This is a genomic window from Flavobacterium sp. 140616W15 (assembly GCF_003668995.1).
GTDB lineage: Bacteria > Bacteroidota > Bacteroidia > Flavobacteriales > Flavobacteriaceae > Flavobacterium.
This window is the reverse complement of sequence record NZ_CP033068.1, coordinates 1384115-1614800: the sequence shown is the minus strand read 5'-3', so window position 1 is coordinate 1614800 and position 230686 is coordinate 1384115. Positions and strand designations below refer to the sequence as shown.

Here is a 230686-nt window from a genome sequence, read left to right as displayed (position 1 = left end):
CTGAAATGATTCTTTAGGAGCATCGGGGACAAAGTTTACTTCTCCATGTTCTTTTAAAGACCATTTTCCAGTTATTAATGTTGCGTATCCTATTATAATAAATGTGCCATCGGGTTTTAGATAATGGCTTCCGCCCCTTAATTTGTAATAACCCACTACATCATTTTGGGTTTGTGCTTGTGTATTATAATTTGTGAGCATAATAGCGAATAGGATAAAGATTTTTTTCATAAATAATCTAAAAACTTATTAGTGTTAACAAAAAAAGATAAAGCTTGTTTGATATTTACTTTGTGCAAAAAAACTTTTTCAAGCTAATATAGCTCAATTTAGGTTACAAAGAATAGAAAGACTTGAAATAGGAGTGAAGCCTATTATCCAAAAGATTTACGAAAACAAAAGCAATATCGTACACACTGACAAACAATAAAAAGCAGCATAAAGAAAATAAAAACCGTAAATGCTTTGAGAAAAAGAAAAAAAGGGAGGAGAAATAAGAATCTATATTTTAAATGCAACCTAATTTTTTTTAAATTAAGTTGCATTTTTTTTACTACAAGTTTCATTAATGAGAAACCGATTTTAATCCGATGATTGAACCTACTAATGTTGCAATAAAGAACAATCTCCAGAAGTTTGTTGGATCTTTAAACACAAAAATACCAACCAAAACTGTTCCAACAGCACCAATACCTGTCCATACAGCATAAGCAGTCCCAATAGGCAATGTTTGTGTACTCTTGATAAGAAGCAGCATACTTATAACAAGCGATGCCAAGAAACCTCCATACCATAAATAAACATCATTTCCTGTTGCTTCTTTAGCTTTTCCTAAGCACGAAGCAAACGCTACCTCAAATAATCCTGCAATAATCAAAAGAATCCAATTCATATTTTTAAATTTTAATAAGGCAAAGTTCCTTCAGTGGATCCAATTAAAATTTAACAAATGATAAAAAATAAATTTATTTTACTTCGGCTCTTATTCGGCTTAAACTTACTTGAGTGATTCCAAGATAGGAGGCAATATATCCGAGTTGAACTCTCTTAATTAAATCGGGGTTATTGGTTATTAGCTCATTATATCTTTCGGATGCTGTTTTAAACTGTCTCGAAATTAATCGCTCTTCTGTTTTTATGAGTTCATTTTCTGCAAATTTTCTTCCCCAATTAGCAATATGTATATCTTCTTCAAATAACCGTTGCAAATTGGAAGTCTTTAATTCATAGAGCTCACAGTCTTCAAGAAGTTCAATATCTTCATAGCCTTTTTGATTTTCGACATAACTTCTCATCGAAAGAATAGTTTCTCCTTCCTTTCCAAACCAAAAAGTAACATCACTGTCGTTTTGATTGACATAGGCTCTAACAATTCCTCTTTTTATAAAATAGATATTCGATTCGATTTTTCCTGCTTTTAATAAAATATGCCCTTTAGGATAACGTACCAATGTAATGTTTTCCTCCAACGTTTTTCTGGAGCTTTCTGGTAGTTCAGCTATTTTGTCAAAAATGGTATTACTGTTCATTTGAAGATTGCTAATAAAAAAGATTAATTACTAAGTACAGGGATAAGATGTTCCCATTTTAACTGTTTTGCAATGTCTAATGCTGTTTTACCTTGATTTGTTTTCATGTCTTTATTAACTCCAGATTCCAACAAAACTGCTACAGAAGTCCTGTTTCCTGCAATTGTTTCTCTATGTAATAAAGAAAAGCCATCTTCATCCTGATAGGTAATTTCATTGGGGTTTTGCTCTAAGAACTCCTGAAGTTTTTCTTTCATGTTTTTACTCATAGGATGTTCTATAAGATTTTCTGGCTTATCCTTTTGTTCGTTAACAAGAAGTACTTCATTGAAATCTCCAAAATCTAATCCCCAGGCTTTATCATGGTCCTTTCTTTCCTGATTTGTCATTTCTGAGCGTATCGCCTGAATTGTAAATCCCCCATAAGCTTTTGGTTGAGACGATGAGAACAATTTTGAAAGCCCTTTTTTGGAACTACCCTGAATAGCAAATAACCAATCACTAATCTGGTTTAAAGGAATCACAACTTCATCTCCATTCTTGATGTTTGTTAACTCGTTTGGGGCGTTTATTAAAACACCTTTTATCTGTTCTCCATCAAAAGTGATATCATTAATCCACATATGTTCTACAATAGGATGTTCACTTTCTTCAGTATCTTGAGAAAATGCCACTTTTACACATGCTACGGTTAATGCAGGAACAATTCGGCGGTATTCCCAAGATAGTTCTCTCCAAAAATATTTAAACGTTTCTTGTGCATTTTTAAAAGCTTCAATCATTTTTGGACTATCTCCTTTGGCAAAGAAAATTTCTTGATTCTTCATTTCTTAAAAATTAATATTGTTTTTTAAATTTGATATCTATTTCAAAATCAGCTATTGAAAATAAAAAGAGTAAAATCTAGCTTAATTTATATTCAAACTCCTTTATTTATAGCTAATATAGGACTATTTTATTATTATTTGTGAGATGTCTTTTTATAAATAATATACTTTTAAGCAGTCTCTTTAGCGATAATCCTATTTCATCCAAAATAAGAAAGCTCCTTAATTTCTTAAGAAGCTTGAACTTATTGTATAAATCTATTATAGTTTATGTATTTAATTATTTGCAATAAATAGGAGGGTAGTGTTTTTATTACTTACTAAAAACAAATTCTTTTCCTCCTTGTTTTAAAACCATTTGTTTTTTATTAGTATTAAATTCAAGAACGATTCCTGCTTGGTCGAATTTAAAAATATTTGTTTCTGTAGCATCTAATGGAAATGCAGGTTGGCCAGTTGCTTGTGCAAATAATTTATTTTCGTTTCGAGTAATATCAATTTTTATCGGAATCTCTGTACTTGAATATTGCCCAGTATATAAATCTAAAACTTCTGGTTTTAACTCTAATAAATTAAAAGTTGGCATTTCAAATGGTTTATTAAAATAACTACTCAAAGCACATTTAAGTATATTATTATTTGGGTAAATCATTCCATTTGAAGTAATAGCTACTGATAGTTTTTCGTTTGGATAATAAGCTAAAATTGATCTGAAATCATCTATTCCTCCGGTATGCCCATATCCTTTATGATCAAAATAAGGTACTTCGAACATTCCCATTCCAAAATTTTGGTTTAACGTTTTCATTAGTGATAAAGACTTTTCAGAAACTATTTTACCATTAAAAAGCCCTTCTATAAAAAGTGTCAAATCAGTTGGATTTGATACAATTGCTCCAGCACCCATCGGTATTGAAGGATCTGTGTCTGTTCCTTTTTCCCATTTATCGGTAAAATGATACGAATAAGCTTCATCGTTTTGATTCTTTGTATTATTTCCAAAGTAGGTGTTTTTTAAACCTAATGGAGTTATAATTTTAGAATCTAAAACTACTGAATATGATTTTTTATAGATTTTTTCAAGAATATAACTCAAAAGAACATAATTAGAATTACTGTATTCTGCTTTGCTATTAGGATCAAAATCACTTTTAAATTTAGAAATAATAGCAATCATTTCCTTTTCAGATTTTGGTTTTGTAATAAAAACATCAGATCTTAAATTCTCTTCATTAGTAAAATTATGAATACCACTTCTATGATTTAATAAATTCTCAATAGTTATTTTTTAGAATTTTCAATTTGTGGATAATAAGCATCTAGAGTTTGACCTAATGTTAGTTTATTCTCTTCAATTGCTTTAAAAATCAATGAAGCCGTAAACATTTTAGATATAGAACCAATTTTGTATTTAGTCCCAACAGTTGCCTTTTTTAAATTTTCTACATCCGCATAACCTATGGCTTTAGTGTATAATAATTTTCCATTTTCTGAAACAGCTATGCTGCCCATGAATTTATCTTTTTTTCTAAAATCTGAAACAGACTATCTATTCTTTGATTATTGAGTGTTTGCGAGAAACAACTTGTAATGCTTACGATAAGCAGACTGGTAATTAGGATTCTTTTCATAGTGATTTATTTAGTATTGATTGATTTCTTGAATTTTAATAATAATGTAATTAAGAAGTAAAACAGTAGTATAGAAGCTAACATAACTGGAATAAATGCATTGCCTAATATTTCTGGAATTCCGTTTTGGTTTGCTTTATTACTGATTCCTAATACGAAAGAAGAACCCTCTTTATACCAGAATCCAACTTCAGAAGGATTATTTATTTTTGCAAAAATTAAGAACACAAAAACAAATAATAAAAGATATAAAATAAAAAAGATGATATAAGAAAAACCATTGGTTACATTTAATAACAAAGCTCTGAAAACATGAATTGGATTAAATGTCTTAGTAGCTTGTTCAAGCTTTTTATCAGCAATAAGTGGTTTTAAAACTTCTTCTGGAATACCTAGTTTTTCGATGACATCTAATAATACATCAATTTCATTAAGTCCGTTTTTATGTTGAAGCGCTTCAAATATATGACTATTAAATTCCATGTAAATATCTTGTTTGTCATCTTTAGATAAGATATCTGTAACCTTTAAAATACGCTTCATATAATCGTTATAAACTCTTTTTGAAGCCTCTTGAGTAAATTTTATTTCTTTTGTTTTCATTTGATTATTTTTTGAATGGCATTTTCTAAATTTTTCCAATACTCATTCATATGAACAAGTGTTTTTATTCCTGTAGGAGTTAGAGAATAATATTTTCTAGGAATTCCAGTTTCTTGTTCTACCCATTTAGAGTCAACCAAATTTTCAGTTTTTAACCTATTCATCAGCGGATACAAGGTCCCTTCAGCAATCTCTATTTCGGTATGTTGCTTTATTTGTTCTATAAGCTCATAACCATAATACTCATTTTCTTTGAGTACATTAAGAATGATAAAAGTAAGTGTCCCTTTTTTTACCTGCGATTTCCAGTTTGTAACAAAAGTTTCATTCATAATAAAATTTTATTTGTTAAGACAAATATATAGCAAAATACATAGCTATACAATGTATGTAACTAAAAAAATGAATGTATTTCACAATACATTCATTTTTAGATAGATATAAATTAAATTACCAAAACCAAATAACTTATAATGAATTTTTCAATAGAATGGTTCGTTCTATATTTATCTGTTCCAAAAAGTATTCGTCATGTGAAATAACGATTAGGGTTCCTTTAAATTCATTAATTGCTGTAGTTAATATTTCGATGTTTTGTATATCGAGATTATTAGTTGGTTCGTCTAGAATTATAATATCTGGAGACTGGTTATCTATGGTTATGCAACAAAGCATCAAACGCATTCTTTCACCACCACTTAGTACATTGCAAGGTTTATCCCAATCTTCTCTGGTAAATAAGAAACGGTTGAGCCTCATCTTGATATCATGTTCTTGTAATGCCGTGGTATTAAATTCTTGTGCCTGATCGTACACTTTAAGCTTGCTGTTTATAATAGAATAATCCTGATCGATATAAACTGATTTATTCTCTGCACGAGATACGACACCGACTATGGGTTCTAATTTTCCGAGTATAATTTTTATCAAAGTAGTTTTTCCTGAACCATTTACACCTTTTAATGCAATGCGTTCGCCACTTGTGATTTGGATATCTAGGTTTTGTCTCCAAAGAAATTCATCATCATAACAATAATTGATATCTTTAGCATTAAATAGTATTTTACCCTTGTGCAATAATGAATTATCAAAACCAAATTTCATTTTATCAATATCTGGTAAGGCTAAGCGTAATTCTTGTAACTCTTGCGAAATACCATTAATCTTTTCGTTGTGCATATCTTTTATTTTTGATGTGCTATTCTCGGCATTATTCCTTAAGGTATTTATCATTATTCGGGCTACACCAGCTTTTTCCTGTTTCTTTTTCCCGCGTGCATCAAGTTTTTGTTGACGTTCCAGAATTTCACGTTCTTTTTCTTTGGCTTTACGCAATGCTTTTTCTTTATTGTGTAGATCCTGATTAAGTGCATTTTGTTCTATCTCCTTTTGCTCAGCATAAAAATCATAATTGCCACCATAAACACTAATCCCTCGCTTACTTAGTTCAAAAACAGTGCTTAAAATATTTAGTAGCTTTCTGTCGTGACTTACAATAATTAAAGCACATGGTGTAGATTGGATAAATTCATATAATAATTGCCTAGCGGCATTATCAAGATGATTACTTGGTTCGTCTAAAAGAACCATTTCTGGCTGATGAATAGAAATACCGGCAAGAAAAACCTTTGTCTTTTGTCCTCCGCTTAAAGTTTCTAGCTTTTGTGATAAATCCAAGTCTGTTAATTGCCAATATTTTAAAGTAGTATTACAACGTTCCTCTATTGTCCAATCATCATTTAATACATTAAGATTCGTTTCGGTTACATTGCCATTTAGTATTTCTTTAAGGGCATTGAGTTTATCTTCAATTTGTAATGCCTGAGCAATGGTAAAATGATTATATTGACCAAATACTTGTGGTATATAATAAGGCTCGGAGCTACAACTAACTCGTCCATTAGATGGTTGCAATTCACCAGCAATGATTTTGAGTAAAGTCGATTTTCCAATACCATTGTTGCCTATTAAGGCTATTTTTTCGTTAGTATTGACAGTAAAACTAATGTTGTCAAATAACAATTCCTTGTTCGGATGTGTATATGAGATGTTTTGTAGAATAAGCATAATTTCTTTCTTGTAAGATGAATAAATTGAGTAAACTACATTTGTAGCTTACCTTCTTGATTGTCCGAAAGAAATTATTTTTCACATAAATTGTTACGTTTTTTTAGAGGTAGCAAAGATACATTTTTTTCTTAAATTAGTGTTTCTGTTCTGAATCAAACAAAGAAAAGCTCCTAAATTTCTTAAAAAGCAATTGTAGATTTTTTTAATCATAAAGAATTAATAATCTAAAATAAAAGGGTAGAAGAGAGGCTATTTTGGATAAATAAAATCTTTAAATAAACTATTTTTTATTAGAAATTACTGTTTTAAGTGACTCTCCTAAATTTTTAAATTTATTAAAGGTTCCATTAGAAATCAGATCCTTTTCTATACTTATTTTTAATTGATTATCAGTAACTACAAAAGAGAAGGCTACTTCACCATTTTCTTCTTTAATCCATTTAAAAGTTTTACCCAAAACACTTCTGTATTCGTCATCGATATTATCGGATAATAATTTTATAATTTCGTCTTTTTTATCCGAAGTAAATTTAGCTCTTAAACTATAAAAAGTTTCTGAATCATTGACAGATATTGAACTGTGCTCTCTTTCAACTCCATCAATTTTAGTTATTGAGGAAGAGGAACTACTACTTGTTGTTTTAGATTGTGCATTTATTATAAAAGAACAAAGCATAAACACTAACACAAAAATTATTTTTATCATTTTATTAATTATTTGATTTAACATTAAATTCAAGACCAATTCCGCGAATACTCAAAATAGAAATAGAGGTATCTTCTTTAAAATACTTTCTTAAGCGACTGATAAATACATCCATACTTCTGCCCAAAAAGAAATCATCATTACCCCATATTTCTTTTAATATATCTTCTCTTTTTAAAAGTTTGTTTCTGTTATTATATAAATACTGTATTAAATGTGCCTCACGTTCAGTAATTCGGTGAGTTGCTTTTTTATGAGTTAGCATAAAGTTTTCAATATCAAACATATAATCTCCTATAGCCATTTGTTTAACTGATGCTTTTATTATAGGAGCTTTATTAATACGTTTCAGAATATTGGTAATTCGCAAAATAAGTTCATCTACTTCAAATGGTTTCACTACATAATCATCTGCACCAAGCTTGAGTCCCCTTATTTTATCTTCTTTTAACCCTTTTGCTGTAAGAAAAACAATTGGTACCTCAGGATGAGATTCAATTATCTTTTCGGCTAAGGTAAATCCATCCATATTGGGCATCATAACATCAAGCACGCATATATCTGGTTTTATTGTAGAAAACAGGGCATAGGCTTCAATTCCATCTTTAGCCCAACTAACCTTAAAACCAGATATTTCTAAAAATTGCTTTAAAATAAAAGCATAATCTAAATCATCTTCGGCTAATAAAATATGTATCATTGTAATGGGATTGAAATTAATAATGATGTCCCTTTATTTTCTACACTTTTTACAGTTATAGTCCCTTTATAGCTTTCTACAATTTGCTTTACATAAAATAACCCTAGACCAAGTCCTTTTGTATTGTGAATATTATCTTTTTCTATTCGATAGAACTTTTCAAAAATATTTTTTTGTTCACTTTGAGGAATTCCTCTACCATTGTCTTCTATTGACAGCATCGCGAAAGCTTCTGATTGATTGCAAGTTACTGTGATTTCATTTGCACCGTATTTGATTGCATTATCTAATAAATTTATTAATATCGTATTCAGATGAAATTGATTTATAGGTATTTGTACTGCCGTTTCAACAGAATAGCTAATTGTAATATTAGGGTACGATAATCTAAAATCAGCTATTATTTCCTCAATTTCCTTGCTGCTTACTATATTATTATTAATAACCATTTCTTGTGAACTAAGTGAAACTCTTGCAACCTGGCTGAATATAGATTGTAAACGTTGATTTTGCCTTTTTATAATCGCAATAGTGTTTTTATGCTGCTCTTCAGTAATAGATTCCAATTCAAACGTCTTTACTGCTATATCCATTGCTGCAAGTGGTGTATTGAATTCATGAGTAATATTATTTATAAAATCCGTTTTAATATCGGCTATCTTTTTCTGAGTAATTAAATTTCTAATAGATAAATAAAATAAGATTATGACAAATGTTATTAGTAGAACGGAAAACACCAATAATCCTATCATTTCTTGTAAAATTATTTTCTGCAGGCTCTCAAAACTGTAATTACGTCCTGACTGTATTTCGATATCATAGGTATCCCGATCTTCCTTACTGCTAGGACTGATTTTTGTTTTCCATATTCCCGTGGCAAGAGAAAACTCATCTCGACTTTTTATATTATTACTTAATACTAATTGTTTCCCTAAATAAACAGTGTCTTTTTTTGTTCCTTCATTGTCAAATATTGCAGTTATATATATAGAATATCCTATTTTATGTTTAAAATTTACTTTTTTATCCATAATAGATGAAAGCGCAACCGAAAGAGAATCTCTATTTTTCTTGATATAATCAAAATAATCCTGCTTAGAATTTTTATTGCCTTTATGTGCTTTTACAAAATCTCTCGATTTCTCCATGCAGGCATCTTCAATTGCTATAAATTCGGGATCATCTTCAAACGCTAACAATTGCTTTCTTATCACATCCTTAACCTCTTTTTTCTTCAGCTCGTAGGTATTACAAATGAAATAACCTTGAATGCAAGTCAATGCAACAACAGTAAGAATACATCCTGTGATTAGTAGTATTATTTTTCTTTTCATAGAAACAAAGCTAAAATATTATACCGTTTAAAAATAAATAAGTATGCCTATTAACCCTTCATTAACCAAACTTTATAAATATACTGTACTAGTTGTTGATTGGATATCACTTTTTAAGCAGGAACATCATTAATCCAAAAATAACATTAACCCATCGTTAACCAAGCGTTAACCCGAGCGACAAGGTACTTTGCTGAAATTTGTCCAAAACAAAAAATGTTATGAAAAAAGTTATTTTCTTATTGTGTCTTATTCCCTTCATGAGTTTTGCTCAAAATATAAAAGTTTCAGGAATCATAAAGGACTCTGATAAGCTACCAATTGCATTTGCAGATGTAAAATTATTAAATTCATTAGATTCTTTAGTCTATCGAAATACGACTGCAGATAACATGGGGTTATTTAAGTTCGAAAATGTTGCAAAAGGCGAATACATTTTAAAGATAAGTGCCTCTGGTTATACTGCTTATTATACCGATTTTACGCTTAATAAAGATAAAGAATTTGCAGGAATTGCAATGATAAAAAAAGCTGAAGCACTGGATGATGTCGTAATTACTAATAAAAAGCCTGTTATAAAACGAAAGATAGATCGCATAGAATTCAATGTAGAAAATTCTGTACTATCGAATACAAATGCATGGGAAATATTAAAAAGTACACCTGGAGTTACAGCTTCAAATAATGGAGCAATTGCCGTAAGAGGCAGTAGCGGAATTTTGGTTACTATCAATGATAAAAAAGTATATTTAAGCGGAGAAGAATTAAAACAATTGCTTGAAAATACAAATGGAGATACTGTAAAATCTGTAGAAGTTATAACAAACCCTCCTGCTAAATATGATGCACAGGGAAGTACTGTTTTAAATATAAAAATCAAACAAAATAATCAAAATGGATATAAAGGAACTATTAGTACAGCTTATGTGCAAACGGCGTATCCAAAAGGCGTCATGTCCACAAGTCAATATTACAAAACTAAAAAACTGGCACTATCAGGAAACTATAGCTTTGGAACAGGAATTTATTACAGAGAAGGAGCAGATATAGTTTATTATAAAGACAATCAGGATCAGGTAACCTCAATTTGGGAAAGCATATTAAATCGTAAGAACAAATCATTATCGCAAAACACGTATCGTTTAACTGCCGAGTATGAAATAGATAGTATTAATACGTTAACTCTTGGTACCAATGGTTTTATTAGCCTTAACAACCACGGAGAATACAATGTTCCAACTTATATTTATGATGCTAACAGGCAAATTGATTCACTTTATACAACGCAAAACAAAAGAAAAAACCCAACAAGGACAAATGCGTACAATGCTTCTTTTGAACATAAGTTTTCGGAAAAACAGTCAATCGTTATATCTTCTGATTATACGAAGTATTTCAAGAATGAAAATCAAGATATATATTCTGTATTTTCATTACCTCAAAGCGGGCCTTATCGCGATACTCGCTTTGTAAGTGATAATACACAAAAAATTGGATTGTTTTCTATACAAGCAGATTATAACAATGAAATAGGAGAGGCTAAAATCGAAGCAGGAATTAAATTCGGAAACGTAAATGCCAATAGTAATTTGGATTATCGAGACGATATAGCTGGAGAATTACAACTGAACCGAAACAGAAGCAGTCAATTTTTATATGATGAAAATATTTATGCTGGCTACTTAAGTCTTAGTAAAGAAATTGGCAAATGGAGTTTAAAAGCTGGATTACGATCAGAATATACAGAACTGGAAGGGAACTTATTAACTAGTAATGAAGTTAATACACAGCATTATTTTAAACTATTTCCAACACTATACGCTTTATATAAACTTACAGAAGCTCATGAAATTGGAATATCTTACGGTAAACGGATCAATAGACCCCAATATAGCGCTTTAAATCCATTTCGGTCCTATTATAATTCTTACTCTTATTACACAGGTGATCCAAAATTACAACCCGAAATTGTTCATAATATTAGTTTGCAATACACCCTAAAAAGCAAATATAATTTTGATTTATATTATCGTAATTCGATAGATCCATCAATGGAAATTTCCTTTCAGGATTACGAAACAAACACTGTAATATATCGTCATACCAATATTGAGAGAAAAATAGGTTACGGATTGGATTTTAGTGCAAATCAGGAGATATTTCCTTGGTGGCAATTTATATTTTCAAACGGAATAAGTTATTCAAAAGATACTTTTCAGGGAGGTGACGGTAATTTGTACCACAACAATATCTGGTCTTATAACAATAACATCAACAACCGATTTACCTTGAATAAAAAGAAAGAGTTAAGCATGGAATTAAATTGGTCGTATGATTCCCCTTCAGTGCAAGGAACTTTTACAGTAACTGGGTCATCTAGTCTTTCAATGGGAATTTATAAGAAAGTTTTCAATAATAACGGGCAAGTAGCAATCCTTTTTTCAGATATATATAAAGGGCAGAAAGTACGCGTTACTACAAATTATGCGAATCAATACAATTATTTTGATGATTACGGTGATACACAAAGCGTACGTATATCTTTTAAATACAATCTTGGAAATCAAAAATTAAAGAACAAGAATAACAAAGAAAAAACAGAAGAACAACAAAGGCTTTAATTTATAAATCATAAATGTATCTAAGGTAAATTCTCACAGATTATAGATGCTAATAAAAAAACAAAGTTGCCCTAGAAAGGACAACTTTGTTTAACCGTTTTAGTTTTTATCCAGAGTGAGTATCATGTGCTCACCATCTAATACTAATTGTTCTTTATCAATAGTACTTGAAAATGGGTAAGGAGTACCTGTTTCGTCTTTTATAGTTAAACTTTTTCCACCTTCATTTAGTGCATAAGTTCCATTTAATTCAGCATCAAGAAATCCTGTTACTTTCCCATCTTTTGCAAATGTCAAATTTCCTTTAGATAGAATTACGTTTTTCATAGAATCAGAAAGTGTTTTCTTAGATTCTACATTGGTAACTTTCCAAGAGCTGATAAGTTTGTTTCTATCTTTCTGACAAGAAATAAATAATAATAAAGCAAATCCAAAGACAAATAGTTTAATTTTTTTCATGGTTTTTTGATTTAAGGTTAAGGATGAAAGTTACAAAAAAAATATATCCAAACAAATAGTAAAGCTTAAGATTACAAGATTAAAACTTCTAGTTATTAAATGGTTATGTTTACTGGAGCTTTGATAAATTTAGTTTGTGTTTTTTTTTTAAAACTTTATAAAATCACACAAATAAGAATGAATAAAAAAGCCCAATCTGATGCAGGATTGAGCTTTTTAATAGTCAAAATTTGTTGTCTTTTTTTATAAAATTGCTTCTTCTTTTACTGAGCTAGTACTTTCTACAGCAATGAATTTTTTAAGCATGATATCAGCAGTCTGTAAAGCGCCTTCAACCCATCCTTGAGCATCTGAATAAGCTTCTCCACAAATATATAATGCACAATTGTCTATTGGGTGAACAATTTTTTCTTTTACCTCCCAGCTTTTTACTCCAATATTCCAACTATTCCATCCTCCACCAAAAGGATCTTCTCCCCAGTCACGGAAAGAGGCACTTGTAACAGCTGGTGTATAATCGACATCATGAATTTGTTTTAATTGACGGCTTAATTCTTCTACCATTTTACGAGGAGCTTTGTAATCATGCCAACTTTGATTTAAAGCTTTACTCAAAAGTGGCTCTGTTTCGGCATATTCACCAATAAAAGGATCAGCTATTTCAGCATGCGAAAGCCCTTTTTTCCAAGCTTTTTTACGCTGTGGTCTAAGTCCATCCCAAAAACCAATATTAGAACCATCATCGTAACTCGCTAATAACATAGATTCTCCATTTACTGATGGATCTCCATTATTCTTTGGCCAGTAGTAGGTTTGTCTAATTGGCAAATCGGTGACAGTTCTTCCTGACTGTAAAGGAATGTATCCTGTTTTAGAATCAGTATAACCTGCATTTCTCCACCATGGACTTGAATAGGTTGTAAACACCTTAAATAATGGTCTTGGTGTTACACTGGCAATAAGCGATTGAATTTCTTGCAATTTTGGAGAAGTATTTGTCAATAAATCTAATGAGCGACGTGGCATTGCCAATATCAACTGTTTTGCCTCGATAATTGAACCATCTATACTAAGCTCAAATGCATTATTTTTGAATTCAAATCCTTCTAGTTTAGCATTTAATCTTACTTCGCCACCATCTTTCTCGAAGAAGTTTGCTAACGAAATTGGAACTTGTTGAAATCCATTTTTAAATCCTTTATAAACAGGTTTAATACCAAAATCAGACAGATACCATGGAATTGCATCTGCAGCATTCCAATTGACCAATGTTGAGTTGTATCCACCAGAATCAATACTAAATTGATATGCTTCTCCACTAATTACGCGGTAAAGCAGGTTCCAAAATCCTAAAGTATAAAGAGGAGCTCCTTCAAAAGTAGCTTCATGGCACATTTTCAAACGTTGTTCCTCTGTTAAATCAGTATTTGTAATACCCGGAACTATTTGTTCAATCGCATTTACAATGATTGTTCCTGATGTATTTCCTTTTTCTAAAAAAGATAATTTATACGGTACTTTATCAGGATCATTTGTAAAGTCAAATAAGCGCAGATGTTCCCCACGTAAATAAGCTATATTTTGTGGCTGATCTACTGGAAAATCATATAATTCTATTTGATCTTCACCTGATAATATTTCGTTTATATCTTGTATCAATTGTACAATTAATTTCTGAGTATTTTCGAGAATTCGCATTCCGCCTAATTCTGCCACCATATCTGGAATTCCAGGAGGAATTACTGATAACAAACGGCCTCCGATATGATCTCCTCCTTCAAAAAGAACAATGTTTTTGTTCGGATATTTTGTTTTAAGTTTCCATGCGCTATATACGCCAGAAACACCTCCACCAACTATGGCGATGTCAATTTTTTCGTTTTCCATTTTTTTTATATTTATGCTGCCTTTGCAACGATTATTTCTTTAAAAAAGACAGGGTAGATTAAAACTTACATTTTCATTTACTGAGAATTCACCTGTTTTAAGTGATCCATTTTTTACAGATGATTTTTTCATCAATGTATCTTGATAAAAAATATTTAGTGGTGGTTGTAATGCATATCGCTTATCAACGGTAAAAGTGTCACCGTTTGATTTTATTACTAATGGTGGCGTATTCGAAGCAATACGCATATCTAAGATATAAGAAGTCTCTGTATTTAGAACATGGTTTATCCCTCTTTCAACAGCTTCTTTTACCTTATCTGCTGTAAGCACAATTTCTCCGTGTTCACCACCAAATGCTTTTGCTAAACTTACAAAGTCTAATTTAGGTCTTTCCAATTTTAAATAATCAGGATCCATTGTTTTTGGTTTCCAGCCATAACCTGGAGCATTTCCATAAGCTGCTACAACTTGTTGCAAGCCTAATTGTAAGGTATGATATTCCTGATTATTAGTAATGATATATAAAATTGGTAATTTTTCGTGGGCTGCTGTCCACCAAGTTTGTGGATAAAATAAAGAAGATCCATCTCCTACAGCATTGATAACTAATTTGGTCCCTATACCTTGTGAAGTTTTATTTTCCAATTTAATTCCTAGTGAAGCTGGCATTGACCATCCTAAAGAGCCACCTGCAACGCAATAATAGCTAATAGGTTTTGCTCCATTAGTTCCTAAAGGAAGATAATATTGAAATGGAGCTCCATCCGATACAGCCTCATGCACATATACATAATTATTGACTAACTTGCGGGATTCTATAGCTTCTTTTAATGCTTTTGCTATTACAACTGCCCAAATATCAGGCTCTTTCATAGCGTTTTTATAATAAACATCCCATTGCTTAGCACGAGAAACATCCAGTGCCTTCAACTTTTTGTTTCTTATATCAACACCTTTAGGCTTTTGTTGCTTTATATATTTATTCAACAAAGGCAATGTCGATTTTATATCTCCTAAAATAGCCGTTTCTCCATAAAAATTCTTGGCTATATCCCAAGTATTGTTAGTGAGATAAGCCAATTTTACATCTTCAGGAATGAGTGCTCCATCTGAATATTTAAATACAGCAACTTGAGCCTGAGCTCCAAAACCTATCAAAAAGGCAACATCATGGTCTTTAAAAACTCCTTGAACACCTGCTTGACTTCCAGGCAGTTCTCCTTGCCAATGACAATCATTGTTAGGAAAATTAGCAACACTACTAAACGATTGTAAAACGACAGGAGCACCGATTAATTCTGCTAATTGTTGTATTTCTGTCCATGCATCTGCATAACCGACAGCATCACCAGCCACAATAAGTGGATTTTTAGCATTAGCCAATAAACTAGCTGTTTCTTTGATAGATCCTTCATCACCTGTAAAATGGGGAGAAATGCGAGTAACTCCCTTTATTTTTTGGTTTTCCTCAATAGCTACCATTGTAAATTCCCATGGAATAGAAATAAATACAGGCCCATTTGGCGGTGCCATAGCTTCCTTAAAAGCTCTCTGCAATACTAGCGGCATTTCCTCAGCTGTACGAACTTCATGTGCCCATTTAGTATATTGTTTAGCCAAATCTACTAAGTTTGATGCTAATAATGGTTCCTGAGTAACTAATTCATTTTGTTGTTGACAACAAAGAATCACCAACGGCATTTGCGAACGATGTGCGTTAAAAAGATTACCAATACTATGTGCAATTCCAGGTGTTACGTGTACAATAAGAACTCCAGGTTTTCCTGTCATTCGGGCAGAACCCATAGCAGCACCAATAGCAATATTTTCATGTAAGCATTCAATATACTTAACTCCATTATCAGGATAAGATGTTCCGTCTATTAGTGGGATTTCGTTGGTTCCGGGGACACCAAATATATATTGGATTCCTAAATCTTTTAAAATATCAAATAGGTAATCTCTTGTCCAACGAGTAGGTGGGGCAATAACTTCTTTTTTCATGTCTTTAGATTTTGAGGGGGCAATTATTACGCTAAATGTGTAATAACTCTATCAAAGGTAAAAACAAGCTATTATAAAAAATAAGTATAAATACGTGTTTTATAAAACATTACAAAATAAAAACATTGTCCAGATAGAAATAATTTCTTCTATTTTGATCATTTAACAAATATAAAAGATAGAGTAGAAAACAGGAAATAACTCCTTATTCTTCGACTCCACCAGACAAAATGAAGGTAGAAAGGATTAAGTTTTTTTTACCATTAAGACATTAAGACAAATTAAGTTTAATGCCACATATTAAAAGAATTAGAAGGATTTTTAGTAAATAGAGTATTTACTCTATTAGTTTTGTCACAATCTTGTTTCTCTGAAAAGAGTCGAAGAATTGTAGCGCTTCGACTCCGAAGAATGACAGATTGCATGATTTTATCTTAGGGTAAGTGCACCCAGAATTTCTTCGGACATAAATGGGCCTCCAGGATATTTTGCTGTATAGTCAAGATTTAACCATACTTGTCCACGCTCATCAATATGATAATGTAGGGTTTTATTATAGCTCTCTTTTACAAATAGAACATTTTTAACTAGATAGTTTACTTTTTCTAAATCAAGAAGAGATCCAATTAATATTTCTGGATAAATGTGTCCTTTGGTATGAATAAGTCTTGGCGTACCACCAATAGAGCGTATTGCTGCGGCCATTAAAATAGAATGATCATCGCAATCACCTGAGAAATACATTAACGATTCACTTGCCGTAGCTATATAATCGCCTTCTTTAGGATCATTAACATAATTCCATCGACTATTAATTTCTTTAAAAACGGCAAAACATTGTATTATGGTTCTGTAGTCTGAATATCCTTTTACATTTTTAAAATGCTTGGTTGTTGCCATTATAGCAAAATTCCTCACCTTAGGATTTTGATATTCAATTGCGTTAATAATTTTTGATTTATTGGGAAATGGAAGCAATTTAGCGACAATAATATCTTGTGGATATGGATTATCAGACATCGTGTAGATAATAGCATTATAGTCTTCAGCAACTTCGCTAAAGCCATAATTCCCCAAAGCGGTTCCGTAAAATAAAACTAAGAGATATAAAACGATACAAATAATGATAATCGTTTTTAATTTCATTAAAAGAAAATAGAGTCCAACAAGGACAAAAATAAAAAGTAAAACCCGATCAAAATTAAAAGGCCAATTAAGATCTATCAAATTTTGGTGCATTATGATAAAAGTAGGAAGAGTGATTAAAAAACTCAATAGCATAATGATAACCTCATTCCATGGTGATTTTACCTGAAGGCTGCTTTTAAGTTTATTAAAGTCAATTTTTTTATTTTTTATCATAATGCCCAAAAAGCAAATTTTAAAGAAATTTTACTGTTTCTACAAAAGTACTTTTTTTATCAATAATACCCAGTTCAAATAACTGATTTTGGATTTTATTAAATGTTTTCTCATTCAATGGTTTTTGCGACCATTGCGTCAATTTTAACCATTCCTGAATATCTTCAACCTTTTGTTTAAATGACTCCGATAAAGTTCTGTCAATGCTCGGAATAGATTTAAAATCTTCGGTTGTAGCATTAATGATTTCAAGAATTGAAGTAATTATATTTGGGTCATTTTTTAATACTTCATCTCGAACAGCAATTACAAATGATGGCCATGGAGTAGGGCAGTCTGTGATACGTCTGAAAATTCCTTTGTCAACCAGTGGTTTTGTCATAAAACGTTCCCACATAAAATAATCCGCAGTTTTGTTAGTCAAAGCTTCGACAGCACCATCAATAGTATTTACGATTTCAAATTCTAGATTATCTGTTTTCCAGCCCTGATTGTTTGCATTTACATAAGCCATTAATTGGGAACCTGAACCTAGACGTGAAATAGCTACTTTTTTGTTTTCTAAATCTTCTATGATTTTGTACTCAGATTCTGCGGCAACATGAATTCCCCAAATTAAAGGTGATTGCACATACACCTGTACAATTTTACTTGGATTACCAGCCACAATATCTTTTACAATTCCTTCTGTCAATATTACAGCGATATCAGTTTCACCATCTCGAAGCATTTGGCACATTTTTCCAGTTCCTTCAGGAACATCGGTCCATTGTAAATCGATTCCTTCAGCTTCAAATTCTCCATTTTCAATGCATAAATGCCATGGTAAATTAAAATGTTCCGGAACACCAGCTATTTTTATAGTTTTCATTATTAGATTTCTTTGGTAATTAGATTTTAGACTTATTAGAAAATATAATTTTTAGACTTCTTAGACTACTTGGTTTGAATTTTACACATGAAGTCTAAGAAATCTAAAATCTAAGATGCCTAAATTATCCAACAATTTTATTCAATGTATATTTAATCAATTCATCAACAGCTTTATATGGGTCTTCGCTGAAAGTTCCCGAAGCGCGATTAGCAATAATAGCATTTAGTGATAAAGCATTATGACCTAATAATGCCGAAAGCCCATAAATAGCTGCTGTTTCCATTTCTAGATTTGTAATTCGATTATCATTAAACGTAAAATTATCCATTTTAGCATTTAATTCTTCATCTTGAATGTTTAAACGTAAAACACGCCCTTGTGGACCATAAAAACCTCCTGCAGTTGCAGTGATTCCTTTGTGTATCTTGTCACTCTCGATAAGTTTTTCTAGTTTCTCAGAACATGCAATCACATACGGTTTTCCTTTACGAATGTCCCAATTGGTATGATTTATAAAAGCTTCTTCCATAGCAGCATTTGAAACTTCATCAATTAAATAAGAGCGAAGCATATTATCAAGTCCTAGACCAAATGTTGACATTACAAAGCTATCTACAGGAATATCAGCTTGTAACGAACCTGAAGTTCCAATTCTAATAATATTTAATGAAGTTAGGTTTTCTTTTGGTTTACGAGTTTCTAAATCAATGTTCACCAAAGCATCTAGCTCATTAACAACAATATCTATATTGTCTGGACCAATACCTGTTGACATTACAGTAATTCTTTTCCCTTTATAGATTCCGGTTTGTGTTTTAAATTCTCTTTTTTGAGTAGAAAACTCGATGCTGTCAAAAAACTGAGTGATTTTTTCAACACGATTTTGATCACCTACAAAAATAATGTCATGAGCAATATTTTCTGGAAGAAGATTCAAATGATAGACGCTTCCGTCTGGATTTAGTATTAATTCTGATGATTGTATCATTGTTTTATTTTTAAAGGTTCAAAGAGGCAAAGGTTCTGAGATTCTAAGGTTTTTTATAGAATCGCATAAACCATATGTTTTTTGTTTTTTTGTTCTGTAGAGGCGCACCGCAGTGCGTCTTTTCCTGTATCTTTTCCTGTGTTTTTTGTGATTTAACCGCAAAGGTCGCAAAGGTTTCATTCTAGATCTTTATAAACGCAAGGTTCGCAAAGAAAAATTTTAAGCTTAAAGTTATGTAATTGAAAACCAAAACTGATTACGTGTACTAAACTCTAGCCTCCCACACGTTTTACTTTAAAACCTTTTGCTTTTAGTATTTCCATTATTTTATCGCGGTAATCACCTTGTATAATAATAGAATCGTCTTTAAAAGTTCCGCCAACACTTAATTTGGTTTTAATTTCTTTCGCTAGGATTTTAAAATCTTCATCGGTTCCTTCATAACCTTCGATAATTGTAGTGGCTTTCCCTTTTCGTTTTTCGTATTTACAAATCATTGGTTCTTTTTGGATAAAAAGCGTATGATCTTCTGGAATCACAATTTCGTCAGGAGATACTTCGTGATCTGGGAAAAGATTTTTTAGTTGGTCTTGTAAGTCCATTTGTATTGTATTTTTATTTTGACTGCAAATAGTAATATTTTAAATACTACTCTATATTTTTGAACGCGGATGACGCGGATTTTATTTTTTGGCCCTCTAGTTTTACGTGTTTGGTGTTTTAGACGCTGATTAAACAGAAACAGATTCTTTATTTTCGATTGTTTTGATATACTTTTCTAATGAATTCGGGTTTTTTTCCAAAATTTAAAAGAAGTCCAACTTCACAGTGCGTTGCTTTTAAATAATTTATTAATTGAAATTCATTTGCTTCTACTAAATATTCTTGCGCTTTTAATTCTAATATCACTAAATCATTTACAACTATGTCAGCTATATAATCTCCAACCACAATTTCTTTATAATAAACTTTTATTTTCTTTTGTGTCTCTACTTTAAAACCATTTAATTTAAGTTCATAGAATAAAGAATTCTGATATACTCTTTCAAGGAACCCATAGCCCAGTTCATTATAAACATCAAAAAAAACTTTTAAAATTGATTTTGTTAATTCTCTATGTAAAATGCTACTCATAATATATTTTTAAATACTGATATTACGAAATTTTTCTCTATTCTGAAAACTTTAAAAAATCCGCGTCATCCGCGTTCAATATTTTACATCGCGCAACTAATTAAGAGCAAAATTATAAAAGCTATATAAATGATATTCTAGTTTCATAAAGCAAAAAGACATTAAGTATAAACTCAATGTCTTTTTATAATTAGGTAAATTTAAAGATTATTTTTTGATTAAACCCAAATCTACCAAACGTTCGTATAAATATTCTCCAGCAGTAATATCCTCGAATTTCTTAGGATTCTCGGCATCAATGCAGTTTTCTAAACAATCCAAACGCATATCGCTTACTGGGTGCATAAAAAACGGAACTGAGTAACGAGATGTTCCCCATAATTCTCTTGGTGGATTAACTACTTGGTGAATAGTCGATTTTAGCCTGTTGTTGGTATGACGTGAAAGCATGTCTCCAACATTAATTACCAATTGATCATCTTCGGCAATGGCATCAATCCATTCTCCATCATGATTTTGAACTTGTAATCCTTTTCCTTGTGCTCCCATTAATAAGGTAATAAGGTTGATATCACCGTGAGCAGCAGCACGAATTGCATCTTTAGGTTCCGATGTAATTGGTGGGTAGTGAATAGGACGTAAGATTGAATTTCCGTCTTTGGCATATTTGTCAAAGTAAAATTCATCTAATCCAAGGTGTAATGCTAAAGCTCTTAAAACATAAACTCCAGTTTTTTCAAGCATTTGGTACGCTTCTTTACCAACAGCATTAAATTTAGGCAATTCTGTAACTTCAACATTTTCTGGATATTCTGAAGCATACTTAGAATTTTCACTCACATACTGACCAAAATGCCAGAATTCTTTTAAGTCACCTTCTTTTCTCCCTTTGGCGTGTTCTGTACCAAAAGAAACATAACCTCTCTGACCTCCAATACCTGGGATTTCATAATTATGTTTAGATTCTATTGGCAATGCGAAAAATTTTCTAATTTCGCCATAAAGTTCGTCAACTAACTGATCATCTAAAAAGTGACCTTTTAGGGCAACGAAGCCAATGTTTTCAAATGCATTTCCGATTTCATTTACAAATTTTTGTTTACGTTCCGGGTTGTCCGAAAGGAAATCACGTAAGTCTACACTAGGAATGTTTTGCATACTTTACATATTTATTGATAACTTGATAAGGTTAGAAACCATATCTTAGAGCAAATGTAAAACTAATTTGTTATTTTTATTTCAACAAATGCGAATAATTAATAATTATATAACAAAATATAACCAAGTTGTTATATTTTTACAACATTCATTGACTAAATAATAAACCAAAAAATGATTTTTGACAGAAAAGAACTTACCAACGAACAGCTTTTAGATTTATACAAGAGATTATTAAAACCAAGATTAATAGAAGAGAAAATGCTCATCCTAATCCGCCAGGGAAAAGTATCTAAATGGTTTTCTGGAATAGGACAAGAAGCTATATCTGTAGGAGTTACAGCCGTTTTGGACTCTGACGAATACATCTTACCAATGCACCGTAATCTGGGTGTTTTTACAGGAAGAGATATTCCACTATACCGTCTTTTTTCGCAATGGCAAGGAAAAGCCAATGGCTTTACCAAAGGACGTGACAGAAGTTTTCACTTTGGAACACAAGAATATAAGATTATTGGTATGATTTCTCACTTAGGACCTCAATTAGGTGTTGCTGATGGGATTGCTTTAGCCAATAAATTAAAAAAGAATAATAAAATAACTGCTGTTTTTACAGGAGAAGGTGCAACAAGCGAAGGAGACTTTCATGAAGCATTAAATATTGCCGCTGTTTGGGAATTACCTGTAATGTTTGTCATTGAGAACAACGGTTATGGACTTTCGACTCCTACAAACGAGCAATATCGTTGTGAAAACTTAGCCGACAAAGGAGTAGGTTATGGTATAGAAAGTCATATTATTGATGGAAATAACATATTAGAAGTTTATAATCTTTTATCTGAATTAAAACTGTCAATGATAGAAAAACCACGACCTGTTTTATTAGAGTTTAAAACATTTAGAATGCGTGGACATGAAGAGGCGAGTGGTACAAAATATGTTCCGCAAGACTTAATGGATATGTGGGCAGTAAAAGATCCTGTAAATAATTATAAGGACTTTTTAACTGAGATAGGAGTATTAACCACAGCATATGATGAACAATTGCATGCTGAAATTAAGAAAGATATAGATGAAAGTCTAGTTCTTGCAAATGAAGAACCAGAAATTGAAGCTTCTTATGAAGAAGAACTAAATGATGTTTACAAACCGTACAACTATAAAGAGATTGCACCAGACTTAGAAACCAAAAATATTCGATTTATAGATGCCATTTCGTCAAGTTTAAACTTATCAATGCAGCTTCATAGCAATTTGGTTATTATGGGGCAAGATATTGCTGAATATGGCGGTGCCTTCAAAATAACTGATGGTTTTGTAGAAATATATGGTAAAGATCGTGTGCGGAATACACCAATTTGTGAAAGTGCTGTAGTTTCAACCGGAATGGGACTTTCAATAAATGGATACAAAGCGATTGTTGAGATGCAATTTGCCGATTTTGTTTCTACAGGATTTAATCCAATTGTAAATTTATTAGCAAAATCACATTACCGATGGTTAGAAAATGCCGATGTTGTAGTTCGAATGCCTTGTGGAGGCGGTACTCAGGCAGGGCCATTTCATTCGCAAACCAATGAAGCTTGGTTTACAAAAACTCCAGGTCTAAAAGTCGTTTATCCTGCTTTCCCATATGATGCTAAAGGCTTATTAAACGAATCTATTAATGACCCAAATCCGGTTTTATTCTTTGAACATAAGCAATTATACCGAAGCGTTTATCAAGACGTACCTACAGATTATTATACAATTTCGCTAGGAAAAGCCGCTTTGTTAAAAAAAGGAAATGATGTTACAATTATTGCATTTGGAGCTGCTGTACATTGGGCTTTAGAAACACTTACTAAAAATCCAGATATTTCAGCAGATTTATTAGATTTAAGAACGTTACAGCCTTTGGATACAGAAGCAATTTATGAATCGGTTAAGAAAACGGGACGTGTAATAATTTATCAGGAAGATTCACTTTTTGGTGGTATTGCCAGTGATATATCATCATTAATAATGGAAAATTGTTTCCGTTATCTAGATGCACCTGTTAAGCGTGTTGCAAGTTTAGATACTCCAATTCCTTTTACAAAAGCACTAGAAGATCAATATTTACCAAAAGGCAGATTTGAGAAAGAACTTTTAGATTTATTAGCTTATTAAATTACTTAAAGCTTCGGAGGTGCTTAGCAACAAAGGTTCAAACGTTCCTGCTTAGGATCATTAAATTTAAAAAACATCTCTCCCGTAGAGACACAAAGAAAAGTAGCCTATGAACTACTTTTCTTTGTGTCTTCACATCTTTACGAGAATATAATTTTCAATTCCATTTAATAAAATAAAATTAGCATACCATAAAGATCATTTTTTATCTTTAGCAGTTAAATACATTATATATATGAAAAAACTTTTTATTCCTATTGTTGTTGTTGCTTTACTTGTTTCCTGCAATAAAAATGCTAAATCAGGTGACAATAAGGTGACAAATGAAAAATTTGAAAAATATAAGGAAGGTTTTATTACTGACTTATGGAAACTAAATCCTGATTGGGCAGCCAGCCAAGGATATCATAAATTTGATAGTGTTTTGGTTATTCCAAATGCTGAAAATCAAAAGAAACAAATAGCTTTTGCTAATTCTCAATTAGATTCATTAAAACAATATCCATTAGAAGGGCTTTCTGATAATAACAAAACTGATTTATACATGATTAAAAATCAGCTAGAAAGCACTCTTTTTAGTATAAATGAGCTTAAATCATCTGAGTGGAATCCATCATCATATAATGTTTGTGGCTCTTTTGCTGAAATATTAAATGGAAAATATGATTCTCTAGATGTGAGATTGCGTAATTTTAATTTAAAAATGAATGGAATTCCTGCTTATTATGAAGCAGCTAAATCAAATATTGAAAACCCTACCAAAGAACATACTGCACTTGCAATAGATCAAAATTTAGGTGGTGTTTCAGTTTTTAAAGAAGATTTAGTAGCTGCTTTAAGCAAAAGTAAATTATCAGCCGAAGAAAAAAAGAGTATTATTGACAAAGCAAATGTTTCTGTAAAAGCAATTACTGATTATGCAAACTGGCTAAAACAACTAGACAATAAAACACCTCGTTCTTTTAGATTAGGTTCCGAATTATATGCTAAAAAATTCAACTTTGATATTGAGTCAGGATATACTGCTGATGAAATTTATAAAATTGCTGTAAACCATAAAAATGATTTGCATGGTAAGATGTTTGTTCTTGCCGATAAACTTTGGACAAAATACAAAGGTACAGATGCAAAACCAAAAGATAAACTAGAGTTAATTAGACAAGTAATTGATAAAATCTCATTGCAACATACAACTCCTGAGAAATTTCAATCGGAAATTGAAAAACAAATCCCAGAGCTTGTGGCTTACGTAAAGGCTAAAGATTTACTTTACATAGATCCATCTAAACCACTTGTAGTTAGAAAAGAACCAGCTTATATGGCAGGTGTTGCAGGAGCATCAATATCTGCTCCAGGCCCTTACGATAAAAATGCAAATACCTATTATAATGTTGGAAGCATGAATGGTTGGACTGCCGAAAATGCTGAAAGCTATTTAAGAGAATACAACGATTACATTTTGCAAATTCTTAATATTCACGAAGCAATTCCTGGACATTACACACAATTAGTTTACAGCAATCAATCGCCTAGTATCATCAAATCTATTTTAGGAAACGGTGCAATGATCGAAGGTTGGGCTGTATATACTGAAAGAATGATGCTTGAAAGTGGATACAAAAACTCAGACGAAATGTGGTTGATGTATTACAAATGGAATCTTAGAACAACTTGTAATACTATATTAGATTATAGTGTGCACACAAAAAACATGTCTAAAGATGCTGCATTAGCTCTATTAACTAAAGAAGCTTTTCAACAGCAAGCTGAAGCTGATGGAAAATGGAAACGTGCTACATTGTCACAAGTACAATTATGCTCTTATTTTACAGGATATACAGAGATTTATGATTTTAGAGAATCATTAAAAAAAGAACAAGGAACGAAATTCAATCTAAAAGAATTTCATGAAAAATTCTTAAGCTATGGTAGTGCTCCAGTAAAATACATAAAAGAACTAATGACTAGTAAAGAATCAAAGTAAACAGTCCTTAGACTATACTAAATTGCCCCCAAAGAGTTAAACACTATTTGGGGGCTTTTTGTGAAAATAAAATCCAAACTTTAGAATATATTTGTTTTGTTTAAAATTAAATTGAAATGAAAAAAAATCGCCTATCCTTATTATTCATACTAGCTAATCTTTCAATTGTATTAGCTCAAACAACTCAGCAAGAAATGTTTGAAACACCAGAGAAAACAGCTGGTGTTTATTATGCTTATCCTTCAAAAGATATTGTAGCATATACGCCAGCACCAAAAGGATATGAAGCTTTTTATATAAGTCATTTTGGGCGTCATGGTTCTCGCTATTTAATAAGTGATAATGATTACAAAGAAGTATTGGATCTGTTTGAGAATGCAAACAAAAATGCTGCACTTACTGATCTAGGGAAAGACGTTTTAAAACGTTTACAACAACTTTGGAGTGAGGTTGAATTTAGAGGCGGAGATCTTTCAGTTATAGGAGTACAAGAACAAAGGGGTATTGCAGAACGCATGTATAATCTTTATCCAAAGGTATTCACAAAAGAAGCGCAAGTAGACGCCAGTGCTACGACGGTAGTACGTGTTGCCCTAAGTATGGATGCTTTTTGTGAACGTATTAAAGAGTTTAATCCAAGCCTACAAATTTCTAGAAATTCAGGTATAAAATGGCAACGTTATCTAAACTACCATACACCAGAAGCAATAGCATTTAGATCTGCAAAAGACACATGGAAAGAAGAGTATCAAAAATTTGAAGCAAAACATATCAAACCAGACCGTTTAGTCAATTCTTTATTTTCTGACAATGATTATATTATCAAGAAAGTGAATCCTGAAACTGTTATGAAAAAATTATTTGCTATAGCAGGAGGGATGCAAAATGTAGAAACAAAACAAAACTTTTATGATTTGTTCGAAAAACAAGAACTTTTTGATTTATGGCAATGTACTAACTATCGCTTGTATGTAAATGATGCCAATGCAGCCATCAACAACGGACTCATGTTTGAAAATCAAAAACCAACTTTAAAAAATATTTTAGAAAATGCTAATAAAATAATAGCATCAAAAGGAAAAGGAGCAACGCTGCGTTTTGCACATGATGGTAATATAATTCCACTAGCAATGCTGTTACATTTAGAAGGAACCTATAACAGTATTTCTGATACAGATAAATTTTATGAAGCATGGAGCGATTTTAAGGTAGCACCTATGGCTGGTAATATTCAAATTGTATTTTTCCGAAAACCAAAATCAGATGATATACTTGTAAAATTTCTTCTTCATGAAAAAGAAATTCTTGTGCCAACTGTAAAAACAGATATAGCGCCTTATTATAACTGGAGAGATGTAGAAAGCTATTATAAAAGCTTACTCGCTAGTTAAAACAAAATTTAAAACTGTTCAAACAAAAAAATCCTCTAAGAATATTTAAATTCTTTAGCGGATTTTTAATACTCTTTATAAGTAAATTGAATCAGACTTCATTTTGATTTCTTAAAAAGGGGAGAGACCCCTTAGTTTTCAAAATACTAAAAGTCTCAGTTAAAAATTACGCAAATGAAAATAACTCATTTATCCATTTTTTTATTAAAGTTTTGACTTCCTCAGTATATTTGAAATCTTTTCCAAACATATTCAATCCATTAAGTCCCCAACCATGATCTCCTTGCGGAAATACATATAAAGCGGCATTAATATCCTGCTTTTTTAGAGATTCGTAATAAATAATGCTATTTATTGGCGGAACAACCATATCATCATCACTAACTAAAATCAATGCTGGTGGAGTATTAATAGATACTTGCTTGTCACAAGAATACCTTTCTATTTCAGATTCTGAAGGATGACTTCCTAAAAGATTCTCAATTGAATCTTTATGAGAGTTTTCCCCCATAGTAATTAACGGATAAAGCAAGATAGAAAAATCTGGGCGATTCGTTTCTTTTTCTTCTGAAAATAAAGTTGAAGCCAGTCCAGCTAGATGACCTCCTGCAGAAAATCCAGTTACTCCAATTTTATTTTTATCTATACCTAATTCTAAAGCATTTTTGCGTACGTAAGATATCGCTTGCTGCACATCATCAAGAGGAACTTCTTTATTTCCATTTGGTAATCTATATTTTAATACAATACCAGTTATACCAATAGAAGCTAACCAAGCTGCAAAATCATTACCTGTATTTATTGCCAATCCTGCATAGCCTCCTCCAGGGCAAATAATTGTTGCAATTCCAGTATTTATTTTGTTTTCAGGATGATATATTGTTAACTCCGCTTCCGTAATATTAGAGATTTCTATAATCTCATTTGGAGTAAAAATCTCTTGACCTGACAATCCATTAGTCGTGGGCATATCACCATTCCAAAGGCTTATTTTTTTTATCTTTTTCATTGTTTTTGTTTGTTATTTTTTATGCAATACTTCTCTAATCTTTGGCGCAATTTTAGTCCCGAAAATTTCAATTGATTTCATTAAATGCAAGTGAGAGGGGGCACCAACATCCATATGCGTAAAAAAGCGGGTGATTCCGTATAACTCTTGTGCATATAAAATTTTATCAATTGTTTCTTCAGCATCGCCTACAAACATGGCTCCTTCTTTAGATCGTCCAAAATCATACTGATTGCGATGAAAAGGAGACCATCCTCTCGTTCTACCAATTCTATCCATTTGTGCGGCATATAATGGATAATAATAGTCACTAACTGTTTTAGAATCATCCCCAAATAAACCATGAGAAAACATTCCTACCTGAAATTGATCCATATCATGTCCAGATTTTTCATATACTTCTCTATACAATTCATAAAGAGGCTGAAAATGCAACAAAGGTGTCCCTGCAATAACAGCAAAAACGATTGGTAATCCCAAACGTCCAGCCCTAATAGCAGATTCACGTGTTCCGCCAGCTGCAATCCATACGGGTATTTTATTGTTTACAGCTCTTGGGAAAATTTTTTGATTTTGTAAAGGCGCACGAAATTGACCATTCCAATTAATTGTTTCTTTGCTATTAATTTGAAGAAATAAATCTAATTTTTCTTCAAACAGAGCATTATAATCGCTTAAGTCATACCCGAATAAAGGAAATGATTCTGTAAAACTGCCTCTTCCTGCCATTAATTCAGATCTGCCATTAGAAATCAAATCCACTAATGCAAAATTTTGATAAAGTTTAACTGGATCTGATGATCCTAATACTGTAACTGAACTACTTAATTTTATTTGCTTTGTTACTGTTGCCGCTGCTGCTAAAACAATCTCAGGACTTGATATTGCATATTCCTCTCTATGATGTTCTCCTATACCTAACACATCTAGTTTTATTTCATCAGCAAGCTTGATTTCTTCTATCAATTCTGCTAAACGTTGTTCGCCAGATTGTCTTATTCCTGTTATCGGATCAATGTGCAGATCGCCAAACATACTTAAACCTAATTCCATAATCAATTATTTAAATTGTATTTTTTAATCTTAAAACTATGTGTTATTAAAATGATTGTATTTTGCTTTTTTTCTCTTCTAAAGCATCTGTATAATCATAGGTACTATATGCTTCTGTATTAAAAGCTCCCCAAGCTCCTTTTTCTAGTGAAAGATTCACTTCACGCAACCTTGATACTGGAAACCTCAAAACCACTACGTGACCTAAACCTATTAAAACATTCCAACTTAAGATTTCGACTCCTTTAGGAGGGAAAAGTTCCCAGAATAGATTTTTGTTTAGAACATCAATTATAGAATTTAGGTTTTTGTCTTGCTGATGCTTTAAAATATAGGTAAGTAAAATTTTCTCCTTTTCACTATGTTTCGTTTTTTCCATTATTTCTAATTTTAATTGATTGTTCCTATTTTAATTATTGCTCATTATCATTTCTTTTATTTTAATAAATATTTAGAATGATCGTTCTACAATTAAGACTTATGCTTCTAATAATGGCATAACAAATAAAATAATTATAGAATAATCGTTCTATAATTATTTAAAAAAATTATTCTAAGCTTTCGATAAGGCGTTTTGCCATTTTTTGAACCATTTCTAAGTCATTATATAAAATCTGCATTTGCCATAATCCTGCCAATGAACCAACAATAAATTGCGCAGATTCTTTTGCATTTTTATTTTTTCCAACTTCATTCTGTTCTTGTGCTAAAACAATTAAATCTTCAAAAATTAGAATCAACTTTTGGTTTAATTGTTTCAATAATTCCAAAATGTCAGAATCTAGAGCACCAACCTCAAAAGAAGTCTTAACAATCATGCAAACTTTATTTTCTTCAAATGAACGTTTTATAGCCTTATTCAGAATTAGTTTTATAGCTTTTAATGGAGAGTTTTCGCCATGGGCAGCCAATTTGTATTCTTCAAAAGTCTCTAAAGCATAATTGCACAAACTTTCAATAAATAGTTTGTGTTTGTCTCCATAGGTATCATACATACTTCTGCGATTTACCTGCATATGAGTAACCAAATCTTCCATGGAAGTTATATGATATCCCTTTTCCCAAAAGACATCTCTTGCTATTTCTAACTTTTCAACGGGATCAAATTCTTTTTTACGTGCCATAATAGTGCAAATGTATATAATTAGAATGATTGTTCTAATAAGAAACTATTATATTTTCTAAATAAAATTATTTTAAAAATAATAGTAAATAATAAACTTAAAATGATCTATAAATCAAATCATTGTAGAAATATTTTTCTCAAAAAAGCCAACTAGAAAATAAGTAGAATATAACAAAGCGGTCAAAACTATATTTATAAAATTAAAAACAAACTCTTTCGTTAAGATAAAAGCAAAAAAAATCCGCTAAAGAACTTTAAAATTCTTCAGCGGATCTTTAATATAATCCTATATTTTACTAACGCAAGCTTGCGCCAAGTTCAGTTTCAAAACTTTGTTTTAATTTGCTCATGATTTTGTCAATTTGAGCATCAGTAAGCGTTTTAGTATTATCTTGAATAGTAAAACTTAATGCATACGATTTTTTTCCCTCAGGAAGTTTTTCACCTTCGTAAACATCAAATAAATTCACATCTTTTAATAATGATTTCTCTGTTTGTTTTGCTAGAGTATAAATACTATCATAACTTATATTTTTATCAATCAATAAAGCTAAATCTCTACGTACTTCGGGATATTTAGGAATCTCAGTATATTTTATTTTTCCTGTGATTATTTTCAAAATTAAGTCCCAGTTAAAATCTGCATAAAAAACCTCTTGCTTAATTCCGAAGTGTTTTAAAATTGATTTTTTTACAACACCCATTTCAACCAAAGTGTCATGTCCATATCCAATAGCGGCACCTTCAGAAAAAACATCTGATTGTGATGGGATATTATTGATTTTGTCAATTCCCAATCTAGAAAGAACACCGTTTACATATCCTTTTAACAAAAAGAAATCAGTAGATTGCTGCCCATTAGTCCAGGTTTCTTTATTTCTGTTTCCGGTAATAAACAAAGTAAGATGCTTGTGTTCTTCATATCCATTAAGAAATTTATGGTATGATTTACCAAATTCAAATAATTTTAAATCCGAATTTTTTCTATTGATATTATATGAAATTGCTTCTAATCCAGAAAACAATAACGATTGACGCATTACTGATAAATCACCACTTAGAGGATTTAAAATTGTAACATTATGCTCCTCTTTCAACAAAGCAGAAAGGTTAGCATATGAAGGAGTCGTCAGTGAATTAGCCATCATTTCATGATAACCTTGCGAATTCAATTGTGCGGCAATACTATTTTGTACCTTATAATCTTCCGTTCTTGGTGAATTAGAAACTGTTGCATTGAATTTTTTAGAGAAATTAATATTATTATATCCGTAAACTCTAAGAATTTCTTCAATAACATCAATTTCACGTTGCACATCAACACGGTAAGCAGGAATCGTCAGCCCTAAGCCAGCCTCAGACACACTGTTAACTTTAATATCAAGAGACACTAATATTTTTTGATAGTATCTTTTGGAATTTCTTGTCCAATAATTTTTGATACGTGACTAAAGTTTAAGAAAACTGAAAAGTCTTCTATTTTCTTTTGATAGATCTCAACAATATCAGAAGTGATCTCACCACCAGCAATTTCTTTTATCAATAAAGCAGCACGCTTTAACGCATATGCAGTAATTGAAGGATCAATTCCTCTTTCAAATCTAAAAGAAGCATCTGTATTTAATTGATGTCTTTTAGCTGATTTACGAACACTAACAGGATTAAAATAGGCACTCTCTAAGAATATAGAAGTGGTAGTTTCTGTTACACCCGATTTTTTACCTCCAAAAACACCAGCAATACATAACGGACCTTTCTCATCGCATATCATTAAATCCTCTTGGTGTAATGTTCTTTCAACGTCATCAAGAGTAACGAATTTAGTACCAGCAGGGACCGTTTTTACGATGATTTTTCCATTTATTTTACTAGCATCAAAGGCGTGTAAAGGCTGTCCTAATTCATGAAGAACATAGTTAGTAACATCTACAATGTTATTCTTAGGAGTAATTCCAATAGCTTTTAATCTATTTTGCAACCAACTTGGAGATTCACTTATTGTAATTCCAGAAATGGTAACTCCGCAGTATCTTGGAGCCAAAGAAGGTTCTTCGACATTTACATCAATTTTTAAAGTTCGCATGTCAACTCTAAAATTACTTACAGACGGTGTAATTAACTCTACGTTTTGACCTCTTTGTAATAATCCTGCTCGCAAATCACGCGCTGTACCAAGATGACTCATTGCATCGGCACGGTTTGGAGTTAATCCTATTTCAAAAACTTCATCGTTTTCAATATTAAAAACTTCAGAAGCAGGAGTACCAGGAACCAAAGTTACATCTAGAACCATAATACCATCATGACCAGTTCCTAGACCCAATTCGTCTTCAGCACAAATCATTCCATGGCTTTCTTGCCCGCGTATTTTCCCTTTTTTAATAACAAAAGATTCTCCGCTTTTATCATACAAAACAGTTCCAATTGTAGCAACAGGAACTTTTTGTCCTGCAGCAACGTTGGCCGCTCCACATACTACTTGTATTGGTTGTTCTAATCCTATATCAACAGTTGTAATTTTTAAACGATCAGCGTCTGGGTGCTGTACACAGGTTAATACGTGCCCTACAACAATACCTTCTAATCCTCCTTTTATTGATTGGTATTTTTCAACCACTTCCACTTCAAGACCTAAGTCAGTAAGCAAAGCAGATGTTTCGTCAGATTTCCAGTCTATTTTAATGAATTGTTTTAACCAGTTGTAAGATATTTTCATTTGAGTAATATTATTCTTGAATAAGTTTACAAATATAAGCATTGCACATTGTAGTAGAAAACAATTTATTTGGTTTTTTACAGCTCTTTTTAATTAAGCCTAAATTATACTATTTTAAATATTATCTATTTTTTATCATAATATTTTACTAATAGAGTATTAAAGTTTGACTATAAAAACGAATCTGCATTTTTTGTGCTATTAGATGAATGAATTGTGCTATTCTTTATAAAAGTTTGAAAGTAAATTTGAAATGAATCCAAAAAAAAGATATTTTATGAGTACTCTAGTAAAAAGACCTGAATTTAAGGTAAAATACGATAATTACATTGGTGGAAAATTTGTAGCACCAATAAAAGGAGAATATTTTGATGTAATTTCTCCTATAGACGGTAAAGTTTTTACAAAAGCAGCACATTCTGGGAAAGAAGATATTGATTTAGCTGTAGATACTGCCTATGAAGCATTTAAAACATGGGGAAAAACCTCAGTAACTGAACGTAGCATTTTACTAAATAAGATAGCGCAAAAAATAGAAGATAATTTAGAATATATCGCCGCTGTAGAAACTGTTGATAACGGAAAACCAGTACGAGAAACACTAGCTGCTGATATCCCATTAGCCATAGATCATTTTAGATATTTTGCAGGAGTAATACGTGCTGAAGAAAGCTCAATTGCAGAATTAGATTCACAAACAGTTTCAATTGCTTTAAGTGAACCATTAGGAGTAGTAGCACAAATTATTCCTTGGAATTTTCCAATTTTAATGGCAGTCTGGAAAATTGCTCCAGCATTAGCCGCTGGAAATACAATTGTCTTAAAACCTGCTGAAAGTACTCCAATTTCTATATTAGTATTAATGGAACTTATAGGCGATATTCTTCCACCAGGAGTATTAAATATCGTGAACGGATTTGGTGCAGAGCTTGGAAGACCATTGGTTACAAATAAAAAAGTATCAAAAGCTGCATTTACAGGTTCTACAACCACAGGTCGATTAGTGATGCAATATGCTACCGAAAATATAATTCCAGTTACACTAGAACTAGGAGGAAAATCACCTAATATCTTCTTTCCATCTATAGCCGATCATGACGATGATTTCTTCGATAAAGCCATAGAAGGAGCCGTTTTGTTTGCATTGAATCAAGGAGAAATCTGTACTTGCCCATCTAGGTTATTAGTTCATGAAGATATCTATGATAAATTTATCAAAAGAGTGATAGAAAGAACTGAAGCTATTATTGCAGGGAATCCATTGGATAAAACAACAATGATAGGAGCACAAACATCTATTGTACAAAAAGAAAAAATCCTTTCTTATATAAAATTAGGAAAAGAAGAAGGCGCAGAACTACTTACCGGTGGTGCAGAAAATAATTTAGGAGGAGACCTGGAAGGTGGCTATTACATCAAACCTACTTTATTTAAAGGAAATAATAAAATGAGAATCTTTCAGGAAGAAATTTTCGGACCTGTCCTAGCTGTAACCACGTTTAAAACTACCGAAGAAGCTATTGCTATTGCAAATGATACAATGTACGGCTTAGGAGCTGGAGTTTGGACACGTGATGCACATGAAATTTATCAAGTACCAAGAGCGATTCAATCCGGAAGAGTTTGGATAAATCAGTACCATTCATACCCAGCAGGCGCACCGTTTGGAGGATACAAACAATCTGGAATAGGTCGTGAAAACCACAAAATGATGCTAGGACAATACCGCCAAACTAAAAACATGCTAATTTCTTATGACAAAAAGAAATTAGGTTTCTTTTAATATTATATAAACCAAAGACTGGTATATAAACGTACTGGTCTTATAAATCAATACTATTATGTTGCCAAAAACAATGAAAGCCGCAGTTGTAAGAGAATTTGGTTCTCTTTTAAAAATTGAAGAAGTTGAAGTAAAACGCCCAGGAAAAAACGAAATTCTTGTAAAAGTTATTGCAAGTGGAGTTTGTCATACCGATTTACACGCCGTAGAAGGAGATTGGCCTGTAAAACCTAAAATGCCTTTAATCCCAGGACACGAAGCCGTAGGTTATGTTGTAGCTCTAGGTCAGGATGTGAAAAATGTAAAAGAAGGTGATGCTGTAGGTGTACCATGGCTTTATAGCGCTTGTGGAGACTGTGATCAGTGTATTACAGGCTGGGAAACCTTATGCGATACCCAACAAAATGGAGGTTATAGCTTAGATGGAGGTTTTGCCGAATATGTAATTGCCGATGCAAGATATGTTGGTATTCTACCATCAAATGTAAATTTCATGGAAATGGCACCAATACTATGTGCTGGAGTAACAGTGTACAAAGGGCTAAAAGAAACTGAGGTAAAACCAGGAGAATGGGTTGCTATATCTGGAATTGGAGGCTTAGGTCACGTTGCTGTACAATACGCAAAAGCAATGGGAATGCATGTTGCTGCAATTGATGTTGCCGATGATAAACTTGATTTAGCCAAAAAACTTGGAGCAGACTTAGTAGTAAATGCAAAAAATCAAAATCCTGGAGAATTTTTAAAAAAGGAAGTGGGTGGAATGCATGGGGCATTAATTACGGCTGTTTCGCCTATAGCTTTCAAGCAAGGTCTTGAAACTTTAAGACGAAAAGGTACGATGGCACTTAACGGACTCCCTCCAGGAAACTTTGATTTATCAATTTTTGATACTGTTTTAAACAGAATTACAATTCGTGGTTCAATTGTAGGTACACGTAAGGACATGAAAGAAGCAATAGAATTTGCTACAGAAGGAAAAGTAAAAGCGACAATCACTCCTGCAAAATTAGAAGATGTAAATGATGTATTTGATAAAATGAAAAAGGGACAAATTGAAGGAAGGGTTGTACTTGAAATCGCTAAACCTTAATTAAATCATGAAAGCAACAAACTCTCTATAATCAAAAGAGTTTGTTGCTTTTTTTAAAACCTAAAATCATGATAAAAAGAATTGATGCTTCAGAAAAGGCTATTGAATTGATAAAAATACTAAAAGAAAAACATGGTGAATTAATGTTTTATCAAGCTGGCGGATGTTGTGAAGGAACACAACCACAATGTTTTGAGAAAGGTGGCTTTTATCAACGGACAGGAGACGTATGCATTGGAACAATTGAAAACACTGAATTTTGGGTTGATAAAGATTTATTCGAATATTGGAAACATGCGCATTTTACACTCAATGTAATTGATGCATTTGGAGTAGGTGGATTCTCATTGGAAACACCATTAAAAAAAACATTTCAAATAGAATATCGAATTTTCACTGAAGAAGAAGAGAAGGAGTTAGAGCCTGTTAAAATTATTATTTAAGATACTAAGACTCTGAGTCACTAAGATTCTAAGGTTTTTTGTAGAGACGTACAGTAGTGCGTCTTTTTTTTGCACAATAATTGTCGAGTTGCTTACGGAGACCCTTCCTGCGTCAGGGTGACAAGATTATGATTGTGTTTTGCTAAAATTTCTTTATAACAAGTTAGATTGGTTCACGTTTCGATAGAAACCTTAGAGCCTCAGAACCTTTCTAGCTTTGAACCTTTGTCACTTTGTACCTTTGTCGCTTTGAACCTTTTTCAAAACCTTTGAACCTTAAAAAAAAGTCCCTAATTAATAAACAACAACTGATATTGCTTTGGCGTAATTCCTTCGTGTTTTTTAAATAGCCTGATAAAATAATTAGCATCTTCAAATCCCGATAAATAGCAGACTTCGTTAATTTGTATTGAAGGGTTTTTTAATAACTTTTTGGCACATTTTATTTTTTCATTCAATATAAATTCTATCGGACTCATTCCTAATTCTCTCTTAAAAAAACGATAGAAAGAGGCTGTACTCATACAAGCTTTCTCACTCAGGCTCTTTAGATTCATATTTTCTTTCAAGTTCTGCTTGATAAATTCTGTAACTTCTTTTATTGGATTATTAGCTTGAATAATTATTCCTTCATCAATAGATTTTACCGTTTGCGTTTGTATAATACGAATCAATAATTCTTTGAGGGTTAAATCTGCTAAAATATCTTTAGTAATAGATGTACTCATGCATTCTTTAATGAGCTTATTGATAGCAGCGGCCATGTCAACATTATTATAAAAAAAATAATTTTGATAATTTAATTGCCAAAGCAGATCATTTTCTTTGGGATATCTTTCGTTTAAGAAATTTAATGTCTCTGTAATCTTAGATTGTTCAATAGCTAAAGCTAGACATTGCGTAGGATTATTTCTTGTTGCTTCCGGAAAATCAATTTTCATTTCTACGTTTGCAGGAACAACAACAGTTTGCCCAGGTAAATATTCAAATTCAGGATCTTCAAAAAGATGCATTATCTTTTTTCCTCTCAGCATACTAGTTACAACCAAATCATCAAACTTTAAAGGAACTAAAGTAGAAGATTGATATGTTTCGAAGATATTTAACTCACAATGATTCAAGTTATAAATCGTCCTGTTTTCAACCAGAGTTTTTAAGGATTTCTCTTTTGATAATTGGAGCGGATTTATTAAGAAAGGCTGATTATTCATTGCTTTAAATTTTAAGACGAAAGCTTAAATTTAAACAAAATAATCATATGAAAAGAAGATTTAACGTTAAATTAAATCAACTCTTCAACATGTTTTTTAATATTTTCAGCAATTTTTTTAGTAGGCAAATCATTTTCATCTTCACCAAATGGATCTTCTATTTCTTCGGCAATAAGCTCTAAACTCGCTAGCACATAAAAAACAAAAACAACCACAGGAGCAACATAATAACCCAGACTAATAGAGTAACCAAAAGGCAAAGTCATTATATAAAAGAATATGAATTTTTTGATAAATGCACTGTAAGAGTAGGGAATAGGAGTGTTTTTTATTCTCTCGCAAGCACCACAAACATCAGTAAAAGCTTTGAACTCATCATTTATGATAATGAGTTGTTCACCAGATATTTTCTTAGCATCATACAAATCATTTATTTTATGATACATGATTCTCTTTACCTGGTTTGGTTTGTGTTTATGATGATCTATTTCTAAATCTACATCTTCAAAAAGCTGTTTTCCAGTTTCTGAATCATGCAAATGCTTGTGTAAAACATCAGCATATACAGGAATAAATTTTCTAAAAAACTTCCTGTCATTTTCATCTTTTAAGATTGCCGAAAGTTTAATTGCCAGATTACGGCTATTATTTACAAGACTTCCCCATTGTTTTCGACCTTCCCACCAGCGATCATAAGCAGTATTTGTTCGAAATACTAATAACAACGAAATTACAAAACCAAGCATTCCATGCATAATCGGAATATTCTGAATATAGTCGTTTTTACCTATCTTAAAATAGTAAATTTCAAGATAACCAACTGCACTAGAGTAAATTGCGATAGCAATCATGATAGGGAATAATTTCCTAACAGTATCTGATTTATGGAAATGAAAAATAAAAGTAAACCAGTCTTTCGTATTATATGATATCATTTAATAATATTTTAAAGCAAATTTAGACTAAAAACTAATATTTCCTGCTAATTCTTTTAAAGCGATTTCAGATAATTTTGCTTCAAATTGAGCATTACTATAACGCACTTTTGCATTCACATAATTAAGCTGTGCCGTTCTAAATTCAAGAGTGGTAATGGTTCCAATACGAAATTTATCCAGAGTAATATCTAAGTTTTGTTTAGCAATAGCTTCATTATTTTCTTCTAAATTAATCAACTCTAAGTTCGTTAGATAAGTTTGATAAGAAGTAGCTAATTGTGTACTTAAAATTTGATTTTGTTGCTCTAAAGCAAATTTAGTATTATCGATTTGTAGCTTAGAAATTTTTTCGTTTCTATGTTGAGCAAAACCATCGAATAAATTCAGAGAAGCACTAAAACCATAATTTAGTCCTCTAGCAGTAGATTCACTTGTAAAACCTAAACTAGAATGACTCTCTGCAAAATTATAACCTGTATTTAATTTAACAGTAGGGTAGCGGTTTGCTTTTACTTGTTTTAACTGTAATTCGGCAATCCTAATATTTATAATTTGAGATTGCAATTGCGGATTTTGTTGTTTAGCTAATTCTTGTAAATTATTTAAAATTAAAGTATTATCTACAACAACTTGATCCATAACTTTAAAGTCAATTTTGGAATCTCTAGCTAAAATCTGATTCAATAAAATCTTTGTGTTTGCATATAATTCCTTTTGTCTCAATAAAGAAACTTGATCCGTATTTAAGTCAACTTGAGCATTTAACACCTCTAATTTTGAAGCCTTCCCAATAGAAAATCTATTTTGAGCCAAAGTCAGTCTTTGCTTAGAAATTACAATAGTAGTATCCAAAGCCGCTAATTGTTGTTGCTGTTGAACCAAATCATAGTATGTTGAATTTACTTGTCCAACTTTTACTAAAATAGTGCGTCTTAATTCAGCGTCACCTAATTTTTGAAGCTCTTTAAGCTGATCCAATTGAGCAAACATTCGCATACCATCAAATATGGTCCAATCTAATCCGACACCATAGTTTAAGCTATTATTTTTTGCATTACTCAATGAAGTCGAAGTTCCGTCCTGACGAATTTGAGATGTGTTTTGAATGCTATTATTATCTACAACGCTAGCTGTTACTTTTGGGAGCATCCCAGCATTTCCTATTGCCACATTAGTTTCATTAATTTTTAAATTATTTGAGGCTATTTTTATTTCAAAATTATTATCTAATGCTATTTTAACTGCATTTTCTATAGTAAGAACTTCTTGTGCATTGCTTTTTACAACACAAAAAAGTAACAAAACCAAGCATTTAAATAGAGTTTTAGTGTACATCATTTTTATATTTATTACCACGAATCTGCAAATCAAAATTATTTAAAAGCGATTCGTGGTTACTATTTTTATTTAAAATAAGTTCGAGATTATTTACTACTTTCTTTTTCGTATTCTTCTATATGGTCAAACTCAGGATAATGCTTACGGGCTTTAGACCACATTAAATACATTGCTGGAATTACAAATAAAGTAAGAACTAAAGAAAAAATAGTACCTCCAACAATAACAACTCCCATTCCTATACGGCTTGTAGAAGCTGCTCCAAGTGACATTGCAATCGGCAAAGCACCTAATGCAATTGCCAAACTCGTCATTAAAATTGGTCTTAATCGAGCTTCTGATGCTTCTAAAATAGCCTCTAATTTAGGCTTGCCCTGTTCTCTCAATTGATTAGCAAATTCAACAATTAAAATACCATTCTTGGTAACCAAACCAATCAGCATTACGGTTCCGATTTGGCTAAAGATATTCCATGTTTGATTAAATAACCATAATGAAAATAAAGCTCCTGCAACAGCCATCGGTACAGTCAAAATAATAATAAGTGGATCGATAAAACTCTCAAACTGGGCTGATAATATCAAGAATATTAATAATAAAGCCAATCCAAATGCAAATGAAGTATTAGAGCTACTTTCAACAAAATCTCGTGATTCTCCTCCTAAATCAGTAGTAAAAGTATCATCTAAAACTTTAGCTTTTATCTCATTCATAGCGTCAATTCCGTCACTGATACTTTTTCCCGGAGCTAAACCAGCCGAAATGGTAGCCGACATATATCTATTGTTATGATACAATTGTGGAGGATTACTTTGCTCCTCAATTGTAACTACATTATCCATTTGTATTAATTGTCCTTTTTTGTTTTTCACAAACATCGAAGTCAAATCCAATGGTTTAGATCTATCTTTTTGATCAAATTGCCCAATTACCTGATATTGTTTTCCGTTTTTAATAAAATAACCAAAACGTTGACCACTTAAAGAAAGCTGTAATGTTTGTGCAATATCAATAATAGAAATACCTAAACTTTCAGCTTTTTCACGATCGATACTTACATTAATTTCAGGCTTATTAAATTTTAAGTTTACATCTGTTACCGAAAAAGTATCATTTTTATTAGCTTCCTCCATGAACAAAGGAATCTTCTCTTGTAATTTCTGAAAATTAGGTGCCTGGATAATATATTGAATAGGCAATCCTCCACGACGATTTACTGCAATAGTAGGCTGCTCCGTTACTGAGGTTTTTGCTTCAGAATATCTTTTGGTCCATTTGGTCAATTTTTCAGCAATTTCTCTTTGAGAACGAGTTCTTTCATTAGGCTCTTTAAGCGCAATTCTAACTCTTCCGCTATTTACAGACGAAGATCCAAATCCTGGAGAAGTAATTACTAAACTTACTTTTTTCTCTGGAATCGAGTCATCAATCAGCTGTCCTAGTTCTTGCATAAATCGATCAGTATATTCATATGAAGATCCCTCAGGTGTAGTAACACTTAAAACAAGTGCGCTTCGATCATCATACGGAGCAGTTTCTTTTGGTAAAATGCTAAAAAACAAATAAATCAAACCAAAACAGATAGCAATAATAGGAAAGCTTAACCATTTTTTCTTCATAAAACGACCTAATGCTTCAGCATAGCCACTATTTAATTTTTCAAAATAAGGTTCAGTTTTAAGATAGAAATTTGACTTTTTTTGCTCGCCACCTTTCATCAAATAAGCGTTTAACATTGGAGTCAACGTTAAAGAAACGAATGCCGAAATTAATACTGCTGCACCAATTACAACACCAAACTCTCGAAATAGCCGCCCTACAAATCCTTCCAGAAATATTACTGGTAAAAATACCGCCGCTAATGTTACTGAAATAGATATTACAGCAAAGAAAATTTCATTTGATCCTTTGATAGCAGCTTCAATTGGTGACATTCCCTCTTCAACTTTCTTAAAGATATTCTCTGTTACCACAATTCCATCATCAACTACAAGTCCTGTTGCTAGAACAATTGCCAATAATGTCAATACGTTAATCGAAAATCCAAAGAGCCACATTATAAAAAATGTTGCTATTAAAGAAACAGGGATATCAATTAAAGGTCTGAATGCAATTGCCCAATCTCTAAAAAATAAAAAGATAATTAAGATAACCAGAACAATAGATATCATTAAGGTTTCGGCAACTTCTAAAACCGATTTCTTAACAAAAAGAGTACTATCAATTGCTATATCAAGTTTAATATCTTTAGGAAGATCTTTTTTTAGCGCATCGTATCTTTTGTAAAACTCTTTAGAAATATCAAGGTAATTAGCTCCTGGCATAGGCACAATTGCAAGACCTATCATAGGAAGCCCAGATTGGCTCAGTTTTGTTTCTGTATTTTCAGGTCCCAATTCAGCACGTCCAATATCGCTTAAACGAACTATTTTTTCGCCTTCAGAACGAATAATTATATTGTTGAATTCTTCAGCTTTAGATAAATTACCAACTGTTTTTACCGTTAACTCTGTATTATTCCCTGTAAGTTTCCCAGAAGGCAACTCAACATTCTGAGCATTTAAGGCATTACGAACTTCTGAAACTGTACATCCATATGCAGCTAGCTTTATAGGATCAATCCATAAACGCATTGCATAACGCTTTTGCCCCCAAATTTGAACACCACTTACCCCTGGAATTGTTTCTAATCGCTGCGAAATAACGTTCTCAGCATAATCACTTAATTCTAGAGCGCTACGCGTATCACTCTGAACTGTCATAGAGATGATCGATTCACCATTAGCATCGGCCTTAGAAACAACTGGTGGAGCATCTATGTCCTGAGGTAAGCTTCTAACTGCTTGTGATACCTTATCACGAACATCATTTGCTGCTTCTTCAAGGTTTTTATCAAGATTAAACTCGATAGTAATATTACTGCTTCCTTGTACACTTGATGAAGTAATATTTCTAATTCCATCAATGGCATTAATTGCTTTTTCAAGCGGTTCAGTAATTTGCGATTCTATAATATCCGAATTTGCTCCCGTATAATTAGTACGAACAGAAACTTGTGCTGGATCAATAGACGGAAACTCTCTTACACCTAAAAAGCTATATCCTATAAGACCAAATAATACAATTGCAAGATTTAAAACAATTGTTAATACGGGCCTCCTTATACTTGTAGTTGATAAACTCATTTTTTTGAATTATAAATGGGGGAATGAATTATGTTTTTTTATTATTTAAGATTTAGTAAAAGCACCAAATCTTATAATTTCAAATTCATAACTTATAATTTAACTTTTACTTTAATTGGATTATCATTTTTTAATGACATAACACCACTTGTTATAACGGTATCTCCCTTTTTTAAACCCGAAAGAATCAAAATAGATGCATCAGTTCTTGTAGCTGTTTCTACCATTACTTCTTTGGCTTTACCAAAATTTGAGATAAAAACTTTTTTACCATTTTGCACTGGTATAATTGCTTCAGTAGGAACTACGATTGCGTCTTTTATAATATCTAATGGTAATTTCACATCAGCAAATGTTCCTGGAAATAATTTACCGTCTTTATTTTCTGCAATAGCTCTAATCTGAAGCGTTCTTGTTTCTACAGCAACTTCTGGCTCTATTGCATAAATTTTTGCTGTATATAATGTATTAGATCCCGAAACAGTGAAGGTAATAATTGAATTTTCTCTTACTTGACTTGCGTATTTCTCTGGAATCGAGAATGTAATTTTTAATTTACTTGTGTTAACCAATTTAGCAACCAAGACTGTTGGTGTAATATAAGTGCCTGGAGAAATAGAACGCAATCCTATCTTTCCAGAAAAAGGAGCTTTTACAGCTGTTTTTGCAATTTGCGCGCGAATTAATTGACTTTGTGCTTGTGCAGAAGCATAATCAGCTTTAGCAACATCATATTCTTCCTGACTAATTGCTTCTTTTTGCAAAAGCAATTTAGCTCTTCTAGCATTTTCTGCAGCTAAACTCTCTTTGGTAGTCGCTTGTTTTAATTGTGCTTTCAATTCTAAATCATTCACTTTAAAAAGAACCTGACCTTTAGTCACATTGCTTCCCTCATTAAAATAAATACCTTCAACAATTCCAGAAACTTCACTTCTAATTTCTACTTGTTCATTAGCTTCAATAGATCCTGATAAAGATAAATTATTATCAAAAGTTTGAGTATCTACTACAACTCCAGAAACAGTAATTGGATTGTTTTTATTATTCTGACCTTTAGATTCGTCATTCTTATTTTTATTGGATACAATTCGATAGGCAATAAATCCTCCAATTCCGATTATTAGCAAGGCATAAACAAGGTTCTTTATTTTCATAAGATTTTGGTAAAACTATAATTAATAGATTTTGGTTTTTAAGTGAACTCACAAATTTAGTTTTTTGTATTCAAAACTAAATGTCTTATTTTTATATTTAACAGTTGTATGTACAAATATTAATGATTTGATTAAAAGGAAGACACAAAGTGGGCAGAACTACAAAAGGACTAAGACTTCGTTCCCGAAGAAAGGTTTAAGAAGGATTGTAAAAAAAATGTTTATTTGTTGACTCAAAATTGTAAAGATCCTGAGATACTATGTTTTAAAGATAAAAAATAGTTTTTTTTTGATTGTAAATTTCATATATAACTATAGAGTATACTCATATTTTTGTCTCAATCTAAATAACTAAAAAAGGCACAATCTCAATAGCCATCTGAACTAAGCCCCTAAACCTTTGCAACTTTGAACCTTTGAATCTTTGAGCCTTTGAATCTTTGAGCCTTTGAATCTTTGTAACTTAAAAAAAACTAACTAATATAATTCCAGATGTTCTTTTTCTTCGTTAACTCAATAAAAACAGCTTTCAATATTGCATTTTCAGGCTTTTGCAATGGCGCATCTTCTTTAAGAACCATTAAAGCATAATTTCTAGCGAGAGATAAAATATCACGATCACGAACAATATCAGCTATTTGAAGATTTAAAACACCACTTTGTTGCGTCCCCATTAAATCACCGGGCCCGCGAAGTTTTAAGTCAACCTCGGCAATTTGAAAACCATCATTCGTTTGTACCATAGTTTCCATTCGCGTTTTACTATCCGAACTTAATTTATGAGAAGTCATCAAAATACAATAACTCTGCTCAGCACCACGACCAACACGACCACGCAATTGATGGAGTTGCGAAAGTCCAAAACGTTCGGCACTTTCTATAATCATTACACTCGCATTCGGTACATTAACACCAACTTCAATAACAGTCGTAGCAACCATTATATTAGTTTTACCTTCAGAAAAGCGTTTCATTTCTGAATCTTTATCTGCAGGTTTCATTTTTCCATGAAGAATAGAAATCGAATAATCGGGTAGGGGAAAATCACGAGAAATACTCTCATAACCATCCATTAAATCCTTGAAATCCATTTTTTCAGATTCTTGAATCAACGGATACACTATATAAATTTGTCTGCCTAAAGCAATTTCATCGCGAAGGAATTTCCAAACTTTCAATCGGTTACTATCATAACGATGAACCGTTTGTATTGGTTTTCGCCCTGGAGGCAATTCATCGATCACCGAAATATCTAAATCGCCATACAAACTCATTGCTAAAGTCCTAGGAATAGGAGTAGCCGTCATTACCAATACATGTGGTGGAATCTCATTCTTCTTCCATAATTTAGAACGTTGCTCCACACCAAAACGATGTTGCTCGTCGATTACAGCCAATCCTAAGTTTTTAAACTTCACTTTATCTTCTAATAAAGCGTGCGTTCCTATTATAATATGTAAACTACCATTCTCTAATTCTTCATGAATCACTCGTCTGGCAGCAATTTTAGTAGAACCTGTTAGTATTTTTATATTGATATTTAATGTTGCAGCTAGTTCTGATAATCCAACAAAATGCTGATTAGCTAAGATTTCTGTTGGCGCCATCAGGCAGGCCTGAAAACCGTTATCTAATGCCAATAACATACTCATAAAAGCAACGATTGTTTTACCAGAACCTACATCTCCTTGCAATAATCGGTTCATTTGAGCATTACTCCCCATATCAACACGAATTTCTTTAATTACCCTTTTTTGAGCATTTGTAAGCTCAAAAGGCAAGTGATTTTGATAAAAAACATTAAAATATTCGCCCACTTTTGTAAACGGATGCCCTTTGATTTTATGCTTCCTAATCAGATTCTTAGTTATCAACTGTAACTGAATAAAAAACAATTCCTCAAATTTTAATCGGTATTGGGCTTTCGCCAAAGCATCAGTGCTTTTAGGAAAATGGATATTAAACAAAGCGGCTCTTTTAGGAATCAGCTTTAATTCGCTTGTTAAATAATCAGGAAGTGTTTCTGTAAACAACGTTTGTGTTTCCAGAAATAGTTGTTGCATGAGTTTATTAATCACCCGATTAGAAATACCTCGATTTGTCAAGGTTTCCGTTGAAGGATAAACAGGTTGCATAGCCGAACGTAGACTTTGTTGGTGCTCATCCATTAATTCAATTTCGGGATGTGACATACTAAACTGACTGCCGTACAAACTACATTTCCCAAAAATAACACAAACTTCATTGAGCTTTAAACTTTCACGAATCCATTTATGCCCCTGAAACCAGTTTAAATCTATTTGTCCCGTATCATCTACAAAAGTTGCTACTAAACGTTTTTTATTCTTAGCAAATTCAACTGTTTTTATATTGATAATTTTACCAATAATCTGAACTTCAGAGCCTGTATTCTGCAATTCATTAATCTTATAATATCGAGTTCTGTCTATATAACGATTGGGAAAAAAGTTAACTAAATCCATGTATTTATGAATCCCCAATTCCTTACGAAGCAATTCGCCCCGATTAGGACCAACACCTTTTAAATATTCGATAGGAGTTTGAAGAAGATTATTAGACATTTTTTTGTTTGCTCGATTATTGGATATCTTAGAAGATAGAATAAAGAGAATAGATGTTAGTCTATATTCTTTATTCTATACTCTTTTTCATAAGGCGAAGATAGATTTTAATTAGGAAATTTAAAAATTGACTTATTAGACTTTGAATATTTATATCTTTGAAAAATAAATTAAAACAAATGACAACTCATCTCGCATTACTTCGTGGTATCAATGTTTCTGGACACAACATGATCAAAATGGAAGCTTTAAAAACTACTTTAGAAAATATAGGCTTTAAAAATGTTCAGACTTATATCCAGTCAGGTAATGTTTTTGTAGACACAGAGGAAGACAATGCTTCAAAAGTTGGCTTTTTAATTAAACAAGAAATCTTCAAAGTATTTGGACATGAAGTACCAATTGTAGTGATTAGCAAAGAAGACTTAGAAGCTTGTTTTAAGAACAATCCTTTTTTAAAAGAAAAAGATGCCGACATCAAGAAATTATATGTTGCGTTTGTTTCAATAGCATTGCGAAGCGAAAGCATCAATGATTTAAAAATTAGTCAATTTAAGCCAGACGAAGCTAGTATTGATGGCAATAGAATATTCATCAAATATGCGGTTGGAGCTGGAAAAACTAGATTTGATCAAAAATATATCGAGAAAAAACTTAATGTAACAGCAACCATCAGAAACTGGAATACTGTAACGCAATTATTAAAAATATACGAAGAAAGACGAGGGGCATGAAAACAATTCTAAAATCATCTTTTATAATTTTACTATTGCTTATTGTAAGCTGTAAAAAAGAAATAGCGCCTCAAAACACCACTATTTTAAAAGACGAAGAAGAGAATGTTGTCGCAAACGAAGAAAAAGTGCCTGTAGGTGCAAGTGATAAAAACGATATTGAAGACTTCAATCATTTCTTTAGGTTATTCAATCATGACACTGTATTTCAGATAAGTAGAATTAATTTCCCGCTTAAAGTAAAAATCAATAACGATGATTTAGAACTCGTTGATTACGTAATTCCTAAAGAGAAATACACAACTATTGACCTAGATAAAAAACCAGAAGAAAGAGACTATAATCAACAATTAATCCTAAAAAAAGACAAAGCCGTTATTCAACAACGTGGAATCAATAATGGTATTTTTATAGATTATTTTTTTGAAAAAAAAGATGGAAAATGGCAACTTGTAACCTGGGTTGATGTTTCAACCTAAAAATTAATTAAGAACCGTAACTACATTCTTTTTCAAGTAAATAGTATCAACCTTATGAACTGCACCTTTTCTCATTCCGCCACCAAAAGGATTATGTAAATCAATAAATTTCTTTTCATAACCTTCTTTATAAATAGTTTCATTAACATGCAGTGGAGGCGCTTCATATCCCACAAAAGTAAATTGAGAATATCTCATTTCTTTTAAATTAAAATACCCCATTGCATTGGTTAAACTTTCGCCTACCTTACAATTTTCAATAGGAGTCTTGGTACCTTCATCATAAATATACCCCATAATTTGAGGCCTTTGACATCTGCTTACTAAACAGCTTTGAAATAAAAAAGCAACAATAATCAAAGTAATTATTGTTCCATATTTTCTTAAATTTAATTTATTCACTTAGGTTTACTCTTTAACAGCACAACGGCTGTAATTAATTCCAACACCCAGTAGCATCGTTTTCTGTACTTTCAAAATAAGATGTTTCACTTAATTTAAACGCACAAAACCTACTATATGAAAGAAATGTTTTCATTTTGGATTCTATTTTACACATAAACTCAATATTCCTATGTGTTAGATCATATTTTACATTTTACACCTAGCTATTTTAAATAATTAAATCAGAATTTATTGCTCTAGATTTTTAATCATTTCATCTGCCATTGGCGTATTCATTAAGCGTAATTCATTAATAATGAGCTGCTTTTTCTCATCACTCATCACCGGAACAGGTTTTACAAATTGGTCTTGAGGAGCTTCCTTGTAAAACATAGCATCAGTCCATTCATTTCTAACACCATCAATAACAAGATGAATACGGTCTTGTGTACCTCTATTTGCAACCGAATGAATAAAATTAGCATCGATATACCAACATTCACCTTCATTCATAATCAAACGAGTACCATCTAAAATAAATTCAACATCACTATTGGTAATTATTGGAATATGCAGTCTAAAGGAGTCATCTTCGTATCCCAAACAATTATCACTATGTGGTTTAACTTCTGCACCTACAGCCAACTGTAATAATCGGACAGCTGTTTTTTCGAATAAAAAGCCATCTAAAATTTCTTTAAAGTAAGTACAGGAGTTTAAGATTTCAGTCTCAACTACTTTTTCATTATTAGTTGGTGAAGCATAAATAGCATCTGATTTTCCGTTTGGAGACATTAGAGCAATCGAATTCCATTTTCCTGAGTAACAATCAGTATTGTAATGATCAATCCAATTTTCGTTAATAATCTTTTTTAGATCATTTTGTAGTTTTTCAGAATCAAAAACAATCGGAAACTTTATAGAGCGTACTAGTTTATCCATAATTTATTCTCTTATCCATTTTATCATTTTAGGAAATGCTTCTTTTCCTTCTTCTGATGCTCGTTCTTTTCCTAAAGCCAGTCCTGCCCATTCAAGAAAAGGCAAACCTATATAAACTTCATCATTAAAATTTGATATTAACCACTCTGAATCATTCTTATAGCCATTAGGATGAAATACTAACTCTAAAGGCAAATCTAAATGTTTTGCTGCTGCAAAAGACCAAAGGATTGCCGCAATTTCTTCGCCTTCTGTTGGCCAATCACTAGCTATTTCATCAGTTCCTATTAATTTTCGATTAGCAGTAGGAGTAACAGCCAGATGTCCTGCTTCATGTAATATATCTCCAGGATATAACATTTTTTTATAATCAATGTAAACACAACTTGAACCTAATGACAGTCCCGGCAAAAAAGTATCATCTAATTCTTTTTCAACAACTTTAATCCCAATTTCATCCAAGAAAAATATAATCTTTTCTATTTCAGAGCTCTTTTCTTTTATATGCATAGGAATGAGTTTTTAAATTAATTTTATAAATCAGTATGTTAGTTTATATCAAATCGCAATACCAAAATCCATAATCAAAAGCATCATCACCATTTGAATCACAGGCTGTATTACTGGATTCTGTCTTTGGTTTTTCATATTTTCGATGCACAATTTCTCCTATTTCAAATTTAATTGGCTTAGAAAAAATAGGCCCATCGAAGGTAAAGGTATGAAATTCACCGTTTTCACCACACACATCTACATTATCTGGCAAATCATTTATAAAATCCTGATCAATTACACGGCTTACAAAACTTTTATCAAGAAAACGTTCATTTACACAAACCACAATCGTTTTAAACCCCAAAGAAATAAATTCATGAATTATATCTTTAGTTGGAATTTTCCATAACGGAAACACTGCTTCAAAACCGATATCAACTAATTTATCTTCACGATATTTACGCAAATCTTCAAGAAAAATATCTCCAAAAATAGAATATTTAACTCCTTGATTTTTAAGCTTAACTAAGGTCTTACTCATCACTTCTTCATACACTTCCATAGTTGGCATTTCTGGAATTTGCATGATTTCTAGAGGCAATCCAATACTTTCTGCTTGTTGCTGCAACAACTCTACACGAACGCCATGCATAGAAATACGCTGAAACTGCTCGTTTACACTAGTAAGTAAACAACTGATTTCGAATTCATTTGCTTGTTGTATTTTATATAATGCTAGAGCAGAGTCTTTGCCGCTGCTCCAATTAAATAAGGCGATCTTTTTCAATAGAATTGTTTAAAATTTTCAAAAAGTAAACTTACAAATTTACTTCGATTAGTTCATTAAACCTTTGTAACTTTGAAAACCTTAGTACCAAATTAAATAAATAATGAAATACCTTCTTTTTTTCTTTTCTCTATTCAGCTTTGCACAACAAACTCAATATGTTGATTTTAAAACCGTTTTAGGAGAAATTAATATCAATACAACAAATAAGATCGTATCAGGAAATGTAAAATATGATTTTGATGTTTTAAAACCCATAGATACCATTAAAATTGACGCGCAAAACATGACTTTTACAGATATAAAGGTAAATGGCGATGCAATAATTTTCATAAACACAAATAAGCAATTACAATTAGTTTCCCCATTTCAAAAAGGAAAAAACACACTTACTTTTAGCTATGCTGTCCAGCCTAAACAAGCTTTATATTTTATAAACGCAGAAAATAAGGAGGATACTGAAATCTGGACACAAGGACAAGGAAGATATACCAGTAACTGGTTTCCAAGCTTTGATGATGTCAATGAAAAAGTAATCTTTAATATGGATATTACCTTCGATAAAAACTATACAGTAATTTCAAATGGTATCCTGAAAGACAAATTAGAAAATGGAAGTTCGTTTATTTGGCAATACCGCATGCAAAACCCTATGAGTTCATATTTATTAGTACTTGCTATAGGAAAATACCAAGAAAACGCATTAAAATCTAAATCACGAATCCCTTTAGAATATTATATCGAAAACAACGACCTTTCTCGCTTCGAACCAACCTATCGTCACTCTAAAGAAATTTTTGATTTTCTAGAAAAAGAAATAGGAGTAAAGTATCCTTGGGAAATATACAGACAAGCCCCAGTGCGTGACTTTTTATATGCTGGAATGGAAAATACAACCGCTACGTTATTTTCTACCAGATACGTTGTTGATTCTACAGGATTTGAAGATAGAAAATATACTAATGTTAATGCGCATGAGCTCGCACACCACTGGTTTGGAAACTTGATTACAGCCGAAAGCAGCACACATCATTGGCTACAAGAAGGTTTTGCAACCTATTACGCATTGCTTGCTGAAAAAGAAATTTATGGTGACGATTATTTTTATTCCAAATTGTACGAAACGTCACAACAACTAAAATTTGCCTCAAGAACTGATACAATACCAGTTTTAAACCCTAAAGCAAGTTCGCTTACTTTTTATGAAAAAGGAGCATGGGCATTATTTGTTTTACACGATGCCTTAGGTGATAAAACTTTTAAAAAAGTAATTAAAAATTACTTGAAGAAATATGCTTATAAAACAGTAAATACAGATGATTTTTTTGAAGAAATAAAAAAACTATCTAATTATAATTTAAAAGAATTCTCTAAAGTATGGCTTGAGACAACAGCTTTTAATACACAACAAGCAAATGATTTACTGAATAAAAATAAAGCAATACAAATACGCTTAGAAGTTGATAAACTGAATAAAAAAACAATAACAGAAAAAGAAGAGTTTCTATCGGAAGTTTTACAATCAGATGTATATTTTACAGTTAAAAAAGCAATTGTAAACCAGCTAAAAAATGAGAAATATGAAGTAAAAAAGCAATTACTTACACTTGCTTTAAACACTAACAACATACAAGTTAGACAAGAAGTAGCAGCAACTCTATATAAAATTCCTGAAGATTTCAGAATACAATATGAAACGTTACTTGATGATAAATCGTATCAAACACAAGAGATAGCCTTGTTTTATTTATGGAACAATTTCCCCTCACATCGCAATAAATATCTAGATAAATCAAAAAATTGGATTGGCTTCAACGATTATAATCTAAGGACATTATGGCTTTCATTGGCATTATCAACAGCAAATTATACTTCAGAACCACAACTATTAGTAAACGAATTAATAGAATATTCCTCGCCTAAATATGAAGCTACCACGCGTCAAAATGCGTTAGAAAAATTAATTAATTTTCGATTAACAAACGATATGGTCCTAACAAATCTGGTTAATGCAACGACGCATCATATGTGGCAATTTTCTAAATTTGGAAGAGACAATATTCGAATACTATTAAAAAATACTGAAATGCGTAGTTCATTTGGAAGAATTTTGCCTAATTTGTCATCGAATGAACAGTTTCAGCTAAATCGTTTATTGAAAGAGTAAAAAGAGTATAGATTAAAGAGTATAGATTAAAGAGTATAGATTAAAGAGTATAGATTAAAGAGTATAGATTAAAGAATATAGAAGATAAATAGGGTAGACGATAGATAATAGATTACAAAGTTGAGTCTATTTTCTTTGTTCTTTAATCTCTTCTCTTAAAAAAAACTACAATACATATATGAGAGCATTGGTTATTTCAGGCGGAGGAAGCAAAGGAGCTTTTGCTGGAGGAGTTGCACAATATTTATTAGAGATAAAAAAATGTCAATATGATTTATTTCTAGGCACTTCAACTGGAAGTTTACTTATTCCACATTTGGCCCTTGGAAACATTCATAAAATTCATGGTATTTATACAAATGTAAACATGGGCAAAATATTTAATATTAGTCCATTTGTAGTAAAAGAGAAAGACGGAATTGATATTGTGACCATAAACCACTTTAATGTAATCCGTCAGTTTTTTAAAGGGAAAAGAACATTTGGAGAAAGTAAAGGATTGCAAAAATACATCAAGGATCATTTTTCTATTTCTGAATTTAATCAGTTAAAAAAACTTAAAACTGATGTTGTTGTAACAGTTACAAATTTATCAAGGAATGAAGCAGAGTACAAATCAATTAAAGATTGTAGCTATGACGAATTTTGCGATTGGATTTGGATATCTAGTAACTATATTCCTTTTATGAGTTTGGTTTCTAAAAACAACTCAGAATATGGTGATGGAGGATTCTCGAGCTTGGTTCCAATTCGTGAGGCTATACACAGAGGAGCTACAGAAATAGATGTTGTTATCCTTGAAACAGAAGTCAATATTACCAAAAATGCAATTGGTAAAAACCCATTTTCATTAATGATCGATTTATTTCGAATAGCATTAGATCAAGTAGAAAAACATGATATTGCGATAGGAAAGCTAATTGCAAAGAATAAAAATGTAAAACTAAACTTGTTTTATACACCTACAAAACTAACTAACAACGCATTAATCTTCAATAAAGAAGAAATGAAAAAATGGTGGGAAGAAGGATATGAATATGCACAAAACAAGTCTGAAATCATGAGCGATAATAGGTAATTACCACATTTCGCTCACTTCATCTTTAATATAAGATAAAGCAGCACTACTAGGTGATTGCTTATCGAATAAATCATTTAAAATAACCTCACGTAACTTATCTGCACTATCAACACGATCGCTCATACTTGCTTTACGAATCATTTGAATTGTAGCATTCTTAGCAGTAGTTACAATAGTCCAACATTGATCAGACATATATATTTGTTGTGTCAAATTATGTTCAAATTCTTGTTCGATTTGAGCAATAACTAGATTTTCATATTCATTTTTATCATTAGATGTTGGCGCAATACGTATTAACAACTTAGTTAAACTAATACGTTCTAAATACAATGTAATACGCTCATATGCTTGTAAACGCAATGGTAAAGCCTGTTTTTGAGCCTCTTTTTGCAATAACCATCTTCTAGTGTCTTTTTTATCTGTAAGATACGATTTAAAAAAATAATAAGCCACACTACCAGTTACAACAGAAGGTAATGTATAAGCAATAATTTCTATGATTTTATTTGAATCCATTTTTAAAATTTGAGAAAACAAAAATATACTTTTTGAACGTAATTCAGTACCATTTTAATTGTAATATTTACTTAAGAAGGTTAATTTTACCAACTTTCAACTTTGAATCAAATACTACACAATAATTGGAAGACTATATCATAATTTTACTTTGTTTAGCTGCCTTTGCAGCAGGATTTATTGATGCCATTGTAGGCGGTGGCGGATTAATTCAGACACCAATGGGATTAATTTTATTACCTAACTTACCAGTATCAACAGTTATTGGAACATTAAAATTACCCGCCTTCAGCGGAACCGCTTTTGCAGCTTTTCAATACATGAAAAAAGTAGTCATTCAATGGAAATTATTACTCATTATGATGGTTTTAGCGGTGCCATCTGCATTTTTAGGATCTACTTTATTGACATATGTGAGCAATGATTTTATGAAACCACTGTTACTGGTCGTTTTATCGTTATTATTAGTTTATACTTATGCAAAAAAGAACTTTGGTCAGCAAGTAGTCAAAGATCATTCAGCAAAAACACAAATAATATACGCCGTTTTAATTAGTATAATCGTTGGTTTTTACGATGGGTTTATTGGCCCAGGAACAGGAAGCTTTTTTGTAGTAGCATTTATTGCTTTAATGGGGTTTGATTTTTTACATGCTTCTGCAAATGCAAAAATGGTCAACTTAGCTACAAATTTTGGTTCGATCTGCCTATTTATAATTAAAGGAAAAATCATCTGGACAATTGCAATTCCTATGGCAATAAGCAACGGACTTGGCGGATGGCTTGGCGCAAAACTCGCCATTAACAAAGGAAATGGCTTTATTCGAATATTCTTCTTGGTAGTAGTAATCGGAACGCTTATTCGATTTGCTTATGATGTTTTTTACAAATAGAACTTCTGAGAGGTAGAGCAGCAATGGTTCTAAGCTTTTTTAATATTTTAATATTTGACGCTTAGAACTTCATAATCTTTTAAAAACCAATTGTTTCTAATCTAGTCCTGATAGAGGCGTTATCCTCGTAATGTAACGAAGAGATAAAGCCGAAAGCGGAAACAATCTTATTTTAAGCCTTTTGTTGTGCATCAAAAAAACTTAGCAACACAGTACCTAAGCATCTTAGGAACTTACTTTTTAAATTCTTATTTTTGCATTAATTATGGAGAAAAATTTCATGCAAAAATACATTGACCAGCTCAATGAAGCACAAAGACAGCCTGTTTTAAAGAAAGACGGGCCAATGATTATTATTGCTGGGGCGGGTTCAGGAAAAACTCGTGTTTTAACAATTAGAATAGCATATTTGATGGCTCAGGGTATTGATGCGTTCAATATTTTGTCACTTACTTTTACCAATAAAGCGGCCCGTGAGATGAAACACAGGATATCTGATATTGTGGGATCGTCGGAGGCAAAAAACCTTTGGATGGGTACGTTCCACTCTGTTTTTGCTCGAATATTACGTTCAGAAGCAGATCATTTAGGATATCCTTCTAATTTCACAATATATGATTCACAGGATTCAGCTAGATTAATTTCTTCAATTATTAAAGAAATGCAATTAGACAGAGATGTTTATAAACCAAAACAGGTTTTAGGCAGAATCTCCAATTATAAAAATAGTCTAATTACTGTAAAAGCATATTTCAATAATCCTGAATTGCAAGAAGCAGACGCAATGGCAAAAAGACCTAGAATGGGAGAAATCTACCAACAATATGTAGATCGCTGTTTTAAGGCTGGAGCAATGGATTTTGACGATTTACTACTTAAAACCAATGAATTACTAACTCGTTTTCCTGAGGTTTTAGCAAAATATCAAGATCGTTTTAGGTATATTCTTGTTGATGAGTACCAAGATACCAACCATTCCCAATATTTGATTGTCCAAGCTTTAGCAGATAGATTTCAAAATATTTGTGTTGTAGGAGACGATGCGCAAAGTATCTATGCATTCCGTGGAGCTAATATTAATAATATTTTGAATTTCCAGAAGGATTACGAAGGGGTAATAATGTATCGTTTAGAGCAAAATTACCGTTCAACTCGTAACATAGTTGAAGCAGCGAATACCATAATGGAGCATAATAAGACCAAACTTGATAAAATAGTTTGGACAGCCAATGATTTTGGAGCAAAAATTAAAGTTCATAGAAGTTTAACAGATGCTGAAGAAGGCCGTTTTGTTGCCAGTACTATTTTTGAACAAAAAATGCAAAACCAACTTAATAATGGTGCTTTTGCAATTTTATACCGTACCAATGCGCAATCTCGTGCAATGGAAGACGCATTGAGAAAACGTGATATTCCGTATCGTATTTATGGTGGATTGTCATTCTACCAACGTAAGGAAATCAAAGATGTTCTGTGTTATTTACGTTTAGTAATAAATCCTAAGGATGAGGAAGCATTAGTTCGCGTAATTAATTATCCTGCACGTGGAATTGGTGATACTACAGTAGAAAAATTGACAATTGCAGCTAATCATTATAAGCGTTCAATTTGGGAAGTGATGGTCAATATTGATAAAATTGACTTGAAACTGAATGCCGGAACAAAGAATAAAATCAGGGATTTTGTAACGATGATTCAAAGTTTTCAAGTCATTGATAAAAACCAAGATGCTTTTTATATTACTGATCATGTTGCCAAAAAAACAGGATTAGTACAAGAACTTAAAAAAGACGCTACTCCTGAAGGAATGGCTAAAATTCAGAATATAGAAGAGTTACTTAACGGTATAAAAGATTTTACTGAAGGGCAACGAGAAATTGATGGAGCAAGAGGTGCATTAGCAGAATTTATGGAAGACGTAGCTCTAGCTACTGATCTAGATAAAGACACAAGTGATGAAGACAGGGTTGCTTTGATGACCATTCACTTAGCTAAGGGATTAGAATTTCCACATGTTTTTGTTGTTGGAATGGAAGAAGACTTATTCCCTAGCGCAATGAGTATGAGTACCAGAAGCGAACTTGAAGAGGAACGTCGTTTATTTTACGTAGCTTTAACTCGTGCTGAACATCAGGCTTATCTAACATATGCTCAATCACGTTACCGTTGGGGGAAATTAACAGATAGTGAACCATCACGTTTTATTGAAGAAATCGATGCTCAATATTTAGAATACCTAACACCTGCAGAAAGCAATTACCGCTACAAACCAATGATTGATAGTGATATTTTTGGTGATGTCGACAAATCTAAATTAAGATTAGCAAAACCAATTGGAACAACACCACCTAAAACGGCTAATAATAACGAGCCAAAACCGGATTTAAATGTCCGTAGATTAAAACCTGTTTCAAGCAATCCAAACAATGCAAGTGCCCCAAACTTATTTGATAACAAATTAACCATTGGAAACACTGTAATGCACGAACGATTTGGTAAAGGTGAAGTTGTTAACCTAGAAGGAGTAGGAGCTGACAAAAAAGCAGAAATAAAGTTTGAAGTTGGTGGAATTAAAAAATTATTATTGCGATTTGCTAAACTAGATGTAATAGGATAAAAATGTTTCAAGTTTCAGGATTGAAGCTATTATTCGGTAACTTGAATCCTGAAACAATTTAAACTTTAAACAAAACAAAAAATGGCAGAATTTATAAAAATATATCCAGACAAACCAAGTGAAGCAGCAATTGCAAAAGTGGTTAAAGTTTTAAAAAATGGAGGACTAGTTATCTATCCAACAGACACTGTTTACGGTTTAGGTTGTGATATTACTAATTCGCGCGCATTAGAACGTATTGCAAAAATTAAAGGTGTTAAACTTGAAAAAGCAAATTTCTCATTTATATGCCATGATTTAAGTAATATTTCTGATTATGTACGCCAAATCGATACATCCACTTTTAAATTACTAAAAAGAGCATTACCTGGACCGTACACTTTTATCTTACCTGGTAACAATAGTTTGCCAAAAGAATTTAAAAAGAAAACAACAGTCGGAATCCGTGTACCTGACAACTCAATAGCATTAGAAATTGTACGTCAGTTAGGAAATCCTATTGTTTCAACATCTATTCGCGATGAAGATGATGTAATCGAATATACTACTGATCCTGAACTAATTTTTGAAAAATGGCAAAATTTAGTAGATATGGTAATTGATGGAGGTTATGGTGATAACGTAGCATCGACCATAATCGATTTATCCGAAAATGAGCCAATTGTAGTGAGAGAAGGAAAAGGAAGCTTAGACATTCTATAAAAAGACATCATTTCGGCAAGGTATTTGGAGTTAATTCCTTAAATTAGAGCCATGTAACAAAATTATCATATAAAAGTCATTACAATAATGTATTCTTAATTATATTTAATTGGTTATTAAAAAAGATTAGGGATACACAAAAGCAGGTCATTCGACCTGCTTTTTCTGTTTTTATAAATAGGAATCTCTTAGTCTTATCTGTAATTTTCTTCACATACAATTATCGTAAATTTCTTAGAAGCAACCCTTCGTCTCAGCTCACAGAACAAGTGGCATCTTCCGTCTGGCAGAGTGGAGTTGAAGCCTAATTGAGTCGAAAATATTACACATAAAAAAAGCCAGTGAAATTATTTCACTGGCTTTGATTTATTTGAAATCATAATTTTATTACGATTCAATAATATGAAAGATCAGATTATTTACCTGATTGTTTTTTCATTTCTTTTTCAACCATATCATAAAATTGGTCAATTTTAGGCATAACAACAATACGAGTTCTTCTGTTACGTGCTTTGTTTTCAGCTGTATCATTATCAACCAATGGTACATAAGAACTTCTACCAGCTGCAATTAATTTTGCAGGGTTAACTCCTAAATCATTTGTCAATACACGAACAATAGCAGTAGAACGTTTAACACTTAAGTCCCAGTTGTCTAATATTATACCATTACTTTTGTAAGGAACATTATCAGTATGTCCTTCAACCATGCACTCAAAGTCTGGTTTATCATTAACTACTTTAGCAACTTTAGCTAAAACTGTTTTAGCTTTATCAGTTACATCATAGCTACCACTTTTAAATAATAATTTATCAGCAATAGAAATAAATACAACTCCTTTTTCTACATTAATTTCAATGTCTGGATCATTGATTCCAACAGCTCCTTTTAAGCTAGTAACCAAAGCAAGAGTAACACTATCTTTCTTAGTTAAGGCATCTTGAAGTCTAGATATTTTTAAATCCTTTTCTTTTAAACTCTCTAAAGATTTCTCTAAGTTTTCAGCTCCTTTAGAAGTAAGCATTGTTAAATCTTTAGAACTACTAATTAAAGTCTGGTTATGTTCTTTCAAAGTAGCAACTGTCGCTGCTAAACCAGCTTTTTCTTCTAAACAAGAATTTAATTTTACAGTACAAGAATTTAATAGATCTTGAGTTTCTTTGTTTTTAGCTTCTAAATCAGCGTATTTCTTTTTAGAAACACACGAAGACAATACCATTAGTGCAGTTAAAGCGATGAATATTTTTCTCATAAAAAATAAAATTTTAGTTAGACGTATGTCTACAAAGTTAAGGGTTATTAATTTGATTATTGTTAAAGATATCTTTAAATACGCGGATTTTCTTCACATAGTACAAGAAAACAATACTTTTAACTTTATAGTATTCTTGCGTTTGAAAATTGTTTCTTTTTTTATAATACTTTGAAAAAAGACTATAAAAAGAAAAATGAGCTTTTATTATTGCCCAAGTATGATTAAACTTCCCCTGTGTTAAAAATTGTATCCCTGCGATACCATCAAGTACTAATCTAGCAAAAAGAATGCCATAAAACCCCTCTTTGGGCAAATTCTTGGTAAGCATCAACATAGAGTTTCTAAAATTCAAAAAGGTCTTTCTAGGGTTACCTTGCTGCAATGTTGCACCACCTACATGATACACAACCGATTGTGAATTGTATTTAATATCATGACCTAAATTAATTGCTCGCCAACATAAATCAATTTCTTCCTGATGTGCAAAAAAACCTTCATCAAAACCTTTTAATTCTTTATAAACAGAACTCCTTATAAAGAAACAAGCTCCTGAAGCCCAAAACAATTCAGAGCTGTCATTATATTGTCCATTATCCTTTTCGATAGTATCAAAAATACGTCCTCTACAAAACGGATATCCGTATTTATCAATAAAACCACCTGCAGCACCAGCATATTCAAAGTGAGTCTTACTTTTGAAATCTAAAATTTTTGGCTGAATAATGGCCGTCTTTGGCTCTTTTACGAAAGTGTCTAAAATCGGCTGTAACCAATTTTCAGTAACCTCTATATCTGAGTTTACTAATGCATATATTTCGGCATCAATATGTTTTAATGCTTCATTATATCCTTGAGCATATCCGTAATTACCCGTATTTACGACAATTTTCACAGTAGGAAAATGCTCTTTTACATAAGCAACAGAACTATCAGTTGAGGCATTGTCCGCTACATATATAGTTGCTTCAGGCGAAAACTGCACTACCGAAGGCAAAAATTGCTCTAATAATTTTACTCCATTCCAATTTAAAATGACAACTGCTATTTTATCCAAGTGTATTGCGTTTTATTTATTTACTGAATTATAATTGGGTAATTCTCTTAAGAATTCATATTTTTCATTTTCAAAATCCATTTGACAGAAATAGTGACTCAATCCGTTAGTAACTGTCAAATATTGTGCCTTCATAGTCATATTATATCGGGCAATCTGATCAAAAGTAGCTTGCGAAATTTTAACTTCAGGCGCTTTACATTCTACTAATATATATATAGTACCATCTGGATTATACACCACAATATCATATCGCTTTCGTAATTCATTGACTTTCAGAACCTTCTCTACATTAATTAATGATTTAGGGTATTTCTTCTCCATTATTAAAAATTGGACCACATGTTGACGAACCCATTCTTCAGGTGTGAGAATGATAAATTTTTTCCTGATTTCATCAAAAATAGACACTTTATTTTCGCTATTTTTGAATCGAAATATATAAGAGGGAAAATTTAATTTTTGCATAAGGCAAAAATATAAAATAGTTTCAGGTTTCGGCTTTAAAGTTTCATGTTATTGAAGCGATAATCGAAAACCTTAAACTTGAATTAAAAATTATGGATGAAGTTATAAAAATTGTTAATGATATTAAAGCAGGAAACATCAAGCCTATCTACTTTCTTATGGGAGAAGAGCCTTACTACATTGACAAATTAGCCGAATATATAGAAAAAAATATCCTCTCAGAAGAAGAAAAAGGATTTAATCAAACAGTTCTGTATGGTCGTGATGTGTCTGTAGATGATGTAGTTTCGGCTGCAAAGCGTTACCCTATGATGGCTGATCGTCAGGTTATTATTGTAAAAGAAGCTCAAGATTTATCAAGAACAATTGATAAGCTTGAAGCTTATGCTACAAACCCAATGGAAACAACAGTTTTAGTCTTTTGTTACAAATATAAGACACTCGATAAACGCAAAAAAGTAACTAAATTACTAGGTCAAAAAGGACTTGTTTACGAAAGTAAAAAACTATACGAAAATCAAGTTGGTGACTGGATTAAAAGAGTTTTATCTGGTAAAGGATATTCTATAGAACCCAAAGCAAATGCTATGCTAGTAGAATTTTTAGGAACAGATTTAAGTAAAATTAATAATGAACTTGAAAAACTACAGATAATTTTACCAAAAGGTACTGCAATCACGCCTACTCACATTGAAGAAAACATTGGCTTTAGTAAAGATTACAATGTATTTGAACTCCGCAAAGCTATTGGAGAGCGCAATCAGATAAAAGCATACAAAATTGCCGAAAACTTTGCTCACAATCCTAAAGATTACCCAATAGTTATGACAACAGGTTTAATCTTCGGTTTCTTCATACAGTTATTAAAATATCACGGATTGAAGGATAAAAACCCGAAAAATGTTGCAACAGCGATAGGCGTAAATCCTTATTTCTTAAAAGAATATGATTTGGCTATAAAAAATTACCCTATGAGAAAAGTAAGTCAGGTAGTTTCAGCATTACGCGATATTGATGTTAAAAGTAAAGGAGTGGGAGCCAATGCATTACCACAATCTGATTTATTAAAAGAAATGCTCTACAAAATATTTAATTAAGCCACTAAAATTACCGATATTTGTAAGCTTATATAATGTAAAAATAATACCGCGATTATGGGGATGAATAAAAACACAATCTTAGGATGGGCAACCTTTATAATGTTTATAATGGGTTTTCTCCTAATTGGACTTGGAATTTTTAGATATAGAGATGTTTCTGGTTGGGGATTTGCCGCAACAGGAGTAGGCTTTTTGGCCAATGCATGGGTTTTCAATGCATTAAAAGGAAGAGTTTAAATAAAAAAGTAATAAAATTTTAAAATAAATTTATAATGTCAGACGATAAGAAAGTAATTTTCTCCATGTCGAAACTGAGTAAAACATACTCAAGTAGCGACAAGCAAGTGCTAAAAAATATCTATCTAAGCTTTTTTTATGGAGCTAAAATTGGTATTTTAGGTTTAAATGGTTCAGGAAAATCTTCACTTTTGAAGATTATTGCTGGTGTTGATAAAAATTACCAAGGTGATGTAGTTTTTGCTCCAGGTTACACAGTAGGATACCTAGAACAAGAACCACAATTAGACGATGAAAAAACAGTAATTGAAATTGTTCGTGAAGGAGTTGCCGAAACAATGGCAGTTCTAGAAGAATATAATAAAATCAACGATTTATTTGGTCTTCCTGAAAACTATGAAGATGCTGATAAAATGGATAAGTTGATGGATCGTCAAGCCGCTTTGCAAGATAAAATTGATGCATTGGGAGCTTGGGAAATCGATACTAAACTAGAAATCGCAATGGATGCGCTACGTACTCCAGACGGAGATACTCCTATCAAAAACCTTTCAGGAGGAGAGCGTCGTCGTGTAGCATTATGTCGTTTATTATTACAACAACCTGATGTATTGTTACTTGATGAGCCTACCAACCACTTAGATGCTGAGTCGGTACTTTGGTTAGAGCAACATTTAGCACAATATGCAGGAACTGTAATTGCTGTAACACACGATAGATATTTCCTTGATAATGTTGCAGGTTGGATTTTAGAATTAGATAGAGGTGAAGGTATTCCTTGGAAAGGGAATTATTCTTCTTGGCTAGATCAAAAATCAAGCAGAATGGCACTTGAAGAAAAAGTGGCTTCAAAACGTCGTAAAAACTTAGAGCGTGAACTTGACTGGGTTCGTCAGGGAGCAAAAGGGCGTCAGACAAAACAAAAAGCGCGTTTACAGAATTACGATAAATTATTAAACGAAGATCAAAAACAACTAGATGAAAATCTAGAAATCTATATCCCGAACGGTCCGCGTTTAGGAACAAATGTTATCGAGGCTAAAAATGTAGCTAAAGCATTTGGAGACAAATTGTTGTATGATAATCTGAATTTCACTTTACCACAAGCTGGAATTGTTGGAGTTATCGGACCAAACGGTGCTGGTAAATCGACTATTTTCAGAATGATTATGGGAGAAGAACAACCAGATAGCGGTGAATTTGCAATAGGTGAAACTGTAAAAATTGCTTATGTAGATCAAGCGCACTCTAATATTGATCCTAACAAATCGATCTGGGAAAATTTCTGTGATGGTCAGGAATTAATCATGATGGGTGGCCGTCAGGTAAACTCTCGTGCTTACCTAAGTCGTTTTAACTTTGGCGGAAGCGATCAAAACAAAAAAGTTTCAACATTATCAGGTGGTGAACGTAACCGTTTGCACTTAGCAATGACACTAAAAGAAGAAGGAAACGTACTTTTACTAGATGAGCCTACGAATGACTTAGATGTAAATACACTTCGTGCATTAGAGGAAGGTTTAGAGAATTTTGCTGGTTGTGCTGTAGTTATTTCTCACGACAGATGGTTCCTTGATAGAATTTGTACGCATATTTTAGCTTTCGAAGGAAATTCTGAAGTTTATTATTTTGAAGGAGGATTCTCAGAATACGAAGAAAACAAGAAAAAACGTTTAGGTGGAGATTTAACTCCAAAACGTTTGAAATACAGAAAATTAATAAGAAACTAGTATTCTTATGATTTCTAAAAAAGCCTCAAATTTAATTATTTGAGGCTTTTTTTATATAATAAACTTAGTGTGTTTTTTTAGAAGCTAATTCCTGCTGTCTGCTATATCTTTTTATTTTTAAAGAAAAAACAAAAAGGATGCCGCGACCATCAGGGCTAGAATAGTCATTTTAAAAAAACTCATTTTTGTCATTCCAAGAAACAAGGGATCTCCGCAAGAAACTCTGTAAATTAAATTGCCAATCTTTGTCGAGCTACTAATAGAGATCCCTCGTTCCTCGGGATGACAATATTATGTAAAATTTAGAATTTACAAAAACTTCACCTTTAATTCAGGAGTAGGTATCATACAGCTTTCTTTTTTGCCATACCATTTGTATCTATTCTTAGCAATATAATTATATAACGGATCCCTTAAAAAAACAGGGATTATTTTAAAAACAGAAAACCAACTCCAGAAAATTCCAAGATTTTCAGCTATTGCAATTGCTGCTCCAGATTTGTAATAATAAGCTATTCCTGGTTCATAAAATATAATGCTATCAACTTTAGCAATATCAACTCCTATATGATTACAAATTTCTTTACCTATTTCAGATTGCAAAGCTGCAAAACGAAAAACATCTTTTTTATCATGTTTGATAATAAACTGCACAGCCGAATCACATAAATTACAAACTCCATCAAAGAGAATTATTTTTTTGTTCTCAGCATTCTTTGCAAGAAACGAAGCAATGCCATCTTGTATATTCATTTTTTTTAAGTTTACAATTTAAAAAAACTTTGTCAGATTTAAAACTTTAACAAAACCACTTTATACAGTTTATCTAGTTAAAAATATCAACCCATATACTATTAATTAATTCTATCAATATTGATAATTCTATAAGTTTATCAAATAAAAAACAAGCTTTACAAATGACTTTTAAGGCGTTTTTAAAAAATCACCATCTAATTAATCGTATTTTTAAAAATACTTTCTTAAATCGCTTTATTTAATTTTTTACTAAAAAATCATTTTTTTAAAGGCTAAAAATGGGTTCAAAAAATAAAAATTTATTTTTTTGCTGCTTCTACAAATTCTAATTCGTCTATATTTACTTTCGAAGTAAAAATACCATAATTTACAGTTGCTTTATTTTTTTCGATAGAATCAATACTTCCTACAGATCTTCCATCAATCATTCGAACCCGATCACCAACTTTTAAAGTTACTTTAGGTTTTTCGACAACAGCTTTTAATTTTTTCTCTTTTTTCTCTTTTCGGATTTCTTCTACTTGAACAGTAACTTCGGCAATAACTTCTTTTTTCTTTTCAACTATTGCTTTTGCTTCTTTTGGAGTAGCTTTTTTACGTTTAGAATTTTCAATTTCAATAATCTTCAGAAATTCGCCTATCAATTCTTTTTTATTTTTATTATTGAAATACTTCTCAGAGATATCTTCAATTTTTTGTCCAATATAAATTGTCTTCTGATTACTATCATATAATTCCTGATAGCTTTCTAGTTTTTGTTTTATCTTGACATTTATATTTTCCATTTTATTACTTTCGGCACGCGCTCTAGTTTCTTCCTCTTTTAAGTTCAAAGAAGTTTTTTCTAATTTAGAACGCTCTTTTTGTAAAGTGGCAATAGTTTTATCAAAACGAACTTTTCCAATTTCAATTTTCTTTTTTGCACGATTAATTAAACCATATGGAATTCCATTTTTTAATGCAACTTCAAACGTGAATGAACTTCCAGCCTGACCAAGAACTAATTTATACATTGGTTCCAAAGATTTTTCATCGAAAAGCATATTTGCATTTGTAGCATAAGGCAGTTCATTTGCTAAAATCTTAAGATTAGAATAGTGTGTCGTTATAATTCCGAAAGCTTCTCGATGATAAAATTCTTCCAAGAAAATTTCAGCCAAAGCTCCACCTAATTCAGGATCTGAGCCCGTTCCAAATTCATCAATCAAAAACATTGTTTTGCGATTGCATTTCTTAAGGAAATAATTCATGTTTTTCAACCTATAACTATAGGTACTCAAATGATTCTCAATAGATTGATTATCACCAATATCTGTCAAAATTCTATCAAACAAAAAAGTTTCACTACGTTCATGTACAGGAATCAACATTCCTGATTGCAACATTAATTGTAATAATCCCACCGTTTTAAGAGAAATAGTTTTACCTCCTGCGTTTGGTCCAGATATAACAATAATTCTATTATCTTGCTTTAATTCAATAGTTTGCGGATGCGTAATCTCGTTCTTTTGCTTATTATTTAAGTATAAAATTGGATGAAAAGCATCTCTAAAATACAAGCGACGTTCTTCAGTAATTGTTGGCAAAATACCATTTATCTTATTAGCATATTTTGCTTTGGCGGCAATAACATCTATATCACTTAAAAAAGCTTGATATTCAATCAGCAAAGATAAATAAGGGCGAATAGCATTTGACAATTGTTTTAAAATACGCGTGACTTCTTCTTTTTCCTCATATTCTAAATTACTTAGTTCTCTAGAATATTGTAGAGTTGTCTCAGGTTCAATATAAGCAATACTACCCGTTTTAGAACTTCCTAAAATAGAGCCCTTTACCTTACGACGATACATTGCAAGAACTGCTAAAACTCGACGGTTTTGTACAAAGCTTTCTTTAATATCATCCAAATAACCTAAACTATTATATTGTGTCAAAGCTACACCAAAACTTTGATTTACTTTTCCTCGAACCAAATTCATATCACGACGTATATTGGCAAGTTCAGGAGAAGCATTATCTTTTATCTCTCCATATTTATCTACAACAACATCTATTTGCGAAATGATATCTTTAGTAAATTCAACTTGCGAAGCTCTAATATTTAGATTAGGATAATAATCATCGAATTTTTTTAAAAAATTCAATAAAAAATTAACTGTAGATGATAAAGTTGCAATTTTTCTAAAACTTCCAACTTCAAGAAAACTATCTTCAATTGCTAAAAATTTTATCTCATAACTAATTGCATCGAAGCCATGATTTGGAATTGCATTATTATTTTGGAAAGACGAAACATACTCAGATGTTTGCATTAATGCTTGCATCAAAGTTTCTTTATCTCTAAATGGTGTTATTTCTAAAGCTTTTTGTTTGCCTATATCAGTATTACAAATATCCGAAATAGTCTCGAGTACTGTAGGAAATTGTAAATCTTGTAATGTTTTATCAGTAATAGATATCATATTATAACGTAAGTTGTAAAGTTTCAAAGTTACAAAGTTTTAAAACTAAATAGTAGTATTAATTGGTACTTTGCAAAAAACTTTGCGTAATTTGTAGTAAAATTTATTGAAATGAAAATTAACCTCAATCCAGATTGGCAAACCATATTATCAGAAGAAATAGCAAAGCTTTACTTTAATGATTTAATGACAAATGTAGAAGAAGAATATAAAAATAATGTTTGCTTCCCACCAATTGATTTAATTTTCTCTGCACTTAACCATTGTACATTTCAAGATATAAAAGTGGTCATCATCGGACAAGATCCATATCATGGAGTAGGTGAGGCAAATGGTTTAAGTTTTTCTGTGAATGACAATATAAAAATACCTCCTTCGCTACGAAATATTTACAGAGAATTAAATACTGATTTTGATTCGGTATTTATGCCCACTTCTGGCAATTTAGAATCTTGGGCAAAACAAGGCGTCTTACTTTTAAATGCTTCATTAACTGTTCGAAAAGATACACCAAATAGTCATAAACATCTAAAATGGAATTTATTTACAGATGCAGTAATTCAAGCCATATCAGATAAAAAAGAAAATGTAGTTTTCTTATTATGGGGAGCATTTGCACAAAAAAAAGGACGAAAAATAGATACTACAAAACATTTAGTTCTTGAGTCTGGACATCCATCGCCTATGAGTGCCAATCAAGGGAAGTGGTTTGGAAACAAACATTTTAGTAAAACAAATGTTTTTCTGAAATCAAAAGAAATTCCCGAAATCAAATGGCTCTAATCAGCTTGTTTTTTTTCTATAGATTCTAGAACAGCTTTTCCAGGATAATTAATTACTTTAAGTATTACTTTTTGGTTCTTTAAAGTCTTACCTTCAATAACATATAATTTTCCTTTTTTATATTCTGTATTGCTTTTATCAAAATCAACATCACCAAATTGCAATGTATTTTTAATATCTGAAGTATCTATCCATTTTTCTGCTAAAACTTTAGAAGCTTCGTCTGAATAGTGGAATGGTTTATTTCTTAAATCATTTAAAACTCTTGCATTTGGAAAATAATTACAACGTGTATCTTTTCCACTAAATACAAGACCTACAAAGAAACATCCAATAACCAAACCAACTAAATAATAAGCAAAACGATGTGTAAATTTCATGAATTCTATTTTTGGCAAAGGTACGCTAAAGATGCTTTAGAAAACAAGTAAATTAATATCATTATCAGGTAAATCAAACCATTCGCCAATGGCTTTATTAGTTAAAATTCCATGATAAACATAAACTCCGTTTTTCAACCCTTTATTACATCTTATAGCACTTTCAATTCCACCATCTTCCGCAATTTGCAATAAATAAGGTGTAATAATGTTACTTATTGAAAGTGAAGCAGTTTTAGAATATCGTGATGGAATATTAGGAACACAATAATGTAAAACATTACTTTTTATAAAGGTAGGTTTTTCGTGTGTGGTTACTTCTGAAGTTTCAAAACAACCACCAGTATCAATACTTACATCTACAATTACAGCACCTTTTTTCATATGCTCAACCATCGTTTCAGTAACAACAATCGGACAACGTTCTTTTCCACGCATAGCTCCAATTGCAACATCACAACGTCTTAATGCTTTTAACAACGCTTTTGGTTGTATGGTTGATGTAAAAACACGTTGATTTAGATTATTTTGCAAACGGCGCAATTTAGTAATCGAATTGTCAAAAACCTTAACTGTAGCTCCAAGACCAATTGCCGTTTTTGCAGCAAATTCACCAACCGTTCCTGCTCCTAAAATTACAACATCAGTAGGAGGAACACCTGTAATATTACCAAATAGCAACCCTTTTCCAATTTCATCGGTAATCATCAATTCGGCTGCAATTAATATAGATGCCGTTCCTGCAATTTCACTTAATGATTTCACAGCAGGATAAGATCCGTCTTCGTCTTTTATATATTCAAATGCTAATGCAGTAATTTTTTTATGTGCTAAAGCTTCAAAATAAGTTTTTTTCTTTGTTTTTAATTGAATCGCAGAAATCAAAATTGTTTCCGGATTCATCATTTTAATCTCATTAATCGTCGGAGGCTCAACCTTTAATAACATTGGACAGCCAAAAACACGTTTAGTATCTTTTGTCACTTCTGCTCCAGCATCACTGTATTCTTTGTCTGTATAACTTGAACTTTCGCCAGCACCAGATTCTATCATAACTCTATGTCCCTGATAAGTAAGTGAATTTACTGCATCTGGTGTTAAACAAATACGACGTTCCTGATAACTTGTTTCCTTAGGAATCCCTATAAAAAGTTCTCTTTTATATCTGCCAATTTCAAGTTTTTCTTCTTGAGGCAACAATTCTTGTTTCGTAAATGGAGTTATCGTTATTGACATTGTCTATGCAAAATTAAGAGTACAAATTACGTAAAAAGTTTTTAATAAAACAGTATTCCCAAGGCTAATACGCTTTACTTCAAGAAGTATAAATTCAGTTTAGAATAAAATTAAACTAATTTTAATAAACGCTTCCCGTCAGGTAATAATTCAATTGTAATAACAGAATGTTCATTTGGAATTAAACTTGGGATTTTCTCGGACCATTCTATAAAACACCAATTTCCTGAATATAGATAATCATCAACTCCCATATCCAAAGCCTCTGTTTCATGATTTAATCTATAAAAATCAAAATGATAAACCGTCTGATTGTCATTTGTATGATATTCATTAACTAAAGAAAAAGTAGGACTGCTTGTAGCATCCTCAATCCCTAGACTTTTACATAACTGCTTAATTAGCGTAGTTTTACCAGCACCCATTTCTCCATTAAAAAGGAGAATTTTATTAGGGTTTTGAGCTAAAATTTGTTTTGCAACTTCCTGAATTTGATCCAACGAAAAAGTAACTTCCATTTTGATTTTTATAATATTTTTTAAACTTAATTGATTCTACCACTATAGTAAACAGCAACTGAATACTTCTTCTGTTATGTTACTTAGGATTAAATATCAAGAATGGAATAATCATTTCTTCTAATGAAATTCCACCATGTTGATAGGTGTTTTTATAATAACTCACATAATGATTGTAATTATTTACGTAAGCCAAAAACAAATCATTTTTTGCAAAAATAAACGAACTGCTCATATTTATGGCAGGTAATCCTATTTTTTTTGGTTCTTTTACAACATACACATCTTTATGCTCATAGGTCAAACTACGTCCTGTTTTGTATCGAAGATTTAAGCTTGTATTTTTATCTCCCACCACTTTTGATGGATTTTTCACATTGATTGTACCATGATCTGTAGTAAGAATTAACTTAAATCCTAAGTGCTGAGCCTGTTGTATAATTTCTAACAGTGGAGAATTTTTGAACCAACTTAATGTTAGTGATCGGTACGCTTTATCATCAGAAGCTAATTCTTTAACAACATCCAATTCTGTTTTGGCATGCGACAACATATCAACAAAATTATAAACTACCGTAACAAGGTCATTATTTTTTAGCGCCTTGAAATTTTCAGCCAGTTTTTTTCCACTTGCCAAATTGGTAATTTTAAAATAATCTTCTTTAATATTTAATCCCAAGCGTTTTAATTGTGCACTTAAAAACTCCGCTTCATATAAATTTTTCCCTCCGTCTTCAACATCATTTTTCCAATACTCAGGAAATTGCTTTTCCATTTCTATAGGCAGCAAACCCGAAAATATTGCATTTCTCGCATATTGAGTTGCTGTTGGAAGTATAGAGAAATAAGGAACTTCTTTTTCTAGCTTATAATAATTTCCTACTACTTTCTCAAATGATTTCCATTGATCATATCGCAAATTATCTATTACTACAAACAAAATTGGCTTGTCTTTCTTCTTAATTTCCGGAACCACTAATTCTTTAAATAAAGTATGTGATTGAATTGGTTTATCTGCCTTTGGTGCAAACCAATCTTCGTAATTACGCTCTATGTATTTACCAAATTGTGAGTTAGCTTCAACTTTTTGAGACTCCAAAATTTGAATCATTCCTTGATCATTAATATTCTCAAGTTCTAATTCCCAAAACACAAGTTTTTTATACAATTCAATCCAATCTTCATAAGAATTTACCATTGCCATTTCCATAGCTATTTTTCGGAATTCCTTTTGATAATCTAATGTCGTTTTTTCAGAAATTAATCTTGAGTGATCCAGATTTTTCTTTAAACTTAATAAAATCTGATTCGGATTTACTGGTTTTATTAGGTAATCTGCTATTTTAGAACCGATAGCCTCCTCCATGATATACTCTTCTTCACTTTTGGTAATCATAATCATCGGAATGGTTGATTTTTTTTCTTTCATTTCAGAAAGTGTTTCTAATCCGCTCATTCCTGGCATATTTTCATCAAGAAAAACGATATCAAAATTGTCTTCTTCAAAAATTGCAATTGCATCTAGACCATTATTACAAGTCGTTACTGCATAATTTTTTTTCTCCAGAAATAGTATGTGTGGCTTTAATAAGTCGATTTCATCATCAACCCAAAGTATTTTTATCTTATCCATAATTATATAGCTTGTCAAAATTGTTAAATCTAAGTGGCAATTTACTTCTTTTTAAAACGGCTATTTATTAATATTATGATAATTTTTAGTATAAAAAAACAAAACCACTGAATATAAAAATACTCAGTGGTTTAAATATAAAAATTAATAAGTAACCTAACTAACTATAAAATCTTACTGCCATCCACCACCAAGGGCTCTGTATAGTTGGATAATAGCGTTGTATTGTGAAAATTTATTATCTATTAAAGTTAATTCTACATTTAACGCATTGTCTTTTGCAGTAAGAACTTCTAAATAATTCACTAAACCGTATTTTAATAATTCATCTGAATAATCTGTAGCCACTTTTAATGCATCTACTTGCTTCTGACGAATTACAATTTTTTTGGTTTCGTTGTTATACTGTGCTAATGCATCTGAAACTTCTTTTCCCGCATTTAACAATGATTGCTCAAATTGTATGTATGCTTTTTCTTGATTTGCTTTAGCTATTTCTAAATTTGTTTTATTCAAACGTTGATTAAAAATTGGCTGTGTTAATCCTGTTACAATATTAGCAAAAAATGAATTTGAACTAAACCACTCTTTAAGATCTATACTTTGTAATCCACCTGTAGCAGTAATTTTAAATGTTGGATAGAAATTACTTCTTGCCACATTAGTTCTTTCAAAATTTGAAATCAAATTATACTCAGCCGCAATTACATCAGGTCTGTTTCTTAATAAAGTAGCAGGTACTCCAAGTGTAATTTCTGGTTGCATTTTTTGAACCTCAAAACTACTTCTCTCTACTTTAGTAGGTGCTACTCCTAAAAGAATACTCATTTTGTTTTCAAAAAGTATCGTACTTACTTTTAAGTCAGCGATGATAATTTCTGTAGCATATTTTTGAGCTTCTGTTTGTTTAACTCCAACTTCAGTTACATTTCCTGCATCTTTTAAAGCAATAATCGTTTCAACACTTTCGATTCTGTTGATCAAAGTCTCTTCTGATAATTTAATTTGCTCATCTATTGCAATCAACTGATAATACGTTGCGGCAATATCTGCAATTAACTGTGTTTTTACAGCTTGATTTGCAGCAGTAGTTTGTAAATAAGCAGCATTTGTTGCACGTTTATTACTTCTTATTTTTCCCCAAATATCTGCTTCCCAACCTAATGTTCCAGCAACTTGATATTGATCGGTACTACGATTTTGAAGTAAAGCTCCAAACTGACTGTTTTTTGATAACTGCTGATGTGTCCAATCTGTACCAACAGAAAGAGTAGGGAAGTACCCTGCTTTTCCTTGTTTCATTGATGCTTCAGCAGCAGCAATATTTTGCATTGCAATTCGAATATCTAAGTTATTTTCCAATCCTTTTCTGATATAACCTTGCAAAATAGGATCAGTAAAAACTTTATCCCAAGACAGATTTGCCATAGAAGTACTGTCTTTAGAAACCACTTCGGTTCTATATAAGTTCTCCGTTTTAATATCCTTAGGTCTTTCGTAATCTTTTGCAACGAAGCAGGATTGCATAACTGTTGCCGTGAAGGCAACAGTTACTATTTTATATACATTATTTTTCATTTTCTTCGTCTAAAAGTGTAACATCTGATTGTTGCTCTGTAAATGGTTTTCCAGAGATTCTTTCTTGTAAGCTTTGGAAAATAATAAACAAAATCGGAATAACAAATACTCCAAAGATTGTTCCTATTAACATTCCACCAACAGCTCCCATACCGATTGAACGGTTACCTACAGCTCCAACTCCAGAAGAAAAAGCCAAAGGCATTAAACCAAAGATAAAAGCAAGGGAGGTCATTAAAATAGGACGTAAACGTGCTTTTGCACCTTCTATCGCAGCCTCTGTCAAGTCCATTCCGTGTCGTCGCCTTTGTATAGCAAACTCAACTATCAGAATGGCATTTTTGGCCAGTAGTCCTATAAGCATTATCAGGGCTACCTGGAAATAAATGTTGTTTTCTAATCCAGCTAGTTTCACAAAACCAATGGCTCCAGCAATACCTACAGGTAATGAAAGCAATACTGACAATGGTACTAAATAACTTTCGTATTGTGCACTTAATAAGAAATATACAAATATCAAACTCAACAAGAATACACCTGCGGCCTGACTACCTGCAAGAATCTCTTCACGTGTCATTCCAGAGAATTCGTAAGTATAGGTTTTAGGTAAATGCTGTGCTGCTACTTCCTGAACTGCTTTAATTGCATCTCCAGAACTATACCCAGGTTTTGCTTTACCGTTTACGTTTACAGCTTTTAACAAGTTGAAACGGGCAACAGCTTCTGGTCCATAAATTCTTTTAAAATCAACAAACTGATTTATAGCTACTTGTTTTCCTGCAGCATTCTTAACATAAATAGTATTAATTGATTCAAGAGTTGCTCTTTCAGAAGGTTTTGCTTGAATCATTACACGATATTGTTTACCAAATTTATTAAAATCTGTAGTATACAATCCTCCATAATACCCTTGCATGGTATTAAAAATTTCTGAAACAGAAACTCCTGCATTTTTAGCTCTTTCTACATTAATATCCATTTGATATTGTGGAAAGTTAGGGTTAAAGTTTGTAATAGCATATTGAATTTCAGGTCTTTTCATTAATTCACCTAAGAACTCATTACTTACTTTACTTACTGTTGCCCAATCATCATCACCTTTATCTTGAATTTTTAACTCAAAACCGTCTGCAGATCCAAAACCTTGTACACTCGGAGGTGTAAAAAATAATGCTTTGGCATCTTTAAAATGTGCCGTTCTTCCAAATAGCTCACCAACTACAGCATCTACAGATTGATTGGCTTCCTTACGGTGTTCCCAGTCTTTTAATTTAATTACAGAAAAGGCATAAGACCCACCATTCACACTATTTAACAAACTAAAACCAACAACACTCATTCGTGATTCAACAATGTCCATTGAGGCCAAAATAGAATCCAATTCATTAACTGCCTTTTGAGTTTTCTCGATTGTTGTTCCTGGAGGAAGTGTTAAATCAGCAAAAATAATTCCTCTATCCTCATTAGGAATAAATCCTGAAGGTGTAGTTTGGAACAAAATGATAGTAATAGCACAGAATGCTATCAATCCTGATATTGCAACCCATTTCCTTCTTGCTAAGAACCCTAAAGACTTAACATATTTATTATTCATTCTATCAAAACTAGTATTGAAAGCAATGAAGAATCTATCTTTGAAATTTTTATCATGATGCTCTGATGCTTCGTGAGGCTTTAAGAATAGCGCACATAAGGCTGGGCTTAAAGTCAATGCATTAATAGCCGAAATCAAAATCGCAATTGCCAATGTAATAGCAAACTGTTGATAGAAAACCCCTGACGGTCCACTTAAGAACGATACTGGTATAAACACCGCAGACATTACTAATGTGATAGATATAATAGCTCCTGTAATTTCGCTCATTGCAGAAATAGTAGCTTCTTTTGCAGATTTCACTCCTTCATCTAACTTAGCATGCACAGCCTCGACGACGACAATTGCATCATCGACCACAATACCAATAGCTAGAATCATTGCAAACAATGTTAACATATTGATAGAGAATCCAAATACTTGCAGGAAGAAAAATGTTCCAACAATTGCTACAGGAACTGCTATTGCAGGAATTAACGTAGAACGGAAATCCTGTAGGAATAAAAACACTACTATAAATACCAATATAAAAGCTTCAATCAATGTTGAGATTACTTTTTCTATCGATGCATCAAGGAACGTTTTTGTATTATAAGGAATTACGTAATCTACACCTTTTGGAAAATCTGGTTTAGAAACCTCCAAAATATTCATAACTTCGGTAATAATATCTTGCGCATTAGATCCTGAAGTTTGGAATATACCAACAGCAACACCTTGTTTACCCATTGCTATATTCTTGTTCCCATAATTAAAAGCACCCAACTCAACAGTTGCAACATCTTTTAAATGAACGAAATTTCCATTACCTGTAGCTTTAATTACAATATCTTCGTAGTCTTTAATTTCTGAAAGACGTCCTTTATATTTAATTACATATTCGTAAATACCATCAGCATTTTCTCCAAATTTACCTGGAGCAGCTTCTACGTTTTGCTCTTGCAATGCTGCCTGAATGTCTTTTGGTGATATTTCGTAAGCAGCCATTTTTTCTGGATTAATCCAGATTCTCATAGAGTAATCTTTCGCTCCAAAAACATTTACTTGTCCTACACCTTTAACACGCTGTAATTTTGGTACAAGGTTAATTTTGGCATAATTCTGAATATAAGTTTCATCAAAATCTTTGTTGTTCGAATACAACGCAAAGAACATCAAAGCACTCGTCTGACTTTTTAGTGTCGTAACCCCAGTCTGTACAACTGCTTGTGGCAATTTACTGGTAGCACGAGAAACTCTATTTTGAACGTTTACCGCAGCAATATCTGGGTCAACTCCAAGTTCGAAATAAACAGATATTTTCGCAGAACCATCATTCGCCGCAGAAGAGGTCATGTATGTCATTCCTTCCACACCATTTATTTCTTCTTCTAGAGGAATAACAACACTATTTAATACTGTTTCAGCATTTGCACCTGTATATGTTGCAGTTACCTGAACAGTTGGAGGGGCTATTTCGGGGTATTGCTCTACTGGTAATGACATCAGTCCTAAAACACCTAGTATGGTGATTAAGATAGATATTACCGTCGAGAGAACTGGTCTTTCTATAAACGTCTTTAACATCTTGTATATTATTTTTTAGCTGTAGTATTTTTTGTTTCTGCTGTTTCAACAGCTGGATCTTTAACAGGCTGTGGTGTAATTTCCATATCATCTTTTAATTTAGATGCTCCTTCTACAACTACAACGTCTCCATCTTTTAACCCACTTGTAACAATAAAGTCTAAACCTGAAGTTCCGTTTGTTTCAACAATTGTAGATTTTACTTTGTTTCCTTTTTCAACAACATAAAGTGTTTGTTTTCCTTGCACTTCGAAAATTGCATTTTGAGGAACCAACATTACATTTTTTTGTTCGATAGGCAAACGAATAATTCCAGTACTACCACTTCTTAGGATACCTTGAGGATTATTAAAGTCTGCTCTAAATTGTGTATTTCCTGTTGCTGGATCTACTAAACCATTCATTGTAGCGATTTTTCCTTTTTGGTCGTATTCTGTGTTATCTACTAAAATCAATGAAACTGGTGGTGCAGCTTTCAATTTTTCTGCTGTAGTTGCTCCTTTAAATGTTTTATTAAAGAATAACAATTGTTTTTCATTCATTGAGAAATAAGCACGTACGATTTTTGTATCAGATACAGTTGTCAAAGGCACTTCACTAGTAGCGCTAACTAAGCTTCCTTCTCTAAAAGGCAAACCTCCAATTACTCCACTTACAGGAGAAACGATTGTTCCGTACCCAATATTTGCAGCAATACTACCGTAAGTACTTTTTGCTTGTGCTAGTTTGGCTTTAGCAGTTTCTAATTGAACAACACTAATAATTTTTCTGTCAACTAGTGGTTTTAATCTGTCAACTTCAACTTGTGCAGCCTGAACTGAAGCTTTAGCGGCAGACGCATCTTGATTTAAAGTTTGTGTTTCAAGTTTAAAAAGTAATTGTCCTTTTTTAACAACCTGACCTTCATCAACATAAATTTTTTGAATATACCCATTCACTTTTGGGCGGATTTCAACATTATGCTGTCCTTCGAGATTTGCACTATACTCTTGATATACTACAGCATCTTGTACTGAAATTGTTCTAACTGGGAACGGAGCTGGACCTTGTGGCGGAGCTTGTTCTTCCTTTTTTTTACATGACGCAAAAACCAGCATTATAGCTATTAGGGAGAATGTGATATTCTTCATTTGAATTTAAATTTGATTTATGATTTATTATTAACTTTTTCTATTTCTACGAATTCTGAGATTGTTTCCTGTAACAATTCTTCAACTTTTTTAACGTGACTTTTATATGCTTTCGCATGCTCTAGATTAATTCTTTCTTCTGGACTATCCATTGTTTTTTCTCTATAAGTAATCATTTTATCAATTATTCTTTTTTCGATTTCTATTATTTTTAAATAATTTGCAAATCGTTCACTGAAAGGGGATGGTCTGAAATATTTTTTTCGATCACCATGCAAAGTGTAATAATCAATCTTTCCCATTTTTAATAGAAAATTTAAGTTTGTTGATACTGTACTTTTACTGGCGCCGACTTTTTCGACTATTTGTTCGAAAGTCAAACCTGCTTTACAGGCTTCAACTATTAATAGTCCTAAAATTCTTGAGCAAAGTGGTGGCAAATGATACACTGATTCGAAATGATTACCGAATAACTCTATAAGCTCTTCTTTTTCCTTGTGTATACTAGTTTCCATAATTTTTTTGACAAAGATAAAATTGGTTCGCAATTTACCGAACTAAACGAACTTAAATTTGTGTTAATTATTTGTTACCTAAAAAAAAGCGTAATATTGCCTTTTCGTTGTACTAATTTAAAGAATTATGATAACATTTCATCATAAAAGTTTATTTGTTTGCTTTTTTGCTCACAATGTAAAACAGAATAAGTCTATAATTAGTTATATTTGTTGACCTAAAAAAGAACCAAATAGTGAATATTATCAATAAGCTGAAAATTTTCAATGATCCCATTTACGGCTTCATTTCCATTCCAAATGCTTTAATATATGATTTAATTGAGCATTCCTATTTTCAGCGTTTACGCCGAATTTCACAAATGGGACTGTCTTATTTGGTATATCCTGGAGCAAATCATACTCGTTTTCATCATGCCTTAGGCTGTATGCATTTAATGCAAAAAGCAATTGAAACATTGCGCTTCAAGGAAGTAACAATTTCTGCAGAAGAAGAAAATGCACTATACGTAGCTATTTTATTACATGACATTGGACATGGGCCATTTTCTCATGCTATGGAGAGAAGTATTGTTGAGGATGTAAATCACGAAGCTATTTCGTTACTATTTATGGATCAATTAAACATTGAATTTAACGGTAAGTTAAGTCTTGCCATTCAGATATTTAAGGGAGATTACCACAGAAAATTTATGTTACAATTAATATCTAGTCAATTAGATATGGATCGTATGGATTATCTTAAACGTGATAGTTTTTATAGTGGTGTAGCGGAAGGAAATGTCAATTCTGAACGTTTAATTCAAATGATGAACGTAGTAGATGATGTTTTGGTTATTGAAGAAAAAGGAATTTACTCTGTTGAAAAGTTTTTACTTTCTCGAAGATTAATGTATTGGCAAGCCTATTTACATAAAACGAGTTTAGTTGCAGAGCTTATTTTGACGAAAGTATTAAAAAGAGCAAAAGAATTAACAATAAAAGGAATTCACCTTCCTTGTAGCGAACCTTTGTTATTTTTTATGCAAAACAAGATTACTTTAGAAAATTTCACTCCTGAAAAATTGGATTTATTTTCTCAATTGGATGATTTCGATATAATAGGAGCTTTAAAATCTTGGCAAAAACATGATGATTTTATACTTTCTACCTTAAGTAAAATGATAGTAAACAGAGATTTATTAAAAATAAAGCTAACAAGCGAAAAAGTTTCACTAGAGGAATTACAAAGTCTAAAAGAACGATTTGCCGCTCAAAACAACATCTCAGCAATTGACGCTAGTTATTTTATATATAGAGGAAAAATAAAAAATCAAGCTTACAGTAAAGAAGCCGAACCTATACGAATATTAAAAAAAGATAAGACAATTGAGGACGTTGTAGAAGCCTCAGACCAGCTGAATTTGAAATCGTTATCTAAATTGGTAACAAAGTATTACATCTGCTTTCCAAAACAACTGATCTAAAATTAACATTTAAAACCTATTTTTTTATATTTTTGTCGCAATGAAATTTACAGCAGAACAAATAGCAGAAATTTTAGGAGGAGAGGTTGTTGGGAATCCCAATGCAGAAGTTTCTCGCTTATCTAAAATCGAAGAAGGTACAGAAGGCTCTCTTACTTTCTTGGCTAACCCTAAATATATCAATTATATATATTCGACAAAAGCCTCAGTAACAATCGTTAATGATACTTTTGTACCCGAAACAGAAATTAGCACAACATTAATTAAAGTTGACGATGCTTATGCTTCGTTTTCAAAATTATTAGAGTTTTATAATCAAGTAAAATTGAATAAAAACGGAATTGAGCCACAATCTTTCTTATCTGAAAGTGTTAAATATGGAGAAAATCTATATTTAGGAAGCTTTAGTTATGTGGGGCAAAACGTAGTTTTAGGTAACGATGTCAAAATTTATCCTAACTCTTTTATCGGTGACAATGTTGTTATTGGCAATAATGTCCATATTTTTGCAGGCGCCAAAATTTATTCTGAAACAATAATTGGAAACAATTGCACAATTCATTCAGGAACAATTATTGGTGCTGACGGATTTGGTTTTGTACCAAACGAAGAAGGAATTTATAGTAAAGTTCCACAAATTGGAAATGTAATTATAGAAGATAACGTCGATATTGGAGCAAATACAACTATAGATAGAGCTACTTTAGGATCAACAATTATCCGAAAAGGAGTAAAGTTAGACAATCAAATACAAATTGCTCATAATGTAGAAATTGGTGAAAACACCGTAATTGCCGCTCAATCTGGAGTTGCTGGTTCTACAAAAATTGGTAAAAATGCTATGATTGGTGGACAAGTGGGGATAGCAGGACATTTAACTATTGGAAACAATGTTAGATTGCAAGCCCAATCTGGAGTTGCCAGAAACATTAAAGACGACGAAATATTACAAGGAACACCTTCACTTGGATATACAGATTTCAATAAATCGTATGTACATTTTAAGAATTTGCCTAAAATCGTTGCTGAACTAGAAGAATTAAAAAAACAAATATTAAACCAAAAAAATGGAAATAATGGTTAAACAGAAGACCATCAAGGAGGAAATTTCACTAACAGGAGTTGGACTACACACTGGTAAAGAAGTAACAATGACTTTTAAGCCTGCTCCAATAAATAATGGATTTACTTTTGTGAGAGTTGATTTGCAAGGTCACCCAATTATTGAGGCTGATGCTAATTATGTAGTAAATACACAAAGAGGTACAAATTTAGAAAAACTAGGTGTTAAAATTCAAACACCAGAGCACGTTCTAGCGGCATTGGTAGGTTGTGATTTAGACAACGTTATAATCGAATTAAACGCATCAGAACTTCCAATAATGGACGGTTCATCAAAATATTTTGTTGAAGCAATTGAAAAAGCTAAAATAGAAGAGCAAGATGCACAACGCAATGTATATGTTGTAAAAGAAGTTATTTCTTTTACAGATGAAGCAACAGGAAGTGAAATTCTTGTAATGCCAAGTGATGATTACCAAGTTACAACTATGGTTGATTTTGGTACTAAAGTTTTAGGTACTCAAAACGCAACATTAAAAAGTATTGCTGATTTTAAATCAGAAATTTCAAATTCAAGAACATTTAGTTTCTTACATGAATTAGAATCTCTTTTAGAGCACGGATTAATCAAAGGTGGAGATTTAAACAATGCAATTGTATATGTAGATAAAGAAATATCTGAATCTACAATGGAGAATTTAAAGAAAGCTTTTGGAAAAGATAAGATAACTGTTAAACCAAACGGTATTTTAGATAACCTTACATTACATTATCCAAATGAAGCTGCAAGACATAAATTGCTTGACGTTATTGGAGATTTAGCTTTAATTGGAGTAAGAATCCAAGGTAAAATTATCGCTAACAAACCTGGTCACTTTGTAAATACTCAGTTTGCTAAAAAATTAGCTAAAATTATAAAAATAGAACAGAGAAACCATGTACCTGTTTATGATTTAAATCAAGAACCCTTGATGGACATTCATAAAATCATGTCAGTTTTACCTCATAGACCTCCATTTTTATTGATTGATAGAATTATTGAGATGTCTTCTAGTCATGTTGTAGGATTGAAAAATGTTACCATGAACGAAAACTTCTTTGTTGGTCACTTCCCTGAAGCACCGGTTATGCCAGGTGTTTTAATTGTAGAAGCAATGGCACAAACAGGAGGAATCTTAGTATTAAGTACAGTTCCAGATCCAGAAAATTACTTGACTTATTTTATGAAAATAGACAATGTTAAGTTCAAACATAAAGTATTACCTGGAGATACATTAATATTTAAATGTGAATTAATTTCTCCTATAAGAAGAGGAATTTGTCACATGCAGGCAAATGCTTATGCGAATGGTAAATTAGTTACCGAAGCAGAATTAATGGCACAAATTGCAAGAAAACAATAAAAATAGTTAATTCTTAAGATTTATTGTTTCCAAAAAAGACAATTTTAATTTAAAATACAAAAAATACAGATGAATCAACCTTTAGCTTATGTTCATCCTGGCGCTAAAATCGCTAAAAACGTTGTAATTGAGCCCTTTACAACAATTCACAATAATGTAGTTATTGGTGATGGCACTTGGATTGGTTCAAATGTAACCATAATGGAAGGCGCACGAATAGGTAAAAATTGTAATATTTTTCCAGGCGCAGTTATTTCTGCAGTACCTCAAGATTTAAAATTTGGAGGAGAAGACTCTCTAGCAATAATAGGAGACAATTGTACTATTAGAGAATGTGTTACAATTAATCGTGGTACTGTTGCTTCAGGGCAAACAATCCTTGGTAACAATTGCTTAATTATGGCCTATGCTCATATTGCTCACGATTGTGAGATTGGTAATAATGCCATTATTGTAAACGGTGTTGCATTGGCAGGACACGTTGTAGTAGGAAACCATGCTGTAATTGGTGGTTTGGCTGCAATACATCAATTTATCCATATCGGTGATCATGCAATGATATCAGGAGGTTCTTTGGTGAGAAAAGATGTTCCTCCATATACTAAAGCTGCAAAAGAGCCATTATCATACGTAGGAATTAATTCAGTAGGTTTAAGAAGAAGAGGTTTTAGCACAGATAAAATCAGAGAAATTCAAGAAATCTATAGAATTTTATACCAAAAAAATTATAATACAACTCAAGCACTTAGCATAATCGAAGGTGAAATGGAAGCAACTCCAGAAAGAGATGAAATCTTAGATTTTATCAGAAACTCATCACGTGGAATTATGAAAGGATATTCAGGAAATTACTAGAAAAAGTTCTATCGTGAATTTGTTTTATCGTTTAATCGAAAGCAAATAAACGGTTAAACGATTAAACAAAATATTAAATAAAACAAAATATAATGGCATCAACATCAGACATAAGAAACGGACTTTGTATCAAATACAATCACGACATTTATAAAATCATTGAATTTCTTCACGTAAAACCAGGTAAAGGTCCTGCTTTTGTTAGAACGAAATTAAGAAGCTTAACAACTGGAAAAGTATTAGATAATACATTTTCTGCTGGACATAAAATTGAAGATGTTCGTGTTGAAACACAAACATACCAATTTTTATATGCTGAAGGTGATGAGTTTCACTTCATGAACAATGAAACATTTGAGCAAATTTCTTTGAATAAATCAATTTTGGATGCTCCTGGATTATTAAAAGAAGGAACTAACGTAATGGTCCAAATTAATACTGAAACAGATTTACCTCTATCGGTAGATATGCCTGCTTCTGTAATCTTAGAGGTTACTTATGCTGAGCCAGGAATTAAAGGAAATACAGCAACAAATGCAACAAAATCTGCAACTGTTGAAACTGGAGCTACAGTAAACGTTCCTTTGTTTATTAATGAAGGGGATAAAATTAAAATTGATACTGCTTCTGGTTCTTACATGGAGCGTGTGAAAGAGTAGTTTTTCAATAAGATAATTTGTCAATGAGTCAATTAGAAAATTAATGCTTTAGCAGAAATTAACTAAACGCTTTTCTTTTTTCTAATTGACACATTTTCTAATTGACACATTCTCTAATTGACAAATTTTCTAATTATAAAATATGAAATTTCAAAAAGTTTACTCTTTAGAAGAAATTGCAAATTTGCTTAACTGCGAATTTGTTGGTGATAAAAACTTCCAAGTTTTAGGTATGAATGAAATTCATGTTGTCGAGCCTGGAGATATTGTTTTTGTAGATCATCCAAAATATTATGACAAGGCTTTAAATTCAGCAGCAACTATTGTTTTAATCAATAAAGTTGTAGATTGCCCTGAAGGTAAAGCACTATTAATCTCTGATGATCCTTTTAGAGATTTTAATAAACTTACAAAACATTTCAAACCTTTTCGATTTGCTAATGTTGCTATATCAGATTCAGCAATAATAGGAGAAGGATCATTAATACAGCCCAATTGTTTTATTGGAAATCATGTAACAATTGGTAAAAACTGTTTGATACATTCTAATGTATCAATATATGACCATACTGTAATTGGTGATAATGTTATCATTCATGCTGGAACAATATTAGGAGCAGATGCCTTTTATTACAAAAAACGCCCTGATGGTTTCGATCAATTAATTTCCGGAGGAAGAGTTGTAATAAAAGACAATGTTGGAATTGGAGCGCTTTGTACTATCGACAAAGGTGTTACAGGCGATACAACTATTGGCGAAGGAACCAAACTTGATAATCAGGTTCACGTAGGACATGATACTATTATTGGAAAAAAATGCTTAATTGCATCACAAACTGGTATTGCTGGCTGTGTAATTATAGAAGATGAAGTGACAATTTGGGGACAAGTTGGTACAACAAGCGGTATTACGATAGGAGAGAAGGCTGTAATAATGGGACAAACAGGAGTTACTAAATCTGTAGAAGGAGGGAAATCTTATTTTGGTACGCCAATTGAAGAATCTAGAGAAAAGCTAAAACAATTGGCTAATATCAAAAAAATTCCTGAAATTCTAAATAAATTAAAATAACTATGACTGCTAAAGAATTTATTCAAAAATTTTATAAGTCGGATGCTTTAATTGATAGCGAAACCTTCAAATTATATTTGCATCCAGAAGTAATTGTTGATTGGCATAGTACAAAAGGACCTATCCAGTTAGATTACAATGGAGTAATAGACTTATCCAACGAATTAAGCAGAGCCTATGTGCGTTCTAAAGTTAGAATAAGTCATATAATCGAAGAAGATGATTTAGTTTCGGTACGTTATTCACATTATGTAAAGACTATCGAAAATCCAAGAGAAGAAATGTTATTAGCCCATTTTATGGCTATTTGGCAAATAAAAGACAATAAATTATACCGAGGTTATCAAATGAGTCAATTATTATAAGATATTTTGATAATAAAAAGGTTCAAAATAATTTACAAAACCTTACTTTTGCATCACAATTTTAAAAACTACATAAAATATATATCATGAGTGTTTTAGTTAATAAAGATTCCAAAATAATTGTTCAAGGATTTACAGGAAGCGAAGGAACTTTCCATGCTTCTCAAATGATTGAGTACGGTACTAATGTTGTAGGTGGTGTTACTCCAGGAAAAGGAGGAACTACACATTTGGATCGTCCAGTTTTTAACACAGTAAAAGATGCTGTAGAACAAGCTGGAGCGGATACAACAATTATTTTTGTACCACCTGCATTTGCTGCTGATGCAATTATGGAAGCAGCTGACGCTGGAATTAAAGTTATCATTGCTATTACTGAAGGAATTCCTGTAGCAGATATGATTAAAGCCAACAGTTATGTAAAAGAAAGAAATGCTAGATTAATTGGTCCAAACTGTCCAGGTATCATTACTCCAGGTGAAGCAAAAGTTGGAATTATGCCAGGTTTCGTTTTCAAAAAAGGAACTGTAGGAATCGTTTCTAAATCAGGAACTTTAACTTACGAAGCGGCTGACCAAGTTGTAAAACAAGGATTAGGAATAACTACAGCAATTGGTATTGGTGGAGATCCAATTATTGGAACTACTACTAAAGAAGCTGTTGAGTTATTAATGAATGACCCAGAAACAGAATGTATCGTAATGATTGGTGAAATTGGTGGACAATTAGAAGCTGATGCTGCTAAATGGATTAAAGCTGATGGTAACCGTAAGCCAGTTGTAGGTTTCATCGCAGGAGTAACTGCTCCAGCAGGACGTACAATGGGTCACGCAGGTGCAATCGTTGGTGGTACTGATGATACAGCTGAAGCTAAAAAGCAAATTATGAGAGACAACGGAATTCACGTAGTTGATTCTCCAGCTGAAATTGGTAAAAAAGTAAAAGAAGTATTAGGATAATCTCTAATATTTTAAAATAATAAATTCCAAAAAAAAGTCTCAATATCTGTTGAGACTTTTTTTACATTAATAGAATGTATGGAATATAACAAACACTTAGCAACTGAGTTTCTTAGGATCTTAGAGCCTTCGTGAAAAATCTGAAGAAATATGTACAAAGAATTAGAAAATTTTACAGTAAAAGGAAATTTTACTTACACACAAGACGATAGTCTAGAAGAAGTATGCAATGCATCTGAATCTGGAAGTGGAGTTTTTGTTGTTTACGCTGTTGATGGTGAGAACAAAGAATTAATCATGGTAGGTTCTACTGGAACGGTACAAAATGATGGAACTCTAAAAAGTAAAAATGGTGGATTACACGATAAAATCGTTAATGGTCACCAATTTGCAAAAACAGGAAGAAAATATTCTTGGCCAGCACAAATGAAAATTGAAGGAATCGAAAGATTAGAAGTTTCTTGGTATGAGACTTTTAATGCAGATGTAAAAATAATCCCAACTTACATTGAAGGGAAAATTCTACAAGATTTCTTGGATGAAAATGGTAGATTACCAAAATGGAATGTAGCTTTCTAGTTAAACTCCTGACAACGATATAAAAAAGCTTCACCTTGGTGAGGCTTTTTTTGTATTACAAATTTTATAAAACGCCCAAATAATCTATATTTGTATTTAGAAAATAAAAAACGAATACCATAATATGAAATTACTAGAAGGAAAAGTTGCCATCATAACTGGCGCAAGCCGCGGAATAGGAAAAGGAATTGCTGAAGTTTTTGCCAAACATGGTGCAAATGTGGCTTTTACATACAGTTCATCTGTAGAATCAGCTTTGGCTTTAGAAAAAGAATTAAACGCTCTAGGTATAAAAGCAAAAGGATATCAATCGAATGCAGCTGACTTTACAGAAGCTCAAAATTTCGTTGAAGCTGTTTTAGCTGATTTTGGGACTGTAGATATTTTAATAAATAATGCTGGTATTACAAAAGACAACCTTTTAATGCGTATGTCTGAAGCTGATTTTGATCAGGTTATTGATGTTAACTTGAAATCAGTTTTTAATATGACAAAAGCAATTCAAAAAACATTCTTAAAACAACGTTCTGGATCAATCATTAACATGAGTAGTGTTGTTGGTGTAAAAGGAAATGCTGGTCAAACTAATTATGCTGCTTCAAAAGCTGGTGTTAACGGATTTACAAAATCAGTAGCATTAGAATTAGGTTCTCGTAATATTCGTTGCAATGCAATTGCACCAGGATTTATTGAAACTGAAATGACTGCAAAATTAAGCGAAGATGTAGTTAAAGGATGGAGAGAAGGAATTCCGTTGAAACGTGGAGGAACAACTGAAGATGTAGCAAATGCTTGTCTTTTCTTAGCTTCAGATATGAGTGCTTACGTTACAGGACAAGTTCTTAATGTTTGTGGAGGAATGCTTACATAGAAAGGTACTGAGGTTCTGAGTAACAAAGGTTCAAAGGTTTTAGTTGTAAAGATTTAGGTTACTATCGCTCAATAATTTAAATATTTGAGCAATAACAGCTGATTTTGTTTTTCAATCATTAAATCTTTCAAGGATTAAATCTTTTAATAAAAAAACATGACTACAAACACGATTCTATTATTGGTACTTTCATTAGTAGTTGCAGGAGGTTTGTCATTTTTTCAATATTATTATAAAGCCAAAAGCAAATCAAAACTGAATTTGTTTTTGGCTTTTTTACGTTTTCTATCCATTTTTGGGATATTAGTTTTATTGATAAATCCGATAATTACCAAAAAATCATTAGAAATCATTAAAACTCCATTACCAATTGTAGTGGATAATTCTAGTTCGATAACCGCTTTAAATTCTAAAGAAAAAGTTATTGAACTGTATAAAAAATTAACGTCGAATAAAGAGTTACAAGATAAGTACGAAATTCAATCGTATCAATTTGATGCCGATTTTAAACAATCGGAAGAATTTGATTTTAAAGGAACTCAGACTAATCTAGACGAAATTGCAAAAAATTTAAAAAGCATCAACAAAAATGTCGTTTTTCCAACTGTAATTATTACTGACGGAAACCAAACTACAGGAAATGATTATGTTTATCGTTTTGATCCAAACAACAAAGTTTATCCAATAATAGTAGGAGATACTACAACTTTCTTGGATTTAAAAATAAATCAGCTCAATGTAAACAAATATGCTTTTTATAAAAATAAATTCCCAGTTGAAGTATTTCTTCAATATTCAGGAACAAAAAATATAAATTCCGATTTATCGATTTCTCAGGGCACTACAGTTTTGGTAAAAGAAAAGGTTTCATTTTCACCTTCTAAAAAAACGGCTACTTTAAATATACTATTACCTGCAGATAAAGTAGGAGTACAAGTTTTCAAAGCCACTATTTCGTCAAGTGAAAAAGAAAAAAACATTTATAATAATACTAAGAATTTTGCTGTAGAAGTTATAGACCAGAAAACAACCGTAGCTATTGTTTCAGCAATAAACCATCCTGATATTGCAGCTTTAAAACGTTCGATAGAATCTAATGCACAACGCAAAGTTGTTTTAGTTAAACCGAATGAAATTAAATCATTACAAGATTACAATATTTTAATTTTATACCAGCCTACTGGAGCTTTCAAAACCGTTTTCGATTCAAACAAAGCGGCTGGAATTAATACTTTTATTATAACTGGAAATAATACTGACTTCAATTTTCTAAATCAGCAACAAACTTCTTTCTCATTTAGAATGAGCAATCAGAAAGAAGATTATTTAGCCGAATTCAATTCGCAATTCAATCTTTTTGCAGCTGAAGAAATTGGATTTGGAAATTTCCCGCCTTTGCAAAATTCATTCGGTACAATTATTTCCAATGAAAATATTTCGACTTTACTTTCGTCAAAAATTAGAAATGTAGCTACCAATGCTCCGTTATTAGCTTTTACAGAAAGCCAAGGAAAAAGAGGTGCCTATCTTTTTGGAGAAAACACATGGAAATGGCGCATGCAAAGTCATATTGATAATCAGTCGTTTGCCAAATATGATGTTTTTATTGATAAAATCATTCAATATCTAGCATCAAATAATACTAAAAAATCATTGGTCGTAAACCACGAGAGCTTTTATAATTCAGGAGATGCACTAGAAATTAATGCTCAATATTTTAATAAAAACTATGAGTTTGACGAGAAAGCTAATCTCACTATTTCAGTAACTAATACCGAAACGAAGCAAACTAAAAATTATGATTTATTAAAAGGTAACAATTCTTACTCTGTAAATCTAGATGGACTTCCGGCTGGGAAATATTCTTTCTCTGTTAAAGAATTAAATTCAAAAACCACATACTCAAGTCATTTTGAGGTATTAGATTTTGATATCGAAAAGCAGTTTATAAATCCGGATGTTCAAAAATTACAGCAATTAGCACTACAGACTAATGGAAAAGCATTTTTTCAAGACCAATCGGATGCATTAATAAAAACACTTTTAGAAAATCAAGAATACAAAGCAATACAAAAAAATGTAAGTACCAAAACTCCTTTAATTGATTGGATTTGGCTTTTAATTTTAATTGCTATTGCATTGGCAACTGAATGGTTTGTTAGAAAATATAATGGATTGTTGTGATAAAATATAATCCAATTCTTTCTAGCTTTTATAATCTTGAAATTATAAATTAAAAATCTAAATTATGAAAGTTAAATTCTTGTTTATTGTAACAATTTTGATGGCACTTTTTTGTTTTTTTTCATTTTCAAAGACAGATAATACTACCAAAAGTAATCTTTTAGAAAATACGATTCAGGAACGTTTTCAACCACCTCAGGGATTTGTACGAGAAGACGAATCTAAAACTTCGTTTGGATCTTTTTTACGAAATCTTCCATTAAAACAATCTGGTTCAAACGTTATGTATTTTAATGGAACTGTAAAATCAAATCGAAACGTTTATGAAGCAGTTGTAAATTTACCCATTGGGAAACAGGATTTGCATCAATGTGCTGATGCTGTGATGCGTTTGCGAGCAGATTATTTTTATAGCCAAAAACAGTACGATAAAATACATTTTAATTTCACAAATGGTTTTCGAGTTGATTTTAGTAAATGGGCCGCAGGTTACAGAATTGCAATTAAAGGTAACAAAACCAGTTGGGTTAAAACTGCAAAACCATCTAACAGTTATGAAACCTATTGGAAATACTTAGAGACGGTTTTTATGTATGCAGGAACTGCTTCGTTAGAAAAAGAGCTGAAATCAATTAATGTTTCAGACATAAAAATTGGAGATGTTTTTATAAAAGGAGGCTTTCCAGGTCACGCTGTTATTGTGGTTGATATAGCTGTGAATCCCAAAAACAAACAAAAAATTATGCTTTTAGCACAAAGCTATATGCCAGCACAGGAAATTCAAATATTGAAAAATCCAAATAATAGTTCGTTGAGTCCCTGGTATACCGTCGATTTTGGAACCACTCTGAAAACACCCGAATGGACTTTTAGTTCTTCACAATTAAAACGTTTTTAAATGAAACGATTCCTTTTTTTAGTCCTAATTTTCCAAAATGTTTTTTCTCAAGAAATCCCATTGAATGTTCAAAAATTAATTAGAGCATACCCAAGTCAAATTATTGGTTATAAAGACAATAAAATTATTTTTAGCGATAAATCAAGTTTGATTTATGATGATTTTAAAAATAAAATGAATCAAGAATTGTTGGAAAATCCAGATATTGAGGATCAATTTAAGTTTGTTTATAATAAAGCAAATAAGAATTTAATTCCAAAGGAAGACCCTGGGAGAATTCGAAATGAAGCTTTTTTTAAGAAAATTTACGGAAATTCAAAATCAGAAGTTGAATCAAAATTGATTGAAATTATTTGGTGCCCAAAATTAGTCAATCAAAAAATAAAAGTAACAACCGTAAATGGAATTGATAAAATAGTTAAAAAACTCTCGGCAGAATTAGATAATAATCCAGAATTTAAAAAATATATTAATGTTATTGGAGGTACATTTAATTGGAGAAAAATTTCAGGAACAAACCGATTGAGTATGCATAGTTATGGAATGACTATAGATATTAATGTCAAGAATTCCAATTATTGGCAATGGGATTGTAAATGTAAAAATGAAGAAGCTACTCTTTCGTATAGAAATCAAATTCCCTTGAAACTAGTTTCAATTTTTGAAAAATATGGTTTTATTTGGGGAGGAAATTGGAAACATTATGACACAATGCATTTTGAGTATCGACCTGAACTTTTTTTATAGATTTTAAATTATTTTATAATAAAAAAATATTGTGAAGGGAAGTGGATTACGAATTAAAATTTTACGATTATGGATTTTAGGCTAAAAGTATTTTCTGCGGTTGCAAATAGACTGAGTTTCACTAAAGCTGCAGCCGAATTGTATATTACACAACCCGCTGTTTCTAAACATATTCAGGAACTAGAAGAAACTTATAAAACCAAACTTTTTGAGCGAAATGGTTCTAAAATCACTTTGACCAAAGCTGGAGAAATTCTTTTAAAACACACCAAAGACATATTCGAAATTTATCGGGAAATCGATTTTGATATGAGTACGTTTATTAATCAGCGTCAGGGATTATTGCGATTGGGTGCAAGTACTACTATTTCGCAGTATATAATTCCGCCATTATTAGCACGTTTTCATCAAAAATTACAAGATATAAAAGTCAATTTATTAAACGGAAATACGGAACAAATTGAGAGTGCATTAATCAATAAAGAGATAGAAATTGGTATTGTTGAAGGGCAATCCAGAAACCAATCGATCAAATATACTGAGTTTTTAAAAGATGAATTAGTCTTAGTTTGTAGCAGTAAAAATCCATTAGTCAATAAAAATGAAATTTTATTAGAGGATCTGCAGCACTTACGCTTTATAACTCGTGAAAGAGGCTCTGGAACACTTGAAGTTATTGAATATGCATTAAAACAATTCAATATCAAGTTATTAGAATTACAAATTGAAATGCAATTAGGAAGTACTGAAAGTATAAAATCATACCTATTAAATTCTGATTGTGTTGCCTTCATGTCAATACACGCGGTAGATAAAGAGCTTAAAAACAACGAATTAATTATTTTAGATGTAGAAAAACTCACAATTGAGAGGTACTTTTATATCATAACACTACATGGGAAATCAGATGCTCTAACTGAGTTGTTTATAAAAAATATGGCAAACTATTATAACTTGAAGTTATAGGCTATTGCAATTTACAATTGGCAATTGTTGCAATAACTACAGATCTTTGTACTGTAATTATTAAACACTATTACCTTGAAAACAAATCAAAATACAACAAGTCATTTATTTGAGATTAATACAATCTCAAAACAAATTATTTTTGGCCTTTTATTACTACTTTGCTTAACTTCAATTATATCACCTCCAATAGCTTTATTATTAGGTTTATTAGTAGCCAATTTATCTGGAAATCCATTTTTACATTTTAATCATAAAGCAATTACTATTTTATTGCAATTTTCTGTTGTTGGATTAGGATTCGGGATGAATGCTACAAGCGCTTTAGCTGCTGGAAAAGAAGGACTGGTACTTACTATTGCCTCAATATTTAGCACTATTATACTAGGCTATTTTTTAGGAAAATGGTTTAAAATCGATAAGAAAACATCTCACTTAATCTCTTGTGGAACTGCTATTTGCGGTGGAAGTGCAATTGCTGCAATTGCGCCTGTTATAAAATCAGACGAAAAACAAACATCGGTAGCATTGGGAGTAATTTTTATACTAAACTCAATTGCATTGTTTTTATTTCCTTATATAGGACATGAATTAAACTTATCACAAAGAGAATTTGGGTTATGGTGCGCTGTAGCAATCCACGATACAAGTTCGGTAGTAGGAGCTGCTAATAAATTTGGAGCCGAAGCTTTACAAATCGCTACTACAGTAAAACTAGCACGTGCCTTATGGATTATTCCTATTGCTCTTCTTACAACTGTGCTTTTTAAAAACAAACAAACCAAAATTAAAATCCCTTATTTCATCGGATTATTCATTTTGGCAATGTTACTAAATACTTATGTGCCGCAAACTGCAATTATTGCACCTACATTGGTCCTACTTGCAAAAATAGGCTTGACAGTAACTTTATTCTTAATTGGAGCAGGATTAAACCTGAGTGTTTTAAAAACAGTAGGAGTGAAGCCTTTAATTCAAGGTATTTTACTTTGGATTGTTATTGCAACTTTTAGCTTAATTTCAATTTTATACTTTAATTAAACCGTTACAAAAAATTATTTTCACGTATAGAAACATGATTTATCAAAGTCAAAAATAAAATAAATAACATAATCTATGCTAAAATTACCTTTGATTATCAAGTCAAAATCTATGTCCAGATGTACTAAATACCATTTTTATGAATTACTACCAACGGATTATAATTATTTAGTAAAAATGATTTTAAATTATTTCATGTTAGAGAATTTGATAATAGGCTTACCTACAATAATATACCATTTTCCATTAAATGAAAGACGTTTTTCAATCGTAAAATTAAATTGCTTTTTAGACTTTGCCAATTCTCTTATTTCTAAAGGAAGATCTACGTCATATTCGTCATCATTTCCTTTAGTTTTTTGATAAAACCCTTTTGTAGTAATCACAAAATCCTGGAAAAACTTTTTCTTACCATCATTAATTACAGCATAAGTACTCGACCATTCCGTATTTACTTCTCCGTTTTTAATGAGACTATAATAACCAAGCTCCATTATGGGTTGATATTTTCCTCCAAAACCTGCAATAAGATAAAGATAACCTGAATAAGGGGCTCCAGCACCACCATTTGCTTGAACTAATGTAAATGCATATTGATCTTCTCCTATTTGCACCAATTTAGGAGAAGGAGCTCGTGAGAATGCACCAAAAGCTGCGATTGCAGGTTGAAATGATCTCATTTGCCAAAGGTTACCATTTTTTGCAAACTTACTAATTCCTACTAAGCCTCCAGAAAACCTTCCGGTTTGAGCACCATCTGTATCATAATTAGAATGATTGAATAATAGTAGCTTAAACTGATTTCCTTTTGAATCTACATAATCAATATCCTCAAGAACTCTTGTAGCAACTCCATCTTCGTATGGAAATAATTGATCTCCTTCAATTTCATTAGCATCCTTATAAGGAACAGGTTTGCAATTATTACATTTCCAACTTATAAAGGTGTTATCATCAGAGAGTTTATACAACTTACCCAGGAATAATTTCTGCATTGTTTTTACAGGATTAAACGGATCAGATACTTGTAATGTTCTTTTTGGATTTAAAATCGTATCACTAACATTTTTTAATTGTACAATATCGTCTTCTTGTGCTGAACAGACTGAAGAAAATAAGAATATAAAAACATTTAAATAGATAAGGCGCATATATTAAAATTTAGAGTAAAAATAGTACATATTTTTAAATGCTTATTCAAGACTTAAAATTAAACGAACAAAAATTAACATAATCTTATTCATATTCTTTCAAATCATATTTAATAAATTACATTTGTAGCCCTAATAAATATACAAAAATGAAAAATTACAAAATGAAACCTAAGTTTATTGCACTAATTGCGATTGGAATTGGTTTTTTATCATTATCGTGGGGAATTGTTGGTCATGAACGCATCAATAAAGCGGCAGTTATGGCACTTCCACGACCATTACTAGTGTTTTTTTATAATCATATCGATTTTATTACACAAGAAGCATCAGTTCCGGACATTCGTAAATATGCATTAAAATACAAAGAAGAAAATCCAAGACATTATTTTGATATGGAAAACTTCGGACCTATCGATAGTTTACCAAAAACATTAGAAGAAGCAACTAAAAAATACGATCCTAAATTTTTATCTGATAATGGAATCTTACCTTGGTACATCGAAGAAATGATGATAAAACTTACTAAAGCTTTTAAAGATAAAAACCGTGCAGAAATATTATTTCTTGCTGCAGATTTAGGTCATTATATTGGTGATGCCCACATGCCTTTGCACACATCTATAAATCATGATGGCCAACTTACAAACCAAAAAGGAATTCACTCTCTTTGGGAAAGTAGATTGCCTGAAATATTTGCTAAAAACTATAAATTTAATGCTCCATCAGCTCAATATATTGAGAACGTAAATAAAGCGACTTGGGCTATTATCACCGATACACACAGTTTAATCGAACCATTATTGGCCGCTGATAAAAAAGTTAGAGCTGCAACTAACGAAAAAGATATGTTTATTACTGACAAAGACGGGAATTTCATCAAAAGTAAATACAACTCTTTGCAATACACAGATGAATATGCTAAAAAATTCAACGCAGCTTTAGATGGTATGGTCGAAAAACAGATGAGAAAAGCAATCACTGCTACAGCAAGTTTTTGGTACACTGCTTGGGTAAATGCTGGAAAGCCTGATTTAAGCGATTTGGATTCTCCATCAGTTACGCAAAGAAACAACCAAGCTTTAAAAGATGATTTAAAATTATTTGAAAGCGGAAACCTTTTCGGAATGAAAAATCAAAATGACTAAAAAGAAAGACTCTGAGCTATAAAGGTTCAAAAAAAAAATTAAGGGACTGAGACTCTAAGTCGCTAAGGTTCTGAAGACAAAAAGGCTCAAATTCAATAGAATTTGAGCCTTTTTTATTGTTTTCACTTTGCGAACTTAGCGTAAAACTTTGCAATTAAATTTTTAGAGCCTTTTAGCTTTCATATAGACTCAGAACCTGCACCTTTAAAAACTTTAATTCTTCTCATATTTCTTATGTTTCAGCATATCTGAAGCCGTTTGATAATAGGAGATTGTTTCATTTTCTAAATCTGTTCTTTCTTTACTTAATGGAGTTTGATCATAATAAATTTGATATTCAGGTGCGACACCTTCTTTTGGAACTAGCTTTAATTGAAATTGTTTAACCACCTGTTTAGGCGAAAGTATAGTTAATACATTATCTTTTATCAATCCCATGTCCTGATATGTTGCGATAAAAGCTCTTGGTTTGTAATCCGATTTTAAAACATCTTCACCATAAAACTTACTCTCATAGCTAAAGTTCAATAAACCAAATAGAGTAGGCATAATATCAATTTGCGACATTAGTGTGTTGTATTTCTGCGCCGGAACAAATCCTGGGCTATAAATAAATGCTGGAATTCTATATTTATCAAGAGGAAGTTCTGTTTTTCCTGCACTCGATGCACAATGATCGGCTACAATTACAAAAACAGTATTCTTAAACCAAGGTTGTTTGCTTGCCATAGTAAAGAATCTTTTTAACGCATAATCTGTATATTTTACACCTCCATCACGAGATTTCGCATCTCCTGGAATATCAATTTTACCATTTGGATAGGTAAATGGTCGGTGATTACTAACTGTCATAATATGATTAAAGAAAGGTTTATTCAGCTTAGCTTCAGCATTCATAACCTTTATTGCCTTATTAGACATGTCTTCATCACAAACACCCCAAACATTTGAGAACGTAATTTCATCACGAGTAAAACTAGATTTATCTACAATATCATAGCCATTACCAGAAAAGAAATCTCGCATATTGTCAAAATAAGCGTCACCACCGTAAAGATATTTAGTTGTATATCCCTTTTTCATAAAAATAGAACCTGTAGAGAACTTATTCTTATTATCCTTTCTTTTAACAACACTTTCTCCCGCAGTAGGAGGAATAGATAAAGTTACAGCTTCTAGACCACGAACTGTTCTATTTCCAACAGCATATAAATTGGTAAATTCTAAACTTTTATCTGCTAAACTATCTAAGAATGGCGTGATATTCTCCTTATTACCATATCTTTTCATAAACTCAGCACTATAACTTTCAATCGTTATTAAAACAACATTTTTACGACTTTCGGGTGCGTCACTTTGTATTTTTCTTAAAGTAGTTTCGCCAGAAATAGTTACTAATTGTGCTTTCAATATCCCATATGCCTGAGCGCTAGGGATTGTTTTATAAAATTTAAAATAATCTAAACTACTGTTTATGTAAGCTAAATAAAATTTATATAATCCGTTTGATTGTAATTCATCCGAAAATGTATTCTCTGAATTTTCAGTAAGCGCCAAGCGTGGAATCACAAATAGCGAAAAAGCAAAAAGTACAATGTACAATACTGAAATTTTTATCTTTTCAATAAATGAAGGAATATTATAAATGTAAGCACTTGTTCTTTTTACAATTAAATAAGTTACAGTTCCAGCAATTACAAATAAAGCAGAAAACAATGGAATAACAGGATACGACTGCATTATATTCCCAATGACTTCATTAGTATAAACTAGATAATTCACCGCAATAAAATTATATTTTACTCCAAATTCATTCCAGAAAAAATATTCACTAATTGCATTTTGTAAAATTAACAGCACATATAAAAAGATTACAAAGGAAAACAACCAAAATCTAATCTTGTCACGGTAATTGGGAAGAAAAAGTAATAAACCAAATAAAAATATTTTAATACCTAGAAATATTAGTACAATTTGTGGTAATGCTCCACCATATTCGTTTAGAATGCTTTTACCACTAGCAATATAAACAAATAGAGCCAAAAATATACCCAAAATAATATGACCTGTAGGTTTTAAATATTTAGAATTAGATATAAAAATAAGATACAACCAAAAAAAAACACTAGCGATTACAAATACAAATACATCTGAAACTAATCCAAGTCCAAATATTTTTATTGTATCTAAAAAACTAAATGAAGTTTCGGTTATGGGATGAAAATATAAAACTAGTCTCAATACAAAGCTTACTAGCAAATAAAATAAAGTGAGATAATAAAACGGGGCGAGTTTTTTATATAATGTCATATTAAAAAGTTTGTTGCAAATTTAATTGTTTCTCTTTCTTCACTATCAACTTAACCTTCTGCATTCCTTAGTGTTACCTTAAGATTGTCTTAAGATAATGCATTTTATGTATATTAACAAAATGTTAATATCTTTTTTTTAAGAGTATTATTCTTGTCAAATATTTTTTTTCAAATCAGAAATATGGAGTCATAACCAACACATACCAAAAACATTTATCTTTGAAATTAATAAAGTGGCTCATTACGTTTTTTCTAAAAGGCCATCAAATAAATTAAAAATACAAATAAATTAAAAAATGCATATTTTAATTGTCGAAGATGAAGCTGGTATTGTGCAATTTCTAAAGCAAGGTTTAGAAGAGGAAGGGTACAAAATATCGACTGTTTCTGATGGATTAGCTGGGTTTGAACTAACCCAGAAAGAAAAATTTGATCTAATTTTACTTGATTGGATGCTTCCAAAAATCAATGGATTAGATTTATGTAAAGCCATTAGAATTAAAGATACGGTAACCCCAATACTCTTTTTGACGGCAAAGGACACAGTTCTCGAAACTATTGAAGGATTAAAAGCTGGTGCAAATGATTATATCAAAAAACCTTTTAGTTTTGAAGAGCTCATTGAGCGAATTAAAATTCATTTTAGGAACCAAAATACTCCCGAAATACTAACCCTTGGAACTATCAAAATTAATTTAGCACAACATACCGTTTGCACCAATGACGTTAAAGTTTCACTTACACAAAGAGAATTTGATTTATTAACTTATCTGGTTAAGAATAAAGGAACTGTGTGTACTCGAAATCAAATATTACAGGCTGTTTGGCAAATCAACTTTGAATACGACACGAGTGTTATCGACGTTTTTATGAATGCAATTCGAAAGAAATTGAATTTAAAAATCGAAGAAGATTACATCAAAACAATTCGCGGTATTGGCTACATTGCAAACGACTAATTAGATGCTACAATTATCATTTAAGGACCGAATCGCTTTCAACTATATTGCGATTACTGCATTATTAATTTTTGTGGTATTTTTTACTATCTATACAATTGTAAAACAAAATGTTTATACTAGTATTGACAATGATATTAATGTAGAAATTAAAAATCATCTAGACGAGATAAATGTTACAAATGGCATTTTAACTTTAATAGACATTGAGGAGTGGAATGAACGAGAACATAACACTGTTGATGTAAATCCAGTTTTTGTTCAGTTTTTGGATTTAAATGGAACAATTATTGAAAAATCCCCCAATTTAAAATCTGAGACCTTAGTTTTTGATAATCAAAAAGAAAATTTTGAATTATTTAATACTAAGCTATTAGACAATATCATAAGACAGATCCAAGTACCTATTTATGTAAAAAATAACAAAATAGGATATTTAATAATCGCTATGTCTTTAACCAATTCTATGTTAGTACTAGACAACTTATTCTATATACTAATTGTAGCTTTCCCTCTAATCTTGATATTATTATTTTTTATAGCTCGATTTTTTGCAGGAAAAAGTATCAAGCCTATTAATACTATTATTGAAACATCAAATAGTATCACCAAAGACAATCTAAAAACTAGAATTCCACTACCTGGAAATCGTGATGAATTACACGTATTATCAAAAACAATAAATAGCTTATTAGAAAGAATTGAGAATGCGCTCGAAAGAGAAAAACAATTTACCTCTGATGCTTCACATGAACTGAGAACGCCTTTAACTATAATTAAAGGTACTCTTGAGGTTTTAATACGTAAACCTCGTGATAATAAAGAATATGAGGAAAAAATAAATTTTTGCATTTCTGAAGTTGACCGACTAAATACACTGGTCGATCAATTGCTGTTATTAGCCCGATTTGATAATACAGATCAAGGTCTAAAAACAGAGAAAGTATATTTAAATGCTTTAATTTTAGACACACTCTCACGGCATTCAAATGCAATTCAGTCTAAAAAAATTCATTTCTCTACAAATTTTCAGAAGGATTATTGTTTAGAAACCGATCCCTATTTACTAACTATAATCTTAAATAACCTGATTTCAAATGCTCTAAAATATTCTAAGCAAGAAGGCACATTAGACATTGTAGTAACTGATATTTTAAATGGATTTGAATGCGAAATTATCGACTCTGGAATAGGAATTCCGTCTAAAGACATGCAAAAAGTATTCAATCAATTCTTCCGTTCACATGCTGAGTTGCATCCAGAAATAAAAGGAATGGGCTTAGGTTTATCTATTGTAAAAAAAATAAGCCTATTACTAGATATTCCAATTTCTGTTTCAAGCAAGTTAAATGAGGGAACGGTAGTAAAACTTACTTTTCTTAAAAATAGCCTAATTAAAACTTAATAAAGCATAACACTTTTCTTTAGACAAATGCTAATGTTTACAGGCTTTAACCTTCTAGAATTATTAAATTTAACAATAAAATCATTTTAAGTTAAATTAAAAATTGCTTTTTCATTAAATTATCTAGTATATTTGCAAACGAATCAAAGAAAAAAACAATTCAAGTTATGCCATTAATTCAATTACATCATCATCATTTTCATTATTGCTCTCAAGCGATGTGTTAATGGTATGCGTGTAAATCATCATATTTTAAAAACCCGTTTGAGTACATCAAACGGGTTTTTTTATACCTAATTCTTTGTACTCAGATTATTAATTTAAACCAAAAAACTAAAATGAGTACTTTAAAAATTGCAATTCAAAAATCAGGTCGTTTAAACGAAGAAAGCATTCAAATCTTAAAAGATTGCGGAATTTCGATAGACAACGGTAACGACCAATTAAAAGCCGAAGCCACTAATTTCCCATTAGAGGTTTTATTCCTAAGAAATTCAGATATTCCACAATATTTAATAGATGGCGTAGTAGATGCAGCCATCGTTGGAGATAATTTATTAGTCGAAAAAGGAAAAGGAATTCAAATTGCACAAAAATTAGGTTTTTCTAAATGCAAAGTTTCAGTTGCAGTACCTAAAGCATTCGAATACAATTCGATAAAAGACCTTGACGGATTACGCATTGCAACTTCTTATCCTAATACTGTTACTGATTACTTTAATTCATTTGGATTATCAGTAGACATTCACCAAATATCAGGATCAGTAGAAATTGCTCCAAACATAGGCCTTGCAGATGCAATTGTAGATATTGTATCAAGCGGAAGCACATTATTTAAAAACAACCTGAAAGAAGTAGAAATAATCTTAAAAAGTGAAGCTGTTCTTGCAGTTTCTCCAAAGATAAATCCAGAAAACCAAAAGCTAATTGATACGCTTAAATTTAGGATAGAATCAGTTCTTAGAGCTCGAAAATCAAGATATATCTTAATGAATATTCCAAATGATAAAATTGAAGAGGTGGGTAAAATACTACCCGTTTTAAGAAGCCTTACTGTATTACCTCTAGCACAAGAAGGATGGAGTAGTGTTCACTCAGTAATTGATAAAGATACTTTTTGGGATGTAATTGACAAACTAAAAGATGTAGGAGCCGAAGGAATTTTGGTATGTCCAATAGAGAAAATGGTACTTTAATAAAAGCACTGCTTTTTAGCTTTAAGCTCAAAAAACGACATCACAAAGTAAACAAAGCTTAAAGCATAATTCAAAAATAACAATGAAAAAGATATACAATCCAGCTGCAGAAACTTGGTTAGAAATATTAAAAAGACCAACCAAAACAATCGATGATATAGAGACTACGGTTAAAGAAATATTTAAAGAAGTACAAAAAAAGGGAGACGAAGCTGTTTCAAAATACACTTCTATCTTTGATGGCATTACTTTAGATACTAACGAAGTATCGCAAAACGAAATAAACGAAGCAATTGCTTTGATACCAAATGAGCTCAAAGAAGCTATTCTGTTAGCAAAAAACAATATTTACCAGTTCCACTCGGCACAAAAAACCGAAAGAATAACTATTGAAACCACTGAAGGAGTTACTTGCTGGCAAGAAAAAAGGCCTATCCAAAAAATTGGTTTGTATATTCCAGGAGGAACAGCCCCTTTATTTTCGACAGTTTTAATGCTTGCCGTTCCTGCTGCAATAGCAGGTTGTAATGAAATCGTTTTGTGTTCACCACCAGATAAAAATGGAAAAATAAATCCTGCAATTTTATATGCTGCAAATTTATGCGGAGTAACCAAAATCATAAAAGTAGGAGGCATTCAGGCAATTGCAGGAATGACTTTTGGCACAGAAACAATCCCTAAAGTATATAAAATATTTGGTCCAGGAAATCAGTTTGTAACTGTAGCAAAACAACTAGCAACACAGTTTGGTGTAGCGATAGACATGCCAGCTGGTCCTTCAGAATTACTGGTTGTGGCTGATGACAGTGCCGTTCCAGCTTTTGTAGCTTCCGATTTATTGTCGCAGGCAGAACACGGAACAGATAGTCAGGTAATCTTAGTTTCTACATCTAAAGCGCTGATTGATGCTGTAGAAAATGAAATTCAGTCTCAAATAACTCTTTTACCAAGAAAAGAAATCGCCGAAAAAGCAATTGCAAATTCAAAGCTCATTTATGTCGAAAATAACAGAGTTGCTCTAGAACTAATTAATGAATACGGACCAGAACACTTTATTATTTGCACTGAAGATGATGATTTTTACTCAGATGGAATCTATAATGCGGGATCCGTTTTTATTGGCAATTATACTCCCGAAAGTGCAGGCGATTACGCATCAGGGACCAATCATACTTTGCCAACAAACGGTTACGCTAAGAATTACAGCGGAGTAAATCTTGATAGCTTTATGAAGTCAATGACTTTTCAGAAAATAACCGAAAAAGGAATCCTGAATATCGGTAACGCCATTGAAGTTATGGCAGAAGCCGAAGGATTACAAGCTCATAAAAATGCAGTTACCTTACGATTGAAGCAGATAGAAAAAGAGAATAGAGAATTAAGTAAGAGGATAGAGAATAGAAGCAAGAGAATAGAAGCAAGAGAATAGAGTAAAGAAAATAGATAATAGAGAGTAAATGAAAGGTTAAAAAGAACATAGAGTAAAGAAAATCAATACTATGTTTTTAAAGCCAATGTCTATTATCTATTCTCTTTCTTCTATAAATTAAAAAACAATAACATGGAAAATTTTGATATAAATAACTTAGTTCGCACAAACGTAAAAAAATTAAAACCCTATTCGTCTGCACGCGATGAATTTGAAGATTTTGATACCGCCAACATGGTATTTTTGGATGCTAACGAAAATCCATATGAAAACGGTGTAAATCGTTATCCAGATCCACAACAAAATAACGTAAAGCAAGTTTTAGCAAAACAAAAAAATGTTAACCAAAATCAGATATTATTAGGAAACGGAAGCGATGAAGTACTCGATTTACTATTTCGGGCATTTTGTGAACCTAAAAAAGATAATGTGATATCATTACCACCAACATACGGCATGTATAGTGTGTTGGCAAATATAAATGACGTAGAAAATAGAGAGGTCTTACTCTCAGAAGACTTTCAGCCACAGATTGAAAAAATCTTAAGCGCTGTAGATGAAAACACTAAAATTATCTTTTTATGCTCTCCAAATAACCCAACAGGTAACTCATTTTTAGATGAGAGTGTGGTCACATTATTACAGAATTTCAAAGGCTTGGTAGTTATTGATGAAGCGTACATCGATTTCTCTAAAAAAGAAAGTTGGATTAACGAATTGGATGCGTATCCTAATTTAATAATTACTCAAACACTCTCAAAAGCATATGGATTAGCGGGGATACGATTAGGAATTTGCTATGCCACTAAGGAGGTTGTTTCTATTTTAAACAAAATAAAACCACCCTATAATGTAAACGAACTAACACAACAAAGAGCAGGTTTACGCCTAAAAGAAAATGCTAAAATAAATACAGAAATAGCTTCTATTATTGCACAAAGAGAGCAATTACTTAAAGTATTACTTAATATAGATTATATTAAAAAAATATACCCAACCGAAGCCAATTTCATTTTAGTAAAAGTAGATGATGCCAACAAAAGATATGATGAATTAATTGCAAAAGGAATCGTTATAAGAAATAGAACAACTCAGCCATTATGCGAAAATTGTTTGCGATTAACTGTTGGAACTGAGGTCGAGAATAAAAAATTAATTGAAGCATTAAAATTATTGAATTAAAAGAATAGGCTACAGATTTAGCAGATTATTAAATTTTTCCCTCAATAAAAACCCCTCTTTAATCTGTAAAATCTGTGACAAAAAAAATAAACCATGAAAAAAGTACTTTTTATAGACCGTGACGGAACAATGGTTCTAGAACCAGCAGATTACCAATTGGATAGTTTTGAAAAATTAGAATTCTACCCAAAAGCATTTCAATATTTGGCTAAAATTGCCAATGAACTAGATTATGAATTAGTAATGGTAACTAATCAAGACGGATTAGGAACCGATTCTCATCCTGAAGAAACATTCTGGCCAACACATAATTTTATAATAAAAGCATTTGAAAATGAAGGAGTTGTTTTTGAAGCAGTTTTTATAGACAAAACCTTTCCACATGAGAATGCACCAACACGTAAACCTAGAACTGGAATGTTAACACAATACATAAACAATCCTGCATACGATTTGGAAAATTCATTTGTATTGGGAGATCGTCTAACAGATGTAGAATTAGCTAAAAATCTAGGTTCTAAAGCTATTTTCATTAATACAGATGAAGGTTTAGGTAGTACTGAAGTAGCATCAAAAAGAGAAGAATTAGATCCAGTAATCGCAGTACAAACCACTGATTGGAAAACAATATATGAGTTTTTGAAGCTTGAAGCACGTTCAGCTACAATAACACGCAAAACCAACGAAACTGATATTTACATTAACCTGAATCTTGACGGAACTGGAAAAAGTAAAATCGAAACAGGAATTGCATTTTTCGATCATATGCTAGATCAAATTGCCCGCCACGGACAAATGGATCTTGAAATTCTCGTAAAAGGAGATCTCGAAGTCGATGAACACCACACAATCGAAGATACCGCAATTGCATTAGGTGAAGTTTTTGCAAAAGCATTAGGAAACAAACTAGGAATTGAGCGTTATGGTTTTTGCTTACCAATGGACGACTGTTTATCGCAAGTTGCCATAGATTTTGGGGGTAGAAACTGGTTGGTTTGGGAAACCGAATTTAAACGTGAAATGGTTGGAAAGATGCCTACTGAGATGTTTTATCATTTCTTTAAATCATTCTCGGATGGCGCCAAAGCAAATATCAACATCAAAGCCGAAGGAACAAACGAACATCATAAGATAGAAGCTATTTTTAAAGCTTTCGCAAAAGCAATAAAGGTAGCCGTAAAAAGAGATACCGAAAAAATGATTTTACCAAGTACAAAAGGAATGTTGTAAAAAATGTTTCAAGTTTTAGGTTTCAGGTTCGATATGTAACTTGAAACTTGAAACTTTAAACCTGAAACAAAAATTAAATGAAAATAGTAATTATAGATTACGGTGCAGGAAATATTCAGAGCATTATGTTCGCAATTGAAAGATTAGGATATAAAGCTACTTTAAGCAATAATCGTAACGAAATAAGCACTGCAGATAAAGTCATTTTTCCAGGTGTTGGCGAAGCAAGCTCAGCAATGGAAAAATTAGTAGAAAGCGGTTTAGATTCTTTGGTTCCAAATCTAAAACAACCCGTTTTGGGAATTTGCTTGGGAATGCAATTAATGTGTAAATCAACAGAAGAAGGAAATACGTCTGGATTAGGAATTTTTGATGTTGATATAATAAAATTTACATCTACAGTAAAAGTACCACAAATGGGCTGGAATACCATTTACAATCTGCAATCTTCTTTATTTACTGGGATTAACGAAAACGAATATATGTACTTAGTACATAGCTATTACGCACCACTTTGCAAAGAAGCAATTGCTACAACAAATTACGGTGCAGAATATGCATCGGCATTACAAAAAAACAATTTTTATGGAACTCAATTTCACCCAGAAAAAAGTGGAAATATAGGAGAACAAATATTAGAGAATTTTTTAAAATTATAAGAGATAACCTGAGTCACCTGACTTTAAGTTTTCAAAACTAAAGACTTAGAATAAAATGAGAATAATACCAGCCATAGATATTATCGAAGGGAAATGTGTTCGCTTATCCAAGGGAGATTACAACACCAAGATTATTTACAATGAAAACCCACTCGAAGTAGCCAAATCATTTGAGGCACACGGAATAGAATACTTGCATTTAGTAGATTTAGATGGAGCAAAATCAAGCCAAATTGTGAATTATAAAATTCTGGAGCAAATTGCAACAAGAACAAACTTGAAAATTGATTTTGGAGGCGGATTAAAATCCGATGCCGATTTAAAGATTGCTTTCGAGAGCGGTGCAAACCAAATTACTGGCGGAAGTATTGCAGTAAAAAACAGAGAAATATTCGAAAAATGGATTGCTGAATACGGTTCTGATAAAATAATACTTGGAGCTGATGCTAATAATGAAAAAGTTGCTGTTTCAGGTTGGCTAGAAGATTCTAACGAAGATCTAATCCCATTTATACAAGATTATCAAGAAAAAGGAATTCAGTACGTTATTTGTACCGATATTGCAAAAGATGGAATGCTAGAAGGCCCTAGTTTTGAATTATACACCAAGATTCTTGCTCAAGCCAATGAAATAAAACTTATTGCCTCTGGTGGGATTTCAACATTTGACGAATTACCAAAACTAGCTGAGTTGGGTTGTGAAGGAACAATTATTGGGAAAGCAATTTACGAAGGAAGGATTTCATTGAAACAACTTGAACAATATATAATTAGATAATGAGAAAATTTAATAATTAGATAATTACAACGTTCTGTGAAACAATTGTCTAATTGACGAATTCCCAAATTTTATAATGAGAAAATTTAATGATTGGATAATTACAACGTTGTGTGAAATAATTGTCTAATTGACGAGTTCTCAAATTTTATAATGAGAAAATTTAATAATTAGATAATTACAACGTTCTGTGAAATAATTGTCTAATTGACGAATTCTCAAATTAACACATTAAAAAAAATGTTAGCAAAAAGAATTATTCCTTGTCTTGATATAAAGAACGGAAGAACTGTAAAAGGGGTAAATTTTGTAGACTTACGTGACGCTGGAGATCCAGTAGAACTAGCCAAAATATATTCTGATGAAGGCGCAGATGAATTGGTTTTTTTAGATATTTCAGCAACAGAAGAAAGACGAAAAACCTTAGTAGATTTAGTTCGTAAAGTGGCGTCAACAATTAAGATTCCATTTACTGTAGGCGGTGGAATTTCATCTGTAGAAGATGTTGCTATTTTACTAAATAATGGAGCCGATAAAGTCTCTATAAATTCTTCTGCAGTAAAAAATCCGCAGTTAATTAATGATCTAGCTCAAAAATTTGGAAGTCAATGCGTGGTAGTCGCCATCGACGCAAAACAAATTGACGGACAATGGATTGTACATTTAGTAGGAGGAAAAGTCCCAACAGAATTAAACCTATTCGATTGGGCGTTAGAAGTTGCAGAGCGAGGAGCAGGTGAAATTTTATTCACATCGATGGATAATGATGGAACAAAAAACGGATTTGCAAATCAAGCCTTAGCCAAGCTCTCAGAATTAGTAAACATACCAATAATCGCATCGGGTGGAGCAGGAAACATGCAGCACTTTATAGATGCTTTTAAAGAAGGAAAGGCAGATGCAGCACTAGCAGCAAGCGTTTTTCACTTTAAAGAAATTGAAATCAAAGAATTAAAACAACAAATTAAAAATAACAATATAGAAATTCGAATCTAATTTTCTCTAAGACTTTCGACTTTATAACTTTTGACTAAATATTATGAATATAGATTTCTCAAAAAACAGCGACGGATTGATCCCAGCAATAATCCAGGATAACGAAACCAAAAATGTATTGATGTTGGGCTATATGAACGAAGAAGCGTATCAAAAAACGATAGCAACTCAAAAAGTTACTTTTTATAGCCGTACCAAGAAACGATTGTGGACAAAAGGCGAGGAGAGTGGTAATTTTTTACACTTAAAAAGTATCAAAAATGACTGTGATAATGATACCTTATTAATTCAGGTACAACCCGAAGGCCCAACCTGTCATACAGGAGCAGACAGCTGTTGGCAAGAAGAAAACAAAACTACTTATGGCTTTATAACAAACCTTGAAAATACAATTAAATCAAGAAGAGAAAAAGCCGATTCAGAGAAAAGCTATGTCGCTTCACTATTCAAATTAGGCATTAACAAAATTGCTCAAAAAGTAGGAGAAGAAGCTATAGAAGTAGTTATTGAAGCCAAAGACAATAATGATGATTTATTCTTGAGCGAAAGTGCCGATTTACTTTTTCACTATCTTATATTACTGCAAGCCAAAGGCTTTCAATTAAACGATGTGGTAGATGTATTAAAAAAACGTCAGAAATAGTTATTATAAAATTGGAAAAAAAATTTAAGAACTTATATTAAAATTCATTTTCTTTTTTTTAATATTTACATAAATTATAAATTATGGATATAGAAACATTCAGAAAACGTTTTGTGAGTTATTCTGACGAAGAGTTAATTTTAATGCTAACCAAAAATGCCAGTAAATACAATCCAGATGCATTGGTTGTCGCTAAAGAAATTTTGACAACACGAAATATTGATATCGAAACTATTTTTAAAGAGGAAGAAGAAAACAAGCTAGAAGTTGAAATAAATGATGATGAAGATGAAATAGAAATAAAATATATTCAAAGCCTTTCTTCAATAGATCAAATCGGATATCTATCAGAAAAAAGAGTGGAATTTGAAGAAAACATTGAGGAAATAGTTGAACGCAATAATAAACATCTGACTGACGAAGAGTTAATTGAAAATTTTGAAAAAATATTAGACACCATCATGAAATGTTGTGATTTTGGAGATATAACAGATATTCATTCTAAAGAAAATTACTTTATTACAAGTAATAGTATCCAAAAAAGAAATCTAAAACTTTCATTTCTAATTCTGATAAAAGTAGATTTTGTCAATATGATTGCTACGAGAGATTTTAGAAAAAGATCTAATAAACAATTTTTTTTCGGTCTTTTATTATTAACTCTTGGATTGATTTTTACCATCGGAACTGGAGGAAACATGGTAATGTACGGTGCTATTTTATCAGGGCTAGGTTTATTTTTGGCTGGAATTAAAGGGAAAATTTCAGTAAAAAAACAATTGAGAGAACTTTCCGAAGCTTACAGTTAAAATTTCAAATAATTAAATTTTAAGAGCTTATCTTTATAGTCCGCTATATCTTTTTGTGGTGAACTCCACCACAAAAAGATATAGCTCAAATCAAGAGCAAATCTTTTTAAATCCGTGTCATCTGTATGCTATTTTATAATTTACTCCAAAAACACAAAAGTTTTAAATTGTTCTGGTTTATGAAATCCATATTCTAAATTACTATAAGAGGAAATTGCAAGATACTCAGTTCTATTACCATAATCTATCCTAAAAAGATTGCCTTTCCATTTTGTACCAACAACAGGAGTTATAAAACCTGAATCTTTAATAGAAGTCAGACTAGAAAACGGAATCATAATTTCAACATCATAACCGTCGGTAGTAATTTTACTAACGGTTTTCATTCCTAAAATATCCAATGAAATATCCGTATCCCAACCGCCACATGAAGGCGAGACACAATGAATAATCATATCGTAATTACTCGAAAAAGCATTCACACCAATCTCAATATAGTTTTGAGAATCTCCATCGGGATCAAAAAATAACTCGACCAAATCATCTGTTTTAAATAATTGTGTATCATTCTTTTTAGCTGATCCCACAATTGTAGAATCTTTACTCTTATAAGCAAGGTATAAGTTTGTATCATCCCATGAAAGAGAAACATACGTGTCTTGCGTAGCTTTTAATCCAGAATTATGAATAACAAATGGACCGATAAAAGGAGTCTTCCAATCGGATAAATCCCCATCAATCGCGATAGGATTTGTTATTCTATGAATAGGAAAAATTTGCGAATAAGATGTAAAAGAAATACCAAAAACTACAACATAAAACAAACAGGGGAACTTCATAGACTGAATATATAGTTTTATACCGCACTAAAATAAACAAGAAATTTCAGATAACAATAAATTAAATTCAAATTAGCTTGAATTTAATTCGATTGGTTACATTTGTTGAAATAAAAATTTTACCAAAAAATTAACGATAACCCAAAACTTTAATTCATGAAAAAATGTTTTAGCGCTATTTTTTTCGCTGCATTTATTTTTAATTATGCAGGCGCACAAGGACTTCTTAATAAGTCCGAAACTACCTTTACAAGACAAGATACCTTACGCGGTAGTATTACCAAAGAAAGAGCTTGGTGGGATCTAAAATACTACCATCTAGATGTAAAAGTAAATCCTAAAGACAGTACAATTACGGGATCAAATACAATTAAATATACAGTTTTACAGGATTATAACAAAATGCAAATTGATTTGCAAAAACCAATGGATATCTACAAAGTAGTCCAAGATGGAAAAGAATTGAAATTTGAAAGAGAGGGAAATGCATTTTTTATTCAATTAATCGCAAACCAAAAAGTTGGTGAAGTAAAAGAAGTAAAAGTATTTTTTGGAGGAAAACCTAAAGTTGCTGTCCGACCGCCATGGGATGGAGGTATTACTTGGAGAAAAGATAGTAATGGAAATGATTTCATCGCTTCATCATGTCAAGGATTAGGAGCGAGCATTTGGTGGCCAAATAAAGATCATATGTATGACGAGGTTGAAAATATGCTTATAAGTGTAAACGTTCCTGGGCACTTAACAGATGTTTCTAATGGTCGCTTGCAAAGCATTAAAAAAGAAAAAGACGGTACAAAAACTTTCAATTGGTATGTAGCAAACCCAATTAACAATTACGGCGTAAACATAAACATAGGTGATTACGTTAGCTTCTCTGAAAAATATAAAGGAGAAAAAGGGAATTTAGATTGTAATTACTACGTTTTAAGAGAAAATTTAGCGAAGGCTAAAACACATTTTAAAGATGTGCCAAGAATGCTTAAGGCATTTGAACATTGGTTTGGTCCATATCCATTTTACGAGGACAGCTATAAACTAGTCGAAGCGCCTTATTTAGGAATGGAGCATCAAAGTAGTGTAACATATGGTAACGACTATAAAAACGGATATAAAGGGCGTGATTTAAGCGGAACAGGCTGGGGATTAAAATTTGACTTTATCATTATTCATGAGTCAGGACATGAATGGTTTGCTAACAATATCACTTATAAAGATATTGCCGATATGTGGATTCATGAAAGTTTTACCAACTATTCTGAAAGCCTTTTTGTTGAATATTATTATGGCAAAGATGCAGTTGCAGAATATGTAATTGGATGCAGAAAAAACATTAGTAATGACAAACCTATCATTGGTAACTACGATGTAAATAATGAAGGTTCAGGCGATATGTATCCAAAGGGGGCAAATATGTTACATACAATGCGTCAGGTGATTAACGATGATGCCAAATGGAGAGAAATTTTAAGAGGTTTAAACAAAACTTTTTATCATCAAACAGTTACAGGTAAACAAATTCAGGATTATATTAATACACAATCAGGCATTAATTTCAACAGGGTTTTTGCACAGTATTTAACCACAACTCAAATTCCGGTTTTTGAATATATCTTTAAAAATGGAACATTTGGATATCATTGGACCAACTGTGTTGCCAAATTTGATATGCCTGTTAAAGTTAAACTAAACGGCGAAGAAATATGGCTGAAGCCAACTACAGAATGGAAGTCGGAGAAAATAACAAGCGATAAACGAACAGTTGAAGTAGATAAAAATTTCTATGTAACAAGTTCTAATATTGTAGAATAAATTTAAAAAAACATCTTCTGAATAAAAGCAGTAAAGGCTTCCCAATAGTGGAAGCCTTTTTTATTTACTATAATTAAAACACAAGATTTTAAAGATATAAACAAGCTATTCTTACAAATATTTAAAAACAAGTAATTTATAAAAATATTTTTTTTAATTTAGACAGTACCAAATTAAACCATAAAAGTTTAATTATTAACAAACTAAAAAGCGTAATCCGAAAAGCTAAAGAGTAGGAAAAAATTAAATTATTACAATTATGAAAAATTTAAAAAACCTAAAAAACATTGAAATTATTACTAATGCTGCTCAAAAACTTATTTTCGGAGGTGTAAAACTCCCATATGTAAATCCAACAATCGGCTTATGCGATAGATTGTGTGGAGAAGCAGGAGGAGTACTATCTAATACACCAGGAAGAGGTGATGTTTGCTTACAGGGAACATCAACATGCTGTTATTGCAGATAATAAAATATACAAGAAAGACTTCCATAAGGAAGTCTTTCTTTTTAATATGTATAAGAAAAACAAACTAAAAAACTTGTTTTTTTAAGCTAAGAAAATCCGTCTCAGCTCTTAGTACCTCAGAAACTTAGTTTCTTAGAACCTAAAAAAACTACCTATTAATAAGCTTCGCTTTTTCCTTCATAATATCAGCAATTTTTCGATTCTCAATTTTGCTTTCAAGCCATGAAATAATATCCAAATATAAAAAAGCTCTTTTTTCATAAGTATTTTTTTCTAGCTCAATAAAACGCTCACGCATCTTTATAAATTCCTTCTTGATATCATTAGGATAGAAATTATTTAGATTCTTTAAGAACTTAATAATTTCTTTCTGCACTTCGTGTAAGTCATTCATTTTCAATAAAAACTTATACGTGTTTTTCAATTGATTCTCTAAATAATAATCTTTTCCTAATTCGTAATGAACAATAAGACACAATATTCGGGAGAAACACATTAAGTCTTCACGCATCGAAAGATTTTTATTATTTATAATTTTCTCTAAATAAAATATAGACTCATTATACTTCTCATTACCAAAATAAATACAAGCAATTTTATAAAAGAACAACATTTCGTGATGCTCATCAAGATGCTCATTATGCAACTTTATTTTATCTAAAATTTCAGGAATCAAATATTCACTTTCAGCAAAAGATGCATCAAGAATATGATAGTTTAGTTTATTGTTATACAGATATAAGAACGACAATGAAGCAACATTATCATTAACTGGAAAACGGGGATCATTAATAGTTTCTTCTAATAAAGTCAAATACTTCTTGAAATTCGATTTGTACTTTAACATATAAAGTGACTCCAAGAAATAATTATTCCCTTTTAAAAAGAATACAGGATTCAGATAAATCATATTTGGATTATCATAAAATAAGGTAACCCATTTATAAGAATATTTATAGCTAGCTAAAAAATCCTGAACCAAGAAACTACGCCATAAATTGGCATTATAAAACCAATATTTTTCACGGAAACCAAACTTACTTTCGTCTAATTTGGCAATATGTTTGTTAAAGTAATCATCAATATATTTATATTCTTCATCACTCTTTACATAACCAGTTTTTAGCATTATACCATATAACTGTAGAGACAGATTAGAAAGCTTACTAGAAATTGTATTGCGATAATTTAATTCTTTGGCCTGAATTACTAATTCGTCTGCACGTCCTTGAATACTTCGCGTAATGTACTGAGACTCGATTAATTTCTCAAATTCAACAATTTCATACGCCATATATTTTTCGTCGTTCTCCATTGCTTGTATTTTGGTTTTATCCAAAATCTTCAAGCTCTGTTTATACAAACCTTTATTATATAGGATAGCAGCAAAATCAATTTGCTCACGTAGTTGATAACGAATGTTTTGACTAGGAATATTCAGGCGAATACTAACCAAAATCTGTTTGTATAGATACGATTTCAGATTAGATAATTGTACTTTTTTAATAATTCCACTTTTCAAAATAAGCTTCTCATCATAGACTTCAGATTTGTCTAAAATATTAAAAAGCTCGATAAATTTTGTATTTGAGCTCGTCTCTAATCGACTAGCAAAAATCTTAAATTGTCTCTTTTCTGATTTGGAAAGGGATTTTATTAATACAAATAAAAAATCTTTTTGATGGTTAGCCATTGTAAAATATAATAATGTAATTTATTGATATTCAGGTAGTTAATAACTTTTAAATTGTGTTATGAACAGTATATTTTCATTATAATGAATTTCATACTAAAGTAATACAATATATGTTTGTTATCAGGATGTGAAATTACATTAAATATATTAAAATGAATAGAGAGAAAGTTCAAATTTTTGACACCACCTTAAGAGATGGCGAACAAGTCCCAGGATGTAAGTTAGATACAAAACAAAAGTTAGTGATAGCAAAGCGCCTGGATGAAATGGGAGTTGATATCATTGAAGCTGGTTTTCCTGTGTCTAGTCCAGGAGATTTTTTATCAGTCTCTGAGATTTGCAAAATTGTAGAGAACGCCACCGTCTGTGGTCTTACAAGAGCAGTAAAAAATGATATAGATGTTGCAGCTGCAGCATTAAAACATGCAAAAAAACCAAGAATCCATACAGGAATCGGAACTTCTGAATCTCACATCCTCCATAAACTAAACACAACCAGAGAAGATATTATAGCAAGAGCAAAATTTGCCGTATCACACGCCAAATCATATGTAGAAGATGTAGAATTTTATGCCGAAGATGCTGGTAGAACTGATAATGCATTCCTTGCAAAAGTTTGTGAAGAAGTAATAAAATCAGGTGCTACTGTGCTTAATATTCCAGATACAACAGGATATTGCTTGCCAGAGGAATATGGAGCAAAAATTAAATATTTAAAAGAAAACGTAAAAGGTATTGAAAATGTAATTCTTTCATGCCATTGTCATAATGATTTAGGAATGGCAACAGCAAATTCAATTGCAGGAGCTATAAATGGAGCAAGACAAATCGAATGTACGATTAATGGTATTGGAGAAAGAGCCGGAAATACAGCGCTAGAAGAAGTAGTGATGATATTTAAACAACATCCTTACTTAAATCTAGATACCAATATTAATACAAGACAGTTAAACGAAATGAGCCGTTTAGTATCTGAAAGTATGGGAATGATTGTACAACCAAATAAAGCCATAGTAGGAGCAAATGCTTTTGCACACAGTTCAGGAATTCACCAAGATGGCGTAATAAAAAACAGAGCAACATACGAAATCATGGATCCACTAGATGTAGGAGTAAATGAATCTTCGATTATACTTACAGCAAGAAGCGGAAGAGCGGCATTAGCATATCGCGCTAAGAAAGTAGGCTACGAACTTACCAAAGTGCAATTAGACATTGTATATGTCGAGTTTTTAAGATTTGCAGATATTAAAAAAGAAGTTTTAGATGAAGATATTCATCAAATCATAGAAGCTTGTAAAATAGAAAGTGAATTAGTTAGAAGCTAATTATAAAAAATAAATTAAGATTTAAATACATAAAGAACGAGGCATTATGAATTTGAAAATAGCAGTTTTATCGGGTGACGGAATCGGACCAGAGGTAATATTACAAGCAAAAAAAGCATTATACGCTATAGGCGAGGTATACAATCATGAATTTGTTTTTGAAGATGCACTCATGGGAGCAATTGCAATCGACAAAACAGGAAATCCATTACCAGAGCAAACTTTAAACCTTTGCCTGAATACTGATGCTGTACTATTTGGTGCAATCGGAGATCCTAAATATGATAACAATCCAAATGCAAAAGTTCGTCCGGAGCAAGGACTATTAAAACTGCGCAAAGAACTTGGTTTATTTGCAAATATTCGTCCAATAAAGCCATACAAAGCATTATTAGATGCATCTCCTTTAAAAAGAGAAATTATCGAAGGTGCTGATTTTACTATTTTCAGAGAATTAACAGGAGGAGCCTATTTTGGTGAGAAAAAACTAAACGAAGCAGGAACACAAGCCTCAGATTTATGTGAATACTCAGAAGAAGAGATTACAAGAATTACACATTTAGCTTTTAAAGCCGCACAAAATCGTCGTAAAAAAGTAACAATGGTTGATAAAGCCAATGTATTAGAAACTTCAAGATTGTGGAGAAAAGTTGTAAAAACGGTAAGTGAGGATTACCCAGATGTAACTTTAGACTTTTTATTTGTAGATAATGCCGCAATGCAAATCATTCTTAATCCAAGACAGTTTGATGTTATTTTGACAGAAAACTTATTCGGAGATATCTTATCAGATGAGGCAAGTGTTATTACAGGTTCAATCGGATTATTAGCATCAGCATCATTAGGAGGGAAAAATGCGCTTTTTGAACCAATTCACGGATCCTATCCGCAAGCAAAAGGGAAAAACATCGCTAATCCTATAGCATCAATACTATCGGCAGCCATGTTATTAGAACATTTTGGACTTTTTAAAGAAGCAAATAAAGTTTACGAAGCAGTAGAGAAAGCAATTGAATATCAAGTAGTAACAATTGATTTAAAATCAGATTCAAAATTTGGAACAAACGAAGTAGGTGAATTCATTTCAAATTTTATTTTAAGCAAAGATGACTTGCTTTATTTCAATAATGATAACGTACATATCGGACAGTCTACGATTGTTTAATGTATTTTGTTAAAATCATGATATTAATCACAAGAAGAAGTTGAAATGTTGAGATTTTATTTTTTTAGTAGTTTTAGTTTTTATACATTTGACACATCTAAAAAATAAACATGAGAATTTCAATTATTATTATTTCTGTCATTAATGTCAATGTGGTAATCACATATACATAGGGGAATGGTATAAATATAATTGAAAAATAATATTATAAACCTTCCAAATATTGGAAGGTTTTTTTTTGAATAAAAATTAAAAAAACGAAAATACAAAAAACACATAATGGAATTAAATAAGTACAGCAAAGTCATTACTCAAGACCAAACACAACCAGCAGCACAAGCAATGTTATATGGAATTGGTTTAACTGAAGAAGATTTAAAAAAGGCACAAGTTGGGATTGTAAGCATGGGTTATGAGGGAAACACATGTAACATGCACCTGAACGATTTGGCTAAAGATGTCAAAAAAGGAGTAGGAAATGCTGATTTAGTCGGATTGATTTTTAACACTGTTGGTGTAAGTGATGGAATCTCAAACGGTACTGACGGGATGCGTTTTTCATTGGTTTCACGTGATGTTATTGCCGATTCTATTGAAACTGTTATGGGAGCACAATGGTATGATAGTTTAATTGCTATTCCTGGTTGCGATAAAAATATGCCAGGTGCTTTAATTGCTATGGGAAGAGTAAATCGCCCAGCACTTATGGTTTATGGAGGATCGATTCATTCAGGAAAATGGAAAGGAGAATCACTAAATATTGTTTCAGCTTTTGAAGCTTTAGGAAAAAAATTCCAAAATACGATTACAGATGAAGATTTTAAAGGAGTAATTCAAAATGCTTGCCCAGGAGCTGGGGCATGTGGCGGAATGTACACAGCCAACACTATGTCATCGGCAATTGAAGCATTAGGAATGAGTTTACCATTTAGTTCTTCATATCCCGCATTAAGCAATGAAAAAAAACAAGAATGTCTTGACGCAGGAAAAGCAATTAGAGTATTATTAGAAAAAGATATTAAGCCAAGAGACATTATGACTCATAAGGCTTTTGAAAATGCTATTACACTCGTAGCTGTTTTAGGAGGTTCTACAAATGCAGTAATGCACTTAATTGCAATGGCACATTCAGTTGATGTTGAAATTACGTTGGCAGATTTCCAAAGAATTAGTGATAAAACACCAGTTCTTGCAGATTTAAAGCCAAGTGGAAAATACATGATGGAAGATTTACATGATGTAGGAGGAGTACCAGCAGTAATGAAATATTTATTAAAAGAAGGATTCATACACGGAGATTGTTTAACCGTAACAGGAAAAACAGTAGCCGAAAATTTAGCTTCTGTACCAGATTTAAATGATGGACAAGAAGTAATTTTTGAAATTCAAAAGGCATTAAAACCAACTGGAAACATCCAGATATTATACGGAAATCTAGCTTCAGAAGGAGCGGTTGCCAAAATTAGTGGAAAAGAAGGGGAATATTTTGAAGGAACAGCAGTCGTTTTCGAAAGCGAATTTGATGTTATTCCAGGTATTCAAGCCGGAAAAGTAAAACCAGGAGATGTAGTCGTCATCAGGTATTGTGGGCCAAAAGGTGGTCCGGGGATGCCTGAAATGCTAAAACCTACATCGGCTATTATAGGAGCTGGATTAGGAAGTAGCGTTGCTCTTATCACAGATGGCAGGTTCTCTGGAGGTTCACATGGGTTTGTGGTAGGACACATAACACCAGAAGCTTATGATGGTGGTGGTATAGCTTTAGTACAAGATGGAGATTTAATTACCATTGATGCTATTAAAAATACAATCAACCTGAAAATATCTGACGCAGAATTTGACGAAAGAAAAGCCAACTGGATTCAGCCAGCTTTAAAAGCATCAAAAGGAGTATTACTTAAATATGCAAGATCGGTGTCAAGCGCTTCTACAGGTTGCGTTACCGATAAATAATTTTACAATAACAATTTCAAAAATCAATAGCAATGACGATACAATAACAAAAAATTAAAAGCAATAAAATAGTAAAAATCAATTTATAAGTTATCATTGAATTTGATTTTTGACATTGTGATTAAATTTTGAAATTGATTTTTGACATTGACATTGAAAAAAACAATATACTATGAAAATATCAGGTGCAGAAGCTGTTATCAGATGCTTATTAGAAGAAGGAGTAGACTTGGTTTATGGATATCCGGGAGGAGCAATCATGCCAGTTTACGACGAATTATATAAATTTAAAGATCAATTACACCACGTTCTTGTACGCCATGAGCAAGGAGCAACACATGCAGCGCAAGGATATGCAAGAGCAACAGGGAAAGTCGGAATCGCAATTGCAACATCTGGCCCAGGAGCAACAAATTTGGTAACAGGAATTGCCGATGCTCAAATTGATTCCACACCAATGGTTTGCATCACAGGGCAAGTAGGCAAACACTTATTAGGATCAGATGCTTTTCAGGAAACAGATATTATCGGAATTTCAACTCCAGTAACCAAATGGAATTACCAAGTTACCGAAGCTTCAGAAATTCCTGAAATTATAGCAAAAGCATTTTATATTGCAAAATCAGGTCGTCCAGGTCCAGTTTTAATCGATATAACAAAGAATGCGCAATTTGATGAATTCGAATTTAGCTATAAAAAATGTACTGGAATAAGAAGTTATAATCCAGTTCCTAAATTAAAACTTGATAAAGTTGCAGAAGCAGCTGAATTAATCAATAAAGCCAAAAAGCCTTTTATCGTTTTTGGTCAAGGAATTATTCTTGGTCAAGCCGAAGAACAATTAAAAGCATTAATTGAAAAAACAGGAATCCCAGCGGGTTGGACAATATTAGGGCTTTCAGCTTTACCCACAGACCATCCATTAAACGTGGGAATGTTAGGAATGCATGGTAATTACGGTCCAAACTTACTAACTAATGAATGCGATGTATTAATTGCATTAGGAATGCGTTTTGATGATCGTGTTACCGGAAATTTAGCCACGTATGCTAAACAAGCAAAAGTGATTCATTTTGACATTGATCCAGCCGAAATAGATAAAAATGTTAAGACAGAAGTAGCCATTTTAGGAGATGTAAGAGAAGCTCTGGATGCATTACTTCCGTTAATCGACAATAACAAACATGAAGGTTGGCACAATATCTTCAAAGAAAAACATCAAATCGAATTTGATTCGGTTATAAAAGAAGAATTAAATCCAACAAATAATAAAGGTATTTCGATGGGTGAAGCCATGGAAATGATTAACAAACACTCTAAAGGAGATGCAATAATTGTTTCAGATGTTGGTCAACACCAAATGTTTGCTTGCCGTTATGCAAAATTCAACACAACCAAGAGTAATGTTACTTCTGGAGGATTAGGAACAATGGGATTTGCATTACCTGCTGCAATTGGAGCAAAAATGGGAAGACCTGATCGTGAAGTTGTTGCTATTATTGGAGATGGAGGATTCCAAATGACTATTCAGGAATTAGGAACCATTTTTCAGACCAAAGTACCAGTAAAAATTGTAGTACTTAACAATGAGTTTTTAGGAATGGTACGTCAGTGGCAAGAATTATTTTTTGACAACAGATATGCTTCAACAGAAATGATTAATCCAAACTTTGTTGCTATTGCTGAAGGATATTATATCCAAGCAAAAAAAGTAACAAAACGAGAAGATTTAGATGCGGCCGTAGCAGAAATGATGGCTTCAAAAGATGCCTATTTCTTAGAAGTTATGGTTGAAAAAGAAAATAATGTATTCCCAATGATTCCAACAGGAGCATGTGTTTCTGACATCAGATTAAGCTAAATAAAGAAGTTTAAAGTTTCAGGTTTAGTTTCAGGTTGCAATTTGGAACGTGAAATATGAAACAAAAAAAAACTAAAAGACAACATGGAAAACAGAACATTTACCATTTCGGTATACTCAGAAAATAATGTGGGCTTGTTAAATAGAATATCCGGAATATTCTTAAAGCGTCACATTAACATATTAAGCCTAAATGTTTCAGAATCAGAAATAGACAATGTTTCAAGATTCATTATAGTTGTAGAAACAACAGAAAAATGGGTTAAAAATATTGTTGGACAAATAGAAAAACAAATCGAGGTAATAAAAGCTTTTTATCATACAGATGAAGAAACCATTTATTTAGAAAATGCTTTATTCAAGATCCATTCAAATTTGTTATTTGATGAAAAACAAATTCAGAATATCATCAAAGAAAGCCAATCTACAATTGTAACCGTTTCACGCGATTTCTTTGTGATTTCAAAATCAGGAAGACGTTCAGAAATTGAAGAAGTACACGCTAAGCTGAAACCATACGGAATCATGCAGTTTGTACGCTCAGGAAGAATTTCGGTTTCTAAAGAAAAAATGGAAGTATCCACATTACTAGAATCACTAAAACTATAATCGGTTTCAGTTTTCAATACCAACTAACTTATACAATTATTAAATTTCACATTCATTAAATATTTTTTAAAAAAAATGGCAAATTATTTTAACACATTACCACTAAGATTACAACTAGAACAATTAGGCGTATGCGAATTCATGGAACAATCAGAATTCGCTGATGGAATTGCTGCTTTAAAAGGAAAAAAAGTAGTTATCGTAGGTTGTGGAGCCCAAGGCTTAAACCAAGGTTTAAACATGAGAGATTCAGGACTTGATATTTCTTATGCTTTACGCCCAGATGCAATTACAGAAAAAAGAGCTTCTTATAAAAACGCTGCTGAAAATGGTTTCAAAGTAGGTACTTATGAAGAATTAATTCCAACAGCTGATTTAGTATGTAACCTTACTCCAGATAAACAACATACAGCTGTAGTTACAGCAATTATGCCATTAATGAAAAATGGTTCGACACTAGCATACTCTCATGGTTTTAATATCGTGGAAGAAGGAATGCAAATTCGTAAAGACATTACTGTAATTATGTGTGCTCCTAAATGCCCGGGTTCTGAGGTTCGTGAAGAATACAAAAGAGGATTTGGTGTACCAACACTAATTGCAGTTCACCCAGAAAATGACCCTAATAATTTAGGATTAGATCAAGCCAAAGCATACGCTGTAGCAACTGGAGGACATAAAGCAGGAGTTTTAAAATCATCATTTGTTGCCGAAGTAAAATCGGATTTAATGGGAGAACAAACTATTCTTTGTGGAATGTTACAAACTGGATCAATCTTATGTTTTGACAAAATGGTCGAAAAAGGAATCGAGCCAGGATACGCTTCAAAATTAATCCAATACGGATGGGAAACTATCACCGAAGCTTTAAAACATGGTGGAATCACCAATATGATGGATCGTCTTTCAAATCCTGCAAAAATTGAAGCTTATGAAATTGCAGATGAATTAAAAGACATTATGCGTCCATTATTTCAAAAACACCAAGACGATATTATGTCTGGAGAATTCTCTAGAAACATGATGATTGACTGGGCAAATGACGATGTTAATTTATTGACTTGGAGAGCAGCAACAGGAGAAACAAACTTCGAAAAAACTGCCCCAACAGAAGCTCCTATTTCAGAACAAGAATATTTCGACAATGGAGTATTAATGATTGCAATGGTTAAAGCGGGTGTAGAATTGGCTTTTGAAACAATGACAGAAGCGGGTATTATTGAAGAATCAGCATATTACGAATCATTACACGAATTGCCTTTGATTGCAAATACAGTAGCAAGAAAGAAATTATACGAAATGAATAGAATTATATCGGATACTGCCGAATATGGTTGTTATTTATTTGATCACGCTTGCAAACCATTATTGACCGATTTTATGAAAACTGTTGATACAAATGTAATCGGAAAACCATTTTCAACTTCAAACGGAGTAGACAATGCGGTACTTATTGCAGTAAACAAAACTATTCGTCAACACCCTATCGAAGAAGTAGGAGCCTGGTTAAGAGAATCAATGACCGCAATGAAAAAAATTGGATAATTAATGGGATTTCAACCTAAGTTGAAGTTTGCGCTGTATCTCTATTTTTATATAATATTTTGAATTAGTAAGCACTTATTAAGATAATATGGATATAGATGCATATTACTTTCACTTAACTACAAACGAGGAGATAGTTAAGTGGAGTAATACCTAATAAGAGACAGAATTAGTTCCGTCTTTTATTCTCCAATTAAATTAATAATGCTGCTACTATTCTCAAAAAATTAGAGAAGATATCTTAAGATACAGAATATAAGATTATTGCCTTTCATCTAGTATAGATAATAAAATAATTGTTTAATAATTCATCTATATCAATGTTTTCAGGCACTAAAATTAATTGTTGTTAATCTTGTTAATACTAAAGGCATGATAAATGATATCATGCCTTTTTTCATGTTAAGCAAATTTATCTAGTAATCACTAAATTTTAAACAATTGCAAATTAATTGCCATATTTTAAATGTATATTACATTTTTTTGTCATTATTAATAAATTAAATAGTTTTAAGAATAGAAAGAGATTTAATACTTTTATAAAAAAATTGAGAAACAATGAGTTATTACAAAATTGAAAATTTAGAACAATATTTTAAACACTACAATAAATCTGTTCGTGAGCCAAGAAAATTTTGGGGAAAAATAGCAGAAGAAAATTTCACATGGTACCAACAATGGGAAAAAGTTGTCGATTTTAATATGGCAGATGCAGAGGTAAAATGGTTTTCTGAAGCAAAAGTAAACATTACCAAAAACTGTATTGACAGACATTTAAGTAAAAGAGGAGAAAAAACAGCAATAATATTCGAACCAAACGACCCTTCAGAAAGTTCATTACACATATCTTATAATGAGCTGTACGAGAGAGTGTCAAAAATGGCTAATGTTTTACGTGAACAAGGAATAAAAAAGGGAGACAGAGTTTGCATTTATTTACCAATGATTCCCGAATTGGCAGTTTCAATTTTGGCATGTGCACGAATTGGAGCAATACATTCAGTAGTATTTGCAGGATTTTCAGCTTCAGCTGTAACAGCAAGAATAAATGATAGCGAATGCAAAATGGTTATCACTTCTGATGGAGGATACAGAGGTAATAAAACGATTGATTTAAAAGCAATTGTTGATGAAGCATTAGAAACATGCCCATGCGTTACCAACGTTTTGGTTGTCAAAAGAACACAAACTGATGTAAAAATGAAAGAAGGACGTGACCAATGGTTACAACCGCTTCTAGACGCTGCATTAGATTATAATGTTGCAGAAATTATGGATGCTGAAGATCCTTTATTCATCTTATACACATCGGGTTCTACAGGAAAACCTAAAGGAATGGTTCACACCACTGCAGGTTATATGGTTTACACAGCTTATACATTTAAAAACGTGTTTAGTCATGAAGAAAATGATATTTTCTGGTGTACTGCAGATATTGGTTGGATAACTGGTCACTCATACATATTATACGGACCGTTACTAAATGGAGGAACTACTGTAATTTTTGAAGGAGTTCCATCGTATCCAGATTTTAGTCGTTTTTGGGAAATTATCGAAAAACACAAAGTAACTCAGTTTTATACAGCACCAACAGCAATACGTTCGTTAGCAAAAGAAAGCTTAGATTATATCCAAAAGTATCCTTTAAAATCGCTTAAAGTAATCGGATCAGTAGGAGAACCTATAAACGAAGAAGCATGGCACTGGTACAATGATCACGTAGGAGATAAAAGATGCCCTGTTGTAGATACTTGGTGGCAAACAGAAACTGGAGGAATTATGATTTCACCAATTGCATTTGTTACACCTACAAAACCAACATATGCAACGTTACCTCTTCCAGGAATCCAACCCGTTTTAATGGATGAAAAGAGAAATGAAATAGAAGGAAACCAGGTTGTTGGAAGTTTATGTATTAAATTCCCATGGCCAGGAATCGCCAGAACTATCTGGGGCGATCACCAACGTTATAAAGACACTTATTTCTCAGCATTTCCAGGAAAATATTTCACAGGTGATGGAGCATTAAGAGATGAAGTAGGTTACTACAGAATCACTGGTAGAGTAGATGATGTTGTTATTGTTTCAGGCCATAATCTAGGAACAGCTCCAATTGAAGATGCAATCAACGAGCACCCAGCTGTAGCAGAATCTGCAATTGTCGGATTCCCACATGATATAAAAGGAAATGCATTATATGGTTTCGTAATCTTAAAAGAAACTGGAGAATACAGAGACAGAGCAAACTTAAGCAAAGAAATCAACCAATACATTTCAGATCACATTGGCCCAATTGCTAAGTTAGATAAGATTCAGTTTGTATCTGGTTTACCAAAAACACGCTCTGGAAAAATCATGCGTAGAATTCTACGTAAAATAGCAGAAGGAGATTATTCAAACTTTGGTGATATTTCAACATTATTGAATCCAGAAATTGTAGAAGAGATCATGAAAGAAAAAATCTAACATATTTCCAAAATAAATACTAAAGCTGCCTCAATATTTCTGAGGCAGCTTTTTTTATTTGAAAATGATTTTTCTATTAAGAAATTACTTAAATTAGCAATAGTCTAATATTATTAAGTTTAAAAACTAAATTAAAGACATCATTTCTGTTAAAAACAAATAATATCTACATATGAAAAAAAATCCTGATGTAGTAATTATTGGTGGGGGACTAGCAGGGCTAACTTGTGGCATTCATTTATCTAAAATGGGGCAACAAGTGATTTTGATTGAAAAAAACGAATTCCCTAAACATAAAGTTTGTGGAGAATATGTTTCTAATGAAATTAAACCTTATTTGGATTGGCTTGACTTAAAAATTCAGGACTTAAATCCTGCAACAATTACACAATTAGAATTTTCTATACCAAACAAAAAAACAATTCATTGTAATTTACCTCTAGGAGGGTTCGGACTCAGCCGTTACACATTAGATTATCATTTATATAAAAAAGCAATCGAAAATGGATGTGAGATAATTCATGATACTGTTGAAGATATAAATTTTGAAGATGATTTATTCACGATTACAACCTCAGAATTAAAAAAAATCACAACTCGTATTGCTATAGGTGCATTTGGTAAACGCTCTAATTTTGATCAAAAATTACAACGGAAATTCATTTTAAAAAAAGCGCCTTGGCTCGCTGTTAAATCACATTACAAAGGTAAATTCCCAAATAACCTTGTTGGCTTATATAATTTTGAAGGAGGTTATTGCGGCGTTTCAAAAGTGGAGAACAACATAATAAACATTTGCTATTTGGTTAATTTTGATTCTTTTAAAAAACACAAAAACATTGATGATTTTCAAGCCAATATCATTTATAAAAACCCACATCTAAAAGAGTTTTTTAGTAATAGCACACCATTATTTGACAAACCATTAACTATAAGTCAAATTTCATTTGAAGAAAAAGCAGCAATCGAAAATCATATCATAATGGTTGGAGACAGCGCTGGCTTAATTCAGCCTTTATGCGGAAATGGCATGGCAATGGCGATTCATAGTGCCAAAATTGCTTCTGAATTAATTGTAGATTTCTATACTAAAAAAACCATTTCAAGAAAAGAGCTTGAAAAAAAATACATCCAGTCATGGGACTATAATTTCAAGAAAAGATTAAAAACAGGTCGCTTTCTTGCCTCACTTTTACAAAATAAAAAAAAATCAGCCGTTATAATGTGGCTGCTAATTCAATTTCCATTTTTACTGCCTCAAATTATAAAAAGAACACATGGTAAATCTATAATTCTAAATTAAGAATGGCTATAAAAACCAAATATAGAACGGATGATCCTGAGATTATGGATGATTTCAATTTAAAAGGGGAAGTTTTACAAAATGCATTGGATAAAATTGCTAAAATAAATCAGCTTCTTGGAGGAAACCAATTAACTTTACAAGGAGTCGAAAAATTATTGGATGGTATTACCAAAGAGCAAACAATAACGATTATCGATGTAGGCTGTGGAAATGGAGACATGCTAAGAATGCTAGCTGATTATGCATTAAAATACGATTGGGATTTTAAACTAATAGGTATCGATGCTAATGCATTTACAATAAATTACGCCCGAAAATTATCTATACATTACCCCAATATAAATTATCGATGCGAAGACATATTCAATGAAGCTTTTAGTAAATTAGAATACGACATTGCATTATGTACATTGACTTTACATCATTTTAGAAACAATGAAATAATTAATCTTGCAACCATTTTTAATACAAATGCAAGACGTGGTGTCGTAATAAATGATTTACACAGGAGTATCATTTCCTATCGCTTATTTCAAGCAATGTGCTTTGTTACCCGGTTAAACGGAATGTCAAAAAAAGATGGACTTACATCTATCTTGAGAGGATTCACAAGAAATGAGTTGCTTGATTTTTCAAAACAATTAAACTTAAAAAAATACACCATTCAATGGAAATGGGCTTTCCGATATCAATGGATAATTTCAAAAATATGAATGTAAAAATAGCCAACGTTGCCAAGCAATTACCTAAATATTCAAGAACGACCGAAGAAATTATTCCATTTTTAGATTCATGGCTATTTGGTCAAGATGAACGCTTTATCAGAAAAGTAAAAAAAATTTTTGAAGGTGCCGCTGTCGATAAACGATATTCCATAATGGATCCTATCGAAGTTTTCTCTCACACCTCTTTTGAAGACCGAAACGATATTTATGTCCGAGAGGTCATTGATTTAGGAGAAAAGGTCTTAAAAAAAGCATTAAGTAAATCAAACTGGGAACCAGAAAGTCTTGACTATATTATTACAGTAAGCTGTACTGGTATCATGATTCCTTCTTTGGATGCCTATCTTATAAACAAACTCAAACTGCGTCAGGATATCGTACGGCTTCCTGTAACCGAAATGGGCTGTGCCGCTGGAATTTCTGGAATTATTTATGCCAAAAACTTTTTAAAAGCCAATCCCGGAAAACGTGCTGCCGTAGTTGCAGTCGAAAGTCCAACAGCAACATTTCAGTTAAATGACTTTTCAATGGCTAATGTTGTGTCGGCGGCAATTTTTGGAGATGGTGCTGCTTGCGTATTATTATCTTCACATGAAGCAGATAATGGCCCTGAGATTCTTGGTGAAGAAATGTATCATTTTTACGACAACATCCATATGATGGGATTTAAGCTTGTAAACACTGGTTTGCAAATGGTACTGGATATTGAAGTTCCTGAAACAATTGCATCACATTTTCCTGATATTATTCATCCGTTTTTAGCAAAAAACAATTTAAAAATAGAACATATTGATCATTTAATTTTTCATCCGGGAGGAAAAAAAATTATACAGACTGTAGAAGAGTTATTCACCGATTTAGGAAAGAATATTGACGACACAAAAGAAGTACTCCGTTTATACGGAAATATGTCGAGTGCAACTGTTTTATATGTTTTGGAACAAATTATCGATAAAAAACCCAAAAAAGGAGAAAAGGGCTTAATGTTAAGTTTTGGGCCAGGGTTCTCAGCTCAGCGTGTCTTATTACAATTTTAAAGTAAATGGTTTTAAATATTTATCATAAATTCTAAAAATGACAAGTCAGGATATTATATCTAAATTACCATACAGCAAGCCTTTTTTGTTTGTAGATGAAATTATATCTATATCCGAAAATGGAGTAGAAGGAACGTATTATTTTGACAAAGATTTAGACTTTTACAAAGGACATTTCATATCAAATCCAGTTACACCTGGCATAATACTGACCGAAGTCATGGCACAGATTGGATTAGTATGTTTAGGCATATATATATTAAATAAAGAATTCAATATAGCAACTTCAATTGCCTTAACATCAATTGAAATAGATTTTTTAAAACCTGTTTATCCGAATGAAAATGTAACCGTAATTTCAGAAAAAATATATTTTAGATTTGGAAAATTAAAATGTAAAGTTAGCATGAAAAACCAACTCGGAATTGAGGTTTGTTCTGGAACGATTGCTGGTATAATTGTTTAAATTATAATCTTTAAAATAAGTAAGATGCAAAAAAGAGTTGTCATTACAGGTCTTGGAGTTGTTGCCCCAAATGGAGTAGGACTTGATGCATTTACAAATGCAATAAAAAAAGGCCTGTCGGGTATTAAACACGATGCCGAATTAGAGCGCTTGCAATTTTCTTGTCAGATCTCAGGAAAGCCAGAATTATCAACTGAACTAATTGGTAACTATTTCACAGAACTTGAATTACGTAATTTTAATGCCTCGGGTATTCTTTATGGCGTAATAGCTGGCTTAGATGCTTGGAAAGATGCAGGATTAACAATTCTAAAAAACGAAGAACCTGATTGGGATAGCGGAACAATTTTTGGCGCAGGAACATCGGGAATAGAAAAATTTAGAGAAAGCATCTATAAAATTGATGATTTACAAACTAGACGATTAGGAAGTACTGTTGTGGCACAAACTATGCTTAGTGGCGTGAGTGCTTATTTAGGCGGTAAACTTGGTCTTGGAAATCAAGTTACCACCAACTCATCAGCTTGTACAACTGGTACAGAAAGTGTTTTAATGGCATATGAACGAATAAAATTAGGTCAAGCCAAACGTATTTTAGCAGGAAGTACTAGTGATTCAGGCCCTTACATTTGGGGAGGTTTTGATGCTATGAAAGTTTGCACATTCAAACACAATGACGCTCCAGAAAGTGGCTCAAGACCAATGAGCGCTAGTGCTTCTGGATTTGTTCCGGGTAGTGGCGCAGGAGCTTTGATACTCGAAGATCTAGAAACTGCCTTAGATAGGGGAGCCCGAATTTATGCTGAAGTACTAGGTGGGAACGTCAATTCTGGTGGGCAACGTGGAAGTGGAAGCATGACAGCTCCAAATGCAACTGCTGTACAAAAATGTATTCGCAATGCAGTAAAAAATGCAGGTATTTCTCCTTCAGAAATTGATTTAATTAACGGACACCTAACAGCAACGTCTAAAGACGCGTTGGAAATCGATAATTGGAGCATTGCGTTAAATCGCAAAGGAAACAACTTCCCATACGTAAACGCATTAAAATCAACTGTAGGCCATTGTTTGTCTGCTGCTGGAAGCATTGAACTAGTAGCTTCAGTTTTACAGTTATATCAAGGATTTATTTCACCAAATACAAATTGTGAAGATATAAATCCCGAAATCACATCTATTATCGACAAATCTAAAATCCCAACTCAATTAATTAACGCTAATTTAAATATTATTGCCAAAGCTAGCTTTGGTTTTGGAGACGTTAATGGTTGCGTAATTTTAAAAAAATATAACTAACATTAACCTAATACTAGCATCAATATGAATAACCAACAACTATTAACCGAATTAAAGACAATTATAAAACCTTATGTAAAGAATGATACTGCTTTTGAAAATTTTACAGAAGACACAAATTTTATAACTGATTTAAATATTAATTCTGCCAATTTAGTCGATATTGTCCTAGATGTCGAAGAATTTTTTGACATTATAATCGATAACGAATCGATGGAAAAATTGGTTAATGCAAAAGCTGCTTTAAGTATAATCCAATCAAAACTAAACGAAAATGATCGGAAATGATATTGTAGATTTAGAAACTGCACAAAGAGAAAGTAATTGGAAACGCAAAGGATTTTTGGATAAGATTTTCACTTATGAAGAACAATTACTTATTCTAAACTCTAAAGTACCTGAAATTATGGTTTGGAATTTATGGAGCCGAAAAGAAGCTGCTTATAAAATATACAATCGCGAAACTAAAATAAGTGGCTATTTTCCAACTAAGTTAGTTTGTTTTTATGAAAGTCCTAGTTCTGGTACTGTATCAATAAACAACCGTTTATACTATACGCAATCTATAATTACAAAAGATTATATAAATACTGTTGCTGTCACTCAAAAAGAAAATTTAAATAGAATTTCTGTTTTAGATATTGAAACTGTCATTCATAAAAATCATGGCATCCCTTATATAATTGATTCTAATACAAAAACTACAATAGCTGTCTCTATCAGCCATCATGGGCGTTTTATTGAGTACGTAAGAGTTATATAATAAAAACAAGATGTATTTAAACACTAACACGAATTCACACTAATCGGTTTTGTAAAAATCCGTGGAATTCGTATCTCTTTTAGCTTTTTATGAATATTACCTTATCTCTAATCTTGATTTGAATTTCTAAAACAAAATGTATATTAAACACAAATTCAACTAATTTACACTAATAAGTTTCGTGAAAATTCGTGGAATTCGTGTTTCTCTTTATTTTTTTGCAAATATTATTTTATCCCTAATCTCGATTTGAGTTTCAAGAACAATAATGCAATTCTATAGGCATCTTCTGAAGATGAGTTTCTTTCGCTTTTTGGTATCTTATAAATATCACACAATTCATCTAAAGAAAACTGTCTGTCATTAATATCATGCAGTTTACGATACATTACATCCACGTCTAACGCTTCATTTTTTAATCTTCCACAATCCAGTTTTTCTAGAGCAGCATTAATCATTTCTACATCAAAATTTATATGATGCCCAACTAAAACGCCATTACCAATGTATTCTATTAATGCCTTAAGCGCTTCAGGTTCTGGCAATTTTTCCATTTTGCTCTCAATAATAAACTCATTTGTAAGTCCATTATCATGGAAGAATTTATATTGTAACAAGACAGCTTCAAAGCTATCTTGAATAATAATACTGTTATTTACAACAGCAAATGAACCAATAGATAAAATTACATCTTTCGTTGGGTTCAACCCAGATGTTTCGGTAGATAACACAACAAAACGCTCTGATTTAGTCTCAAATTTAGCAAGGTATTCTTTCCAAAAATCAGGGTATTCTTTGTTGATATTTTTCAGCCATTCTAGCATATTACGAAAATTGGGTCAGTTGAAATTTATTTTTTATAAGCTCTTCTAGCTCTTTCATTGGAGCTAATGCATTTTTTAGTTTGTCTTTATCGCTTTTTGATAGTTCGCTTAAGTTGATATATTGTCCTGAATCATCATTCTTTAATCCCTCGATAGTTCTAAACTTTGATAAGGTTAAGAAAGCTTCGGCACAACTAAGATAAACATCAGCATGCTTAGAATCTGTAATTGCTAGTTGCTTGAATCTTAAATAGGTATTTTTAATTCCTTTTATGTTCGAACTTAATATTAGTAAACGTGCTCCATCAATTAAAGGCATTAATGCACGAGTTTTAATATCGAATTTAAACTTATGCGGTCCTTCTTCTTCAACATTAAATTTCTTAAAGAAACTTAATGGTGAGTTTTTTCTCAATGCATCATTTCCTAAGAAATCAAAGAATAAAACATTGTTTACAGCATTTTTAAATATTACATTTTCAATCACTTCTTCAATTTTCGGCTCTCCAAAAACAATTTCATAATCGAAGAAAATACTACTTAAATCATTGCTGTTTTCACCTGGAGTATTCATCCAGCTGTTGTATTGTTTTGTCCAGTCAGTCAATGACTTACACCACAACATATTACTTGCCATATGCCCGTTTGGACAATAGTCATATCCGATTTTCTCTAATGTTGCGGTAGTTCTTTTAGCAAGCTGTAAGAAATAATCTTTTACATCACGGTATTTTTCTGCAGTAACATCTTCAAAAATCAAAATACTATCCTGATCGGTCAATAAAAGCTGTTCTTTTCTTCCTTGACTTCCAATACTTAACCATGCAAATCGAGCAGGAGGTGACCCCATCTCTAAAATTGAAAGTTCAACTGAACGTTTTATTAACGCCAAATTAATCTCATTTGCAATATTACTTATATGTGAAATCGGGATGTTTTTTTGTATATAATTCTGAATCAAATCTGATAAACGATCTCTAATTTGCTTTAAATCTTTAGGCAGTTGTGAACGTTTAATTTCTTTTATCAAAACTCCTGGATTACTAGCTTGCGCAACAATTAAGTCGTGTTCAGAAATAACTCCTTTTACAGCCGATTTACTAGTTCCGTCTTTAGTAACACATAAATGACTTACATTATGCTTTAACATTAACAATTGCGCTTCTGCCAAAGAAACATTTTCTATTACAGTTACAACAGGCGAGGACATGATTTTATCTACCGTTTCGTCAATGGAGAATCTACCTGTAGCAATTTTAGATGATAAGTCGGCATCAGTTACAATTCCGATTGGATTGTTATTCTCGCAAACAACAACATTATCCACCATAGCATCTGTCATACGCAAAGCAACATCTTTAACAATATTGTTTGCTTCTGCTTTTAGTGGAGAGTTATTATAACTTAAAGACTGTATATACTGTATTTCTGACTGTTGATCAGAATAGAATATATTATCTGAAATATGATTTCCCTTAAAATCTGAATTATCTTTAGTATGACGCGTGTTTGCAGCAAAACTCTCTAATAAGAAATTTAAAACATCTGGATTGTTTGCAACAAAAGGCCTAAACACAGCGATTGGTATTGCATACACAATACTTTCTTCTCTGGCTTTTGCAGTCATCATATAGTTATTCTTGGCGAAAAAAGGACGTAAACCAAATATATCGCCATCATGGCATTTATTCAATAAAGTTTCTTCAGCATCGGCAATTACCGATAAATTTATAACACCTGAAGCAACCACATAAAAACTATCGTGTAAGGGATCGTTAATTTGAAACAATACAGCGTGTTTTTCTAAATTAATAACGCGAATATTGGTTGCAATCTCAGATAACTCTTGAAAAGTTAAATTATCGAATGGCGGATATTCTTTCAAGAAATCTGCAATATGCTCAGCAATTGTATTCATAAGTTGGATAAAATTTTAGAAAGTATCGTTTGTAAAAATAATAAAATAAACCCTTACGATGAAAGCATAAATAATTTTGAATCTATTTATTTTACCATATATTAAGCTAAAATAAGCAATAAAAGCATGCAATTACAAAGATAGGGCTTGATATAACTATTTTCAGGTTTAAAAACATTCTATTTTACATAATATAAATTATAGGTCAAAATACTATAGTGCAAAATACAGCTGTATGTTGTCCGTATTTGCGATATTCTAAATCTTATTTAAAAAAGTTTGATATAATTAAACCTCGTACAATTGGAATCTTTGTAAAAGAAACTAAACAGATGAATTAAAACATCTCAAATAATAATTGACCGGCGTTTATCAAAATTGATTGATAAAATTTAAATAAATTATAATTAGCAAATACTTGATATACATAAAAATTAAACTTGTAAGTTCATTTAATAAAAACTTAAATCTCTTGAAACGACTTATCTGATTTATATATGAATTGCTATCAATATTTTAATGAATACTGTCTTAGTGAGATGATTTCTGAATAAACTCTCTACATATAATTAGTCTCGCTAAGACGCAAAACCGCAAAGAAATCAGCCGTTTAAATTAAGTTTTTTCTTTTTATTTCTTCTTTTTTCAATCGTAATGTCATTTTACCATATTTCTATTTGACATAATATATTAACCTTTTAGCTCGAATCTCTGGTCTTCGGCTACTGTAATTATGAGTTGCGTTTTTTTATGAATATCAACAACTTTTCATATCACTTATTTTAAATAATACAGCATATTCAATCCATCACAGAATATTTATACTAAAAAAGCATAATTTTAGAAAACAACATTTACCTTTGTATATTAATTCTTTTAAAGAAAAAGATTATATTTGATATTATGACACATACTGATATGCCAAATAAAAAAATACATCAAGGTCGAAATATAAAACGTTTCCGAGAAATGCTCGGTATCAAACAAGAAGCACTCGCATTTGAACTTGGCGATGACTGGAACCAAAAGAAAATATCATTACTCGAACAAAAAGAAATCATAGAGTCAGATATACTTGCGCAAGTAGCACATATCTTAAAAGTACCTGCGGAAGCTATCGAGAATTTTGATGAAGAACAAGCTGTAAATGTTATTGCAAATACTTTTAATGATGAAGCGTTCATTGGTAATTCGGGCGGAACTTATAATATCAACCCAATCGAAAAAATAATTCAACTTCACGACGAAAAGATTGCTCTTTATGAGCGTATGCTAAAAGAAAAAGATGAAATGATGACAAGGTTGGAAAAATTGATTCAAGGGAAATAAAATCTTAAGAATTCATAATTGTGTATAAATATCAAATCTCGACACTATTGTAATGATTATATAATAGATAAGCCTTTGTATTAATTTACAGAGGCTTATCTATTATTTAGCTTCTGAGGGACTTTATGGTATTTAAAATATGATCTCTATCTATTTTTAATTTACAAGCTTCAGCATATATCAAGGCTCTTCCCAAATCAGTAAATTCGTCTGGTGATAAATTAGTTTCTTTTACAAAATTAAGCAATGAATTAGTGAACTCTCTTTGTTGTTCTTCTGTTTCGATTAATCTGTTTTGTTCATATAAAAATATATTGGATTTTGTAAATTCAATCCCTTTTTCTGTAACTAGCCAGTCTCCTATTTTAATTGGTTTCATTTTTTTTTATTATAAATATACGCTCTTAATATACTGTTTTTTTTGTAAGGTATAATTATTTATTCTTTTATAGCAATAGACAAAGTGAAATTAAAATTATTGGCACTATATTTAATAATTATAAACTCTACAAAACAAAAAAACCATCTTATTTCTAAGATGGTTTTTTATTTATACTTACGATAGCATTAATATTTCTTTAAGTAAACTGATTTACCATTTACAAAAACTCCAAACTGGTTTTTATCTTCATAGTATACCGTTTTTATGACATCTCCTTTAAAAACAGAAATATCTCCGTGAGTTCTTCCATCAGCTTTTGTAGTATAATCATACTTCATTGTTTTATTATAAGGTCCAATTGCTAAGCTATATGCAGAGAATTGTGTTCCTCTTAAATCAAATTCTTGCTTTGAGTCAATGATCTTATCATCGCTGTAAAAATTAGTAATTTGCTTAGTAAGTGGAATATCAGGATAAAATTCATTAACTTTTTTAATAAATTCATACTGCTCAACACTTACCGGCTCAATTTTGGAAGTAACTGTTTGAGAAAAAGAAACTGTAGTAACTAAAAGTAATAATAAGGCACATCTTTTCATAATTGAATAATTTTAAATTAATAATTATAGCCCTTTACAAAGCTAACTTGTTAAAAAATTAGATTTTTCACTAAAAATTTCTTTAATGAATTAACAAGGTACGAAATATTTATCTTTGCATTGAAATAAAAATATTATTTTTTAAATAAATGACTACAAAAAAATACATCAAATTAATCCTTATTTTAGGTTCTCTAACTGCTCTTGGTCCGTTTTCTATCGATATGTACCTACCTGGTTTCTCTGGAATTGCCCGAGATTTAAATACTACTGTTGCAAAAGTATCGATGAGTTTATCTAGTTATTTTATAGGTATTTCGGCTGGACAATTGCTTTATGGGCCTTTATTGGATCGATTTGGAAGAAAAAAACCCTTGTTTGTTGGGTTAATGGTTTACATTTTGGCTTCTTTGGGATGTATTTTTGTTACTGATATTGATACTTTTATTGGTTTGCGTTTTTTACAAGCCGTTGGTAGCTGTGCGGCAACTGTTGCTTCTGTTGCTATGGTTCGCGATCTTTTTCCTGTAAAAGATATCCCTAAAGTATTCTCTATGCTTATGCTTGTTGTAGGTCTTTCGCCTATGCTTGCTCCAACTATTGGTGGTTACGTAACTTCTGATTACGGATGGCATACTGTTTTCTTTATCCTAATGTGTATGGGAATTGTGATTTTAATGGCTGCTCAAATTGGCTTGCCTAACACACATAAACCTGATACCTCTATTTCGTTAAAACCCAAACCTATCATTACAAACTTCCTTAAGGTTGTAAAAGAGCCTCAGTTCTTTACTTATGCCTTTACTGGTGCTGTATCTTTTTCTGGTTTATTTACTTATGTTGCCTCCTCTCCTATCGTTTTTATGGATATTTTTGAAGTTGATGCTAAAATATATGGCTGGATTTTTGCCTTTATGTCTTTGAGTTTTATTGGTGCCAGTCAACTGAATTCTTTTTTATTAAGAAAGTTTTCTAGCGAACAAATGATTTTTGGTGCTTTGATTACTCAATCTGTAATTAGTATTGTCTTTTTGATTTTGGCAATAAATAACCTTCTTGGTTTATACCAAACAATTGGTATGTTGTTTATTTATTTGGCTTGTTTGGGAATTTCAAATCCTAATACTGCTGGCCTTACAATGGCTCCGTTTGCCAAAAATGCTGGTAGTGCATCGGCGTTAATGGGTGCAATTCAGCTTGGTTTGGGCGCAATAGCCTCTTTTGCTGTTGGTATTTTTGTAAAGAACTCAATTATTCCGATGGTTGCTATTATGACAACAACTACAATTACTGCTTTTATTATTTTAAATATTGGTAAACGATTTATAAAAGAAAAAGTTGCTATTTCTAACAATGACGAAGCAGGAATGATTCATTAGTTTTTAAGGTTCTAAGTTACTAAGGTTCTAAGTTGCTAAGTTGCAAAGGTTCTAAAAAGGTAATATTGAGAAAGTAAGATGCAAGATACGAAATACAAAACGCAAGACTTACTAAAAATTGTCAAGCTGAGCGGAGTCGAAGCTATATTTAGCAACAAAGATTCTGAGATGCAAAGGCATAAAAAATAATATTTGGACTGAGACTTCAAACTATGCCTAAAACTAAGAGCAAAATACTGAAAACGAGGTTTCTTGTTCTAAAATGACAAAATAGAGACTGAATACAGACTCTAAAAAACAAAAAAGGTTTTTCTTTAGATTACTCTAAGAAAAACCTTTTTATATAAATTACTTAATCGTAATCTTTATTAAAACTGCAATTTAATTTATTGCCTGTTTTTTATCTGGTCTGATAATCATACGTAGTGATTGATCTTTTGCAAAATACGCTACCATCCAATTATAAAATGTACTTAAGCGATTGCGATAAGTTATCAATGAAACAAGGTGAATAAATAACCAAATTGCCCATGCTAAGAACCCATTAAAATGCCACTTGGGTTTTGGCAAATCTACAACAGCTTTATTTTTACCAATAATTGCCATAGATCCTTTATCAAGATATATAAATGGCTTTAGTGGTTTATTTTGAACAATTGCTTTAAAGTTTTTAGCTAAGTTTACTCCCTGCTGAATTGCTACTTGCGCTACTTGCGGATGTCCGTTTGGAAATGCTGGATCTGTATCCATGATAGATGTATCACCGATAGCATAGATATTTTGCATTCCATTTACTTTATTATACGCATCGGTTGCCATACGTTTGCCACGTCCGTAACTTTCCATCGGAATACCGTCAAAGGCTTTCGCTGAAACTCCCGCTGCCCAAATTAGGTTTTTGGTATGAATGGTTTCTCCGTTTGAAAAATGTACTATATCATCTACATAATCTGTAACGCGATTATTTAGTTTTACCACTACTCCTAAATCTGTAAGTGCCTTAAGTGTATCTTGCTGCGAAGCTTTGCTCATTGGTGCCAATAGCGCATCTCCCCCATCGACCAGGTACACATTACTTGCAGTGGTATCTAGTTCTGGATATTCTTTTAGTAAAATATTTTTACGCATTTCAGCAAACATTCCCGAAACTTCTACTCCTGTTGGTCCACCTCCAGCTACAACAATCGTTAATAGTTTACGACGTTTACGAATATCTTTGGTAATGGTAGCCTTCTCAAGGTTTTTAAGCAGTGTATTACGCATTACGATGGCATCGTTTAGCGTTTTCATCGGAATGGCGTTTTTCATTACGTTTTCCATTCCAAAATAACTAGTTTCGGCTCCTGTTGCAAATACCAAGTAATCGTATGCTAATTCTCCGTTATTAAGAATTACTTTGTTTTCGGCTGGAACTACTTGTTGCAGTTCTCCCAATCTAAATTGCAAGTTTTTCTTGCCTGCAAAAAATTTCCTAAATGGATAACTAATGCTTGATGGCTCTAAAAAAGCGGTCGCAACCTGATATATAAGTGGTGGGAAAAAGTTATAGTTATTTTTATCTACAAGTGTTACTTGTATTTGAGGCTGGTTTACAAGCTCTTTGGCTAGATTTATTCCTGCAAAACCGCCTCCTATGATTACTATCTTCATATATGCTGTCTATTAAATAGGTTTTATAAAAAAATACCTTATAAAAGTACAACATATATTAACAGTTACATACTCATCAATACTTACTTTTTGAATTTTTTAACAGGTTTTTCAACTGCCTCTGGTTTGTTTTGCAAGATATAATTTGCCAACAACTTTTCTATCAATTCATCTTTAGTTAAATGATGAAAAACTGTTTTTACTTTTGTCTTTAAATCAGTTGAAACGTCGTGATTTGGTTTTGTTTTAAAAATTTGTTTTGCCCACAATAGTGTATTATTCTCTTCTAAACTTGCAACTGATGGTTTTTTGAACTCTGTGAATTTAATTCCTAATTCTTTTTCAAAATCAGCAATTTCTACAACTTCTTCTGGTTGCAGAACTGTAAGTGATAATCCTTTTGCTCCTGCTCTAGCTGTTCTTCCGCTACGGTGTACATAAGCTTCGTAAGCATCTGGCAAATGATAATTTACTACATATGAAATTTCTTTAACATCTATTCCTCTAGCTGCCAAATCTGTCGCAACTAATATATTAATATGTCCTTCACGAAATTGCTCCATGATTCTATCACGGATTCCTTGTGATAAACTTCCGTGCAATGCTCCTGATGAAAAACGATTTATTGCTAAGTTTTTAGCTAGTTTGTTTACTGCCGCTTTTGTTTTACAAAAAATAATTCCGCGTTCTCCCTCTCTAGAATTCAAAAAATGCATTAAAACATCTAGTTTCTCAATCGGATCAACGACTATATATTCATGGTCAATTCCTTGATTTCCTACAGTTTCCATGTCGGCACTTACCTGAATTACATTTTTAGATAAGTAATTCTGAATCAATTGCTTGATCGTTCCTGGCAATGTTGCTGAAAACAGAAGTGTTGTATGTTTTTTTGGTAATTCGGCTACGATTTCATCTAGACTTTCTTTTAAGATTGAAACCATTTCGTCAGCTTCATCCAATATAAGATATTGTGTCTCTTTTAGATTGATTGCTTTACGCTGAATTAAATCGATTAAACGCCCCGGTGTAGCAACTACTATATGTGTAGGTTGTGTAAGACGCTCTATTTGTGGTTTTATTGGAATTCCTCCGCAAGTTGCTGCTATAGAAACTTGTGGCAGGTATTTTGAAAAATCTTCTAAATTTTTAAATATCTGATGTCCTAATTCTCTTGTTGGAACTAAAATCACTGCTTGAACTGTAGGGATTTCAGGATTTATTAGCTGCAACAATGGTAATCCAAAGGCTGCTGTTTTTCCTGTTCCTGTTTTGGCTAAACCTACTACATCACTGTTATTAGCTAAAATTAGCGGAATAGCTTTCTGCTGAATTTCGGTTGGAGTACTAATATTTAATTCGGTTAGCGCTTTTAGTATCGGTGCTGAAATTCCTAAATCTGAAAATTGTTTTGACATTGTCTTAATTTATTTAAAATTGAAAAATTTAAAGATTTAAAAATTTCTAACTATTCTTTATTTTACCATTAAGAAATTAAGGAAGATTAAGCTTAATCTCTTACTAGTTTATTTTTTTGTTTCTTGCCACTGATTAAAATGATTTTTCTTAATCTTGTCTTCCTGACAAAGGAAGGATCTCCACTCGCTTAATTAGTTTTGCATAGAATTATGCAATTTTAAAAAAGGCTTAATTTTTCTTAATTACTTAATGGTTTGTTTCTAAACCACTAATTGTACTAATTTTTATTTTTTTACCATTAAGAGATTAAGTTTTATTTAAACATACCTTAATCTCTTAATGATTTCATTTTTTTTGTTTTACTATAAATACGAAAACCCTAGCCCTGATGGAAGCGATATCCTTTTATTTTTTCTTTTCAAAAAATAAAAGATAAAGCGTACAGCAGGTCCCGATAGCTATCGGGATAGCTCCTAAAAACTCTTCGACTCCGCTCAGAGTGACAAACTACTATAACTTTTATTCAAAGTGAGTGATGCTTTTGACTTTAAGACTTTCGGCTTTAAGACTCAAAAGAATATCAATCTGGTTCGTTCATTATTTTTTCACGGTATTTTTTACCAGTTAATAACACCAACTTCAATTTATAATCGTCTATAAGCCATTCGCGGTAATTCTTGCTACATTGACTCAAACATTTTGAATATCGTTTGATACGACAATCGATATCGTCGTCTAGTTCTTTTCCTAGTGCTTTTGCCTCTTGTAACGTTTCAGTATTATCTACACACATTGCAGCGTGTTGTTCTAATGACTTATCTAAAACGACCTTTGAGCGTAAATTTTGTGCTATTGCAATTTTATGTTCTTCATCGACATCAAAACTTACATCGGCTGTCTTACTAAATTTTGCACGCAATTCTGGTGGCATGCTGTATTTAAAATACAATTCGATTTCGGTATCATCTCTTAAATTCTCCAAATAAAATTCTGGTGATTTAAAAATATGTTGCCAATTTACTGGCTCACTCCATAATCCGAAACGTGCTGCATTATTTCCTAAATCGATAACTGTAAACTCATCTTTATTAGGTAATTTTCGAGAACCACGTCCTATCATTTGGTAATACAAAGTCAATGATTTGGTTGCTCTATTTAATATAATGGTTTCTACTGTCGGTTCATCAAATCCTGTAGTTAAGATTCCTACTGATGTTAAAATTGCATCTGGAGTTTTCTTAAACCATTGTAATATATCTTTTCGTTCTTCGTTGCTACTTGTATTATCAAGATGACGAATATCGTAACCTGCTTCTCTAAAGGTTTCATAAACATATAATGAAGTATGAATACCATTATTAAAAATCAAGGTTTTCTTTCCTAACGATTTTTCTGTATAAGCATGCAATAATTTCTCTTGCATGATTGTGTTTGTATATAAATCATCTGAAGATTTTACGGTATAATCTCCATTGATACCTACTTTAAGTGATGTTAATCCTACATCATAACTATAAGTTGTTGCACGTGCCAAAAATCCTTGATCGATTAACGAACCTATTGTGTCTCCTACAATTAGTTCATCATAACTTTCGTGCATTGGCAATTTGATATTTGAACTTAACGGCGTTGCTGTTACTCCTAATATAAATGCATTTTTGAACGAGCTTAATAATTTTCGGAATGAATTGTAATGTGCCTCATCGATAATTACTAAACCAATATTATCTAAATGTAATTTTTCGTCATTAATACGGTTTTTTAATGTCTCGACCATCGCTACAAAGCATGAATATTCATTTTGGTCTAATAGTTCTTTTACCTTACTATTGATAATCTTGTTTTTAACACCAAAACCTTTCAACATTTTTGAAGTTTGCTTACAAAGTTCAATTCTGTGTGTTAAAACTACTACTTTTTTCTCGTGTTGCGACAAATAACGGCGTACGATTTCAGAAAAAATCACTGTTTTCCCTCCTCCCGTAGGCAATTGATACAACAAATGATGTTGCGCCGATCCGTTATCTAAGCGGTCAAAAATGGCATCAATATCATTTTGTTGGTATGCATAAAGTTCTTTTTTTTCTTCTCTTTCTATTTCTAAAGTGTTTTGAGACATTGTTTTTTATTGGTTTTTGCAAAAATACACCTAAAAAACAGTTATTGCGCCTTTTTTATCTTAAAATAAAAAGAAAAGTTCACGATTATTTAATTATGGAATGGGTTCTAAAATGTGATTTTATCCAAAATTACTTCAAAATCAGGCTCATTTTTCCATTTTTGAGTAGCTGTTTCCTCATAAATCTGATTTATTCTGGATTTAAATTCGGCTAAAATTCCGTTTGAAACTATAAAATTCACTGCCTGATCGAATGAATTGCACATGCTTTTGTAAAAAAGTTCTTGCTTTACAGGATTTTCAGATGAATATGTTTGTGCTATTTCGATATTGTAAAGCATAACATCAGCGATTACAAACGGATCTACTCCTAAAAGTATAAAATGTTTGATGTATTTTTGAGCTACTGAACGTCGCATTTTTGGTTTTAAACGCCGTCTTGATGCTTTTGCTTTAATTGGAAAATATTCGTTTGAAATTTTCAACTTACATTCCTGCAGCAATGTCTCTTCTTTTGGATTGAACACAAAATCATAATAGACTTTTACAGGAGCAAATTTCTCGTACAATTCGATTAACTGCTCTTCTAATTGTTCTTTAGTAAGATCGTTTAAATATTTTTTTAAATCGCGTTTACTCATTATCAAAGTTTAAGATTGTAAAAGTAAATTACTTTCTCATTCGATACCCTAAAAATCAAGCAGAATCATTAATTTTACCGTTAATAATTTAAAAAAATAATTAAATGCTCAAGATTTTTAAGATTACAGCGATTTTAGAAGGAATTTCATACTTGGTTTTATTCTCTAACATGCTTTTTATTAAGCCTACAAACCTAGATTTATACAAAACACTATTATTCCCTATCGGAATGAGTCATGGTTTGCTATTTGTGGCATATGTTTTATTAGCTATTTTATTAAAAAGTGCTCAAAAATGGGATTTTAAAACTTTCATGTTAATCTTAATTGCTTCTGTGATTCCGTTTGGTACTTTTTATGTTGAGTATAAATACTTGAAAAATGCTTAAGTTTTTGGAGAAAATATTTAACTTTTTATACCCTCTTTTTAGAGACTGGGGTATGAGTCGCAATATTGCGGCCTACCTTAGTCTTGTATTAAATATTGCTTTATTAATAATAATGGCATACGCCGTATATTATATAGCTAAATTTCTTTTGGTAACTCTTACCGCTGTTTTTGCCCAAAAAACAAAAACTAAGTTTGATGATTTTTTAATCAATAATAAAACTACTAAATACACCGCTTACTTAATTCCGTTTTTCTTTATCTATAAAGCTGTTCCTATAATCTTAGACAAATATGAATATTGGGAATTGGTCTTTGGGAAAATTGTTGGTGTATATATCGTACTATTATCGCTATGGATCATTCAAACTGTTTTTAATTCTCTTAAAGATTATTTGAAACAAAAACCTGAATATAGCGATAAACCTATTGATAGTTTTATTCAGGTTGTTATGATGATTCTATGGATATTTGGAATTGTAATTATTGTTTCTAAATTATTCGGAATCAAACAAGGTGAATTATTAACCATTTTAGGAACTCTGTCAGCAATTATTATCTTAATTTTTAGAGATACTATTCTTGGTTTCGTTTCTAGTGTTCAGGTTGCTATCAACGATATGGTTCGTATTGGCGACTGGATTACAATGGACAAATTTGGAGCCGATGGTGATGTTATCGAAATTAATCTTACTACAGTAAAAGTTCGAAATTTTGACAATACAATTACTACCATTCCTACTTATGCTTTGAGTTCTGACTCTTTCCAAAACTGGCGTGGGATGCAAAAATCAGATGGTCGTCGTATTAAAAGGCATATTTTGATTAAAACCAGTACGATTCGTTTTTTGTCTAATGATGATTTGAATATGATGAAAAAGATTCAACTTATTACTCCTTATATTGAATCTCGTCAGTCCGAAATTGAAAAATACAATACGATAAATAATATTGACAAGTCTTTGGCTCTCAATGGTCGAAATATGACTAATCTTGGGTTATTCAGAAAATATATTATTCAATATATGGTAAGTCATCCGGGATTAAATAAAGATATGCACATGATGTGTCGTCAATTACAATCGACTGCTCATGGAGTTCCTTTAGAAATTTATACTTTTTCAAGTGATAAACGTTGGGCAAATTATGAATATATAATGGCTGATATTTTTGATCACATTATTGCTTCTGCACCTTATTTTGATCTAGAAATATTTGAATTACCATCAAAGATTGGTCATTTAGAGTAGTTTTTAAACCATATAAGTTATATAAGAAAACATAAGCCTTGCTTTAATCAACTTACATGACTTATATGGTTATTTTTTTATATAATGTAAAATCTATAAACGGTCTTTTACGTATTCTATCTTCGTTTTTCCATGTGCCTTTGGTTTCCCATCCTCACCAAGATTTACCATTGTAATAGTATCGATTGTAATAATAGTTTCTCTGGTCATCATGTTCCTTACTTCACTTTTCAATACTAGTGAAGTATTTCCGAACTTAACTACATCAATTCCAATTTCGACAATATCTCCTTGTTTGGCTGAACTTTTAAAGTTAATTTCCGACATATGCTTGGTTACCACTCTATAGTTTTCTAGCTGAATAATTGTGTATAAAGCCAACTCTTCGTCTATCCATGCCAGCAATTGTCCGCCAAATAAAGTTCCGTTTGGATTTAGATCTTCGGGTTTAACCCATTTTCGAGTATGAAATCTCATAATTATTAATTTATTAGTAACAAAAATAACATTTTAGTGTCATTATTTTTTTTTAATTTTATAATAAAAATATGAGCCAGCGAGATACTTTTTTACAAGAATTCCGAGGACCAACTTTAGGCACTGTAAATGCTCAATCTTCTGCAGATGAATTATTTCAAAACGAAGTACTTCGGCCGATTTTAAAACTCCAAAATGATTTATTAGTTGCCGTTTTTATAAATTATGTCAATAAAAACAAAACTGATTTTTATTCTTATACCGTTGAAAAGAAACTTTCGGTAATTGAAAATGCTATCCAAAAAGACATTAAATTCCGAAATTCACTTAAAGGTATGGTAATCGCACTTTTTACATTAGATGAATATCAATCGTATATTCAAAATTCTTCCAGCTTGAATAAAAGAATGATGAATTTGGTAATTGAAAGGCTAAAAAATCAAGTGCAATTATTCGAATTAGAATCAAATAATGAATCATTTTAAAATTAAATTGCATTTATTATAATGCATAAAAAAACCAGTGTTTTTAACTTCACTGGTTTTCTTTTATTTAATAGGCTATTATTTTAAGTCCTTTTGTAAATGTCGTCCCTGTAGGTCTGTGTATTCCAAAACTTTTTTCGTGAGGTATTCCAAATTCTGAAGTTGGTCTTTTAAATATCATCCTTAGCCGGTCTCCTTTTGCAAATTGTTTAATAGCAGGAGCTACATTTATAGTTTGTGATAAATCTGCATAATCTATAGAGAATAAACTTCTTGCACCGGCAAGATTTTTCCATTTTCCATTTTCATAATATTGTATAGCGACATTTACCCCTGCATGCCTTATGGTAGCATATTTATTGGTAATATTAGGGCTATAATTAATAAAACCACTAATCTCATACATCCCATCTTCTTTAAACTCAAAATATTGCATATCTGAGTTACTCGGATTACCATTAAAGGCTACTATATTATTTGTAACTATTTCTGATAAATCCCATGCTACAATAAATTCGTCTCCAGCATTAAACTTATTTATCGATCCTATATCTGTATATGTTTGAGGTTTTGATGATTGTATAAACATCAATTTAGCTGGAACAACAGGTAAAATACCAATATTTCCTTTATCATTAACTCCTAAGACATGTGCTTGTGTAGATAGAACTGGAGTTTCTGTTAGAATCATGTCCCCTTTAACGTGTAGATCAGCTTCAGGCTTTTGTGTATTTATACCTGTCATTTGCCCAAAGACACAATTGGTAATTAGGAACAAAAACGATGCAACCTTTATTTTTTTTATAAAAACCATAGTACTAAATATTATTATTTTCGTAATATAAGAAAAAAAGTATATTTAATCTATAGCAAAATAAAATTATTAAGAATATAGCAACAAAATACATAAAACCATATTAATTATCACTACCTTATTATAATATATTAAATTTATCCAACCCGCATTATTTCAATTAGCTTCTTCTGAACGTTAGCATTTCATTTTTTTTATATCAAACAAACATCAATCTTACTAATTTAAACTATCCAAAAAGAATGATGAATTTGGTAGTTGAAATGCTAAAAAATCAAGTGCAATTATTTGAATTAGAATCAAATAACGAATCATTTTAAGATTAAATTGCATTTATTATAATGCATAAAAAAACCAGTGCTCTTTACTTCACTGGTTTTTACAACTAACTTTACTTTTTATTTATATGCTCTTATATGAGCTATTTTAGATATGCTATTCTTTCTTATATGTGCTGGTTCTGCTATCTTTTATAACTCCTTTCCAGTTTAACCCATAAGCAAAATCATAAACATTTCCTTCACTGTCCTTATGCGAAACCATATCAAATGGAACGTCTTCAAATTGTTTTTCAACTGTTTCCATATTAGCTGGCATCTGAATTGGCAATAAACCTGATGGTTCTGTTTTTCCAGATATTATATCTAATACAGCCTGTGTAGATACTCCAAAATTTAAAACAATTCCATCAACTTGATTTTCAAACTCATTAAAAATCATTGGCTTTGAAGCTGTTACTGAAACTATAACTGGCTTACCTTCCATCATGTCTTTTGTATCCAGAATGGTTCTCAAATCCATTGTATTGGCTACAGTAACCGTTTTATTTTTATAAGTTCTATCGGTAATAGTTGGGTCAATAACCTGATCTCCTGCGGCTATACTTTTAGCTCTTGCTGTTGTTGCTGTATACGTTCCGTATTGTAAAGAAATTGGCACATAGCCATTACTTCCATTAGTTCTGTCATTTAAATCATACCCATCTTCTAAACTTTGTGGACTTGTTACAAAAACAATTGCAAAATCTGCTTTTGAAGGTTCGTCTGTAACATTATAGTATTTTTTTACTAATTCTAAATTTACTGGGTATTCAAATTTTGGCATGCTTCCTACTCCCCACCAGTCTTTCTTTGAAGCTGTATAAATTTTAGGAATAAAAACTGTTTTCTTTTCTTTTAATGGAAGAATTGATGCCTTATTTTTCAATAATACAATCGATTTTAATTGTGCACCATATCCTGCTTCCATAAACTTTGAATTTCCAACAACTTCTTTTGTTTCTGATATATTCAGATATGGATTTTCAAAAAGTCCTACTCTAAAAATATTCTTTAATAATCGAACTGCTGATCTTTCAAAGCGGGCTCTCATAAATGGTTCTCCATATTCTTTGATTCCTATTTCATAAGCGGCTAAAACTGGTTTTTTATCATTATTTCCTCCAAATTGATCTACTCCTGCCATGATCGCTTTGTAATGTCTGTCTACAATCGAAAGATTTTCTACACCCCAAGGTTTTCCTGCAAAGACATTTGGTGTTTTTCCTTCATCTCCTGTAATCAGCCAATCGGTACAAACTACTCCATCGTAACCGTATTTATCTCTTAATAAATCGGTAATAATGTATTTGCTATATCCATTAGCAACATTTTCGTTGTATTTTTTATCCTGATCAAAAGTGATTGTGTAATAAGGCATTACTGCTGATGCTTTACTGGTTTTCCCTTTTAATTTAAACGCTCCATTTACAAAAGGATCTATATGCTGTTGCAAATTATTCCCCGGATATACTGCAAATTTCCCATAAGCCCAATGTCCATCGCGTCCACCTTCTTCGGCTCCACCGCTCGGCCAGTGTTTTACCATGGCATTCACACTCTTGTATCCCCATCCATCTTTGATTTCGTCTTTTCCATATGATGTTTGAAAACCATCGATATAGGCACGTCCCATATCTCTTGTTAATGATGGGCTTTCGCCAAATGTCATCGAAATTCTATACCATCTTGGTTCTGTTCCTAAATCTATTTGTGGTGACAAGGCTGTTGCAATTCCTAATGCACGGTATTCTTTGGCTGCTATTTGTCCAAACTGCTCTACAATTTTTGGATCAAAAGTTGCAGCCATTCCTAAACCGTCTGGCCACATCGAAATTGTTCCTCCTGCTCCTGCATTAAACTCTGAAGTTACAGTTGCTAAATGTCGCGGATCGGTACTGGTATTACTAGGAATTCCTAATCCTATTCCTTCTACAAATGCCTGCATCTTATTGTTCCATAATGCAGCTACTTCTGGACTTTCTACATTTGTAATTAATACATGACGCAAATTATCTTCTTGTAAAAATGCTTTTTGTTGGTCTGCCAGATCATACGCTTTGGCATTACTTTCTGGGAAAACTTTACCATTATATGTTCCTAAATTATATCCCGATACTCCTGCTGGTAATGATTGATGACGGCTATAAAGCATTAATCCTGCAATTTGTTCTACCGTCATTTTTGATGCTAAATCTTTGGCACGCTCATCTGCTGAAAGTCGCCAATCTTCATATTTATCTAATTTTCCGTTTTTATTTAAATCTTTAAATTTTTTTCCGTTTATGGTTAAAATTTTTACTCCTGATTCAGGAGAATATCCTAAATCTGCCCCTTTATTATTTTTAACTATTGTGAAATTTTCCTGCTGGGCATGCATCGTTACGCTTAAAAAGAAAGCTAAACTTATCGTTATGACTGTTTTTTTCATTTATATACTATTTAAAATCTGAAATTTAATGACGCTTCTAATGTAAATGGTCGAATATATGATCCTACCAATAGTTTATCGTAATATGGTGAAGCATCTGTAATTAATTCTGCTCCGTTTATTGTTCCTTTCGCTCCCGTTTGATTTAAGAAGTTTACTGCTGTAAGTCCGATATCGAAATGGTTATTAATTTTATAATTTACTCCTCCAAATGTTTCCCATCTTGGTGCAAAGTATAATGCATTTGTTTGATTTGCATATTGCTTACTGAAATAACGGAAGCTTGCCCATAGTTTAAAATCTTTATAGGTATAACTAGGATCAATTTCCATCAATACTTTTGATATTTCTAATACATTTTTGTCATTATATGAATAGTTGTTTCCAAAAGCTGAAAAATTATAATTTTTATAAACTGGATCCTGGAACGTTATCAAGTAATGAAGATTAAATCCTTCAAATGGCGTTGCCACGATATCTGTAGTCCAACCCAAAGTTTGTATGTCATAAAAAACTGTTGCTACTTCTGACTGGCTTGAGTTTGTTGGATTTACTAAATTAAGTCTTGCCTGATAATTATTTCTTGTTAGATAAGTAGCCTGTGAAACAATACTAAATTTTTCCTGATTAAAATATACTCCAAATGCTCCCAATGGGCTTTTTGTTTTTGCTAAGTTAGGTTCTGCTGCTCCTGAATAACTTTCTAATTGTCCATTTTTTTCGGTATAAGTAAAATCAGCTAGGATTCCTGCACTTTTTATTACTTTATAAACTGCATTTATAGATCCTCCTAAATGAAACCAGTTATTATCAAAATATGTTTTCTGACTTGGATCAAATACAACATTTGGTGTTCTTGGTGTTTGATAATAATCTCCTTTTAATTTGTGATATCTTAAATTTACACCATATGCTACTGTTAAACGATCTGATATTGTCCAGTTATCTGAAAAATAAGCCGATAGTTTATTCTCAAAACCATTATGATACTCTCCTCCTACGTTATAGTTGTAAAATCCACTTGCATCTGTATTTGCTGTTCCTCCTGGAGTATTACGCACTAATTTATCTGGGTTTGCACTTACTGTCTGATTAAAAAACGAACGGCTTGATGTAAACTCATCTACATTATAATAGTATTCCATTAACCCAAATCTCCATTTGTGATTATCAACATTCTTTTTTATTTCAAATCGTGATAAAAAAGTAGTTGTTGGTGTTCCATCTGTGTACATTGCAAGCATTGAGTTCACATTACCTACATATGATTGCCCTGTAGCCTGATAAGTAAAATTATCAGCTGCTGTAGCTTCAAAAATACTTAATGGTATTGTTACTAATTGTGATGCTTTTGCATAACGAAAACGAGTTGAGAAATTAAACTTCCAATCATTTGCTAAGTCATAGTTCCCTAATAAATCAAATGTATGTGAGGTTGATGCAGCATCACTACCTCCCATATCTGCTTTTTTTGACTGTCCTGTAAGTATGTCTTTAAACATGAAAGTTCCATCGTTTACGATATAAGAATCTCGTCCTATTCTAAAACCGTTGTACTCCTCTACTTTACCTCCTTCTTTATATTCAAAAACAGCATAGTTGCTTAAAGATGCTGAGTTAGCATATTTATACAAAAAGCTAATTTCGCCTTTTCCATTGTTGAATTTCTTAGTTATTCCTGCTCGGTAAATTTGTGTCCTATCTGAATAGTTAGCAAATTTTAAATCAAATGAATTCGGATCAAAATTAGCATAGGCTCCCATTGTATACGACCAACCTTTGCTTAATGGTCCTGTAACATTTAAGTCTCCTTTCATCCATCCGAAACTTGATCCCGAAAAATTACCGTTTATTTCTAATTTATCTGTTCCTAATCTTGTATATGAATTAACTGTAAATCCTAAATCACCTGTTGTAATTGCTGCTTCACCAATTTTCAATAAACCCGTTCGTCCTAAACTCTTGCTTTGTCTCCATGTTCTGTTTGGTAACTCTGGCCAGAAATAATAAACTACTGGTAAATCATTTTCCTGAATTGTGATTCCCCCTACTGTTGTTGGTAATCCTATATTCACATCACGCGGCCCTGTATTGTTTGCCGCATTTAACATCACATTTCTGTTTTTTTCTTCTTTGGTGTCGGTTTCTAGAATTTTTGTTTTTGTGGTATCTGTTGCTTTTCGTGATATTTTTTCCTCTTGTGAAAATCCTTCAAAAGCTGGGAAAATTGTCATACAAATTGCTGAAATAATTATTCTTTTCATAAGTTATCTGGTTAATTAAATAAAAGGATTAAATTTCATTGCTTCATTATGAAGCAATATTAATTAGATTTTTTAATATTAGCAAACAATTGAAAGAATAATTATATAAATCGAATTTTTAAGTATAGATAAATCACATATAATTAACAAAAAACTACTATTGTTACATTTTAAAATTTGAATAAAAAAGCACTATCACGTTTGCGTAAAGCCCTGTAAACAGTGAGAAAAATCTTTATACCGTAATTTTTATCAATGTTAAATTCTGAGTTAGATAACAAGTTTTAAGAGCTTGATTTTAAAAAAAAAATGAAAAAAAAATCCAAAAAATTTTTTAAAAGTTGACATATAGATATCAAAAGAGTAAATTTGACCGTAATTATATTCTATGGAGTTTAAAAAAATACTAGAAAAAGATTCTGAAGTGTCATGGGGAAAATATGTTCCTTCACTCTCTATTGATTGTGCTGTTTTCAGTTTTAAAGATTCTTCTCTTCAGGTACTAACCATTAAAATGAAAGATCAGGATGCTTTTGGTCTTCCTGGTGGTTATGTGCAAAAAGATGAAAATATTGACGATGCCGCCATTCGGATTTTAAAAAACAGAACCGGTACCGAAAATATCTATCTCCAACAATTTCACACCTTTGGTAATTTAAACCGTTCCGAAGGTGTTTTTAAAGATTATGATGATAATTTATGGAATAAACAACGATTTATTTCTATAGGCTATTACGCTCTTGCTGAACACTCTAAGGTGAATTTAAATATAGATGATATCTCTACTGCCTGCGAATGGAAATCTATCGATGATTTGCCTCCATTTATGATGGATCACAGAGAAATTTTAGATAAAGCTCTTGTTACTCTACGTGAGCAATTAAGCAATCATCCGATTGGTTATAATCTTCTTCCTGAAAAATTCACCATGCCCGAGCTTCAAAAATTATATGAGATCATCTTGGGTAAAAAGCTTAATCGCGGTAACTTTTATAGAAAAATATTACGTTACGATATTTTAACCAAATTAGATGAATCCCGCAAAGGCGGTGCGCATAAAGCCCCTGATTTATATAGTTTTAATATAGAAGAATACAATAACGCACTGGAAGAAGGCTTTAAAGGGAGTTGGTAACGCAAAGGTTCAGAGTTCCGATAGCTATCGGAACAAAGGTGCAAAGTTTCGGATAGATATTAGAATAAAGGTACAAACGTACAAAAATGCAAAGGATCTGATAGCTATCGGAACTTTGATACTTAATTTTAGAACCTTAGGACTCAGAACTTAAAAAAAATTGTGTCTTACTCTTAGTACCTTTAAAAGAATTTTTCAATCCTCGAACAAAACCAGAGCAAGTAGCTCTATAAACTATCTCGAGTTACTTAATGAGACCCTTCCTCCGTCAGGGTGACAAGATTGGGATTGTTTTACCTAGAAAATTAACCACAAAGTTCAGAAAGCATTATCGCAAAAAGTTACACACGGACAAACAGCCTTTGTTCCGATAGCTATCGGAACTTTGTAACTTAGAACCTCAGAGTCTAAAAAAACCTCAGAACCTTTAAAGAAAAATTAAGCCTTTTTACTATCTCCTATAAAATTCAGAGTTAAATTTATCAAAACAGCTTTAGAAATTCGTATTATCGGAACTTGTATTGCAAGACAAACAGCCATAAATATTGGTATCAGAATTTTTAACGATAATCCATACATCGTATTTAACGCAATGACTGAAAGTACTAAGTGAACAACAATTAGTAGTATTATTGGGTATTTAATCCATGAAGCGGCGGAGTAAAAGTTGGGTTCTATTTTAAAATCCTGACTACAGTGTGAGCAATTTCTATTCATTTTACGAATCTCTTTCACTACGAAAAGTCCGTGATTTGTAAATAAATTGCCTTTGTAGCATTTAGGGCATTTAAGTTTAAAAATAGTATGTAACCTCATTCTTGTATTTATATTATTAGGTATTATTATTGAAAACTCTTATAAATCGTCTCTGCACTTATTTGAAACTTGCATTTCAGTGTCTTTACGAGTGGAAAATTTTAAAATTATTAGAGTCTTTTTTTGATCGAGGGGGAAATTTAACCGCAAAGGGCATGATCTCGATAACTGTCAGAATACGCAATATACGTAAAGATTTAATTTTTCAGGAAAAAAGATGCTATCTTTTAGAAAGATTCTGGATTACTGAAGTTCTGATAACTGTTGGTTATTTCATTCTCTGCCGCTGTTTTAGGCTCGCAGATAAAGCGGATTTACTTTAATTGTCCGCTATTGTTTGTAGGAAACATTTTATTCTTAATTATTGAAGCTTGTGTTTTTACGTCTTGTTTTTGGCATGCAGATAAAGCAGATTTATATTAACTGTTCGCTAATTTATTATTCTTTTATTATTAAAACTTGCACTTTTGCGTTTTATTTTTGGCTCGCAGATAAAGCAGATTTACTTTAATTGTCCGCTAATTTATTATTCTTTTATTATTAAAAATTGCGCTTTTGCGTTTTATTTTTGGCTCGCAGATAGCGCAGATTTATATTAATTTTCCTTTATTGCCCTTAACATCATTAATTGCGAGTATCTTATTTGTGTATAAATAATGAAAGACTGGCATTACTTTCACAATACCAGTCTTTCTAAAACAATACTATTAATAAATTAATCTCTCATGCCTCGGATACAGGCTAAATAATTAGCTGGTATATTGTCCATTACTAAACCTTAAGCTGGGCTATTTTACGCCATCACGTGAAAATTTTAGTTCATATACTAACATGAGCGTAATACCATTATTTTTAAAAACTAAAGCACTATACCAAAACATCTCTCGCTTAAGGCACAGAATCGTATAGTTTATCTAATTGGCTATTTACTAATCTATATTTTTTATCTATTCAGCTAAAACTTATCAAAAATGCCTGCTTTTAATAGATTTTACACATATGAATCTGAGCCACAATGTGTTAAAACAGCAGTGTAGACATAAACAGGCATTTTATTTGTCCATTTACAGCCACTACTACAAACCAAAAAATATAAAAAACTATTCAATTTTATTCTACATTATATTTCATCTGCTAACGATCTATTTTAAAGTTTAAAATAAAACATAGAGGTACGTGCTCCATTAGCTTCATTAGGTGTACTATTAGTACTTCCATTTTTCAGTGTAAGATCAAAAGATTGATCTTTACCATTATTATGACCACGAGCCATTTTAAAAAAAACTCTATCTCCTTTCATTCCTGATACGGTAAGGTTTATTGTATAGGTAATAGATGCACCTTTTCGAGGACTAATGAGTCCCATTTCTGAAATATCTGCTAAAACTGAAGCTGATCCTACTGAAGTATCTGCTTGCTCTTTCCATCCACTAATAAAAAACCATTGTTGTTGTATAGTAGTAATAGCACTAGCGGTAACTCCGTATAACCTAAAAGAAAAAACGTAAGCCCCATCATCAGGTAATTCGATATATTTATCAAAATCTACATCATTTCTATACCAAGTTAGTATGCTTCCGTTTGCTCCAAATTCATTGCCATCTTCTATCTTAACAGAATTCTTAAGTGTGTATTGTAAAGCTTCCGTTTTTGTCTTTCCTCCTACTTCTATATCTCCTAATGATTGATCTTGAAATTTTATTTTAAGATCTTTTATAGAACCCGCGCTAACAGATGATCCAGGCTTCCCCGTGATTTTATAAAATAATGTCCCTGTAGATTATTCTAACTTTCCTGCCTGAAGCTCTAAATACACTTCCTTACTTCCTCCTACAGAACCGCTTGCTAAATATTTAGCTCCACTTGGGTAATAAACACCATTACCACCAGAATAAACCACTGTTAAAATATCATCTATTATTGTTGCTGAATAGCTATTTGATAATAATCTTTGAGAATCTTTAACAAGCCCATCTTTTATAATTGCTTTGCCTGTTTTTGTAGGAGATAATATAACCCATGAATCAACATTCCAATACATATATCCAGGAATGTTAAAATTAGAATCAAGCCCTGTATTATAAACTAAAAGTGATTCTGCAGGGTTTGGTATGGTCGTATTGTCTGTATTACTCGTAAGTGTTACCCGAGGAATCAGTACCCCTTTATTATTTGACTGAATTTCTAGTACAGATGATGCATTTGGATTTTTTGTATTAATACCTGTTTGTCCCCAAGTATTTATTGATAAAAAAAAGCATAAAACTAATACTCTTTTTATGTTTCTTCCGTTTGTAATGTTCTTCATAAAAAATTAATTAAAATAATTATTCTATTTATTCAATATTATAATAAATTCGGAGCGTCTGTTTAATTCATGCTCTTTTTCTGAACACTTTACTCCATTTGTACAATGGTTAATCAGCATTGTTTCTCCAAAACCTTCGCCAGTAACTCTTTCTTTTGCAATACCTGCTTTTACAATATATTCAACTGTAGCCGCCGCTCTTTGTTTTGATAAACGTAAATTGAATTCATCTCTTCCTCTACTGTCTGTGTGTGAATTTACTTGCAATGAAATATTTGGCCTGGCTAATAATAGTGCTACAATTTTATCCAGCTCTGCTTTAGATGATTCTCTTATTTTGGAACCTTCATAATCAAAATAAATAGGATTTAGTTCTAACTTTTTGGTTAAATCATCTCCTTCTTTCAGTATTACTCTCTTATTTGCAACAATAACTTCCATCTCATTATACAAATCAGGAGATATCACTCTTTTTTCTAACTGTTGTAACATAGGGATTGACACTGTTTCTTCTATTAGTCCTACTTTCTTATATACTAATGTATGATTTTGAAATGGCTCAAGTAAAATAGAATATTCACCTTCATTATCAGTATAATAGGTTGCTGTTTTATTAAAATCAGCATCATAAACTTCAATAGTAACATTCGCAATAGGTGCTTTTGTAATACTATCTTTTATTGTACCTGAAATAGTTGGTTTTATATTAAATGAAAAATCTACTGGTCGATTTTCTGTAAAACCGTATAAGTTGTCATTTCCTTGTCGATTTGACGAAAAATATCCTTTTTTAGTTTCTGAATTTATACCATAAGTAAAATCATCGTATGGAGAGTTTACACCATCTCCCAAATTAACAACCTCATAAATACCTGCTTCATTTTTTACTGCTGCAAAAACATCTAGTCCTCCTGATCCTGGATGTCCATCTGATGAAAAGTATAATATCCCTGAAGCATCAACAAAAGGATATGTTTCCCTTCCTAATGTATTGATTTCGTTTCCTAATGGTCTTATATCGCTTACACCATCCGCTTCAGTTATGCTTCCTACATATAAATCTGAATTGCCCATTTCGTTATTCCTATCTGATACAAAATATAATTCTTTATCATCTGGACTTAAAGCAGGATGTCCTGACGAGAATCCATCACTATTTACAGGATAAGGTAATTCTTCTATATCTTTCCATTGATTATCAACATAATGTGCTTTATATATTTTTAAATAATTGATTCCTAGCCTTCTACTTCTTCCTAACTCTCCTCCAATATAATTACTCCCTGTAAAGTACATCGTTTTACCATCTTTTGTTATTACTGGTGTACTGTGATGATACTTTGTATTTACATCTCCTTTTAAAAGTTTAGGATTTGCTAATCCTCCGTCGGGAGTAATAGTTGCCATGTAAATTTTAAAGTACGAATGATTGTCCCAGTTGTTTTTTTGTGTCAATACTGAACTAGAGTTTTTAGCTGTTGCGTACAGTAGTTTATCTTTATCCCAAAAAGTGACTCCAAATTCTGATGAAGGCGAATTGATCGTAATGTCTTTCAGCACATAGCGCCCAGATTGTTCTTTTATTTTGGACAAAAAATTTTCTGGAAGCCAATTATCGCTTATGTCTTTTTTTCCTGTTTTTAAATAATACTTTTTTAGAATAGTAGCCGCTTCAGCATATTGCTCTGCAGTTTTTAATGTTTGTGCATATCTAAAATAATATTCTGGTGCTATATTCCCTTTAGTTTCCATTAGCTTAGCATACCATATTAGTGCTTCTGAGTAATTGGAATTATAATAATAAGAATCGGCTAGTTTAGCATATACAGTTGCTGAAGCATTCCCTTTATTTGCTATTCTTTTGTACAATTTACTTGCTTCTGCAAATGCAAATTGATCATAAGCTTCATTTGCTTTTTGTAATTTTTTATTCCGTACCTGTGTGTAAGCTGTATGTGTTATAGAAAAGAAAAGGAAGGCAAAAACAATGGCTATTTTTTTATAGATCATTTTCATAGATTATCAATTATTAAAAGAATCTTGGTGTTATCATTCTATATTTTGATGTTGGAAACAAATCAAATCGCAAGAAAACTTCATGAGATCCTGAATTGTATTTCCCTATTTTCTGAGTATCAAAATCATATGCATAACCAATATTTAAACCTTGTGAGATTTGAAAACCAGCCATAGCGCTTATAGCTGCATCCCATCTGTAGGCCACTCCCAACGTAAGCTTTTCCTCCAAAAGAAAGTTTGCTGACACATCAACCGCAAGTGGTGATCCGCTTATTGCTTTTATCATCGCTGCAGGCTTAAATTTTACTGCATCTGATAATTCAAACACGTAGCCTCCCATTGCATAAAAATGTTTTTTTCTAGTAGCAGTTGAGATTTTAACATCGTCATAGAATTCTGTTTCCAAAAATCTTGGTACAGATATTCCCGCATACCATTTATTTGAATGTAAATATGCTCCTGCTCCTATGTTTGGAGAAAACTTGTTTTGTATACCTGAGAGTAGGATGTCATTTCCTTCATGAATAGTTAATTTAGTGTGATCGATTTCCCAAAAATTACCCACAGCACTCAATCCAAAAGATAGCTTTACATCCTCTGACAATTGAATTGGATAAGAATAATTAACCGAGACTGCAGTTTCTTTTGTTGGTCCTATTTGATCATTGATAATGGATAATCCTAACCCCTGCCCATCTATACTTATGGGAGCTTGAATAGAAAAACTTCCAGTTTTAGGCGCTCCTTCTAATCCAACCCATTGCGCCCTATAAATTCCCAATATACTTGTAGTACCACTTGTTCCTGTGTATCCTGGATTTATTGTCATGGTATTGTACATATACTGTGTATATTGTGCATCCTGCTGTGCAAAAGATGGAGAAAAACCAGCTAGCAATAACAAAACTATTATTATTTTTTTCATATTATTTTTAATTTTTAAATACTGATTTAAGTAATAATTTTAATTTAGATACTTCTTATTTCAATTTCAAATCAACATAGAATCTATATTTTTAAAATAATCACTTAAAATAGTTTTCAATTTGCACCCAGACAGTGGCATGTTCTAATAATATATCTTGTTTAAAACTCTGATACTTTTTAGTCATTGATTAAAAAAAGGTTATTTGTATTTTAGTTCTAAATCAACATTAAGTCATATATGTTTAAAATAGTTCCCCATATAAGTCATGTAGATTCATCTAAGCGAGATTTTTTAAATATCAATTGAGTTTAAATAAATTAAAACCCTCTACCAATTTTGATTAGTTGTATTCCTAATATTAGAAATACAGATAACCAACTTTTTCTCTAGTAATATCCTCGCTTATTTTATACCTAAGTATATAAAAATAGGTTCCTGTAGATAATTTTTCGCCTTTGCTAATAGTTGCTCTTCCTTCTGAAATTCCTTTAAACCAGTTTCCATCTATACCATATCCTGAAGTTTCAAACACTTTAACTCCCCATCTGTTATAGATTTCCAAGGTGTTATTTGGGTAAATTGATAATCCTTCTATAAAGAAGAAATCATTAATTCCATCCTCGTTAGGTGAAAAACCATTGTAAACAATTACATTTTCTTCTTTAGGTTTAAGTATTTTATTTATTCTAGCAAGTGTAAAAATCCCATCCTGAGTAATTTTGGCTGTTACTGTTTTATTATTAACATCAGTTGCTACATTATAAGATTTCCATTCTTTATCTTTTTCATCCCATCTTACAATTCCAATAGAAGTATTTGCCTGTGTGCTATTAATGATCTCCGCTGGTGTCGTATCTTCATGCCATGAAAGCGTTAATGCAAAATCAATAGCGTCGTCAGTTGAATCAAATTTCCAATACTCTCCAGAATTAATAAATGCAATTGCTTCTTGCTTTTTATTATGTGGATACGCTCCATTCGAATTCTTCTTAAAATATTCACTTGTATAATTCTTATTCTCTTGGTCACTTTGTCCAATAGCCATTGATCTATAGTATCCTCCGTCTCCTATGGGAAACTCAAATTCATTCTTTCCTTTTTGTTCTACATGTCCTAATACATGACTATCATTATTTGTAGTTTCATGAGAAGCATTGGCTTCAAATACAAAGTTTCCTCCATCAGTTTCATTGTCTACTATTCCATAATAAAATTTAGAAACACCGTAAACATTTAAATCTCCAGACAATAAAAAAGCTGGTTGTGCCGACTTGTTTTCAAATCGTACATCGTTTAATTCACTCGGTAATGTTCCTGAAATAATTTGTGCTCCAGTTGTTCCTTTAAAATGGATTAACCCTGTATTTAGTGAGGGGCTAAATGTCACCATTCCGTCATTATTATAATTAGCATATACAGAAAATATGCCGTCGTTAACAACGTCACCAGTAGTAATATTATTAAAATCTCCTACTGTCGAAAACTGTGTTCCAGGCATCATTACTAACTCTCCTGTATTTACTGTTTGTGCATTAAGTTTTCCAGCTGTACATACTGCCAGTATAATTGCACTTATATAAATTTTGGTCATAACTATTATTTTAAATGTTATCCATAAATATGATTTGTTATCATTTTTATACATTAAAAAACACCTCTTTTATCATACTCTAAAAAGAGGTGTTTTTACTTTACCATTTCCTCCATAAGGAAACGATGTAACTTATTTTAATCTTTACTTGTACACTTATAATTGCCTATGCAACTCTGTCTAAAAGCAGAAAGACTTCTTAAATTTTGTATATAGAATGCTTAATACTCGTATAAATTTTAATAAAGAACTGCAATTAAAAATTGCAGTTCTTTAAACTTTTGATTATTGATTATCTTTTTCTGAAATCAATCTTTCTAATTTTTCCAAACGCTCATTCATAGCTTTTGAACTTGCTTTTAATTCCTGAATTTCATTGTTTTTTGCATCAAGTTGTTTGTCTTGCTCAATAACATGCAAATACAATTCTTCGGTTTTTTCTAATAACTGAATTGATAATTCTGAAAGGTTAAATGCATAGCCTTCTGCTGTTTTCTCTAATTGAGTAATTGGTGTTATACCTGGTAAGTGCTTGTTCTTTCTTATATAAGCATCTACTTCAGATAATGACTTAAACTTATATTCTGCTTTTATATCTGAGAAACCTTTAAAATAATCTTCAAAAACATAATCGGCAAAATAACTGTTTACTGTAGTAATAGTACCATTTACTCTAAGCATCTCATTTGGTGCAGCAGATTTTTCTGTAAATCCAATTCCTACCCATCCTTTAGTATAGATGTCTTCTGTATTTAGAGTTGCTCCTTTATTAGTAGTTGTACTAAACCAAGGTTCTTTTACCAATGGAGTAATATCTAATTTATGAGTTGTCTCTTCATTAGTATAATCTAAAGTACCATTTGCAAGTGTATTCACTTCAAGCTTAGTTACTGTTTCTTGAATTTCAACTGGCGCATTTGTCGTCTCATTCGTATAAGTAGCAATTTTATGTCCTGATACAACAGGAGTTATTGTTGTTACTGTTTCAGCGGCTCCTACTAAGTCTGTTAATTTGAACGTTTCAGTCTTTCCTTTCTCATCTTTATACGCTAATGTATGGGCAACATCATCATAAACTAAACTTGTTAAGGTTTCTGAAGCACCAACTAAATCTGTTAATTTAAATGTTTCCGTTTTTCCATCCTCATCTTTATAGGCTAAAGTATGGGCAACATCATCATAAACTAAACTTGTTAAGGTCTCTTTTCCTTTAAGTTGTTCAATTATTGTTGAATTATTAAAAATTGTCGTTGCATTGTTAAGAATATCACTTACTACATCTATCGTAGTTTGTGTGTTATCTTCACTTGTATATTGATACTTACCATCATTAGCAGCATCCTTTACTAATGTTGTTACTGTTTCAGCTGCTCCTACTAGATCTGCTAATTTGAACGTTTCCGTTTTTCCTTTCTCATCTTTATACGCTAATGTATGTGCAACATCATCATAAACTAAACTCGTTAAGGTTTCTGAGGCTCCTACTAAATCTGTTAATTTAAATGTTTCTGTTTTTCCTTTCTCATCTTTATAAGATAAGGTATGGGCAACATCATCATAAACTAAACTTGTTAAGGTTTCTGAAGCACCAACTAGGTCTGTTAATTTGAACGTTTCAGTCTTTCCTTTCTCATCTTTATACGCTAATGTATGGGCAACATCATCATAAACTAAACTTGTTAGGGTTTCTGAAGCACCAACTAAATCTGTTAATTTAAATGTTTCCGTTTTTCCATCCTCATCTTTATAGGCTAAAGTATGGGCAACATCATCATAAACTAAACTTGTTAAGGTCTCTTTTCCTTTAAGTTGTTCAATTATTGTTGAATTATTAAAATTGTCGTTGCATTGTTAAGAATATCACTTACTACATCTATCGTAGTTTGTGTGTTATCTTCACTTGTATATTGATACTTACCATCATTAGCAGCATCCTTTACTAATGTTGTTACTGTTTCAGCTGCTCCTACTAGATCTGCTAATTTGAACGTTTCCGTTTTTCCTTTCTCATCTTTATACGCTAATGTATGTGCAACATCATCATAAACTAAACTCGTTAAGGTTTCTGAGGCTCCTACTAAATCTGTTAATTTAAATGTTTCTGTTTTTCCTTTCTCATCTTTATAAGATAAGGTATGGGCAACATCATCATAAACTAAACTTGTTAAGGTTTCTGAAGCACCAACTAGGTCTGTTAATTTGAACGTTTCAGTCTTTCCTTTCTCATCTTTATACGCTAATGTATGGGCAACATCATCATAAACTAAACTTGTTAGGGTTTCTGAAGCACCAACTAGATCTGTTAATTTAAAGGTTTCCGTTTTTCCATCCTCATCTTTATAGGCTAAAGTATGGGCAACATCATCATAAACTAAACTTGTTAAGGTCTCTTTTCCTTTAAGTTGTTCAATTATTGTTGAATTATTAAAAATTGTCGTTGCATTGTTAAGAATATCACTTACTACATCTATCGTAGTTTGTGTGTTATCTTCACTTGTATATTGATACTTACCATCATTAGCAGCATCCTTTACTAATGTTGTTACTGTTTCAGCTGCTCCTACTAGATCTGCTAATTTGAACGTTTCAGTCTTTCCTTTCTCATCTTTATAAGATAAGGTATGGGCAACATCATCATAAACTAAACTCGTTAAGGTTTCTGAAGCACCAACTAAATCTGTTAATTTAAATGTTTCCGTTTTTCCATCCTCATCTTTATACGCTAAAGTATGTGCAACATCATCATAAACTAAACTTGTTAAGGTCTCTTTTCCTTTAAGTTGTTCAATTATTGTTGAATTATTAAAAATTGTAGTTGCATTGTTAAGAATATCACTTACTACATCTATTGTAGTTTGTGTATTATCTTCACTTGTATATTGATACTTACCATCATTAGCAGCATCTTTTACTAATGTTGTTACTGTTTCAGCTGCTCCTACTAGATCTGTTAATTTAAACGTTTCTGTTTTTCCTTTCTCATCTTTATAAGATAAGGTATGGGCAACATCATCATAAACTAAACTCGTTAAAGTTTCAGCTGCTCCTACTAAGTCTGTTAATTTAAACGTTTCAGTCTTTCCTTTCTCATCTTTATAAGATAAGGTATGGGCAACATCATCATAAACTAAACTCGTTAAGGTTTCTGAAGCACCAACTAGATCTGTTAATTTAAATGTTTCCGTTTTTCCATCCTCATCTTTATAGGCTAAAGTATGAGCAACATCATCATAAACTAAACTTGTTAGAGTTTCTTTTCCTTTAAGTTGTTCAATTATTGTTGAATTATTAAAAATTGTCGTTGCATTGTTAAGAATATCACTTACTACATCTATTGTAGTTTGTGTATTATCTTCACTTGTATATTGATACTTACCATCATTAGCAGCATCTTTTACTAATGTTGTTACTGTTTCAGCTGCTCCTACTAGATCTGCTAATTTGAACGTTTCCGTTTTTCCTTTCTCATCTTTATAAGATAAGGTATGGGCAACATCATCATAAACTAAACTTGTTAAGGTTTCTGAAGCACCAACTAGATCTGTTAATTTAAACGTTTCTGTTTTTCCTTTCTCATCTTTATAAGATAAGGTATGGGCAACATCATCATAAACTAAACTCGTTAAAGTTTCTGCTGCTCCTACTAAGTCTGTTAATTTGAACGTTTCAGTCTTTCCTTTCTCATCTTTATAAGATAAGGTATGGGCAACATCATCATAAACTAAACTCGTTAAGGTTTCTGAAGCACCAACTAGATCTGTTAATTTAAATGTTTCCGTTTTTCCATCCTCATCTTTATAGGCTAAAGTATGAGCAACATCATCATAAACTAAACTTGTTAGAGTTTCTTTTCCTTTAAGTTGTTCAATTATTGTTGAATTATTAAAAATTGTCGTTGCATTGTTAAGAATATCACTTACTACATCTATTGTAGTTTGTGTATTATCTTCACTTGTATATTGATACTTACCATCATTAGCAGCATCTTTTACTAATGTTGTTACTGTTTCAGCTGCTCCTACTAGATCTGCTAATTTGAACGTTTCCGTTTTTCCTTTCTCATCTTTATATGCTAAAGTATGGGCAACATCATCATAAACTAAACTTGTTAAGGTTTCTGAGGCTCCAACTAGATCTGTTAATTTAAACGTTTCTGTTTTTCCTTTCTCATCTTTATAAGATAAGGTATGGGCAACATCATCATAAACTAAACTCGTTAAAGTTTCAGCTGCTCCTACTAAGTCTGTTAATTTAAACGTTTCAGTCTTTCCTTTCTCATCTTTATAAGATAAGGTATGGGCAACATCATCATAAACTAAACTCGTTAAGGTTTCTGAAGCACCAACTAGATCTGTTAATTTAAATGTTTCCGTTTTTCCATCCTCATCTTTATAGGCTAAAGTATGAGCAACATCATCATAAACTAAACTTGTTAGAGTTTCTTTTCCTTTAAGTTGTTCAATTATTGTTGAATTATTAAAAATTGTCGTTGCATTGTTAAGAATATCACTTACTACATCTATTGTAGTTTGTGTATTATCTTCACTTGTATATTGATACTTACCATCATTAGCAGCATCTTTTACTAATGTTGTTACTGTTTCAGCTGCTCCTACTGCTGATTGCAGATCCAGAGCATCACTTACTACTCCATTCACCGTTGTTATCAATTTTGAACCATCTATTAAAGAGGTTCTATTCGAATTTACCGCTAGTGCTGTTTGCTCTGTTCCATTTACTGTTGAAGTAATCGTGTTGCCCGAACTGCTTAGCACGTTTGTGTTTACTATCGCTTTTGCCAAATCAACTGGATCTCCTGTTACTCCATTTACTGTAGTAGTTAGGTTTGAACCATTTAATGTGTTACTTACACTCGTTGCATCTCCCACTAATTCCTTTAACTTAAACTCTTTTGCAGGTCCGCTTTCCGCTTTATAAGTCAAGGTATGTGTATTCTTATCGTAATCTAAACTTGTTAGAGTTTCATTAGCTCTAACTATATCTTGAATATTGATTACTAATGGATTACCATTTTGATCTATATAAGTAAATATATTTGTATTTGGATTAAAAATAACAGTCCCCTCAGATGATGTAATTTCATCAGAAATAACAATTCTGTTCCATTTACCATTAAACCAATAGTAATAACCAGGTGTAACGTTGAATGGAGCAGTACCTGCCACTTTCTGATTAAAGACTAAAAGGCTTTGAGGCAATGAACCATTGGTTTTCACAAAAGATCTAATACTGGTTGTGTTTTCAAGATCTACTCTAGGAATTAAGATCCCTTTATCTGAGGCCATCACATCTAACTGTGATGAACTATTGGGTAAAGGGGTGCCTATACCTACCTGCCCATAAGCAGTAAATCCTCCCAAAATAAGAAGTAAGGAGAGTAATTGATTTTTCATAAATGCTCTTTAAAATTAATAAAAACTAAATACAATTTGTTAGATAATTTGTGAATGTATCACATGGAACCGTTAAAAAATTAAGCACATATTATTTAATAATACACTATCAAAATTTAGATAGGTATTACACACTAACCATAATAATGCTCCATATTGTTATAAAATGTGACTACATTTTATCGATATTTTACAATCCAATTTTGCTACCCAAAAGGCATATCAATAATATGTCTAAAACTGAAATTATCTTATTCAGAATTAAACAAGAGATAACTAATTAAACTTAGTAGGAAACAATGGAACTTGTATGATAGATGGTTACCTACGATACTTTAAGTATATAACTCATCTATAAACAAGAATAAATAAAACTTATAAGACTGGGGCGTCAGTTTTAAAAATGATCCTGTTGATTCAATATTTTATAGTTTATCTTTACAAATACGTTTTTAATACAAACTAGATTATGCAAAGTAGAGGCTAAAAAAACTTAAAATAAAGAAAAACGCTACACACATCTACTCAACCTGAAAAAAAACAACAAAACCCTAACAATCAATAACATATAAATAAAAACAATTAATATTGAGTGAAATTGAGTAGCAAAAAGAAAAGACTCTATATGAAAATTAAACAATAATCAAATTCAAAGTGTAATACCTAAACAAATAAAAAGACACACTTTAAAATAATCATCAAAATAAAATCATCGACACATTAAGAATATCTATTTAAAAAAAGCACTTTTCTTTATTCCACATGCTCCTTATAATTAACAATCTTTGATAAAAAAGACAACTATTTTAAATTTGAATGATTAATAAAAAGGACAATAAACTAATTTAGAATACTAGTTCTTGTTTACTATATGGTATCCCGAAAAAAAGATACTGAATAAAAGATTATACTGAATTGTCACTAAAAGAAAGAATAGGTAAAAAAGAGTAATATTTGAGTTTTTTAAAGCTCGTTTAAATCGTCCAAAAAAAAACAATAATTAAAACAGGAAACTAGTTAATATTAAACCTTTTAACAGTTCATTATCTTGTCTAAAACCTTATATTTTCATTATTTTAAAAAATACAAATAAAACTCTTTCTATTCTATTAATTTAAATATTGTCACTTACAAGTTCTTATCACCATAAACACAAAGAGATATAACTTTTTATGCAAAATTTCCTTTTATAATTTCATTTAATGATGCTTTATTATTAATAGCACAGGCCGGAAGCTGTTTTCTAAGAAGATCTAACTCCTTTTCATTGGTACTAATATTTAAATACTTTAATTTTTTCAACTTACACAAATTATCTATTGTGTTTTTTAACTTCATTGCATTTGTTTCAACTAAATGCAATATACTTATATTGCTTTTTTCTGTAATAAAATCAAGCTCTGGTAAATTTTCATTGCCTGAAATTCTTAGGACATGTAAACCATTTAGTTTTTTTAAAAATTTAAAATCTAAAAAAGCTTTACATTTATCAAACGACAAAGATTTCATACCTTCAATACGTTCAATATTTTCTATGTTAGTCAATCTAGGCGCAAAGCTTATATCTAACGCCTCAAATACGGCACTCTTAGGTAAGACTATTTTACGTGCTTTTTTTGCCACACATACTTTTACTTTGAGTAATTTTTTATCAAGACGTGAGAAATCCAGTATATTACTAGTAGTATCACCAAAAATAGAGAGACCATTATGTATGTCAAAAATTTTATCATACTTAATATTCATGTTATAATCTACTTCAAGTGAACTTAGTCCGTCAGCACTATCAATATATTTTCTTTGCAATAACAATATAAGGGCTCTTACTTCTCTAGAAGACAAATCTTTACTTAATAGAACACTTTCTATTTCTGTAAAACTTTGTATTTCAGGAATATCTTTTAACCAAGCCCTAGTATTATAAATTCCAGCCCCTAGAGGCGCATTACGCAACGTAGCTCGTAAATATTCATTATCCATTTTTTCTGCTTAAATTAAAGTTTATTGTAATTATACCATCATTATGGTTTTATAACTTGAGTATAAAATTTTATACTCCTTAAAAATGGATATTTAAAATATACCATTGTCATTATTAAAATAAGTAAAGGGAGTTCTAAAAATATTGCTCTAATGTTACAGTCTAATAAGTACAAAAAAAATTATTAGAAAGCATTTAGAAGTAATTAAACAATTGGCCCAAACGAATGTATAAGGGATTAAAAGTAATGCACCACACATAATACTAATTATGCTAATATTATTACTCATTTTATAGAAAATCCCGATTCTAAACAGATACTTACCAAATCATTATTCAAATTAATAATATCTATTCCGCCAAAAAATTCTTTATATAGAAACAAATATTATTGATGGAATGACTATATGATTAATTACTATTTTTATTATGATAATCTATTTGTAAGTAAACACGATTTTAAGCAGAGACTGCTCCCATAACAGTCTCTATAATTTATCAGCTCATCCCCCAACAATCTGATAAACGCTTAAAAATCGAGTATAATCATTATATATTTAAAATTGATGTTTAAAAAAGGGGGGACAGAGCAGCTAATCAAAAGCTCTACCCCCTTTTTTTTGTTAATGCTAAACAACCATTAACAATAATCTCAGGTAATCTAAATTATTATTACCAATACAACAGAAGTTCATCGTCTGTTATATTCATTATTTTATAGATTAAAAAATATAAAATAGCTTTACTAAACATCTTAACTGTAGCAAATTGAAGCATTTTATTCTAAAAAAAACACTCACTCGGGTACACTTATCTACTCAGGAGGCACAATTAGACACAAACTACTGATAATCAACAATAAAAGCCATATTTACAACATGAAAAAAGCATAAAAAAAGCTTGTTTTCACAATAGTAAGTAGTGAACGAGTAGGTGCTTATTTTTCAATAGTAGAAATAAAAACGAACAAGTGTCAATTTTAGAAAAAAGAACAAAAAAAAAGGTATCCCTATCAGTACGATAAGAATACCATTGTATTATTTTCATTTATGATATATAAACCTAACCTTACAAATCTGCTATCCAAATACTAATATCATTTTTCCCAGTAAGATTAGCTTTTTTTCTGATTCTGTAAATCCTAGCTTCAACCGATCTAACTGTAACATTAGTATACAAAGCAATGTCTTTAACAGGAAATCCAAGTTTCAAAAAAGCACAAACAATTAACTCCATTTTTGATAAAGTAGGAGCCTCTTGAAGTATTTTATTATAAAAATCTGAATGCGTAGCCTCAAATTTTGACAAGAACATGGAATCGTTATTTTTTGCTAATTCTAAAACTTCATCTAAGCTTGTACCATTTAAGAGTATTGCTTTTTCAAGCATCTCTTTTTTCTTTTGTAGTCTCTGCATTTTTTTAGCAATTTTTCTCTTTTCATTTTTCTTCATTTTATACAAACGTATTGCAAAAACGAGAAAAAGAATTGTAAGCACAGTACTTAAAAAAAGAGCAACAACACCTGTATTTCTAATTTTTTCAACAGTTGAGTATTCCTCCTCAATAAGTTCTTTAACCGTTGCAATTACAGCTTTTTGTTGATTTTTTTGTAAACTATCATTAAGAGAAAAATATTTTTCGAAATAGAACTCTTCCTTATCCTTATTTTTAAGCCTAATATACAGTTGCGAAAGATTCAAATAAATATCACGCTGTAATTCTCTTTTTTTAAGTTTTTTAGCTAAAAAGAGTGCATCTTCATAATATTTTAAAGCTTCATCAAAATTATTTTTTTTAGATTCCAAATTACCTAAGTCTATATAGGCATATAATTTAACTGAATTATAATTTTCTTTTTCTGCCAGTTTAGAAGCATTTATCAAATAAATCCTCGCACTATCATATTGCTTTAATGCAAGATAGCAAGCACCTACATTAGCGCTCGCTAATGACAAATTAATATTCTTAAGTTTGGTGTTTTCTATTTTATTGAATTGATCATAACCTAATCTGAAATATTTTTTTATAGAATCTATTGTCCCAGTACTTCTGTCATAACCTACTGCAATGTCATTATAAAGCAATCCTTTTTGTTTGAAAGCAACATCAGTATTGCTGATTTTTGGCGTAACATTCAATCCTTTTTTTAATTCCAAAAATCCTTGTTTATAAAGCCCGAGACCTATATAACTAATCCCTTTTAATCGATATGCTTCAGAAAGTAACTCATAATCATTTATTTTAGAAGCAAATTCTTCTGATTTTGTAGCTTGTTCTAGCGACTTATCATACTGATTTATATCGTACAAATTTTTTCCAGCGAGCATTGAGCTTACTGCCATTCCTTTTTTGTAACCAAGAATTTCGGAATATTTATAACTTTTTAAACTGTTTTCTATAGCTATGTTAGGGATGCTATCCCCCATTTTTTTTATATTATCGATTATGCTATCAATTTGTTTTTCTGTATACTGTTGACTATAGCCTGTTATTGCTACAAATAGAATTAGTATTTGCAAAAAAAGTTTTTTATTCATATATTATTTATAACATTAAATATTTGACAACCAATCATATAAGTCCTCTTCGGGAGGAACATTTAATTTTTTTCTGAGTCTATATCTTTTAGATTGTACAGCTCGAATAGTACTTTTTGTGTAAGTAGCAATTTCGTTAGTTGAAAAACCTAATTTTAATAATGCACAAAAACGTAATTCACTTGAAACTATTGTAGGTGTAATTTCAATAATTTTATCTATAAACTCTGGATATATTTCTTTAAATTTTGCAAAAAATAGTGGACTTCTTTCTATTACAAGCTGTTTTAAATCCGTTCCTCCTGCCTTTGGATTTGGATTTTGACTTGTGATTTTATCTATCAATTCTTTTTTTATTTTCAACTGATTATCAATACTATTACTTTCTTCTTTTACTTTCACAAATCTTTTTCTATATTTTTTAATGTAAACAAAAGTGATAATAATAATTATAAGAAGTAAAGATAATAATGTAATTATTACCCCTACATTAGTTAGCATTTTTTCATCTTTCTCTTCTAAATAAATTCTCAGTGAATTATATACTGCTTGCTTATGAATTTTAGAAAGACTATCGTTTAGTGTTACATATTTATCCCTATAATATTTTGTACTATCCTGGTCTTTTAGAATACAGTAAATTCTAGAAAGATTATAATAAAGATCATTAATATAAAAAATTCTTTTATTTTCTTTAGCAATTAGTAGCGCCTCTTGAAAACTGTTTTTAGCATCATCATAATTTCCTCTATAAAAATTTACAGATCCCAAACCTGAAACAGATTCAATAGTTATAAAGTCCAATTTAAGTTTTTTAGCAAGTACTACTGCATTTATTAAATAGGGTTCAGCCTTTTCATAGTCCTTTTTTTTAAGATAAAAAGATCCTAAAAAAACATTGGCAAGAGCCATGCATCTATTTTTATGCGGGTTGTCTTCCTCTATATTATCAAAAAAGAAAAAGCTTTTTCTATAATAGTATCCTACAGAATCTTCATCTATTTCATTCTCCTCATGATTCATCGCAATATTTGCATAAATAAAACCTAAGTTCCTATTTCTATCATTTTTATCTTTAATTTTTTCTCCAAATACTATAGATTGCTTTAATATTATAGAAGCAGACTCATAAAATCCTAGCCTAGCGAGGGCTATACCTCGCAATCGTAATGCTTTCGATTTTAAATATGCTGATTCTGAATTTATTGTTATTAGTTTATCTGCTTCTGTAGCATAATACAATGCCAATTTATTGTCTTTACTTCTTGTATAACTCTCACTCAAAAAAAGCTCTGCCTCTATAATCCCTTTTTTATAATCGAGTTCCTTGGCTAAAGAAATAACCTTGATCGCTTCTAATTGAGATTTAAGTGGTGATTCATTTTCTATATTGATGGCATGCTCTAATAAACTATCAATTTTTTTGATAGTATTTTGAGAAATGCCAATATTATATGAACACAATAAAATGAAAAGCAATACTCTCTTCATAAATTTATTTTTTAAAATTAGTTTATAGGAAGACTACAAGCATGACTTTAAAAGCTGACTTACGTCACTTTTAAATCATGTCTTCCTTTATTTGTGGGAGAAATGTTAATATTATTTTATTATGTAAACCGAAAATTAAAACTCGTAAAATATAGCGGATTATTTCTCTGTTTTTATGACAAAATATAATTTTAAAAATTAGAATCTCAAAAATGGGAGGATGAGATAAATCAAAATTATTTCTGCAAATATAATTAATAACATTCCATATTGTTATTATGTTTGTTTTTTTTTAAGAAAAAACGGCCTTTGAAAAAAACACCAGATTAGTTTGTATGAAGTTAATATAGAGACTATCAATGGTAGTTCTCACTTATGAATTCGCAATAAGTTAATTAATTCTTGGTCAGAGTATATAACAAGTATATTCACCAAATAGATCATCAAAAAATTTAAAATTCTTGTATGCATCAAATGAAAATTGAGACTTAAAAAGAAAAATAGTGATAAATGAAAAAGTTATAATAATAAAAAAAGATATCACTTAAATACACACTCATGTGCATAAAAGTAATATCTCTAATTTTAATCGTATAGTAAGCTAAAGTCTAAAAAAAATAGAAACCTTTTTACTATAAAGCATAAACCTAACAATCCAACTACAATAATTGTTCTATGATTAAATAAGTACCAATACTAGAATTTGTTGGAGCTCCTGCCACAATCGTTTTTCTATTGTTAGGAGGTCCGAATGCTTTTAAACGAACTGTAACAACCGTTTCTGAAGTATCAAAAACTGCTATTGGATTCGTCACTCCACCATCTTCAAATGTTTCTGTAGAAGACTCTACAAACCCCCTTGTTGATAGCACCATTTTATTTGAAGGGGTAGCTACAAAGGAACTCGTTATATAAGTAGCTACACCTCCTCCCCATCCAGAGAATGCGCCAACACCAATCATTCCTGTAACTTTAAAGATATATCCTTTCGGTAAAATTATTTCTGTTTGATCTAAACTAAGCTGTACATTAGAATAATTTAACCCTTCAATAATTCCCCAGCGAATATTTTTGGGATTACTATATGTTATATCTTCGGCACCACCTTTATTAATCAAAACATAAGTTCTATTTTCTATCGATTTAGGAGGATTTATGTTTTCCCATAATGCTGTGCGATGTGAATAATAATAAATTCCAGGAATAGTAATTTTTTGAGTTTTTCCATCAAGCAACTGCTGTGTTAAGGCTCGTGTTACATGTACCATTGCTCCATCTTGCTCCTGATTATATAAATAATCCATAGCTTTTAATTCATCCCCAGTTATTTTAGGAAGTAGCAAGCCACAAGCCTTAGTATTATCTAAATGTTTTATTTCCATTGTTGCATTTGGCACTTTGGTATTTATTCCAATTTGTGCATTCATAGTATAGAATGCAACTAACAATAAAAAAACAACTGACTTTTTGCACATAATCTTTTAATTTAATTTATGTGCAAGCTATTGCTAACCATTTAAAATAAAATTATCATATGATAAATAATGAATATACTTTCCATCTATGTTAAGTAACCGTATTAATAAAGAATCTCAATTCAGTTCTCATTTCTGATTTTATTTTAGAGGAATCAAATAATAAGATGTCTTCTATTTTTTCTAACTTTGATTTAATATCTTGATTTAATGTAGAAACTATCAATGGTACTCCTCTCTTGTATATCCGTAATAAATCAATTAATTCTTGGTCTGAGTATACAACAAATAACATAAAAGTATATTCATCTAATACATCATCAAAATTTTTAAAATTCTTGTATACATCGAATGAAAAATGATCTTTAAATTCGTATTTCAAAAATCTCGAAAAATAATTTTGACTATCATATATCAATCCTTTTTTTTATTTTCCATAACTGTATTTTTTAATTGCTATTACAATTATATGTCTGTTTTAAGTTTTCCTTTCCAAACATCATTTCCTAAACTCTAACTCTTTTTTCTATAAATTACGTATGCAAAAAATTCAATACCTCCATATTTAATTTTAGGGTTGTGATTAATTATTTTTTTTATCAAATTCTTCTATCTATCTCTGCCTTTATTGTATAACTCTTGAGAGTAAATACAAAAAGGAAGGGGGAAATTTCATTTATTAAATGATTTCTATATTAAAATTCTGAAGATTGGGGTACTTAATAAAATTGTTTCGGCATATAAGGAATAGCGTACGTATATTTACATTTATCAACCATGGCTACAAAATTAATGTAACACAATCAATAACAAGTAATAACATCCTACGCACATCTACTCAAAATAAATGAAAAAGGCTTTTTTATGACCACATTAACACTTCGATTGAGAATAGTTTGACAAACATATTGCTGTTTAGACAACAAGAGCCTACAACAACCTAATAATATCTACTCGCTCTACTAATACACACGAATTATAAACTGATTACTACTTTTACTTTTTGTTTATGAATAAACAAAACACTTTGAAAAATCATTAGGCTTAAAATCATTTAATCAGGCAATTGAGTTATCATTATATAATTACCATTACTGGTATCATTACCCTCTATTAGTGTCTTTCCAACATAATTTCCTGCTTGTCCACGCCCTAGATAAATAGTCCAATCAGTATCATTACCAATTATTGCTATACTCGAGATGTTAATTCCATGATTAGAAATAGTTCCTCCCATTGCAACTTGATTTTTATGAATACGCCCTCCCTGTCCTGGGAAATCAACAAAATAACTATGTACATTTGTTCCTGATGGTGAATCTGGAGCCAATAAAGACAATGCTAGCTCTATTTTGTACTTACCTGGTTTCAATTTTATTTTACTAGTTGGTTCATCAAAGCTCACCTTACTTTTAATAGAACTTGCTAATAATTTAGCTTTCATTACTGATGTTGATCCAATTGAACCTCCTAATATATCCTGATTTGTATTTATTTTAAAAATAGCCGACGGAGCAGGAATTGAAATAGGCAACTTATCTGGATCTACCCAAACAATATCTCCTTGTGCATTAGTAGCCATGGCTAATTTTCCATTCGTTGGTAAAGAGCCATCAGCCCCTTTTTTTATTGTTAATAACTCTGTATCAGTTTTTTTAGCGTTTGTAATATTGTTATTTGCTAAATTAAGTACCTGATTTGCTGTATGATTCCCTAAGTTATCTACTGATGATTTTACCCATTCACTTCCTGTATGATAATATACACCAGGAGTCACATTATTAGGCACAACGCCAGCTGTAGCGGTATTATATACTGTCATCCCGGCCGTTACTGCACTTAGTGGTGCAGCGACATTTGTTGCTGTAAGAGCAACTCTTGGTAACAGCAAGCCTTTATTATTTATGCTACTTGTAACCTCCAAAGCAGCACTTTCATGCGGTGTATTGGTTCCTAATCCTACATTTCCTTTATCATCTACATTAATACGTCTGTTACCATCTCCATCAGCAATGATAATATTATTAGATAATGGGATTGGTGCATCTGTTTTTTTTGCTCTTATATCTACATTTGCACCAATAATTGTATTTGCTTTTCCCTGAGAAATCCCATTAGCTGTTTTATATCCTATGAATGTATTGTTACTAGCCGAAGAATGCCAAGAAAAACTAGCTCCTATCTCAGTTCCAAAAGCACTATTACCATTCCCAGTAATAAAGTTCGTTAGCGATTTATTTCCTATTACTACATTTTCATTTCCTGTAGAATTATTTAATAATGTATTACTTCCAATTCCGATATTTCCAGACCCCAATGTATTTGCCATCAATGTATTTGATCCTACAGCAATATTAAAATTACCTTCTGTATTAGAATAAAGTGCTGCTGCACCTATAGCATTATTTCCTTCACCTGTACTATTTGCTGTTAATGCTAATGTTCCAACTGCCACATTTACCTGCCCTGTAGTGTTTGCCGTAAGGGTTTTTGCTCCAAAAGCAGTATTATAATTATCTGCTGTCACTGATAGTAGTGCTTCACTACCAAAAGCAGTAGAAAGCGGTTTTATTAATCCTGCTTGTATCTTATTTCTTTTAAAAATTAAATCGTTATCATCTGTAGTTCCTATAAAATTTGTACCAGGAATTGTACCTGAGTTTCCCGTTAACTCCCATCCTGAACTTGGTGTTGAGGCATCTGTTACTCTTATCCACTTAAAAACCTCAGCATTCCAATAATAATAACCTGGAGTAACATCGCCAACAGTGGCAGTATTGTAAATCATTAACGAATTAGCAGGTGACGGTATTCTGATAACATCGGTAGTTCCTGTAAGAGGAACTCTAGGCATTAACAAACCTTTTCTAGTATTCGTAACATCCAGTGCAGCCGATGCATCGGGTGTATTCGTTCCTAACCCAACATTTCCTTTATCATCTACATTGATACGTCTGTTACCTGACCCATCCGCTATGATAATGTTATTAGAGAGTGAAGAGGACAAATACTTTATACGTGAACCTATTATCGTATTATTTTTACCACTTACAAATCCTTGATTGGTATAATTATCATTAGAACCAATTATAGTATTAAATCCGTCTGAATTGTCTGTTGTATTAAAATTAGCACCCGCACCACTTCCAATCGCAATATTATAATTTCCCGTTGTGTTTTGACCAAGTGCACCTGATCCCAAAGCCACATTATTAGTCCCTTTTGTAAGGTTATACAATGAATGCATTCCTATAGCCACATTATACGTTCCTTCAGAAAAATTATTGAGGACTCCATACCCCATAGCCGTATTATACTCCCCAACGATACTATTTCCCATTGCTAAATATCCAAAAGCACTATTCCCTTTACCATTTATATTCTTTTGCAATGCTTTGGAGCCTACAGCAGTATTTTCACTACCTGTAGTATTATTTTCCATCGCCGAATAGCCAAAAGCACTATTAGAATTATTGATTGTATTATTTTGCAATGCCCCAAAACCCGTAGCAGTATTAAAATTACCTGAAGTATTTTTTTCAAGAACTTTATTACCTATAGCTGTATTATAATTACCTGCCCATTCATTAATAGGAGGATTAATTAACGAACTCTGCCCAAAAGAAGTGTTTGTAGCTCCTAGCCTACCTGCTTGGGTATTATATCTCTTAAAAATTAAATCGTTATTATCTGTAGTCCCTATGAAATTAGTACCTGGAACCGTACCTGTATTTCCCGTTAAACTCCATCCTGAAAAAGAATCCATTACTCTTACCCATTGGGATCCGTTATGATAATATTGTCCAGGAGTTACGTTGTTTGGAGCTATTCCTGCAGTAGCAGTATTATAAACTATCATTCCTGCTGTCACTGCACTTAAAGGTGCTGTAGCTGTAGCCGATGTAAGGGCAACTCTGGGCAAAAGCACTCCTTTATTAGTACTGTTTATTTCTAATGCTGCCGCTTGATGCGGAGAATTAGTTCCTAATCCTACATTACCAAGTTCATTTACATTAATACGGCGATTGCCTTCGCCATCGGCTATGATAATGTTATTAGAAAATGAAGTATTTGACGGATACCTTATTCGAGAACCTAATATCGTATTATTTTTACCACCATAAAATCCTTGGATTAAATGATTATCATAAGACCCAACTATTGTATTAAATCCATCTGAGTTGTCTCCATTCATAAAGGCAAAACCAGCACCACTACCAATAGCAATATTATAGTTTCCAGCTGTAATCTGACCAAGTGTTAACGCTCCCAAGGCCACATTATGAATCCCTTTCGTAAGTCTAGCTAGTGACGACTTTCCTATTCCTGTATTATAACCTCCATCAGCTAATTTTTCAAGAGCCATGGCTCCAAAAGCGGTGTTACCAGCTCCATTTGTGTTCTTTTGTAACGCGCCGAAACCGACAGCTGTATTATAAATACCTATATTCAGTTCGAGAGCTTTACTTCCTATAGCAGTGTTATTAATACCTATAGAATTCATTAGTGAACTTTTTCCAAAAGAGGTATTCGAATCTCCTAACCTACCGGCTTGTATATTACTTCTTTTAAAAATTAAATCTTTATTGTCTGTAGTACCTATAAAATTAGTACCTGGATCAGTTCCGGAGTTTCCTTTTAATCCCCAGCCTTCCCAATTCGAATCTAGTAACCGTATCCATTTTTTGTTTGCAGTGTTCCAGTAATAATATCCCGGAGTTACATCGTTAGTGGTTGCCGTATTGTAAACTGTTAAAGAATTTGCGGCCGAAGGTATTGTTACGGTATCTGTAGTTCCTGTAAGTGCTACTCGCGATAACAAAACCCCTTTATTAGGGAGTTTAACATCTAAAGCCGATGAGGCATCAGGAGCTTTTGTTCCTATTCCTGTTTGAGCATAGGAATTATATCCGATAAAAGCTAAGAGTATAATATACTTTTTCATAAATTTTAAAAAATAAAACTATACCTTAACTAAAAAAGAAATTAGTTAAGGCATTATGATACAATGGGTGATAATTATAATTTTTTATTGGAGAGTAGTAGTATACTTAATCATACTGGCGCGCAAACATAACCCTATTCTATCAACAAGTAGCGATAAGTACCTACGCACATCTACTCACATAAGAAAGAATCTTTGATTTATGATTTTATTAACGCGCAGTTAAACAGCAATTTACGTAAAACAAAAAAAACTTGCATTAATAAAAAATGAGGAAAGACTTTTTATCATAATATTTCGATCTCTCATCTCTTATTTTCTAACACTTCAATTCTTTGTTTCAATTCTTTATTTTCTGCAGACAATTCTTGCATGGCTTTAATCATTGGTGCAATTAAATCGGTATAACGAACGGAGAGCATCTTATCTGCACTATTGTCTTCCTGCACAATCCCAGCATCCTTGTAGTTTACTGCTTCAAGTGTTTGCTGTAATTCCTGAGCGATTACCCCCATTCTTTTGTTTTTAGTTCATTATTTTTACGGACGTATTCTACGGGATGGAGTTTATTTACAAAATCTAATCCTAATGGTATCGTTTTGATATCTTCTTTTAATCGTCTATCAGACGTTGTTGTAAATGGCACCTGACCTGCTATTGTTGTAATTGCTGCATTTCCTAATTGTATGGTATTGGATGAACTTACCCTTGCCCCATTTCCAATTGTGGTTGTATTGGTAAGATTATCTGAAGCAGTCCCAGAATTATAGCCGATAGCTGTATTTCCAGATCCTGAAACATTATTAAAAAGTGCACTATGTCCCATAGCTACATTATTACTTGATATATTCTTACTAAGTGCAAGCACTCCGTTCGCTACATTATTATTTCCTGTATTATTTACTGCTAGGGCCTGAAAACCAATTGCTGTATTATCACTACCTTTTGTATTATTTTTTAACACCTCTGATCCAATAGCTACATTTTGCGTACCTTCATAATTTAACGATAAACTATTTGAACCTACAGCAACATTGTCATGTCCTGATACTTCCCCAGAAGTATTACCATGAAGACTATTGTACCCAATGGCTGTATTCCAGCGTCCAGAATAGCTCCCTGAAGGAGTACCTTTATACGAATTCACCCCAAGTGAAGTATTATAAGTCTGAAGTGCTAATAGACCAGCAGATACATTCCCTCTTTTAAACACTACATCAGCATTATCTGTAGTCCCTATAAAATTAGTTTCAGAACTTGTACCCGAGTTACCAGATGTGTTCCAGGCATTGTCTGATGATGCCAGAATACTCCATTTAGTGCCATTCCAATAGTAATAACCTGGAGCCACAGTTGTCATTCCAGTTCCATCAGCAGCTGTATTATAAACTAGCAAACCAGCCGCTGGATTGGTAATAGTTGTGTTATCTGTCGTTGATTTTAAGGTAATACGCGGAGGAAGAAAGCCTTTATTTGTGGCACTTAATTCTAATACAGCCGAATTGTCTGGTGCTGGAACATTAATTCCAATACTGGCATTTACTCCCGATCTATTTATATTCACTCCATAAATGCTATTCCCGATGTTCAGTTGGTAACTTCCTGCTGTATTGGTCGGTTTGGTATCTGATCCTAAAAAAATATTTTTATTTCCTGAAGTAAGCATAGTTCCCGCATTGCTCCCCACACCTACATTATCGTCAGATATATAGGCACCAGTCGCTTTTAGATTTAACAATGCTCTATTTCCTATTGCTGTATTAGTGTTTCCATTGGTATTATCAAATAACGCATTATATCCAATAGCCGTATTGTTATAGCCACTAATAATATTGTATCCAGCGTCACTTCCAATAGCGGTATTGGCAATAGCTTCAACTCCACTATACAATGAATTATACCCAACACTGGTATTCATCCGACCTTTTACGATTTTTAAGGAAGAATTACTACCTACTGCTGTATTAGATTCGCCTGAGATTACACTACTTAATGCCAAGCTTCCTATTCCAGTATTGAATGAAGTACTATTTGAATTTAATGCGTAGTACCCTAACGCCGTATTACTATTTCCTGAACTATTCCTATTAAGCGCATTAGAACCAATACCAACATTCCTAATTCCTGCTCTTACATTCTGTAAAGCTTGTTCTCCAAATGAAATATTTGTTTGAGCCAACATCCCTATTTGTACTTTGTTACGTTTAAATATAATATTGTTATCATCTGTAGTTCCTATAAAATCAGTAGCAGGATTGGTTGCTGAATTCCCTTTTAGCCCCCATCCTCCTGAACTTGAATCCATTAAGCGAATCCATTTTGAAGCAGTTGTATTCCAGTAATAATACCCTGGCATAACATCGCCAGCAGTTGCCGTATTATAAACTGTTAAAGAATTTGCAGCTGAGGGTATTGTAGTAACATCTGTAGTGCTTGTAAGTGACACACGCGAAAGTAAAACTCCTTTATTAGGCAGTTTAACATCTAAAGCCGATGACTCATCTGGAGTTTTTGTTCCTATTCCTATTTGAGCATATGAACTATAACCAATAAAGGCAAGAACAAAGAGAAAAATATATTTTTTCATGAACTTAAAATTAAAATCAACAATTTACTCTTCAAAAGAGTAAATCACTGGGGGGATAAAACAATTGTAGCTCTAGTTTGAAAAACAGACAGGTTTATACTATCTCATGACTACAGGGTACAAAACTATCACTATCCTTACAATAAGTAATACTATCAGGCTACGCACATCTACTCAGAATAAATAAAAAGCCTTTATTTGTGAACTCGTTAACACTTAAAAGACGGTAGCATGCTTTTTAGATTTTTCTTCTTACTTTTTAAAAACAAAAAAACCTTTGCTCATTTTTCATGATATAAAGGGCTTTTAAAGATAAAGTAACTCTTAGTTTATTTATCACATTAACTTACAATGTACCAGATTATTAAACACCCAATGTCTTTGATTAAACTTTTTTGACCATCTCCTTTCTAATAAAATTCTAATTTTTTCTAAAACATCTCTAACGGCATTTTCTAGAGAGCCACACTAATTTTGCGCCATGGTTACGAATTACTTGTTTATCAATCAATTCAAACTATTAGGAGTACTATAATCATTAACGCAATTCTCTTATTCCTAAAATAGATAATAATAACGCCAATTAGAATTGGCAAATAGTATTTAGCACATAGAGACATCAAATTATAATTTAAGGTGGTTCTAGAAAATTATATTTTTTTCGCACAGCCTTATGTGATTTTTTTTGAATAAAACATCTTTTAAAGACTATGTGAATTATGGATCTATGTGTTAAATCAATTAAAAAGAAAAGGAGGTTTATTATGATTACAACTTATGAATTCACAACACGTATAGTACTTGCATCACTGCTGGGAGCAGCAATAGGTATTGAACGTCAATGGCGACAAAAAAATGCTGGGCTGCGTACAAATACATTAGTTTCATTAGGATCTACTGCTTTTATACTACTCTCTGTTTCTTTGGGTGATGGTGCAGATCCTAGCAGAGTTGCCGCACAAATTGTCTCAGGAATCGGTTTTCTGGGAGCTGGAGTAATCATGAAAGACGGACTAAGTGTACAGGGATTAAATACAGCAGCAACCATTTGGTGCTCAGCAGCGGTAGGTACACTTGTAGGCATAGGTTTATTTACAGAAGCCATAATCGTAAGTATTGCTGTAATGATTACACATTTACTGCTTCGTCCTGTAGGTTTAAAACTGAACCGTTTGCAATCTATAAAGTCTCTTAATACTCCTACCGATTACCTATTTACTATAAAATGCAAGGCAGAAGTCGAAAACCATCTTCGGGTAATGTTAATGCAAAGTTTAGGCAATGAAGAAACAATATTATTAAAATCATTAACAAGCGATGATGGTGATAATCCATCAATAGCTCTTATAACAGCCGAAATAAAAGCAATTACGCCACAGGATAGTTTAATGGAAAAAGTAGCCAGCCGATTGACCATTGAAGAAAAAGTCATGAAGGTGAGCTGGGAAATTATGGGAACTCAAACTGAACTATAATCCTAACTGTCCACATCGATAAACGCATTAGAAATTGATACTATTTATAATGAGTAATCTGAATTTTTTTTAATCTATACTTAAAACCACTAAAATGAGCGTAAAAGATAAAATAAAGCATCCTTTTTATTCCTTAACCAATAGCAATGGAATGAATGAAGGCACTACAACTAAATTACGTAATGCTTCCAGAAACGACCATAATTTTGTTTATGCAATGTTAGAAAGCTCTGAAATTGGACTTACAAAACTAACCTCTGATGAACGTCTTAAAAAATTTGGTTTGAATGAAGTACAGCACGATAAAGCTCCTTCATGGTTAAGTCAGTTGATTAAAGCATTTATAAACCCATTTATTTTTATACTGCTCGTTATTGCCATAATCTCATTTATTGTTGATATCTGGATGGCTGAACCAGGTGAAAGTGATTATAAGACTGTAATCATGGTAGCCGGAATGGTTCTCTTTAGTGCATTACTACGATTTTTTCAAGAATACAGAAGCAATCAGGCTGCTGAGAAATTGAAAAGTATGGTAAAAACTACCGCTACCGTTTTAAGAAAATTCATTGGCAAAAGAGAAATAGCTATGACAGAGCTAGTTCCCGGAGACATTCTCTTTTTGTCAGCAGGAGATATGATACCAGCAGACTGCCGTATCATGAAATGTAAAGATCTATTTGTGAGTGAATCTATGCTTACTGGTGAAGCACTGCCTGTAGAAAAAAATGCCCTCCCGATACGTGATGCAGATACAAAACAGCCTATAGAGCTCAACAATCTTTGTTTTATGGGAACCAATGTTGTTAGTGGTACTGCCAAGGCAATAGTTGTTGTTACTGGAAATCGCACCTATTTTGGAAGCATTAGCAAAACTATTACAGGAAATAGACCCGAAACCTCTTTTGACATAGGCATAAACAAAGTAAGCTACTTACTTATTCGTTTTATGCTCGTTATGGTTCCTATCATCTTTTTAATCAATGGATTTTTAAAAGGAGACTGGATGCAGGCTCTTTTGTTTGCAATAGCTGTAGCAGTAGGTTTAACTCCCGAAATGCTACCAATGATTGTAACTGCCAATCTTGCTAAGGGTGCAATGAATATGAGTAAACATAAAGTAATCGTAAAACGATTAAACGCTATCCAAAATATTGGTGCGATGGATATTCTTTGTACCGACAAAACTGGTACGCTAACATTAGATAAAATTGTTTTAGAAAAACATTTAAATGCTTACGGTGACGAAGATGATGAAGTATTAAAATGGGCTTATCTCAATAGTTTTCATCAAACAGGATTAAAAAACATACTCGACAAAGCCGTTCTGGAACATATTGAGCTACATGATTATCTAAAAGTAGAAGAACACTTTATGAAAGTAGATGAAATCCCTTTTGATTTTGAACGCAGACGTATGTCGGTTATTCTTAAAATGCGAAACGGGAATCACTTATTAATTTGTAAAGGAGCAGTCGAAGAAATTCTGGATTTGTGCTCTCATAGCTTCGATCCAGGCGAAAACAAAGAGTTACATCTTGAGAATGACAAAATAATACTGATGGATGAGAAAATGCGAAACAAAGTTTTGCAGACCTCCAAAAAAATGAATGAAGAGGGATTAAGAGTATTGTTAGTTGCCATTAGGGAATTTGACGGAAAACATCCGCTTACCTATTCTGTAGATGATGAACTGCAACTTACGCTAACTGGCTTTATTGGTTTTCTTGATCCAGCAAAACCATCGGCACAACCAAGCATAGCAGCGCTTCAGGAATTAGGAGTAACCGTTAAAGTTGTAACAGGTGATAATGAAATCGTCACTAAAAAGATATGCAATGATGTTGGTATTCCTGTAAAAAATATTGTGTTAGGTACCGAGTTGGAATCTATGACAGAAGAAGAACTAACTCAAAGAATAGATGACGTTTCGATTTTTGCGAAGCTAAGTCCTTTACAGAAAGTAAGAGTTGTAAAAGCATTACGAGCAAAAGGACATACTGTTGGCTTTATGGGTGATGGTATCAATGATGCAGCAGCTCTTAAAGAAGCAGATGTAGGTATAAGTGTAGATACTGCCGTAGATATTGCCAAAGAAAGCGCCGATATAATACTATTAGAAAAAGATTTAATGGTGCTGCGTAAAGGAGTTATTTACGGACGAAGAACCTTTGGAAATATCATTAAATACATAAAAATGACAGCCAGCAGTAACTTCGGAAATATGTTTAGTATGCTAGGTGCAAGTGCCTTCCTACCCTTCTTACCAATGCTTCCTGTACAATTATTAACACAAAATCTATTATACGATATATCACAAACAACCATTCCTTGGGACAAAATGGATGAAGATTTCTTAAAGGAACCAAAAAAATGGGATGCTTCTAGCATACAGCGTTTTATGTTTTTTATTGGTCCAATCAGTTCCATTTTTGACTTTGCAACATTTGCTTTGATGTTCTTCTATTTCAAAGCCAATAGTCCAGAGCTGCAATCGTTCTTTCAAACAGGCTGGTTTATAGAAGGTTTACTTTCTCAAACATTAATTATACATATGATACGGACTAAAAAAATTCCATTCATACAAAGTTGGGCTACAGCACCAGTATTGGCATTAACAACAATAATAATGCTTGTAGGTATCGCTATTCCGTTCTCGCCATTAGCACCGATGTTAAAAATGCAACCGCTCCCTTTAAGCTATTTCCCTTGGTTATTTGGAATACTGACTTGCTATTGCTTATTAACACAATATGTTAAGACATGGTTTATTAAAAAATTTAATCAATGGTTATAATATTAAAACAACATGAAACTAAATACTAAAAACAATTACAGATTCGACACACCAAGAATCATCAATCAAAAAAAGCAATACCGAAACCTTTTAGTAACGCTAATTACTGCAACAGCTTTAACAGCTTGCGGTGGTAAAGAAGAAACGACAGATAAACAAAATTACACTTTGCAAAATGATACCATTGTAGTTCCTGCGACATCTACAATTAGTCCGAAATTAAAATTAGAAACGGTTACAAATGAGCCGTTTCAATTAGAATTAATAACAGCAGGTACTGTAAAAGCGATTCCTAACTTTTATGCCGAAATTGCTCCTCCATTTTCTGGAAGAGTTACCAAAGTGTATTTAAAACTAGGGATGAAAACTCAGGTAGGAACACCACTTTTTGAAATGGTCTCACCAGATTTTATTGATGCACAAAAAAACTTCTTTCAGGCAAAATCAACTTTTCAAATCGCTAAACTTTCTCTAAAACGTCAGCAGGATTTAAAAACTAATGGTGTAGGATCTCAAAAAGATCTGGAAGAAGCAGAAACAAACTTTGAAATCAATGAAAAAGAATACCAAAATGCAATTGCAAGCTTAAAAATATTTGGAGTAAATGTAAACAAGCTTGTTTTTGGTCAACCACTTATTATCACCTCTCCTGTTGCTGGAGAAGTAATAACAAATGAAGTCGTATTAGGACAATACATCAAAGAAGATGACTCGCCTAAAGCTATAGTAGCCGATTTAAAAAAGGTATGGATTGCCGGGCAGGTTAAAGAAAAAGACGTTCGTTTTATTAAGAAACTAGATGGTGCCGAGATTCAGCTAGCTTCCTATCCTGATAAAAAAATTACTGGAAAAATTTACCATGTCAATGAAATAGTTGATGAGGATACACGAAGCGTACAAGTCTTAATAGAATGCACTAATGAAGACCATACACTAAAACCGGGTATGTATGTAACTGTAAAATTCATAGACACTCCCGAAAATACACTGTTTGTTCCTGCCAAAGCAGTCTTACAATATAACGACAGCAGTTTTGTACTTGTTCAACTAGAAAAAGGAAAATATGTTAGACGTTATGTAGAAACGGGAATTTCCAGCAACGGAAAAATAGCAATACTATCTGGACTAAAAGCAAATGAAATAATCATAAGCGAAGGGGCTTTTTATCTACTTGAAGCGAAGTAAAAACAAAGAGGTTCTGAGTGGCAAAGGGACAAAGGTTTTTCTCAATATTGTCATTTCGACGAAGGAGAAATCTTCGCGAGAAACTCCATAATCATTGTCGAGCTACTTGATGAGATTTACTACGTCTGTTTGCTATCGCTCGGGTCTCCTTCACCGAAATGACAAACAAAACGAGAAATCAATAATAAAACACTTACTATCAAACAATTACCATCTTTCAAGCTCGCTCTGAACCTTTGAACCTCTGAGCCTTTGAACCTTTGCAACTCTGACTCTTAACAAGAAAAAAAATGAAACAAAATATATTTCAAACAACAATAGCAAAACGCTGGTTAATTCTGACGTTATTTTTACTTCTTTCAGTATTTGGCTATTATTCATGGACAAAGCTTTCGGTAGAAGCCTATCCAGATATTGGCGATGTAACCTCGCAAGTAGTAACACAAGTCTCAGGTTTAGCAGCCGAAGAGATAGAACAACAAATCACTATTCCGATAGAACGTGCTATAAATGGTTTGCCGGGTATGCATGTAATGCGAAGCAAAAGCACCTTTGGATTATCAATGGTAACAATTGTTTTTGATGATGGTGTAGATGATTATTTTGCCCGAGCAAGAATTCAGGAACGCTTAAACGATGTCGAATTACCGTATGGAGCAATTCCTGGTTTAGATCCACTTACCTCACCTACAGGCGAAATATATCGCTATATCATCGAAAGCAAAAATCATGATTTAAGAGCTTTAAGTGAATTGCAGGAATACACCATTATTCCAAGAATAAAGCAAATTTCTGGAGTAGCCGATGTAACCAATTTTGGAGGTATTACAACACAATATCAAGTTGAATTAGATCCTCGAAAAATAGAGCAATATGGGTTATCATTAAGTGAAGTAACCGAAACTATCGAGAAAAACAACGCCAATGTTGGTGGAAGTGTCATCAATCGTGGCGACCAAGCCTATGTGGTACGTGGCATTGGTTTGGTAAAAAATTTACAAGACATTGGACGTATTGTAGTAAAATCAGTAAATGGTGTACCAATTTATCTGAATGATATTGGAAAATTAAAATATGGAAATCTAGAGCGTAAAGGTGCATTAGGATATTCAGACAAACGAGGAGCAGATTATTCGGATAATATCCAAGGTATAGTGCTTTTGCTAAAAAACGAAAATCCATCAGTAGTATTAAAAGGGGTAAATGAGGCTGTAGATGATTTAAATGAAAATTACCTTCCGGAGGGAGTTCAAATACATACTTTTTTAGACAGAACCGATTTGGTAAACACCACACTTACCACCGTTTCGCATACTTTATTAGAAGGAATGCTTCTGGTAATTATTGTATTAATTGTTTTCCTCGGAAGCTGGAGAGGTGCCTTATTAGTAGCAATTACAATTCCTATTTCTCTTTTAATTGCCTTTATTTTAATGAAACTTACTAACATCCCTGCCAATTTACTTTCATTGGGAGCAATTGATTTTGGGGTAATTGTAGACGGAGCAATTGTAATGATGGAAACCATCTTGAAAAAACGAGAAGATCATGAAGATGTTGAACTAACAGAACAAAGTGTAGCAAAAAGAGCAAAAAGTGTAGCACGCCCTATCTTTTTTGCAACGCTAATTATCATTATTGCTTACTTGCCTTTATTTGCTTTTGAGCGTGTAGAGAAAAAACTATTTACTCCAATGGCCTTTACAGTAGGTTATGCACTATTGGGAGCGTTATCCGTTGCTTTATTGCTGATTCCAGGGTTGGCCTATTTTATCTATCGCAAGCCACAAAAAATGTATCATAATAAATGGCTGGATAAACTAACCAATTCGTATCATAACAGCATCCTAAAAATAATGAAGGCTCCTAAAAAAGTAATTGCACCATTAGTTGTAGTACTAAGCTTTGCCTTTATACTTACTGCAATGGTAGGAAAAGATTTTTTACCTCCACTCGACGAAGGTTCAATCTGGCTGCAAGTATCATTACCACCGGGTATTACTCTAGAGAAATCAAAAGAAATGAGCGATACACTGCGTCATCGAACATTAAAACACGATGAGGTAACCTATATGATGGTACAAGCAGGACGTAATGATGACGGAACAGATGCATGGACACCATCGCATTACGAATGCAGTATTGGTTTAAAACCATATAGCCAATGGAAATGGGGAAAAACCAAAGCCGATTTAATTAAAGAACTCGGAGAAGAATACGCCAGTATGCCAGGCTATAACGTAGGATTTACTCAACCAATGATTGATGGTGTAATGGATAAAATATCAGGTGCCCATAGCGAATTGGTTGTGAAAATTTATGGAGACGATTTTAAAGAAACCAGAAGAATAGCTGAAGATATTATTAAAACATTAGAAAATGTAAAAGGAGCTGTTGACTTAGCCATCGATCAAGAGCCACCATTACCACAAATACAAGTTATTGCCGACCGTCAAAAAATCGCGCAGTATGGATTGAACGTAGATGATGTGTCAGAATTAATAGAAGTAGCAATGGGCGGAAAAGCAGTATCCCAACTATTTGTAGAAAATAGAGTCTACGATATCATAACAAGATACAATGAAGAAAGCCGTAATAGTCTGGAAAAAATAGGAAATCTAATGCTTACCAATTCCGAGGGAATTAAAATTCCGTTATCACAAGTATGCGATATCAAGCTTAATACAGGAGAAAGCACGATTGCAAGAGAAATGAACAAACGCCATCTTACTGTTAGATTAAACTTAAGAGGTGCCGATTTGGGTTCTTTCCTGGCACAGGCACAATCTAAAATAGAAGAAAAGGTAAAATATGACCATGAAAAATATAAAATAAAATGGGGCGGACAATTTGAAAATCAAGAGCGAGCATACAGCCATTTAGCTATTATTGTACCACTAGCGCTATCATTAATGTTTGTACTTCTATATGGTGCATTCGGGAAATTCCGTCAAGCAGGATTACTAATGAGTATCGTTCCACTGGCCTTATTTGGAGGAATGCTAGCACTTAATATGCGAGGAATGACCCTTAACGTATCATCAGCAGTCGGTTTTATTGCTTTGTTTGGAGTTGCTATACAAAATGGAGTTATTATGATTTCACACATCAATCAGCTTCGTAAAAGAGGAATGGATTTACTTGGTGCAGTAACAAATGGAGCAAAACAACGCTTTAGACCCGTATTAATGACAGCGACAGTTGCCGTACTGGGTTTATTACCAGCTTCATTAGCAACAGGTATCGGCAGCGATGTACAGCGGCCACTGGCAACAGTAATAGTATATGGACTACTATTCTCTACCATCCTGACATTATTTGCATTGCCATCACTTTATTACCTGATGGAGAAAAAATTTGGAGAGGAAAGCGAAGTGTTACAAGAAGAAATTGATAATCAATAAAATGATCTATTATGATTAAAAATATAAAATACAAATGGGTTATACTTTTGATACTGTTGCATATTTCGGCAGTATCAAAAGCTCAGATAGACACCACATTTACACAAGTAAAAATGAATTATACTCATTTTTTATCCTTAGTAAATAAAAACAATTTAGGATATGCAGCTGAGAAATTCAATGTAAATATAGCAGAAGCAGATATAGAAGCTGCAAAAGTATTTCCAGATCCAGAACTTGCTATAGGAGCTAATGATAATGGTCAACGAAGAATGCAAATGGGATATGGATTTTCGTCAGAAGTAAGCTGGACATTAGAACTTGGTGGCAAGCGAAAAGCCCGAATAAATGTAGCAAAAAGTACAAATGAGCTTACAAAAGCATTACTAGAAGACTATTTTCGTAACCTACGTGCAGAGGCTACTTTAAACTATTTAACCAGTTTAAAGCAAAAAGACATCTTCAAGGTACAATTAAACTCTTACACTATTCTTAAGAACATAGCAGTAGCAGATAGCATTCAGTATAAACTAGGGAATATAGCCGAAATTGATGCGCGCCAAAGTAATTTAGAAGCCAACTCTATGCTCAATGAAGTGTACCAAAGTGAAGCCGATTGGAAAACAGCCTTATTAGAACTAGGAACTATGGTAGGAAGTCAGAAAGCAGATACTTTGTATTTGCCATCAGGAGACTTAGCAAAGTTTGACCGTTTGTTTGATTTAAATGAGCTAATTACCGCTGCCGAAAACAATCGTGCTGATTTACTAGCAGCATTAAAAAACAAAAACGTATCTCAGGATCTTTTAAAATTAGCCAAAGCAAATAGAGCAATCGACTTAGGATTAGGTCTAGGAGTCGAAAGCGCATCGATAGTGAGTAATGCCGTTGCTCCTACTCCATCATCAAACTCAATTTCGGCAGGCATTACAATACCATTAAAGTTTTCTAATCGAAATAAAGGAGAGCTAAAAGCAGCAGAATTTAGTATGCAGCAAGCTGATGTTTTATACAAACAAACAGAATTACAAATACAAATAGAAGTAAGAAAAGCATACTTTAATTATCTCACAACACAAAAACAAATACGCCAATTTAACACAGGCTTACTAGCTGATGCACAAAAACTTCTTAATGGAAAAGTATATAGCTATAAACGTGGAGAAACTAGTTTACTCGAAGTTTTAAATGCACAACGAACCTATAATGAAACACAACTTAATTATTATGAAACCTTATACAATTATGCTGCAGCACTGGTTGAACTAGAAAAATCAGCAGGTATTTGGGATATTAATTTTTAAAATAATACAGCTAAAATGAAAAATACATATACAATCTGCATCATGCTCTTTTTTATATTAAAAATTAGTGCACAACAAGAAAGCTTCACATTTGGCATAAATGCTGGTGCAAACTGGTCAACATTAAAAGGGGAAGATATTGACAATCTATCTAAAGAGGGATCTACCAAAAGAGCCGTTGGACATTCAATTGGAGTTACCCTTGATAATAAAACATCCAATTATTTTGGCTTAAAACACGAACTTTTTTATAGCCAACGAGTTACAACAATCAGAATGGAAGATGAAATAAATCCAGCATTCGACAGCAAATTTAAGCGACAATACATTGATCTATTTCCTGCAAGCCCTACTCTTTATTACAAAGGCTTTGAAGTTTATGCAGGGCCTTATTTAGGACTCTTATTAAACGCTTCAGTGCAACGTAAAGACGAAAACGGAAACACATACACCGATAAAACAATTTACGGAACAGGAGAAGCTACAGGCGATTACAGCCAGAAAATGGATGCGGGATTTGTAGCAGGATTAAATTATGCACTACCAAATGGTATTAACATAGGAGCAAGATACATTAGAGGTTTAGTACCGATATTAGAAAATTCCGAAAATAAACACCAATGGAAAATATACAATGAAAGCATTTTTGTAACTATAGGTTATAAATTCAGGAAAAAGTAATATAGCAAATCGTGAAGTCTATCAAAAAGGAATAGTATTATAAAAGCATAAAATATATACTAATATTAAACACTAATTACACGGATTAACACAAATCTATTCGGCGTGATTGTGTTTAGTATTAGTTACAGACAGCATAAAAGTAAAGTATTTTTCAACACATAGAAACATAGTTTTTTTTTAAACTAAAGACAGGCGTTTCACTTTATTTATAATGCACATAACACTCATCTGATGGAAATGCATAAAACAAACACCAATTACACGGATTAACACAAATCTATTCGGGGTGATTGTGTTTGGTATTAGTTGCTATGTGTTTGATAAAAAATAACCCGAGTGAAACTAAGTAACAACACTCAACGGATTAGATTTAGCATAAAGGTTAACACCTGGAATTAGCTAATAACTTAAAATCCTACTCAAATAGTAATGAGTTTGAATTATAGAGTATATATACTAAAAAAGCCCAATTCATCCTAGAATTGGATTTTTAAATTATCATTAAACCTTTTTAATCAACACATTAAATACTCTTATCTAACTTATTTCTTTAACATTCCTTTTTCAACGCTTTCATCAATTAACTTTTCGGCGTAATTCCAGATACTGCTTGAGCCTTCTTTGATCGCTATTTTTTTCTCATAAACTTTGTCATACTTCACACCAAATTCACTCCAGGTTCCCCCATTGTTTGACGTATTCTGTAATAACGGTTCCAGCCTGTCCATTGCTTTAGCAAATTTTGCTTCGTTGGTTTCACCAGCTTCAAATTCTTCCCAAATTTTAATGAACTCCTCCGCCTGCTCTTGAGGCAGTAAACCAAAAATCCTATTAGCAGCCAAACGCTCCTCATCAGTATTAGAGTGACTTTTTTGAGTATCATAAATGAAAGTATCACCAGCATCAATTTCGACAATGTCGTGAATCAACACCATTTTAACTACTTTCAAAACATCAATGGCAGTATCCGAATGTTCAGCCAGAACTATTGCCATTACAGCCAAATGCCAACTGTGTTCAGCATCATTTTCATTTCTATCACTATTAAAGAGTTTCGTTTTCCTTTGAATGTATTTTATTTTATCAATCTCTTTAATAAAATCAATTTGCTTTAATAATTTCTCAGATAACATATTTATGTTTTTATATAATTAAATATTCTTTCAGTAAAACTTCAATATAAAGCGGCATATTAAAATTATAAAAAAAGAAGTAATTTATTTCTTTTAACTATCCAACTTTTAAACTCTATTCACACTCACAATGCTTTTTTAAAAAACTGACCTAATCTTCTTAAATCATGTTCTAAGTTGTCATCCCATTGTAATGCAAAATTTAACCGCATACAATTATTAAATTGATCGTGTTGAGTAAACATTCTTCCAGGTGCATAACTTAATTTTTGTTCAATCGCAAGATCATAGAGTGCAGCAGTATCAATTCTCTCGTCTAGCTCCAGCCATAAAAAAAAGCCTCCCTGTGGTTGTGATATTTTTGTATTTGCAGGAAAATGATCTTCAATCGTACGCTGATATTTTAGGCAATTGGTATGTAAAGTCTGTCTAAGCTTCCTCAAATGCTGATCATAACCTCCAAACTCCATAAAATCGGCTACAACTTCCTGATATAAAGAAGGCATCGATACCGTTTGTAATAGTTTTTGCGATATAATTTTATTTTTAAACTTTCCCGGAGCCACCCACCCTATTCTATAACCTGGGGCTAAAGTTTTAGAAATTCCGCCACACCACATCACAATTCCAGCTTCATCATAAATTTTGCATGGTTTGGGTCTGGAAGCGCCAAAATAAAGATTCCCAAATAAGTCATCTTCTATTAGTGGAACATTATAAAAAGTAAGCATTTCTACCAGCCTTATTTTAGTGGCATCAGGCATTAAACTACCCATCGGATTATTGAAATTACTAACCAGACAAACTGCATTTACCTTATGAATGATTTTTTTTAAAGCGTCAATATCTACACCAAAAACAGGATCAGTAGGAAGTTCAATTACATATAATCCCATTGACTTTGCTAATTGTAAAATTCCAAAATACACAGGACTCTCTACAGCAATTGTATCACCACTTTTAGTAACAGCTGTTAAACAATTAAATATGGCACTCATTGTTCCGGGAGTCGTTACAAAATCGTCACCCGTTAATTTACCTTCTAATACTAATGCCCATTTTGCAATACTTCTTCTTAAATTTTCATTCCCTTGAGCGGGCTCAATTGCCAAGCCCTTATTACCAAGATCTCGGGTAATTTTAATAACCCCCTTGCTTAATTTGGCTATCGGAAGCAAGCTATCATCAGGAATCCCTAAAGAAAACTGCCTGCTGTCTTTTCTGTTTAAGGATTCATAGATTTTATTAATTAATTCATCGGGATTTTTTTCTTTTTTAGATAAATCGGGTTTACTAATAGACGGTAGAGCCAGCTTTCTTTGGCTCGATATACTTACATAATAGCCAGATCTCGCTCGTGATTCAATAAGAGATTTACTCTCTAACTCTAAAAAAGTCTGCTTGGCTGTATTAAGGCTAATACCATAAATCTTTTGTACAGATCGCAATGATGGAAGTTTATCCCCAATTCTTAATGTTCCAGAAAGAATTTGTGCCTCGATTATTTTTGCAATTTTATGATATAAAACTTCCTTTCTCATTTATAAAAAATTTCTGTGTCCTGTAAAATTACAGAATACAAATCTGTATCCTAAATTATTGCGCTAAAAATTTTAGAACCTATTAAACGGAATGATTGATCCAGTTTGTCAATCTAAAAATGGAGTTTTTCAAGCATTCATTTACAGGATGCTTCATTTTATCTTTTTTAGTAAAAAGCAATAAATCATCAGCCATATCATCAGAAACAACTGTTTTATCAGAAAGGACTCTATAGGTAATTTCATCCAACTCATTAAACAGAATAAAAGAACAGGCTAGTATTTTGTTATTGTCGGCCATCATAATATCAAGTGGAAGGCCAAAATCACCTGTTAACGTATTGGTTTTAAAACCATCATGCTCCGTATATAAGTTTACAATCTTCTTAAGATCTGATAAGTAAACTGATCTGTATGTAATATTCATAACCTGCTTTGTTTTTGTTATCATTCACAATTTGTTACAAGGCAAATATAAATTACAGCTCTAAAAAGACACAGATACAGAAATGCATTTTATTAAGGACACAGGTATTTTAATTTATTATAGAGTCATTGAGGCTATTGGTTCAATTATTTTAGCATATAGAAACATCGTTTTCTTAGCTAATGACACGCGATACTTAGGTTCTTTCCCTCTAAAGCTATTACTTGATTTTTTTGAAATTAATTTATAGTTTCCAAAAAATCATTGATGTTCTGTTTGCCAGGGTATTATAATCAATACCATCACTTCCATTGGATAGACTCCAAGTTAATAAAGTCCCTTTAGCTCCTGACATCTTAAAGTAAATGAGGTCACCAGCTTGACCTGCAGCTGTTAAATTTATAGAATAAGTATAATTGCTATAGTTATTTGGTTTAACCAGGGTTAATTCTGCAATGTCTAATAATGTATCAGTTGGCCGGTCTAATGGTGCTTCTCCTCCTTGTTTTAATGCGCTTATGTAAAAAGGAGCTGCATTGGGAGAGGTTCCTGATACTGGACCATATAGCCGGAAAGAAAAAACATAGGCTCCTGTTTCTGGTAATTTTATACTTTGTATTTTCGTATTATCATCTTTACGCCACTCTAATTTAGTTCCTCCGTATCCATTATTTGCACCTATATTTTCCCCTGTTAAATTTTGTGAAATTACAATACTTTTATGTAAAGTGTATTGAGCTATACTTGTAGTATTTGTTCCTTCAATATTCATATGTCCTAAAATGTCATTTGAAAAGCGGATTGGGACATTGTCTATTGAAGTAGGGTTACTTACTTTAGGCTTTCCTGTAACGATGTAGATGAGTTTACCAGTACTAGTAGCCTGCCCTGCTTGTAATGTAAAATGAAGACCATTGTACTCGTACGATTCTCCTTCGGAATAATAACCTCCATTACCTCCATTATACATAATTTCTAAGACGCCATTATAATCTACTCCTGCAGTATATGAATTTGGAATAAGTACCGCACTTTTACTAATTAATACTCCCTCTATTTTAGCTTTTATTGTAGTAACATCTGTGAGTAATCTCCATCTAGAACCATTCCAGAACATAAACCCTTTAATAGGAAAATCAGGCTCTAGACCCGTATTATAAACCAAAAGCGATGTAGCTGCTTTTCCTCCTGCAATAGAAAGCTGATCTGTCTCCCCTTTTAAAGTAACTTTAGGAAGCAGCACTCCTTTATCAGTAGCAACTATATCTAATTTTGCAGAGGAGTCTGGCATGTGAGTTCCAATTCCTGTCTGAGCATTTGATACAAATCCGATAAGTGATAAAATTGTTATTAGACCTATTTTTTTGAGTAATGACATTCGATTTTTAACAGATTCATATGTGTTGATATAATGTGTGATTTTCATTGTTTTCGATTATTTAAAGTTTCACAAATTTTATACTATTAATTACTTCCATTCCTGTATTCGCATTTATTCTGCCAGTTTTGTTTATTATTTTTTGGCCATACTAGCCGTTTTACAACTGGTATCATTGTCTTTATGGGTAAAACGATAGACCTGTCCACTGGCAGGTCGTATAGTGATAGTATCAGTAAAATTTATAGAAGCAACCGGATTTTTGCTGCTGTTATTGAGCCACAATTGTTTAGCTTCTGTATTTAGAATGTTTCCGTTAAATATACCAATCGAGGCAGATACGCTAGTTGTGTTGGGCGTTGGCTCCTGATTATAAACATATTCTATCGTATTGCTTCCTTCATACAACTTAATCTGAAAAGAGATTACGGCCGAAGTTGCATTATAATACCACTTCCAGTTCTTCCATTCGGCAATAAAGATTCTATTGGGTACCACACCTGTCGTTTTGTACGAAAAAACACCACCTTCTCCACTTAAATCATCCCATAAAGGAGCTAATAAAGTTAAATTTGTATAACGGCTCAATGACAATATATAGTTACCATTAAGCGGGTCAATAAAAGGATTGTTAAACGAGAGTGTTCCATTGGAACTAGCATAAAAATCAGAATAAAAATCACAACCTAATTGAAAAGGAAACCCTATGGGCAGCATACTACTCACTCCCTGATCAGCACTAAGAGCAGGAACAACTGTTCCTCCGTTAAGATAAGTATAGGCAACGCTCCCACTGCTAAACTCATACGGAGTATTCGCATTGATTTGCTTCGCTTGCTGTGCCTTACTTATTATTGGAAATAGTACTACGAACAGCACTAAAAAAATTAATCTTGCTTTGTAATTATATGAAAGATATTTCATCAAATAAATAGTTTAATATTAGCAATACTTTGTTTATTTAATGAATTAAGACTGGGTGTCAATTAAATAAAAACTACATCGATTCAACATTTAAATTATGCTACATTATCCTAAAAGAATATTCATAATTTTTGTGAATGCAAAGTACATGCTAAATAAGCAGAGAAAAAAATATCAGGGTACACACATCTACCCACTTATTTTTTCAGAATAACAATCTATAAATCAAGATTTTGAGGTTTTTTTTTTTGATATCGAGTGAATTTGCGTAGCTAAACAGTCATAAAATCAAAAAGAGTGCGATTTTAAACGTGTAGAATATTCCAAAAGATGGCATTTAACAGCAATATCGTCTAAAAAATCCCTGATATCACTATCGAAGAATGTGAAAGAAATCTAGTTCTTTTTGTATACTTTAATCATATTAAAATCAGGGAATAAAAAGTATTAAAAAAAGCCTACTTTACAAACAAAAAATCCAATCATATTATTGATTGGATTTTTTTATCAGGCTACAAGTTGTTGTTTTATAAAATAACTTATGATTTGGATAGTAGTCTATACTGTTATAATACAAAAAGACACTCCTTTTTTAGCGTTTTATGAATCTTTTAGATTCTCTCTGTTTCATCTAGAGCAATTTCCCTAACCTCAACATCATTTCCTCTTTATCTTTCAGCATACGCTCATAAAGAGCTATTTTCTCTTCGTAAAAAGCCATAATTTTATCTATTGGATTAAAACTACAGTCAACATAGCTATTACCATTACCTACAGCGTATTACTTACTTTTTATAAATTTAGAATTGTAGGTAACTGGGTTATAGATACTGGATTTGAAATAGGATCTATGGCTAAGGTTCTAGTTTTAGCAAGAGGTTTGTAATAGAGCAACAAAAAAGGTTTTAGTCAAAAAAATTAGATTCAGCTATATAATTTAACAGTCTTATTATTTCAATAAGTCTGAAAAATTTTATATATTCGTAAGTTAAATTTTATAAAAAATAAACAGTATGGCATCTACATCAGAAACAGGTCACGCAAAAAATGTAAGCAATTTTCAATCATTAATTTCATTTGTTACAGGTTACGGAAAAATATATGACCCCACAAAATCAAAACTGCAATTAGCAAACCTAATTACGAAACACGCAACAGCACAAACAGATTTAGCTATTGTTATAACGCATAATACCACTTACAACAATAAAGTAAACGAACGCTTTACTGAATTTAGCGATATAAAAAAATTAGCAACACGATTAATTAATTCATTCGAAACTACAGACGCATTACCCGAGAAAATAAAAGATGCCAAGAGTTTCAACCGCAAAATACAAGGCAAAAGAGCATCAAAAATAACTGTTCCTATCGATTCAAATGCACCAGTACCCAATACAATATCTTCAAGTCAATTATCGTATGACCAACAAATTCAGCACTTAGCAGGTTTAAATGCTGTATTGCTTTCAGAATCAAGTTACACACCAAATGAAACCCTATTAAAAACGGCAACGATAGCGACCAAAATAAACGCATTAACGACTAAAAACAACGAAGTAGGAACAGCCTACGCACAAATAAGCAATTCAAGAATAAAAAGAGACAAAACATTATATGCAAAAGATGATGGAATAGTTGACATAGCACTAGAGGTTAAAAAGTATGTAAAATCACTATTTGGAGCAACCAGTCCAGAATATACACAAATCAGTGGTATAGAATTTACAAGAAAAAAGATATAGTATAACTGTAAACAAAAAAAGCAACCCAATTTTGAAATTAGAATAACCACGAATGAGTATGCTTTAGCTACGGAAAGAACTAGTTATTCCGCAAACAACCTTGTTGCGACAGCAACAAGGTTGTTTATTATTATATTTAGTTTTAGAGTATACTATTTTAGAATTATTGTGTGCTTGTTTAGAATTATATCGTTCTGGTTTAGAATTATGTCATGCATATTTAGAATTATAGTGATCGGGTTTAGGATTATGTCATGCCGACTGAGAGTTATGTCATGCGGGTTTAAATTTAGAGCAGTCGGGTTTAGAATTATGGCATACTGACTGAGAATTATGTTATGCTGATTTAGATTTAGAGCACCTCAGTTTATGTCTAGATTTTCCGTGCTTGTATATCAAAGGCTAAGTATAAAATATCTCGATGGCAATCGGAATATTTTTATTTTCCTCTATTAAAAAAAACTTTACAGCCAAAAAAAATCTCCGATATTACATACCAGAGATTTCAACAAAGCAATATGAAATTGCTACATATCTCGTACTTATTTCCAAAATGACCATTCAGTACCATTATAAACACACATCATTTTTTTATTCGTGTCATAACAAATTGTCCCTGCCATAGGTTTAACAATATTTAAATGTGGCGAAGCTACTTTAGGCAGTATTAGAGCCTTATCAGTTGTTTCTAATACAAGTACCCCTTTTACTGGGCTACTCAAAGCGCCTACAACTGTTCCTCCAGCTACTTCTGGAATTACATCTTGTTCTGTTAAATTTACTGCTCCAGCATGTATAGACAAATCAACCCAAGCCGTACCATTATAATACATCACTTTTTTTTCAATAGCATTATAAATCAAAACTCCTGGAGACAAAGCTTTTCCTGTAGGTATGGTGGTTACCCAAGGCAAAACGATTCCTGAAACCCCTCCGGTACTAAAATCTACTATTCCTGAGCCTTCTACCTGGTGTTTACCAATTGCCATTTGGGCATTTGCTGCTAATCCTGATCCTAGCATCAGAATTATAAATACTATATTTTTCATTTTTTATACGTTTAATTTATATACTTATCCACCTATCGTAAATTATTTTCAACACATAGAGACATCGTTTTTCTAACTGTATAATAGGCGTTTTACTTATTTACAAAACACATAGCTCAACTATGTGACAGAAACGGGTTTCTTCTAGCTCCCTTTAATTATTTATATAGAAATCTATGTCTCTATATGTTAGACAAAAGCTTATGTACAAAACTCATTAAACAAAATTGTTTTCAATACATAGAGACATCGCTTTTTTAACTGTATAATAGGCATTTCACTTATTTACAAAACGCATAGCTCTTCTATGTGAAAGAAACGTGTTTCTTTTTGCATTCTTTAATTATAAAATAGAATCTATGTTTCTATGTGTTAGATAAAAACCATTCTCATTTGGATGTAATAATTAAACACATAAAAACATGGTTTTTTACTAATGATAGACTTCCCATTTGTTTATCAAGCACATCGTTCTACCTGCAATGTGAAAGAAATGTATTCCTTTTGGCTGCTTTTAATTATATATAGAATCTATATTACCTTATGTTAAGCAAAAACTTATGTACAAAACTCATTGAACAAAATTATTTTCAACACATAGAGACATAGTTTTTCTAACTGTATAATAGGCGTTTCACTTATTTACAAAACGCATAGCTTTACTATGCGAAAGAAACGTGTTTCTTTTAGTATCCTTTAATTATTTATATAGAAAATCTATGTTTCTATGTGTTAGATAAAAACAATAACAAAATACAACTCAATAGAATTCAATTAATTATTGTCAACACATGTTTGCTCAATACAATTCCAAATGATACCATTATACAACTTTAAACAATTGCTTGTCGTATCATAAACCAGCATCCCTTCTACTGGAACCGCAATAGCTGTTTCTGGTGAAGCAACCTTATTAATAGCAAAGCCTTTTTCTTTAGACTCTAAAATTAAAGCTCCGTTTCTTGGATTTACTGCAGGATGATTTTTTCGATCCAGCGTAGAAATAACCGCTAAAGGAGAACTTGTTTGTGCACCATTAACAACCCCCGGTTTATAACAAACTCCACAGCTAGTATCCTGTTTAACTACAATAGTGGCAGTAGGAGAATCACAGTTGTACTTTTCAGAATGATAATAAACTGTATATGTTCCTGCTGTAGTCACGGTTATAGGATCTGTAACGACTGCTCCTTTTGCATCTTTCCAAACTACTACCGCACCGGGAGGTGTTGAAGATGTAATAAGACTGTTTAAATCCAGTACCATACCTTGGCAAATCCCTCCTTTATTAGCTACAGCTGGCGCCACATTTCCTGCATTACAAGCAAAAACCAGTTTGTTACTGCTAGTAAAACTACCTGGGATTTTTCCAAAATTCATTGAAATTCCTATACCATTATTAGAAGGACCAGGATTTATAGTGTTTTTAAAAGTCATATCCCTTCCTAAATCAATATTTAATAAATTGTAATGAGCAGCAAAATAACCACTCCAAGGTACACCTCCTATATACTCAAAAGCCTGATAGTAAGCATAGGGGGAAGGTCTTTTTACTCCAACGACCAAGTTAGGAGCTGTTCCAGATACAAACCCCGGCTCTTCTTTTCCACCTACAAAGTAAGAATCCCAGCCATGAGCCAATTTAACTTCTTCGGTATTTCCTTCTGGTATAGTAACCGTATAATCTATAAAAAAATAATTCTCAGGGAAATCGTAAACATATTTTATTGTCAAATAATAGGTCAAATCATTTTTAACAGCCGCCAATTTAATTTCGTTCACAAAGTGCCCTACAGGAGATTCAATTAAACTTTGTTGCGTACTACTAACAACTTCTAACTTTGTTGTACCTGAAGGCGTCAATGTACCTCCTGAAAAATAAGTGTTCCCTACTGAAAGCACCACACCATGAATACTAGAAACTGAACGTGCTGGACCTTCATAAGGTATTGAAGTACCATACAACACCTCATTATATGTATTAAATATCTGACCCGAGCCAAATTTACGAATTTGCATATTGGCACTACCAGATAAGGTAATCCGAAGTCCATCATTTACATTTTTTCCACCCTTTGGGTTTATTATTGTCTGTCCATAATAGTCCTTTTTACAACTGTCATCAGTATCATTACGAATAAAACGATACACCTGTCCACTTGCTGGACTTGTATTAATAGTATCAGTAAAATTTATTGAAGCTACAGGATTTTTGCTGCTATTATTCAGCCATAATTGTTTAGCCGCCGCATTTAAAGTGTTTTCATTAAACATACCTATAGAGGCAGATGCGTTAGCTTTGTTTGATGTTTCCTGATTATAAACATATTCTATAGTATTAGTTCCTTCATACAACTTAACCTGAAAGGAAATTACAGGCGGAGATGTAACATGTAACCACTTCCAGTTTTTCCACTCCGCAGTAAAAATCCGATTAGGTGCCGTACCTATAGTTTTGTATGAAAAAGTACCGCCTTCTCCATTCAAATCATCCCATAAAGGAGCCAATAAAGTTATATTTGAATCCCATGAACTCAATGGAGAATTTTCATTAACTGGACCAATTAAACGATAATTAAAAGTAAATATTCCATTAGAGCTAGCATAAAAACGAGTATAGGTCTCACATCCAAATTGAAAAGGAAACCCTATATCGAGCCAAGAACTTATCGCATCATCAGCACTAAGACTTGGAACAATAATTCCGCCATCAATATATTTATAGACACTACTCTCACTGCTAAAAGTATAGGGTATATTTGTATCTATTCTCCATGTCTTCTGTGCTTCCTGTGCCTCACTTATTATTGGAAATAACACCACAAACAGCACTAAAAAAATTAATCTTGCTTTGTAATTGTATAAAAGATATTTCATAAAATAAATAATTTAATATTAGCAATACTTTGTTTATTTAATGAATTAAGACTGGATGTCAATTAAATAAAAACTACATCTATTCAACATTTAAATTATGCTACATTATCCTATAAAGAATATTCATAATTTTTTTGAATGCAAAGTATATGCTAAATAAGCAGATAATAAAATATCAGGGCACACACATCTACTCACTTATTTTTTTAGAATAATCATCTAAAAATCAAGTTCTTGAAATTATTTATTTTTAATATCGAGTGAGTTTGCGTAGCTAAACAGTCATGAAATCAAAAATGGTGCAATTTTTAAAGTGTAGAATGTTTCAAAAAAAGGCATTTAACAGCAATATCGTCAAAAAAATCCCAGATACCACGTACCTGAAATTTTTTTGACGATAGAATTGTTTATGATCTGGTATTTATTTCCAAAATGACCATTCAGTGCCATTATAAACACACATCATTTTTTTATTCGTGTCATAGCAAATTGTTCCTGCCATAGGCTTAATAATATTTAAATGTGGCGAAGCTACTTTAGGTAGTATTACAGCCTTATCAGTTGTTTCTAATACAAGTACCCCTTTTACTGGGCTACTCAAAGCTCCTATAACAGTTCCTCCAGCTACTTCTGGAATTGCATCTTGCTCTGTTAAATTTACTGCTCCAGCATGTATAGACAAATCAACCCAATCCGTACCATTATAATACATCACTTTTTTCTGAATCGCATTATAAATCAATAATCCTGAAGTTAAAGCATCTCCAGTAGGTATGGTGGTTACCCACGGCAAAACGATTCCTGAAATACCTTTAGCACCAAAATCTACTATTCCTGAGCCTTCTACCTGGTGTTTACCAATTGCCATTTGGGCATTTGCTGCTAATCCTGATCCTAGCATCAGAATTATAAATACTATATTTTTCATTTTTTATATGTTTACTTTATATACTTATTCACCCTATCGTAAATTATTTTCAACACATAGAGACATCGCTTTTTTTAACTGTATAATAGGCGTTTCACTTATTTTAAAAAACGCATAGCTCTTCTATGTGAAAGAAACGTGTTTCTTTTTGCATCCTTTAATTATAAAATAGAATCTATATTTCTATGTGTTAGATAAAAACCATTCTCATTTGGATGTAATAATTTAACACATAAAAACATGGTTTTTACTAATAATAGACTTCCCATTTGTTTATCAATCACATCGTTCTACCTACAATGTGAAAAAAATGTATTCCTTTTGGCTGCCTTTGATTATATTTAGAATCTATAATACTAGTTGTTAAGCAAAAGCTTGACAATTAAAATCTAACAGATTCTATCACAATCAATATTTGTAAATTCTATTTACCATACACACCACTATCCCCAATGGCGCTACCATTTTTGTATGTTTTAATTGTATATAGAACCCATGTTTTTATGTGTTAGGTTAAAATTTAATTAATCACAACATTAGTTTCAGGCTAAGTTTTAATTAAAAGCAAAATTACATATACTCCTTTTATTAAATCTGAAATTAAAGCCATAAAACTAGCACTAGAAGCCTTATTATTTGTATAAGAGTTAATCATAAAAACATAGTTTTCTTTAGCTCAAATTAGGCGTTTTACTTATTTATAATGCCTATAGGTGTTAAATAAAAACAATAGTAAACTTCAATTCCAAGACTTCAATTAATCATTATCAACACATGTTTGCTCAATACAATTCCAAATGATACCATTATACAACTTTAAACAATTGCTTGTCGTATCATAAACAAGCATCCCTTCTACCGGAACCGCAATGGCTGTTTCTGGTGAAGCAATCCTGCTAATGACAAAACCTTTTTCTTTAGACTCTAAAATTAAAGCTCCGCTTCTTGTATTTACGGCAGGATGATTTTTTCGATCCAGCGTAGAAATAACCGCTAAAGGAGAACCTGTTTGTGTACCTGTAACAACACCAGGTTTATAACAGATTCCACAGCTAGTATCCTGTTTAACAACAGTAGTGGCAACAGGAGAATCACAATCGTATTTTACAGAATGATAATAAGCTTTATACGTACCTTCTGTAATCACTGTTGTAGGATCTGCAACGACTTCGTCTTTTGAATCTTTCCAAACTATAACTGAACCTGGAGGCGTTGGAGATATAATAAGACTATTTAAATCTAATACCATGCCTTGGCAAATACCTCCCTTATTGGCTAAAGCTGGTGCTACATCTCCCGCTTCACAAGCAAAAACCAGTTTGTTACTACTGGTAAAACTTCCTGGGATCTTCCCAAAATTCATTGAAATCCCTATACCATTATCCGTAGTAGGATCAGGATCTATAGTATTTTTAAATGTCGTATCCCATCCTAAATCAGTATTTAATGAACCGTAATTAGCAGAAAAATAACCACTCCAGGGTATGCCTTTTACAAACTCAAAAGCTTCAAATGAAGGTTCCCTTTTTACTCCAACCACCAAACTAGGAGCTGTTCCTAGTACAAACCCTGGTCCACTATCAGAGCCTTGTAAAAAAGTATCCCAACCATGAGCCAATTTAACTTCTTCAGTATTGCCTTCTGGTATAGTTACGGTATAATCTATGTAAAAATTATTCTCTGGCAAATTGTAAACATATTTTACTGTTAAATAGTACGTCAATCGATTTTTCACAGCAGCCAGTTTAATTTCATTAACAAAATGCCCAGGAGTAGATTCGATAGCTCCTTGTTGTGTACTACTTACAACTTCCAATCGCTGATCTTCACCATATACGGGTACCAATTCCCCTCCTGTAAAATAAGAATTCCCTACAGCAAGCGCTACACCATGAGCACCAGGTCCTGTAACATTATATGGATTCGTAGTACCATATGGTAAGTAGTTATCAGGTTTATGTATTTGACCTTTTCCATTTCTTATAATTTGCATATTTGCAGCACCCGATAGGATAATCTTAAGTCCATCATTTGCATTTGTCCCACCATTTGGATTTATTATAGTCTGTCCATAATAAACAACTCCATCACAACTAGCATCAGTATCATTACGAGTAAAACGATATACCTGTCCGCTTGCCGGGCGTATATTGATATTCTCGGTAATGCTTGTAGAAGCTACTGGGCTCTCGCTAGTATTATTGATCCATAATTGTTTCGCTTCTGCATTTAAAGTATTGGCATTAAAGATACCAATAGAAGCTGATCCAGACGTATTGGGTGATGGTTCCTGATTGTAAATATATTCTATTCTATTGCTCCCTTCATATAATTTAACCTGAAAAGAGATTACAGCCGAAGTTGCATTGTAGAACCACTTCCAGTTTTTCCACTCCGCAATAAAGACCTGATTTGGTGCTGTACCAGTAGTTTTGTATGAAAAAATACCGCGATCTCCATTTAAATTATCCCATAAAGGAGCCAATAAAGTTAAATTAGCATAACGACTCATTGACAATATATAGCTCCCATTATTCATACTAACAAAAGGATCATTAAAAGATAACGTACCATTAGAACTAGCATAGAAATCGGAGTAAAAATCACATCCCAATTGAAAAGGAAAACCTATGGGAAGCTTACCACTCACTGCATCATCTTTACTAAGAGCAGGAACAACAGTACCTCCATCAAGATATTTATAGGCACTACTCTTACTGCTAAAAGTATAGGGGATATTTGGATTTACTCTTTTTACCTTCTGCGCTTGCTGTGCCTCACTCATTATTGGAAATAGCGCTACAAACAGCACTAAAAAAAAGAGTCTTACTTTATAATTGTATAAAAGATATTTCATAAAAAAATTAATATTACTGACTCTATTTTCAAGAGTATAAAAGTGAGTAATCATTAGTATTGGGATTCTGTTCTAATTTGAGCTACAAAACTACATATGCTACTTTCTTTTACTTTCTAATAAAAATTATAAAACATGCATTATAAGCCATAATTTATTTTGTTTAGTTTTAAATTATACAACTAATAGAGCCGCTTGAAGTATTTTGAAAATACACACAATTAACTTGATAAAAAAATCCCAATCAATAAACAATTTATGATTGGGATTTTTTTTCAAATAAGTATTAGTATAACTTATAATAAATTTTGGTATTCTTTTGGAGAAACTCCATATCTTTTGGTAAACCTTCTAGTTAAATAAGAAGCACTGGAGTAATTTAATTTAATTGAAATTTCTTCGACAGTATATTGTTTTGTTTCTATGAACTCTTTTGCTTTTTCTAATTTACTATCAGAAAAATATACTGCAGGAGAGACACCTATAGTCTTAGTAAACATTTTTTTATATTTAGAAATAGACATTAATGCTTTGGCAGCCAAAAAATCAATCCCAGGAAATTCCCTCTCATTATTTTTTTGCATGAATTTTTTAGAAATAATTATTCTTTTTATATCATCATTAACAGCTTTGCCAAGGATCATTTTTTTTGTCTTTAACTGCTCTAAATAATTATTTAGTAAGGCATAAACCAATGCCTTAAAATTCATCTCATAGTATGGTGTATCTGGTGCAGTTTTCCTGAATTTTTTTATTAAATCCAGACTTCGATAACTCATTCTGTCTATGTTAATAATTACGTTCTTTTAATATCAAAAACGACATCCTCTTTAATTTTACAAATCTTATTTATATATTCTTTAAAAGTATCTTTTTTTACAACAACACAAACACCATAGATATGGGTTTCTTTTTTAACGATGTAATCTATATCTAATGCGCCATCTAGCATGATGAAATTATAATCTAGTTTTCCGAATTGTATCGCTTTTTTATTCAAAAAAAAATCAATATCAGTACTTAATAGATAAAAATATAAAATTACGCCATCATTATTAGTTCTATTCTTGTGTTTTAAAAACAGTGTCTTTTTATAGCTTACATCAATTAATACAGCCAGAACCCCTTCTTCAATGTTAAAAAATGAATACGATCCTTTATATATCTCATTATCTCCTCTTACAATGTTACCATCAACAACTCCTCCTACAGCATCTGCTATCACTGCAAGCGGATCTCGATTGCTATCAAAATCATGATCTATTACTTTCATAAACAAATAATTACACCTTAAATATAAAAAATTCTATGCTTCACAAAACCAAAATTGTTATGAAAGAAGTAAGACCAAAATAGGGACAGCGGTTCAAAACAAAATTCTGTATTGGCTCTTTCGCTACATTACTTTTGATGTATTACTACTTTTAATTAAACTAACAAATGGTCGGTTAAAAATTCGGGGTAAAAGTAGTTAATCTTCTTTTTTATTTATTTTATTTAAAACTATAAAACTGCCACTATAAGCCTTAATTTTAAATTGTAGCTACTAGAACCGATACAAATATTAAAAAAATACATGATTAAATTTATAAAAAAAATCCAATCAATAAATTATTAGGATTGGATTTTTTTATAAAGAGTAGTGTAAATTAATCTCTAGATCATTGAACAACAGCATTATCTAAACAGAAATTAATTAACGAACCAGCTCCTTCTCCGTTATGTTGAAATGTTAGTTCTGTAAACCATCCTCCACCTACAGTAATATTCCCTCCTAATCTTATTCCATTGAAACTTACTTTATTATCCGTTATGTTGATATTTTCTTGACAATAACTATTGCTTTTTAGTTGAATGGGCTGCTTGTCATTGCCGTATAAGTAACTGTTACTTCTTTTCCATCTAACATATGTTTGCCATTTAGTGTAGCATAGTTTAATTGATTCTCTACACCACAAGCAAAATTCGTTATTGGTGTTCACCAACACATGTTTGCTCAATACAATTCCAAATGATACCATTGTACAATTTCAAACAATTGCTTATCGTATCAAAAACAAGCATCCCTTCGACTGGAACAGCGATTGCTGTTTCTGGTGAAGCAACCCTACTAATCACAAAGCCTTTTTCTTTAGACTCTAAAATCAAAGCTCCATTTCTTGGATTTATGGCAGGATGATTTTTTCGGTCCAGCATAGAAATAACGGCTAAAGGAAAACCTGCTTCTGTTCCAGTAGTAACCCCTGGTTTATAACAGATTCCACAGCTGTCATATACAATATCAATACTAGCAGTAGGTGAAATACAATAGTATTTTGCAGAATAATAATAAACAGTGTACTTTCCTGCTTTAGTTACCGCTGTAGGATCTGTAACTACTGCTCCTTTTGCATCTTTCCAGACTACAGCCACATCTGGTGGAGGGGCTGGAGATGTAATAAGACTATTTAAATTTAAAACCTCATCTTGACAAATTACTGCCCCATTGACTAAAGTTGGTGCTACATCTCCTGCACTACAAGCAAAAAACAATTTGTTACTACTGGTAAAACTACCTGGAATACTCCCAAAATTCATTGAAATCCCTAGACCATTATCGATATTAACATCAGGGTTTACAGTATTTTTGAAAGTCATATCACGTCCTAAATTATAAGGCATTAAGATATAATAAGCAGAAAAATAACCACTCCAGGGTACACCTCCTATATACTCAAAAGCTTCATAGGAAGCTCCTCCTATCATCTTTGCTCCAACAACTAAATTGGGAGCAACTCCTGTTACAAACCCTGGCCCTAGACTTTTGTTATTTTGCATATGAGTATCCCAACCATGAGCCAATTTAACTTCTTCGGTATTTCCTTCTGGGATAGTCACCGTATATAATCTATAAAAAATAATTCTCAGGGAAATCGTAAACATATTTTATTGTCAAATAATAGGTCAAATCATTTTTGACAGCAGCTAGTTTAATTTCATTTACAAAATGCCCCGAAGGGGATTCGATACGGCTTTGCTCCGTACTACTAACAACACTTAACATTGTTTTACTTCCATCCTCTGGTCTCAATGCTCCTCCTGCAAAATAGGTATTCCCCACTGCAAGTACCACACCGTGACTAGACCCTGTAGGTCCATATGGATTTGAAGTTCCTATCAATAAGTTGTTATTGGAGTTACTTATCTGATTTACATTTTTTCTTCGGACTTGCATATTTGCAGCACCCGATAAAGTAATCCTGAGTCCATCATTTTCATTTGTTCCTCCAGTTTTGTTTATCATGGTCTGACCATAAAAAAAAACCTCACAACTGGCATCATCGTCATTATGAGTAAAACGATATACCTGTCCACTTGCTGGACGTATAAAAATATTCTCAGTAAAATTTAAAGAGGCTGTAGGGTTCTCGCTGCTGTTGTTGAGCCATAGTTGTTTGGCTGCTGCATTAAAACTGTTGCCGTTAAACATACCAATAGAAACACCGGTAGGAATATTTGTATTGGATGTTGGTTCCTGATTATAAACATATTCTATACTATTAGTTCCTTCATACAATTTAACCTGAAAAGAGATCATAGCTGCTACATCCCAATATGCTTTCCAGTTTTTCCACTCCGCAGTAAAAACCCGATTGGGAGCCACGCCTGTGGTACGGTATGAAAAAACACCATTACCACCATGTAAATAATCCCAGAATGGAGCTAATAAAGTTAAATTAGTTGGAGTCAACGAACGCCCAGAATTAGAAGCATTATTAAATGCATAATTAAAAGATAACGTTCCGTTAGAACTAGCATAAAAATTTGAATATGTTTCACATCCAAATTGAAAAGAAAAACCTATAGGCAATCGATCACTCACAGCATCAGTGGCACTAAGTTTTGGAACAATAGTTCCTCTGTCAAGATAAATATAATCACCTCTCTCACTACTAAAAGTATAGGGAATATTTGGATTTACCCGCCCCATCTTCTGTGCTTCCTGAGCGAAACTTTTTATTGGAAATAACACTACTATTAAAGTCACTAAAAAAAGAATCTTGTTTTATTATTGTATAAAAGGTATTTCATGAAAAATGTTTATACTAATAACTCTATTTTCAAGATTATAAAATACTACAAGCGAGTAATCATTAGCGTTGGGGTTACGTTTTAATTTAAGGTGCAAAATTACAATACCTATTTCTTTTAATCTGCAATTAAAGCCATAAAACTAGCACTAGAAGAAATATTATTGGTAGAGCTGTTTTTAAATCAAGGTGATAAAAAACCTCGCCAGTATTACTAACGAGGTTGGATTGGTTTAATAAGATATTTCTTTTTCTACAATTTAAAATATTATAGAAATCTATGTTGCTATGTGTTAGATAAAATACTACAGCGCATCGCTGTTATTTAAACAAAAACCAAAAACTGAACCATTTATTTGTCCATTATGTTTGATTGTTAACTCTGTAAACCATTTGCCTCCTACAGTAATATTTCCTCCTATAGCTCCTATTCCTCCTATGAAACTTATTCTATTATCAGTTATGTTGATTTTCTCTTGACAAGAACTGTTAGTTTTTAGTTGAATGGAGTGATTGTTATTTATTGTAAAGGTAAACTCTTCTTCAGTTTGTGTTCCTTTAAAAGCGATTCCTACATTTGTTACTGGACGAGAGAAGCGAATAACGAGAGTACTAGGTCCACCATATCCTAACCAGAAACCATTAGCTACTACAGCTGCACTACAGTTATAATCACTTTCGTAAATAGACTTTATATTTGAACCGTCATAAGTAACAGTTACTTCTTTTCCGTTTATTATATGTTCGCCTTTTAATGTAGTTATATTTAATTGTTCATTTAGTCCACAAGTCAAATCCGCTATAGGAACTTCAGTATCTGTATAATTCTTTGCTATAACAACAAATTCACAATCTACTCCTCCTATATTCAAATAAAATTTTGCCTCCCCGGACGTAGAAGGCGTTCCTATAATAGAAAAGACCAGACTACCAGAACCTTTCTGGATAGATCCCGAAGGAAGAACAGCCTTCAATCCGATTATATTTTTCGATAAAATAGCAATCTCTCCATAATCAAAAGCTTCTCCTGCATTAGAATAAGGGATAGAAACGGTTGTTCCGCCACCGATTGGGTAATTAGCAATAATATCCTGATTTACAACCACCGCACTACAGTTCAACTCTAATAGACTAGGAATAGGTGCCAATATGCATCCGCTCCATTCTGTGCCATTAAAATATCGGATACAGTTCTCTTTCAAATCATAAACAATAGTTCCTTTCTTCACGGCTTTCCCTGTAGGATTCTTGGTGTTTTCTGCCTGATCAACATGAGGAAGCACTAAACCCCAATCCTTACTAGGAGAAGTGATATCCAGAGCCCCTTCGGGCGTATGTGTACCAATACCACTCTGACCAAAAACAGCAATAAAAGCAAGTAGATTTAATACCGTAAGTAATTTTTTTATCATTTCTTTTAATTTTTATTTTTATCTGTTTAGTTGTCTAAATCATTAGGAATAAAACAATATAACTATCCACTTGCAGGAAACATACTTAATATTCACGATATGATTAATTTGGGGCGCAAAATTAATTATACTTGTTTTTTTTATAGTCTAATAAAAATTATAAAACATGCATTATAAGCTTTACTATTCGTCGAAGTATTTTTAAACCAACTTAATAAAAAAACCTCGTCAGTATTACTAACGAGGTTGGATTGGTTTGCTATTGTGGGGCAAAAAAGATATTTACCTACTTTTCATAAAAAAACTTCGGAACTATGTATTAGGTGAAAATTTAATAAAATACTACAGCCCATCACTGCTATTTAAACAGAAACTAAATACTGCTCCGTCTCCTGCTCCGTTATGTTCCAATTTTAGCTCTGTAAACCATACTCCTCCTACTGTAAGATTTCCACCTACATTATTACCAGTGTATTTTATCTTATTATCTGTTATGCTGAAATAGTTTGCACAAGAACCACTCTTTTTTAGTTCAACAGCTTGTTTTCTATTAGTCGTAAAAGCAACCACTTCACCTGGGTCTGCACCTGTAAAAGCGATTCCTACATTCGTTACAGGACGGGAAAAGGTAATCAAAATGGTACCAATGCTATTCCTCCCTCCCAACCATATACTATTAGCTATTGTAGTTACATCACAATGAGATAATGAAGTAGTATAGGTGTAGGCATTTGAAAAAGTATAATTGACCATCACTTCTTGTCCATTTATTATATGTTTACCAATTAAGCCAGTATTACTTAATTGATCTTTCTGATCGCAACTAAGATTAGTTATAGCCGGAACTTCAATTGCTGTATAATACTTTACAGTAATAACAAATTCACAATCTACTCCTGCTATTCTCAAAGGAAATTTAGCCACCCCTTCTGCAGAAGGCATTCCTGAAATAGAAAAGACCAAATTACCAGCACCTTTTTTAATAGAACCTGAAGATAGAACAGCCTTTAACCCAGTTACACCCTTAGATTGAATAGTAATTTCATCATAACTAATACTCTCTTCTTTATTAAAATAAGGAATAGAAACAGTTGTCCCGGTAGCTACTGGATAATTAACAATAATATTTTTGTTTAAAACAGCTGAACCACATTCTAATTTAATAGGAATTGGTGCTACTATACATCCGCTCCATTCTGAACCATTAAAATACCTAATACAGTTCTCTTCCAAATCATAAACAATAGTTCCTTTTTTCACGGCTTTCCCTGTAGGATTCTTGGTATTTTCTGCCTGATCAACATGAGGAAGCACTAAACCCCAATCCTTACTAGGAGAAGTGATATCCAGAGCCCCTTCGGGCGTATGTGTACCGATACCAGTTTGACCAAAAATAGCTATGAAAGCAAGTAAATTTAGTACAGTAAGTAATTTTTTCATCATTTCTTTTAATTTTTATTTTTATCTGTTTAGTTGTCTAAATCATTAGGAATAAAATAATATGACTATCCACTTGCAGGAAGCATACTTAATATTCACGATATGATTAATTTGGGGCGCAAAATTACACATACCTGTTTTTTTTACAGTCTAATAAAAATTATAAAACATGCATTATAAGCTTTACTATTCGTCGCAGTATTTTTAAACCAACTTAATAAAAAAACCTCGCCAGTATTACTGACGAGGTTTGGATTGGTTTGTTATTTTTAACACATTAAGAACATAGCTTACTTTAGCTAAAATTAGACGTTTCACTTATCTATAGTGCACATAGGTGTTAAATAAAAAGCAAAAACAAACTACAATTCAATCAGCTCCATCAATCATTATCAACACATGTTTGCTCAATACAATTCCAACTGATACCGTTGTACAATTTTAAACAATTGCTAGTCGTATCAAAAACAAGCATCCCTTCGACGGGAGTAGCAATTGCTGTTTCTGGTGAAGCAACTTTACTAATGGCAAAACCTTTTTCTTTAGACTCTAAAATTAAAGCTCCATTTCTTGGATTTACTGCAGGATGATTTTTTCGATCCAGCGTAGAAATAACCGTTAAAGAACCTGCTTCTGTGCCTGTATCAGCACCAGGTCTATAACAAACCCCACAGCTAGTATCATGTGTAACAACAGTAGCGGCAGTAGGAGAATCACAATCGTATTTTACAGAATGATAATAAGCTTTATACGTTCCTTCTGTTGTCACCGTTGTAGGATCTGCAACGTCTTCGTCTTTTGAATCTTTCCAGATTAAAACTGTACCTGGAGGCGTTGGAGATGTAATAAGACTATTTAAGTTTAAAACTCCACCTTGGCAAATACCTCCTCTATCTGCTAAAGCTGGTGCTACATCTCCCGCTTCACAAGCAAAAACCAGTTTGTTACTACTGGTAAAACTTCCTGGAATCTTCCCAAAATTCATTGAAATTCCGATACCATTATCTGTATTAGGATCAGAATCTATCGTATTTTTAAAAGTCATTTCACTTCCTAAATCACTATTTAATAAGCTATAATAAGCAGAAAAATAACCACTCCAAGGTATCCCTTCTAAAAACTCAAAAGCCTCATAGGAAGGTTCTCTCTTTACTCCAACCACCAAATTAGGAGCAGTCCCAGATATAAACCCTGGCCCTCTATCATTACCTTGTAAATAAGTATCCCAACCATGAGCCAATTTAACTTCTTCGGTATTGCCTTCTGGTATAGTTACAGTATAATCCATGTAAAAATCATTTTCTGGAAAATTGTAAACATATTTTACTGTTAAATAGTACCTTAAACCATTTTTAACAGCAGCCAGTTTAATTTCATTTACAAAGTGCCCCGGAGAAGATTCGATACTATTTTGTGGTGTACTACTAACCACCTCTAATTGTTGCTCTGTGACAGATGCAGGTTTCAACATCCCTCCTGTAAAATAAGAATTTCCTACAGCAAGCACTACACCGTGAGTGGTAGTTCCTGGAACATTATATGGACGCGTAGTACCATATGATAAATTGTTAGCAGGATTATATACCTGACCTTTTCCATTTCTTCGAATTTGCATATTTGCAGCACCCGATAGGATAATCCTGAGTCCATCATTTGCATTTGTCCCACCCTTTGGGTTTATTATAGTCTGCCCATAATAATCAACTCCATCACAACTTACATTTGTATCATTACGAGTAAAACGATAGAGCTGCCCGCTTGCTGGACGTACATTGATATTCTCGGTAATGCTTGTAGAGGCCACTGGGCTCTCGCTAGTATTATTGAGCCATAATTGTTTCGCTTCTGCATTCAAAGTGTTATCATTATATATTCCAATAGAAGCAGATGCTTCTATTGTATTGGGTGTTGGCTCCTGATTATAAACATATTCTATGGCATTGCTTCCTTCATACAATTTAACCTGAAAAGAGATTACAGCAGAAGATGCATTATAGTACCACTTCCAGTTTTTCCACTCCGCAGTAAAGACCCGATTGGGTGCGATACCTTCCGTTTTGTATGAAAAAATACCGTGATCTCCATTTAAATCATCCCATAAAGGAGCCAATAAAGTTAAATTAGCATAACGGCTCATTGACAATATATAGCTAGTATTATTTTCACCAATAAAAGAATTATTAAAAGATAGTGTTCCATTAGAGCTAGCATAAAAACCAGTATAAAAATCACATCCCAATTGAAAAGGAAATCCTATGGGAAGCTCATAACTCACTGCATGATCTGCACTAAGAGCAGGAACAACAGTCCCTTCTTTAAGATAAGCATAAGTACTGTTCTCACTGCTAAAAGTATAGGGGATATTTGGATTTATCCGTCTTATCTTCTGTACTTCCTGTGCCTCACTTATTATTGGAAATAGCGCTATAAACGGCACTAAAAAAACAATCTTACTTTGTAATTATATGAAAGATATTTCATAAAAAAAATATTAATGACTCTATTATCATACTTACAAAAACTATAAGTGAGTAAAGAAATAGTGTACTAGTTATACTTAAATTCAGGTGCAAAACTACATATACCTTTTCCTTTTAATCTCTAATTAAAGCCATGAAATTGGTACCAGAAGACTTAATTAATACTATAGAAGTGCCAAGGTGATAATAAAAAAACCTTCGAATCAATAGGATTGGAAGGTTTTTATCAGAGTAAATCGTTTTTTTAAAGGCAATTATATCTAAACAATATCAGGCAAAACGCCAAAGTGATTTTTATAAATAGAAGAAAAATAAGCTACTTTACTATATCCTAATGTATAAGCTAAATCACCAATTGAGCTAAAATCCCCTTTTGCTAAAAGTTCATTGGCTAATTCTAATTTTTCAATTTTAAAAAACAAAGCAGGGCTTTTTCCGTATATGTTTTTATACAGACTTGAAAATTTAGAAACTGACATATTAGCAATTTCAGCTAATTTTATTATTCCTGGAAAAGGAATTAGAAGATCTGATAATAAAAAATCCTGGCTTTTCATAACAGCAACGACATCTTTTTCAAACAATGATTTCATAGTAGAACTGTCATCTCTTAGTCTTTCATAAAAATATCCCAATAAAGTATAGGTAGCATTTTTTAAAAGAAACTCATAATTAAAGCTTTCCATATTATATTGCTTCAGATCATGAAGCAGTACTTTGCTCCTACTATCAATATGCCCGTAAAAAAATAGTTTTTTCTTATTGTTATCAAAATATTCTTAAACCCCTTTTCAATCTTTTCCTTTTCAAAAAAGCTTTAACAGCATCCTTTTTTATGAATAGTCTGAGTGAATAAGCTCTATCTCCTACTTTAGCTTCATAGGAACTGCTTATCTGACTGTCTACAATTCCGAAACCAAGTTTAGAGGTATACCCTATTCTATGCTTTACATCATTTACCACATGACTATTAAAATTATCACTCAAATCATAATATATAATCCAAAATTCCTCCTCTGACTTTAATCGGGTAAATCGCATTTCTTTTTGTAAAACTACATCAATAACTACTACAGACACATCTGGGGAGATTTCTGTAAAATAAAGAGTTCCGTCTACAATTTCTTTAGGAAAATGCATCACTTTATCATCAGTTATAGTACATCCCAATTCATCAACATATTTTTGTTGCCAATGCGGTTTTAAAGAATAAGTATGTTCAAATTCTGGCAATACGCTGTCCATATAGTTTATAATAAATTCTGATATTCTTTTGGAGAAATTCCATATACATTAGTAAACTTTTTTGCCAAATAAGAGGCACTGGAGTAATTTAATTGATCTGAAACTTCTCCTACTGTATATTGCTTTGTTTCTATGAGTTCTTTTGCTTTTTTTAATTTACTATCATGAAAATATACTGCTGGAGACGACCCTAAAACTTTAGTAAATAGTAGTTTATACTTAGTTGGTGACATTAGTGCTTTGGCAGCCAAAAAATCAATACCAGGAAATGCTTCATTGATGTTTTTTTGTAAAAATTTCTTAGAAACGATTATTCTTTTTATGTCATCATTAACAACTTCACCAAGGATCGTTTTTTTTGTCTTTAACTGCTCTAAATAGTTATTTATTAATGCATAAGTAAGCGCTTTAAAACTCATCTCATAATAGGGGTTATCTGGTGCCATTTTTCTAAAATCATTTATTAAAACCTGACTTTGATAACTCATTCTGTCTACGTTGATAATTGTATTCTTTTTAGAGTCGAAAATAATATCTTCTTTAATTTTACAAACATTCTTTAAATACTCTCTAAAAATAGTTTTTTTTATAATGACATAAATACAATACAAATTAGTTTCTTTTTCAATGATATGATCTACATCTAATGCGCCATCTATCATCAAAAAATTATAGTCCAACTTTCCAAATCGTGTTGGTTTTTTATTCATAACAAGCTCAACATCTGAATTATACATAAAGAAAGATAAAACCACAAAACTCGTATCCGTATTATTCTTATGTTTTAACAATAACGTTTGTTTAAAACTTACATCAACCAGCATCGCTATAATTTCTTCTTCTATATTTAAAATTAAATGTGTTCCTTTATAGATATCATTATCCCCTCTTATAAAATTACCATCTACAACACCTCCCATAGCATTTGCTATAACTCCTACCCAATCGGGACTGCTGTCAAAATCTTGTTCTACTACTTTCATAAAAAATAATTATACCTTAGAGCCTGTTTAAAATTTATCTAATTATTTTTTAATGGATTATTTTTCGCTATATTTCGTTAAATTTATCAAAAACAAGTTAATTATTCTTTCAAAAATTTGCCTTATCTATCGCCAAATAATCTCATAAAAATTCTAACATTTAAACAGGCTCTAAATGTAAAAAAAAACATTCTAAATTTTTATTCCTTCAAATTATAAATACACATCTCATTTGTTTAAAAATGCATTCTTTTTACCATTATAAGCTCGTTGGGATCAATTACTTCTCTAGCTATTACTCTCTATTTTTTTTACAAAAACTGCACTGGATTCGCCAGCAAGAAACAGGATGGTAACTTTTTTGAATCCTATTTCTTTAGCCCATGATTCAAAATCAGTGCCAGCAAAATCAAAAGTATCTCCAAATTCGATTAGCCTATTGAGGGAAATAGTTAAACCGAAAACATTCTTTTTACGTTATATTGTCAATAATAGCTTCTATAACAATAAAGCACCACTTTTTGCTAGAGTATTACAGCTTTTTTAAATCAACATTTTTTATTTCAAGATTCGAATCCTGTAAAATCAATCCCATAGTTATACCAACTTCTTTAGGGAATTCTTCTATAAAAAAATCGATTGTACCTGTTTTTATCTTATCGTTTGATTCGTGTGTCGCTATGTTTTCAATGGCAAGTGGCTCTACTAATGGCAGATCATATACAGTACATTCCTATGCAAATTGTATTTGACTGCCTGAACAGATAAAAGACCAGTTACTCCCCCCATGCCGCAAAGTTTTTGTATGGAGAAAAATCAAACTGATTCGCTAAAGTAATAAAATTCTCAATACATCACCTAAACATAACATACATTGAAAAGATAAAGTTTCCTCAATTCTATTTTACGTAATCTATTTCTGATGTTGTCAAATAGTAAAAAGCTTAAATATCACAACAGCCAGTAGCACTTTGAAATTTTAAAATTCTTTTATATCATTTTCAAAATTCTAATTAAACAACTCCTAAAGCAAAAAACAACTTACCTAACTAATAAACAGTAAATTGCACAAATAAAACAAAAAGAAAACAGCCCCTACAACTACACAAATAACAAGCAAACACACGAAGAATAACGCTTTTAAAAAACTAGGAATGAATTAAATAAATCATAATTTTTATATAATTTGTCTTTTATCAAGCCCTTTAGAAAAGTTAAAATCCCTATATTTACTTTTTAGCGCACAAAATTACGTTGAACAAATAGTCAATATCTATAACGTAAAGCCAATTAATTTTAAGCAGTCAAGATGGGAAAACATACCATAACAGAAGAAATAGTATCATTAAAAGACAATCCAATACCCAATAACCTAATAAAGAAAGCTGATTTATTACCTGATCCGCAATCTCAATTAGATTCTACAAGAAGGAAAGAAAGACCTATGATAGATTCTAGTATTCCGTATCGAAATTTAACAGATGCTGCTAGTAAAAAAGAAAGTATTGGGCAACTCATCAATAAACTAGATGTTGAAACTAATATTAGGTATCAAAGAACTCCAGAAGATACGTATTGTAATGTGTATTCCTACGATTATTGTTATTATGGTAAAGTCTATCTTCCTACAGTTTGGTGGACAGGTGAGTCTTTAAAAAAAGTATTGCAAGGACAAGAAGTTGAAGCTGTTTTTGGACAAACTGTTGACCGCATTTACTCTAGTGCTATACATGATTGGTTCTTAGAATGGGGCGCTAGTTTTGGCTGGGAAAGAATGCATACTGTTGATGAAATTCAAAATAAAGTAAATACCAATGGCGGAATTGGAATAATTTGCGCCAAAAGAAGACAAAAAGGACTCTCTGGACATATTGTTCCCGTTGTTCCCGAAACAGATTTACATAAAGCCTATCGCGAGAATGGCATCGTAGTATATCCGCTCCAATCGCAAGCGGGAAAGGAAAACCATAACTACTTTTCTGAAGAGAGAAAAGATTGGTGGAATGATGAATTATACTCCTTTTATGTGCTTTATTACCATGAATAAATAAAAACAATCCCTTTGATTGTTTAAGAATTAAAATACTTACTGATTACCAACGTATTACATAGTTGCAAATCACATAAAAAAGAACTATATTTGCAACTTGGAAAAAACATGAATAGCCAAAATCAAAATTGAGCTATTCATCCGCTTAAATTATTGATATAAAAGCAATTAATGACAATCGTAATTTTATAACTTCATTATAAAATTTTACCTTTTTATCAATCTTTCAGTCGATACAAATGCAAGTTTCTGAGGACAAAATATAAATTTCTACAATTTTAAAAATTAAGATAAATCCGTTGGAGTGCAATTCGTGAAAACGCATTCAACACATAGAAACATAGTTCCAATAGCTATTGGGATAGAATTGATAATCAAAGGCAATTCAAGAAAAATATTTTTTTCGCATAGCCTTATGTACTTTATTCTAAGTAAAACGTCTTTTTTAGACTATGTTAAACTATCCTTCTATGTGTTAAAAATTACACTGGATTGGGGTTATTTTTTTAAAATGGATGCATCTATTATGCTAATCCGTACAAATTGTTTTGTCCCTGTTTTAAGCAGATTAAGCTCGTATATCCAAATAAAAATAAAGGCTTTAAAAAATTTTAATTAATCACATAAAAGACAATTAGTATAAATGAAAAACACACCTACAAAAAAGTATTATTGGGGCATAGGATTAGAGAATGAAACCTACTTGCAATTTGCCGATCCCTTAATAGTCACTGGTGCGTTTATACAAGAAAAAATTGGCTTTGAGAGATATAGTATTGACTACAGAAAATGCTATAAACCAGATAGCTTGGCTCCTGTATTGGAAAAAGCTTTTAATTTAAATGAAAACTATCAAGTTAGCAGAATGATGAATAGTCATTCGCTGGAAAAACTAGATATCAACTTTCAGCACAAAACATTAGCAGAAGCAATTCAATTAGTTGATGCCCCTACTGCTGAACCTGTACAGCCAATTGAAAATCCAGAATACCTTGGTAAATCAATCATGGAGCTTTTCCTTGAGGAGCAACCCTACAATATTCAGAGCATGATTACCCAAAGGAATAAAACAATGGGTTCTGTACATTTTGATGGTGATTCTATCGAATTTGTAACCAAATATTTTGAAAACAGAACAGTTGTTGATTCCTGCAAAGAATTAAAAGCAACCAAAAAATTATTCATTGATAAAATTAATGAATCGGCTGTACTAAAAGAAAAATTAGATTTCCCAGATTACAACAATGGACTTAATATGTTTATGACCAATCAGGAAAATCTGGTTTTATTTAATACTGGAACCTATCATTTTCATATTACTTTACCAACATTAACTGAAGACAGCAGGATTATTGATTACAATAATTTTGAAAAAACACATGCTAATGCTATTTATCTCTTGCAATGGTTTGAGCCCTTCTTTATAGCAACTCTAGGAAGTCCCGACATTATGGGGGTGATTAGTGATACATATAATTTAGACAAAAATTTTACTCTAGGTTCTATGCGAAATGCCATGTCACGTTACATAGGCGTAGGAACGTATAACAAAGCCATGCCAAAAGGTAAAATTCTAACCTATAATGTAGATGATTTTAGAAAACTGCTGAAATTTGAAAAAGAAGAAAACGTTTGGTGGCGTGATCAGATTGAAGCAGATATGCAATATGAAATGCTTTCGGAACTAGGACTTGATTTTAATCAGGAAAAAATGTACCAAAGCGGTTTCGAATTCAGAAGCTTTGATGAGTTTCCAACGGAATACTTAAATGATGTGCTTCAATCAATTCTTTTAATTTGTGAACATTCCTTAAACCTGCCTAATGTACAATGGGGGCACGATAGCATTGCTTGGAATAACCTTGTTGTAAAAACGCTAAAAACAGGTTATTTAGCCGAAATTAATGAAGCTGAAAAGAACGAAATTTTAGATTTACTACAGTTATTAAATCCTGCTGATAGCAATTACAATACGCTAAAATCTGAATTTGACGCAATCGTAATGCTAGATGAATTTTTCTTTAAAATTTTAGAAGTCTTACATCACCTATACAAAGACAACAATGTTTGCCTGGATGCGATGTACGGACAAAAAACAAGCACCGCACCAAAATGGGATAACTTTAATAAATACCAAATAGAAAAGCATTTGCAAAAAATAACTTCAATAAAAATGGACTGCCAGTTGGTTTAAAAATCCAAATTCCTGAAGGTTTTATTGATAAGCTGAGAGAATCTTTAAATAATTTCTATTTAAAATAAAAGACAAACTTGGGTTAGATTTTTTAATTAAAGTCTGATCCAAGTTTTTTTTTTGAGTTTATATTTGATTAGAGAATATTCATAACTTGTAAAAAATTTATATATTTATTAAGTTAGCTACCATTATAAACCAAATATTCATCTATGAACATACTTCCGAATTTTGATATAAAATCAGATGCAAAAATATCAAAGGAATTCTTGAAAAGAAACATCTTAACATTTCATCAAGCAACGGAATTCATTCAAAATTTAGATTACGGACGTAACGAAAACAAAGATGATTTAAGAACACTTTTCTCAGATAACAAAGGAACTTGTAGTACCAAACACGCTATCCTAAAGCAATTAGCAGATGAAAATTCTTTTAGCTATATTAAATTAATACTTGGGATTTTCAAGATGAGTGCCACCAACACACCAAAAATTGGAAATACTTTATCAAAAAAGAATCTGAAGTATATTCCAGAGGCGCATAATTACTTAAAATATAAAAACATCATTTTCGATTTTACTAAACCAAACTCATCATCGGCTGACTTTGAAGATGATTTACTTTTTGAAACCGAAATTCAACCAAACGAAATAAGCCAACATAAAATCCAAATGCATAAGAATTTCTTAACAAATTGGCTTAATGAAAATAACAACATTAATTATTCTCTTGATGAACTTTGGGAAATCAGAGAGCAATGCATTCAAAATCTATCAGAATAAATAAAATAAGGTCTTCAAATCCGAGTTTTAGGCTGAATTTATAGTTCATTTTATACTTGTGAAATTTGTATCTAATAAAAAACAGACCTCTTTACCCCTATCTTTAATTAATCATTTAAAGCTTTATAATGAAACAAATCCTTTACATCTCCTTTTTACTTCTTTGTTTTAAAGGTACAGCACAAACATTAAAAGACTGCTCCACTTGCTCCACGCAAATCATCACAGCTGCACAAATAAAAGATTTAAGTATTGACGAAATACGACTATTAACCAATGCCATTTATGCACGAAATGGATATCAATTTGAAAACTCAAGATTCCAAAATTATTTTGAGGAAAAATCCTGGTACAAATCAAAAAACAATAACAAAGCTGTTGTATTTAACGAAATCGAAAAACAAAACATCAACTTTTTACAAGAAGCAACAAAAACACTAAAGGCAAAACATAGCGAACTGATTAATCAGCTAAAATCATTTAAGGAATTTGTTTTAACCAACAAAACAAATGAACTAAAATCAAAATTTGGTTTTTTCTATGAGAACCAAACCGGAGCTGATGAGCCGAAATCACTCAAAGAGGTGCTAAATAAAATTAATTTAGACAATATTAATTATTACAAAAACAAAGGTCTGAATAGTGTCATGGAAGATAATGGCTTTGTTAAAATTTTTTACGAACTTTCGATAGAAGGAGAAAAAATAAACATCTACTATAACTATATGGGGCATTCAAAAATAATTGAAGGCTTTAATGAGTTTACAGATTATCACTCAGAAAATGAATATATGTATAATTGGCAATTCGAATTTACAAACCGTAAATTAAAATTTATACGATTGGCTGTTGCTGGATAAAAAAACTAGCCTAAACAAGGGTTTTGTATTAGATAAATAAGACATTTGCAACGGTGCATAAAACATACTAAAATTGTATTTTTCAGAGCAGATGCCTTTTTTACAAGTATTTTATTACCTTTAACTCCTACAGATTATATTAATTTTGATATCATAACATATACCGCTATGACACACATAAAAAAACACCAAGGTCGAAATATAAAACGTTTCCGTGAAATGCTAGGCATAAAGCAAGAAGCCCTTGCATTTGAACTTGGCGAAGACTGGAACCAAAAAAAAATATCATTACTAGAACAAAAGGAAGCTATAGAAACCAATATTTTAGAACAAGTAGCGCAAATACTCAGAATCCCTGTAGAAGCTTTCGAAAACTTTGATGAAGAGCAAGCTATTGTAAATATTCAAAATAATTATGAAGGTGCTAACACTGGTAATGGAACTTTAAACAACAATGCAAATTATGTAGATTGTGCATTCAATCCCATTGATAAAATAGTTCAGTTATATGACGAAAAAATTGTCCTTTATGAGCGCATGCTTAAAGAAAAAGACGAAATGATGTTGAGACTAGAAAAGTTGATTCAAAACAAATAGCTATCATTCCAATAATATATAAAAGCTTAACCTTTGGTTAGGCTTTTTTTATGGGGTATAAATTGGTTATTAGTATAAGAGGAATCAAGATTTATTTGTGATTGCCTGTTTTTATATTGCTATTTAAAAATAAGCGCTTCTTTTTTTACGTAAATTAGCTACAATTAAATAATTAGAAAAATCATACTAACTATCTATCAATCCTCCTTTTTATGAGAAAACACAACAACCTAAAAAATAGTATAGCACTTTCTCTACTATTTTTAACTTTTCTGTCACCAGAAGTTTATCCTTGTACCAGAGTTGTCTATAAAGGTCCTAACAACACTATTATTACAGCTCGCTCTATGGATTGGAAAGATGAAATTGATGCTAATATTTGGATTTTCCCAAGAGGATTACAAAGAGACGGTAATGTTGGTAAAAACTCCATTAAGTGGACTTCTAAATACGGAAGTGTAATCACCAGTGCATGGGATATTGCTACAGCTGATGGTATCAACGAAAAAGGATTGGTTGCAAATGTTTTATGGCTAGCAGAGAGCCAATACCCAAAATTTAACCCTCAGAGCTCTTCTAAAGGAATTACTATCTCTGCTTGGGCTCAATATGTACTGGACAACTTTGCCAACGTAAAAGAAACAGTAGATGAGTTAAGAAAAGAAGATTTTGTTATTGTATCTGATTATATACCTGGAACAACAAAATTCACCACCTTGCATCTTTCTATTTCTGATGCCACGGGTGATAATGCAATTTTTGAATATGTGGGTGGAAAGCTTGTAATACATCATGATGCCTCTTATACTGTAATGACTAACTCGCCTATATTTGAAGAGCAATTAGCCATCAATAAATACTGGCAAGCCATTCCGGGAACTATTATGCTACCAGGAACTAATCGGGCGGCCGACAGATACGCAAGAGCCTCTTTTTATATCAATGCAATACCACAAACTTCAGATATTCGCACCTCTATTGCTAGTGTTTTTAGTGTAATTAGAAACTGCTCTGTTCCTTTCGGAATCTCTTCTGAGACTGAACCTAATATTTCTTCGACAAGATGGAGATCTGTTGCTGATCAAAAAAATCTAGTGTATTACTTTGAAACTGTTCTAACTCCTAATACTTTTTGGGTCGATTTAAAGAAAATTGACTTTAATAAAAACGCTCCCGTTAAAAGACTAAGCGTGAGCAAAAATGAAACTTACGCGGGTGAAGCCTCTCAAAAATTTATTACCACAAAACCATTTACATTTATAGGAATATAAGAGAAACAGTTGGAGGATAATTTCTTTACAGCAGGTTAACTTAATACAAACAAAAAGCTTCTTTTCAATTCTTAGAATTAAAAAGAAGCTTTTTTATAAATTACATCAAACGGGTTAACTACCCTATCGCTATCAAATTAAAAACATCTGCAATTCGATCTTTTAATTTTATTGAAAATTTCATAACGAAAGAAAATTTCATGTGAACCTGAATTATAATTAGCCAGCTTGGTTGTTTCTGCATCATAAGCATATCCAACCATCAAACTTTCTGACACCTGAAACCCTACCATTCCACTCACTGCAGCACTCCATCGGTATGCAATTCCGGCTGTGAATATTTCATCGTAGAAAAAATTTGCTGACAAGTCCATTTGCAAAGGAGCTCCTCTAGAAACCTTGGCTAACATAGAAGGCTTAAATTTTAAATTGTAATCTAAATCAAAAACATAACCAGCCATTAAATAATAACTCATTCGTTCTTTGACTACAAAACTCGAAGCTGTATTACCGGCACTTTTGTCGTAATAACTTGTCTCTAACATTTTAGGAATCGAAAGCCCTATATAAGATACATCTGAATACCAATATACCCCCGCTCCTATATTTGGAGAAAATTTATTATCGATATTTTCTTGAAACCTTGCATCAGAAGGATTATAGATATCCAGTTTTGTAAAATCTACATTAAGCAAATTTGCAGTTCCTTTTAGTCCAAAAGCTAACTTATAAGTATCTGAAGTATGAATTGTATAAGAGAAATCTGCAGAAATAGAATTCTCTGACATAGGGCCAATTTTATCATTGATTATCGATGCTCCCCATCCAACATTACTAAGTTCAATTGGTGAATTAATAGATACTGCATTTGTTACTGGAGCACCATCTAACCCAACCCACTGGTTTCTGTGTGTAGCAAAAATACTCATCGCCTCGCGTGAACCTGCATAGGCTGGATTAATCGTTGTGGTATTATACATGTATTGTGTAAATTGTGCTTCTCGTTGTGCAGAAGCTGCATTGTATATTAATAGAATTAGCAGTGTTAAGAATAATTTTGCGTTTTTCATTTGGTAAAATAATTTATCGCGCAAGTAACACATTTTAAACAATATAATACGGTTAAAAAATAGCACGAGAAGCCTTTTTTTCAACATGCTTATAACGCAAATAAACAACTGAAAACCAAATAAATAATGGGTGAGTTAGCGAAAACAAAGGAAACTCAAAGAGAAGTTTTAACAAAATCATCTGAAGGTTTTCTTCCGAATTGCTGTAAATACTTGGAAGAAAAATAACTTAATGTACAAAAAGTCAATTCTTTTGAAACGTGTATTAATGAATCATAATCGCCGCTTTTAAGCAGTTTATTAGCGAGAACCAATTTCTCTCTCATAAAGAAATTATTGGGTGTACTCATAAACATTTTTTTGAATAGAGTGGTATATTTTGAAACAGACATATTTGCCATCTTGGCCAAAAGTATGATTCCAGGAAAATTTCCAGATAAATTATCTAATAGATATTCTTTAGTTAAATTTAAAAATTCAATTTCTCTTTCGGGCACATAATGAAGTTTTGGAGTCTGATTAGAATAACGATCTATAAAGATTCCCAGTAACCTAAGTGTTACTCCTCTTAAATAAACATCAAAGGCGGGATCCTGAAAGGATTTGTTTTTAATGGCATGCATAATAAGCATACTCTCACTATCAATAGTATCATAAAAGAAAACACTGTTTTTATTTTTTTTTGCTTTCCGTTTATCAAACTCTTTTTTTGCTCTGTTAATAACCGAAAAATTAAATAACTCTTTGCTAACTAATAATCGCATAGCAAAAACACGTTCGCCTACAACCGGTTGGAAAGTTTTATCTATAACATTATCAAAGACTCCTAATGCAAAATCTGCTTTATATTCTATTTTTTTATCTCTTTCTTTACAATCAACCAAATTCATTCCATCAGTAAAATTATAATGGATTAGATACAAATCTTCATCAGATTTATATCTTCTTATTTTAATTGGCTTTTTAAATCTTAAATCCCATATTACAACAGATAACCCCGGAACAACTTCTGTATAATAAAAACTTCCATCGGCTAAACTCTTAGGCATGAGTAGCAATTTATCATCAATTAACTCCGCTCCAAACTGCTCAACAAGTTGTTTGGTTAATTTCTTTTGCCAATCAGCTGTTAAAGTATACGTATGGCTAAGTTCTATCATTATTATAGTTGTTTAATGAAATTCTTTGGAGACATCCCAAAAGATTCTTTAAATTTTGTAATAAAATACGAACTACTAGAGAAATTTAACTCTTCAGAAACTTGACTTATTGTCAACTTTTTTTCTTCCAAAAGCTTTTTGGATTCAAGCAACTTATTATTCATGAAAAAAAAGTTCGGAGTCATTCCTGTAATTCTTTTAAAGAGTTTTTTATATTTTGATACTGACATACTTACCTCATGCGCCAAGAAAGGAATACTAGGAAAAGTATTTTTTATATTTGCTATTAAGTAACCTTTTGATCTTATAATATTAGCCAAATCATTGTCATCGATAGTATCAATTACGACCTCATCAAAAATCATTTGCTCTACAAACTCTGCAATAAGATTTAGTACTGTTCCTCTCAAATGAAATTCGAACGATATTTCTTGTAGGTTTTTAGACCTCAAACTCATCAGAAGATTATAGCTTTTATTACTCATTCTGGTGAATCGAATTATCGAGTTTGTCTTAGAATTAAGGATACTATCTATATGGTTTTCAATTGAAGGATTATTTTTAAAATACCCCTTAATAGCCTCTTTTTTTATGAAAATGTAAAGTCCATACGTTTTACTCCCAGATTTTATAATATAATCCGAACATAATGCACTATCAATAATAGCCATATTATAACTCCATCTTCCAATACGATTTACAATATCATCAGATAATAAAGCGGCTTGTCCGTCTGTAAGATCGTAATATATCCCTATAAAATCATCTGTCTTATTTTCTTGTCTTAAATGAATTTCTGAATTGTATACAACATCTAAATAAAGCGCTGAAATATCAGGATCACAATTTAAAAAATACCTGTTTCCTGTGTGAATATAATCTGGCACTAAAATAAAATTACCATCAATTTTTCCTTCTAACTCTTTTGCAAGTGGTTCAACCCAATCTAATTCTACTCCATAATGATGCGTAATTTTTTTCATTGTAATCTCTTTAAATCTTTCGCAAAACAAAGTACGTTTTGCATTAATACTCTTAAAAAAAAATATAATTAATGATGTAATCCTGTTATATTGTGTTCATGGAATAGACATCATTAAAAATCATGTGGGGGAGATTTTTAAACCAGGTTGCTTTATTTTTTATCCTTAAAACACTAGAAGCTTAAATGGAATAATACGTATAAACACTATATAAAATAGGCTTAAAATCGTATTTATTTTAAAGTAAATATAAAAAAAAATATAGGAAAACAATATGAAAAGAACTTTAAAGCAAACAATATGGTTAATTTTTTATTTTTTGATATAATAAAAAATTAAACTGCTGAATCTTACTGTTTTCTTTAACATTATTAATATTACAATCTCAAAATAAATAATTTATGATATCAGATTAGAGGTGATTCTGTTTAAAATTCATCTTTTTAAATTGAAAATATCACTACTAGAAGGAAGTATTATAGTATTCAATTCTTCCTCGATTTTCTTATGCATTTGGGATAAATAAAAAAAGGGTAATCTTATAGACTACCCTTTGTATTATGCCACCATTATAATGTGGTTATTCTCCACTATTCATAAATGTCATTAAAAGTGTGTAAGCATTTTTAGTAACGATTTTTGATGATGAATTTATTAGATCAGACTTAATCTGGCGATACCCTTCATTAATCGTTCCAGGCACTACAGTAATCATTTTATAATTATTATTACCTGTATGAGCAAAAACAAAGAACTTTCCTTGCCATCTTACTACAGCATCTTCTGGTACTGTAAGTGCTTTTTCATTTTCAAATTCTGCTTCGGCATTTATAAAAAGCCCTGGAAGCAATGAACTATCATATTGCTTTATTTTACAAACAACCTCAGCAGCCCTATCGCCATTAAGACTTTGATTTATATAGGCGATTTTTGCTTCATATTTCTTTGAGGGATTGCTATTGGTAAAAGCTGTTACTGTTTGTCCTACAGAAAGTAAGTGTACATCTTTCTCAAAAGCATTCATAACAAGTACTATATCACTTGTTTCCATTAATTCAAAGAGCATATCTGTTGGCGAAATATATTTCCCCACATTTACATTAACCTTTGAAACTAATCCATTTATTGGAGAAACTATAGTTACTGTTTTGCTAATATTAGATGCTGTAAGTGTTTTTACATTAATTCCTAGTAACGCTAATTTCTGCCCTAATGAAGCCATATTTATACGTTGCGTTTGCATTTCTGTAGCTGTTTGT

185 protein-coding genes and 2 pseudogenes (2 of these 187 cut by a window edge) are annotated in these 230686 nt (G+C 31.9%); 80 read left to right on the top strand and 107 right to left on the bottom strand.

The features are described from left to right. The 12 genes from EAG11_RS06895 to EAG11_RS06845 all read right to left on the bottom strand — a co-directional run. Nucleotides 1-231, bottom strand: partial view of a hypothetical protein gene (locus tag EAG11_RS06895; protein ID WP_129538529.1) — the beginning only. Its footprint begins 720 nt before the window's first position; 231 of the gene's 951 nt are visible here — the first part of the coding sequence; it begins with the start codon at nucleotides 229-231; its stop codon lies beyond the left edge, outside the window. Nucleotides 232-565: 334 nt separating this feature from the next. Next, nucleotides 566-892, bottom strand: coding sequence for a multidrug efflux SMR transporter (locus tag EAG11_RS06890; protein ID WP_086893829.1), 327 nt, complete (start codon nucleotides 890-892; stop codon nucleotides 566-568). 73 nt (nucleotides 893-965) lie between these two features. Next, nucleotides 966-1529 carry a Crp/Fnr family transcriptional regulator gene (locus EAG11_RS06885; RefSeq protein ID WP_129538528.1) on the bottom strand — a complete coding sequence of 188 codons (564 nt, stop codon included), beginning with the start codon at nucleotides 1527-1529 and terminating at the stop codon, nucleotides 966-968. A 23-nt stretch (nucleotides 1530-1552) separates the two neighbouring features. Continuing rightward, nucleotides 1553-2356 (bottom strand): DUF2314 domain-containing protein, encoded by an 804-nt coding sequence (locus EAG11_RS06880; protein WP_129538527.1) that lies wholly within the window; start codon nucleotides 2354-2356, stop codon nucleotides 1553-1555. 313 nt (nucleotides 2357-2669) lie between these two features. Beyond that, nucleotides 2670-3605, bottom strand: a complete 936-nt coding sequence (locus tag EAG11_RS06875) for a serine hydrolase (protein WP_256387087.1) — start codon at nucleotides 3603-3605, stop codon at nucleotides 2670-2672. 32 nt (nucleotides 3606-3637) lie between these two features. After that, nucleotides 3638-3868 (bottom strand): serine hydrolase, encoded by a 231-nt coding sequence (locus EAG11_RS22585; protein ID WP_256387084.1) that lies wholly within the window; start codon nucleotides 3866-3868, stop codon nucleotides 3638-3640. A 125-nt stretch (nucleotides 3869-3993) separates the two neighbouring features. Continuing rightward, entirely contained in the window at nucleotides 3994-4590 is a 597-nt protein-coding gene (locus tag EAG11_RS06870; protein ID WP_129538526.1) for a hypothetical protein, read from the bottom strand. Further along, a complete protein-coding gene (locus tag EAG11_RS06865) occupies nucleotides 4587-4922 on the bottom strand; it encodes a PadR family transcriptional regulator (protein ID WP_129538525.1) in 336 nt (111 codons plus the stop codon). The genes EAG11_RS06870 and EAG11_RS06865 overlap by 4 nt, the downstream gene beginning before the upstream one ends. 136 nt (nucleotides 4923-5058) lie before the next feature. Beyond that, the gene (abc-f, locus tag EAG11_RS06860; protein WP_129538524.1) at nucleotides 5059-6657 is read right to left on the bottom strand and encodes a ribosomal protection-like ABC-F family protein; all 1599 of its coding nucleotides are present in this window, start codon (nucleotides 6655-6657) and stop codon (nucleotides 5059-5061) included. 283 nt (nucleotides 6658-6940) lie between these two features. Further along, nucleotides 6941-7366 carry a hypothetical protein gene (locus EAG11_RS06855; protein ID WP_129538523.1) on the bottom strand — a complete coding sequence of 142 codons (426 nt, stop codon included), beginning with the start codon at nucleotides 7364-7366 and terminating at the stop codon, nucleotides 6941-6943. A gap of 4 nt (nucleotides 7367-7370) precedes the next feature. After that, nucleotides 7371-8066: a response regulator transcription factor gene (locus tag EAG11_RS06850; RefSeq protein ID WP_129538522.1), complete on the bottom strand. Its 696-nt coding sequence runs from the start codon at nucleotides 8064-8066 to the stop codon at nucleotides 7371-7373. Further along, nucleotides 8063-9400, bottom strand: coding sequence for a sensor histidine kinase KdpD (locus EAG11_RS06845; RefSeq protein WP_129538521.1), 1338 nt, complete (start codon nucleotides 9398-9400; stop codon nucleotides 8063-8065). Before EAG11_RS06845 ends, EAG11_RS06850 begins: the two co-directional genes overlap by 4 nt. A 221-nt stretch (nucleotides 9401-9621) precedes the next feature. Between EAG11_RS06845 and EAG11_RS06840 the strand changes: the two genes are divergently transcribed. After that, nucleotides 9622-12021 carry a TonB-dependent receptor gene (locus EAG11_RS06840; protein WP_129538520.1) on the top strand — a complete coding sequence of 800 codons (2400 nt, stop codon included), beginning with the start codon at nucleotides 9622-9624 and terminating at the stop codon, nucleotides 12019-12021. 99 nt (nucleotides 12022-12120) lie between these two features. Here EAG11_RS06840 and EAG11_RS06835 read toward each other — a convergent pair whose 3' ends face one another. From EAG11_RS06835 to EAG11_RS06795, 9 genes are all read right to left on the bottom strand, one after another. Next, on the bottom strand, nucleotides 12121-12480 hold the full coding sequence (locus EAG11_RS06835) for a hypothetical protein (RefSeq protein WP_129538519.1): 360 nt from the start codon (nucleotides 12478-12480) through the stop codon (nucleotides 12121-12123). Nucleotides 12481-12723: 243 nt separating this feature from the next. After that, entirely contained in the window at nucleotides 12724-14367 is a 1644-nt protein-coding gene (locus EAG11_RS06830) for an FAD-dependent oxidoreductase (RefSeq protein WP_129538518.1), read from the bottom strand. Between the two features lie 39 nt (nucleotides 14368-14406). Continuing rightward, nucleotides 14407-16374, bottom strand: coding sequence for a thiamine pyrophosphate-binding protein (locus tag EAG11_RS06825; RefSeq protein WP_129538517.1), 1968 nt, complete (start codon nucleotides 16372-16374; stop codon nucleotides 14407-14409). 429 nt (nucleotides 16375-16803) lie between these two features. Further along, nucleotides 16804-17736, bottom strand: coding sequence for a transglutaminase (locus EAG11_RS06820; protein ID WP_129541044.1), 933 nt, complete (start codon nucleotides 17734-17736; stop codon nucleotides 16804-16806). A 19-nt stretch (nucleotides 17737-17755) separates the two neighbouring features. Beyond that, nucleotides 17756-18607, bottom strand: coding sequence for a substrate-binding domain-containing protein (locus tag EAG11_RS06815; protein ID WP_129538516.1), 852 nt, complete (start codon nucleotides 18605-18607; stop codon nucleotides 17756-17758). A gap of 124 nt (nucleotides 18608-18731) precedes the next feature. Beyond that, complete coding sequence (locus EAG11_RS06810; protein ID WP_129538515.1) at nucleotides 18732-19598, bottom strand: nucleoside phosphorylase; 867 nt, start codon at nucleotides 19596-19598, stop codon at nucleotides 18732-18734. A gap of 272 nt (nucleotides 19599-19870) precedes the next feature. After that, nucleotides 19871-20200 carry a translation initiation factor gene (locus EAG11_RS06805; RefSeq protein WP_129538514.1) on the bottom strand — a complete coding sequence of 110 codons (330 nt, stop codon included), beginning with the start codon at nucleotides 20198-20200 and terminating at the stop codon, nucleotides 19871-19873. A 148-nt stretch (nucleotides 20201-20348) separates the two neighbouring features. Then, nucleotides 20349-20732 carry a GxxExxY protein gene (locus EAG11_RS06800; protein ID WP_129538513.1) on the bottom strand — a complete coding sequence of 128 codons (384 nt, stop codon included), beginning with the start codon at nucleotides 20730-20732 and terminating at the stop codon, nucleotides 20349-20351. Between the two features lie 207 nt (nucleotides 20733-20939). Beyond that, the gene (locus EAG11_RS06795; protein WP_129538512.1) at nucleotides 20940-21890 is read right to left on the bottom strand and encodes an isopenicillin N synthase family oxygenase; all 951 of its coding nucleotides are present in this window, start codon (nucleotides 21888-21890) and stop codon (nucleotides 20940-20942) included. 174 nt (nucleotides 21891-22064) lie between these two features. Here EAG11_RS06795 and EAG11_RS06790 point away from each other — a divergent pair, with 174 nt between their 5' ends. From EAG11_RS06790 to EAG11_RS06780, 3 genes are all read left to right on the top strand, one after another. Next, nucleotides 22065-24041: a thiamine pyrophosphate-dependent enzyme gene (locus EAG11_RS06790; protein WP_129538511.1), complete on the top strand. Its 1977-nt coding sequence runs from the start codon at nucleotides 22065-22067 to the stop codon at nucleotides 24039-24041. A gap of 235 nt (nucleotides 24042-24276) precedes the next feature. Next, nucleotides 24277-26025 (top strand): DUF885 domain-containing protein, encoded by a 1749-nt coding sequence (locus EAG11_RS06785; protein ID WP_129538510.1) that lies wholly within the window; start codon nucleotides 24277-24279, stop codon nucleotides 26023-26025. Between the two features lie 116 nt (nucleotides 26026-26141). Next, nucleotides 26142-27416, top strand: coding sequence for a histidine-type phosphatase (locus EAG11_RS06780; protein ID WP_129538509.1), 1275 nt, complete (start codon nucleotides 26142-26144; stop codon nucleotides 27414-27416). A gap of 166 nt (nucleotides 27417-27582) precedes the next feature. On the opposite strand, the gene EAG11_RS06775 is transcribed toward EAG11_RS06780, so the two are convergent. The 5 genes and pseudogenes from EAG11_RS06775 to pheT all read right to left on the bottom strand — a co-directional run bounded on the left by EAG11_RS06775 (nucleotide 27583) and on the right by pheT (nucleotide 33320). Continuing rightward, entirely contained in the window at nucleotides 27583-28425 is an 843-nt protein-coding gene (locus EAG11_RS06775) for an alpha/beta hydrolase (protein ID WP_129538508.1), read from the bottom strand. A 12-nt stretch (nucleotides 28426-28437) separates the two neighbouring features. Continuing rightward, nucleotides 28438-29478: an LLM class flavin-dependent oxidoreductase gene (locus EAG11_RS06770; protein WP_129538507.1), complete on the bottom strand. Its 1041-nt coding sequence runs from the start codon at nucleotides 29476-29478 to the stop codon at nucleotides 28438-28440. Nucleotides 29479-29524: 46 nt separating this feature from the next. Beyond that, nucleotides 29525-29857, bottom strand: a complete 333-nt coding sequence (locus EAG11_RS06765; RefSeq protein WP_129538506.1) for a hypothetical protein — start codon at nucleotides 29855-29857, stop codon at nucleotides 29525-29527. Between the two features lie 169 nt (nucleotides 29858-30026). Next, entirely contained in the window at nucleotides 30027-30602 is a 576-nt protein-coding gene (locus EAG11_RS06760) for a TetR/AcrR family transcriptional regulator (RefSeq protein WP_129538505.1), read from the bottom strand. A 298-nt stretch (nucleotides 30603-30900) separates the two neighbouring features. After that, nucleotides 30901-33320: pseudogene (gene pheT, locus EAG11_RS06755) on the bottom strand (phenylalanine--tRNA ligase subunit beta). 277 nt (nucleotides 33321-33597) lie between these two features. On the opposite strand from pheT, the gene EAG11_RS06750 reads away from it, so the two are divergent. The 3 genes from EAG11_RS06750 to EAG11_RS06740 all read left to right on the top strand — a co-directional run bounded on the left by EAG11_RS06750 (nucleotide 33598) and on the right by EAG11_RS06740 (nucleotide 36639). Then, nucleotides 33598-35103: an aldehyde dehydrogenase family protein gene (locus EAG11_RS06750; protein ID WP_129538504.1), complete on the top strand. Its 1506-nt coding sequence runs from the start codon at nucleotides 33598-33600 to the stop codon at nucleotides 35101-35103. Nucleotides 35104-35161: 58 nt separating this feature from the next. Then, on the top strand, nucleotides 35162-36196 hold the full coding sequence (gene adhP / locus EAG11_RS06745; RefSeq protein ID WP_129538503.1) for an alcohol dehydrogenase AdhP: 1035 nt from the start codon (nucleotides 35162-35164) through the stop codon (nucleotides 36194-36196). Nucleotides 36197-36264: 68 nt separating this feature from the next. Further along, nucleotides 36265-36639, top strand: coding sequence for a DUF779 domain-containing protein (locus tag EAG11_RS06740; RefSeq protein WP_129538502.1), 375 nt, complete (start codon nucleotides 36265-36267; stop codon nucleotides 36637-36639). Nucleotides 36640-36929: 290 nt separating this feature from the next. Here EAG11_RS06740 and EAG11_RS06735 read toward each other — a convergent pair whose 3' ends face one another. The 6 genes from EAG11_RS06735 to recG form a co-directional block, all read right to left on the bottom strand. Further along, nucleotides 36930-37850 carry an AraC family transcriptional regulator N-terminal domain-containing protein gene (locus tag EAG11_RS06735; protein ID WP_129538501.1) on the bottom strand — a complete coding sequence of 307 codons (921 nt, stop codon included), beginning with the start codon at nucleotides 37848-37850 and terminating at the stop codon, nucleotides 36930-36932. Between the two features lie 71 nt (nucleotides 37851-37921). Continuing rightward, nucleotides 37922-38785 (bottom strand): bestrophin family protein, encoded by an 864-nt coding sequence (locus EAG11_RS06730; RefSeq protein WP_129538500.1) that lies wholly within the window; start codon nucleotides 38783-38785, stop codon nucleotides 37922-37924. 27 nt (nucleotides 38786-38812) lie between these two features. Continuing rightward, nucleotides 38813-40123 carry a TolC family protein gene (locus EAG11_RS06725; protein WP_129541043.1) on the bottom strand — a complete coding sequence of 437 codons (1311 nt, stop codon included), beginning with the start codon at nucleotides 40121-40123 and terminating at the stop codon, nucleotides 38813-38815. 89 nt (nucleotides 40124-40212) lie between these two features. Further along, nucleotides 40213-43311 (bottom strand): efflux RND transporter permease subunit, encoded by a 3099-nt coding sequence (locus EAG11_RS06720; protein WP_129538499.1) that lies wholly within the window; start codon nucleotides 43309-43311, stop codon nucleotides 40213-40215. A gap of 92 nt (nucleotides 43312-43403) precedes the next feature. After that, nucleotides 43404-44465 carry an efflux RND transporter periplasmic adaptor subunit gene (locus EAG11_RS06715; RefSeq protein WP_129538498.1) on the bottom strand — a complete coding sequence of 354 codons (1062 nt, stop codon included), beginning with the start codon at nucleotides 44463-44465 and terminating at the stop codon, nucleotides 43404-43406. Between the two features lie 473 nt (nucleotides 44466-44938). Beyond that, complete coding sequence (recG, locus tag EAG11_RS06710; protein WP_129538497.1) at nucleotides 44939-47047, bottom strand: ATP-dependent DNA helicase RecG; 2109 nt, start codon at nucleotides 47045-47047, stop codon at nucleotides 44939-44941. A gap of 179 nt (nucleotides 47048-47226) precedes the next feature. Between recG and EAG11_RS06705 the strand changes: the two genes are divergently transcribed. Further along, a complete protein-coding gene (locus tag EAG11_RS06705; protein WP_129538496.1) occupies nucleotides 47227-47781 on the top strand; it encodes a DUF1697 domain-containing protein in 555 nt (184 codons plus the stop codon). After that, a complete protein-coding gene (locus EAG11_RS06700; protein ID WP_129538495.1) occupies nucleotides 47778-48260 on the top strand; it encodes a DUF4348 domain-containing protein in 483 nt (160 codons plus the stop codon). Before EAG11_RS06705 ends, EAG11_RS06700 begins: the two co-directional genes overlap by 4 nt. A 3-nt stretch (nucleotides 48261-48263) precedes the next feature. Here the strand turns inward: EAG11_RS06700 and EAG11_RS06695 are convergent, their stop codons facing one another. From EAG11_RS06695 to EAG11_RS06680, 4 genes are all read right to left on the bottom strand, one after another. Continuing rightward, complete coding sequence (locus EAG11_RS06695) at nucleotides 48264-48662, bottom strand: hypothetical protein (RefSeq protein WP_242499278.1); 399 nt, start codon at nucleotides 48660-48662, stop codon at nucleotides 48264-48266. A 231-nt stretch (nucleotides 48663-48893) separates the two neighbouring features. Continuing rightward, nucleotides 48894-49586: an aspartyl/asparaginyl beta-hydroxylase domain-containing protein gene (locus EAG11_RS06690; RefSeq protein WP_129538494.1), complete on the bottom strand. Its 693-nt coding sequence runs from the start codon at nucleotides 49584-49586 to the stop codon at nucleotides 48894-48896. A gap of 3 nt (nucleotides 49587-49589) precedes the next feature. Next, nucleotides 49590-50096, bottom strand: coding sequence for a hypothetical protein (locus EAG11_RS06685; RefSeq protein ID WP_129538493.1), 507 nt, complete (start codon nucleotides 50094-50096; stop codon nucleotides 49590-49592). Nucleotides 50097-50139: 43 nt separating this feature from the next. Continuing rightward, nucleotides 50140-50868: a diphthine--ammonia ligase gene (locus EAG11_RS06680; protein WP_129538492.1), complete on the bottom strand. Its 729-nt coding sequence runs from the start codon at nucleotides 50866-50868 to the stop codon at nucleotides 50140-50142. Nucleotides 50869-50971: 103 nt separating this feature from the next. On the opposite strand from EAG11_RS06680, the gene EAG11_RS06675 reads away from it, so the two are divergent. After that, nucleotides 50972-53035, top strand: a complete 2064-nt coding sequence (locus EAG11_RS06675; protein ID WP_129538491.1) for a M1 family metallopeptidase — start codon at nucleotides 50972-50974, stop codon at nucleotides 53033-53035. A 178-nt stretch (nucleotides 53036-53213) separates the two neighbouring features. Beyond that, nucleotides 53214-54113 carry a patatin family protein gene (locus EAG11_RS06670; RefSeq protein ID WP_129538490.1) on the top strand — a complete coding sequence of 300 codons (900 nt, stop codon included), beginning with the start codon at nucleotides 53214-53216 and terminating at the stop codon, nucleotides 54111-54113. Here EAG11_RS06670 and EAG11_RS06665 read toward each other — a convergent pair whose 3' ends face one another. Continuing rightward, on the bottom strand, nucleotides 54114-54635 hold the full coding sequence (locus tag EAG11_RS06665) for a hypothetical protein (protein WP_129538489.1): 522 nt from the start codon (nucleotides 54633-54635) through the stop codon (nucleotides 54114-54116). It lies immediately after the preceding gene. A 125-nt stretch (nucleotides 54636-54760) separates the two neighbouring features. On the opposite strand from EAG11_RS06665, the gene EAG11_RS06660 reads away from it, so the two are divergent. The 3 genes from EAG11_RS06660 to EAG11_RS06650 all read left to right on the top strand — a co-directional run bounded on the left by EAG11_RS06660 (nucleotide 54761) and on the right by EAG11_RS06650 (nucleotide 58847). After that, nucleotides 54761-55528, top strand: a complete 768-nt coding sequence (locus EAG11_RS06660) for a TSUP family transporter (RefSeq protein ID WP_129538488.1) — start codon at nucleotides 54761-54763, stop codon at nucleotides 55526-55528. 280 nt (nucleotides 55529-55808) lie between these two features. Then, nucleotides 55809-58145: an ATP-dependent helicase gene (locus EAG11_RS06655; RefSeq protein WP_129541041.1), complete on the top strand. Its 2337-nt coding sequence runs from the start codon at nucleotides 55809-55811 to the stop codon at nucleotides 58143-58145. Nucleotides 58146-58226: 81 nt separating this feature from the next. Next, nucleotides 58227-58847, top strand: a complete 621-nt coding sequence (locus tag EAG11_RS06650; RefSeq protein ID WP_129538487.1) for an L-threonylcarbamoyladenylate synthase — start codon at nucleotides 58227-58229, stop codon at nucleotides 58845-58847. 415 nt (nucleotides 58848-59262) lie between these two features. Here EAG11_RS06650 and EAG11_RS06645 read toward each other — a convergent pair whose 3' ends face one another. From EAG11_RS06645 to EAG11_RS06635, 3 genes are read right to left on the bottom strand one after another with little or no spacing between them, the layout of a single operon-like run. Next, entirely contained in the window at nucleotides 59263-60099 is an 837-nt protein-coding gene (locus EAG11_RS06645; protein WP_129538486.1) for a flagellar motor protein MotB, read from the bottom strand. Nucleotides 60100-60136: 37 nt separating this feature from the next. After that, the gene (locus EAG11_RS06640) at nucleotides 60137-61156 is read right to left on the bottom strand and encodes a glycosyltransferase family 2 protein (RefSeq protein ID WP_129538485.1); all 1020 of its coding nucleotides are present in this window, start codon (nucleotides 61154-61156) and stop codon (nucleotides 60137-60139) included. Between the two features lie 12 nt (nucleotides 61157-61168). Beyond that, the gene (locus tag EAG11_RS06635; RefSeq protein ID WP_129538484.1) at nucleotides 61169-61624 is read right to left on the bottom strand and encodes a type I restriction enzyme HsdR N-terminal domain-containing protein; all 456 of its coding nucleotides are present in this window, start codon (nucleotides 61622-61624) and stop codon (nucleotides 61169-61171) included. Nucleotides 61625-61716: 92 nt separating this feature from the next. Between EAG11_RS06635 and holA the strand changes: the two genes are divergently transcribed. Genes holA through ettA form a run of 3 tightly spaced genes read left to right on the top strand, consistent with a single transcriptional unit; the run spans nucleotide 61717 to nucleotide 64691 of the window. Then, nucleotides 61717-62721, top strand: coding sequence for a DNA polymerase III subunit delta (gene holA / locus EAG11_RS06630; RefSeq protein ID WP_129538483.1), 1005 nt, complete (start codon nucleotides 61717-61719; stop codon nucleotides 62719-62721). 57 nt (nucleotides 62722-62778) lie between these two features. After that, nucleotides 62779-62961, top strand: coding sequence for a CAL67264 family membrane protein (locus tag EAG11_RS06625; RefSeq protein WP_129538482.1), 183 nt, complete (start codon nucleotides 62779-62781; stop codon nucleotides 62959-62961). 35 nt (nucleotides 62962-62996) lie between these two features. Continuing rightward, the gene (gene ettA / locus EAG11_RS06620; protein WP_129538481.1) at nucleotides 62997-64691 is read left to right on the top strand and encodes an energy-dependent translational throttle protein EttA; all 1695 of its coding nucleotides are present in this window, start codon (nucleotides 62997-62999) and stop codon (nucleotides 64689-64691) included. 309 nt (nucleotides 64692-65000) lie between these two features. Here ettA and EAG11_RS06615 read toward each other — a convergent pair whose 3' ends face one another. Both EAG11_RS06615 and EAG11_RS06610 read right to left on the bottom strand, forming a co-directional pair. Then, nucleotides 65001-65444, bottom strand: a complete 444-nt coding sequence (locus EAG11_RS06615; protein ID WP_129538480.1) for a thiol-disulfide oxidoreductase DCC family protein — start codon at nucleotides 65442-65444, stop codon at nucleotides 65001-65003. Nucleotides 65445-65746: 302 nt separating this feature from the next. Then, a complete protein-coding gene (locus EAG11_RS06610) occupies nucleotides 65747-67912 on the bottom strand; it encodes a DNA mismatch repair protein MutS (RefSeq protein ID WP_129541040.1) in 2166 nt (721 codons plus the stop codon). Nucleotides 67913-68023: 111 nt separating this feature from the next. Between EAG11_RS06610 and ung the strand changes: the two genes are divergently transcribed. Beyond that, complete coding sequence (gene ung, locus EAG11_RS06605) at nucleotides 68024-68695, top strand: uracil-DNA glycosylase (RefSeq protein WP_129538479.1); 672 nt, start codon at nucleotides 68024-68026, stop codon at nucleotides 68693-68695. On the opposite strand, the gene EAG11_RS06600 is transcribed toward ung, so the two are convergent. From EAG11_RS06600 to EAG11_RS06565, 8 genes are all read right to left on the bottom strand, one after another. After that, nucleotides 68692-69075, bottom strand: a complete 384-nt coding sequence (locus tag EAG11_RS06600; protein WP_129538478.1) for a DUF4258 domain-containing protein — start codon at nucleotides 69073-69075, stop codon at nucleotides 68692-68694. The genes ung and EAG11_RS06600 overlap by 4 nt on opposite strands. Before the next feature lie 36 nt (nucleotides 69076-69111). Next, complete coding sequence (locus tag EAG11_RS06595; RefSeq protein ID WP_164998665.1) at nucleotides 69112-70311, bottom strand: alanine dehydrogenase; 1200 nt, start codon at nucleotides 70309-70311, stop codon at nucleotides 69112-69114. Between the two features lie 110 nt (nucleotides 70312-70421). After that, nucleotides 70422-70829, bottom strand: a complete 408-nt coding sequence (gene tsaE, locus EAG11_RS06590; protein WP_129538477.1) for a tRNA (adenosine(37)-N6)-threonylcarbamoyltransferase complex ATPase subunit type 1 TsaE — start codon at nucleotides 70827-70829, stop codon at nucleotides 70422-70424. Between the two features lie 79 nt (nucleotides 70830-70908). Continuing rightward, on the bottom strand, nucleotides 70909-72462 hold the full coding sequence (locus tag EAG11_RS06585) for a bifunctional response regulator/alkaline phosphatase family protein (RefSeq protein ID WP_129538476.1): 1554 nt from the start codon (nucleotides 72460-72462) through the stop codon (nucleotides 70909-70911). Between the two features lie 174 nt (nucleotides 72463-72636). Continuing rightward, nucleotides 72637-74040 (bottom strand): TolC family protein, encoded by a 1404-nt coding sequence (locus EAG11_RS06580; RefSeq protein WP_129538475.1) that lies wholly within the window; start codon nucleotides 74038-74040, stop codon nucleotides 72637-72639. Beyond that, on the bottom strand, nucleotides 74030-77200 hold the full coding sequence (locus EAG11_RS06575) for an efflux RND transporter permease subunit (RefSeq protein WP_129538474.1): 3171 nt from the start codon (nucleotides 77198-77200) through the stop codon (nucleotides 74030-74032). The genes EAG11_RS06580 and EAG11_RS06575 overlap by 11 nt, the downstream gene beginning before the upstream one ends. Before the next feature lie 8 nt (nucleotides 77201-77208). Further along, nucleotides 77209-78330, bottom strand: a complete 1122-nt coding sequence (locus EAG11_RS06570) for an efflux RND transporter periplasmic adaptor subunit (RefSeq protein WP_129538473.1) — start codon at nucleotides 78328-78330, stop codon at nucleotides 77209-77211. A gap of 17 nt (nucleotides 78331-78347) precedes the next feature. After that, complete coding sequence (locus tag EAG11_RS06565; RefSeq protein WP_129538472.1) at nucleotides 78348-78845, bottom strand: GbsR/MarR family transcriptional regulator; 498 nt, start codon at nucleotides 78843-78845, stop codon at nucleotides 78348-78350. Between the two features lie 236 nt (nucleotides 78846-79081). Here EAG11_RS06565 and EAG11_RS06560 point away from each other — a divergent pair, with 236 nt between their 5' ends. The 15 genes from EAG11_RS06560 (at nucleotide 79082) to EAG11_RS06490 (ending at nucleotide 93972) form a co-directional block, all read left to right on the top strand. Further along, nucleotides 79082-80311: an HD domain-containing protein gene (locus EAG11_RS06560; protein WP_129538471.1), complete on the top strand. Its 1230-nt coding sequence runs from the start codon at nucleotides 79082-79084 to the stop codon at nucleotides 80309-80311. Nucleotides 80312-80351: 40 nt separating this feature from the next. After that, nucleotides 80352-81395 carry a UDP-3-O-(3-hydroxymyristoyl)glucosamine N-acyltransferase gene (gene lpxD, locus EAG11_RS06555; RefSeq protein WP_129538470.1) on the top strand — a complete coding sequence of 348 codons (1044 nt, stop codon included), beginning with the start codon at nucleotides 80352-80354 and terminating at the stop codon, nucleotides 81393-81395. After that, nucleotides 81388-82776: a bifunctional UDP-3-O-[3-hydroxymyristoyl] N-acetylglucosamine deacetylase/3-hydroxyacyl-ACP dehydratase gene (locus tag EAG11_RS06550; protein WP_129538469.1), complete on the top strand. Its 1389-nt coding sequence runs from the start codon at nucleotides 81388-81390 to the stop codon at nucleotides 82774-82776. Before lpxD ends, EAG11_RS06550 begins: the two co-directional genes overlap by 8 nt. Before the next feature lie 69 nt (nucleotides 82777-82845). Then, the gene (lpxA, locus tag EAG11_RS06545; protein WP_035624097.1) at nucleotides 82846-83631 is read left to right on the top strand and encodes an acyl-ACP--UDP-N-acetylglucosamine O-acyltransferase; all 786 of its coding nucleotides are present in this window, start codon (nucleotides 82846-82848) and stop codon (nucleotides 83629-83631) included. Nucleotides 83632-83723: 92 nt separating this feature from the next. Next, a complete protein-coding gene (gene efp / locus EAG11_RS06540) occupies nucleotides 83724-84290 on the top strand; it encodes an elongation factor P (protein WP_129538468.1) in 567 nt (188 codons plus the stop codon). 142 nt (nucleotides 84291-84432) lie between these two features. Next, the gene (locus EAG11_RS06535; RefSeq protein WP_129538467.1) at nucleotides 84433-85362 is read left to right on the top strand and encodes a UDP-3-O-(3-hydroxymyristoyl)glucosamine N-acyltransferase; all 930 of its coding nucleotides are present in this window, start codon (nucleotides 84433-84435) and stop codon (nucleotides 85360-85362) included. A gap of 2 nt (nucleotides 85363-85364) precedes the next feature. Next, the gene (locus EAG11_RS06530; RefSeq protein ID WP_129538466.1) at nucleotides 85365-85727 is read left to right on the top strand and encodes a nuclear transport factor 2 family protein; all 363 of its coding nucleotides are present in this window, start codon (nucleotides 85365-85367) and stop codon (nucleotides 85725-85727) included. Between the two features lie 86 nt (nucleotides 85728-85813). Beyond that, nucleotides 85814-86686, top strand: a complete 873-nt coding sequence (gene sucD, locus EAG11_RS06525; protein WP_129538465.1) for a succinate--CoA ligase subunit alpha — start codon at nucleotides 85814-85816, stop codon at nucleotides 86684-86686. Between the two features lie 150 nt (nucleotides 86687-86836). Beyond that, entirely contained in the window at nucleotides 86837-87265 is a 429-nt protein-coding gene (locus tag EAG11_RS06520) for a hypothetical protein (protein ID WP_129538464.1), read from the top strand. Between the two features lie 124 nt (nucleotides 87266-87389). Beyond that, a complete protein-coding gene (gene fabG, locus EAG11_RS06515; protein ID WP_129538463.1) occupies nucleotides 87390-88136 on the top strand; it encodes a 3-oxoacyl-[acyl-carrier-protein] reductase in 747 nt (248 codons plus the stop codon). A gap of 156 nt (nucleotides 88137-88292) precedes the next feature. After that, nucleotides 88293-90320: a hypothetical protein gene (locus tag EAG11_RS06510; protein ID WP_129538462.1), complete on the top strand. Its 2028-nt coding sequence runs from the start codon at nucleotides 88293-88295 to the stop codon at nucleotides 90318-90320. Between the two features lie 64 nt (nucleotides 90321-90384). Continuing rightward, nucleotides 90385-91218, top strand: coding sequence for a DUF4846 domain-containing protein (locus EAG11_RS06505; protein WP_129538461.1), 834 nt, complete (start codon nucleotides 90385-90387; stop codon nucleotides 91216-91218). Continuing rightward, nucleotides 91219-91965: a M15 family metallopeptidase gene (locus EAG11_RS06500; RefSeq protein ID WP_129538460.1), complete on the top strand. Its 747-nt coding sequence runs from the start codon at nucleotides 91219-91221 to the stop codon at nucleotides 91963-91965. Between the two features lie 69 nt (nucleotides 91966-92034). After that, nucleotides 92035-92931: a LysR family transcriptional regulator gene (locus EAG11_RS06495; RefSeq protein WP_129538459.1), complete on the top strand. Its 897-nt coding sequence runs from the start codon at nucleotides 92035-92037 to the stop codon at nucleotides 92929-92931. A 75-nt stretch (nucleotides 92932-93006) separates the two neighbouring features. Next, entirely contained in the window at nucleotides 93007-93972 is a 966-nt protein-coding gene (locus EAG11_RS06490; RefSeq protein WP_129538458.1) for a YeiH family protein, read from the top strand. A 188-nt stretch (nucleotides 93973-94160) separates the two neighbouring features. On the opposite strand, the gene EAG11_RS06485 is transcribed toward EAG11_RS06490, so the two are convergent. Further along, nucleotides 94161-95123 (bottom strand): hypothetical protein, encoded by a 963-nt coding sequence (locus EAG11_RS06485; protein ID WP_129538457.1) that lies wholly within the window; start codon nucleotides 95121-95123, stop codon nucleotides 94161-94163. A 149-nt stretch (nucleotides 95124-95272) separates the two neighbouring features. On the opposite strand from EAG11_RS06485, the gene EAG11_RS06480 reads away from it, so the two are divergent. Beyond that, nucleotides 95273-96271: a zinc dependent phospholipase C family protein gene (locus EAG11_RS06480; protein ID WP_129538456.1), complete on the top strand. Its 999-nt coding sequence runs from the start codon at nucleotides 95273-95275 to the stop codon at nucleotides 96269-96271. A 213-nt stretch (nucleotides 96272-96484) separates the two neighbouring features. Here EAG11_RS06480 and EAG11_RS06475 read toward each other — a convergent pair whose 3' ends face one another. Then, nucleotides 96485-98581 (bottom strand): LTA synthase family protein, encoded by a 2097-nt coding sequence (locus EAG11_RS06475; protein WP_129538455.1) that lies wholly within the window; start codon nucleotides 98579-98581, stop codon nucleotides 96485-96487. Between the two features lie 298 nt (nucleotides 98582-98879). Here EAG11_RS06475 and EAG11_RS06470 point away from each other — a divergent pair, with 298 nt between their 5' ends. The 11 genes from EAG11_RS06470 to EAG11_RS06420 all read left to right on the top strand — a co-directional run bounded on the left by EAG11_RS06470 (nucleotide 98880) and on the right by EAG11_RS06420 (nucleotide 109869). After that, complete coding sequence (locus EAG11_RS06470; RefSeq protein WP_129538454.1) at nucleotides 98880-99542, top strand: response regulator transcription factor; 663 nt, start codon at nucleotides 98880-98882, stop codon at nucleotides 99540-99542. A 4-nt stretch (nucleotides 99543-99546) separates the two neighbouring features. Beyond that, the gene (locus tag EAG11_RS06465; protein WP_129538453.1) at nucleotides 99547-100947 is read left to right on the top strand and encodes a cell wall metabolism sensor histidine kinase WalK; all 1401 of its coding nucleotides are present in this window, start codon (nucleotides 99547-99549) and stop codon (nucleotides 100945-100947) included. 338 nt (nucleotides 100948-101285) lie between these two features. After that, nucleotides 101286-102143 (top strand): ATP phosphoribosyltransferase, encoded by an 858-nt coding sequence (hisG, locus tag EAG11_RS06460; RefSeq protein WP_129538452.1) that lies wholly within the window; start codon nucleotides 101286-101288, stop codon nucleotides 102141-102143. Nucleotides 102144-102225: 82 nt separating this feature from the next. Next, nucleotides 102226-103572 carry a histidinol dehydrogenase gene (hisD, locus tag EAG11_RS06455; protein ID WP_129538451.1) on the top strand — a complete coding sequence of 449 codons (1347 nt, stop codon included), beginning with the start codon at nucleotides 102226-102228 and terminating at the stop codon, nucleotides 103570-103572. Nucleotides 103573-103704: 132 nt separating this feature from the next. Further along, nucleotides 103705-104754, top strand: a complete 1050-nt coding sequence (hisC, locus tag EAG11_RS06450) for a histidinol-phosphate transaminase (protein ID WP_129538450.1) — start codon at nucleotides 103705-103707, stop codon at nucleotides 104752-104754. 93 nt (nucleotides 104755-104847) lie between these two features. Further along, nucleotides 104848-105984 carry a bifunctional histidinol-phosphatase/imidazoleglycerol-phosphate dehydratase HisB gene (gene hisB / locus EAG11_RS06445; protein ID WP_129538449.1) on the top strand — a complete coding sequence of 379 codons (1137 nt, stop codon included), beginning with the start codon at nucleotides 104848-104850 and terminating at the stop codon, nucleotides 105982-105984. 77 nt (nucleotides 105985-106061) lie between these two features. Continuing rightward, nucleotides 106062-106643, top strand: a complete 582-nt coding sequence (gene hisH / locus EAG11_RS06440) for an imidazole glycerol phosphate synthase subunit HisH (RefSeq protein ID WP_129538448.1) — start codon at nucleotides 106062-106064, stop codon at nucleotides 106641-106643. 55 nt (nucleotides 106644-106698) lie between these two features. After that, complete coding sequence (hisA, locus tag EAG11_RS06435; RefSeq protein ID WP_129538447.1) at nucleotides 106699-107421, top strand: 1-(5-phosphoribosyl)-5-[(5-phosphoribosylamino)methylideneamino]imidazole-4-carboxamide isomerase; 723 nt, start codon at nucleotides 106699-106701, stop codon at nucleotides 107419-107421. A gap of 240 nt (nucleotides 107422-107661) precedes the next feature. Then, nucleotides 107662-108417 (top strand): imidazole glycerol phosphate synthase subunit HisF, encoded by a 756-nt coding sequence (gene hisF, locus EAG11_RS06430; RefSeq protein WP_129538446.1) that lies wholly within the window; start codon nucleotides 107662-107664, stop codon nucleotides 108415-108417. A 43-nt stretch (nucleotides 108418-108460) separates the two neighbouring features. Further along, the gene (hisIE, locus tag EAG11_RS06425; RefSeq protein ID WP_129538445.1) at nucleotides 108461-109060 is read left to right on the top strand and encodes a bifunctional phosphoribosyl-AMP cyclohydrolase/phosphoribosyl-ATP diphosphatase HisIE; all 600 of its coding nucleotides are present in this window, start codon (nucleotides 108461-108463) and stop codon (nucleotides 109058-109060) included. Between the two features lie 83 nt (nucleotides 109061-109143). Beyond that, a complete protein-coding gene (locus tag EAG11_RS06420; protein WP_129538444.1) occupies nucleotides 109144-109869 on the top strand; it encodes a hypothetical protein in 726 nt (241 codons plus the stop codon). Nucleotides 109870-110009: 140 nt separating this feature from the next. On the opposite strand, the gene EAG11_RS06415 is transcribed toward EAG11_RS06420, so the two are convergent. Continuing rightward, entirely contained in the window at nucleotides 110010-110708 is a 699-nt protein-coding gene (locus EAG11_RS06415) for a carbohydrate-binding family 9-like protein (RefSeq protein ID WP_129538443.1), read from the bottom strand. 156 nt (nucleotides 110709-110864) lie between these two features. On the opposite strand from EAG11_RS06415, the gene EAG11_RS06410 reads away from it, so the two are divergent. Both EAG11_RS06410 and EAG11_RS06405 read left to right on the top strand, forming a co-directional pair. Beyond that, nucleotides 110865-112520, top strand: coding sequence for a M1 family metallopeptidase (locus EAG11_RS06410; protein ID WP_129538442.1), 1656 nt, complete (start codon nucleotides 110865-110867; stop codon nucleotides 112518-112520). A 259-nt stretch (nucleotides 112521-112779) separates the two neighbouring features. Then, entirely contained in the window at nucleotides 112780-112989 is a 210-nt protein-coding gene (locus EAG11_RS06405) for a hypothetical protein (RefSeq protein WP_129538441.1), read from the top strand. A gap of 148 nt (nucleotides 112990-113137) precedes the next feature. On the opposite strand, the gene EAG11_RS06400 is transcribed toward EAG11_RS06405, so the two are convergent. Next, entirely contained in the window at nucleotides 113138-114682 is a 1545-nt protein-coding gene (locus tag EAG11_RS06400; RefSeq protein ID WP_129538440.1) for a hypothetical protein, read from the bottom strand. Nucleotides 114683-114837: 155 nt separating this feature from the next. Between EAG11_RS06400 and EAG11_RS06395 the strand changes: the two genes are divergently transcribed. The 14 genes from EAG11_RS06395 (at nucleotide 114838) to EAG11_RS06330 (ending at nucleotide 131205) form a co-directional block, all read left to right on the top strand. Further along, nucleotides 114838-116013, top strand: a complete 1176-nt coding sequence (locus EAG11_RS06395; RefSeq protein ID WP_129538439.1) for a 2-isopropylmalate synthase — start codon at nucleotides 114838-114840, stop codon at nucleotides 116011-116013. A 46-nt stretch (nucleotides 116014-116059) separates the two neighbouring features. Next, entirely contained in the window at nucleotides 116060-117178 is a 1119-nt protein-coding gene (gene leuB, locus EAG11_RS06390; protein WP_129538438.1) for a 3-isopropylmalate dehydrogenase, read from the top strand. Between the two features lie 279 nt (nucleotides 117179-117457). Next, a complete protein-coding gene (gene ilvD, locus EAG11_RS06385; RefSeq protein WP_129538437.1) occupies nucleotides 117458-119131 on the top strand; it encodes a dihydroxy-acid dehydratase in 1674 nt (557 codons plus the stop codon). A gap of 172 nt (nucleotides 119132-119303) precedes the next feature. Beyond that, the gene (gene ilvB / locus EAG11_RS06380) at nucleotides 119304-120992 is read left to right on the top strand and encodes a biosynthetic-type acetolactate synthase large subunit (RefSeq protein ID WP_129538436.1); all 1689 of its coding nucleotides are present in this window, start codon (nucleotides 119304-119306) and stop codon (nucleotides 120990-120992) included. Between the two features lie 84 nt (nucleotides 120993-121076). Beyond that, nucleotides 121077-121601: an acetolactate synthase small subunit gene (gene ilvN, locus EAG11_RS06375; protein WP_129538435.1), complete on the top strand. Its 525-nt coding sequence runs from the start codon at nucleotides 121077-121079 to the stop codon at nucleotides 121599-121601. Nucleotides 121602-121676: 75 nt separating this feature from the next. Continuing rightward, nucleotides 121677-123146, top strand: a complete 1470-nt coding sequence (gene ilvC, locus EAG11_RS06370) for a ketol-acid reductoisomerase (RefSeq protein ID WP_129538434.1) — start codon at nucleotides 121677-121679, stop codon at nucleotides 123144-123146. A 558-nt stretch (nucleotides 123147-123704) separates the two neighbouring features. Beyond that, a complete protein-coding gene (gene acs, locus EAG11_RS06365; RefSeq protein WP_129538433.1) occupies nucleotides 123705-125612 on the top strand; it encodes an acetate--CoA ligase in 1908 nt (635 codons plus the stop codon). Between the two features lie 172 nt (nucleotides 125613-125784). After that, the gene (locus tag EAG11_RS06360) at nucleotides 125785-126915 is read left to right on the top strand and encodes an NAD(P)/FAD-dependent oxidoreductase (RefSeq protein ID WP_129538432.1); all 1131 of its coding nucleotides are present in this window, start codon (nucleotides 125785-125787) and stop codon (nucleotides 126913-126915) included. Nucleotides 126916-126917: 2 nt separating this feature from the next. After that, the gene (locus EAG11_RS06355; protein WP_129538431.1) at nucleotides 126918-127631 is read left to right on the top strand and encodes a methyltransferase domain-containing protein; all 714 of its coding nucleotides are present in this window, start codon (nucleotides 126918-126920) and stop codon (nucleotides 127629-127631) included. After that, entirely contained in the window at nucleotides 127628-128680 is a 1053-nt protein-coding gene (locus EAG11_RS06350) for a type III polyketide synthase (RefSeq protein ID WP_129538430.1), read from the top strand. The genes EAG11_RS06355 and EAG11_RS06350 overlap by 4 nt, the downstream gene beginning before the upstream one ends. A gap of 37 nt (nucleotides 128681-128717) precedes the next feature. Next, entirely contained in the window at nucleotides 128718-129146 is a 429-nt protein-coding gene (locus EAG11_RS06345; protein WP_129538429.1) for a 3-hydroxyacyl-ACP dehydratase FabZ family protein, read from the top strand. Nucleotides 129147-129170: 24 nt separating this feature from the next. Beyond that, complete coding sequence (locus EAG11_RS06340; protein ID WP_129538428.1) at nucleotides 129171-130442, top strand: beta-ketoacyl synthase; 1272 nt, start codon at nucleotides 129171-129173, stop codon at nucleotides 130440-130442. A gap of 24 nt (nucleotides 130443-130466) precedes the next feature. Further along, complete coding sequence (locus tag EAG11_RS06335) at nucleotides 130467-130730, top strand: acyl carrier protein (protein WP_129538427.1); 264 nt, start codon at nucleotides 130467-130469, stop codon at nucleotides 130728-130730. Further along, nucleotides 130717-131205 (top strand): 4'-phosphopantetheinyl transferase superfamily protein, encoded by a 489-nt coding sequence (locus EAG11_RS06330; protein ID WP_129538426.1) that lies wholly within the window; start codon nucleotides 130717-130719, stop codon nucleotides 131203-131205. The genes EAG11_RS06335 and EAG11_RS06330 overlap by 14 nt, the downstream gene beginning before the upstream one ends. A 227-nt stretch (nucleotides 131206-131432) precedes the next feature. Here EAG11_RS06330 and EAG11_RS06325 read toward each other — a convergent pair whose 3' ends face one another. Continuing rightward, nucleotides 131433-132029 carry a 3'-5' exonuclease gene (locus EAG11_RS06325; RefSeq protein WP_129538425.1) on the bottom strand — a complete coding sequence of 199 codons (597 nt, stop codon included), beginning with the start codon at nucleotides 132027-132029 and terminating at the stop codon, nucleotides 131433-131435. A gap of 1 nt (nucleotide 132030) precedes the next feature. Continuing rightward, nucleotides 132031-133947: a DUF294 nucleotidyltransferase-like domain-containing protein gene (locus EAG11_RS06320; protein ID WP_129538424.1), complete on the bottom strand. Its 1917-nt coding sequence runs from the start codon at nucleotides 133945-133947 to the stop codon at nucleotides 132031-132033. A gap of 903 nt (nucleotides 133948-134850) precedes the next feature. Here EAG11_RS06320 and EAG11_RS06315 point away from each other — a divergent pair. After that, nucleotides 134851-135276 carry a helix-turn-helix domain-containing protein gene (locus tag EAG11_RS06315; RefSeq protein WP_129538423.1) on the top strand — a complete coding sequence of 142 codons (426 nt, stop codon included), beginning with the start codon at nucleotides 134851-134853 and terminating at the stop codon, nucleotides 135274-135276. Nucleotides 135277-135382: 106 nt separating this feature from the next. Here EAG11_RS06315 and EAG11_RS06310 read toward each other — a convergent pair whose 3' ends face one another. Both EAG11_RS06310 and EAG11_RS06305 read right to left on the bottom strand, forming a co-directional pair. Next, on the bottom strand, nucleotides 135383-135655 hold the full coding sequence (locus tag EAG11_RS06310; RefSeq protein WP_129538422.1) for a hypothetical protein: 273 nt from the start codon (nucleotides 135653-135655) through the stop codon (nucleotides 135383-135385). Between the two features lie 188 nt (nucleotides 135656-135843). Continuing rightward, on the bottom strand, nucleotides 135844-136257 hold the full coding sequence (locus EAG11_RS06305; RefSeq protein ID WP_129538421.1) for a hypothetical protein: 414 nt from the start codon (nucleotides 136255-136257) through the stop codon (nucleotides 135844-135846). 149 nt (nucleotides 136258-136406) lie between these two features. Between EAG11_RS06305 and EAG11_RS06300 the strand changes: the two genes are divergently transcribed. Next, nucleotides 136407-137636 carry a multidrug effflux MFS transporter gene (locus EAG11_RS06300; protein WP_129538420.1) on the top strand — a complete coding sequence of 410 codons (1230 nt, stop codon included), beginning with the start codon at nucleotides 136407-136409 and terminating at the stop codon, nucleotides 137634-137636. 381 nt (nucleotides 137637-138017) lie between these two features. Here EAG11_RS06300 and EAG11_RS06295 read toward each other — a convergent pair whose 3' ends face one another. The 4 genes from EAG11_RS06295 to EAG11_RS06280 all read right to left on the bottom strand — a co-directional run bounded on the left by EAG11_RS06295 (nucleotide 138018) and on the right by EAG11_RS06280 (nucleotide 143465). Then, complete coding sequence (locus EAG11_RS06295) at nucleotides 138018-139286, bottom strand: NAD(P)/FAD-dependent oxidoreductase (RefSeq protein WP_129538419.1); 1269 nt, start codon at nucleotides 139284-139286, stop codon at nucleotides 138018-138020. An 83-nt stretch (nucleotides 139287-139369) separates the two neighbouring features. Continuing rightward, nucleotides 139370-140704, bottom strand: coding sequence for a DEAD/DEAH box helicase (locus tag EAG11_RS06290; RefSeq protein WP_129538418.1), 1335 nt, complete (start codon nucleotides 140702-140704; stop codon nucleotides 139370-139372). A 581-nt stretch (nucleotides 140705-141285) separates the two neighbouring features. After that, nucleotides 141286-142824: a DEAD/DEAH box helicase gene (locus EAG11_RS06285; RefSeq protein WP_129538417.1), complete on the bottom strand. Its 1539-nt coding sequence runs from the start codon at nucleotides 142822-142824 to the stop codon at nucleotides 141286-141288. Nucleotides 142825-142931: 107 nt separating this feature from the next. After that, complete coding sequence (locus tag EAG11_RS06280) at nucleotides 142932-143465, bottom strand: DUF6155 family protein (protein ID WP_129538416.1); 534 nt, start codon at nucleotides 143463-143465, stop codon at nucleotides 142932-142934. Between the two features lie 104 nt (nucleotides 143466-143569). On the opposite strand from EAG11_RS06280, the gene EAG11_RS06275 reads away from it, so the two are divergent. Both EAG11_RS06275 and EAG11_RS06270 read left to right on the top strand, forming a co-directional pair. Continuing rightward, complete coding sequence (locus tag EAG11_RS06275; RefSeq protein ID WP_129538415.1) at nucleotides 143570-143854, top strand: DUF3817 domain-containing protein; 285 nt, start codon at nucleotides 143570-143572, stop codon at nucleotides 143852-143854. After that, nucleotides 143847-145103, top strand: a complete 1257-nt coding sequence (locus EAG11_RS06270) for a mechanosensitive ion channel family protein (protein ID WP_129538414.1) — start codon at nucleotides 143847-143849, stop codon at nucleotides 145101-145103. The genes EAG11_RS06275 and EAG11_RS06270 overlap by 8 nt, the downstream gene beginning before the upstream one ends. A 93-nt stretch (nucleotides 145104-145196) precedes the next feature. On the opposite strand, the gene EAG11_RS06265 is transcribed toward EAG11_RS06270, so the two are convergent. Beyond that, nucleotides 145197-145580: an acyl-CoA thioesterase gene (locus EAG11_RS06265; protein WP_129538413.1), complete on the bottom strand. Its 384-nt coding sequence runs from the start codon at nucleotides 145578-145580 to the stop codon at nucleotides 145197-145199. Nucleotides 145581-145651: 71 nt separating this feature from the next. Between EAG11_RS06265 and EAG11_RS06260 the strand changes: the two genes are divergently transcribed. Next, entirely contained in the window at nucleotides 145652-146065 is a 414-nt protein-coding gene (locus tag EAG11_RS06260; protein ID WP_129538412.1) for a glyoxalase, read from the top strand. A 67-nt stretch (nucleotides 146066-146132) separates the two neighbouring features. Here the strand turns inward: EAG11_RS06260 and EAG11_RS06255 are convergent, their stop codons facing one another. The 3 genes from EAG11_RS06255 to EAG11_RS06245 all read right to left on the bottom strand — a co-directional run bounded on the left by EAG11_RS06255 (nucleotide 146133) and on the right by EAG11_RS06245 (nucleotide 151891). Then, complete coding sequence (locus EAG11_RS06255) at nucleotides 146133-146879, bottom strand: hypothetical protein (RefSeq protein WP_129538411.1); 747 nt, start codon at nucleotides 146877-146879, stop codon at nucleotides 146133-146135. Between the two features lie 435 nt (nucleotides 146880-147314). Continuing rightward, on the bottom strand, nucleotides 147315-149627 hold the full coding sequence (locus EAG11_RS06250) for a glycoside hydrolase family 3 N-terminal domain-containing protein (protein ID WP_129538410.1): 2313 nt from the start codon (nucleotides 149625-149627) through the stop codon (nucleotides 147315-147317). An 11-nt stretch (nucleotides 149628-149638) separates the two neighbouring features. Next, nucleotides 149639-151891 carry a TonB-dependent receptor gene (locus EAG11_RS06245; protein ID WP_129538409.1) on the bottom strand — a complete coding sequence of 751 codons (2253 nt, stop codon included), beginning with the start codon at nucleotides 151889-151891 and terminating at the stop codon, nucleotides 149639-149641. Nucleotides 151892-152279: 388 nt separating this feature from the next. Between EAG11_RS06245 and EAG11_RS06240 the strand changes: the two genes are divergently transcribed. Next, entirely contained in the window at nucleotides 152280-153026 is a 747-nt protein-coding gene (locus EAG11_RS06240) for an NUDIX domain-containing protein (protein ID WP_129538408.1), read from the top strand. Nucleotides 153027-153464: 438 nt separating this feature from the next. On the opposite strand, the gene EAG11_RS06235 is transcribed toward EAG11_RS06240, so the two are convergent. The 16 genes from EAG11_RS06235 to EAG11_RS06165 form a co-directional block, all read right to left on the bottom strand. Continuing rightward, on the bottom strand, nucleotides 153465-153743 hold the full coding sequence (locus EAG11_RS06235; protein WP_164998664.1) for a DUF983 domain-containing protein: 279 nt from the start codon (nucleotides 153741-153743) through the stop codon (nucleotides 153465-153467). Nucleotides 153744-154989: 1246 nt separating this feature from the next. Then, entirely contained in the window at nucleotides 154990-155208 is a 219-nt protein-coding gene (locus EAG11_RS06230; protein ID WP_129538406.1) for a hypothetical protein, read from the bottom strand. 414 nt (nucleotides 155209-155622) lie between these two features. Further along, entirely contained in the window at nucleotides 155623-156150 is a 528-nt protein-coding gene (locus EAG11_RS06225) for a hypothetical protein (RefSeq protein ID WP_129538405.1), read from the bottom strand. Between the two features lie 24 nt (nucleotides 156151-156174). Next, nucleotides 156175-158166, bottom strand: coding sequence for an OmpA family protein (locus EAG11_RS06220; protein ID WP_129538404.1), 1992 nt, complete (start codon nucleotides 158164-158166; stop codon nucleotides 156175-156177). 13 nt (nucleotides 158167-158179) lie between these two features. Then, nucleotides 158180-159094, bottom strand: a complete 915-nt coding sequence (locus EAG11_RS06215; RefSeq protein WP_129538403.1) for a type IX secretion system membrane protein PorP/SprF — start codon at nucleotides 159092-159094, stop codon at nucleotides 158180-158182. A gap of 361 nt (nucleotides 159095-159455) precedes the next feature. Beyond that, nucleotides 159456-160688 (bottom strand): gliding motility-associated C-terminal domain-containing protein, encoded by a 1233-nt coding sequence (locus EAG11_RS06210; RefSeq protein ID WP_164998663.1) that lies wholly within the window; start codon nucleotides 160686-160688, stop codon nucleotides 159456-159458. 285 nt (nucleotides 160689-160973) lie between these two features. Then, complete coding sequence (locus tag EAG11_RS06205; RefSeq protein WP_129538401.1) at nucleotides 160974-161564, bottom strand: hypothetical protein; 591 nt, start codon at nucleotides 161562-161564, stop codon at nucleotides 160974-160976. Nucleotides 161565-162505: 941 nt separating this feature from the next. Continuing rightward, on the bottom strand, nucleotides 162506-166102 hold the full coding sequence (locus EAG11_RS06200) for a hypothetical protein (protein WP_129538400.1): 3597 nt from the start codon (nucleotides 166100-166102) through the stop codon (nucleotides 162506-162508). A gap of 1170 nt (nucleotides 166103-167272) precedes the next feature. Then, the gene (locus EAG11_RS06195; RefSeq protein ID WP_129538399.1) at nucleotides 167273-168082 is read right to left on the bottom strand and encodes a hypothetical protein; all 810 of its coding nucleotides are present in this window, start codon (nucleotides 168080-168082) and stop codon (nucleotides 167273-167275) included. 1069 nt (nucleotides 168083-169151) lie between these two features. Next, on the bottom strand, nucleotides 169152-170621 hold the full coding sequence (locus EAG11_RS06190) for a tetratricopeptide repeat protein (RefSeq protein ID WP_129538398.1): 1470 nt from the start codon (nucleotides 170619-170621) through the stop codon (nucleotides 169152-169154). A gap of 15 nt (nucleotides 170622-170636) precedes the next feature. After that, on the bottom strand, nucleotides 170637-172112 hold the full coding sequence (locus EAG11_RS06185) for a tetratricopeptide repeat protein (RefSeq protein WP_129538397.1): 1476 nt from the start codon (nucleotides 172110-172112) through the stop codon (nucleotides 170637-170639). A 659-nt stretch (nucleotides 172113-172771) separates the two neighbouring features. Beyond that, the gene (locus tag EAG11_RS06180; RefSeq protein ID WP_129538396.1) at nucleotides 172772-173539 is read right to left on the bottom strand and encodes a hypothetical protein; all 768 of its coding nucleotides are present in this window, start codon (nucleotides 173537-173539) and stop codon (nucleotides 172772-172774) included. A gap of 139 nt (nucleotides 173540-173678) precedes the next feature. Further along, nucleotides 173679-173969: a hypothetical protein gene (locus EAG11_RS06175; RefSeq protein WP_129538395.1), complete on the bottom strand. Its 291-nt coding sequence runs from the start codon at nucleotides 173967-173969 to the stop codon at nucleotides 173679-173681. Between the two features lie 672 nt (nucleotides 173970-174641). Beyond that, the gene (locus EAG11_RS06170; protein ID WP_129538394.1) at nucleotides 174642-178532 is read right to left on the bottom strand and encodes a hypothetical protein; all 3891 of its coding nucleotides are present in this window, start codon (nucleotides 178530-178532) and stop codon (nucleotides 174642-174644) included. A 305-nt stretch (nucleotides 178533-178837) separates the two neighbouring features. Further along, entirely contained in the window at nucleotides 178838-179047 is a 210-nt protein-coding gene (locus EAG11_RS22115) for a hypothetical protein (protein ID WP_242499277.1), read from the bottom strand. Next, a complete protein-coding gene (locus tag EAG11_RS06165) occupies nucleotides 179038-181119 on the bottom strand; it encodes a tail fiber domain-containing protein (RefSeq protein ID WP_242499276.1) in 2082 nt (693 codons plus the stop codon). Before EAG11_RS06165 ends, EAG11_RS22115 begins: the two co-directional genes overlap by 10 nt. A 764-nt stretch (nucleotides 181120-181883) precedes the next feature. Here EAG11_RS06165 and EAG11_RS06160 point away from each other — a divergent pair. The 6 genes from EAG11_RS06160 to EAG11_RS06135 all read left to right on the top strand — a co-directional run bounded on the left by EAG11_RS06160 (nucleotide 181884) and on the right by EAG11_RS06135 (nucleotide 191965). Continuing rightward, nucleotides 181884-182594: an MgtC/SapB family protein gene (locus EAG11_RS06160; RefSeq protein ID WP_242499275.1), complete on the top strand. Its 711-nt coding sequence runs from the start codon at nucleotides 181884-181886 to the stop codon at nucleotides 182592-182594. Between the two features lie 94 nt (nucleotides 182595-182688). Further along, nucleotides 182689-185391 (top strand): magnesium-translocating P-type ATPase, encoded by a 2703-nt coding sequence (mgtA, locus tag EAG11_RS06155; protein WP_129538393.1) that lies wholly within the window; start codon nucleotides 182689-182691, stop codon nucleotides 185389-185391. A 12-nt stretch (nucleotides 185392-185403) separates the two neighbouring features. Next, nucleotides 185404-186576 carry an efflux RND transporter periplasmic adaptor subunit gene (locus EAG11_RS06150; RefSeq protein WP_129538392.1) on the top strand — a complete coding sequence of 391 codons (1173 nt, stop codon included), beginning with the start codon at nucleotides 185404-185406 and terminating at the stop codon, nucleotides 186574-186576. A 290-nt stretch (nucleotides 186577-186866) separates the two neighbouring features. Continuing rightward, a complete protein-coding gene (locus EAG11_RS06145; RefSeq protein ID WP_129538391.1) occupies nucleotides 186867-189980 on the top strand; it encodes an efflux RND transporter permease subunit in 3114 nt (1037 codons plus the stop codon). 11 nt (nucleotides 189981-189991) lie between these two features. Then, nucleotides 189992-191284 carry a TolC family protein gene (locus tag EAG11_RS06140; RefSeq protein ID WP_129538390.1) on the top strand — a complete coding sequence of 431 codons (1293 nt, stop codon included), beginning with the start codon at nucleotides 189992-189994 and terminating at the stop codon, nucleotides 191282-191284. A gap of 15 nt (nucleotides 191285-191299) precedes the next feature. Then, nucleotides 191300-191965, top strand: coding sequence for a porin family protein (locus EAG11_RS06135; RefSeq protein WP_129538389.1), 666 nt, complete (start codon nucleotides 191300-191302; stop codon nucleotides 191963-191965). 545 nt (nucleotides 191966-192510) lie between these two features. Here EAG11_RS06135 and EAG11_RS06130 read toward each other — a convergent pair. From EAG11_RS06130 to EAG11_RS22110, 6 genes and pseudogenes are all read right to left on the bottom strand, one after another. Beyond that, nucleotides 192511-193101, bottom strand: coding sequence for an HD family hydrolase (locus EAG11_RS06130; RefSeq protein ID WP_129538388.1), 591 nt, complete (start codon nucleotides 193099-193101; stop codon nucleotides 192511-192513). 125 nt (nucleotides 193102-193226) lie between these two features. Further along, nucleotides 193227-194642 carry a PLP-dependent aminotransferase family protein gene (locus EAG11_RS06125; RefSeq protein WP_129538387.1) on the bottom strand — a complete coding sequence of 472 codons (1416 nt, stop codon included), beginning with the start codon at nucleotides 194640-194642 and terminating at the stop codon, nucleotides 193227-193229. Nucleotides 194643-194724: 82 nt separating this feature from the next. Continuing rightward, nucleotides 194725-195069, bottom strand: a complete 345-nt coding sequence (locus tag EAG11_RS06120; protein ID WP_129538386.1) for a hypothetical protein — start codon at nucleotides 195067-195069, stop codon at nucleotides 194725-194727. A gap of 244 nt (nucleotides 195070-195313) precedes the next feature. Then, nucleotides 195314-196495 carry a hypothetical protein gene (locus EAG11_RS06115; RefSeq protein ID WP_129538385.1) on the bottom strand — a complete coding sequence of 394 codons (1182 nt, stop codon included), beginning with the start codon at nucleotides 196493-196495 and terminating at the stop codon, nucleotides 195314-195316. Between the two features lie 87 nt (nucleotides 196496-196582). Then, nucleotides 196583-197371 (bottom strand): hypothetical protein, encoded by a 789-nt coding sequence (locus EAG11_RS06110; RefSeq protein WP_129538384.1) that lies wholly within the window; start codon nucleotides 197369-197371, stop codon nucleotides 196583-196585. A 631-nt stretch (nucleotides 197372-198002) separates the two neighbouring features. Next, nucleotides 198003-198116, bottom strand: a pseudogene (locus EAG11_RS22110) (XRE family transcriptional regulator); the annotation flags it as partial. Between the two features lie 268 nt (nucleotides 198117-198384). Between EAG11_RS22110 and EAG11_RS06100 the strand changes: the two are divergent. Then, nucleotides 198385-199116: a hypothetical protein gene (locus EAG11_RS06100; protein WP_129538383.1), complete on the top strand. Its 732-nt coding sequence runs from the start codon at nucleotides 198385-198387 to the stop codon at nucleotides 199114-199116. Nucleotides 199117-199658: 542 nt separating this feature from the next. Here the strand turns inward: EAG11_RS06100 and EAG11_RS06095 are convergent. From EAG11_RS06095 to EAG11_RS06025, 15 genes are all read right to left on the bottom strand, one after another. Next, the gene (locus tag EAG11_RS06095) at nucleotides 199659-200165 is read right to left on the bottom strand and encodes a hypothetical protein (protein WP_129538382.1); all 507 of its coding nucleotides are present in this window, start codon (nucleotides 200163-200165) and stop codon (nucleotides 199659-199661) included. 774 nt (nucleotides 200166-200939) lie between these two features. Next, nucleotides 200940-203042 carry a hypothetical protein gene (locus tag EAG11_RS06090; RefSeq protein ID WP_129538381.1) on the bottom strand — a complete coding sequence of 701 codons (2103 nt, stop codon included), beginning with the start codon at nucleotides 203040-203042 and terminating at the stop codon, nucleotides 200940-200942. Between the two features lie 421 nt (nucleotides 203043-203463). Next, nucleotides 203464-203970, bottom strand: coding sequence for a hypothetical protein (locus tag EAG11_RS06085; protein ID WP_129538380.1), 507 nt, complete (start codon nucleotides 203968-203970; stop codon nucleotides 203464-203466). A gap of 757 nt (nucleotides 203971-204727) precedes the next feature. Further along, nucleotides 204728-206827, bottom strand: a complete 2100-nt coding sequence (locus EAG11_RS06080; protein ID WP_129538379.1) for a hypothetical protein — start codon at nucleotides 206825-206827, stop codon at nucleotides 204728-204730. 296 nt (nucleotides 206828-207123) lie between these two features. Continuing rightward, a complete protein-coding gene (locus EAG11_RS06075; protein ID WP_164998662.1) occupies nucleotides 207124-207537 on the bottom strand; it encodes an AraC family transcriptional regulator in 414 nt (137 codons plus the stop codon). An 86-nt stretch (nucleotides 207538-207623) separates the two neighbouring features. Beyond that, the gene (locus EAG11_RS06070) at nucleotides 207624-208100 is read right to left on the bottom strand and encodes a hypothetical protein (protein WP_129538377.1); all 477 of its coding nucleotides are present in this window, start codon (nucleotides 208098-208100) and stop codon (nucleotides 207624-207626) included. Nucleotides 208101-208488: 388 nt separating this feature from the next. Further along, complete coding sequence (locus EAG11_RS06065) at nucleotides 208489-208785, bottom strand: hypothetical protein (RefSeq protein ID WP_129538376.1); 297 nt, start codon at nucleotides 208783-208785, stop codon at nucleotides 208489-208491. 10 nt (nucleotides 208786-208795) lie between these two features. Next, nucleotides 208796-209749 carry a hypothetical protein gene (locus tag EAG11_RS06060; protein ID WP_129538375.1) on the bottom strand — a complete coding sequence of 318 codons (954 nt, stop codon included), beginning with the start codon at nucleotides 209747-209749 and terminating at the stop codon, nucleotides 208796-208798. Beyond that, entirely contained in the window at nucleotides 209715-210854 is a 1140-nt protein-coding gene (locus tag EAG11_RS06055; protein ID WP_129538374.1) for a hypothetical protein, read from the bottom strand. The genes EAG11_RS06060 and EAG11_RS06055 overlap by 35 nt, the downstream gene beginning before the upstream one ends. Nucleotides 210855-211202: 348 nt before the next feature. Next, on the bottom strand, nucleotides 211203-212309 hold the full coding sequence (locus EAG11_RS06050; protein ID WP_129538373.1) for a hypothetical protein: 1107 nt from the start codon (nucleotides 212307-212309) through the stop codon (nucleotides 211203-211205). 342 nt (nucleotides 212310-212651) lie between these two features. Then, on the bottom strand, nucleotides 212652-213752 hold the full coding sequence (locus EAG11_RS06045; protein ID WP_129538372.1) for a hypothetical protein: 1101 nt from the start codon (nucleotides 213750-213752) through the stop codon (nucleotides 212652-212654). Nucleotides 213753-214131: 379 nt separating this feature from the next. Continuing rightward, nucleotides 214132-216186, bottom strand: coding sequence for a hypothetical protein (locus EAG11_RS06040; RefSeq protein WP_129538371.1), 2055 nt, complete (start codon nucleotides 216184-216186; stop codon nucleotides 214132-214134). Between the two features lie 303 nt (nucleotides 216187-216489). Further along, the gene (locus tag EAG11_RS06035; protein ID WP_129538370.1) at nucleotides 216490-216915 is read right to left on the bottom strand and encodes an AraC family transcriptional regulator; all 426 of its coding nucleotides are present in this window, start codon (nucleotides 216913-216915) and stop codon (nucleotides 216490-216492) included. Nucleotides 216916-216997: 82 nt separating this feature from the next. Then, nucleotides 216998-217474 carry a hypothetical protein gene (locus EAG11_RS06030; RefSeq protein WP_129538369.1) on the bottom strand — a complete coding sequence of 159 codons (477 nt, stop codon included), beginning with the start codon at nucleotides 217472-217474 and terminating at the stop codon, nucleotides 216998-217000. A gap of 5 nt (nucleotides 217475-217479) precedes the next feature. Then, a complete protein-coding gene (locus EAG11_RS06025; protein ID WP_129538368.1) occupies nucleotides 217480-218457 on the bottom strand; it encodes a helix-turn-helix transcriptional regulator in 978 nt (325 codons plus the stop codon). 1309 nt (nucleotides 218458-219766) lie between these two features. Here EAG11_RS06025 and EAG11_RS06020 point away from each other — a divergent pair. The 6 genes from EAG11_RS06020 to EAG11_RS05995 all read left to right on the top strand — a co-directional run bounded on the left by EAG11_RS06020 (nucleotide 219767) and on the right by EAG11_RS05995 (nucleotide 226214). Continuing rightward, a complete protein-coding gene (locus tag EAG11_RS06020; protein ID WP_129538367.1) occupies nucleotides 219767-220504 on the top strand; it encodes a hypothetical protein in 738 nt (245 codons plus the stop codon). Nucleotides 220505-221150: 646 nt separating this feature from the next. Then, on the top strand, nucleotides 221151-222701 hold the full coding sequence (locus EAG11_RS06015; protein ID WP_129538366.1) for a hypothetical protein: 1551 nt from the start codon (nucleotides 221151-221153) through the stop codon (nucleotides 222699-222701). A gap of 212 nt (nucleotides 222702-222913) precedes the next feature. Next, the gene (locus EAG11_RS06010) at nucleotides 222914-223486 is read left to right on the top strand and encodes a hypothetical protein (RefSeq protein ID WP_129538365.1); all 573 of its coding nucleotides are present in this window, start codon (nucleotides 222914-222916) and stop codon (nucleotides 223484-223486) included. Between the two features lie 128 nt (nucleotides 223487-223614). Continuing rightward, entirely contained in the window at nucleotides 223615-224346 is a 732-nt protein-coding gene (locus tag EAG11_RS06005; RefSeq protein ID WP_129538364.1) for a YARHG domain-containing protein, read from the top strand. Between the two features lie 168 nt (nucleotides 224347-224514). Beyond that, nucleotides 224515-224943: a helix-turn-helix domain-containing protein gene (locus EAG11_RS06000; protein WP_129538363.1), complete on the top strand. Its 429-nt coding sequence runs from the start codon at nucleotides 224515-224517 to the stop codon at nucleotides 224941-224943. Nucleotides 224944-225155: 212 nt separating this feature from the next. Further along, complete coding sequence (locus EAG11_RS05995; protein WP_129538362.1) at nucleotides 225156-226214, top strand: linear amide C-N hydrolase; 1059 nt, start codon at nucleotides 225156-225158, stop codon at nucleotides 226212-226214. A gap of 137 nt (nucleotides 226215-226351) precedes the next feature. Here EAG11_RS05995 and EAG11_RS05990 read toward each other — a convergent pair whose 3' ends face one another. From EAG11_RS05990 to EAG11_RS05975, 4 genes are all read right to left on the bottom strand, one after another. Then, the gene (locus EAG11_RS05990; RefSeq protein ID WP_129538361.1) at nucleotides 226352-227284 is read right to left on the bottom strand and encodes a type IX secretion system membrane protein PorP/SprF; all 933 of its coding nucleotides are present in this window, start codon (nucleotides 227282-227284) and stop codon (nucleotides 226352-226354) included. 155 nt (nucleotides 227285-227439) lie between these two features. After that, nucleotides 227440-228444: a helix-turn-helix domain-containing protein gene (locus tag EAG11_RS05985; RefSeq protein ID WP_129538360.1), complete on the bottom strand. Its 1005-nt coding sequence runs from the start codon at nucleotides 228442-228444 to the stop codon at nucleotides 227440-227442. Nucleotides 228445-228446: 2 nt separating this feature from the next. Continuing rightward, nucleotides 228447-229427 (bottom strand): AraC family transcriptional regulator, encoded by a 981-nt coding sequence (locus EAG11_RS05980; protein WP_129538359.1) that lies wholly within the window; start codon nucleotides 229425-229427, stop codon nucleotides 228447-228449. 580 nt (nucleotides 229428-230007) lie between these two features. Then, a protein-coding gene (locus tag EAG11_RS05975; RefSeq protein WP_129538358.1) for an efflux RND transporter periplasmic adaptor subunit crosses the window boundary here: on the bottom strand, nucleotides 230008-230686 show its 3' portion. It continues 452 nt past the right edge of the window; 679 of the gene's 1131 nt are visible here — the last part of the coding sequence; its start codon lies beyond the right edge, outside the window — the gene reads right to left on this strand; it ends in the stop codon at nucleotides 230008-230010.

Excerpts from the sequence above, each read along its gene's own strand:
- EAG11_RS06890 (WP_086893829.1), bottom strand. The coding sequence starts at position 892 with ATGAATTGGATTCTTTTGATTATTGCAGGATTATTTGAGGTAGCGTTT.
- EAG11_RS06885 (WP_129538528.1), bottom strand. The coding sequence starts at position 1,529 with ATGAACAGTAATACCATTTTTGACAAAATAGCTGAACTACCAGAAAGC.
- EAG11_RS06880 (WP_129538527.1), bottom strand. The coding sequence starts at position 2,356 with ATGAAGAATCAAGAAATTTTCTTTGCCAAAGGAGATAGTCCAAAAATG.
- EAG11_RS22585 (WP_256387084.1), bottom strand. The coding sequence starts at position 3,868 with ATGGGCAGCATAGCTGTTTCAGAAAATGGAAAATTATTATACACTAAA.
- EAG11_RS06870 (WP_129538526.1), bottom strand. The coding sequence starts at position 4,590 with ATGAAAACAAAAGAAATAAAATTTACTCAAGAGGCTTCAAAAAGAGTT.
- EAG11_RS06865 (WP_129538525.1), bottom strand. The coding sequence starts at position 4,922 with ATGAATGAAACTTTTGTTACAAACTGGAAATCGCAGGTAAAAAAAGGG.
- abc-f (WP_129538524.1), bottom strand. The coding sequence starts at position 6,657 with ATGCTTATTCTACAAAACATCTCATATACACATCCGAACAAGGAATTG.
- EAG11_RS06855 (WP_129538523.1), bottom strand. The coding sequence starts at position 7,366 with ATGATAAAAATAATTTTTGTGTTAGTGTTTATGCTTTGTTCTTTTATA.
- EAG11_RS06850 (WP_129538522.1), bottom strand. The coding sequence starts at position 8,066 with ATGATACATATTTTATTAGCCGAAGATGATTTAGATTATGCTTTTATT.
- EAG11_RS06845 (WP_129538521.1), bottom strand. The coding sequence starts at position 9,400 with ATGAAAAGAAAAATAATACTACTAATCACAGGATGTATTCTTACTGTT.
- EAG11_RS06840 (WP_129538520.1), top strand. The coding sequence starts at position 9,622 with ATGAAAAAAGTTATTTTCTTATTGTGTCTTATTCCCTTCATGAGTTTT.
- EAG11_RS06835 (WP_129538519.1), bottom strand. The coding sequence starts at position 12,480 with ATGAAAAAAATTAAACTATTTGTCTTTGGATTTGCTTTATTATTATTT.
- EAG11_RS06830 (WP_129538518.1), bottom strand. The coding sequence starts at position 14,367 with ATGGAAAACGAAAAAATTGACATCGCCATAGTTGGTGGAGGTGTTTCT.
- EAG11_RS06825 (WP_129538517.1), bottom strand. The coding sequence starts at position 16,374 with ATGAAAAAAGAAGTTATTGCCCCACCTACTCGTTGGACAAGAGATTAC.
- EAG11_RS06820 (WP_129541044.1), bottom strand. The coding sequence starts at position 17,736 with ATGATAAAAAATAAAAAAATTGACTTTAATAAACTTAAAAGCAGCCTT.
- EAG11_RS06815 (WP_129538516.1), bottom strand. The coding sequence starts at position 18,607 with ATGAAAACTATAAAAATAGCTGGTGTTCCGGAACATTTTAATTTACCA.
- EAG11_RS06810 (WP_129538515.1), bottom strand. The coding sequence starts at position 19,598 with ATGATACAATCATCAGAATTAATACTAAATCCAGACGGAAGCGTCTAT.
- EAG11_RS06805 (WP_129538514.1), bottom strand. The coding sequence starts at position 20,200 with ATGGACTTACAAGACCAACTAAAAAATCTTTTCCCAGATCACGAAGTA.
- EAG11_RS06800 (WP_129538513.1), bottom strand. The coding sequence starts at position 20,732 with ATGAGTAGCATTTTACATAGAGAATTAACAAAATCAATTTTAAAAGTT.
- EAG11_RS06795 (WP_129538512.1), bottom strand. The coding sequence starts at position 21,890 with ATGCAAAACATTCCTAGTGTAGACTTACGTGATTTCCTTTCGGACAAC.
- EAG11_RS06790 (WP_129538511.1), top strand. The coding sequence starts at position 22,065 with ATGATTTTTGACAGAAAAGAACTTACCAACGAACAGCTTTTAGATTTA.
- EAG11_RS06785 (WP_129538510.1), top strand. The coding sequence starts at position 24,277 with ATGAAAAAACTTTTTATTCCTATTGTTGTTGTTGCTTTACTTGTTTCC.
- EAG11_RS06780 (WP_129538509.1), top strand. The coding sequence starts at position 26,142 with ATGAAAAAAAATCGCCTATCCTTATTATTCATACTAGCTAATCTTTCA.
- EAG11_RS06775 (WP_129538508.1), bottom strand. The coding sequence starts at position 28,425 with ATGAAAAAGATAAAAAAAATAAGCCTTTGGAATGGTGATATGCCCACG.
- EAG11_RS06770 (WP_129538507.1), bottom strand. The coding sequence starts at position 29,478 with ATGGAATTAGGTTTAAGTATGTTTGGCGATCTGCACATTGATCCGATA.
- EAG11_RS06765 (WP_129538506.1), bottom strand. The coding sequence starts at position 29,857 with ATGGAAAAAACGAAACATAGTGAAAAGGAGAAAATTTTACTTACCTAT.
- EAG11_RS06760 (WP_129538505.1), bottom strand. The coding sequence starts at position 30,602 with ATGGCACGTAAAAAAGAATTTGATCCCGTTGAAAAGTTAGAAATAGCA.
- EAG11_RS06750 (WP_129538504.1), top strand. The coding sequence starts at position 33,598 with ATGAGTACTCTAGTAAAAAGACCTGAATTTAAGGTAAAATACGATAAT.
- adhP (WP_129538503.1), top strand. The coding sequence starts at position 35,162 with ATGTTGCCAAAAACAATGAAAGCCGCAGTTGTAAGAGAATTTGGTTCT.
- EAG11_RS06740 (WP_129538502.1), top strand. The coding sequence starts at position 36,265 with ATGATAAAAAGAATTGATGCTTCAGAAAAGGCTATTGAATTGATAAAA.
- EAG11_RS06735 (WP_129538501.1), bottom strand. The coding sequence starts at position 37,850 with ATGAATAATCAGCCTTTCTTAATAAATCCGCTCCAATTATCAAAAGAG.
- EAG11_RS06730 (WP_129538500.1), bottom strand. The coding sequence starts at position 38,785 with ATGATATCATATAATACGAAAGACTGGTTTACTTTTATTTTTCATTTC.
- EAG11_RS06725 (WP_129541043.1), bottom strand. The coding sequence starts at position 40,123 with ATGTACACTAAAACTCTATTTAAATGCTTGGTTTTGTTACTTTTTTGT.
- EAG11_RS06720 (WP_129538499.1), bottom strand. The coding sequence starts at position 43,311 with ATGAGTTTATCAACTACAAGTATAAGGAGGCCCGTATTAACAATTGTT.
- EAG11_RS06715 (WP_129538498.1), bottom strand. The coding sequence starts at position 44,465 with ATGAAAATAAAGAACCTTGTTTATGCCTTGCTAATAATCGGAATTGGA.
- recG (WP_129538497.1), bottom strand. The coding sequence starts at position 47,047 with ATGTCTAATAATCTTCTTCAAACTCCTATCGAATATTTAAAAGGTGTT.
- EAG11_RS06705 (WP_129538496.1), top strand. The coding sequence starts at position 47,227 with ATGACAACTCATCTCGCATTACTTCGTGGTATCAATGTTTCTGGACAC.
- EAG11_RS06700 (WP_129538495.1), top strand. The coding sequence starts at position 47,778 with ATGAAAACAATTCTAAAATCATCTTTTATAATTTTACTATTGCTTATT.
- EAG11_RS06690 (WP_129538494.1), bottom strand. The coding sequence starts at position 49,586 with ATGGATAAACTAGTACGCTCTATAAAGTTTCCGATTGTTTTTGATTCT.
- EAG11_RS06685 (WP_129538493.1), bottom strand. The coding sequence starts at position 50,096 with ATGCATATAAAAGAAAAGAGCTCTGAAATAGAAAAGATTATATTTTTC.
- EAG11_RS06675 (WP_129538491.1), top strand. The coding sequence starts at position 50,972 with ATGAAATACCTTCTTTTTTTCTTTTCTCTATTCAGCTTTGCACAACAA.
- EAG11_RS06670 (WP_129538490.1), top strand. The coding sequence starts at position 53,214 with ATGAGAGCATTGGTTATTTCAGGCGGAGGAAGCAAAGGAGCTTTTGCT.
- EAG11_RS06665 (WP_129538489.1), bottom strand. The coding sequence starts at position 54,635 with ATGGATTCAAATAAAATCATAGAAATTATTGCTTATACATTACCTTCT.
- EAG11_RS06655 (WP_129541041.1), top strand. The coding sequence starts at position 55,809 with ATGCAAAAATACATTGACCAGCTCAATGAAGCACAAAGACAGCCTGTT.
- EAG11_RS06650 (WP_129538487.1), top strand. The coding sequence starts at position 58,227 with ATGGCAGAATTTATAAAAATATATCCAGACAAACCAAGTGAAGCAGCA.
- EAG11_RS06645 (WP_129538486.1), bottom strand. The coding sequence starts at position 60,099 with ATGAGAAAAATATTCATCGCTTTAACTGCACTAATGGTATTGTCTTCG.
- EAG11_RS06635 (WP_129538484.1), bottom strand. The coding sequence starts at position 61,624 with ATGCAAAAATTAAATTTTCCCTCTTATATATTTCGATTCAAAAATAGC.
- holA (WP_129538483.1), top strand. The coding sequence starts at position 61,717 with ATGGATGAAGTTATAAAAATTGTTAATGATATTAAAGCAGGAAACATC.
- EAG11_RS06625 (WP_129538482.1), top strand. The coding sequence starts at position 62,779 with ATGGGGATGAATAAAAACACAATCTTAGGATGGGCAACCTTTATAATG.
- ettA (WP_129538481.1), top strand. The coding sequence starts at position 62,997 with ATGTCAGACGATAAGAAAGTAATTTTCTCCATGTCGAAACTGAGTAAA.
- EAG11_RS06615 (WP_129538480.1), bottom strand. The coding sequence starts at position 65,444 with ATGAATATACAAGATGGCATTGCTTCGTTTCTTGCAAAGAATGCTGAG.
- EAG11_RS06610 (WP_129541040.1), bottom strand. The coding sequence starts at position 67,912 with ATGATATCTATTACTGATAAAACATTACAAGATTTACAATTTCCTACA.
- ung (WP_129538479.1), top strand. The coding sequence starts at position 68,024 with ATGAAAATTAACCTCAATCCAGATTGGCAAACCATATTATCAGAAGAA.
- EAG11_RS06600 (WP_129538478.1), bottom strand. The coding sequence starts at position 69,075 with ATGAAATTTACACATCGTTTTGCTTATTATTTAGTTGGTTTGGTTATT.
- EAG11_RS06595 (WP_164998665.1), bottom strand. The coding sequence starts at position 70,311 with ATGTCAATAACGATAACTCCATTTACGAAACAAGAATTGTTGCCTCAA.
- tsaE (WP_129538477.1), bottom strand. The coding sequence starts at position 70,829 with ATGGAAGTTACTTTTTCGTTGGATCAAATTCAGGAAGTTGCAAAACAA.
- EAG11_RS06585 (WP_129538476.1), bottom strand. The coding sequence starts at position 72,462 with ATGGATAAGATAAAAATACTTTGGGTTGATGATGAAATCGACTTATTA.
- EAG11_RS06580 (WP_129538475.1), bottom strand. The coding sequence starts at position 74,040 with ATGAAAAATAATGTATATAAAATAGTAACTGTTGCCTTCACGGCAACA.
- EAG11_RS06575 (WP_129538474.1), bottom strand. The coding sequence starts at position 77,200 with ATGTTAAAGACGTTTATAGAAAGACCAGTTCTCTCGACGGTAATATCT.
- EAG11_RS06570 (WP_129538473.1), bottom strand. The coding sequence starts at position 78,330 with ATGAAGAATATCACATTCTCCCTAATAGCTATAATGCTGGTTTTTGCG.
- EAG11_RS06565 (WP_129538472.1), bottom strand. The coding sequence starts at position 78,845 with ATGGAAACTAGTATACACAAGGAAAAAGAAGAGCTTATAGAGTTATTC.
- lpxD (WP_129538470.1), top strand. The coding sequence starts at position 80,352 with ATGAAATTTACAGCAGAACAAATAGCAGAAATTTTAGGAGGAGAGGTT.
- EAG11_RS06550 (WP_129538469.1), top strand. The coding sequence starts at position 81,388 with ATGGTTAAACAGAAGACCATCAAGGAGGAAATTTCACTAACAGGAGTT.
- lpxA (WP_035624097.1), top strand. The coding sequence starts at position 82,846 with ATGAATCAACCTTTAGCTTATGTTCATCCTGGCGCTAAAATCGCTAAA.
- efp (WP_129538468.1), top strand. The coding sequence starts at position 83,724 with ATGGCATCAACATCAGACATAAGAAACGGACTTTGTATCAAATACAAT.
- EAG11_RS06535 (WP_129538467.1), top strand. The coding sequence starts at position 84,433 with ATGAAATTTCAAAAAGTTTACTCTTTAGAAGAAATTGCAAATTTGCTT.
- EAG11_RS06530 (WP_129538466.1), top strand. The coding sequence starts at position 85,365 with ATGACTGCTAAAGAATTTATTCAAAAATTTTATAAGTCGGATGCTTTA.
- sucD (WP_129538465.1), top strand. The coding sequence starts at position 85,814 with ATGAGTGTTTTAGTTAATAAAGATTCCAAAATAATTGTTCAAGGATTT.
- EAG11_RS06520 (WP_129538464.1), top strand. The coding sequence starts at position 86,837 with ATGTACAAAGAATTAGAAAATTTTACAGTAAAAGGAAATTTTACTTAC.
- fabG (WP_129538463.1), top strand. The coding sequence starts at position 87,390 with ATGAAATTACTAGAAGGAAAAGTTGCCATCATAACTGGCGCAAGCCGC.
- EAG11_RS06510 (WP_129538462.1), top strand. The coding sequence starts at position 88,293 with ATGACTACAAACACGATTCTATTATTGGTACTTTCATTAGTAGTTGCA.
- EAG11_RS06505 (WP_129538461.1), top strand. The coding sequence starts at position 90,385 with ATGAAAGTTAAATTCTTGTTTATTGTAACAATTTTGATGGCACTTTTT.
- EAG11_RS06500 (WP_129538460.1), top strand. The coding sequence starts at position 91,219 with ATGAAACGATTCCTTTTTTTAGTCCTAATTTTCCAAAATGTTTTTTCT.
- EAG11_RS06495 (WP_129538459.1), top strand. The coding sequence starts at position 92,035 with ATGGATTTTAGGCTAAAAGTATTTTCTGCGGTTGCAAATAGACTGAGT.
- EAG11_RS06485 (WP_129538457.1), bottom strand. The coding sequence starts at position 95,123 with ATGCGCCTTATCTATTTAAATGTTTTTATATTCTTATTTTCTTCAGTC.
- EAG11_RS06480 (WP_129538456.1), top strand. The coding sequence starts at position 95,273 with ATGAAAAATTACAAAATGAAACCTAAGTTTATTGCACTAATTGCGATT.
- EAG11_RS06475 (WP_129538455.1), bottom strand. The coding sequence starts at position 98,581 with ATGACATTATATAAAAAACTCGCCCCGTTTTATTATCTCACTTTATTT.
- EAG11_RS06470 (WP_129538454.1), top strand. The coding sequence starts at position 98,880 with ATGCATATTTTAATTGTCGAAGATGAAGCTGGTATTGTGCAATTTCTA.
- EAG11_RS06465 (WP_129538453.1), top strand. The coding sequence starts at position 99,547 with ATGCTACAATTATCATTTAAGGACCGAATCGCTTTCAACTATATTGCG.
- hisG (WP_129538452.1), top strand. The coding sequence starts at position 101,286 with ATGAGTACTTTAAAAATTGCAATTCAAAAATCAGGTCGTTTAAACGAA.
- hisD (WP_129538451.1), top strand. The coding sequence starts at position 102,226 with ATGAAAAAGATATACAATCCAGCTGCAGAAACTTGGTTAGAAATATTA.
- hisC (WP_129538450.1), top strand. The coding sequence starts at position 103,705 with ATGGAAAATTTTGATATAAATAACTTAGTTCGCACAAACGTAAAAAAA.
- hisB (WP_129538449.1), top strand. The coding sequence starts at position 104,848 with ATGAAAAAAGTACTTTTTATAGACCGTGACGGAACAATGGTTCTAGAA.
- hisH (WP_129538448.1), top strand. The coding sequence starts at position 106,062 with ATGAAAATAGTAATTATAGATTACGGTGCAGGAAATATTCAGAGCATT.
- hisA (WP_129538447.1), top strand. The coding sequence starts at position 106,699 with ATGAGAATAATACCAGCCATAGATATTATCGAAGGGAAATGTGTTCGC.
- hisF (WP_129538446.1), top strand. The coding sequence starts at position 107,662 with ATGTTAGCAAAAAGAATTATTCCTTGTCTTGATATAAAGAACGGAAGA.
- hisIE (WP_129538445.1), top strand. The coding sequence starts at position 108,461 with ATGAATATAGATTTCTCAAAAAACAGCGACGGATTGATCCCAGCAATA.
- EAG11_RS06420 (WP_129538444.1), top strand. The coding sequence starts at position 109,144 with ATGGATATAGAAACATTCAGAAAACGTTTTGTGAGTTATTCTGACGAA.
- EAG11_RS06415 (WP_129538443.1), bottom strand. The coding sequence starts at position 110,708 with ATGAAGTTCCCCTGTTTGTTTTATGTTGTAGTTTTTGGTATTTCTTTT.
- EAG11_RS06410 (WP_129538442.1), top strand. The coding sequence starts at position 110,865 with ATGAAAAAATGTTTTAGCGCTATTTTTTTCGCTGCATTTATTTTTAAT.
- EAG11_RS06405 (WP_129538441.1), top strand. The coding sequence starts at position 112,780 with ATGAAAAATTTAAAAAACCTAAAAAACATTGAAATTATTACTAATGCT.
- EAG11_RS06400 (WP_129538440.1), bottom strand. The coding sequence starts at position 114,682 with ATGGCTAACCATCAAAAAGATTTTTTATTTGTATTAATAAAATCCCTT.
- EAG11_RS06395 (WP_129538439.1), top strand. The coding sequence starts at position 114,838 with ATGAATAGAGAGAAAGTTCAAATTTTTGACACCACCTTAAGAGATGGC.
- leuB (WP_129538438.1), top strand. The coding sequence starts at position 116,060 with ATGAATTTGAAAATAGCAGTTTTATCGGGTGACGGAATCGGACCAGAG.
- ilvD (WP_129538437.1), top strand. The coding sequence starts at position 117,458 with ATGGAATTAAATAAGTACAGCAAAGTCATTACTCAAGACCAAACACAA.
- ilvB (WP_129538436.1), top strand. The coding sequence starts at position 119,304 with ATGAAAATATCAGGTGCAGAAGCTGTTATCAGATGCTTATTAGAAGAA.
- ilvN (WP_129538435.1), top strand. The coding sequence starts at position 121,077 with ATGGAAAACAGAACATTTACCATTTCGGTATACTCAGAAAATAATGTG.
- ilvC (WP_129538434.1), top strand. The coding sequence starts at position 121,677 with ATGGCAAATTATTTTAACACATTACCACTAAGATTACAACTAGAACAA.
- acs (WP_129538433.1), top strand. The coding sequence starts at position 123,705 with ATGAGTTATTACAAAATTGAAAATTTAGAACAATATTTTAAACACTAC.
- EAG11_RS06360 (WP_129538432.1), top strand. The coding sequence starts at position 125,785 with ATGAAAAAAAATCCTGATGTAGTAATTATTGGTGGGGGACTAGCAGGG.
- EAG11_RS06355 (WP_129538431.1), top strand. The coding sequence starts at position 126,918 with ATGGCTATAAAAACCAAATATAGAACGGATGATCCTGAGATTATGGAT.
- EAG11_RS06350 (WP_129538430.1), top strand. The coding sequence starts at position 127,628 with ATGAATGTAAAAATAGCCAACGTTGCCAAGCAATTACCTAAATATTCA.
- EAG11_RS06345 (WP_129538429.1), top strand. The coding sequence starts at position 128,718 with ATGACAAGTCAGGATATTATATCTAAATTACCATACAGCAAGCCTTTT.
- EAG11_RS06340 (WP_129538428.1), top strand. The coding sequence starts at position 129,171 with ATGCAAAAAAGAGTTGTCATTACAGGTCTTGGAGTTGTTGCCCCAAAT.
- EAG11_RS06335 (WP_129538427.1), top strand. The coding sequence starts at position 130,467 with ATGAATAACCAACAACTATTAACCGAATTAAAGACAATTATAAAACCT.
- EAG11_RS06330 (WP_129538426.1), top strand. The coding sequence starts at position 130,717 with ATGATCGGAAATGATATTGTAGATTTAGAAACTGCACAAAGAGAAAGT.
- EAG11_RS06325 (WP_129538425.1), bottom strand. The coding sequence starts at position 132,029 with ATGCTAGAATGGCTGAAAAATATCAACAAAGAATACCCTGATTTTTGG.
- EAG11_RS06320 (WP_129538424.1), bottom strand. The coding sequence starts at position 133,947 with ATGAATACAATTGCTGAGCATATTGCAGATTTCTTGAAAGAATATCCG.
- EAG11_RS06315 (WP_129538423.1), top strand. The coding sequence starts at position 134,851 with ATGACACATACTGATATGCCAAATAAAAAAATACATCAAGGTCGAAAT.
- EAG11_RS06310 (WP_129538422.1), bottom strand. The coding sequence starts at position 135,655 with ATGAAACCAATTAAAATAGGAGACTGGCTAGTTACAGAAAAAGGGATT.
- EAG11_RS06305 (WP_129538421.1), bottom strand. The coding sequence starts at position 136,257 with ATGAAAAGATGTGCCTTATTATTACTTTTAGTTACTACAGTTTCTTTT.
- EAG11_RS06300 (WP_129538420.1), top strand. The coding sequence starts at position 136,407 with ATGACTACAAAAAAATACATCAAATTAATCCTTATTTTAGGTTCTCTA.
- EAG11_RS06295 (WP_129538419.1), bottom strand. The coding sequence starts at position 139,286 with ATGAAGATAGTAATCATAGGAGGCGGTTTTGCAGGAATAAATCTAGCC.
- EAG11_RS06290 (WP_129538418.1), bottom strand. The coding sequence starts at position 140,704 with ATGTCAAAACAATTTTCAGATTTAGGAATTTCAGCACCGATACTAAAA.
- EAG11_RS06285 (WP_129538417.1), bottom strand. The coding sequence starts at position 142,824 with ATGTCTCAAAACACTTTAGAAATAGAAAGAGAAGAAAAAAAAGAACTT.
- EAG11_RS06280 (WP_129538416.1), bottom strand. The coding sequence starts at position 143,465 with ATGAGTAAACGCGATTTAAAAAAATATTTAAACGATCTTACTAAAGAA.
- EAG11_RS06275 (WP_129538415.1), top strand. The coding sequence starts at position 143,570 with ATGCTCAAGATTTTTAAGATTACAGCGATTTTAGAAGGAATTTCATAC.
- EAG11_RS06270 (WP_129538414.1), top strand. The coding sequence starts at position 143,847 with ATGCTTAAGTTTTTGGAGAAAATATTTAACTTTTTATACCCTCTTTTT.
- EAG11_RS06265 (WP_129538413.1), bottom strand. The coding sequence starts at position 145,580 with ATGAGATTTCATACTCGAAAATGGGTTAAACCCGAAGATCTAAATCCA.
- EAG11_RS06260 (WP_129538412.1), top strand. The coding sequence starts at position 145,652 with ATGAGCCAGCGAGATACTTTTTTACAAGAATTCCGAGGACCAACTTTA.
- EAG11_RS06255 (WP_129538411.1), bottom strand. The coding sequence starts at position 146,879 with ATGGTTTTTATAAAAAAAATAAAGGTTGCATCGTTTTTGTTCCTAATT.
- EAG11_RS06250 (WP_129538410.1), bottom strand. The coding sequence starts at position 149,627 with ATGAAAAAAACAGTCATAACGATAAGTTTAGCTTTCTTTTTAAGCGTA.
- EAG11_RS06245 (WP_129538409.1), bottom strand. The coding sequence starts at position 151,891 with ATGAAAAGAATAATTATTTCAGCAATTTGTATGACAATTTTCCCAGCT.
- EAG11_RS06240 (WP_129538408.1), top strand. The coding sequence starts at position 152,280 with ATGGAGTTTAAAAAAATACTAGAAAAAGATTCTGAAGTGTCATGGGGA.
- EAG11_RS06235 (WP_164998664.1), bottom strand. The coding sequence starts at position 153,743 with ATGAATAGAAATTGCTCACACTGTAGTCAGGATTTTAAAATAGAACCC.
- EAG11_RS06230 (WP_129538406.1), bottom strand. The coding sequence starts at position 155,208 with ATGGGACTCATTAGTCCTCGAAAAGGTGCATCTATTACCTATACAATA.
- EAG11_RS06225 (WP_129538405.1), bottom strand. The coding sequence starts at position 156,150 with ATGAAGAACATTACAAACGGAAGAAACATAAAAAGAGTATTAGTTTTA.
- EAG11_RS06220 (WP_129538404.1), bottom strand. The coding sequence starts at position 158,166 with ATGAAAATGATCTATAAAAAAATAGCCATTGTTTTTGCCTTCCTTTTC.
- EAG11_RS06215 (WP_129538403.1), bottom strand. The coding sequence starts at position 159,094 with ATGAAAAAAATAATAATAGTTTTGTTATTGCTAGCTGGTTTTTCTCCA.
- EAG11_RS06210 (WP_164998663.1), bottom strand. The coding sequence starts at position 160,688 with ATGACCAAAATTTATATAAGTGCAATTATACTGGCAGTATGTACAGCT.
- EAG11_RS06200 (WP_129538400.1), bottom strand. The coding sequence starts at position 166,102 with ATGAAAAATCAATTACTCTCCTTACTTCTTATTTTGGGAGGATTTACT.
- EAG11_RS06195 (WP_129538399.1), bottom strand. The coding sequence starts at position 168,082 with ATGGATAATGAATATTTACGAGCTACGTTGCGTAATGCGCCTCTAGGG.
- EAG11_RS06190 (WP_129538398.1), bottom strand. The coding sequence starts at position 170,621 with ATGAATAAAAAACTTTTTTTGCAAATACTAATTCTATTTGTAGCAATA.
- EAG11_RS06185 (WP_129538397.1), bottom strand. The coding sequence starts at position 172,112 with ATGAAGAGAGTATTGCTTTTCATTTTATTGTGTTCATATAATATTGGC.
- EAG11_RS06180 (WP_129538396.1), bottom strand. The coding sequence starts at position 173,539 with ATGAATGCACAAATTGGAATAAATACCAAAGTGCCAAATGCAACAATG.
- EAG11_RS06170 (WP_129538394.1), bottom strand. The coding sequence starts at position 178,532 with ATGAAAAAGTATATTATACTCTTAGCTTTTATCGGATATAATTCCTAT.
- EAG11_RS22115 (WP_242499277.1), bottom strand. The coding sequence starts at position 179,047 with ATGGGGGTAATCGCTCAGGAATTACAGCAAACACTTGAAGCAGTAAAC.
- EAG11_RS06165 (WP_242499276.1), bottom strand. The coding sequence starts at position 181,119 with ATGAAAAAATATATTTTTCTCTTTGTTCTTGCCTTTATTGGTTATAGT.
- EAG11_RS06160 (WP_242499275.1), top strand. The coding sequence starts at position 181,884 with ATGATTACAACTTATGAATTCACAACACGTATAGTACTTGCATCACTG.
- mgtA (WP_129538393.1), top strand. The coding sequence starts at position 182,689 with ATGAGCGTAAAAGATAAAATAAAGCATCCTTTTTATTCCTTAACCAAT.
- EAG11_RS06150 (WP_129538392.1), top strand. The coding sequence starts at position 185,404 with ATGAAACTAAATACTAAAAACAATTACAGATTCGACACACCAAGAATC.
- EAG11_RS06145 (WP_129538391.1), top strand. The coding sequence starts at position 186,867 with ATGAAACAAAATATATTTCAAACAACAATAGCAAAACGCTGGTTAATT.
- EAG11_RS06140 (WP_129538390.1), top strand. The coding sequence starts at position 189,992 with ATGATTAAAAATATAAAATACAAATGGGTTATACTTTTGATACTGTTG.
- EAG11_RS06135 (WP_129538389.1), top strand. The coding sequence starts at position 191,300 with ATGAAAAATACATATACAATCTGCATCATGCTCTTTTTTATATTAAAA.
- EAG11_RS06130 (WP_129538388.1), bottom strand. The coding sequence starts at position 193,101 with ATGTTATCTGAGAAATTATTAAAGCAAATTGATTTTATTAAAGAGATT.
- EAG11_RS06125 (WP_129538387.1), bottom strand. The coding sequence starts at position 194,642 with ATGAGAAAGGAAGTTTTATATCATAAAATTGCAAAAATAATCGAGGCA.
- EAG11_RS06120 (WP_129538386.1), bottom strand. The coding sequence starts at position 195,069 with ATGAATATTACATACAGATCAGTTTACTTATCAGATCTTAAGAAGATT.
- EAG11_RS06115 (WP_129538385.1), bottom strand. The coding sequence starts at position 196,495 with ATGAAAATCACACATTATATCAACACATATGAATCTGTTAAAAATCGA.
- EAG11_RS06110 (WP_129538384.1), bottom strand. The coding sequence starts at position 197,371 with ATGAAATATCTTTCATATAATTACAAAGCAAGATTAATTTTTTTAGTG.
- EAG11_RS06100 (WP_129538383.1), top strand. The coding sequence starts at position 198,385 with ATGGCATCTACATCAGAAACAGGTCACGCAAAAAATGTAAGCAATTTT.
- EAG11_RS06095 (WP_129538382.1), bottom strand. The coding sequence starts at position 200,165 with ATGAAAAATATAGTATTTATAATTCTGATGCTAGGATCAGGATTAGCA.
- EAG11_RS06090 (WP_129538381.1), bottom strand. The coding sequence starts at position 203,042 with ATGAAATATCTTTTATACAATTACAAAGCAAGATTAATTTTTTTAGTG.
- EAG11_RS06085 (WP_129538380.1), bottom strand. The coding sequence starts at position 203,970 with ATGAAAAATATAGTATTTATAATTCTGATGCTAGGATCAGGATTAGCA.
- EAG11_RS06080 (WP_129538379.1), bottom strand. The coding sequence starts at position 206,827 with ATGAAATATCTTTTATACAATTATAAAGTAAGACTCTTTTTTTTAGTG.
- EAG11_RS06075 (WP_164998662.1), bottom strand. The coding sequence starts at position 207,537 with ATGAATTTTAAGGCATTGGTTTATGCCTTACTAAATAATTATTTAGAG.
- EAG11_RS06070 (WP_129538377.1), bottom strand. The coding sequence starts at position 208,100 with ATGAAAGTAATAGATCATGATTTTGATAGCAATCGAGATCCGCTTGCA.
- EAG11_RS06060 (WP_129538375.1), bottom strand. The coding sequence starts at position 209,749 with ATGTTTACGATTTCCCTGAGAATTATTTTTTATAGATTATATACGGTG.
- EAG11_RS06050 (WP_129538373.1), bottom strand. The coding sequence starts at position 212,309 with ATGATAAAAAAATTACTTACGGTATTAAATCTACTTGCTTTTATTGCT.
- EAG11_RS06045 (WP_129538372.1), bottom strand. The coding sequence starts at position 213,752 with ATGATGAAAAAATTACTTACTGTACTAAATTTACTTGCTTTCATAGCT.
- EAG11_RS06035 (WP_129538370.1), bottom strand. The coding sequence starts at position 216,915 with ATGGAAAGCTTTAATTATGAGTTTCTTTTAAAAAATGCTACCTATACT.
- EAG11_RS06030 (WP_129538369.1), bottom strand. The coding sequence starts at position 217,474 with ATGGACAGCGTATTGCCAGAATTTGAACATACTTATTCTTTAAAACCG.
- EAG11_RS06025 (WP_129538368.1), bottom strand. The coding sequence starts at position 218,457 with ATGAAAGTAGTAGAACAAGATTTTGACAGCAGTCCCGATTGGGTAGGA.
- EAG11_RS06020 (WP_129538367.1), top strand. The coding sequence starts at position 219,767 with ATGGGAAAACATACCATAACAGAAGAAATAGTATCATTAAAAGACAAT.
- EAG11_RS06015 (WP_129538366.1), top strand. The coding sequence starts at position 221,151 with ATGAAAAACACACCTACAAAAAAGTATTATTGGGGCATAGGATTAGAG.
- EAG11_RS06010 (WP_129538365.1), top strand. The coding sequence starts at position 222,914 with ATGAACATACTTCCGAATTTTGATATAAAATCAGATGCAAAAATATCA.
- EAG11_RS06005 (WP_129538364.1), top strand. The coding sequence starts at position 223,615 with ATGAAACAAATCCTTTACATCTCCTTTTTACTTCTTTGTTTTAAAGGT.
- EAG11_RS06000 (WP_129538363.1), top strand. The coding sequence starts at position 224,515 with ATGACACACATAAAAAAACACCAAGGTCGAAATATAAAACGTTTCCGT.
- EAG11_RS05995 (WP_129538362.1), top strand. The coding sequence starts at position 225,156 with ATGAGAAAACACAACAACCTAAAAAATAGTATAGCACTTTCTCTACTA.
- EAG11_RS05990 (WP_129538361.1), bottom strand. The coding sequence starts at position 227,284 with ATGAAAAACGCAAAATTATTCTTAACACTGCTAATTCTATTAATATAC.
- EAG11_RS05985 (WP_129538360.1), bottom strand. The coding sequence starts at position 228,444 with ATGATAGAACTTAGCCATACGTATACTTTAACAGCTGATTGGCAAAAG.
- EAG11_RS05980 (WP_129538359.1), bottom strand. The coding sequence starts at position 229,427 with ATGAAAAAAATTACGCATCATTATGGAGTAGAATTAGATTGGGTTGAA.